The 230686-nt window shown below is 46.1% G+C and carries 165 protein-coding genes, 18 tRNA genes, 21 rRNA genes, 3 pseudogenes and 3 riboswitches (1 of these 210 cut by a window edge); of the genes and pseudogenes, 76 read left to right on the top strand and 131 right to left on the bottom strand.

The features are described 5' to 3' along the window. A protein-coding gene (gene cpxA, locus OCV19_RS01035; RefSeq protein WP_086738430.1) for an envelope stress sensor histidine kinase CpxA crosses the window boundary here: on the top strand, positions 1-560 show its final stretch. 820 nt of this gene lie to the left of the window's left edge; only the last 560 of its 1380 coding nucleotides appear in the window; its start codon lies beyond the left edge, outside the window; the stop codon is at positions 558-560. Positions 561-667: 107 nt separating this feature from the next. Further along, positions 668-1147 carry a tRNA (uridine(34)/cytosine(34)/5-carboxymethylaminomethyluridine(34)-2'-O)-methyltransferase TrmL gene (gene trmL, locus OCV19_RS01030; RefSeq protein WP_009844716.1) on the top strand — a complete coding sequence of 160 codons (480 nt, stop codon included), beginning with the start codon at positions 668-670 and terminating at the stop codon, positions 1145-1147. Between the two features lie 160 nt (positions 1148-1307). Here trmL and OCV19_RS01025 read toward each other — a convergent pair whose 3' ends face one another. Then, positions 1308-1832, bottom strand: a complete 525-nt coding sequence (locus tag OCV19_RS01025) for an FxsA family protein (protein WP_012604974.1) — start codon at positions 1830-1832, stop codon at positions 1308-1310. 284 nt (positions 1833-2116) lie between these two features. On the opposite strand from OCV19_RS01025, the gene aspA (OCV19_RS01020) reads away from it, so the two are divergent. The 11 genes from aspA (OCV19_RS01020) to OCV19_RS00970 all read left to right on the top strand — a co-directional run bounded on the left by aspA (OCV19_RS01020) (position 2117) and on the right by OCV19_RS00970 (position 16755). Beyond that, positions 2117-3568, top strand: coding sequence for an aspartate ammonia-lyase (aspA, locus tag OCV19_RS01020; RefSeq protein WP_019821539.1), 1452 nt, complete (start codon positions 2117-2119; stop codon positions 3566-3568). A gap of 180 nt (positions 3569-3748) precedes the next feature. Beyond that, entirely contained in the window at positions 3749-5056 is a 1308-nt protein-coding gene (locus OCV19_RS01015) for an anaerobic C4-dicarboxylate transporter (RefSeq protein WP_016767972.1), read from the top strand. 510 nt (positions 5057-5566) lie between these two features. Next, entirely contained in the window at positions 5567-7015 is a 1449-nt protein-coding gene (locus OCV19_RS01010; RefSeq protein WP_017062726.1) for a YfcC family protein, read from the top strand. Between the two features lie 806 nt (positions 7016-7821). Continuing rightward, complete coding sequence (gene arcA / locus OCV19_RS01005; protein WP_017630901.1) at positions 7822-9045, top strand: arginine deiminase; 1224 nt, start codon at positions 7822-7824, stop codon at positions 9043-9045. A gap of 72 nt (positions 9046-9117) precedes the next feature. After that, complete coding sequence (arcC, locus tag OCV19_RS01000; RefSeq protein ID WP_019821541.1) at positions 9118-10029, top strand: carbamate kinase; 912 nt, start codon at positions 9118-9120, stop codon at positions 10027-10029. A 141-nt stretch (positions 10030-10170) separates the two neighbouring features. After that, positions 10171-11181, top strand: a complete 1011-nt coding sequence (locus OCV19_RS00995; RefSeq protein ID WP_017063666.1) for an ornithine carbamoyltransferase — start codon at positions 10171-10173, stop codon at positions 11179-11181. A gap of 484 nt (positions 11182-11665) precedes the next feature. Next, complete coding sequence (gene pyrB / locus OCV19_RS00990) at positions 11666-12595, top strand: aspartate carbamoyltransferase (RefSeq protein ID WP_017083816.1); 930 nt, start codon at positions 11666-11668, stop codon at positions 12593-12595. Positions 12596-12610: 15 nt separating this feature from the next. Continuing rightward, positions 12611-13075: an aspartate carbamoyltransferase regulatory subunit gene (pyrI, locus tag OCV19_RS00985; RefSeq protein ID WP_004729721.1), complete on the top strand. Its 465-nt coding sequence runs from the start codon at positions 12611-12613 to the stop codon at positions 13073-13075. A gap of 326 nt (positions 13076-13401) precedes the next feature. Continuing rightward, a complete protein-coding gene (locus OCV19_RS00980) occupies positions 13402-13890 on the top strand; it encodes an arginine repressor (protein WP_004729722.1) in 489 nt (162 codons plus the stop codon). A gap of 175 nt (positions 13891-14065) precedes the next feature. Continuing rightward, positions 14066-15913 carry a protein-disulfide reductase DsbD gene (locus OCV19_RS00975; RefSeq protein ID WP_065677169.1) on the top strand — a complete coding sequence of 616 codons (1848 nt, stop codon included), beginning with the start codon at positions 14066-14068 and terminating at the stop codon, positions 15911-15913. 212 nt (positions 15914-16125) lie between these two features. Further along, entirely contained in the window at positions 16126-16755 is a 630-nt protein-coding gene (locus OCV19_RS00970) for a response regulator (protein ID WP_065677170.1), read from the top strand. Here OCV19_RS00970 and OCV19_RS00965 read toward each other — a convergent pair. Further along, the gene (locus tag OCV19_RS00965; RefSeq protein WP_065677171.1) at positions 16752-18503 is read right to left on the bottom strand and encodes a potassium/proton antiporter; all 1752 of its coding nucleotides are present in this window, start codon (positions 18501-18503) and stop codon (positions 16752-16754) included. The genes OCV19_RS00970 and OCV19_RS00965 overlap by 4 nt on opposite strands. A 413-nt stretch (positions 18504-18916) precedes the next feature. On the opposite strand from OCV19_RS00965, the gene OCV19_RS00960 reads away from it, so the two are divergent. The 4 genes and pseudogenes from OCV19_RS00960 to OCV19_RS00945 all read left to right on the top strand — a co-directional run. Next, positions 18917-19183: a DUF4212 domain-containing protein gene (locus tag OCV19_RS00960; protein WP_010435433.1), complete on the top strand. Its 267-nt coding sequence runs from the start codon at positions 18917-18919 to the stop codon at positions 19181-19183. Between the two features lie 10 nt (positions 19184-19193). Then, positions 19194-20897 (top strand): sodium:solute symporter family protein, encoded by a 1704-nt coding sequence (locus OCV19_RS00955; protein ID WP_065677172.1) that lies wholly within the window; start codon positions 19194-19196, stop codon positions 20895-20897. A 200-nt stretch (positions 20898-21097) separates the two neighbouring features. Beyond that, positions 21098-21484 (top strand): hypothetical protein, encoded by a 387-nt coding sequence (locus OCV19_RS00950; RefSeq protein WP_081090254.1) that lies wholly within the window; start codon positions 21098-21100, stop codon positions 21482-21484. Positions 21485-21496: 12 nt separating this feature from the next. After that, positions 21497-22618: pseudogene (locus tag OCV19_RS00945) on the top strand (class II fumarate hydratase); the annotation flags it as partial. Positions 22619-22645: 27 nt separating this feature from the next. On the opposite strand, the gene OCV19_RS00940 reads toward OCV19_RS00945, so the two are convergent. Beyond that, positions 22646-23407: an IS5 family transposase gene (locus OCV19_RS00940; RefSeq protein WP_086738309.1), complete on the bottom strand. Its 762-nt coding sequence runs from the start codon at positions 23405-23407 to the stop codon at positions 22646-22648. A 90-nt stretch (positions 23408-23497) separates the two neighbouring features. Here OCV19_RS00940 and aspA (OCV19_RS00935) point away from each other — a divergent pair. Continuing rightward, positions 23498-23767 (top strand): annotated as a pseudogene (gene aspA, locus OCV19_RS00935) (aspartate ammonia-lyase); the annotation flags it as partial. A gap of 85 nt (positions 23768-23852) precedes the next feature. Here aspA (OCV19_RS00935) and OCV19_RS00930 read toward each other — a convergent pair. Together OCV19_RS00930 and OCV19_RS00925 are read right to left on the bottom strand one after the other, a co-directional pair. After that, positions 23853-27284 carry a hybrid sensor histidine kinase/response regulator gene (locus tag OCV19_RS00930; RefSeq protein ID WP_065677331.1) on the bottom strand — a complete coding sequence of 1144 codons (3432 nt, stop codon included), beginning with the start codon at positions 27282-27284 and terminating at the stop codon, positions 23853-23855. Positions 27285-27402: 118 nt separating this feature from the next. Further along, positions 27403-28599, bottom strand: coding sequence for a 3-phenylpropionate MFS transporter (locus tag OCV19_RS00925; protein WP_065677328.1), 1197 nt, complete (start codon positions 28597-28599; stop codon positions 27403-27405). Between the two features lie 232 nt (positions 28600-28831). Between OCV19_RS00925 and OCV19_RS00920 the strand changes: the two genes are divergently transcribed. The 9 genes from OCV19_RS00920 (at position 28832) to fis (ending at position 38621) form a co-directional block, all read left to right on the top strand. Next, complete coding sequence (locus OCV19_RS00920; RefSeq protein WP_065677327.1) at positions 28832-30664, top strand: DUF294 nucleotidyltransferase-like domain-containing protein; 1833 nt, start codon at positions 28832-28834, stop codon at positions 30662-30664. A gap of 11 nt (positions 30665-30675) precedes the next feature. Continuing rightward, entirely contained in the window at positions 30676-31308 is a 633-nt protein-coding gene (locus OCV19_RS00915) for a 3'-5' exonuclease (RefSeq protein WP_017062708.1), read from the top strand. Positions 31309-31526: 218 nt separating this feature from the next. Next, positions 31527-33476: an acetate--CoA ligase gene (gene acs / locus OCV19_RS00910; protein WP_065677326.1), complete on the top strand. Its 1950-nt coding sequence runs from the start codon at positions 31527-31529 to the stop codon at positions 33474-33476. A gap of 322 nt (positions 33477-33798) precedes the next feature. Continuing rightward, positions 33799-34248: a type II 3-dehydroquinate dehydratase gene (aroQ, locus tag OCV19_RS00905; protein WP_010435475.1), complete on the top strand. Its 450-nt coding sequence runs from the start codon at positions 33799-33801 to the stop codon at positions 34246-34248. Positions 34249-34322: 74 nt separating this feature from the next. After that, a complete protein-coding gene (accB, locus tag OCV19_RS00900) occupies positions 34323-34775 on the top strand; it encodes an acetyl-CoA carboxylase biotin carboxyl carrier protein (protein ID WP_017062707.1) in 453 nt (150 codons plus the stop codon). A gap of 15 nt (positions 34776-34790) precedes the next feature. Further along, positions 34791-36134: an acetyl-CoA carboxylase biotin carboxylase subunit gene (accC, locus tag OCV19_RS00895; RefSeq protein ID WP_017062706.1), complete on the top strand. Its 1344-nt coding sequence runs from the start codon at positions 34791-34793 to the stop codon at positions 36132-36134. Positions 36135-36304: 170 nt separating this feature from the next. Further along, entirely contained in the window at positions 36305-37192 is an 888-nt protein-coding gene (gene prmA, locus OCV19_RS00890) for a 50S ribosomal protein L11 methyltransferase (protein ID WP_009844690.1), read from the top strand. Between the two features lie 140 nt (positions 37193-37332). After that, the gene (gene dusB, locus OCV19_RS00885) at positions 37333-38301 is read left to right on the top strand and encodes a tRNA dihydrouridine synthase DusB (RefSeq protein WP_065677330.1); all 969 of its coding nucleotides are present in this window, start codon (positions 37333-37335) and stop codon (positions 38299-38301) included. 23 nt (positions 38302-38324) lie between these two features. Next, a complete protein-coding gene (gene fis, locus OCV19_RS00880) occupies positions 38325-38621 on the top strand; it encodes a DNA-binding transcriptional regulator Fis (protein WP_004729744.1) in 297 nt (98 codons plus the stop codon). A gap of 89 nt (positions 38622-38710) precedes the next feature. Here the strand turns inward: fis and zntR are convergent, their stop codons facing one another. Then, the gene (gene zntR, locus OCV19_RS00875) at positions 38711-39151 is read right to left on the bottom strand and encodes a Zn(2+)-responsive transcriptional regulator (RefSeq protein ID WP_048612394.1); all 441 of its coding nucleotides are present in this window, start codon (positions 39149-39151) and stop codon (positions 38711-38713) included. A gap of 325 nt (positions 39152-39476) precedes the next feature. On the opposite strand from zntR, the gene purH reads away from it, so the two are divergent. After that, entirely contained in the window at positions 39477-41069 is a 1593-nt protein-coding gene (gene purH, locus OCV19_RS00870) for a bifunctional phosphoribosylaminoimidazolecarboxamide formyltransferase/IMP cyclohydrolase (RefSeq protein WP_065677325.1), read from the top strand. Between the two features lie 85 nt (positions 41070-41154). Continuing rightward, the gene (purD, locus tag OCV19_RS00865; protein WP_065677324.1) at positions 41155-42444 is read left to right on the top strand and encodes a phosphoribosylamine--glycine ligase; all 1290 of its coding nucleotides are present in this window, start codon (positions 41155-41157) and stop codon (positions 42442-42444) included. Between the two features lie 181 nt (positions 42445-42625). Here the strand turns inward: purD and OCV19_RS00860 are convergent, their stop codons facing one another. Then, positions 42626-43324, bottom strand: coding sequence for a DUF1481 domain-containing protein (locus OCV19_RS00860; RefSeq protein ID WP_048605466.1), 699 nt, complete (start codon positions 43322-43324; stop codon positions 42626-42628). 47 nt (positions 43325-43371) lie between these two features. Next, entirely contained in the window at positions 43372-43644 is a 273-nt protein-coding gene (gene hupA / locus OCV19_RS00855) for a nucleoid-associated protein HU-alpha (protein ID WP_004729753.1), read from the bottom strand. A 270-nt stretch (positions 43645-43914) separates the two neighbouring features. Here hupA and OCV19_RS00850 point away from each other — a divergent pair, with 270 nt between their 5' ends. After that, positions 43915-45081 (top strand): CNNM domain-containing protein, encoded by a 1167-nt coding sequence (locus OCV19_RS00850; protein ID WP_019820764.1) that lies wholly within the window; start codon positions 43915-43917, stop codon positions 45079-45081. An 82-nt stretch (positions 45082-45163) separates the two neighbouring features. On the opposite strand, the gene OCV19_RS00845 is transcribed toward OCV19_RS00850, so the two are convergent. Beyond that, positions 45164-45751 carry a YjaG family protein gene (locus tag OCV19_RS00845; protein ID WP_017062699.1) on the bottom strand — a complete coding sequence of 196 codons (588 nt, stop codon included), beginning with the start codon at positions 45749-45751 and terminating at the stop codon, positions 45164-45166. A 71-nt stretch (positions 45752-45822) separates the two neighbouring features. Here OCV19_RS00845 and OCV19_RS00840 point away from each other — a divergent pair, with 71 nt between their 5' ends. Further along, positions 45823-46749, top strand: coding sequence for a D-2-hydroxyacid dehydrogenase (locus tag OCV19_RS00840; RefSeq protein ID WP_065677323.1), 927 nt, complete (start codon positions 45823-45825; stop codon positions 46747-46749). Next, positions 46749-47342: a uracil-DNA glycosylase family protein gene (locus OCV19_RS00835; RefSeq protein WP_065677322.1), complete on the top strand. Its 594-nt coding sequence runs from the start codon at positions 46749-46751 to the stop codon at positions 47340-47342. The genes OCV19_RS00840 and OCV19_RS00835 overlap by 1 nt, the downstream gene beginning before the upstream one ends. A gap of 103 nt (positions 47343-47445) precedes the next feature. On the opposite strand, the gene hemE is transcribed toward OCV19_RS00835, so the two are convergent. Both hemE and nudC read right to left on the bottom strand, forming a co-directional pair. Beyond that, positions 47446-48513, bottom strand: a complete 1068-nt coding sequence (gene hemE, locus OCV19_RS00830; protein WP_017060530.1) for a uroporphyrinogen decarboxylase — start codon at positions 48511-48513, stop codon at positions 47446-47448. 299 nt (positions 48514-48812) lie between these two features. Next, on the bottom strand, positions 48813-49622 hold the full coding sequence (gene nudC, locus OCV19_RS00825; RefSeq protein WP_065677321.1) for an NAD(+) diphosphatase: 810 nt from the start codon (positions 49620-49622) through the stop codon (positions 48813-48815). Between the two features lie 165 nt (positions 49623-49787). Here nudC and OCV19_RS00820 point away from each other — a divergent pair, with 165 nt between their 5' ends. Beyond that, positions 49788-50285, top strand: a complete 498-nt coding sequence (locus OCV19_RS00820) for an Rsd/AlgQ family anti-sigma factor (RefSeq protein ID WP_017096512.1) — start codon at positions 49788-49790, stop codon at positions 50283-50285. 331 nt (positions 50286-50616) lie between these two features. Here OCV19_RS00820 and rpoC read toward each other — a convergent pair whose 3' ends face one another. The 13 genes from rpoC to OCV19_RS00755 all read right to left on the bottom strand — a co-directional run bounded on the left by rpoC (position 50617) and on the right by OCV19_RS00755 (position 64549). Further along, positions 50617-54819, bottom strand: coding sequence for a DNA-directed RNA polymerase subunit beta' (rpoC, locus tag OCV19_RS00815; protein ID WP_065677320.1), 4203 nt, complete (start codon positions 54817-54819; stop codon positions 50617-50619). Positions 54820-54912: 93 nt separating this feature from the next. Beyond that, a complete protein-coding gene (rpoB, locus tag OCV19_RS00810; RefSeq protein WP_017060526.1) occupies positions 54913-58941 on the bottom strand; it encodes a DNA-directed RNA polymerase subunit beta in 4029 nt (1342 codons plus the stop codon). 235 nt (positions 58942-59176) lie between these two features. Then, positions 59177-59545, bottom strand: coding sequence for a 50S ribosomal protein L7/L12 (gene rplL, locus OCV19_RS00805; protein ID WP_017631516.1), 369 nt, complete (start codon positions 59543-59545; stop codon positions 59177-59179). Positions 59546-59602: 57 nt separating this feature from the next. Beyond that, the gene (rplJ, locus tag OCV19_RS00800) at positions 59603-60097 is read right to left on the bottom strand and encodes a 50S ribosomal protein L10 (protein ID WP_010435550.1); all 495 of its coding nucleotides are present in this window, start codon (positions 60095-60097) and stop codon (positions 59603-59605) included. A 250-nt stretch (positions 60098-60347) separates the two neighbouring features. Then, positions 60348-61052 carry a 50S ribosomal protein L1 gene (gene rplA, locus OCV19_RS00795; protein ID WP_017060523.1) on the bottom strand — a complete coding sequence of 235 codons (705 nt, stop codon included), beginning with the start codon at positions 61050-61052 and terminating at the stop codon, positions 60348-60350. Positions 61053-61056: 4 nt separating this feature from the next. Then, the gene (gene rplK / locus OCV19_RS00790; protein ID WP_010435555.1) at positions 61057-61485 is read right to left on the bottom strand and encodes a 50S ribosomal protein L11; all 429 of its coding nucleotides are present in this window, start codon (positions 61483-61485) and stop codon (positions 61057-61059) included. 213 nt (positions 61486-61698) lie between these two features. Continuing rightward, positions 61699-62247, bottom strand: a complete 549-nt coding sequence (nusG, locus tag OCV19_RS00785; RefSeq protein ID WP_010435556.1) for a transcription termination/antitermination protein NusG — start codon at positions 62245-62247, stop codon at positions 61699-61701. A gap of 13 nt (positions 62248-62260) precedes the next feature. Next, a complete protein-coding gene (gene secE / locus OCV19_RS00780; RefSeq protein WP_010435558.1) occupies positions 62261-62638 on the bottom strand; it encodes a preprotein translocase subunit SecE in 378 nt (125 codons plus the stop codon). Positions 62639-62861: 223 nt separating this feature from the next. Next, positions 62862-64046 (bottom strand): elongation factor Tu, encoded by a 1185-nt coding sequence (tuf, locus tag OCV19_RS00775; protein ID WP_010435158.1) that lies wholly within the window; start codon positions 64044-64046, stop codon positions 62862-62864. Between the two features lie 95 nt (positions 64047-64141). Continuing rightward, positions 64142-64217, bottom strand: a tRNA-Thr gene (locus OCV19_RS00770). A gap of 13 nt (positions 64218-64230) precedes the next feature. After that, positions 64231-64305, bottom strand: a tRNA-Gly gene (locus OCV19_RS00765). Between the two features lie 39 nt (positions 64306-64344). Next, positions 64345-64429: transfer RNA gene (locus OCV19_RS00760), tRNA-Tyr, on the bottom strand. Positions 64430-64473: 44 nt separating this feature from the next. Continuing rightward, a tRNA-Thr gene (locus OCV19_RS00755) sits at positions 64474-64549 on the bottom strand. A gap of 210 nt (positions 64550-64759) precedes the next feature. Here OCV19_RS00755 and coaA point away from each other — a divergent pair. Then, complete coding sequence (gene coaA / locus OCV19_RS00750; protein WP_017066910.1) at positions 64760-65683, top strand: type I pantothenate kinase; 924 nt, start codon at positions 64760-64762, stop codon at positions 65681-65683. A 7-nt stretch (positions 65684-65690) separates the two neighbouring features. Here the strand turns inward: coaA and birA are convergent, their stop codons facing one another. Continuing rightward, the gene (birA, locus tag OCV19_RS00745; RefSeq protein ID WP_065677912.1) at positions 65691-66656 is read right to left on the bottom strand and encodes a bifunctional biotin--[acetyl-CoA-carboxylase] ligase/biotin operon repressor BirA; all 966 of its coding nucleotides are present in this window, start codon (positions 66654-66656) and stop codon (positions 65691-65693) included. Then, positions 66653-67699 (bottom strand): UDP-N-acetylmuramate dehydrogenase, encoded by a 1047-nt coding sequence (gene murB, locus OCV19_RS00740; protein ID WP_065677911.1) that lies wholly within the window; start codon positions 67697-67699, stop codon positions 66653-66655. The genes birA and murB overlap by 4 nt, the downstream gene beginning before the upstream one ends. A 66-nt stretch (positions 67700-67765) precedes the next feature. Between murB and OCV19_RS00735 the strand changes: the two genes are divergently transcribed. The 3 genes from OCV19_RS00735 to OCV19_RS00725 all read left to right on the top strand — a co-directional run bounded on the left by OCV19_RS00735 (position 67766) and on the right by OCV19_RS00725 (position 71111). Next, positions 67766-68197: a GNAT family N-acetyltransferase gene (locus OCV19_RS00735; RefSeq protein WP_065677910.1), complete on the top strand. Its 432-nt coding sequence runs from the start codon at positions 67766-67768 to the stop codon at positions 68195-68197. A gap of 91 nt (positions 68198-68288) precedes the next feature. Beyond that, positions 68289-69629: a CDP-diacylglycerol--serine O-phosphatidyltransferase gene (gene pssA / locus OCV19_RS00730; RefSeq protein WP_065677909.1), complete on the top strand. Its 1341-nt coding sequence runs from the start codon at positions 68289-68291 to the stop codon at positions 69627-69629. A gap of 446 nt (positions 69630-70075) precedes the next feature. Continuing rightward, positions 70076-71111 (top strand): IS630 family transposase gene (locus tag OCV19_RS00725; RefSeq protein ID WP_139093610.1). Its coding sequence is split into 2 segments (ribosomal slippage): positions 70076-70534 and positions 70536-71111, totalling 1035 coding nucleotides; the frame shifts between segments, so codons are not numbered across the junction. A gap of 83 nt (positions 71112-71194) precedes the next feature. Here OCV19_RS00725 and OCV19_RS00720 read toward each other — a convergent pair. The 18 genes from OCV19_RS00720 to OCV19_RS00635 form a co-directional block, all read right to left on the bottom strand. Beyond that, a tRNA-Asp gene (locus tag OCV19_RS00720) sits at positions 71195-71271 on the bottom strand. Positions 71272-71314: 43 nt separating this feature from the next. Continuing rightward, positions 71315-71430: ribosomal RNA gene (gene rrf, locus OCV19_RS00715) — 5S ribosomal RNA — on the bottom strand. 98 nt (positions 71431-71528) lie between these two features. Next, positions 71529-74408: ribosomal RNA gene (locus OCV19_RS00710) — 23S ribosomal RNA — on the bottom strand. Between the two features lie 369 nt (positions 74409-74777). Further along, positions 74778-74853, bottom strand: a tRNA-Val gene (locus OCV19_RS00705). Positions 74854-74885: 32 nt separating this feature from the next. Then, a tRNA-Lys gene (locus OCV19_RS00700) sits at positions 74886-74961 on the bottom strand. 2 nt (positions 74962-74963) lie between these two features. Then, positions 74964-75039 (bottom strand) — tRNA-Glu (locus OCV19_RS00695). A gap of 123 nt (positions 75040-75162) precedes the next feature. Beyond that, positions 75163-76714, bottom strand: a 16S ribosomal RNA gene (locus tag OCV19_RS00690). A 394-nt stretch (positions 76715-77108) separates the two neighbouring features. Further along, positions 77109-77224, bottom strand: a 5S ribosomal RNA gene (gene rrf, locus OCV19_RS00685). Positions 77225-77321: 97 nt separating this feature from the next. Then, a 23S ribosomal RNA gene (locus OCV19_RS00680) occupies positions 77322-80210 on the bottom strand. A 299-nt stretch (positions 80211-80509) separates the two neighbouring features. Continuing rightward, positions 80510-80585, bottom strand: a tRNA-Ala gene (locus OCV19_RS00675). Positions 80586-80599: 14 nt separating this feature from the next. Continuing rightward, positions 80600-80676 (bottom strand) — tRNA-Ile (locus tag OCV19_RS00670). A 67-nt stretch (positions 80677-80743) separates the two neighbouring features. Continuing rightward, positions 80744-82295 (bottom strand): 16S ribosomal RNA (locus OCV19_RS00665). A gap of 394 nt (positions 82296-82689) precedes the next feature. After that, a 5S ribosomal RNA gene (gene rrf / locus OCV19_RS00660) occupies positions 82690-82805 on the bottom strand. Between the two features lie 96 nt (positions 82806-82901). After that, positions 82902-85783, bottom strand: a 23S ribosomal RNA gene (locus tag OCV19_RS00655). Between the two features lie 356 nt (positions 85784-86139). Continuing rightward, positions 86140-87694 (bottom strand): 16S ribosomal RNA (locus OCV19_RS00650). 394 nt (positions 87695-88088) lie between these two features. Then, positions 88089-88204 (bottom strand): 5S ribosomal RNA (gene rrf, locus OCV19_RS00645). 131 nt (positions 88205-88335) lie between these two features. Next, a 23S ribosomal RNA gene (locus tag OCV19_RS00640) occupies positions 88336-91220 on the bottom strand. Between the two features lie 356 nt (positions 91221-91576). Continuing rightward, positions 91577-93128: ribosomal RNA gene (locus OCV19_RS00635) — 16S ribosomal RNA — on the bottom strand. The 16S, 23S and 5S rRNA genes sit together here with 6 tRNA genes alongside, the layout of an rRNA operon. Before the next feature lie 603 nt (positions 93129-93731). Between OCV19_RS00635 and OCV19_RS00630 the strand changes: the two genes are divergently transcribed. Beyond that, the gene (locus OCV19_RS00630) at positions 93732-94184 is read left to right on the top strand and encodes an RNA recognition motif domain-containing protein (RefSeq protein WP_017061054.1); all 453 of its coding nucleotides are present in this window, start codon (positions 93732-93734) and stop codon (positions 94182-94184) included. Here OCV19_RS00630 and murI read toward each other — a convergent pair. From murI to OCV19_RS00615, 3 genes are read right to left on the bottom strand one after another with little or no spacing between them, the layout of a single operon-like run. Further along, positions 94147-94953: a glutamate racemase gene (gene murI, locus OCV19_RS00625; RefSeq protein ID WP_065677842.1), complete on the bottom strand. Its 807-nt coding sequence runs from the start codon at positions 94951-94953 to the stop codon at positions 94147-94149. The genes OCV19_RS00630 and murI overlap by 38 nt on opposite strands. Positions 94954-95013: 60 nt before the next feature. Beyond that, positions 95014-95679 carry a Dph6-related ATP pyrophosphatase gene (locus OCV19_RS00620; RefSeq protein WP_065677841.1) on the bottom strand — a complete coding sequence of 222 codons (666 nt, stop codon included), beginning with the start codon at positions 95677-95679 and terminating at the stop codon, positions 95014-95016. 48 nt (positions 95680-95727) lie between these two features. Then, complete coding sequence (locus OCV19_RS00615) at positions 95728-97548, bottom strand: TonB-dependent receptor domain-containing protein (RefSeq protein WP_065677840.1); 1821 nt, start codon at positions 97546-97548, stop codon at positions 95728-95730. A gap of 40 nt (positions 97549-97588) precedes the next feature. Further along, a riboswitch (cobalamin riboswitch) is annotated at positions 97589-97793 on the bottom strand. A gap of 154 nt (positions 97794-97947) precedes the next feature. Between OCV19_RS00615 and trmA the strand changes: the two genes are divergently transcribed. Then, positions 97948-99057 (top strand): tRNA (uridine(54)-C5)-methyltransferase TrmA, encoded by a 1110-nt coding sequence (trmA, locus tag OCV19_RS00610; protein WP_017061050.1) that lies wholly within the window; start codon positions 97948-97950, stop codon positions 99055-99057. 81 nt (positions 99058-99138) lie between these two features. Here the strand turns inward: trmA and OCV19_RS00605 are convergent, their stop codons facing one another. After that, positions 99139-99510 carry a YijD family membrane protein gene (locus OCV19_RS00605; protein WP_004736696.1) on the bottom strand — a complete coding sequence of 124 codons (372 nt, stop codon included), beginning with the start codon at positions 99508-99510 and terminating at the stop codon, positions 99139-99141. After that, on the bottom strand, positions 99510-100151 hold the full coding sequence (gene fabR, locus OCV19_RS00600; RefSeq protein WP_010438693.1) for an HTH-type transcriptional repressor FabR: 642 nt from the start codon (positions 100149-100151) through the stop codon (positions 99510-99512). Before fabR ends, OCV19_RS00605 begins: the two co-directional genes overlap by 1 nt. 327 nt (positions 100152-100478) lie before the next feature. Here fabR and sthA point away from each other — a divergent pair, with 327 nt between their 5' ends. After that, a complete protein-coding gene (gene sthA / locus OCV19_RS00595) occupies positions 100479-101879 on the top strand; it encodes a Si-specific NAD(P)(+) transhydrogenase (RefSeq protein ID WP_017070282.1) in 1401 nt (466 codons plus the stop codon). Positions 101880-102062: 183 nt separating this feature from the next. Here the strand turns inward: sthA and dinF are convergent, their stop codons facing one another. The 4 genes from dinF to OCV19_RS00575 form a co-directional block, all read right to left on the bottom strand. Beyond that, positions 102063-103418, bottom strand: a complete 1356-nt coding sequence (dinF, locus tag OCV19_RS00590) for an MATE family efflux transporter DinF (RefSeq protein ID WP_170926833.1) — start codon at positions 103416-103418, stop codon at positions 102063-102065. 117 nt (positions 103419-103535) lie between these two features. Continuing rightward, the gene (locus OCV19_RS00585; RefSeq protein ID WP_065677839.1) at positions 103536-104414 is read right to left on the bottom strand and encodes a class I SAM-dependent methyltransferase; all 879 of its coding nucleotides are present in this window, start codon (positions 104412-104414) and stop codon (positions 103536-103538) included. 97 nt (positions 104415-104511) lie between these two features. Next, positions 104512-105132 carry a transcriptional repressor LexA gene (lexA, locus tag OCV19_RS00580; RefSeq protein ID WP_019820514.1) on the bottom strand — a complete coding sequence of 207 codons (621 nt, stop codon included), beginning with the start codon at positions 105130-105132 and terminating at the stop codon, positions 104512-104514. A gap of 94 nt (positions 105133-105226) precedes the next feature. After that, entirely contained in the window at positions 105227-105589 is a 363-nt protein-coding gene (locus OCV19_RS00575; protein ID WP_065677838.1) for a diacylglycerol kinase, read from the bottom strand. A gap of 196 nt (positions 105590-105785) precedes the next feature. Here OCV19_RS00575 and plsB point away from each other — a divergent pair, with 196 nt between their 5' ends. Beyond that, positions 105786-108209, top strand: a complete 2424-nt coding sequence (plsB, locus tag OCV19_RS00570) for a glycerol-3-phosphate 1-O-acyltransferase PlsB (RefSeq protein ID WP_065677837.1) — start codon at positions 105786-105788, stop codon at positions 108207-108209. Between the two features lie 154 nt (positions 108210-108363). Further along, positions 108364-109670: pseudogene (locus tag OCV19_RS00565) on the top strand (IS4 family transposase). 65 nt (positions 109671-109735) lie between these two features. Here OCV19_RS00565 and ubiA read toward each other — a convergent pair. Both ubiA and OCV19_RS00555 read right to left on the bottom strand, forming a co-directional pair. Next, positions 109736-110590 (bottom strand): 4-hydroxybenzoate octaprenyltransferase, encoded by an 855-nt coding sequence (gene ubiA, locus OCV19_RS00560; RefSeq protein WP_048658874.1) that lies wholly within the window; start codon positions 110588-110590, stop codon positions 109736-109738. Next, positions 110591-111133 (bottom strand): chorismate lyase, encoded by a 543-nt coding sequence (locus tag OCV19_RS00555; protein WP_167352280.1) that lies wholly within the window; start codon positions 111131-111133, stop codon positions 110591-110593. Between the two features lie 162 nt (positions 111134-111295). Between OCV19_RS00555 and OCV19_RS00550 the strand changes: the two genes are divergently transcribed. Next, positions 111296-111703 carry a flagellar basal body-associated protein FliL gene (locus OCV19_RS00550; protein ID WP_048610748.1) on the top strand — a complete coding sequence of 136 codons (408 nt, stop codon included), beginning with the start codon at positions 111296-111298 and terminating at the stop codon, positions 111701-111703. An 87-nt stretch (positions 111704-111790) separates the two neighbouring features. On the opposite strand, the gene glpG is transcribed toward OCV19_RS00550, so the two are convergent. The 6 genes from glpG to ftsY form a co-directional block, all read right to left on the bottom strand. After that, the gene (gene glpG, locus OCV19_RS00545) at positions 111791-112633 is read right to left on the bottom strand and encodes a rhomboid family intramembrane serine protease GlpG (protein WP_061040012.1); all 843 of its coding nucleotides are present in this window, start codon (positions 112631-112633) and stop codon (positions 111791-111793) included. A 58-nt stretch (positions 112634-112691) separates the two neighbouring features. Then, complete coding sequence (glpE, locus tag OCV19_RS00540) at positions 112692-113012, bottom strand: thiosulfate sulfurtransferase GlpE (RefSeq protein ID WP_065675916.1); 321 nt, start codon at positions 113010-113012, stop codon at positions 112692-112694. 443 nt (positions 113013-113455) lie between these two features. Then, complete coding sequence (rpoH, locus tag OCV19_RS00535) at positions 113456-114313, bottom strand: RNA polymerase sigma factor RpoH (RefSeq protein WP_017055518.1); 858 nt, start codon at positions 114311-114313, stop codon at positions 113456-113458. Positions 114314-114490: 177 nt separating this feature from the next. Continuing rightward, on the bottom strand, positions 114491-115459 hold the full coding sequence (gene ftsX / locus OCV19_RS00530) for a permease-like cell division protein FtsX (RefSeq protein WP_017061038.1): 969 nt from the start codon (positions 115457-115459) through the stop codon (positions 114491-114493). After that, complete coding sequence (gene ftsE / locus OCV19_RS00525; RefSeq protein WP_004736585.1) at positions 115446-116123, bottom strand: cell division ATP-binding protein FtsE; 678 nt, start codon at positions 116121-116123, stop codon at positions 115446-115448. Before ftsE ends, ftsX begins: the two co-directional genes overlap by 14 nt. 78 nt (positions 116124-116201) lie before the next feature. Beyond that, positions 116202-117446, bottom strand: coding sequence for a signal recognition particle-docking protein FtsY (gene ftsY / locus OCV19_RS00520; protein WP_065675915.1), 1245 nt, complete (start codon positions 117444-117446; stop codon positions 116202-116204). Between the two features lie 230 nt (positions 117447-117676). On the opposite strand from ftsY, the gene rsmD reads away from it, so the two are divergent. After that, positions 117677-118279, top strand: a complete 603-nt coding sequence (rsmD, locus tag OCV19_RS00515) for a 16S rRNA (guanine(966)-N(2))-methyltransferase RsmD (RefSeq protein ID WP_065675914.1) — start codon at positions 117677-117679, stop codon at positions 118277-118279. 10 nt (positions 118280-118289) lie between these two features. Beyond that, a complete protein-coding gene (locus OCV19_RS00510) occupies positions 118290-118556 on the top strand; it encodes a DUF1145 domain-containing protein (RefSeq protein ID WP_016784000.1) in 267 nt (88 codons plus the stop codon). A gap of 117 nt (positions 118557-118673) precedes the next feature. On the opposite strand, the gene OCV19_RS00505 is transcribed toward OCV19_RS00510, so the two are convergent. From OCV19_RS00505 to OCV19_RS00490, 4 genes are all read right to left on the bottom strand, one after another. Then, entirely contained in the window at positions 118674-119258 is a 585-nt protein-coding gene (locus tag OCV19_RS00505; RefSeq protein ID WP_009848232.1) for a YhgN family NAAT transporter, read from the bottom strand. Positions 119259-119497: 239 nt separating this feature from the next. After that, positions 119498-119734, bottom strand: coding sequence for a YecH family metal-binding protein (locus OCV19_RS00500; RefSeq protein WP_065675913.1), 237 nt, complete (start codon positions 119732-119734; stop codon positions 119498-119500). Positions 119735-119824: 90 nt separating this feature from the next. Beyond that, positions 119825-120445: a lysoplasmalogenase gene (locus OCV19_RS00495; protein WP_065675912.1), complete on the bottom strand. Its 621-nt coding sequence runs from the start codon at positions 120443-120445 to the stop codon at positions 119825-119827. Positions 120446-121372: 927 nt separating this feature from the next. Beyond that, on the bottom strand, positions 121373-121747 hold the full coding sequence (locus tag OCV19_RS00490; RefSeq protein WP_004736595.1) for a hypothetical protein: 375 nt from the start codon (positions 121745-121747) through the stop codon (positions 121373-121375). A gap of 244 nt (positions 121748-121991) precedes the next feature. Between OCV19_RS00490 and OCV19_RS00485 the strand changes: the two genes are divergently transcribed. Further along, positions 121992-122321, top strand: a complete 330-nt coding sequence (locus OCV19_RS00485; RefSeq protein ID WP_017061032.1) for a DUF2500 domain-containing protein — start codon at positions 121992-121994, stop codon at positions 122319-122321. Positions 122322-122381: 60 nt separating this feature from the next. On the opposite strand, the gene OCV19_RS00480 is transcribed toward OCV19_RS00485, so the two are convergent. The 7 genes from OCV19_RS00480 to rhtB form a co-directional block, all read right to left on the bottom strand. After that, positions 122382-123395: an acyltransferase gene (locus OCV19_RS00480; protein ID WP_017061031.1), complete on the bottom strand. Its 1014-nt coding sequence runs from the start codon at positions 123393-123395 to the stop codon at positions 122382-122384. Between the two features lie 169 nt (positions 123396-123564). Further along, complete coding sequence (arsJ, locus tag OCV19_RS00475) at positions 123565-124785, bottom strand: organoarsenical effux MFS transporter ArsJ (protein WP_065675911.1); 1221 nt, start codon at positions 124783-124785, stop codon at positions 123565-123567. 96 nt (positions 124786-124881) lie between these two features. Beyond that, positions 124882-125373, bottom strand: a complete 492-nt coding sequence (locus tag OCV19_RS00470) for a cyclin-dependent kinase inhibitor 3 family protein (protein ID WP_017061028.1) — start codon at positions 125371-125373, stop codon at positions 124882-124884. 21 nt (positions 125374-125394) lie between these two features. Beyond that, complete coding sequence (locus OCV19_RS00465) at positions 125395-126396, bottom strand: ArsJ-associated glyceraldehyde-3-phosphate dehydrogenase (protein ID WP_017061027.1); 1002 nt, start codon at positions 126394-126396, stop codon at positions 125395-125397. Positions 126397-126569: 173 nt separating this feature from the next. Beyond that, entirely contained in the window at positions 126570-126911 is a 342-nt protein-coding gene (locus OCV19_RS00460) for a metalloregulator ArsR/SmtB family transcription factor (RefSeq protein ID WP_004736602.1), read from the bottom strand. A 98-nt stretch (positions 126912-127009) separates the two neighbouring features. Continuing rightward, entirely contained in the window at positions 127010-128230 is a 1221-nt protein-coding gene (locus tag OCV19_RS00455; protein WP_065675910.1) for an EAL and HDOD domain-containing protein, read from the bottom strand. 45 nt (positions 128231-128275) lie between these two features. Continuing rightward, complete coding sequence (rhtB, locus tag OCV19_RS00450) at positions 128276-128893, bottom strand: homoserine/homoserine lactone efflux protein (protein ID WP_048610767.1); 618 nt, start codon at positions 128891-128893, stop codon at positions 128276-128278. A gap of 81 nt (positions 128894-128974) precedes the next feature. Here rhtB and OCV19_RS00445 point away from each other — a divergent pair, with 81 nt between their 5' ends. Next, on the top strand, positions 128975-129955 hold the full coding sequence (locus tag OCV19_RS00445; protein WP_065675909.1) for an alpha/beta fold hydrolase: 981 nt from the start codon (positions 128975-128977) through the stop codon (positions 129953-129955). A 182-nt stretch (positions 129956-130137) separates the two neighbouring features. Further along, a complete protein-coding gene (locus OCV19_RS00440) occupies positions 130138-130965 on the top strand; it encodes a Cof-type HAD-IIB family hydrolase (protein ID WP_048615017.1) in 828 nt (275 codons plus the stop codon). Positions 130966-131052: 87 nt separating this feature from the next. Here OCV19_RS00440 and OCV19_RS00435 read toward each other — a convergent pair whose 3' ends face one another. Continuing rightward, positions 131053-131520, bottom strand: coding sequence for an EVE domain-containing protein (locus tag OCV19_RS00435; RefSeq protein ID WP_017633148.1), 468 nt, complete (start codon positions 131518-131520; stop codon positions 131053-131055). Positions 131521-131559: 39 nt separating this feature from the next. On the opposite strand from OCV19_RS00435, the gene OCV19_RS00430 reads away from it, so the two are divergent. Further along, the gene (locus OCV19_RS00430; protein ID WP_065675908.1) at positions 131560-133104 is read left to right on the top strand and encodes a COG3650 family protein; all 1545 of its coding nucleotides are present in this window, start codon (positions 131560-131562) and stop codon (positions 133102-133104) included. Positions 133105-133106: 2 nt separating this feature from the next. Then, positions 133107-133703: a tRNA-uridine aminocarboxypropyltransferase gene (locus OCV19_RS00425; protein ID WP_065675907.1), complete on the top strand. Its 597-nt coding sequence runs from the start codon at positions 133107-133109 to the stop codon at positions 133701-133703. Positions 133704-133839: 136 nt separating this feature from the next. On the opposite strand, the gene OCV19_RS00420 is transcribed toward OCV19_RS00425, so the two are convergent. The 8 genes from OCV19_RS00420 to lptM all read right to left on the bottom strand — a co-directional run bounded on the left by OCV19_RS00420 (position 133840) and on the right by lptM (position 143813). Then, entirely contained in the window at positions 133840-136326 is a 2487-nt protein-coding gene (locus OCV19_RS00420; protein ID WP_065675906.1) for a bifunctional diguanylate cyclase/phosphodiesterase, read from the bottom strand. A gap of 192 nt (positions 136327-136518) precedes the next feature. Continuing rightward, a complete protein-coding gene (locus tag OCV19_RS00415; RefSeq protein ID WP_065675905.1) occupies positions 136519-139017 on the bottom strand; it encodes a bifunctional diguanylate cyclase/phosphodiesterase in 2499 nt (832 codons plus the stop codon). 165 nt (positions 139018-139182) lie between these two features. After that, on the bottom strand, positions 139183-139899 hold the full coding sequence (gene yigB, locus OCV19_RS00410) for a 5-amino-6-(5-phospho-D-ribitylamino)uracil phosphatase YigB (protein ID WP_065675904.1): 717 nt from the start codon (positions 139897-139899) through the stop codon (positions 139183-139185). Positions 139900-139914: 15 nt separating this feature from the next. Next, the gene (xerC, locus tag OCV19_RS00405; RefSeq protein WP_019825207.1) at positions 139915-140847 is read right to left on the bottom strand and encodes a tyrosine recombinase XerC; all 933 of its coding nucleotides are present in this window, start codon (positions 140845-140847) and stop codon (positions 139915-139917) included. Further along, positions 140816-141514, bottom strand: a complete 699-nt coding sequence (locus tag OCV19_RS00400; protein ID WP_017061014.1) for a DUF484 family protein — start codon at positions 141512-141514, stop codon at positions 140816-140818. Before OCV19_RS00400 ends, xerC begins: the two co-directional genes overlap by 32 nt. Before the next feature lie 44 nt (positions 141515-141558). Next, positions 141559-142389, bottom strand: coding sequence for a diaminopimelate epimerase (gene dapF, locus OCV19_RS00395; RefSeq protein ID WP_017061013.1), 831 nt, complete (start codon positions 142387-142389; stop codon positions 141559-141561). A gap of 11 nt (positions 142390-142400) precedes the next feature. Then, entirely contained in the window at positions 142401-143654 is a 1254-nt protein-coding gene (lysA, locus tag OCV19_RS00390; protein WP_065675903.1) for a diaminopimelate decarboxylase, read from the bottom strand. 42 nt (positions 143655-143696) lie between these two features. Continuing rightward, positions 143697-143813 (bottom strand): LPS translocon maturation chaperone LptM, encoded by a 117-nt coding sequence (lptM, locus tag OCV19_RS25075; protein WP_017068592.1) that lies wholly within the window; start codon positions 143811-143813, stop codon positions 143697-143699. A gap of 75 nt (positions 143814-143888) precedes the next feature. On the opposite strand from lptM, the gene cyaY reads away from it, so the two are divergent. After that, positions 143889-144203: an iron donor protein CyaY gene (gene cyaY, locus OCV19_RS00380; protein ID WP_048658898.1), complete on the top strand. Its 315-nt coding sequence runs from the start codon at positions 143889-143891 to the stop codon at positions 144201-144203. 71 nt (positions 144204-144274) lie between these two features. Here the strand turns inward: cyaY and OCV19_RS00375 are convergent, their stop codons facing one another. Beyond that, a complete protein-coding gene (locus tag OCV19_RS00375; RefSeq protein ID WP_065675902.1) occupies positions 144275-146803 on the bottom strand; it encodes a class I adenylate cyclase in 2529 nt (842 codons plus the stop codon). A 344-nt stretch (positions 146804-147147) separates the two neighbouring features. On the opposite strand from OCV19_RS00375, the gene hemC reads away from it, so the two are divergent. From hemC to OCV19_RS00355, 4 genes are read left to right on the top strand one after another with little or no spacing between them, the layout of a single operon-like run. Beyond that, positions 147148-148086 carry a hydroxymethylbilane synthase gene (hemC, locus tag OCV19_RS00370; protein ID WP_065675901.1) on the top strand — a complete coding sequence of 313 codons (939 nt, stop codon included), beginning with the start codon at positions 147148-147150 and terminating at the stop codon, positions 148084-148086. A gap of 2 nt (positions 148087-148088) precedes the next feature. Further along, entirely contained in the window at positions 148089-148817 is a 729-nt protein-coding gene (locus OCV19_RS00365; protein WP_065675900.1) for a uroporphyrinogen-III synthase, read from the top strand. Between the two features lie 19 nt (positions 148818-148836). Then, on the top strand, positions 148837-150063 hold the full coding sequence (locus OCV19_RS00360) for a uroporphyrinogen-III C-methyltransferase (RefSeq protein ID WP_065675899.1): 1227 nt from the start codon (positions 148837-148839) through the stop codon (positions 150061-150063). Continuing rightward, the gene (locus OCV19_RS00355; RefSeq protein ID WP_065675898.1) at positions 150063-151244 is read left to right on the top strand and encodes a heme biosynthesis protein HemY; all 1182 of its coding nucleotides are present in this window, start codon (positions 150063-150065) and stop codon (positions 151242-151244) included. Before OCV19_RS00360 ends, OCV19_RS00355 begins: the two co-directional genes overlap by 1 nt. Positions 151245-152103: 859 nt before the next feature. On the opposite strand, the gene OCV19_RS00350 is transcribed toward OCV19_RS00355, so the two are convergent. From OCV19_RS00350 to trxA, 15 genes are all read right to left on the bottom strand, one after another. Continuing rightward, positions 152104-152180: transfer RNA gene (locus tag OCV19_RS00350), tRNA-Asp, on the bottom strand. Positions 152181-152223: 43 nt separating this feature from the next. Further along, positions 152224-152339 (bottom strand): 5S ribosomal RNA (gene rrf / locus OCV19_RS00345). A gap of 96 nt (positions 152340-152435) precedes the next feature. Further along, a 23S ribosomal RNA gene (locus OCV19_RS00340) occupies positions 152436-155327 on the bottom strand. Between the two features lie 300 nt (positions 155328-155627). Next, positions 155628-155703: transfer RNA gene (locus OCV19_RS00335), tRNA-Ala, on the bottom strand. 14 nt (positions 155704-155717) lie between these two features. Then, positions 155718-155794, bottom strand: a tRNA-Ile gene (locus OCV19_RS00330). A 67-nt stretch (positions 155795-155861) separates the two neighbouring features. Then, positions 155862-157410: ribosomal RNA gene (locus tag OCV19_RS00325) — 16S ribosomal RNA — on the bottom strand. A 394-nt stretch (positions 157411-157804) separates the two neighbouring features. Beyond that, a 5S ribosomal RNA gene (gene rrf, locus OCV19_RS00320) occupies positions 157805-157920 on the bottom strand. A gap of 133 nt (positions 157921-158053) precedes the next feature. Beyond that, a 23S ribosomal RNA gene (locus tag OCV19_RS00315) occupies positions 158054-160942 on the bottom strand. A gap of 403 nt (positions 160943-161345) precedes the next feature. Continuing rightward, a 16S ribosomal RNA gene (locus tag OCV19_RS00310) occupies positions 161346-162898 on the bottom strand. A gap of 566 nt (positions 162899-163464) precedes the next feature. Beyond that, complete coding sequence (fre, locus tag OCV19_RS00305) at positions 163465-164178, bottom strand: NAD(P)H-flavin reductase (protein WP_065677113.1); 714 nt, start codon at positions 164176-164178, stop codon at positions 163465-163467. A gap of 20 nt (positions 164179-164198) precedes the next feature. Beyond that, complete coding sequence (locus tag OCV19_RS00300; protein WP_008224727.1) at positions 164199-164468, bottom strand: 2Fe-2S iron-sulfur cluster-binding protein; 270 nt, start codon at positions 164466-164468, stop codon at positions 164199-164201. Beyond that, positions 164465-166306: a 4-hydroxy-3-polyprenylbenzoate decarboxylase gene (ubiD, locus tag OCV19_RS00295; RefSeq protein WP_065677112.1), complete on the bottom strand. Its 1842-nt coding sequence runs from the start codon at positions 166304-166306 to the stop codon at positions 164465-164467. The genes OCV19_RS00300 and ubiD overlap by 4 nt, the downstream gene beginning before the upstream one ends. Before the next feature lie 98 nt (positions 166307-166404). Then, positions 166405-167400, bottom strand: coding sequence for a hypothetical protein (locus OCV19_RS00290; RefSeq protein ID WP_065677111.1), 996 nt, complete (start codon positions 167398-167400; stop codon positions 166405-166407). A gap of 111 nt (positions 167401-167511) precedes the next feature. Further along, positions 167512-168771, bottom strand: coding sequence for a transcription termination factor Rho (gene rho, locus OCV19_RS00285; protein WP_017062978.1), 1260 nt, complete (start codon positions 168769-168771; stop codon positions 167512-167514). A gap of 200 nt (positions 168772-168971) precedes the next feature. Then, positions 168972-169298, bottom strand: coding sequence for a thioredoxin TrxA (gene trxA, locus OCV19_RS00280; protein WP_010440700.1), 327 nt, complete (start codon positions 169296-169298; stop codon positions 168972-168974). Positions 169299-169409: 111 nt separating this feature from the next. On the opposite strand from trxA, the gene rhlB reads away from it, so the two are divergent. Both rhlB and gppA read left to right on the top strand, forming a co-directional pair. Then, the gene (gene rhlB / locus OCV19_RS00275; protein ID WP_048610414.1) at positions 169410-170720 is read left to right on the top strand and encodes an ATP-dependent RNA helicase RhlB; all 1311 of its coding nucleotides are present in this window, start codon (positions 169410-169412) and stop codon (positions 170718-170720) included. A gap of 6 nt (positions 170721-170726) precedes the next feature. Further along, the gene (gppA, locus tag OCV19_RS00270; protein WP_065677110.1) at positions 170727-172220 is read left to right on the top strand and encodes a guanosine-5'-triphosphate,3'-diphosphate diphosphatase; all 1494 of its coding nucleotides are present in this window, start codon (positions 170727-170729) and stop codon (positions 172218-172220) included. 101 nt (positions 172221-172321) lie between these two features. On the opposite strand, the gene OCV19_RS00265 is transcribed toward gppA, so the two are convergent. From OCV19_RS00265 to recQ, 3 genes are all read right to left on the bottom strand, one after another. Next, positions 172322-172993: a 7-cyano-7-deazaguanine/7-aminomethyl-7-deazaguanine transporter gene (locus tag OCV19_RS00265; protein ID WP_017061333.1), complete on the bottom strand. Its 672-nt coding sequence runs from the start codon at positions 172991-172993 to the stop codon at positions 172322-172324. Between the two features lie 271 nt (positions 172994-173264). Then, positions 173265-173576, bottom strand: coding sequence for a DUF3630 family protein (locus OCV19_RS00260; RefSeq protein WP_065677109.1), 312 nt, complete (start codon positions 173574-173576; stop codon positions 173265-173267). Positions 173577-173625: 49 nt separating this feature from the next. Continuing rightward, on the bottom strand, positions 173626-175464 hold the full coding sequence (gene recQ / locus OCV19_RS00255) for an ATP-dependent DNA helicase RecQ (RefSeq protein WP_065677108.1): 1839 nt from the start codon (positions 175462-175464) through the stop codon (positions 173626-173628). Between the two features lie 179 nt (positions 175465-175643). On the opposite strand from recQ, the gene rarD reads away from it, so the two are divergent. From rarD to tpx, 5 genes are all read left to right on the top strand, one after another. Next, complete coding sequence (gene rarD, locus OCV19_RS00250; protein WP_065677107.1) at positions 175644-176552, top strand: EamA family transporter RarD; 909 nt, start codon at positions 175644-175646, stop codon at positions 176550-176552. A gap of 86 nt (positions 176553-176638) precedes the next feature. Next, positions 176639-177433, top strand: coding sequence for a helix-turn-helix transcriptional regulator (locus OCV19_RS00245; protein WP_065677106.1), 795 nt, complete (start codon positions 176639-176641; stop codon positions 177431-177433). A 97-nt stretch (positions 177434-177530) separates the two neighbouring features. Next, positions 177531-178193: a LysE family translocator gene (locus tag OCV19_RS00240; RefSeq protein WP_017061328.1), complete on the top strand. Its 663-nt coding sequence runs from the start codon at positions 177531-177533 to the stop codon at positions 178191-178193. Positions 178194-178284: 91 nt separating this feature from the next. Beyond that, positions 178285-180042: a gamma-glutamyltransferase gene (gene ggt / locus OCV19_RS00235; RefSeq protein WP_065677105.1), complete on the top strand. Its 1758-nt coding sequence runs from the start codon at positions 178285-178287 to the stop codon at positions 180040-180042. Between the two features lie 782 nt (positions 180043-180824). Continuing rightward, positions 180825-181322, top strand: a complete 498-nt coding sequence (gene tpx / locus OCV19_RS00230; RefSeq protein ID WP_048613238.1) for a thiol peroxidase — start codon at positions 180825-180827, stop codon at positions 181320-181322. A gap of 170 nt (positions 181323-181492) precedes the next feature. Here the strand turns inward: tpx and uvrD are convergent, their stop codons facing one another. Then, the gene (gene uvrD / locus OCV19_RS00225; RefSeq protein ID WP_065677104.1) at positions 181493-183667 is read right to left on the bottom strand and encodes a DNA helicase II; all 2175 of its coding nucleotides are present in this window, start codon (positions 183665-183667) and stop codon (positions 181493-181495) included. A gap of 263 nt (positions 183668-183930) precedes the next feature. On the opposite strand from uvrD, the gene OCV19_RS00220 reads away from it, so the two are divergent. The 4 genes from OCV19_RS00220 (at position 183931) to OCV19_RS00205 (ending at position 186340) form a co-directional block, all read left to right on the top strand. Continuing rightward, positions 183931-184191 carry a BufA1 family periplasmic bufferin-type metallophore gene (locus tag OCV19_RS00220; protein WP_065677103.1) on the top strand — a complete coding sequence of 87 codons (261 nt, stop codon included), beginning with the start codon at positions 183931-183933 and terminating at the stop codon, positions 184189-184191. Positions 184192-184255: 64 nt separating this feature from the next. Then, positions 184256-185116: an MNIO family bufferin maturase gene (bufB, locus tag OCV19_RS00215; protein ID WP_065677102.1), complete on the top strand. Its 861-nt coding sequence runs from the start codon at positions 184256-184258 to the stop codon at positions 185114-185116. Next, positions 185113-185880 (top strand): HvfC/BufC N-terminal domain-containing protein, encoded by a 768-nt coding sequence (locus tag OCV19_RS00210; protein ID WP_065677101.1) that lies wholly within the window; start codon positions 185113-185115, stop codon positions 185878-185880. Before bufB ends, OCV19_RS00210 begins: the two co-directional genes overlap by 4 nt. 1 nt (position 185881) lies before the next feature. Next, positions 185882-186340 (top strand): DoxX family protein, encoded by a 459-nt coding sequence (locus OCV19_RS00205; protein ID WP_055319886.1) that lies wholly within the window; start codon positions 185882-185884, stop codon positions 186338-186340. Positions 186341-186406: 66 nt separating this feature from the next. On the opposite strand, the gene tsrA is transcribed toward OCV19_RS00205, so the two are convergent. Together tsrA and OCV19_RS00195 are read right to left on the bottom strand one after the other, a co-directional pair. Then, a complete protein-coding gene (tsrA, locus tag OCV19_RS00200) occupies positions 186407-186688 on the bottom strand; it encodes an H-NS-like global regulator TsrA (RefSeq protein ID WP_009848181.1) in 282 nt (93 codons plus the stop codon). Between the two features lie 102 nt (positions 186689-186790). After that, positions 186791-187990 carry a multidrug effflux MFS transporter gene (locus OCV19_RS00195; protein ID WP_206377688.1) on the bottom strand — a complete coding sequence of 400 codons (1200 nt, stop codon included), beginning with the start codon at positions 187988-187990 and terminating at the stop codon, positions 186791-186793. A gap of 101 nt (positions 187991-188091) precedes the next feature. On the opposite strand from OCV19_RS00195, the gene OCV19_RS00190 reads away from it, so the two are divergent. Beyond that, positions 188092-189033, top strand: a complete 942-nt coding sequence (locus OCV19_RS00190; RefSeq protein ID WP_012605070.1) for a LysR family transcriptional regulator — start codon at positions 188092-188094, stop codon at positions 189031-189033. Positions 189034-189155: 122 nt separating this feature from the next. Next, positions 189156-190946: an aminopeptidase P family protein gene (locus OCV19_RS00185; RefSeq protein ID WP_065677099.1), complete on the top strand. Its 1791-nt coding sequence runs from the start codon at positions 189156-189158 to the stop codon at positions 190944-190946. 114 nt (positions 190947-191060) lie between these two features. Here OCV19_RS00185 and thiH read toward each other — a convergent pair whose 3' ends face one another. The 19 genes from thiH to OCV19_RS00090 all read right to left on the bottom strand — a co-directional run bounded on the left by thiH (position 191061) and on the right by OCV19_RS00090 (position 208523). Continuing rightward, the gene (thiH, locus tag OCV19_RS00180) at positions 191061-192173 is read right to left on the bottom strand and encodes a 2-iminoacetate synthase ThiH (RefSeq protein WP_065677098.1); all 1113 of its coding nucleotides are present in this window, start codon (positions 192171-192173) and stop codon (positions 191061-191063) included. A 7-nt stretch (positions 192174-192180) separates the two neighbouring features. Then, positions 192181-192945, bottom strand: coding sequence for a thiazole synthase (locus OCV19_RS00175; protein ID WP_065677097.1), 765 nt, complete (start codon positions 192943-192945; stop codon positions 192181-192183). A 2-nt stretch (positions 192946-192947) separates the two neighbouring features. Further along, entirely contained in the window at positions 192948-193157 is a 210-nt protein-coding gene (thiS, locus tag OCV19_RS00170; protein ID WP_050649864.1) for a sulfur carrier protein ThiS, read from the bottom strand. Then, positions 193154-193936 (bottom strand): HesA/MoeB/ThiF family protein, encoded by a 783-nt coding sequence (locus tag OCV19_RS00165; RefSeq protein WP_065677096.1) that lies wholly within the window; start codon positions 193934-193936, stop codon positions 193154-193156. The genes thiS and OCV19_RS00165 overlap by 4 nt, the downstream gene beginning before the upstream one ends. Then, on the bottom strand, positions 193926-195218 hold the full coding sequence (locus tag OCV19_RS00160; RefSeq protein ID WP_065677095.1) for a thiamine phosphate synthase: 1293 nt from the start codon (positions 195216-195218) through the stop codon (positions 193926-193928). The genes OCV19_RS00165 and OCV19_RS00160 overlap by 11 nt, the downstream gene beginning before the upstream one ends. Next, positions 195218-197167 carry a phosphomethylpyrimidine synthase ThiC gene (gene thiC, locus OCV19_RS00155; RefSeq protein ID WP_017098568.1) on the bottom strand — a complete coding sequence of 650 codons (1950 nt, stop codon included), beginning with the start codon at positions 197165-197167 and terminating at the stop codon, positions 195218-195220. The genes OCV19_RS00160 and thiC overlap by 1 nt, the downstream gene beginning before the upstream one ends. A gap of 130 nt (positions 197168-197297) precedes the next feature. Then, a riboswitch (TPP riboswitch) is annotated at positions 197298-197396 on the bottom strand. A gap of 62 nt (positions 197397-197458) precedes the next feature. Beyond that, a complete protein-coding gene (crcB, locus tag OCV19_RS00150) occupies positions 197459-197842 on the bottom strand; it encodes a fluoride efflux transporter CrcB (RefSeq protein ID WP_004736665.1) in 384 nt (127 codons plus the stop codon). Positions 197843-197942: 100 nt separating this feature from the next. Further along, positions 197943-199325 carry a multicopper oxidase family protein gene (locus OCV19_RS00145; RefSeq protein ID WP_065677094.1) on the bottom strand — a complete coding sequence of 461 codons (1383 nt, stop codon included), beginning with the start codon at positions 199323-199325 and terminating at the stop codon, positions 197943-197945. Between the two features lie 346 nt (positions 199326-199671). Then, a tRNA-Trp gene (locus tag OCV19_RS00140) sits at positions 199672-199748 on the bottom strand. Positions 199749-199807: 59 nt separating this feature from the next. Next, a tRNA-Asp gene (locus tag OCV19_RS00135) sits at positions 199808-199884 on the bottom strand. Between the two features lie 43 nt (positions 199885-199927). Then, positions 199928-200043, bottom strand: a 5S ribosomal RNA gene (gene rrf, locus OCV19_RS00130). A gap of 98 nt (positions 200044-200141) precedes the next feature. Next, a 23S ribosomal RNA gene (locus OCV19_RS00125) occupies positions 200142-203021 on the bottom strand. 390 nt (positions 203022-203411) lie between these two features. Next, positions 203412-203487, bottom strand: a tRNA-Val gene (locus OCV19_RS00120). Between the two features lie 33 nt (positions 203488-203520). Then, positions 203521-203596, bottom strand: a tRNA-Lys gene (locus tag OCV19_RS00115). A 2-nt stretch (positions 203597-203598) separates the two neighbouring features. Beyond that, positions 203599-203674, bottom strand: a tRNA-Glu gene (locus OCV19_RS00110). A 122-nt stretch (positions 203675-203796) separates the two neighbouring features. Continuing rightward, positions 203797-205344, bottom strand: a 16S ribosomal RNA gene (locus OCV19_RS00105). A 525-nt stretch (positions 205345-205869) separates the two neighbouring features. After that, the gene (gene hemG, locus OCV19_RS00100; protein WP_050622176.1) at positions 205870-206397 is read right to left on the bottom strand and encodes a menaquinone-dependent protoporphyrinogen IX dehydrogenase; all 528 of its coding nucleotides are present in this window, start codon (positions 206395-206397) and stop codon (positions 205870-205872) included. Between the two features lie 10 nt (positions 206398-206407). Then, a complete protein-coding gene (locus OCV19_RS00095; RefSeq protein ID WP_017077285.1) occupies positions 206408-207865 on the bottom strand; it encodes a TrkH family potassium uptake protein in 1458 nt (485 codons plus the stop codon). Positions 207866-207899: 34 nt separating this feature from the next. Further along, complete coding sequence (locus tag OCV19_RS00090) at positions 207900-208523, bottom strand: YigZ family protein (RefSeq protein ID WP_017058823.1); 624 nt, start codon at positions 208521-208523, stop codon at positions 207900-207902. A 227-nt stretch (positions 208524-208750) separates the two neighbouring features. Here OCV19_RS00090 and fadB point away from each other — a divergent pair, with 227 nt between their 5' ends. The 3 genes from fadB to acuI all read left to right on the top strand — a co-directional run bounded on the left by fadB (position 208751) and on the right by acuI (position 213336). Beyond that, complete coding sequence (fadB, locus tag OCV19_RS00085) at positions 208751-210922, top strand: fatty acid oxidation complex subunit alpha FadB (RefSeq protein WP_065676908.1); 2172 nt, start codon at positions 208751-208753, stop codon at positions 210920-210922. Between the two features lie 26 nt (positions 210923-210948). Then, positions 210949-212112: an acetyl-CoA C-acyltransferase FadA gene (gene fadA, locus OCV19_RS00080; RefSeq protein WP_017058821.1), complete on the top strand. Its 1164-nt coding sequence runs from the start codon at positions 210949-210951 to the stop codon at positions 212110-212112. A 243-nt stretch (positions 212113-212355) separates the two neighbouring features. After that, positions 212356-213336, top strand: a complete 981-nt coding sequence (gene acuI, locus OCV19_RS00075; protein ID WP_060983442.1) for an acrylyl-CoA reductase (NADPH) — start codon at positions 212356-212358, stop codon at positions 213334-213336. A gap of 134 nt (positions 213337-213470) precedes the next feature. On the opposite strand, the gene OCV19_RS00070 is transcribed toward acuI, so the two are convergent. Then, positions 213471-214412, bottom strand: coding sequence for a LysR family transcriptional regulator (locus OCV19_RS00070; protein ID WP_065676907.1), 942 nt, complete (start codon positions 214410-214412; stop codon positions 213471-213473). A gap of 156 nt (positions 214413-214568) precedes the next feature. Next, on the bottom strand, positions 214569-214754 hold the full coding sequence (locus tag OCV19_RS00065) for a hypothetical protein (protein ID WP_004736674.1): 186 nt from the start codon (positions 214752-214754) through the stop codon (positions 214569-214571). A gap of 149 nt (positions 214755-214903) precedes the next feature. On the opposite strand from OCV19_RS00065, the gene tusA reads away from it, so the two are divergent. Continuing rightward, positions 214904-215155: a sulfurtransferase TusA gene (gene tusA, locus OCV19_RS00060; RefSeq protein WP_004736675.1), complete on the top strand. Its 252-nt coding sequence runs from the start codon at positions 214904-214906 to the stop codon at positions 215153-215155. Positions 215156-215238: 83 nt separating this feature from the next. On the opposite strand, the gene OCV19_RS00055 is transcribed toward tusA, so the two are convergent. After that, positions 215239-215493, bottom strand: a complete 255-nt coding sequence (locus OCV19_RS00055; RefSeq protein ID WP_081230732.1) for a hypothetical protein — start codon at positions 215491-215493, stop codon at positions 215239-215241. A gap of 151 nt (positions 215494-215644) precedes the next feature. Beyond that, entirely contained in the window at positions 215645-216199 is a 555-nt protein-coding gene (locus tag OCV19_RS00050; RefSeq protein WP_017055491.1) for a TMEM165/GDT1 family protein, read from the bottom strand. Positions 216200-216233: 34 nt separating this feature from the next. Next, positions 216234-216409, bottom strand: a riboswitch (yybP-ykoY riboswitch). Between the two features lie 210 nt (positions 216410-216619). On the opposite strand from OCV19_RS00050, the gene glyQ reads away from it, so the two are divergent. The 4 genes from glyQ to OCV19_RS00030 all read left to right on the top strand — a co-directional run bounded on the left by glyQ (position 216620) and on the right by OCV19_RS00030 (position 223415). Continuing rightward, positions 216620-217549, top strand: coding sequence for a glycine--tRNA ligase subunit alpha (gene glyQ, locus OCV19_RS00045; RefSeq protein ID WP_065676906.1), 930 nt, complete (start codon positions 216620-216622; stop codon positions 217547-217549). A gap of 2 nt (positions 217550-217551) precedes the next feature. Next, positions 217552-219618, top strand: coding sequence for a glycine--tRNA ligase subunit beta (glyS, locus tag OCV19_RS00040; protein ID WP_050622178.1), 2067 nt, complete (start codon positions 217552-217554; stop codon positions 219616-219618). A 202-nt stretch (positions 219619-219820) separates the two neighbouring features. Beyond that, positions 219821-221908 (top strand): alpha-amylase, encoded by a 2088-nt coding sequence (locus OCV19_RS00035; protein ID WP_065676905.1) that lies wholly within the window; start codon positions 219821-219823, stop codon positions 221906-221908. Between the two features lie 256 nt (positions 221909-222164). Then, on the top strand, positions 222165-223415 hold the full coding sequence (locus tag OCV19_RS00030; RefSeq protein ID WP_065676904.1) for a valine--pyruvate transaminase: 1251 nt from the start codon (positions 222165-222167) through the stop codon (positions 223413-223415). A gap of 106 nt (positions 223416-223521) precedes the next feature. On the opposite strand, the gene OCV19_RS00025 is transcribed toward OCV19_RS00030, so the two are convergent. The 5 genes from OCV19_RS00025 to dnaA all read right to left on the bottom strand — a co-directional run bounded on the left by OCV19_RS00025 (position 223522) and on the right by dnaA (position 230686). Next, positions 223522-223956: an Hsp20 family protein gene (locus tag OCV19_RS00025; protein ID WP_009848140.1), complete on the bottom strand. Its 435-nt coding sequence runs from the start codon at positions 223954-223956 to the stop codon at positions 223522-223524. Between the two features lie 558 nt (positions 223957-224514). After that, positions 224515-226932 (bottom strand): DNA topoisomerase (ATP-hydrolyzing) subunit B, encoded by a 2418-nt coding sequence (gene gyrB / locus OCV19_RS00020; RefSeq protein ID WP_019825573.1) that lies wholly within the window; start codon positions 226930-226932, stop codon positions 224515-224517. 17 nt (positions 226933-226949) lie between these two features. Next, complete coding sequence (gene recF, locus OCV19_RS00015) at positions 226950-228029, bottom strand: DNA replication/repair protein RecF (RefSeq protein ID WP_065676903.1); 1080 nt, start codon at positions 228027-228029, stop codon at positions 226950-226952. Between the two features lie 53 nt (positions 228030-228082). After that, a complete protein-coding gene (dnaN, locus tag OCV19_RS00010) occupies positions 228083-229183 on the bottom strand; it encodes a DNA polymerase III subunit beta (RefSeq protein ID WP_017058809.1) in 1101 nt (366 codons plus the stop codon). Between the two features lie 81 nt (positions 229184-229264). Beyond that, complete coding sequence (gene dnaA, locus OCV19_RS00005) at positions 229265-230686, bottom strand: chromosomal replication initiator protein DnaA (protein WP_019825569.1); 1422 nt, start codon at positions 230684-230686, stop codon at positions 229265-229267.

The following is a 230686-nucleotide window of genomic DNA, read 5'->3' as shown; positions in this document are numbered from 1 at the left end:
AGAGCCAAGAGTTAGAACGCATTGATACCGAAGCACAGCGTTTGGAACAGATGATCAGTGAGCTGCTGACGCTATCTCGTATGCAGGTCGACAGCCATATTACTCGTGAGGTTCAGCCTATCTCGAGCCTATGGGAAGAGATCTTAAAAGACGCAGAGTTTGAAGCCGAACAGATGGGCAAACAACTGACGTTCTCGGAGATCCCAGAACGCTCTATTTCGGGGAACCCTAAACTGCTGATGAGTGCGCTAGACAACATTACACGCAATGCCATCTACTACGGTAAAGACCAAGTGGATGTGCAATTCCATGTGGTTCAAGATCAGCTGACGATTTGTGTGAACGATAATGGCGATGGTGTACCAGAGGATGAGCTGGATTCTATCTTCAGACCTTTCTATCGCGTTTCCACTGCCCGTGATCGTAATACCGGCGGCACAGGTCTTGGATTAACCATTACTGAAAGTGCGATTCGCCAACACAGCGGAACCATCACGGCGACCCGCAGCCAACTCGGTGGATTACAGATAGAAATCAGCTTGCCGATCCTCCCCCTCTAGTCCCCGACAACATTCACACCATAGTGATAGCCATTATGGTGTGAACTGTACTCACTCAGCTTGCCACCGTATACTCGGGCTATCTTTGATTACTCTTGTGAACCAACATGTTTGATATCGCTCTATACGAACCAGAAATTGCACCCAATACGGGTAACATCATCCGCCTATGTGCTAACTGCGGCGCAAACCTGCACCTGATTGAACCGCTTGGCTTTGATTTTGAAGAGAAGAAGGTTCGTCGTGCTGGATTGGATTACCACGACCTTGCACGAGTTAAGCGTCACAAGAACCTAGAAGCTTTCCTTGAGTATCTAGAGAATGAACGCGAGGGTGACTTCCGCATCTTTGCTTGCACCACTAAAACGACAGGCCACCACGTTGATGCGAAATTCCAACAAGGTGATGTGTTGATGTTTGGCCCAGAAACTCGCGGGCTGCCTGCTGAGTTCATCGAAAGTATGCCAATGGAACAACGCATTCGTATTCCAATGATGCCAGACGCGCGCAGCCTGAACCTGTCTAACGCAGTGGCAATCATTGCTTTTGAAGCATGGCGACAAATGGGTTTTGAAGGCGCGGTATAACCGAACAACAAGCTTATCTTTTATCTGTTATCGATAGTAAACAGTAAGTAACAGCTAGCGACAGACAATAAAAAAGGCTCTTACCATTATCACTTTCTTGCGAAGGATAAAGGTAAGAGCCTTTTCTGTTTTCCCTCTATATAAAGAGAGAAAAAATTAATTAGTTTAAGCGGTTACGATCGTTGTCGTCGTCTTTCTTCTCAAACTCACCTTCAAAGGTGTTGCCGTCTTTTGATTGGTCAGATGGATCGCGATTGAATGGGTCTTGTCCAAATGGGCTCTGGCCAAAACCAGCTTGTCCACCGGCATGGAAACCACCAGACATGTTGGTCACCACCATTTTTTCCATCATTTTCTTGGCAATCATCGCTCTTGGTGCTGGTAACAATACCAACATACCGAGTGCGTCCGTCATAAAACCCGGAGTCAGCAGCAATACACCGGCAACTGCAAGCATCACGCCTTCAAGAATCTGTTGTGCTGGCATTTCGCCTTGTTGCAAACGACCTTGCACAGACATAAGTGTCTGAATGCCTTGGCTACGAACCAGCGATGCACCCACAAATGCCGTGATCAAAACCAACGCAATAGTTGGCCACAATCCTAAGAAGCCACCAACTTGAATAAATAGCCCAATCTCAATGATGGGTACGAAGATAAATAGTAATAATAAGATAGGAAACACACGCCCTCCTTTGTTACTTGCAGTTTACGCTGAAAGCCCTAACAATCTCAAATTTATCCTGTAAATAAGCGTGTTTATTGACCAAGAATAACTTTGCAAAATATTGACGAAACAAAACCGAAAAAGGTGATCCACTTAATATTTTTATGCGCTAAGTACAGTATCATGTGCCACATAAGTCAGGACGGATTTATCAGCCCAATATTCTAGCGAACGGAGTATTTGCACACAGAATAGGCTAATAACTAACTATATAATCAGAATAATTCTCTAAGGATCCTGTTATGGCTACTCAATCAGAAGCTCAAGTTGAAGCTCCTCAAGCTACTCGTCTCGAAGAAGATCTATTAGGTCAACGTCATGTTCCGGCTGATGCTTACTACGGCATCCACACTCTACGCGCAGTTGAAAACTTCAACATCTCAAATGTAACGATCTCAGATGTACCTGAATTCGTTCGCGGTATGGTGATGACTAAGAAAGCAGCGGCTTTAGCAAACAAAGAGTTAGGTGTAATTCCAAGCGAAGTGGCTAAATACATCATCCAAGCTTGTGACCTAATTCTAGACACGGGTAAGTGCATGGATCAGTTCCCATCGGACGTTTTCCAAGGTGGTGCTGGTACTTCTGTAAACATGAACGCAAACGAAGTTGTTGCGAACGTGGCTCTTGAACTTATGGGCAAAGAAAAAGGCCAATACGAGTTCATCAACCCGAACGACCATGTAAACCGCAGCCAATCTACAAACTGTGCTTACCCAACTGGCTTCCGTATCTCTGTTTACAACAGCGTTCGTAAACTGATTGATGCGATCGAATACCTAAAAGGTGCATTCGAGCTTAAGAGCCAAGAATTCAACACGATTTTGAAGATGGGTCGTACTCAGCTTCAAGACGCAGTTCCAATGACGGTTGGCCAAGAGTTCCACGCTTGGGCTGTAACCATCAATGAAGAAATCAAAAACCTAGAATACACTTCAAAACTACTGCTTGAAGTAAACCTAGGCGCAACGGCTATCGGTACAGGTCTGAACGCAGCACCGGGTTACCAAGGCCTAGCAGTGAAACACCTAGCAGAAGTAACAGGCCTAGAGTGTGTTGCGGCTGAAGATTTAATCGAAGCAACATCTGACTGTGGCGCATACGTAATGACGCACGGCGCACTTAAGCGTCTAGCTGTGAAACTGTCTAAAATTTGTAACGATTTGCGTCTGCTTTCTTCTGGCCCTCGTACTGGTCTGAACGAGCTAAACCTACCTGAACTGCAAGCCGGTTCTTCAATCATGCCTGCTAAAGTAAACCCAGTTGTGCCAGAAGTAGTAAACCAAGTTTGCTTTAAAGTTCTAGGTAACGACAACACGGTTTCTTTCGCTGCAGAAGGTGGTCAACTGCAACTGAACGTAATGGAACCCGTTATTGCACAAAGCATGTTTGAGTCTCTAGACATCCTAACAAACGCTTGTGTGAACCTACGCGACAAGTGTGTAGACGGCATTACTGTAAACAAAGAAGTGTGTGAATCTCACGTATTTAACTCTATCGGTATCGTTACTTACCTAAACCCATACATTGGCCACCACGAGGGTGACATTGTTGGTAAGATCTGTGCTGAGACAGGTAAGAGCGTGCGTGATGTGGTTCTAGAGCGCGGTTTATTAACCGAAGAAGAACTTGATGACATTTTCTCTGTTGAAAATTTGATGCATCCTCAGTATAAAGCGAAGCGCTACGAATAAAGTTAGCGAGAAAGGGCTCCAAACGGGGCCCTTTTTTAGGCTCCAATACGGTTAACCATGATTATTTTGTGGATTTCCATTGGTTGCGCTTTTGCCAAATTGAATCTAAACCATAGAACTATTATGTGAACATTCCAGCTGCGAATGTTCACATAATAAAATCTAAATGAGGTGTTACTTATGATTGCAGTAGAACTGTTTGTCGTCCTGCTCTTTATCTTTTTGGGGGCCAGAATTGGCGGTATCGGTATTGGTTTTGCCGGTGGTGCTGGTGTTATTGCCCTTTCACTTATTCTTGGCGTTCCAACAAGCCAATCTTTCATCCCGATCGACGTAATCTTGATCATCATGTCAGTTATCACCGCAATTGCTGCAATGCAAGTTGCTGGCGGTATGGACTGGTTGGTACAAATTGCCGAAAACTTTTTGCGTAAACACCCTGAACGCATCACCTTTTACGCGCCGATTGTGACCTTTGTAATGACATTAATGGCGGGAACTGGTCATACAGCATTCTCTACGCTTCCTGTTATTGCAGAAGTAGCGAAAGGCCAAGGTGTTCGTCCTTCTCGTCCACTGTCTATCGCAGTTGTCGCTTCTCAAATTGCTATCACAGCTTCGCCAATCTCGGCTGCAGTTGTGGCTTTCGCAGCGATGCTGGCGCCATTTGGTGTTGATTACTTAACGCTATTGATGGTTTGTATCCCAACAACCTTCATCGCTTGTATGGTTGGTGCGGTTGTTGCTAACTACATGGGTAGCGAACTGAAAGACGATCCTGTTTACCAAGAGCGTTTAGAGAAAGGTCTAATCAAACTGGCAACAGAAGAGAAGCGCGAAATTCTACCAACAGCGAAGAGAGCGACTTACATCTTCCTAGCGGCGATTGGTTTCGTGGTTTGTTACGCAGCGGCTATCTCTAGCTCTGTTGGCCTAATCGAAAACCCAGCCCTGGGCCGTAACGAAGCAATCATGTCTGTGATGCTAGCAGCTGCTGCTGCAATTGTTATGTTCACTAAGATTGATGCAGCGAAGATTTCTTCAGCGCCAACATTCCGCTCTGGTATGACTGCGTGTGTATGTGTACTAGGTGTGGCTTGGTTAGGTTCAACGTTTGTAAACGCACACGTTGCTGAAATCAAAGACGTAGCTGGCGCTCTACTGGCTGACTACCCTTGGATGCTGGCTCTTGTTCTGTTCTTCGCTTCTATGCTGCTTTACTCTCAAGGTGCAACAACCGTTGCACTGATGCCTGCAGCTCTTGCGATTGGCGTAGCACCACTAACAGCCGTGGCTTCTTTTGCTGCAGTAAGTGCACTGTTCGTACTTCCAACTTACCCTACGCTACTGGCAGCGGTTGAGATGGATGACACAGGCTCAACGCGTATTGGTAAGTATGTATTTAACCACCCATTCTTCATTCCTGGTGTGGCAACAATCAGTACTGCGGTAGCACTAGGCTTCGCATTCGGCGGTCTGTTTATCTAACATTCGCTGGTGATTGAACATTTAAAAGGAAGCTTCGGCTTCCTTTTTTGTTTTCTGCTCAATGTGTTATTTGATACGCATCAAATAACCATTATAAACTTTAAAAACCGCCTAAAAATAAAGTTTGAATAAAATTCCAAGATTATTCAGACCGATCATAAACAACACCTATCAAATCAATCTCCTCCCACTTTTAGTTAATCCACAACGAATATTAATCCAAGCTAACTAACCAAAAAACCTAGACGATTTTCTGCCATTTTTCAGCCCGTTCATTAGCCATTATTTTTGTGAACAGCACCAAACTTAAATACCAAAGTAAGGAATAAAATAACCTCAGCTAAATTAAATCTAACTTCATTTGGATTAGTAAATATAAAAACAAACTTAATTTAAAGTCAGCAACTTTATATCGTTGAGTGCTTTATAAGTGTCCGTGTATTTACAATCTATAAATCATTAGTCGCTAATTCACATCACTTCTATTTAAGATGATGTAAGGAGATAGCCATGACAACTCAAACGATACCAAGCGAGAAAAAAAAGGGCGGCTTCTTTGCCAACTTTAAATTCCCTTCTGCCTACACCATTCTATTTATTCTGATTGCGTTCGTCGCACTGCTTACCTGGATTGTTCCAGCAGGCCAATACGACCGTGCAATGAATGAAGAGCTAGGCCGAGAAGTCCCCGTAACCGGAACCTATCAAGCGGTAGAAGGTAACCCTCAAGGCGTGATTGATGTACTGCTAGCGCCTATTGACGGCTTCTACGACCACAATAGCTATGAAGCGGCGGCTATCGACGTTTCGCTGTTCATCTTAATCATTGGTGGCTTCTTAGGCCTAGTAACCAAAACGGGTGCCATTGATGCCGGTATCGAGCGCGTCACCGCCCGCTTAGAAGGGCGAGAAGAGTTGATGATACCAATACTGATGGCGCTATTTGCCGCAGGTGGTACCGTCTACGGCATGGCGGAAGAATCACTGCCCTTCTATACATTGCTAGTGCCTGTAATGATGGCAGCTCGCTTTGACCCTCTAGTTGCTGCTGCGACCGTACTGCTTGGCGCAGGTATTGGGGTGCTGGGTTCAACGATTAACCCATTCGCAACCGTGATCGCTGCCAACGCCTCTGGTATTCCATTTACAGACGGTATCGTGTTGCGCATTGCGATGTTGATTATTGGTTGGGGTATTTGTGTTGCCTACGTGATGCGTTACGCAAGAATGGTTCAAGCTGATCCAACAACATCAATTGTCTACGACAAATACGAAGAGAACAAAGCGCACTTCTTAGGTAATGCGAGCGGCGAAAAACTTGAATTCACCGCGACTCGCAAACTGATTCTGACCATTTTTGGTGGCTCGTTCGCTGTGATGATTTACGGTGTATCCGTTGCTGGATGGTGGATGGCTGAGATCTCAGCTATGTTCCTAGCAGCAACCATCATCGTTGGTATTGTGGCTCGCATGAGCGAAGAAGAGTTTACCACCAGCTTCATTGATGGTGCCCGCGACCTACTTGGCGTTGCGCTTATCATAGGTATTGCACGTGGTATCGTGGTGGTGATGGACCGCGGTATGATCACCGATACCATTCTCTTCTCAGCAGAACAGATGGTAACGGGGCTTTCTTCGGTTATCTTCATTAACGTGATGTTCTTCTTAGAGATTCTACTGTCGTTCTTAGTGCCATCGACCTCTGGCTTAGCGGTACTGACCATGCCAATCATGGCACCACTGGCCGACTTTGCTGGCGTAGGTCGTGACCTGGTGATCACCGCGTACCAATCAGCATCTGGCTTGGTGAACCTAATTACACCAACCTCTGCGGTGGTGATGGGTGGCTTGGCGATTGCTCGCGTCCCTTATGTACGCTGGGTTAAATGGGTGATGCCATTAGTCGGTATCTTAATGGTGTTTTGTATTGTTGTACTGAGTATTGGTGCGCTGATCTAACTAAAAGCGCTTCACTCCTTTCTCATCCAAAGCCGCTTCTCACAGCGGCTTTTTTATTGTTCTCTCTCAATGTAACCCTCGGCCACTGAAACAGCTCCTCAAAGCCATACACGCGATATTCAAGGTATCTTCTGTTCGTAGCCAAGCTCAGCCAAACTCAAAGTGCTTGCAATAGAAGAATCAATCCTACTTTTTAACATCCAATTTTCTTGATGAAATAACACTCTATTTTCAACCATGATGTTTAAACAAATAGTTAGTCACTTATTAGCGTTAATTATATTTAAAGTAATTTACAGCCTAATAAATAGACGAGGGTTAATGCCCTTTTTTATCAAAAAACACACTTAAATAGCCGATTTTAAAATGTGATCACAACAGCTTTATTCGCATTTACTTTGTTAATAAATAATTAATACCACATTCAAAATTAAATATCTAAATAAAAACACTGCATACTTCCAAGCTAAGTACACTCTTATCAATAAAACTATTCTGCATATAATCCCTCGTAAATTAGATTCTAGTAAGTTTCGTCAAAAAAGCGTGCATAAAGTTCCCTAACTGCTAACTATTTAGAAGGTATTAGTCATAACTAAAAGTGCATAAAGTTTGTTAAAACCCTTAATTTTAAAGGGCTGCGAGAGAAAAAACGATTTGTGATAGATCTCTAAGAATACCTGACTAGCAGGCGTAATATTAATTCCAGACAAGAGATATGAATAAATAATTCATTCATCTCAACTGAAAATAAATAATTACTCTTAGCGATAAAAGTAATTAAAATATATAAGAGAGAGACGATCATGAGTAAGTTCTATGTAGGTTCTGAAATAGGTCAATTACGCCGCGTTCTAGTTCACCGCCCAAGACGCGCACTGACTCACTTAACACCCTCTAACTGTCACGATTTGCTATTTGATGACGTACTGGCTGTTGAGCGTGCAGGTAAAGAGCATGATGCATTTACTCAAACGCTACGTGATCAAGGTGTTGAGGTTCTTCTTCTTACTGACCTACTAGCAGACACGCTAGCCGTGCCAGAAGCGAAAGATTGGCTTTTGAGCCATCAAGTTTCTGATTACCGCTTAGGCAAAACCTTTGCTAACGATGTGCGCTGCTACTTGGGTGACTTACCAAACCTAGAGCTAGCGAAAATCCTAACGGGTGGTCTGTCTTACGCTGAAATGCCAATGAAATCATCTTCAATGATGCAAGGCATGCACGCACCAACTGACTTCATTATCGAGCCACTACCAAATCACCTATTTACTCGCGACACCTCTTGCTGGGTATACGGTGGTGTATCTATCAACCCAATGGCGAAACCAGCTCGTCAACGTGAAACCAACCACGTTCGCGCTATTTACCGCTGGCACCCAACATTCGCCGGCCAAGACTTCATTAAATACTTCGGCGATGAAGAAAGCATTAGTTACGACAACTCAACCATTGAGGGTGGTGACGTTCTTGTTATCGGTCGCGGCACAGTACTTATCGGTATGTCTGAGCGCACAACAGCACAAGGTGTTGAGCACTTAGCATCTAGCCTATTCAAACACGGTCAAGCGAAACAAGTTATCGCCATGCAGCTACCAAAACACCGCTCTTGCATGCACTTAGACACCGTGATGACGCACATGAACGAAGATACGTTCTCTGTTTACCCTGAAGTGGTGAGTAAAGACGTGCAGTGCTGGAACCTAACTGGCGATGAGTCTGGCGCAGTGAAAGTGAAAGAAGAAGGCTACTTCGTAACGGCTATCGAAAAAGCACTTGGCGTAGACAAGCTAAACCTAATCACGACCGGTGGTGACAACTTCCATGCAGAGCGTGAGCAGTGGAACGATGCAAACAATGTTCTAACGGTTAAACCTGGCGTCGTGATTGGCTACGAAGGCAATACCTACACCAACGAAAAATACGACAAAGCAGGCATCACCGTTCTTCCTATCCCTGGAGATGAACTTGGCCGCGGTCGCGGTGGCGCACGCTGCATGAGCTGCCCAATTGAGCGTGATGGTATCTAATCACTAAGACGAAACGGCCAAGTTGAATGATCTTAAATAATCTCAGCTTGGCCAAAATGAGAGAACACAATTATGACTAAGCAAACTGTTGTTGTTGCACTCGGCGGTAACGCCCTACTTCGTCGCGGTGAACCGTTAGAAGCCGACGTTCAACGCCGTAATATTGAAACTGCGGTTAAAACCATCTCTGAAATCGCGAAAGTGTACAACGTGGTTCTAGTGCACGGTAATGGCCCACAAGTTGGTTTACTGGCTCTGCAAGGTTTGGAATACAAAAAAGTAAATCCATATCCGCTAGATGTGTTAGGCAGTGAGACTCAAGGCATGATCGGCTACATGCTGATGCAAGAGTTCAAGAACTATCTGCCTAACCGCAACATCTCATGCATGTTGACGCAAATGACGGTTGATCCAAACGATCCTGCATTTGCGGATCCAACCAAGCCGATTGGCCCGATCTACGAAGAAGCAGAAGCGCGTGAATTGGCAGAGAAATTCCACTGGATAGTAAAACCTGACGGCCAACATTTCCGTCGCGTGGTACCAAGCCCACGCCCTACCGGCATTGTTGAGCACGAAGCGATCACACAGCTTATCGATGCAGGCCACCTAGTGATTTGTACTGGCGGCGGTGGCATCCCAGTGAAAAAAGAGAACGGCAAATTAGTGGGTGTTGAAGCGGTTATCGACAAAGACATGTCAGCGGCTTTCTTAGCGAAACAATTGGATGCGGATGCACTGCTTATTCTGACCGACGCGGACGCTGTTTACCTTGACTGGGGCAAACCGACTCAACACGCACTGCGCAGCACCACACCAAGTGAACTGGCGCAATTCGAATTTGATGCAGGCTCAATGGGGCCAAAAATTGAAGCATCGTGCGAATTCATTCAGCAAGGCGGCAAAGTCGTCGGTATTGGTGCACTCGAAGATGGTTTGCAAATCCTGCAAGGCCTAGCGGGCACCAACATCACCAAAGATTAATCCACTCGCGAGCTTTTCAAACCTTGCGAGAAAACTGAATCACCGTTTGAACTGAAATTAATACACAAAAATTGAATCGCGCTTTCTTGAATTTTATTTCCCTGTAACAGGAAAGCGCCTAAATCTAAGAAGGAATACATCATGGCTTTTAACCTACGCAATCGTAACTTCCTAAAACTACTAGATTTCACTCCACGCGAAATTCAACACTTGTTAGATCTTTCTATGGAGCTAAAAAAAGCGAAGTACAACGGTTACGAACAGCCAACACTGACTGGCAAAAACATTGCACTTATCTTTGAGAAAACCTCAACTCGTACTCGCTGTGCATTTGAAGTTGCTGCATTCGACCAAGGCGCTCGAGTATCTTACTTAGGCCCATCTGGCTCTCAAATTGGCCACAAAGAATCAATGAAAGACACCGCTCGCGTTCTTGGCCGTATGTACGATGGCATTGAATACCGCGGCTTTGGTCAAGAGATTGTTGAAGAGCTAGGCGCTTACGCTGGAGTTCCAGTATGGAATGGTCTGACTGACGAATTCCACCCAACACAAATCCTAGCTGACTTCCTAACCATGACGGAATACGGCCGTGGTAAACAACTGCATGAAATCAGCTTTGCTTACCTAGGTGATGCTCGCAACAACATGGGTAACTCTCTAATGGTTGGCGCTGCGAAAATGGGTATGGACATTCGCCTTGTTGCTCCAAAACAATTCTGGCCACAAGAAGAGCTACTGGCTCAATGTCGTGAAATCGCAGAACACACTGGCGGCAAAATCACGCTAACAGAAGATGTTCAAGAAGGTGTGCAAGGTTGTGACTTCCTATACACCGACGTTTGGGTATCGATGGGCGAAGCAAAAGAAGCATGGGCTGAGCGTATCAACCTAATGATGCCTTACCAAGTGAACATGGAAATGATCAAAGCAACAGGCAATCCACATGTGAAATTCATGCACTGCCTACCCGCTTTCCACGGTGAAGATACAACAGTCGGCAAACAACTTGCTGCTGAATATCCGCAGCTTAAAGATGGCGTAGAAGTGACGGATGAAGTGGTCGAGTCTGAATACTCAATCGTGTTCGATGAAGCAGAAAACCGCATGCACACCATCAAAGCAGTAATGGTTGCGACACTAGGCAGCTAATAAATTTAAAAGTTACGAAGTTAAAAAGTTAAGCACTCACTTGTTCGCAATGCATTGACAAGTTCAGTGCAGTAACAGGGAAATGCGGGTGGCGTTCTTGGGATTTTGACCTTGGATAAAACCCGCATTTTTTTTCATGTACTAGATAAGATTATTACCTGAAAAAGCCTGAGATCCTCAGTTCCAACAAAGGCTTAAATAGAAGCTAGAAATCGATACTATTTCGCATAAAAATCCATTAAATGAATACTTTACAGAAAGTATTGCATGGCCTTTTTATCTGAGTATAATCCTCCGCAATTTGTCTAAAGAGAGCAAAAAATGAACCGCAATTCTGTCGCACATAATTGTCAAACTGCACGCCAAAGAGTGGCGGTGGTGTCATTTTTATTTTGCTCTATTGATCGTTTCGAAGCCTCCTATTTTTAGGGGGCTTTTTTTTGTCCGAAATTTGACTGTATGCATAGAAAAAGGAAGACCCGTTATGGCGCATTCGTTATTTAACAAGCACATCATCTCCATTCCAGAGCTCTCTCGTGATGAACTGGAGCTTATCGTCGATACTGCCGCAAGACTCAAAGCAGAGCCAAATCCAGAGCTGCTGAAAAATAAGGTGGTGGCGAGTTGCTTCTTTGAGCCGTCAACTCGAACTCGCCTTTCATTTGAAACCGCAGTTCAACGCCTAGGTGGCACGGTCATCGGTTTTGATAATGGCGGTAACACATCGCTGGCGAAAAAAGGCGAAACACTTGCCGATTCGGTGCAGGTTATTTCATCTTACGTTGACGCCTTTGTAATGCGCCACCCACAAGAAGGCGCAGCACGTTTAGCCTCTGAGTTCTCTAACGGTGTGCCAATTGTGAATGGTGGCGACGGTGCCAATCAGCACCCAACACAAACCTTGTTGGATCTGTTCTCGATTTACGAGACGCAAGGCACGCTCGACAACCTCAATGTGGCATTTGTTGGCGACCTAAAATATGGCCGTACCGTGCACTCATTGACGCAAGCACTATCAAAATTCAATAACGTGCGTTTCTTCTTTATCGCGCCAGAAGTGTTAGAGATGCCAGATTATATCTGTGAAGAATTAGAAGAGATGGGTATCCAATACAGCACCCACAGCAGCATTGAAGAAGTGGTGCCTGAACTGGATGTTCTGTACATGACTCGCGTACAGAAAGAGCGCTTTGATGCGTCAGAATACGCGCACATGAAATCGGCTTACATTCTGACGGCCGATACGCTGAAAGACGCTCGCCAAAACATGAAGGTGCTTCACCCACTGCCACGTGTCGACGAAATCACAACTGACGTCGATAAAACGCCACACGCTTACTACTTCGAACAAGCTGAAAACGGCGTGTATGCACGTGAAGCTTTATTAGCCCTAGTTCTAAACGACACTTTATAAGCAGGAGATACAGTCATGGTTAAACAAACTCAGCTACAAGTAGAAGCGATCCGTAACGGCAGCGTGATTGACCACATCCCTGCTCATCTTGGGATTAAAATTCTCAAACTGTTCAAGCTGCATAAAACAGAACAACGCATCACGATGGGGTTAAACCTGCCATCATCAGCGCTCGGCAACAAAGACCTAATCAAGATTGAGAACATCTTTCTGACCAAGGAACAAGCCAACCAATTGGCTCTGTACGCTCCACAAGCGACTGTGAATCAGATTGAAGAGTACAAAGTGGTCAACAAGCTAACACTTGTGCTGCCAGAACAAATCAACAGTGTGTTCGCTTGCCCAAATAGCAACTGTATTTCGCACGGTGAACCTGTCGAAAGTAGCTTTAAAGTGCAGCTAAAACACGAAAACGTACAGCTAAAATGTCACTACTGTGAAAAAGTATTCTCTCGCGAGATCATGAGTGAAATTCGCTAACCCTTAACGCTATTACCTCCGCAACAAAAAACCTTAATAATTCATGGATATTTATTCCCAACACGGAATAAATATCCATTTAACCAAAGAATAAAACTCCGCAATAAAAGCAATTAACCAGAATTTTGTTTGGTGATCGCCTTCAAAAAGATAACTATCCTTTAGTGTTAGACTCAATGAATAGATGATCATACATCTCGCATACCCTCCCTCTTATTTCGGGGTTCATCGGTAAGCTCTAATTAACAATCGTACTCTACGGCTTTGGGAGTGCGTTCTGCGCTATGGACAAGCGATATCAACACGTTGACCTTAAGGAGTTGTTCATGAACCAAATCACTGAGCACGGTTGCTTGTATTCAGCTGAAGATAAAACACTGACTGCCGCGTGCAAACGCTTACTACAACAACAAAGCTTCTCGACCCAGAATCAACTGCGCGAGAAACTCGTCGACATTGGCTATACAGGTATCAGCCAATCGACTGTCTCTCGCATTTTGTCACAGCTTGGCGTTGTCAAAATTCAGAATGCCTGTGGTAAAAAGGTTTACTGCATCACGGTTGAAAGCGCACCTGTGCGTGTCGATGCCTCAATCTCATCACAAATCGAATTGATTACTCACAACCAAGCGATGGTGATCGTAAAAACAAACCCTGGTTGCGCACAGTTGGTCGCAAGATTAGTTGATATCGACCCACATACCGAGATTATCGGTACGGTTGGCGGCAATGACACCGTGCTAATTATCCCGAAAGACACGATGAACATTGATGCTTGCGAACAAGTAGTAAGAGCACGTTTGGGTGTTGCCTAAATGTATTATTGGCAAGGGCAGTTCACTGCAGTTGCGCTGCTAACCCTCTCTCGATTACCTAAGAAAGTGGCTCACCCGCCCTAGCGGATATTTACTGGTCGATGAAACTAATCACAAACTATTACGGTCTGATTGAGTTAAGATACCTTCAACTCCATTTTGATGACTAAATAGTATGCGACGACTTGCCACATTACTTTTTGTTTGTGTTTCCCTATTCACCCAGCCTGCGTGGGCGCTATTTGGGAACGACAACGCCGAGCCAAGCTTCGGAGGCAATAACAATGGTTTTGTCCCTGTAGACCAAGCTTTCCCTTTCAATTACTACCAGCAAGACGGCAAGGTGCTTCTCGACTGGCAAGTAAAAGAGGGCTACTACCTCTATCAACATAGCCTCTCGTTCACCGGGCAAAATCTCGCTATCGGTAATGTTGAATTAGAAGATGGTAAGCCGCACCAAGATGAATTCTTCGGTGAAGTGAGCATTTATACTCAGCCGTTATTCGTGCAAGTTCCTCTACAGAGTTACCAAGATGGCTCACAGCTGATCGTTAAGTATCAAGGCTGTGCGGACGCAGGGTTCTGCTACCCACCAGAGATTCGAGTCATCGACATTGAACCGTTCACAGCAACAGGTTCTGCTAATTCGCAAGGTAGTGACTCACAAGCTTCATCTTCTGCTAGCAACGAAACCGATGTTTCTACGCAACCAACTTCTCCGAAAGCAGACGTTGTAAGTAACACGACTCAACAGCCAAATGCCTCAGTATCGAAAGAAGCAGGCTTAGCCGATAAGCTCGGTGACAGTTGGTGGACCCCCCTATTGTTCTTAGCGCTCGGTGTTGGTTTAGCCTTTACGCCGTGTGTGCTGCCTATGTATCCGATTCTAACGGGTATCGTTTTAGGTGGTGGCAAGCTCAGCCAAGGTCGTGCGCTGATGTTGTCCTTCATCTACGTGCAAGGCATGGCGCTAACCTACACCCTATTAGGTTTAGTGGTTGCCTCGGCGGGAATGCAGTTCCAAGCTGCGATGCAACACCCTTACGTGCTGATCGCGCTGAGTGTTCTGTTCGTAGCGTTAGCAATGTCGATGTTTGGCGTTTATAACCTACAACTGCCGAGCAGCATTCAAACTTGGCTCAACAATCAAAGCAATAAGCAGCAAGGTGGTAATACCTTGGGCGTATTCGCGATGGGCGCTATCTCTGGCTTGGTGTGTTCACCTTGTACCACGGCGCCATTGTCAGGCGCGCTGCTGTATGTGGCTCAGAGTGGCGACCTATTTACCGGTGCGATTGCTCTGTATGCATTAGCGATGGGTATGGGTATTCCGCTGATTTTAGTTGCGGTATTTGGTAATAAGCTATTGCCTAAAGCGGGCAGCTGGATGGACAAGGTGAAGATCGTATTCGGCTTTATCTTGCTTGCCGCGCCTATCTTCCTGCTGGAGCGTATTATCCCTGAATTGTGGGCAACTGTGCTTTGGTCTGGATTAGGCTTCATCGCCTTTGGTTGGCTTTACCACAGCAAGAATGCACTGCCATTTGGTGGCTGGAAGCAGAGTGCTGTGGGTATCATCGCGATGCTTGGTCTGTTCGCATCAGCTCAACCTGCGCTCAATTACTGGTTTGCAGAAAAGAGCGTGGTGGTTGAACAGCAAATCCAATTTGCACGCATCAACACGGTTGAAGAATTAGAAATCCAGCTCATCGAAGCGAAGAAACTCGGTAAGCCAGTGATGCTCGACTTCTACGCCGATTGGTGTGTGGCATGTAAAGAGTTTGAGAAGTACACCTTCCACCAAGCTGATGTTGAGAACAAGCTTTCTGATTTCGTCCTGCTTCAGGCTGACGTGACAAGAAACATGCCTCAAGACATTGAACTGCTTAAACAATTACAAGTGCTCGGTTTGCCAACTATAGAGTTCTGGGATGGTGAGGGTAACCATGTTCCAAATGCTCGTGTCACTGGTTTTATGCCGGCAGATGTATTCTTAAAACACATGCAAGACCACCAGCTATAACGGCAATATTCACTAAAATATAAGCCGAATCGAAAGCCGCACTGCCCCTCCGTAACGAGATGACAGTGCGGCTTTTTTGCTATTCCGAGTAACGCTTTCTTATTCCGGGGATAAAAGTCGATATGGTTCAGACTTTTAATGCATAGATATTGTCCACATACTCAATCAGGATGATAATAAATATTAACTAAATTGTTAAAAGTATGAACGTCATGGACTCGACCTATACCATCATCATTGCTGATGACCATCCTCTTTTTCGCAACGCCCTGTTTCAGTCAGTTCATATGGCGATCAGTGGTGCGAACCTGCTTGAGGCTGATTCCCTCGATGCCTTACTGACTCTGCTAAAAAAAGAAGATGAACCAGACCTGTTGCTTCTCGACCTTAAAATGCCGGGTGCCAATGGCATGTCAGGCTTAATTCAACTTCGCGCTGAATACCCTGATCTACCGATTGTGGTGGTCTCTGCCAGTGAAGATGCTAGCGTGGTCACTCAGGTGAAAAGCCACGGTGCCTTTGGCTTTATTCCTAAGTCGAGTGATATGCGTGAGTTGGTGAGTGCACTGAATCAAGTACTGAATGGCGACCCGTTCTTTCCTGAAGGGCTTATCACCAACAATGCAGCCTGTAGCGACCTTGCGGAAAAGCTTTCCACACTGACGCCTCAGCAATACAAGGTGTTAGGGATGCTTTCAGACGGCCTACTGAACAAGCAAATCGCCTATGAATTGAATGTTTCGGAAGCGACCATCAAGGCACATATGACAGCCATCTTCCGTAAACTGGATGTGAAAAACCGAACTCAGGCGGTTATCTTGCTACAAGAAGTCCACAACTAAGCTTCGCTTATATCCTCTTCTAAAGTCGTCTTTGGTAAACATAAACCCAACCTGACGACTTTATGATCATCTATCTCTGCAACCACCCAAGTAATGTCATGCCACACAAAACTATCGCCTAATACAGGGTGGGCACCAAGCTCTCGCTCAGCCAATTGTTTTAGGGTCATTTCTCGCTCTTCTTCCGAGCCCAGTTCAATACCATAACAATCACTGACCGCTGCAACCGATAGTTCGACATCCAAGAAGAAATCACCAAAGAATCGGGCGGCCTCTTCAGCTAGAGGAGCCTCACTGAATAGCGCACTTAAGCTATCTAGGTCTTTATCTTGGCCAAGCACACAGAGAATATCGTTCGCCTCTAACACAGTGCTGCCCGATGGGTGAAGCAAAGCATCTTTTCTAAACAGTGCCGTAATTCGCGTCCCTTCTGGCATAGACAAACGCTTAAGCGGTTCACCAACACACCACTTTTCCTCTTTCAGCTTGTAGACAAATATCTCCCACTCACTGGTCGGATAAATCTCCATGCCGGTACGAGAAATCGGTGTCGGTGTGGGTGGTAAGGTCACCTGAGCCAACCTCGCCACTTTCATCAAGCTACCGCCCTGAACAATCAGCGAAACCATAACCACGAAGAAGGCGATGTTGAAGTAAAGTTGAGCATTAGGCAGCCCAGCCATCATCGGGAACACCGCCAAAATGATCGGCACAGCGCCACGTAAACCTACCCAAGAAACAAACCAACGTTCTTTGGTGGTAAAGCTTCTGAACGGCAGTAAACCCAACCAAACAGACAACGGGCGAGCAAACAAGATCATACCGAAAGCCAATGCTAACGCAGGAAGTGCAATGTCCATCAATGTCGATGGCGTAACCAATAGCCCCAGCACCAAGAACATCACGATCTGACTTAGCCACGTCATGCCATCAAGAACATTAAGGATAGAGTGTCGAGAGCGAGTTGGACGATTACCAATGAACAGACCGACTAGGTAAATCGATAAGATGCCACTACCACCAAGCATGTTAGAGAACGCAAACAGAGCCACGCCCCCGCTGAGCACCAGAATCGAGTAAAGGCCATCGGCCAGCTGCACTCGGTTAATTAGACTCCATAGAACCCAACCACCACCAATACCAACAAGGGTGCCGATACCAAACTGCATCGCGAAACTTTTCAGTAGGAAGTTCATCCCCATTTCAGCATCAGGCGTGCCCAACAGCGCAATTAAGGTCACCGTCAGGAACACCGCCATTGGGTCGTTGGTACCGGATTCAATTTCTAGGGTTGAGCCAACACGCTCATTGAGGCTCTGCCCTTTCAACAGAGAAAATACCGCTGCCGCATCGGTTGAACCGACAATCGCGCCAACCAAAATGCCCTGCATCAATGACAAATCGAACAGCCACGCGGCCATTAAACCAGTGAGAGTAGCGGTACATGCCACGCCTATTGTCGCGAGCGAGAGCGACGGCCAAAATGCGACCTTGAAACTCGCAACCTTGGTTCGCATACCGCCATCAAGCAAGATCACAGCAAGCGCAAGGTTACTCACCAAGTAAGTGAGTGAGTAATCATCAAAATTAATGCCACCGGGTCCATCTTCACCGGCTAGCATGCCAACGAAAAGGAAGATCAAAAGAATAGGAACGCCCAAGCGAGAGGACACTTGCGAAAAAAGCACACTGATAGCGATGAGCACCGCACCAGTTAAAAATAAGTGGTTAATAGTTATTGCGTCCAATTCGTCCCCCCAAAGAATAAAACCCGAGCTTTAAGCCTGTTGATCTTCTGCCGTTAAGCAAGGCACGGTCGGTAAAAGTGCCGCTGATACTATAACAAACTTATGTTTCGCTTCGTGTCATATGCAGGACTAAATACCGTTTCTCGGTCATTTAGTTGTTAAATTTTATGACTCGCATACTAATTCATGCGTTTTTGTTAGACCTTAGGCTAATTTAACAACATTGTAACATCACATTTTTCTATGGTTATGTCTTCCAACTCCCATATTTCAGTGGATTAGCGCTAATCGCGTCCCGACTAAAGTTGCACAGATCCCTTTACTTATCCTTGCTACATTCTAAATCGTAACATTACGTTAACACAGCCATTTACAAAAACGGTTTCTACGAAAACGGAATAAAGGAGAAGGCAATGGCGTTCGAATCTACGGAACATGCTCAAGCCTACTGGAAGGAAAACTTGGGAATTATGGGAACACTGCTCGCGGTCTGGTTTGCGGTGTCTTACGGCGCTGGCATCTTATTTGTGGATGCCCTCAATACCGTTCAGTTTGGCGGGTTCAAGCTAGGATTTTGGTTCGCTCAGCAAGGTTCGATATACACCTTCGTGGCGCTGATATTTATTTACGTTGTCCGCATGAATGCGCTCGACAAAAAATACAACGTACAGGAAGACTAGAGGCTAGAACATGGATATTCAAACTTGGACGTTTATTCTCGTCGGTATTACTTTTGCGGTATATATCGGCATCGCAATCTGGGCTCGTGCAGGGTCGACTAGTGAGTTCTACGTTGCTGGCGGTGGTGTACACCCAGTAGCAAACGGCATGGCAACCGCCGCTGACTGGATGTCGGCAGCATCATTCATCTCAATGGCAGGTATCATCTCATTCGTTGGTTACGACGGTGCGGTTTACCTAATGGGTTGGACAGGTGGTTATGTACTACTTGCGCTATGTTTAGCACCTTACCTACGTAAGTTCGGTCAGTTTACGGTTCCTGATTTCATCGGTGAGCGTTACTACTCGAAAACGGCACGTATGGTAGCGGTATTCTGTGCAATCTTCGTATCGTTTACGTACGTTGCAGGCCAGATGCGTGGTGTGGGCGTTGTATTCTCTCGTTTCCTAGAAGTTGATATTAACCTAGGCATCATCATTGGTATGGGTATTGTGTTCTTCTACGCAGTACTAGGTGGCATGAAAGGCATCACTTATACGCAGGTAGCTCAATTCTGTGTCCTCATTTTCGCCTTCCTTGTTCCAGCAATCTTTACCTCAATCATGATGACAGGTAACCCACTTCCACAAGTTGGTATGGGCTCTACGCTATCAGGCACAGATGTTTACCTTCTTGATAAACTGGATGGACTGACCGAAGAACTCGGATTTACCGCCTATACCGAAGGTAACAAGAGCATGGTAGATGTATTCTTCATCTGTGCGGCTCTAATGGTCGGTACTGCGGGTCTTCCACACGTAATCATTCGTTTCTTCACGGTACCAAAAGTACGTGATGCTCGTATCTCAGCGGGTTGGGCACTACTGTTCATCTCATTGCTATACACAACAGCACCAGGCGTTGCAGCATTCGCTCGTGTAAACATGATCGAAACAATCAACGGCCCTGACATGCAAGGTGTCGCAGCAGCAGACGCACCGAGCTGGTACAAAAACTGGGAAAGCACTGGCCTAGTAGGTTGGGAAGATAAGAACGGCGATGGCAAAATGTTCTACTCGGGCGATGAGCGCAACGAGATGAAGATTAACCGTGACATCATCGTACTGGCTTCTCCAGAGCTAGCGAAACTACCAAACTGGGTTGTAGCACTGCTTGCAGCCGGTGGCCTAGCAGCCGCACTATCAACAGCCGCGGGTCTACTATTGGTCATCTCAACGTCGATTTCACATGACTTGTTGAAAAAAGGCTTCAGACCAAACATGACCGACAAGCAGGAGCTGTTAGCCGCTCGTCTGGCAGCCATGGTCGCGATTGTCGGTGCCGGTTACTTAGGTATTAACCCACCAGGCTTTGTAGCACAGGTAGTAGCGTTTGCCTTCGGCTTAGCCGCAGCATCCTTCTTCCCAGCGATTATCCTAGGTATCTTCTACAAGAAGATGAACAAGGAAGGCGCAATTGCAGGTATGTTGTCAGGTATTGCCTTCACAGCAAGCTACATCATCTACTTCAAGTTCATTAACCCAGCAGCAAGCACACCTGAAAACTGGTGGTTTGGTATCAGCCCAGAGGGCATCGGTACGCTAGGTATGTGTCTAAACTTTGTAGTATCAATTGCAGTGAACAAAGTGACAGCTGAAGTTCCAGAAGATGTACAAGAGATGGTTGAGAACATCCGTTACCCGAAAGGTGCAGGTGAAGCTCACGACCACTAAGCACAACCACTAAACAAAGATGTTTAGCAAAAAATGAATCAGTACTTACATTGTAGGGATTAGGTACTGACTCCAGAAAGCCGATACTTCGTGTATCGGCTTTTTCTTTTTCTGCTCACTTTATAAAAAGAGAAACAAAGGGTTGTTTTTAAAATCTCATTTGATAATAATTATCATTAACATCTAATAAAGAGATGCAGATGATGATGAAAGAGCAGCAGGTTCTCTATTCGAGGTTTTACAAAGCACAGGATCGCTTTGCTTCATTAGAACAAGTTCAAGGCCATGAGCCGTTTGTAATTCGAGAGTATATCGAGTGTGCACTGACGCTTTCGGCTTACTATGAAAAACATGCCGCTCAAGAAAACATCTTGTTGTGCGAGCTGTATCTACGCCAAGTTTTCTTTCATTTGATTGAAGCGATTGAGTCTCCTGAGCGCAGTTTCGCCTTTCGTCATATCTGCCTAGACTCTATTCACTCACCACTATTTTATTTGAAGCGCCACTACTGCCAGCAACCGCAAGGCCAAGCGCGTTTTTTGAATCTCAGCCAAACACTACAACAAGTCCAAGCCCCACTTGGCTAACAAGGATAGAACATGACCCTACAATTTCGGATTGAAAAAGACAGCATGGGCGAAGTGAAAGTCCCTGCCGATGCGCTATACCAAGCACAAACTCAGCGTGCAGCGGATAACTTCGCGTTTAGCTCACACAAGATGCCGACCAGTTTTATTCAAGCACTGGCGTTAATTAAACAGGCAGCGGCAGATACCAATGCTCAGTTAGGTCTACTGGAGGGTGATATTGCCAATGCGATAGCCGAAGCCAGCCAAGAGATCATTGAGGGCAAACATCTCGATCAATTCCCGATCGATGTCTACCAAACCGGTTCTGGCACCAGCTCAAACATGAATGCCAACGAAGTAATTGCTACGCTTGCCTCAAGAAGCTTGCAAGGCGACGTGAATCCCAATGATCACGTTAACATGGGCCAAAGCAGTAACGATGTGGTGCCAACCGCAATTCAAGTGAGCGTCGCTTTGATGGCTGAAAATAAGCTGTTACCAGCATTAACTCACCTTGCGGAAGCACTCACTATCAAGCAACAGGAACTTGCAGAGGTCGTGAAGACCGGCCGCACTCATCTAATGGATGCGATGCCAATGACCTTTGCTCAAGAGCTAGGTGGTTGGAAATTTCAGATAGAACACGCTAAGCAAGCAATAGAGAGCACCCTGCCCGCTATCAAGGCTTTAGCACAAGGTGGTACTGCGGTTGGAACAGGGATCAATGCTGACCCACGCTTTGCCAATAAATTTTCGAGTAACCTGTCTCAATCGACAAAGATCAGTTTTAGCTCGAGTGAAAACTTCTTTTTTAACCTCAGCAGTCAAGACGTGATCGTTGCGCTTTCTGGGCAGCTCAAAACTGCAGCAGTTGCGATCATGAAGATCTCAAACGATCTTCGCTGGATGAACTCTGGGCCGTTGGCTGGCTTAGGGGAAATTGAATTGCAGGCGCTACAACCAGGCTCGTCTATCATGCCGGGCAAAGTAAACCCTGTGATTCCAGAAGCAGCGGCTATGGCGGCGGCGCAAGTAATTGGCAACGACACCACCATTACCGTAGCTGGACAATCAGGTAACTTCCAACTCAATGTGATGCTGCCAGTGATTGCTCATAACGTGTTGGAAAGTATTGAGTTATTAGCTAGGGCGTGTTGATCTTTGCTGTACATTTCGCGTTCAACAATACATCGGTAGCCACATTAACATGAATGCCAGCGATAACATGCTGGCATAATTCCTTTCTAGCTTGTCATATCTACTTGAAATAGCTCGATAATGCTTAATTCTCCCAAAGGCATTTTCGACCAAGTGACGATACTTGTATAAACACCAATCCATACTGTCTTTGTCTATATCTTGTCCGTAATTGCGTTTAGCAATTACCGTTTCTCCGCCACGTTCCTTAACAAAAATACGGAAAGGTTCGCTGTCATATCCTTTATCACAAACGATGGTATTAACTTCATCGAGTTGCTCAACTAAGCTTTCGGCATGCACTATATCGTGGCGTTGTCCCTCTGATAAATCAAAGCAAATCGGCAGGCCACCACTATCTACGGCTAAGTGAATTTTGGTTGAGTTGCCCCCGCGACTTTTTCCTATTTGCTCTGAACTTTCAGTAGCTGCACCTGTACTATGCTGATGTGCTCTAACTATAGAGCCATCAAGAAATACCCATTCAAAATCAGCCATGTTAGATAAGCTTTTGAAAAGATTATCTAAAATCCCTTTCTTTGACCAAAGATTAAATCGTCTGTAAACGGTACTCCACTCTCCGAACTCAGAGGGTAGATCTCGCCAAGGAATACCTGTTCTCATTCGATAAAGTATTCCTTCAAATGTCATTCGATGTTCAGTTTTATCGTAAATACGACCTGTACTTTTCATAACTTGGAGTAGCAGTTCCCAGCGAATATCAGTTAGCATTGTTCTTGGCATGGTATTGGTTATGGTTTTACTTTTGGCGAAGCAAATTATAACTCTTTACCATGCTGTTCAAAAAACACTCACGAAAGATCAACACGCCCTAATAGTTCTGTCGTATTGGCAGATAAAGCCATCGCGACCTTCACGGTACGCCAAGATAACCTCGATTTGGCACTGTCAAAGAACCCAATCCTAGTGACCGCACTTAACCCTGTGATTGGCTACTTGAAGGCGGCTGATATTGCCAAGAAAGCTTATAAAGAAGGCCTACCAATTCTGGATATAGCAGAAAGAGAAACCGATCTTAGCCGAGAAGAGCTCAGCAAGCTGCTTGATCCAACCACACTGACACAGGGTGGCATTGCGGGTTAGTTATTGAATTAACAAGCGAATAGTCATCCACAGAAACAAAAAAGGCCTCTCCTGAGGCCTTTTTAATCTCTAAGAGTTAATTAAACTAACTCACCCGATTCAAGACCGCTCTTAACTTGAGTGGCTTCACTGGCTTGGCAATAAAGCTAAAGCTGTTGGCCTTTATCGCTGCCAACATGTCATCGGTTCTATCGGCACTGATGATGACCCCTTCAAAAGAATCTCCAAGGCGCAAGCGACACTGCTGTAATACTTCGAGACCCGTTCTGCCATTATCCAAACGGTAATCTGAGAAAATGACATCTGGCAGCCAACCTTCATCTAGGCACTGCAAACTTTCGACCAGATCAACCGCCGTCTTAACCTCACAGCCCCAGCGGCCAATCAGGTTTTCCATGCCGACTAAGATTTCTCGTTCATTGTCGACACACAATATCTTCAGATGTTCGATGTCACTGGTCGCCATTGGCGTCGAAGCTTGCACAACTGGAGCCACTTTTTCCGCTCGAGCTAAGGTGATTGAAAAGACACTGCCTTGGCCCGGCCATGAGCGCATCGAAATTTGATGGCCAAGCACATGAGCAATACCTTTCGAGATAGCCAGCCCTAACCCCAATCCTTGATCAGCTCGTACTTGGCTGCCACGAGTAAACTCTTCAAAGATCTCTTGTTGCTTGTCTTCATCGATACCGGTTCCGTTATCCCACACATCGATTCGAACCTGTCCATTCACTCTTCTCGCACCCAGTACCACTTTCCCTTCCGGGTTATAGCGGAACGCATTGGTCAAAAAGTTCTGAATCACACGCCTTAACAGCTTAGGGTCAGAGTGAATGAACAATGACGATGGAATCATCTTAAACTCAATTTTCTGTTGTCTCGCTAGGGCACTAAATTCCGCATTTAAGTTGGTTAGCACATCGTGCACGGCAATCGCGTGAATGTTGGTTTCTAACTTTCCGGACTCCAATCGAGAGATATCCAACAAGTCACCAATCAAATCTTCTGCGGCGCCAAGTGCACTCTCGATGTGAGATGATAATTGCTTCACCTCTTGCTCTTTTGCTACCTCAGAAAGTGACGAAGCAAATAGACGTGCGGCATTGAGTGGCTGCATCAAATCGTGGCTTACCGCGGCTAGAAAACGACTCTTAGATTGTGATTCTTGATCCGAAATCTGCGTGGCTTTTACCAAACGATGATTCAGTTTTTCGAGCTCTTGAGTTCGCTCATGCACTCTCGATTCCAAGCTTTCATTGGCATCTTTTAGGGCTTGCTCTGCTTGTCGGAATACCGTGATATCGGTAAAACTCATCACAAAGCCACCACTTGGCATCGGGTTACCTTGCACCTCAATCACTCGACCATCAGGGCGAATACGGGAAGAGGTGTGTCGAGTGCCTTGCTCAAGGTGATAAACACGGCGACGAACGTGATCTTCTGGGTCACCCGGACCACACAAACCCTGTTCGGCATTATGGCGAATCACATCGGAAATGGGTCGCCCAACCTGAATCAAACCCGCAGGAAATTCAAACAGCTCTAAGTAACGTTGATTCCACGCCACCAGCCTCATTTGTTTATCTATTACTGCGATGCCTTGGCCAATATGTTCAATCGCTCCTTGCAGTAAACCACGGCTGAAGTCGTACAGTTCTGAAGCTTCATCCACGATGGTCGCGACTTCTTCAAGCTGCATGTTTCTTCCCTGCAAAGCGGAAGTAAGTACTAACTTAGCAGACGAAGCACCAAATACACCTGCGAGCACGCGCTCTGCGTGTCGAATCAGACTTGCAGGCGCTTGTTGATTAGGAAGCAGCGGCTGACCGTGTTGTTGCCAGTAGCTGTGTAAGGCACTTTTGGCACGCTTACGGCCTACAAAACGCGACGCCAGCATCTCTAATTCAGCGACTGTCACGCGATTCTGATAGAGGCTGATATTCTCGTTCTCAGGCAGTGGCGTGCCAACAAATGCCGCCGATTGTAAGCGCTCACTTAGGCTTGGGCGAGTCGTCATCGAAACCACGGCATAGCACAAGGTATTGAGCACAATACTCAGCACAATTCCCCAGTTTGAGCTGCTGATATCCCAACTGCTGAGTAACTCTGGTGGCGTAATAATCCACAGTAAAAGGTTACTTTCACTATCGCCCGCCAACATGCTGGTTTGGCTCATTAGGGTGATAAGCCAAATCAAGGAGCCAACCATTAAACCGACATACACGCCCTTGCGGTTACCCGGGCGCCAGTACAAACCACCAATAAGTGCTGGCGCGAATTGAGCAATCGCAGCAAACGAAAGAAAGCCAATCGCTGACAGTGAATGAATGGTATCGAGCGCTTGATAAAACAGCCAAGCACCAAGCAACAGCAGTAAAATTAGTCCGCGGCGAATCACCAATAACAGACCAGAAAAATGTCGATGGGTTCTTTGGGTTAGGCGCATACGGCGCAGTAACAGTGGCATTACTAAATCGTTCGACACCATGATCGCCAAGGCGATGGTCGACACTATCACCATGCCACTTGCCGCAGACGTACCACCAAGGAAAGCCAGCAAGGCAATGTGATTAGCCCCTTCTGACATTGGCACACTGATCACATAGGTATCCGCTGGCATACCAGTAAGTAGCCCTTGTCCTGCCCAAGCAATTGGCAGCACGAACAGTCCCATCAAAATCAGGTAAAGCGGAAACAACCAGCGAGCGGTGTGCAGGTCTTGAGGACGTTCGTTCTCTACCACCATGGTATGGAACTGGCGTGGCAAACAGACAATCGCCAACATGGTCAAAACGGTATGAATAATTAAGGTCGGAATATTGGGTGATTCGTAGGTGGAAGCCGCCACATCAAGCAGGTCGATTTTGTCGCTGCTCATCGCCAGATACATGATGAACAGGCCAACGATCAGGAATGCCGCGAGCTTAACGATGGATTCAAACGCCACCGCCATCATCATGCCACGGTGATGTTCTGTGTTATCAATGTGTCTTGTACCAAACAGCATGGTAAAAATAGCCAAAGCACCGACCACGAACCAAGATACGTGATAGTCCTGATAACCAAAGTCAGCCGCTAGGTTGGGCGCAACAATATCCAACCCCATGGTGATACCACGCAGTTGCAGAGCGATATAAGGAAGGATACCGACCACGGCGATAACCGTCACCGCCACCGCTAAGCCCTGAGATTTTCCATAACGAGCCGCGATAAAGTCGGCAATGGAGGTGATGTGTTCCCGCTTCGCAATCAGAATCAGCCGCGCCAAGATCCGCCAGCCTAGTGTAAAGACCAGAATCGGGGCGAGATAAATGGGTAAAAAGGACCAAGGGTTATTGCTCGCCTGCCCGACCGTTCCATAGAAGGTCCAAGAGGTACAATACACGGCAATCGAAAGGCTATAGATCCACGGGCGCCAACGCGATAGCCAACGAACCTGCCTGTCTCCATACCAAGCGATCAGAAATAACACGCCCAAGTAGGCTAAAGAGACTGGAATTACTATCCATCCTTGCATTAAAAACCCTTTCTTCATCCATAAAAAAACCTCTCCATAAGGGAGAGGTTTCATTTAACTAAGGATGGGTGATTAACTCAATCGCATCGCTTAAATTCTGTGCTTTAGACTCTAATTATCAGCATTTGCTGTGAGATTCTGACTGTTCCGAATCTGATTGATTAATCTCAACCACTGAACTTCTTTCATCCAACTTAATGAACAGAGCAAGTGCACCCATTGCAGCCATACCCCAGAAGATATTTGCACCCCAAAGCTCATAACCCCAACCACTTAAGGTGGTCATCAGTGCAATAAAGGCACCTAATGGAATCGCGTTATACAGGGCTTGTAGCGCAACCATCTTGTTTTGTTCTTCAGATTGGATGTATTGAATCGCGGCGATGTGTGCCATGGCAAAGGTCACACCGTGCAGCAACTGCACCATAACCAGTGCGAAAATCGCTGTCGTTGATGCGGTAATACCCCAACGCGCCATCACCCCAATAGCCGCGACGACAAACAAAGTACGCAGTGACCAGCCTGAGAATAATCGCTTGCTCAGAGCAAATACGGCCACTTCAGCAACAACACCTAAGCTCCACAAGTAACCGATGATCGCTTCTGAGTGACCCGCTTCTTTCCAATAAATCGCACTAAAACTGTAGTAAGCCGCATGACTACCTTGCAGCAGCGCCATCAAGGATAAAAATTTTACCACTGACGACTCACGCAGCAGTTCACCTAGTTTTGGTCGCGCCGCTTGTTGCTCAGATTGCGTTACTGGCATCACATTGGGATTTCTCATCGCCAGAATCAATGACAACAACACGCCCGCAAGTGCAGTATACAAAATCATGTCGGTGCCAAATTGTGCCACCAAATAGCCAACCACCGTTGAGCCTGCGATAAAGGCAATTGACCCCCAAAGGCGAGTTCGGCCGTAGTCGAGCATTTTCAAACGACTGTAATGGTTAGCCATCGCATCAGAAAGAGGAATGATCGGCCCACAACAGAGGTTAAACAGTACCGTTGCCAACAACATCAGTACAAAACTGCCACCGGTGAAGAAGTGGAAGCCAACAAACAGCAGCGCAGCGAAACTCAAACAGCGTAGCGCTGGCATCAAGTGTTCCACTTTATGGATACGCGGCGTAATCACTAGGTTAGCCACACAACGAGTCGCAAATCCGATACCAATCAATACACCAATATCACCAGCAGACACGCCTTGGTCTTCAAACCACAACGCCCAAAATGGCAAATACACGCCATACGCAAAAAAGAAACCAAGAAAATACTGAGAGATCCAGCCATAGGGTGAAGGGCTAAACATAAATGACCTATAAAGTGTGCGGAAAAAGGCAGCACCAATTATGCCTATCTCGCATACGATGAAAAAGGGAATTATTACTGGGATAGTATTCCCATATTCAATGGGTCTGAATATCGCATTTCAACAAGAGATTTCACGCTCATCAATACCCATACTCGCATTTAGACTAAAGTCGTCTGGAGCTTCGCTGGTATTTTGTCAGACTGATTAAAGACTCCCATTTCTTCTTGTGATGCTTATGCCTGACAAATTTAATATGCAGCACCCACCCTTCGATAGCCTGTCCGACGCCGAACAGTTGAAGCTTCGCTCTTCATTAGACGTGGTTTATTACCGCTCCCAAGAAGTGATACTGGAAGCTGAAAGGCCGAGCCGACACCTGCATATTTTGATCAAAGGGGCTGTTGAAGAGCGCGCAAGCAGTGATGGCGAGATTTACGCACATTATGCCAATGACGATATTTTTGATGTCCGCAGCCAGTTTGAACCTCACACCAAACACCAATATATCGCACTCGAAGATACATTAAGTTATCTGCTGCCCACCGATATTTTTCTTGAGCTTTACCACGCCAATGGCCAATTCGCGGCCTACTTTGATAGCAACCTATCAACACGAAAAGCTTTGATAGAAGCCGCCCAGCAGCAACAGAATCTTGCCGAGTTTATATTGACCAAAGTGGATGACTCTATCTACCACCCACCACTGATACTTGAACCAAACCAACCTATCAACCAAGTCACTCAAACCCTTAAAGAACAAGGGTTAGACTCGGCCCTAGTTCATTTGGAACATGATGTTCCAAAAGCTTTTGGATCATCATGTTCCTTGCCGTATGGAATCGTCACTCGAACCAATTTATTGCATGCTGTGATGCTCGATAATTTCCCACTGGATGCACCTGTCGGAGAGATCGCAACGTTTCCGGTGATGCACGTGAACCAAGGTGATTTCTTATTTAACGCCATGATTACCATGACCAGAAATCGAGTAAAAAGGTTGATGGTTTGTGATGGTAAAAATGCGGTCGGCATGGTGGATATGACACAGATCCTCAGTGCATTCTCCACACACTCCCACGTTCTCACTTTGCGTATTGCGCGCGCCACCAGCGTTGAAGAGTTGGCAATGGCATCCAACAAACAGCGTCAACTGGTCGAGAGCTTGCTCAGTAATGGGATTCGCACACGCTTTATCATGGAACTGATTTCTGCGGTCAACGAACAGATCATAGAGAAGGCTTTTGAGTTGGTGATCCCGCCTGCACTGCATAATCATTGCTGCCTAATCGTGTTGGGTTCCGAAGGCCGTGGCGAACAAATTCTCAAAACCGATCAAGACAACGCGCTAATAATTCAAGATGGTTTGGAGTGGCATCAATGCCAAAGTGCCATGAACGACCTCACCCATACCCTTCAACAATTGGGTTACCCACTGTGCCCGGGCAACGTAATGGTCAACAATCCGAAATGGGTGCATTCAGAACAAGAGTGGAAACAAACCCTCACCCATTGGGTAAAAAAAGCCACGCCAGACACCGTGATGGATATTGCGATCATGGCAGATGCACACGCTGTGGCGGGGAATAGAGAGCTATTAAAACCAGTCAAACAGCACCTCAGTGATTTAATGCTCGGACAAGAATTGATTCTGACGGAGTTCTGCCGCCCAGCGCTGAACTTCTCGGTCCCCCTCACCCTATTTGGCAATGTGAAGCAATCCAAGTCAGGGCTCGATATCAAAAAAGGTGGTATTTTCCCTATCGTGCATGGTGTGAGAGCACTTTGTCTTGAGCATGGTGTCACCGTAAACAACACCTTCGAACGCATTGAGCAACTGGTCAGCAAGAAAGTGCTTGAGCAAAGTACTGCCGATAATCTCAGTGAAGCACTCAAGCAATTCTTTAAGTGGCGCTTAACCCAAAGGCTTTCTCAGCAGCACAGCAGCAACAAGATTAACGTCAAACTGATGGAGCGAGCAGACAGAGATCTGCTTCGTCATAGCCTGCACGTGGTGAAGAAATTCAAGCAATGGCTCGGCTACCACTATCAGATACGGGATTAGGCGATTGAACGATGAATAGGTTGGTTCGCTATTACTGGCATCACAAGCTCAAAGGCTCTCTCTATCAGCCTCTGTTTACTGCGCCTATTGATCATGAATATGTATCGCTCGATTGTGAAACCACCAGCCTAGACCCCAATCAGGCAGAATTGGTCACTATTGCCGCGACCAAGATCATCGGTAACCGAATCATTACCAGCCAACCTTTTGAAGTCCGATTGCGCGCCCCGCAATCGCTTGATTGCAATTCAATAAAAATCCACCGCATTCGTCATCAAGATCTAAAGCATGGCATCGAAGAAAAACAGGCTTTAATCGAGCTACTGAACTTCATTGGAAATCGTCCTTTAGTCGGCTATCACATCCGCTATGATAAAAAAATTCTCGACCGCGCCTGTTTAAAACAGCTTGGATTTCCACTGCCTAATCGATTAGTCGAAGTGAGTCAACTCTACCAAGACAAACTCGAAAGACAGCTGCCCAATGCCTATTTTGATCTCAGTATGGACGCCATCTGTCGCCAGCTCGATTTACCGATACCGGTCAATAAACATGATGCATTACAAGATGCTATCTCCGCTGCGCTGATCTTTGTGCGTCTGAAACATGGTGATCTGCCCCGTTTCAACTCTTCTTATTCTTAATTCAACCACTGGCGTTTCACATAGAGAGCAACATCTCAAAAATGAACTTAACTCGCTATTTTGTAAGTGAAAAGCAGCGTCTCATCCTAAAGTCTAATTGTGGAAATCGCCGTCCTAGCCGAGAGTGATAACACAAAGATGGTTCTGTAATAGACCTAGAAACTGAACACAAAGGAAGTTGCCAGTTCATTAGGAATGTAGGCACAAGGAGAGATGCAATGAGTGAAGCCCACGTTTATCCGGTAAAAGAAAATATTAAATCAACCACACACGCGGATAATGACACTTACCTAGCCATGTACCAGCAATCTGTTTCTGACCCTGAAGGCTTTTGGGGTGAACACGGAAAAATCGTTGATTGGATCAAACCTTTCACACAAGTAAAAAACACCTCTTTCGACCCTGGCCACATTGATATTCGCTGGTTTGAAGATGGCACGCTTAACGTTTCGGCTAACTGTATCGACCGCCACCTTGCTGAGCGCGGTGATGAAGTCGCTATCATCTGGGAAGGCGATGACCCGGCTGATGACAAAACTCTAACTTTTAATGAACTACACAAAGAAGTGTGCCTATTTTCAAATGCTCTAAAAGAGCAAGGCGTACGCAAAGGTGATGTGGTTTGTTTATACATGCCAATGGTGCCAGAAGCGGCAGTAGCCATGCTGGCGTGTACCCGTATCGGTGCGGTTCACACAGTCGTATTTGGTGGTTTCTCACCAGAAGCACTGTCTGGTCGTATTATCGATTCAAATTCTAAAGTCGTTATCACTGCCGATGAAGGCGTGCGTGGCGGCCGTGCGGTTCCACTGAAGAAGAATGTCGATGAAGCTCTGACGAATCCTGAAGTGAAAAACATCGAGAAGGTTGTTGTATTCAAACGCACTGGCGGTGATGTGGCATGGCACGAACATCGCGATGTGTGGTGGCACGATGCTATTGCTAATGCATCTGCAGATTGCCCACCAGAAGAGATGAACGCAGAAGATCCACTATTCATCCTTTACACGTCAGGCTCAACAGGTAAACCTAAAGGCGTTATGCACACTACAGGTGGCTACCTTGTTTATGCAGCGATGACATTCAAATACGTGTTCGATTACCAAGAAGGCGAGACTTTCTGGTGTACAGCGGATGTGGGTTGGATTACTGGCCACACATACCTTGTTTACGGGCCGCTTGCTAATGGCGCAAAAACGATTCTATTTGAAGGCGTGCCAAATTATCCGAACACCAGCCGCATGAGCGAAGTGGTCGATAAGCACCAAGTTAATATTCTTTATACTGCGCCAACGGCTATTCGTGCATTGATGGCGAAAGGCAATGAAGCCATTGAAGGTACTTCTCGTGACAGCCTAAGAATCATGGGCTCAGTGGGTGAACCTATCAACCCAGAGGCGTGGGAGTGGTATTACAAAACAATCGGTAATGAGCAGTCTCCAATTGTTGATACATGGTGGCAAACAGAAACGGGCGGTATCTTGATTGCACCGCTACCAGGCGCAACAGACCTGAAACCGGGCTCTGCAACTCGTCCATTCTTCGGTGTGCAACCAGCGTTGGTTGATAACATGGGTAATATCATTGAGGGCGCAACAGACGGCAACCTAGTGATTCTTGACTCTTGGCCAGGACAAATGCGTACCGTTCATGGCGATCATGACCGCTTCGAACAGACTTACTTCTCGACCTTTAAAGGCATGTACTTCACCAGTGACGGCGCTCGTCGCGATGAAGACGGTTACTACTGGATTACTGGTCGTGTCGATGATGTGCTTAACGTATCAGGTCACCGTATGGGAACCGCTGAGATTGAATCGGCTCTAGTCGCGTTCGATAAGATTGCAGAAGCCGCGATTGTGGGTATCCCTCATGATATTAAAGGCCAAGCGATTTACGCTTACATCACGCTGAATGATGGTGAGTTCCCAACTGCAGAGCTTCATAAAGAAGTGAAAGACTGGGTACGTAAAGAGATTGGCCCAATTGCAACGCCAGATGTACTGCACTGGACTGACTCTCTACCAAAAACTCGTTCGGGTAAAATCATGCGTCGTATCCTGCGTAAAATCGCGACTGGCGATACAGGTAACCTAGGTGATACCTCAACCCTAGCCGACCCAAGCGTGGTTGATAAGCTGATTGCCGAGAAAGCCGAACTGGCATAAGCAACCAGTCACAGCAGCTAATCACTGTTTAAAACAGCACTTTCTAAACCGTCACCTATGTGGCGGTTTTTTTATGGCTGATCTTGATCTCAAATATCCCGCCCCAAATTAAGGCTAAGACGCTTTTTTGTTAAGTTGGTAACAATTCCAAGCTGTATCAATAGGAGATTAGACCAGTAAATTGCTGCGATTTGCGCTGAATTAGCTATAATCTGGTTCTAATTTTTAAATTTGGGTTTTTCTCACTGGAAATTAACCGCAAATTTTCAATAAAATGGCAACATTCACGTTCGTAAACACGATAAAGGAAGATAGCCCCACGATGTCTACAAAGTTTCGCATTCTAGTTTTAAATGGCCCAAACCTTAACCTGTTAGGCCTTAGAGAGCCTGCACACTACGGTTCTCAAACACTTGACCAGATTATTAGCTCACTGACCGAGCAAGCGAAAGCACACGATGTTGAGCTATCTCACTTACAGTCAAATCGTGAGTATGAACTGATTGAAGCTATCCATAGTGCTTATCAAAATGTTGATTTTATTATTATCAACCCAGCAGCCTTTACACATACCAGTGTGGCACTGCGTGATGCACTACTTGGCGTTGCCATCCCATTTATTGAGGTTCATCTATCGAATGTTCACGCGCGTGAACCATTCCGTCACCACTCTTACCTATCTGATAAAGCAGAAGGTGTGATTTGTGGCTTAGGTGCCCAAGGTTATCAATTTGCTTTGACCGCTGCGCTCAGCAAGCTCAACTCAAAGTAAACATAAACAACGAACTATTACTAACCTACTCAGTCATAGAGTAAGTTCAATTAACAGATAAAGAGAAAGAAACAATGGATATTCGCAAAATCAAAAAGCTAATCGAATTGGTTGAAGAGTCTGGTATTTCTGAGCTAGAAATCTCTGAAGGTGAAGAGTCAGTACGAATCAGTCGTAACAGCACTGCACCTGTAGCACCTGTTCAATATGCAGCTGCTCCAGCACCTGTAGCGGCAGCAGCTCCTGCGGCGGCACCTGTAGCAGCAGAAGCTGCGGCTCCTGCAGTTCCAGCTGGTCACCAAGTTCTTTCTCCAATGGTTGGTACTTTCTACGGCGCTCCAAGCCCAGACGCAAAACCATTCGTTAAAGTTGGTCAATCTGTAACTGCTGGCGAAACGCTATGTATCGTTGAAGCAATGAAGATGATGAACCAAATCGAAGCTGATAAATCTGGTGTTGTAACAGCTATCCTAGTTGAAGACGGTCAACCAGTAGAATTCGACCAAGCTCTAGTAATTATCGAATAATAGAGAGCACTCATTATGTTAGATAAATTAGTAATCGCGAACCGTGGTGAGATTGCACTACGTATTCTGCGTGCATGTAAAGAGCTTGGCATTAAAACGGTAGCGGTTCACTCAACTGCTGACCGTGACCTTAAGCACGTACTGCTTGCAGACGAAACCATTTGTATCGGTCCAGCTCGTGGTATCGATAGCTACCTAAACATCCCTCGTATCATCAGCGCAGCTGAAGTGACAGGTGCAGTAGCTGTTCACCCTGGCTACGGCTTCCTATCTGAAAATGCAGACTTTGCAGAACAGGTAGAGCGCAGTGGCTTTATCTTTGTTGGCCCTAAAGCTGAAACCATTCGCATGATGGGTGACAAAGTGTCAGCTATCACGTCAATGAAAAAAGCTGGCGTACCTTGTGTACCAGGTTCTGACGGCCCTCTTGACGACGACGAAGCAAAAAACAAAGCGCACGCTAAGCGCATTGGCTTCCCAGTTATCATCAAGGCATCTGGCGGCGGCGGCGGTCGTGGTATGCGTGTTGTTCGCTCTGAAGCAGAACTAACAGAAGCTATCGCGATGACTCGTGCTGAAGCAAAAGCATGTTTCAACAACGACATGGTTTACATGGAGAAATTCCTAGAAAACCCACGTCACATTGAAGTACAAGTGCTTGCAGATGGCCAAGGTAATGCTATCCACCTAGGTGAGCGTGACTGTTCAATGCAGCGTCGTCACCAGAAAGTTGTGGAAGAAGCGCCAGCTCCAGGTATCACTGAAGAGATGCGTAAGTACATTGGCGAACGTTGTACTCGTGCATGTATTGAGATCGGTTACCGCGGTGCAGGTACATTTGAATTCCTATACGAGAACGGTGAGTTCTACTTCATCGAAATGAACACTCGTATCCAGGTTGAACACACGATTACTGAAATGGTAACGGGTATCGACCTAGTGAAAGAACAGCTACGTATCGCAGCTGGTCAGCCTCTATCATTCACTCAGGATGATATTAAGCTGCGCGGCCACTCAATCGAATGTCGTATCAATGCTGAAGATCCAGTTCGTTTCCTACCTTCACCAGGTAAGATTGAACGTTTCCACGCACCGGGCGGCATGGGCGTACGTTGGGAATCTCACATCTACACGGGTTACACAGTACCACCACACTACGATTCAATGATTGGTAAGCTGATCACTTACGGTGAGAACCGTGATGTTGCTATCGCTCGTATGAAGAACGCATTGGGTGAAATGATTGTTGAAGGTATTAACGTTAATACTGAGCTTCAACTGTCTATTATGAACGACGAAAACTTCCAACACGGTGGTGCAAACATCCACTACCTTGAGAAGAAACTTGGTTTGTCATAATCCGTTCGTTTAAGAACAGTCAAAATGCTCACTTCGGTGAGCATTTTTGTTTTTGAACCGCCGAAAAAATCAATCTTTAATCCCCATTATATTCCGTGGGGTTTTGGTGAATTTGCTCATATTTTCTGCTAGACTCGCCATCCAATTTTTCTCATATAGAAGATGCAGCCATGCCTTGGATTCAAATCAAGCTTAATGCTACCAATGAAAATGCCGAACAAATCGGCGACATGTTAATGGAAGAGACTGGTGCTCTTTCTGTAACTTTCCTGGATGCACAAGATACCCCTGTATTTGAGCCTCTGCCGGGTGAAACTCGCCTTTGGGGTGATACTGACATTCTCGCGCTTTACGACGCTGAGACTGATACTGGTGTCGTTCTAGCGCAGATTAAAGCAAGCAACATGTTCCCTGCAGACTTTGCTCATAAAGTAGAGCAAATTGAAGACAAGGATTGGGAACGTGAATGGATGGATAACTTCCACCCAATGAAGTTTGGTGAGCGTTTGTGGATCTGCCCTAGCTGGCGCGATATCCCTGAACCTGACGCTGTTAACGTAATGCTAGACCCAGGCCTTGCATTTGGTACAGGTACTCACCCGACAACGGCATTGTGTCTCGAGTGGCTTGAGGGCTTAGACCTGACAGGCAAAACCGTGATCGACTTCGGTTGTGGCTCAGGCATCCTAGCGATCGCTGCGATCAAACTAGGCGCGGCAAAAGTTATCGGGATCGACATTGATCCTCAAGCTCTGCTTGCATCAAAAGACAACGCACAACGCAATGGCGTTGCTGAGCAACTAGAGGTGTTCTTACCACAAGATCAACCGGAAGGTTTGCTAGCAGACGTTGTTGTTGCCAACATTCTTGCGGGTCCATTACGCGACCTTTCTGGCATCATCAAAGGCCTAGTTAAGCCAAATGGTGTACTTGCGATGTCGGGTGTTTTAGATACACAAGCAGAAGATGTTGCCACTTATTATCGTGATGAGCTTCACATTGATCCGATCATCGAACAACAAGAATGGTGTCGAATCTCCGGTCGCAAGCAAGGCTAGACAAGACTTTGGGCGCTAATTGACTGAAATTTAAACAAATTACAAAAACAAATTGTAAATGCTCAAATATTAGTCTTTTCACGCAGCGAAAAAATGCGTAAAATGCGCGCCCTTGCTGGTACAGAACTGTGATGACATTTTTGAAAATCGGAAATTATCAACTTAAGAACAATCTAATCGTCGCTCCTATGGCTGGCGTAACGGATAGACCATTCCGTGAGTTGTGTCTTCGCTACGGTGCGGGGATGGCAGTCAGTGAAATGATGTCCTCCAATCCGAAAGTTTGGAAAACGTCAAAGTCTCAGCAGCGTATGGTACATGAAGGCGAATCGGGCATTCGTTCAGTACAAATCGCTGGTGCAGATCCACAGCTTATGGCCGAGGCTGCTCAATTTAATGTCGATAACGGTGCGCAAATCATCGATATCAACATGGGTTGTCCAGCCAAAAAAGTGAATAAGAAGCTTGCGGGCTCAGCCTTACTGCAGCATCCAGAACTCATTGAAGACATTCTGAAAGCGGTGGTAAATGCTGTCGACGTTCCAGTAACGTTGAAAACGCGCACAGGCTGGGATACAGACAATAGAAACTGTGTCCAAATCGCGAAAATAGCCGAAGACTGCGGCATACAAGCTCTTGCGCTCCATGGAAGAACTCGCGCTTGTATGTACAAAGGTGAGGCAGAATACAAACACATTAAAGCAGCGAAACAAGCAGTATCTATTCCGGTTATCGCTAACGGTGATATCGATAGTCCGGAAAAAGCGAAGTTTGTGCTGGAGTACACCGGCGCTGATGCTTTAATGATAGGTCGACCTGCCCAAGGACGTCCTTGGATTTTTAACGAAATCCTACACTATTTGGAAAACGGCACCACGATGGACCCACTCCCGATCTCGGAAGTGAAAGACATCATGCTTGGTCATGTGCACGCTCTACATGAATTTTATGGAGAGTTTTTAGGCCCTCGCATCGCTCGTAAGCATGTGGGTTGGTATCTAAAAGAACATGAACATGCGAGTGAGTTTCGCCGTACCTTCAACGCATTCGAAGCAGGTGATCTGCAGCTTGAAGCGCTAGAAGGTTTTTTTGATAACGTTGCACCATAATTACGAGAAGAGCTAGACCGAATATGTTCGAACAAAATCTGACTTCAGAAGCATTGACAGTAACTACAGTTACATCACAAGACCAAATCACGCAGAAGCCACTACGTGACTCAGTTAAAGCATCATTGAAAAATTACCTTGCTCAATTAAACGGTCAAGAAGTCAGCGAGTTATACGAATTAGTATTAGCTGAAGTTGAACAGCCACTACTAGACACTATCATGCAGTACACTCGCGGTAACCAAACTCGCGCAGCAACCATGATGGGTATTAACCGCGGTACTCTTCGCAAGAAACTTAAAAAATACGGCATGAACTAATCGTTCTTTCGTAATTTATTGAATTGAAAGCCAAGCTCATTGTTGAGTTTGGCTTTTTTTTGACTTGTCGAACCGTGATAGGTAGCTGATTACTCTCCAGTGCGACAACAGCGCCCTTTGTCGACGTTTGCTGAATCCAAGGCTGCCAGAATAGAACAATGGCTTGCATCGTCGTCTACGTGGCCACAGCACGCATCATTTATCTTTTTAAGTGCAGTGCGAATCTTGGTTAACTCAGTGATCTTCTCATCGATCATCTCTAATTTTGCTGAGGTAATCGACTTCACTTCGGCGCAACTGTGTTGTGTAGCCTCGAGGCGAATCTCAAGCAATTCTTTAATCTCGTCCAAACTCAGCCCCAACGCTTTAGATTTGAGAATAAACGTCACCTGTTTCTGGTTATTTTCATCATATAGGCGATAACCGGATTCACTGCGACTGGCTGGCGCGATCAGGTTATTCTTCTCATAAAATCGCAAGGTATCGGCTGTCACACCGCATCGTTTCGCTAATTCACCGATCTGAAACATGTTTTTTCCTACTGTTTCGTCCATTCCACAATTAACCTTATCGTTACTTTTCAGGCTGAAATGGCACTTTTCATAATTAATTTTGAGATGCCAAACGATTGCGCGAGCTTTTTTGTAATAAATTAGTTAGAATCTGCGCCATCAAATTTGGAGTTGGTTATCTTATAGCTTAATCATAAGACTAACCCAAAAGGTCTTTACCAAAACTGGCCAATATTTTATCTCTTACTGGTATCTAAGATAATCCACGCTAAGAAGATAGAAACAAGTTCTTTTTTGGCAAATATCTTTATTTTAACCCCATGAATTTGAGGAAGATGGAAGCATGAATAACGCTCGTCCAATTCGCCGCGCTCTAATCAGCGTATCAGACAAAACTGGTATCGTTGAATTTGCACAAGCTCTTGCTAACCGTGGTGTAGATATCCTATCTACCGGTGGCACTGCTCGCCTGCTTGCTGAAAAAGGCATCTCTGTTACAGAAGTATCTGACTACACTGGTTTCCCAGAAATGATGGATGGCCGTGTTAAGACTCTGCACCCAAAAGTTCATGGTGGTGTTCTAGGCCGTCGTGGTCAAGATGATGACGTGATGGAAACTCACGGTATCAACCCTATTGATATGGTTGTTGTAAACCTATACCCATTCGCAGAAACCGTTGCTAAAGAAGGCTGTACCCTTGCTGATGCCGTTGAGAACATCGACATCGGTGGCCCTACTATGGTTCGCTCTGCAGCGAAAAACCACAAAGACGTGACTATCGTTGTAAACGCACACGACTACGAGCGCGTTGTCGCTGAAATGGACGCGAACGAGAAATCTCTAACGCTAGAGACTCGCTTCGACCTAGCTATCGCAGCATTCGAACACACCGCTGCTTACGACGGCATGATCGCAAACTACTTCGGCACTATGGTTCCATCTTACGGTGAGAACAAAGAAGGTGATGAAGAGTCTAAATTCCCTCGCACGTTCAACCAACAGTTCGAGAAAAAGCAAGACATGCGCTACGGAGAGAACAGCCACCAAGCTGCGGCATTCTACGTTGAAGCTAACCCAGAAGAAGCATCTGTTTCTACAGCTCGCCAAATTCAAGGTAAAGCCCTTTCTTACAACAACATCGCTGATACTGACGCAGCACTTGAGTGTGTGAAAGAGTTCGACCAGCCAGCATGTGTAATTGTTAAGCACGCTAACCCATGTGGTGTTGCACTAGGTGAAGACATCCTAGAAGCTTACGACCGCGCATTCAAAACAGACCCAACGTCTGCATTTGGCGGCATCATTGCTTTCAACCGTGAGCTAGACGCTGCAACAGCAACGGCTATCACTGAGCGTCAATTCGTTGAAGTTATCATTGCACCATCAGTTTCTGCTGAAGCAGTAGAAATCGTAGCGGCTAAGAAAAACCTTCGTCTACTTGAGTGTGGTGAATGGACAACGAAGACAACTGGCTTTGACGTGAAACGCGTTAACGGTGGTTTGCTAGTTCAAGACCGCGACCAAGGCATGGTATCTGAAGATGACCTGAAAGTGGTTTCTAAGCGCCAGCCAACAGCTGAAGAATTGAAAGATGCTCTATTCTGCTGGAAAGTAGCGAAGTACGTTAAATCTAACGCTATCGTTTACTCGAAAGGCGATATGACAATTGGTGTAGGCGCTGGCCAAATGAGCCGCGTTTACTCTGCGAAAATTGCAGGCATCAAAGCTGCAGACGAAGGTCTACAGGTTGAAGGTTGTGTGATGGCATCTGACGCATTCTTCCCATTCCGTGACGGTATCGACGCGGCAGCAGAAGCTGGCATCAAGTGTGTTATCCAACCGGGTGGCTCTATGCGTGATGACGAAGTTATCGCAGCAGCAGACGAACACGGCATGGCGATGATCTTTACGGGCATGCGTCACTTCCGCCACTAATATTTAGTTCACCTAAACAATTAGTAGCTATCGAGCCTCTCAATTTTGAGGGGCTTTTAAGAATTAAAGACTTAAGGATTGAAACATGAACGTATTAATCATCGGTGCTGGCGGTAGAGAACATGCTTTGGGTTGGAAAGCAGCACAGAACCCAAACGTTGAAACAGTATTCATCGCTCCAGGTAACGCAGGTACTGCACTTGAGCCGAAACTTGAGAACGTAAACATCGGCGTTGAAGACATCGCTGGTTTAGTCGCGTTTGCTCAAGAGAAAAAAATCGAGCTGACTATCGTTGGCCCTGAAGCGCCATTAGTTATTGGTGTAGTTGATGCATTCCGCGAAGTGGGTCTTCCTATCTTTGGTCCAACTCAAGCGGCAGCACAGCTTGAAGGTTCGAAAGCATTCACTAAAGATTTCCTAGCTCGTCATGACATTCCAACGGGTTACTACGCAAACTTCACTGAGATTGAGCCAGCTATAGCTTACGTTCGCGAGCAAGGTGCTCCAATCGTAGTGAAAGCTGACGGTCTTGCCGCGGGTAAAGGCGTTATCGTTGCGATGACCCTTGAAGAAGCAGAAGACGCAATCAAAGACATGCTAGCGGGCAACGCATTTGGCGAAGCAGGCAGCCGCGTGGTGATCGAAGAGTTCCTTGAAGGCGAAGAAGCAAGTTTCATCGTAATGGTTGACGGCTCTAGCGTGCTTCCTATGGCCACCAGCCAAGACCACAAACGTGTTGGCGACAAAGACACGGGGCCTAATACTGGCGGTATGGGGGCTTACTCTCCAGCTCCAGTTGTGACGCCTGAAATCCACAACCGTATCCTTGAGGAAGTTATCTATCCAACGGTACGTGGTATGGATGCAGAAGGCGCACCTTACACGGGTTTCCTTTACGCTGGCTTAATGATCGATGCTGATGGCACGCCTAAAGTTATCGAATACAACTGCCGCTTCGGCGATCCAGAAACGCAACCTATCATGATGCGTATGGAGTCAGACCTTGTTGAGCTTTGCCTAATGGCTATCGACGAGAAACTAGACGAAGCAGAATCAAAGTGGGATCCACGCGCTTCTATCGGTGTTGTTCTTGCGGCTGGCGGTTACCCTGCTGACTACACAAAAGGTGACGTAATTTCACTACCAACAAGCGAAGTTGAAGGCCAAAAGGTTTTCCACGCAGGTACGACAAATAACGAAGCTGGCGATGTGGTGACAAACGGTGGTCGTGTTCTTTGTGCAACGGCACTGGGTAACACGGTTTCTGAAGCTCAAGAGCGTGCTTACGCATTGACGAAGCAAGTTAGCTGGAATGGTATGTTCCACCGCAATGACATTGGTTACCGTGCGATTGCGCGCGAGCAAGAGCAGTAATCAATCTTGTTACTCGCTTACTTTCCATAATAGTAAGCAAATGACAGTAAGCGAATAACAACAAAAGGCGCCTCGATAGGCGCCTTTTTATTACTCAATCTTTCTAGGAATCTGCGCCTGTACAGACAAATCAGCACTTAGCCTACAGTAGGCCAAATACTCTCAATCCTTTGATTGCTCGCTATTCTTTCAACAATGATGGCCTAACAACACAATCATGGCTGTCTTCAGCCAGCATCAGTAACTCTTCCACACTCATCTTACCCAGTGAATCACTGCCAAGAAACGCCGCATAGCTTTCCACTGATGCCAATCGGTCGATCACGAAGCTTGGTAAGGTCTGGTTAAATTCAATGCGATCAAATTCACCACCAGCGCACGTCTTAAAAGAGCTACCATCCCAGTAACCCTGAACCAGTCTGAGCCCTTCGTCATTCTGCTTCATCGTAGTCTCTAGAACCGACTTAGCTTCTTTCTGGTAGTTTTCGAGTTGCTTAGCTTGGATAGGTAAGATTTTGCTATCAATACGATACTGTTGATACACAGCTTCGCCTGACTTATTGAAACGCACATGGACACGATAAGGAACCAGCTCATTAGAAGAGTTACGCTGCTCGCCTTCACGAATGAATTCTCGAAGCACGCCTTCTGACCAAGCATAATCAGTTTGATACCAGCCGTAATCGCCGACAGTGACGTAGTCAGCTGAAGTATGAGGTTGTGTTAGCTTGTTTGTAACCCAGTAGAAACTTGTCGCGTCGCCCATGACTTGGCCGCCGGTATGAGTTTCAAATTGCTCTAGGTTTTTGCGAGGGCTTGTTGAAGAACAGCCAATAAGAAATGTAGATAATAGTGAAACGAGAAGAAATGCTTTTTTCATAAAAACCTGTACCGAGGTGGAATACGACTACCTCGGTACAGTTTAGATTATTTCACTGAATCTTTCAGCGCTTTACCTGCAACAAATGCTGGAACATTTGCAGCAGCGATTTGGATCTCATCACCAGTTTTTGGGTTACGACCAGTGCGAGCTGCACGGTGGTTTACTTTAAAAGTACCAAAACCAATTAGCTGAACTTGATCGCCATCTTTAAGAGCATCTGTAACACCGCCAAGAGTCGCTTCTAGAGCAGCTTTAGCTTGTGCTTTAGAAAGGTCCGCTTTTTCAGCAATAAAGTCGATTAATTGAGTCTTGTTCATTTTAGGTTTCCCTTCTTTGTATTTTTGAATTCAATTCACTCTAAAACATAAATGCCCCATCTGGCAAAGGTTTGTCGTCGATCTTTAGCTCTAATGCCGTAGTTTTAGCCATAATATGAGTAATAACTCACAATTTGTTACTGATTTTATTAAGCAAGCCCTTGTTTAAAAGGGGCTGAGAGCAAAATTAATGATGACCTAGCCACTACTTTTTCACTATAATCCACGCTGAATCGCTGCTAAAGCGTACAATTTAATTTAAGGGCAAACATGCTGCTGCTATCTATTTACGTCTCCATTGCTATTGGAGTTTCTTTCATTTGTTCTGTTTTAGAAGCTGTACTTTTGAGTATTAGTCCGAGCTACATTGCTCAACTAAAACAAAATGGGCACCCTGCAGCAGAGTCTTTAGACAAACTGAAAACAGATATTGACCGCCCGCTTGCGTCAATTTTAACGCTCAACACCATCGCGCATACTATCGGTGCTGCGACAGCAGGTGCACAAGCGGCTGTCGTTTTTGGTAGCCAATGGTTAGGTGTCTTCTCTGCCGTGCTAACGCTAGGTATCTTGGTATTATCTGAGATTGTTCCAAAAACCATTGGTGCAACCTACTGGCGTCAACTTGCTCCTGCTTCGGCAAGCGTGCTGCGCTGGATGGTGTTCTTCCTAACACCGTTTGTATGGTTCTCAGAACAGATCACCAAACGTCTTGCTCGTGGCCACCAAGCACCAAAAATGCGTGATGAGTTATCTGCAATGGCGATTTTGGCAAAAGAGAGCGGTGAATTTGCAGAAGGCGAGTCAAAAATCCTGAGCAACCTACTGGGTATTCAAGATGTACCCGTGACTCAGGTAATGACGCCGCGCCCAGTGGTATTCCGTGTTGATGCGGAAATGAGTGTGAATACGTTCCTAGAACAACATAAAGACACGCCATTCTCACGTCCGCTGGTTTACAGCGAGCAGAGTGACAACATCATCGGTTTTGTTCACCGCTTAGAGCTGTTTAGATTGCAGCAAGCCGGTTGTGGTGAGAAAGCTTTGGGTGAAGTAATGCGCCCTATCCACGTGTTGCTGAACAACATGGGCTTGGCTAAGGCCTTTGACCAGATGATGGCAAACCGCCTGCAACTGTCTTTAGTTGTGGACGAATACGGCACTATTCAGGGCATCATCACCCTAGAAGACATCTTTGAGCACCTAGTGGGCGAAGAGATTGTCGATGAAGCGGATAAGACGACTGACATGCAAGAACTGGCGTTCCAACGCTGGGAAAAGTGGAAAGAGACACACGGCGTTATTGAAAACCGCGATGACGAGGACGAGCTAGAGGAAGAAACTCCAGCAGACAACGACTCTTCAGACGCAAAATCAACGGATGACGACGACGCATCAAAAGACAAAGCGCAGAACGAAGACAAAAAAGACGCTTAATCTAAATTTGATACCGTCAGATACAACAAAGGCTCCCTAGGGAGCCTTTGTTTTTTTATTCGTACCTTGGTGCAATTGCGAATTATAACGCAACACCAATGTTACTGACTGGGTCTTCACGCAGTTCGTGGCGTAGGTCTTTGATCAGCTCTAAGTCACGCTCAGTCGTTTCACGTAGAGGTCGGAAAATGGCCCACTGAACGTCCCACTCTTCACACACCGCTTCGTTTTCTTTCTGGTTTTCGTTCGTCACTTCTTCAGCGCCTTGAGCAAACTCAAGCTCAGCAACCGTCTTCACCGATTGTTGACTCACTTTAATTACCGCTTCCAACATATGTTCACGGTCAAGCAGACCATGAATTAGCGTTGCTAGGCCTTGGCATGCGTCCATTGCTGGGTAAACACCATAAAAATCAAAATCATCACCGCTAGGGAATAGCTCTTCAACCTTCTCAAGTTGACGCTCAAAGTTCACCTTTGCTGTTTTAACCGTCAGGATTTCCCAAATGCTATCCAAAACATCACGATAGATTCGAGCTTCCGCAAATTCTGTATTCTCACAAAACATGGCATAGTTAGGGTACATACGCTCACATAGACACGCCATAAAGGTAATTTGTTGCCAAGGTTCTAACTTTTCAAGACGAACCTGCAGTGGATTCTGAAGCATAGTCACTCAATAATTGCAGAAAAAGACAGCGAAAGTGTACTTGATAAACCCTGGGGGGAAAAGGTAAGCCGATGAACAATTTTACGAATAAGCTCTATATTCTTACTGAGCATGACGATACCTATACGCAACTGATTCTAAACCAGGATTTACCCGACCTAGAAATCACTCAAAACCCCAAATCAGCACAGATTGTCTTGGCGTCACCACCTCTAATCACAGAGCGCCTCGGCGAGTTTAAAGAGCTAGACTGGGTACAGAGTACCTATGCCGGAATCAATAAACTCACTCAGCCAGATCTGCGTCAGGACTATACGCTAACCAACGTCAAAGGCATCTTTGGCCCGGCTATCGCAGAATACGTATTGGGTTACACAATCAGTCACTGTAGACACTTCCCTCATTACCACCAGCATCAACAACAACGAAACTGGCAGCCACAGCTTTATACTAGCCTAACTGACAAAACTATGGTGATTTTAGGAACAGGTTCAATCGGCGGTCATTTGGCAAAAACCGCGGCGGCTTTTGGTATTCATACCATAGGTGTCAACCGTACCGGTATCCCATCCAAACAAGAAACCTTTAAAGAGACCTTCCACATCAATGAGATAGAGGCTGCCCTTAAGCAGGCCGATATTGTGGTCAACACCTTGCCATCAACCGCTGAAACCTATCAGCTGTTGAACCAAACCACGTTAGGTTACTGCTCTAATGTGTTGCTGTTTAATGTCGGTCGAGGGGAAAGCATCGACAATAAAGCCTTGTTGCTCGCCATAAAAAACAGATGGGTAGAACACGCATTTTTAGATGTGTTTGAAAGTGAACCCCTCTCTCAGGAACACCCTTTCTGGAAACTACCGCAAGTCACCATCACTCCACACATCGCTGCACTCAGTGAGCCAAGACAAGTAGTCGAGATCTTCGCAGAGAATTACAAACAATGGCGAGATGGCTTTACACTTAATCATGTCATCGATTTTGATAAAGGTTACTGATGTCCTCTTCGTTACTTAAAGAGATTCGACAATGCCGAGCTTGTGAGCCTCACCTATCACACGGTGCTAACCCGGTGATTCAAGCACACCCAAACGCGCGCTTGCTGATCATAGGCCAAGCGCCGGGTATCAAGGTGCATGAGTCGTCCATCCCTTGGAATGACGCGAGTGGCGAACGATTAAGAGGATGGTTAGGGATAGATAGCGATACTTTTTACGACGAGCAAAAAGTCGCGATTGTGCCTATGGGTTTTTGTTATCCGGGGAAAGGGAAAAGTGGTGATCTTCCACCACGCAAAGAGTGCGCGGAGCTTTGGCATAACAAAGTGCTGCAATCTCTACCCAATATTCAAATGACACTGCTGATTGGCCAGTACGCACAAAACCATTACCTAACAAACAAGACCACCAGCACACTGACCGAAACCGTGCGTGATTGGCAAAGGTGGGCGCCTGAGTTTTTGCCATTACCCCACCCTTCGCCACGCAATAATATCTGGCTCAAGAAGAACCCTTGGTTTGAAAATGAAGTCATTCCTTATATCAGGAAACACATCTCAGAGCATTTGGCCTACCATGGTCCAAATGCCTAATTAACTGCACATAACAAGATTAAACCGCCATCAAATGCCAATTTCAGGCAATAAAAAAGCGCTGTTGGTTTCCCAACAGCGCTTTCAATCATCTTGCTCAGAATTACTTGTGGTAAGGCTTAGACAATTCGTGAACAGCGTCAACGAATACACCAGCGTTCTCTGGCGGTACATCTAAGTGGATACCGTGGCCTAGGTTAAATACATGACCTGTACCACCGTCGCCGAAGCCTTCTAGGATGCTGCCCACTTCTTCGCGAATACGTTCAGGCTGAGCGTAAAGCATTGAAGGATCCATGTTACCTTGCAGAGCAACTTTGTCGCCGATGCGAGCTTTTGCATCTGCGATGTTGATTGTCCAGTCTAGACCAACCGCATCACAACCTGTTGCTGCGATAGACTCAAGCCACATGCCGCCGTTCTTAGTGAACAGAGTAACCGGAACTCTACGACCTTCGTTTTCACGGATTAGGCCATCAACGATTTTGTGCATGTATTGCAGTGAGAATAGGTTGTAGTCACGAGGAGTCAGTACACCACCCCATGTATCAAATACCATTACCGATTGAGCACCCGCTTTAATTTGCGCGTTCAAGTATTCGATAACACTGTCAGCCAGCTTGTCTAGAAGCAGGTGCAGCGTTTGTGGTTCTGCGTACATCATCTTCTTGATCTTAGTGAATGCTTTAGAGCTTCCACCTTCAACCATGTATGTAGCTAGAGTCCATGGGCTACCAGAAAAACCAATCAGTGGCACTTCGCCTTTCAGGTCTTTACGGATCTGACGAACGGCATTCATTACGTATTGAAGCTCACCTTCTGGATCAGGTAGGCCAATCTTCTCTACGTCAGCTTTACACGTGATAGGACGCTCAAACTTAGGACCTTCACCTGTTTCAAAGTACAAACCTAAGCCCATTGCATCAGGGATAGTTAGGATGTCTGAGAACAAGATTGCCGCATCAAGCGGGAAACGACGTAAAGGTTGAAGTGTTACTTCTGATGCCAGTTCCGCGTTTTTGCACAAAGACATGAAATCGCCCGCTTCAGCGCGCGTTGCTTTGTATTCAGGAAGATAGCGGCCAGCTTGGCGCATCATCCATACCGGTGTGTAATCAACAGGCTGTTTTAAAAGTGCGCGTAAATAGCGATCGTTTTTTAATTCGGTCATTCCGTTAAATTCCAATTCAATCTTGTCTAATTTTGATGGCAAGTATTCTAACACTGATTGAAGGGTAAAAGCTGTGTGCTTTGCAACCTAGATCAAGTTATTAACTTTTAAATCAATGCTTAATTTGCACCCAATTACGAGAGCATGTTAAAAATTTGTTCGCTAGCGAAAATTACAATTATAACATCTGAGTAGTCACTACTCAGCATCTCATAACGACATCTTACTTACCCCCTCCACTTGTGGAGGGTTTTTTTTAGCTTTTGACCACCCATAGGCCAAATACTATCACAGGCAGATTAGTGCTCTAGCATCTGCTCCGTCACACCATCTTTCATCACGTCATCAACGGTTTTCTCAATCAACTGTCTCGCAATGGTTCCAACAGGAGCAACATCAGGCAGGCTTGTTACGTCAAACCATTGAGCATCCGATAGCTCGCTGTAGTCAGGCTTAAGCGTACCACCAGCACAATCGGCGAGAAAGCCCATCATCATACTCGATGGAAACGCCCATGGCTGGCTGCCAAAGTAACGAATATTATCGACATCGATACCCGTTTCTTCTTTGACTTCTCTTGCCACACACTGCTCTAAGGTCTCTCCAACCTCTAGGAAGCCCGCTATCACGGTATACATGCCTGTTTTATGTCTTGGGTGCTGCGCAAGCAATATCTTGTTGTCGTTTCGCACAGCGACAATGATGCACGGGAAGATACGAGGATAATGAAGTGTGCGGCAATCTCCACACTGCATCGCCACCTGGTTATGGTTGAGATGATTTCGACCACCACACTGAGGGCAAAAACGCATACTTTGAGTCATATGCCCATATTGGATGGCTTTGCTTGCAGTCAAGAAACTCACTTCAGGCCAGTGCAGTAACTCTCTTAGGCTGACCATGCTCAGCTCATTCTCCACATCACAATCGTTGAGCCAATACACCTTGCGACCTTGATGCTGACCAATACAGATTGCATGCTCCACACTCAGCCCAAGCTCTTCAGCAGAGCCAAACGGAAACTGATCATTATTAACCCAAATATCACTACCAGAAACGACGCACCAATAAGCTTGCTCTGTCATTTTGTTATCACTTTTTTTTAACATCCCTATGCCTCATTGCTTGCAGTTCGTTCATTTTACTGGCAATCTAATTTCATACTAGAGTTGTAGCAGAGAATATTTCAAGCTATTACTTTTAGTAGCTACCAATAAAACGGACCCTGCTTAGGCAATTACTTGATCACAAGGTTGTGATCAGATCATGAGGACATGGTCATGCTAAATAAATTCAAACAAATACAAGAACAATGGGGTGGCTCTAATGAGGTCATCGATCATTGGCTCGAAACTCGACAGTCTCTAATCGTTGAGTATTGTAAGCTAGGTGCCTTGCAGCCAGCTAGCAACGGGCAATCAAACGTTGTTGAACTCCCTTCTCCTAAAGAAATAAGCTCATTCTGCGATCATGTTGTCGATTATATCTCAGAGGGTCATTTTAAGATCTACGATATGGTCATGAAAAAATGGCAAGCAACAGGCTTTAAAACCAATGACGAGATTGATACAACTTACGCGAAGATCGTACTTACAACCGAGCCACTTCTAGAGTTCAATGATAAGTACGTTAAAGTAAATGCAGACGATGAGTTGCCTAACTTCGAAGGAGATATGTCAAAAGTAGGTGAACTACTCGAAGTACGTTTTGAAGTAGAAGATAATCTTATCCAGCTTATTGCAGACAGTTTAGCGATTCCACCAGGCGCTTAGTTAGCTGAATCCTTAATAAGCTTGCCTCTGTGCAAGCTTTTTGTTTTGTCTGTAAGCTTATCCAAACTACCCAGAACCTTTCAGACAGAGCTTACTCGCTCGCCCTGACCTTTAGCCATAAGCATATGGTTACAACCCTAATCAGCCTAACCATCTCTACCCTTTATCTTACTGGCCTCAAAGAGCACTATTCAGGACATAAATCCAACCCCACCAGCTAGATAAGCACACCTATCACTTTATAAGTTCATAGCTAAATACCAATACGCCAGATACAAAAAAGGCACCCGAAGGTGCCTTTTTCTTATCTCTTAGAGACTACTCGTAGAGCTTACTCTTCTGAAGAGAAACCAGCGTTTAGAAGTGCTGCTAGATTGTCAGTAGCTTGTTCAGCTGAAGGACCTTCTTGCTCTTCTTCACGTTGCTTTTGACGCTCTTGGTGGTATGCGAAACCAGTACCAGCTGGGATCAGACGACCAACAATTACGTTCTCTTTCAGACCGCGAAGGTCATCACGCTTACCAGAAACCGCAGCTTCTGTTAGTACGCGAGTCGTTTCTTGGAACGATGCAGCTGAGATGAATGACTCAGTTGCAAGAGATGCTTTAGTAATACCTAGTAGGTCACGTTCGAAACGTACTAGTTCTTTACCTTCAGCTTCTAGCTTACGGTTAGCAATCTTAACATTGTGGTACTCAACTTGTTCGCCAGGTAGGAACGGAGAGTCACCAGAATGAGTGATTGTACACTTACGTAGCATTTGACGAACGATAGTCTCGATGTGCTTATCGTTAATCTTTACGCCTTGTAAGCGGTAAACTTCTTGAACTTCGTTCGCGATGTACTGAGTTACTGCGTGGATACCACGTAGACGCAGGATATCGTGTGGAGTTTCAGGACCGTCGGCGATTACATCACCACGTTCAATCTTCTCACCTTCGAACACGTTCAATTGACGATGCTTAGGAATCATCTCTTCGTAAGCGTCACCGCCTTCACGAGTGATTACTAGACGACGCTTACCTTTCGTTTCTTTACCGAAAGACACAGTACCTGTGTGCTCAGCAAGGATCGCAGGCTCTTTAGGCTTACGAGCTTCGAATAGGTCAGCTACGCGTGGTAGACCACCGGTGATATCTTTGTTTCCGCTCGATTTTTGAGGGATACGAGATAGTGTGTCACCGATGCCAACTTCAGCGCCATCTTCGATGTTTACAATCGCTTTGCCAGGTAGGAAGTAGTGAGCTGGCATATCAGTACCAGGAATCATTACGTCGTTACCTTGCTCATCAACAAGTTTGATAGCTGGACGCATATCTTTACCTGCTGCTGGGCGAGCTGCTGCGTCTGTAACTTCACTTGAAGAAAGACCCGTTAGATCGTCAGTTTGACGAGAAACTGTAATACCATCGATCATATCTACGAATTGGATACGACCTGCCACTTCAGTGATGATTGGCATGGTATGCGCTTCCCAGTTAGCTACAACTTCACCAGCAGTAACTGCTGCGTTGTCGCCTTTGGTTAGCATCGAACCGTAAGGAAGTTTGTGCTTCTCTTTAGTACGGCCGAATTCATCAATAATCGTCATCTCAGATGCACGAGAAGTGATAACCAGTTTCTTATCTTTGTTAACTACGAACTTAGCATTGTGAAGTTTCACAGTACCAGTTGTCTTAGCTTGGATGCTGTTCTCTGCTGCTGCAGTAGATGCCGCACCACCGATGTGGAACGTACGCATCGTTAGCTGTGTACCCGGTTCACCGATAGATTGTGCAGCGATAACACCAACTGCTTCACCTTGGTTCACTAGGTGACCACGTGCTAGGTCACGACCGTAACACTGTGCACAACAACCGAAGTCTGCATCACAAGTAACTACAGAGCGCACTTTCATGCTATCTACTGAGTTATCTTCCATGATTTGACACCACTTCTCATCAATCAGAGTATTACGTGGAATCAGTACATCTTCAGTACCAGGCTTAAGAACGTCTTCAGCTACTACACGACCAAGAGCAAGCTCAGAAAGTGCAACTTTAACGTCACCACCTTCGATGTGAGGCATCATGTCGATACCTTCATGCGTGCCACAGTCATGTTCGTGTACTACAACGTCTTGAGCAACGTCTACTAGACGACGAGTTAGGTAACCCGAGTTTGCTGTTTTCAGTGCTGTATCCGCAAGACCCTTACGAGCACCGTGCGTTGAGATAAAGTACTGAAGGACGTTTAGACCTTCTTTAAAGTTCGCTGTGATCGGCGTTTCGATGATTGAACCATCTGGACGCGCCATCAGACCACGCATACCTGCTAGCTGACGAATCTGAGCTGCAGAACCACGTGCGCCCGAGTCGGCCATCATGTAGATGCTGTTGAACGATTCTTGCTGTTCTTCTTCGCCGTCACGGTTGATAACTGTTTCAGAAGATAGGTTATCCATCATTGCTTTCGCAACGCGGTCATTCGTAGATGCCCAGATATCGATAACTTTGTTGTAACGCTCACCCGCAGTAACAAGACCAGATTGGAATTGCTCTTGGATTTCGCGAACTTCTTCTTCAGCAGATTCAATTTCATCGTATTTCGCTTGAGGTACAACCATATCGTCGATACCTACAGAAACACCAGAAAGTGCAGCGTATGCAAAACCTGCGTACATGATTTGGTCAGCAAATACTACTGTATCTTTTAGACCAAGCTTACGGTAACACTCGTTAAGAAGAGTAGAGATCTGCTTCTTACCTAACTTTTGGTTAACGATGCTGTACGGTAGGCCAGCTGGAACGATTTGCCATAGCATTGCACGGCCGACAGTTGTATCAACCATCTTCGTTTCAGTAGTGCTGTTACCATCTTCGTCTACTACAGTCTCGGTGATACGTACTTTAACGCGAGCGTGTAGCTCAGCAGTCTTAGTACGGTATGCCTTTTCAGCCTCAGCAGGGCCAGCAAGGTACATACCTTCGCCTTTCACGTTGATCTTGTCACGTGTCATGTAGTAAAGGCCCAATACAACGTCCTGAGAAGGTACGATGATCGGATCACCTGACGCTGGCGATAGAATGTTATTCGTCGACATCATCAGTGTACGTGCTTCAAGCTGTGCTTCTAGAGTTAGAGGCACGTGTACCGCCATTTGGTCACCATCGAAGTCGGCGTTGTATGCCGCACACACTAGTGGGTGAAGCTGAATCGCTTTACCTTCGATTAGTACTGGTTCAAACGCTTGGATACCTAGACGGTGAAGTGTAGGTGCACGGTTAAGCAGTACTGGGTGTTCGCGGATTACTTCGTCTAGGATATCCCAAACGATAGCTTCTTCGCGCTCTACCATCTTCTTAGCAGCTTTGATTGTCGTAGCCATGCCACGAGTTTCTAGCTTGCTGTAGATGAACGGCTTAAATAGCTCAAGTGCCATCTTCTTAGGAAGACCACACTGATGCAGACGAAGGTATGGACCTACTGTGATTACAGAACGGCCAGAGTAGTCTACACGTTTACCTAGAAGGTTCTGACGGAAACGGCCTTGTTTACCCTTGATCATATCAGCAAGAGATTTCAGAGGACGCTTGTTAGAACCAGTGATAGCACGACCACGACGACCGTTATCTAGAAGTGCATCAACAGACTCTTGCAGCATACGCTTTTCGTTACGTACGATGATGTCCGGAGCAGCTAGCTCTAGAAGGCGCTTCAAACGGTTGTTACGGTTGATCACACGACGGTAAAGGTCGTTCAGATCTGAAGTCGCAAAACGACCGCCATCTAGTGGTACTAGAGGACGTAGATCTGGCGGTAGAACCGGAAGTACAGTCAGAATCATCCATTGCGGATCGTTACCCGATGCAATGAACGCTTCAACTAGCTTCAGGCGCTTAGTAACTTTTTTACGCTTAGTTTCTGAGTTAGTCGTTTCTAACTCTTCGCGCATCTCTTCCACTTCTTGATGAAGGTCCATTGTTGAAAGCAGATCTTTGATCGCTTCCGCACCCATCTTAGCAGTGAATTCGTCACCCCACTCTTCTAGACGATCCAGATACTCTTCTTCAGTAAGCATCTGAGATTTTTCTAGATCAGTCATACCTGGTTCAGTTACTACGTACATCTCGAAGTAAAGAACACGTTCGATATCACGTAGAGGGATATCCATTAGTAGACCGATACGAGACGGCAGTGATTTTAGGAACCAGATGTGAGCAACTGGTGAAGCTAGCTCGATGTGGCCCATGCGGTCACGACGAACTTTAGTTTGTGTAACTTCAACGCCACACTTCTCACAGATAACACCACGGTGCTTCAGGCGCTTGTATTTGCCACAAAGACATTCGTAGTCTTTAACTGGACCAAAAATACGTGCACAGAACAGACCATCACGTTCAGGTTTGAACGTACGATAGTTAATTGTTTCCGGCTTTTTAACTTCACCAAAAGACCATGAACGGATCATGTCTGGTGAAGATAGACCGATTTTGATTGCATCAAATTCTTCGGTCTTATGCTGTGCTTTTAGAAAGTTTAATAAGTCTTTCACATTCAGCTCCTGTAAGGAGTTAAAGGAGCTCACTGCTGTAGCAAGCTCCCTTTTACCAAATAATCCTATCTTCTTTTTAAAAAAGAGGAGGGATTACTCTTCGTCTTCTAGCTCGATGTTGATACCTAGCGAGCGAATCTCTTTCAACAGTACGTTGAACGACTCAGGCATACCAGGTTCCATGCTATGGTTACCGTCTACGATGTTCTTATACATCTTAGTACGGCCGTTAACGTCATCTGACTTAACTGTTAGCATTTCTTGTAGAGTATATGCAGCACCGTATGCTTCTAGTGCCCATACTTCCATCTCACCGAAACGCTGACCACCGAACTGAGCTTTACCACCAAGTGGTTGCTGAGTTACTAGGCTGTAAGAACCAGTTGAACGAGCATGCATCTTGTCATCAACCAAGTGGTTCAGTTTCAGCATGTACATGTAACCAACAGTTACAGGACGCTCAAACGAATCACCAGTACGACCATCAAACAGTTTAAGCTGACCAGATTCTGGCAGATCACCCAGTTTAAGTAGTTCTTTGATTAGAGACTCAGAAGCACCGTCGAACACAGGAGTAGCAATCGGTAGACCGCCACGTAGGTTCTTGATCAGTGTACGAACTTGATCATCAGACAGTTCAGCAATATCAACTTTCTGACGAGTATCACCAAGATCGTAAACCTTCTGTAGGAACTCACGGAACTTATGCAGTTCTTGTTGTTCCTTAACCATTTGGTTGATCTTGTCACCGATACCTTTCGCAGCCAAACCTAAGTGAACTTCTAGGATCTGACCGATGTTCATACGCGATGGTACACCCAGCGGGTTAAGTACGATGTCTACAGGCTGACCTTTCTCATCGTATGGCATGTCTTCAACAGGGTTAATCTTAGAGATTACACCTTTGTTACCGTGACGACCGGCCATCTTATCACCAGGCTGGATACGACGTTTAACCGCTAGGTAAACTTTAACAATCTTAAGAACGCCAGGCGCTAGATCATCACCTTGAGTGATTTTACGACGCTTAGTTTCAAACTTCTTATCGAAGTCTGCTTTTAGCTCATCCCACTGCTCAGCAAGTTGCTCAAGCTGTGTTTGTAGCGCATCGTCTTCTAGAACTTGCTCTAGCCATTGCTTACGACCGATAGTATCAAGCTTAGCTTCAGAGTAACCACCAGACAGAAGTACAGCTTTAACACGGTTAAGAAGGCCACCCTCAAGAATTTGGAACTCTTCAGTTAGGTCTTTCTTAGCTTCTTTAAGCTGCATCTGTTCGATTTCAAGTGCACGCTTGTCTTTCTCTACGCCATCGCGAGTGAAGACTTGTACATCGATGATAGTACCCGAAACAGAGTTTGGTACACGTAGAGAAGTATCTTTAACATCAGATGCTTTCTCACCGAAGATAGCACGTAGTAGCTTCTCTTCAGGAGTCAGTTGAGTTTCACCTTTAGGGGTTACTTTACCAACTAGGATGTCGCCACCCTTAACTTCAGCACCAATGTAAACGATACCTGACTCGTCTAGTTTAGACAGAGCAGACTCACCTACGTTTGGAATATCAGCTGTGATCTCTTCAGAACCCAGCTTAGTATCACGAGCCACACAAGATAGTTCTTGAATGTGGATTGTCGTGAAACGGTCTTCTTGAACTACGCGCTCAGATACTAAGATCGAGTCTTCGAAGTTGTAACCGTTCCAAGGCATGAATGCGATACGCATGTTTTGGCCAAGAGCTAGTTCACCAAGGTCTGTTGAAGGACCATCAGCAAGAACATCACCGCGTGCAACTGGTTCACCAGGAAGTACAGTTGGACGTTGGTTAATACATGTGTTTTGGTTCGAACGCGTGTACTTAGTTAGGTTGTAGATATCGATACCAGCTTCGCCAGGTACCAATTCATCTTCGTTAACCTTAACTACGATACGAGAAGCGTCTACAGACTGAACTTGACCACCACGTTTAGCAACCGCTGTAACACCAGAGTCAACTGCGATGTTACGTTCGATACCTGTACCTACTAGAGGCTTATCAGCCTTAAGTGTTGGTACAGCTTGACGTTGCATGTTGGCACCCATCAATGCACGGTTCGCATCATCGTGTTCTAGGAACGGGATAAGCGAAGCAGCGATAGATACTACTTGGTTTGTCGCAACGTCCATGTAGTCAACGTGATCGCGTGGGTGAAGACCAGATTCACCTTTTTGACGAGCTGTGATTAGCTCATCTGCAAACGTACCTTCTTCAGTAAGAATGGTGTTTGCTTGCGCGATTACGAATTGACCTTCCTGGATTGCAGACAGGTAATCAACTTCTTCTGTTACTACACCATCTACTACACGACGGTACGGAGTTTCTAGGAAACCGTAATCGTTACAACGTGCAAACGCAGATAGTGAGTTAATTAGACCGATGTTTGGACCTTCAGGCGTTTCGATCGGACATAGACGACCGTAGTGAGTTACGTGAACGTCACGTACTTCGAAGCCTGCGCGCTCACGAGTAAGACCACCAGGACCTAAAGCAGAGATACGACGTTTGTGCGTAACTTCTGACAATGGGTTGTTTTGGTCCATGAACTGTGAAAGCTGTGAAGAGCCAAAGAATTCTTTAACTGCAGCAGAGATCGGCTTAGCGTTGATAAGATCTTGAGGCATGATTGCATCAAGGTCACCAAGGCTTAGGCGCTCTTTAACGGCACGTTCTACACGAACTAGACCAACACGGAATTGGTTTTCTGCCATTTCACCTACAGAACGGATACGACGGTTGCCAAGGTGGTCGATATCGTCCACTTCACCAATACCGTTACGGATACCAATCAGTTTCTTCATCACTTCGATGATGTCTGATTCATCCAGAGTACCGCGCTCTTCTTCTTCTTCACGCTCGATAGAGCTGTTGAACTTCATACGGCCTACAGTTGATAGGTCGTAACGTTCTTCAGAGAAGAATAGGCTTTCGAATAGAGACTCTGCAGCTTCTTTCGTTGGTGGCTCGCCAGGACGCATCATGCGGTAGATTTCTACCAATGCAGAGATGCGATCTACTGTGCTATCTGCACGTAGAGTGTCTGACATGAATGGACCGTGATCTAGGTCATTCGTGAACAGAGTTTGTAGAGCCTTGTGACCTGCTTGAGACAGGTTAGCAAGTGCTTCTAGGCTAATCTCTTGGTTCGCGCCAACGATGATCTCGCCAGTTGCTTCATTGATGTAATCTTTAGATGCAACTTTACCAACGATGTACTCTACTGGTACTTCGATGTGCTCAACGCCATCTTTTTCAAGTTGACGGATATGACGAGCAGTAACACGACGACCAGTCTCAACGTAAGTTTTGCCGTTTGCTTCGATGTCGAATGACGCAGTTTCACCACGTAGACGATCAGGAACCAACTCCATAAGAAGAGTTTGGTCTTTAACTTCGAAGTTCACTTTGTCGAAGAATAGATCTAGGATCTCTTCAGTCGATTTACCAAGCGCACGAAGAATAATCGATGCTGGTAGCTTACGACGACGGTCGATACGTACGAATAAGTTATCCTTAGGATCGAACTCAAAGTCTAACCATGAGCCACGGTAAGGAATTACACGTGCGTTATAAAGAACTTTACCTGATGAGTGGGTCTTACCCTTATCACTGTCGAAGAACACGCCTGGGCTTCGGTGCAGCTGGGATACGATAACCCTCTCGGTACCATTAATTACGAAAGTACCATTGTCTGTCATAAGCGGAATTTCGCCCATGTAGACTTCTTGTTCTTTAATGTCTTTTACAGTACCTGCTGGTGCATCTCGATCAAAGATAACTAGACGTAGTTTTACGCGTAGTGGCTTTGAGTAAGTAACACCGCGGATTTGACATTCTTTAACGTCAAAAACTGGCTCACCAAGACGGTAGCTAACGTATTGCAGCTCAGAATTGCCGTTGTAGCTCTGAATTGGAAATACAGAACGGAAAGCAGCTTCAAGACCGTATTGACCTTCTGGATCCTGTTCGATGAATTTGTCGAAAGAATCAAGCTGGATCGATAACAGGTATGGAATGTCCAAAACTTGTGGACGAGTACCAAAATCCTTACGGATGCGCTTTTTCTCGGTATAAGAGTAAACCATGGGGTTCCTCAGCTCGCTGATAAGTGACCCAAACCACCCAAAACACTCTTCAAGAGGGGGCGGTGACAAACAGCTGTTTACTGTAGTGAACAATCATTTCGAAAAAATGACTGTTTTTTTGCTCGGATTATGACGGTTAAACAGCGGAAAATTCGTCATAGCCCTACAGCGCAAAAAGGCCGGTGGTTAATAAACCACCAGCCATTAGCCTTGCGGCTAAGAAATTAAGTAATAATTACTTGATTTCAACAGAAGCGCCAGCTTCTTCTAGCTGTGCTTTAAGAGCTTCAGCTTCAGCTTTGTCAACGCCTTCTTTAAGCGCTGCAGGAGCTGAGTCTACAAGACCTTTAGCTTCTTTAAGACCTAGGCCAGTTGCGCCACGTACAGCTTTGATAACTTGTACTTTGTTAGCGCCAGCAGCAGTTAGGATAACGTCGAATTCAGTTTGCTCAGCAGCAGCGTCGCCGCCAGCTGCGCCGCCAGCTACAACAGCAGCAGCTGCAGTAACGCCGAATTTCTCTTCCATAGCTTCGATAAGCTCAACAACTTGCATTACAGACATTTCTGCAACTGCGTCTAGGATTTGCTCGTTAGTAATAGACATAACAATTCTCTTTTAAGTCAACAATAAGTTTAAATAGCAACCAGTGAAAAGCAAGGCTTATGCCGCAGCTTCTTCTTTTTGGTCGCGAACAGCAGCGATAGTACGAACCAGCTTGCCAGCAGAAGCTTCTTTCATGCACATCATTAGGCGTGCGATAGCTTCGTCGTAAGTTGGTAGTGTCGCTAGTACTTCAGCATCAGTAACTGCGCCTTCAAATGCAGCAGCTTTGATCTCGAAATCTTTATTCTCTTTAGCGAAGTCTTTGAAAAGACGCGCTGCAGCACCTGGGTGCTCATTAGAGAATGCGATCAGAGTTGGACCAGTGAAAGTGTCTACTAGACACTCGTAGTCTGTACCCTGAACCGCACGGCGTGCTAGTGTGTTACGAACAACTTTCATGTAAACACCCGCTTCGCGAGCTTGTTTACGTAGAGAAGTCATTGCGCCAACTTCAACGCCACGAGAATCAGCTACAACTGCAGAAAGTGCACCACTGGCAGCTTCGTTGACTTCAGCAACAATTGCTTTTTTGTCTTGAAGATTTAAAGCCATTTGGATTAACCTCTGGTTGTGATTACAGCACTCAATACAAAATGTAATGAGCGTTTACGATGTTATTTAAAAATGAATAAATTCATTTCAAACCACAACATCGCCTACGTAGGTTTTATTAAGCTATCAATAATCTAATGAAAATCGACAGCGCCTACGGTCTTGGGATAGATGATTTCAAATTGCTTTAAAACCACCCAACCACAAATATTAGGCGCAGAAGTATACACTAAATCTGCGCCTAAGCAAATTAGTTTGCTTGAGTGTCAAGACTAGCTTGATCAACAGCAACACCAGCACCCATCGTAGTAGAGATGCTTACTTTCTTCAGGTAAGAACCCTTAGCTGAAGAAGGCTTAGCTTTCTTAAGAGCAACTAGAAGAGCTTCTAGGTTCTCTTGAAGCTGGCTAGCTTCAAAAGATGCTTTACCGATAGTAGTGTGGATGATGCCGTTCTTGTCGTTACGGTAACGAACCTGACCAGCTTTAGCGTTCTTAACCGCTTCAGCAACGTTAGGAGTTACAGTACCAACTTTAGGGTTTGGCATAAGGCCGCGTGGACCTAGGATTGTACCTAGTTGACCAACAACACGCATTGCATCTGGAGAAGCAACAACTACGTCGAAGTTCATTTCGCCTTTTTTCACTTGCTCAGCAAGATCTTCCATACCAACGATATCTGCGCCAGCAGCTTTAGCAGCTTCTGCGTTTGCACCTTGAGTGAAAACAGCAACGCGGATGTCACGGCCAGTACCGTGAGGTAGCACTGTTGCGCCACGAACGTTTTGGTCAGATTTACGAGCATCGATGCCTAGGTTAACAGCAACATCTACAGACTCAACGAATTTAGCAGTCGCTAGTTCTTTAAGAAGAGCAACAGCTTCGCTGATTTCGTATTCTTTAGTTGAGTCAACTTTGTCGCGGATTACGCGCATACGCTTAGTAAGTTTAGCCATGATCTTATCCCTCTACCACTAGGCCCATTGAACGAGCAGTACCAGCAATAGAACGTTTCATTGCTTCGATGTCAGCACCAGTCATATCAGCAGCTTTAGTTTCTGCGATTTCCTGAACTTGAGCGTCAGTAACAGTACCAACTTTCTCAGTGTTTGGACGACCTGAACCAGACTTAACGCCAGCTGCTTTCTTAAGAAGAACAGCAGCAGGTGGAGTCTTAGTTACGAACGTGAAAGAACGGTCGTTGTAAACAGTAATAACTACTGGAGTAGGTAGACCTTTCTCAACAGATTCTGTTTTTGCGTTGAACGCTTTACAGAATTCCATGATGTTCACGCCGTGTTGACCTAGAGCAGGACCAACCGGTGGACTTGGGTTTGCCATACCAGCTGCAACTTGCAGTTTGATATAAGCTTCAACTTTCTTAGCCATGATATTTCCTAATATTTTGGGTACATGCGCTAGCCGCAAGGCGAGCTCCCCATAAATTCAATTAACTCTTTTTCACTTCCACAGAAGCAAAAAGGCGCGAAATTATAATCATAATTCGCGCCTTTAACAACCCTAAAAAGGTGATTTTTTATACTCTTTTATTTTGAACAACTTATGAAGCATTTATCCACAGCTTGTTCAAAATTTAGAGTTTTAGTCCAGTTTTTCAACCTGACCAAATTCAAGCTCAACCGGTGTTGCACGACCAAAGATCGATACAGATACCTTAATGCGGCTTTTCTCGTAATCTACTTCTTCAACAGTACCGTTGAAGTCAGCAAATGGACCATCGTTCACACGAACCACTTCACCCGCTTCGAACATTGTCTTAGGACGTGGAGACTCGCTCGCTTTCTCTAGACGGTTCAAGATAGCATCAGCTTCTTTATCAGTGATTGGTGCAGGACGATCAGAGGTACCACCAATGAAGCCCATAACACGCGGAATGCTGCGTACTAAGTGCCATGATTCATCATTCATGATCATTTGAACTAATACGTAGCCAGGGAAGAATTTACGTTCACTTTTACGGCGTTGGCCTGCACGCATTTCCACTACTTCTTCAGTAGGTACTAGCACATCGCCAAATAGTTCTTCCATGTTGTGCATTTTAATATGCTCGCGTAGCGACTGTGCAACACGACCTTCAAAGCCAGAAAAGGCTTGAACTACATACCAACGTTTTTTTGGAGCTTCACTCATGAATCAGAACCCTCTACACCCCAGTTGCTAGAGAAACTAGACGGACCATAATGCCGTCAATTCCCCAAAGCACTAGAGACATAACAATACATACAGCTAAAACGATCAATGTAGTTTGCATAGTTTCTTGGCGAGTAGGCCAAACAACTTTACGAATCTCCATACGAGATTCCTTTGCAAAATCGATCGCAGCTTTACCTTTAGTTGTTGTTGCTGCAACGCCTAGTGCGGCAGCAATCAGCACAACTACACCTGCAGCGCGAATTACAACAGACAATTCACCATACAGGTAATTACCCACAACAGCAGCAGCCAACAGAACAAAAGCGACAATCCACTTCATTGTATCTGCTGCACCTGAGCTATCAGGAGTTTCAGCGTTTGCTTTCATAAAACCAACCTGTGATAAGTCTTAAATATAGACGACAATAACCCCGCTGTTGCAGGGCACATTCCTTTGCGTTGCAAAACAACACATCTAACAGTCATTTTAGTCAAAAAGACCGTTTAATTCTTTGCTAAGAGCAAAAATCGATGTCAAAACATCCAACTCTTTTTTTAGCGCAGAAAAAGGGCATCAAATGATGCCCTTTTTACTAGTGGTTCGTCAAATCTTATGCAAAGATTTTAGCTACAACACCAGCACCAACTGTACGGCCACCTTCGCGGATTGCGAAACGTAGACCTTCGTCCATTGCGATTGGAGCGATTAGCTCAACAGTCATTTGAACGTTGTCACCTGGCATTACCATTTCTACGCCTTCAGGTAGAGTGATGTCGCCTGTTACGTCAGTTGTACGGAAGTAGAACTGTGGACGGTAACCTTTGAAGAAAGGAGTGTGACGGCCGCCTTCGTCTTTAGAAAGTACGTATACTTCAGACTCAAACTTAGTGTGTGGGTTGATAGAACCTTTCGCAGAAAGTACTTGACCACGTTCAACGTCATCACGCTTAGTACCACGTAGAAGTGCACCAACGTTCTCACCTGCACGACCTTCGTCAAGCAGTTTACGGAACATTTCAACACCAGTACAAGTAGTAAGAGTAGTCTCTTTGATACCAACGATTTCTACTTCGTCACCTACACGTAGGATACCGCGCTCGATACGACCAGTTACAACAGTACCACGACCTTGGATTGAGAATACATCTTCAATTGGTAGTAGGAACGGTTGGTCAACTGCACGCTCTGGCTCAGGAATGTAAGAATCTAGTGCTTCTGCAAGCTCAACGATCTTGTCTTCCCACTGCTTCTCGCCGTTTAGTGCGCCAAGTGCAGAACCTTGGATAACTGGTAGGTCATCACCTGGGAAGTCGTATTCAGAAAGAAGTTCACGAACTTCCATCTCAACTAGCTCAAGTAGCTCTTCGTCATCTACCATGTCACATTTGTTCATGAATACGATGATGTAAGGGATACCAACTTGACGACCAAGTAGGATGTGCTCACGAGTTTGAGGCATTGGGCCGTCAGTCGCAGCAACAACTAGGATACCGCCGTCCATTTGTGCAGCACCAGTGATCATGTTTTTAACATAATCCGCGTGTCCTGGACAGTCTACGTGTGCGTAGTGACGTGCTGGAGTATCGTACTCAACGTGAGAAGTTGCGATTGTGATACCGCGCTCACGCTCTTCTGGAGCGTTATCGATAGATGCGAAATCTTTAGCAACACCACCGTACACTTTTGCAAGTGTAGTACAGATAGCAGCAGTTAGAGTTGTTTTACCGTGGTCAACGTGGCCGATAGTACCAACGTTTACGTGCGGTTTCGTACGTTCAAATTTTTCTTTAGACATGGGGTGTCCCTCTAGGTACGGATTAGGTGGCTTAAAATAAGACCACGCAACCAAAAAAAATGGTTTTCTTTATTAAAGGAGAAGAAGCTTTAGACTGGTGCTAATACCCAGAGTCGAACTGGGGACCTCACCCTTACCAAGGGTGCGCTCTACCGACTGAGCTATATCAGCACACAAAATGAGTTGGAGCGTGCAGCGGGAATCGAACCCGCATCATCAGCTTGGAAGGCTGAGGTAATAGCCATTATACGATGCACGCAACACGTAACTCTGTTTGAGCTATTTAACCTTTAGAATATGGTGGAGAGGGACGGATTCGAACCATCGAAGGCAGTGCCAACAGATTTACAGTCTGCTCCCTTTGGCCACTCGGGAACCTCTCCAAATTTTGAGCTTTCTCTCGCTTGCCTTATAGGAAGGGAGAAAGTGGTGCCGACTACCGGAATCGAACTGGTGACCTACTGATTACAAGTCAGTTGCTCTACCTACTGAGCTAAGTCGGCACAAGTGGGGCGCATTTTATTGAATGATTTTCCACCTTGCAATAGTAAATTGAAAAAAAGTGCAAAATTCTCTGACCAAACTCCTACATACGGCTATTTAGCTCAAGGTTTACGTCTTTAACCCGCATCTAATACAGGAAGATATTTTATTTATCTATCGCTTGATGTATTTTCCATGCACTTGTTTTGTTATCCACTATAGAGTTTTGTATGAGCCCATTTATGTCATTTGACCGCGAACGTTGGTCTGAGCTAAGGAATTTAGTTCCGATGACACTTTCTGAGAGCGACTTAAAAGAGCTTCAAGGCATCAATGAAAAGCTCACAATGGAAGAGGCAGTAGAGATCTATCTACCGCTATCTCGTCTATTGAACCTCTATGTGGCAGCCAGACAGAATAGAAACTCTGTACTCCACCAATTTCTAGATAAGAAAGAGAAAGCGCCACCTTTTATCATCGGTATTGCGGGTAGCGTAGCCGTTGGCAAAAGTACCACTGCGCGCCTGCTTAAAGCCCTACTCTCTCGCTGGGAAAACCACCCAAAAGTTGAACTAGTGACAACCGATGGCTTTTTATATCCAAACGAGGTGTTAGAAGAGAAAGGGTTGATGAGCAAAAAGGGCTTTCCGGAGTCTTACGATATCAAGCGTTTAGTGAACTTTGTTTCGGATGTAAAGGCATGCAAGAGAAATGTCACAGCACCTGTTTACTCGCATCTTACGTACAACATTACTGATGACGTTAAGTGCGTCGACCTACCAGATGTACTTATTATTGAAGGACTTAATGTCTTACAAACCGGTATGAATTATCCACACGAACCACATCGCGTGTTTATTTCAGACTTCCTTGATTTCTCACTCTATGTTGACGCTGATAGCCAACAAATCAAAGAGTGGTACGTCAATCGTTTTATGAAATTCCGCGATGGGGCGTTTACTAAGCCTGGCTCTTACTTTAGTCATTACACTAAATTATCGAACCAAGCCGCATTGGATAAAGCGGAAGGTATCTGGAGTTCAATTAATGGCTTGAACCTTGAACAAAATATCCTTCCGACAAGAGAAAGGGCTCACCTGATACTACGTAAAGGCGCAGATCATATGGTTGAAGAAGTGTTACTAAGAAAATAGTAACGCCTTAATCGCCTTTTCTTAGCGATATCTCACCACCAATATAGCTCTCGATACCATTCTCAGTTTTGAGTAATACAGCGCCTTGTTCATCGATGCCTTGAACAACACCTTCAATTTCTCTAGGTCCAATGATCAGCCTAACATTGCGACCTAAGAAATTATCCAAGCGGTTCCAACGCTCTACAAAATTGGACATTCCTTTCAGCTCATAATCGACAAGAGATTTATCCCAAGCATTGATCAGAGCCTGCGCTAATTGATTACGGTCAGGTACCTTTCCATCACACACTTCTTTAAGGGAAGTCCATGGCTGGCCAATACCTGATGTTGTTGGATCCATGGATAGGTTTAGCCCTAAACCAATCACAATATGCGCAGCGCCACCAGACTGTCCTGACAACTCGACCAAGATACCTGCAAGCTTCTTATCATTGTGGTAGAGGTCGTTCGGCCATTTGAGCTTTACACCTTCTACACCCATTTCTTCCAAAGCTTCAACAACAGCAACACCAACCACAAGGCTTAAGCCCATCGCGGCAGCCATCCCTGCGTCAAGTCTCCAATACATTGAAAGATAGAGGTTTGCACCGAATGGCGATACCCACTCTCGTCCACGGCGTCCACGACCCGCAGCTTGATATTCAGCAATACAGACAGAACCCGATTCGAGAGTGTTAGTACGCTCTAATAGGTGTTGGTTTGTAGAACCCATGATAGGAATGAGTTCAAGAGAAGCATCGCGACTAACTGCAGACAATTTTTCTTGGTCAAGCATATCCAAACGACTGGCTAGCTTGTAACCCTTGCCTTGTACTCGATAGATATCTAAACCCCACTCTTGAATACCTTTAATGTGCTTACTGATAGCCGCTCGTGATACACCAATCATTTCACCTAGGTCTTCACCTGAATGAAACTCACCGTCAGCAAGGCATCTCAATAGTGCAAGCTTGGTACTGTGTTCTCTCATACCAATGACTCCAAAGCCTTGTCTAGGTTTGTCTCGCAGTCTCGTCCCATAAAGCGCACTTCATGTTCCAATCGAATATCGAATTTATTCAAGACGGACTGGCGCACTCGCTCTGCAAGCTTAAGGATATCCACAGCAGAAGCCTCATCATAATTGATAATAACCAATGCTTGGTTGGGGTGAACCTGAGCGCCACCTTCTGTTACACCCTTGAACTGGCATTGATCAATCAGCCAGCCAGCAGCAACTTTGATCATGTCATTACTCTCATAGCCGACAATATTTGGATATAGAGCTAACAAGCGATCAAAATGATCTTGGGTGATCACCGGGTTTTTGAAGAAGCTACCCGCATTCCCTTGTACTCTAGGGTCTGGCAGCTTACTTGAACGAATAGCACACACTTCATCAAATATAGTGCGAGGAGAGAGCGTATCGGCTGATAGGCTTTTTAACGGGCCATAGTGATTACATGGCTCCCACTCTTTCGGCAACGTTAAACCAATCGCAACAACAATCGCTTTATCGCAGAGAGCGTGTTTGAAGATAGAGTCTCGGTAACCAAAGAGACACTCTTCTTTGCTTAGTCGCTTAACTGTATAAGTATCCAGACACAGAATATCGACATACTCGCATACGTCTTGCAGCTCAACTCCATACGCACCAATATTTTGAATCGGAGCAGAGCCGGAACAGCCGGGTATCATTGCTAGGTTTTCTAGACCACCCAGCCCTTTATCCACACTCCACTCAACCAAGCTTGGCCAATCCTCGCCACCACTTACATGCAGTAGGTGATGACTGTCCGTCTCAGCCAGCTCAATCCCGGCTAATTTATTCACGATGACCAGGCCAGCGAAGTGCTCAGTAAAAAGCATATTACTGCCCTTACCCAGTATTAACTTAGGCAAAGCTGACCATTTAGGGTCTTTGTAAAGCGAAATCAGTTCTTCGGTAGTGGTGACTTCAACCAACGCATCACACGTCTGATCGATGGAAAAAGTATGAACATTTTTTAAACTAGCATTGAGATGGAATTGCATGGCGATATTCAATTAACTTACACTGCGGTCATTCTACAGCAGATAAACCAATGGCGCAGTGACTGAATGAACAATGTCATCATTACTCAATTAGACCCAGTAAAGGTTCCCCTAGTTAAACGTTTCTATAAAGAACACTACCCAACGGGAAAAGCGAATAAGAGTGAACTGATCTACTCGTTATTGCTGGATGACGAGCTGTGCGGTGTCGTGCGTTTTCGTACAATAGAAAATAATCGTTTACTTACTGGAATGGCGATATCAAAACAACATCGCGGTCAGCAATTAGGCTCCCAGCTTATGGATTATTGTGCGCAACATACGCTTTCTGAAGACGATTACTGCTTTGCTTACGCTCATCTCACCAATTTTTATGCGCGACACAAATTCGTGCAAGTAGACCCTAAAGATCTACCAAATGGTTTAAGAGTTTTATACGAGCGCTATTCGAATAGCGGAAAAGATCTCATTCCTATGCATTATCAGCAAAATTGTTAGAGAATGCCTCGATTATCTAGTATTTGGTGCTATCCCTTTGGTAAAATTAAAGGTTCGCAATTTTGCATATTTTTAAGGTAAAACAGTCAATATGATTGCCAGTAGGAATCCATTCATACAGTTGCCAACCATAGCGCAGAATCCTGACAAGTTTGAAGTACTACTATCAGCGCAAGAGTTTCGAACTCGCCTACTTGATGAGATATCTCGCGCAACTACTCGTATTAGTTTAGTCGCTTTGTACCTTGAAGATGATGAGGCTGGCCGTGAGATCCTAACTGCCTTATATGAAGCAAAGCAAAAGAATCCGGAATTAGACGTGAGCGTTTGTGTCGATTGGCACCGAGCGCAGCGTGGATTGATTGGTGCAGAGTCTTCTGAAGGCAATGCAGCCATGTATAAAGAGTTTGCAGAAAAATATCAGCACTCTGTGCCTGTCTATGGCATTCCCGTTCGCGGCAAAGAAGTCTTTGGCGTACTGCACCTAAAAGGCTTTATCGTCGATGACAGCGTGATATACAGCGGTGCAAGCCTTAACAATATCTACCTGAATTACCATGACCGCTATCGCTTTGATCGTTACCACGTTTTAAACAACGCGGCTCTTGCTGACGCAATGTTTACCTACGTACACGAACAGATGGTTGCGGACAGCGCTGTTTATGACCTGGCAGATAAGAACAAGCCTGCGACCAAAGAACTGAAACCAGCGATTCGTCAGTTTCGAGCATCATTGGCAAGGTCTCAGTATCAATTCGATGGTCAAGAGGTTTCAGCAGACCAAGTTGCTGTAACACCATTGGTTGGTATCGGTAAAAGACGTAACCGTCTGAATCAGGGAATCAATCAACTCGTCGCTCAAGCTAAAGATGAAATCTTCATCTGCACACCTTACTTCAACTTCCCACCTAGCCTAGCTAAAGAAGTGAAGAAAGCACTTAAGCGTGGTGTAAAGGTCAGCATTGTTGTTGGCGATAAGACAGCAAATGATTTCTTTATCTCGCCAGAAGAAGAATTTAAAACGATTGGTGGTCTGCCATACCTGTACGAACTGAACTTACGTCGTTTCGCTAAAGCGAATGAAGCTCATATTGCTAGCCGTAATCTATCAATTCGACTTTGGCAACACGATTCTAATAGCTTCCACCTAAAGGGCATATGGGTAGATAAACGCTACATGCTACTAACAGGTAATAACCTAAACCCACGCGCATGGAAGCTAGATCTAGAAAACGGTATCTTTATCCAAGATAACTACCATCATCTAACAGACAAGTTCCAGGCCGAAGTGGATAACATCCTTCAACACACTCAGCTTATCTGTACTTATAAGCAGTTAGACAAGGTAGAGAGCTACCCGATGGAAGTTCAGAAGTTGATTCGTAAGATCACTCGTGTGAAAGCCGACAGAGTACTCAAACAAATACTGTAGTCGGTGTATCAAAACACTATTTATCAACGCCTAGCAAACGCTAGGCGTTTTTGTATCTACGAGATAGTGATATTTGATGGTCATTTCAAGTCCACATCTCGATTTATTCATAGTAATAGTAATAACTTGAAGTGTTAAACACCCTACCTTTTCCTTAGTCAGTCTAAGGGTTCCAGATACGTGTATCAGGTATGGTTTAGAGAGCAGTTAAACGAGTCCCAATACAAATATAATCGACAATTATCCTCTACGTATCAAAAGTAATAATGTTCGTATAGCCTACAACGAGGTATGAGCGTGTTAGTGTATCTCATATAGAAAGCACTCAGAATCTCCCAATTTGATGCTCTGTCCTATTTTAACTTAACTACCTGAGTTAGAAGTAATACCAATTAAAGTAAAAATGTGATCTAATTAAGATTGATGAATCATTGTGAAATTTAGCCATGGATAGCCTTAATAACACTGACTTCAAAAAGCTTGCGAGCCAGCAAAAAACCATTCAGATGAAGATGCGTTTACTTGCGCTCGCACACTTTAAAGACGGCCTCTCTCGTACACAAATTGCAAAATCTCTCAAAGTCAGTCGAACCAGTGTCAATAAATGGGTTCGGATTTTTTTTGAAGAAGGCCTCGAAGGACTTCAAGAAAAACCTCGGACTGGTAGGCCTGCATACCTCACCGATGAGCAGCGGGCTCAACTCAGTGCCTTCATAAAAAAAGAAGCTGAATCACCTTCTGGTGGCCGCCTTGTTGGAAGCGATATACATGACTACATCTTTAAACACTTTGACAAGCACTACCACCCTAATTCCATCTATTATCTCCTCGACCACATGGGTTTTTCTTGGATAACTTCTCGTTCCAAACACCCTAAACAATCACAGCAAATACAAGACGATTTTAAAAAAATTCCAAATCGAAACGATCCTTAAGATCCCCGGCCATATTGGGCTAGAGAGTGTTGATGTCTGGTTTCAAGACGAAGCTAGGTTTGGTCAGCAGAACACAACAACACGTCTTTGGGCTACTCGTGGAACGAGACCTCGCGTAGTAAAACAGCAACAATTTGAATACGCTTATTTGTTTGGCTCAGTGTGCCCATCGAGAGGGATTGGTGAGGCAATGGTCGTCCCTTGGGTTAACAAAGACATCATGATAAACCATCTAGAGCAGATATCTAAAGTCACAGAAAAAGACCGTCATTCAGTGGTAATAATGGATGGCGCAGGATGGCATACCGATGATATTGCTAACCCATTTGATAATGTCAGTATTATCAAATTGCCGCCATACTCACCAGAGCTTAACCCTATAGAGCAAGTGTGGAGTTGGTTAAGGCAACACTATCTAGCAAACCAAAACTTCATTGATTATAACGATATTGTTTCGAAGGTCTGTAGCGCTTGGAATGGATTTCTTGAGTGCAAAGATCGCGTCACAAAAATGTGTACAAGAGATTGGATTGACCTGATCAGTTAATTTTCCGGATTGGTATAACAACAAAACACTTTTCTTCAAATGTAAAAAAGCCCTGCTATTTCTAGCAGGGCTTTTCTAATAAGTGGCGGAGTGGACGGGACTCGAACCCGCGACCCCCGGCGTGACAGGCCGGTATTCTAACCAACTGAACTACCACTCCGCAGTGGAATACTTGTCGTCGCTGACAAGTGTTCAAATTTAAAGCCTAGCGATGTCCTACTCTCACATGGGGAAGCCCCACACTACCATCGGCGCTATTGTGTTTCACTTCTGAGTTCGGCATGGAATCAGGTGGGTCCACAATGCTATGGTCGCCAAGCAAATTTTAAAATTCGGAAAACTGTATTTAAAAGTTTCTCTTCAAACTCATTCAAGGTCTGGTCTTTCTTTGAGTCCACAAAACCCCTTGGGTGTTGTATGGTTAAGCCTCACGGGCAATTAGTACAGGTTAGCTCAATGCCTCGCAGCACTTACACACCCTGCCTATCAACGTCGTAGTCTACGACAACCCTTTAGGACACTTATAGTGCCAGGAAAACTCATCTCAAGGCTCGCTTCCCGCTTAGATGCTTTCAGCGGTTATCGATTCCGAACTTAGCTACCGGGCAATGCCATTGGCATGACAACCCGAACACCAGAGGTTCGTCCACTCCGGTCCTCTCGTACTAGGAGCAGCCCTTTCAATTTTCCAACGCCCACGGCAGATAGGGACCGAACTGTCTCACGACGTTCTAAACCCAGCTCGCGTACCACTTTAAATGGCGAACAGCCATACCCTTGGGACCGACTTCAGCCCCAGGATGTGATGAGCCGACATCGAGGTGCCAAACACCGCCGTCGATATGAACTCTTGGGCGGTATCAGCCTGTTATCCCCGGAGTACCTTTTATCCGTTGAGCGATGGCCCTTCCATTCAGAACCACCGGATCACTATGACCTGCTTTCGCACCTGCTCGAATTGTCATTCTCGCAGTCAAGCGGGCTTATGCCATTGCACTAACCACACGATGTCCAACCGTGTTTAGCCCACCTTCGTGCTCCTCCGTTACTCTTTGGGAGGAGACCGCCCCAGTCAAACTACCCACCAGGCACTGTCCGTAATCCCGATTCAGGGACCAACGTTAGAACATCAAAACTACAAGGGTGGTATTTCAAGGACGACTCCACCACATCTAGCGACGCGGTTTCATAGTCTCCCACCTATCCTACACATGTAGGTTCAATGTTCAGTGCCAAGCTGTAGTAAAGGTTCACGGGGTCTTTCCGTCTAGCCGCGGGTACACTGCATCTTCACAGCGATTTCAATTTCACTGAGTCTCGGGTGGAGACAGCGTGGCCATCATTACGCCATTCGTGCAGGTCGGAACTTACCCGACAAGGAATTTCGCTACCTTAGGACCGTTATAGTTACGGCCGCCGTTTACCGGGGCTTCGATCAAGAGCCTCGACCGAAGTCTAACCCCATCAATTAACCTTCCGGCACCGGGCAGGCGTCACACCGTATACGTCATCTTACGATTTTGCACAGTGCTGTGTTTTTAATAAACAGTTGCAGCCACCTGGTATCTGCGACTCTCGTCTGCTCCATCCGCAAGGGACTTCACTGATAAGAGCGTACCTTCTCCCGAAGTTACGGTACCATTTTGCCTAGTTCCTTCACCCGAGTTCTCTCAAGCGCCTTGGTATTCTCTACCCGACCACCTGTGTCGGTTTGGGGTACGATTCCTTACAATCTGAAGCTTAGAGGCTTTTCCTGGAAGCATGGCATCAATGACTTCACTACCGTAGTAGCTCGACATCGTATCTCAGCGTTAATAGCGGTCCGGATTTACCTAAACCACCCGCCTACATGCTTGAACCTGGACAACCGTCGCCAGGCCCACCTAGCCTTCTCCGTCCCCATCGCAATTGTAAGAGTACGGGAATATTAACCCGTTTCCCATCGACTACGCCTTTCGGCCTCGCCTTAGGAGTCGACTTACCCTGCCCGATTAACGTTGGACAGGAACCCTTGGTCTTCCGGCGAGGGAGTTTTCACTCCCTTTATCGTTACTCATGTCAGCATTCGCACTTCTGATACCTCCAGCAGCCCTTACAGACCACCTTCAACGGCTTACAGAACGCTCCCTACCCACATACCCTAAGGTACGTAGCCGCAGCTTCGGTGTATAGCTTAGCCCCGTTACATCTTCCGCGCAGGCCGACTCGACCAGTGAGCTATTACGCTTTCTTTAAATGATGGCTGCTTCTAAGCCAACATCCTGGCTGTCTGAGCCTTCCCACATCGTTTCCCACTTAGCTATACTTTGGGACCTTAGCTGGCGGTCTGGGTTGTTTCCCTCTCCACGACGGACGTTAGCACCCGCCGTGTGTCTCCCGGATAGTACTTACTGGTATTCGGGTTTGCAAAGGGTTGGTAAGTCGGGATGACCCTAGCCTTAACAGTGCTCTACCCCAGTAGTATTCGTCCGAGGCGCTACCTAAATAGCTTTCGGGGAGAACCAGCTATCTCCAGGTTTGATTGGCCTTTCACCCTAGCCACAAGTCATCCGCTAATTTTTCAACATTAGTCGGTTCGGTCCTCCAGTTGATGTTACTCAACCTTCAACCTGCCCATGGCTGGATCACCTGGTTTCGGGTCTAATCCTAGCAACTGTACGCCCAGTTAAGACTCGGTTTCCCTACGGCTCCCCTAAACGGTTAACCTTGCTACTAAAATTAAGTCGCTGACCCATTATACAAAAGGTACGCAGTCACACCACGAAGGTGCTCCTACTGCTTGTACGTACACGGTTTCAGGTTCTATTTCACTCCCCTCACAGGGGTTCTTTTCGCCTTTCCCTCACGGTACTGGTTCACTATCGGTCAGTCAGTAGTATTTAGCCTTGGAGGATGGTCCCCCCGTATTCAGACAGGATATCACGTGTCCCGCCCTACTCGTTTTCACTGATTATGATGTGTCGGTTACGGGGCTATCACCCTTTACTGCGAGACTTTCCAGACTCTTCACCTGCATCATTAAAAGCTTAAGGGCTAATCCAATTTCGCTCGCCGCTACTTTCGGAATCTCGGTTGATTTCTCTTCCTCGGGGTACTTAGATGTTTCAGTTCCCCCGGTTTGCCTCCTGTTGCTATGTATTCACAACAGGATACTTACTTATGTAAGTGGGTTTCCCCATTCAGGAATCCCAGACTCAAAAGGTTATTACTACCTAATCTGGGCTTATCGCAAGTTATTACGCCTTTCATCGCCTCTGACTGCCAAGGCATCCACCGTGTACGCTTAGTCACTTAACCATACAACCCGAAAGGGTCTTAGTGTATGGCAACTAACCAAGGTTTTTGGTTGTCATCAAGAAGGGTTAATTCTCAATGACTGTTTGCCGGACTCAATTGTGATTCAAACTAGGTTTGAATCGAATACAAGACACTTGAATGTGTTTGTTGTGTTTATACCGTTCTTATTAACTAAGAGCAGATAAACATTGAGAACTTTTAAATTTGATTGAATTACTCGTAAGTAATCAATCAGTCAGCTTTCCAAATTGTTAAAGAGCAATGAGACTTCTTGTGAAGTTCATTTTCTAAAGACTCTCACAGTCGAAAAATCCAACCAGCGACATAAGAAGTGGTTTGGAGATTTAACTTCCAAGAATATTTAGAGAATGGTGGGCGATACCGGGCTCGAACCAGTGACCCCCTGCTTGTAAGGCAGGTGCTCTCCCAACTGAGCTAATCGCCCACGAAAGTTTTAATTCCTTCGTGGAGAAAGAATGGTGGGTCGTGCAGGATTCGAACCTGCGACCAATTGATTAAAAGTCAACTGCTCTACCAACTGAGCTAACGACCCAATGGTATCCCGTAGGGGAGTCGAACCCCTGTTACCGCCGTGAAAGGGCGGTGTCCTAGGCCTCTAGACGAACGGGACACTGCTAATTCATCTCTACTTTAAAAAGTAGAAACAAACTTCGAAGAACTTGGGAGTTCTTCATCTCTTTACTTTTCTAAACCTAATCAATCTGTGTGGACACTCATCGTGTATATCTTCGTATAAGGAGGTGATCCAGCCCCAGGTTCCCCTAGGGCTACCTTGTTACGACTTCACCCCAGTCATGAACCACAAAGTGGTGAGCGTCCTCCCCGAAAGGTTAAACTACCCACTTCTTTTGCAGCCCACTCCCATGGTGTGACGGGCGGTGTGTACAAGGCCGGGAACGTATTCACCGTGACATTCTGATTCACGATTACTAGCGATTCCGACTTCATGGAGTCGAGTTGCAGACTCAATCCGGACTACGACGCACTTTTGGGATTCGCTCACTATCGCTAGCTTGCTGCCCTCTGTATGCGCCATTGTAGCACGTGTGTAGCCCTACTCGTAAGGGCCATGATGACTTGACGTCGTCCCCACCTTCCTCCGGTTTATCACCGGCAGTCTCCCTGGAGTTCCCGACATTACTCGCTGGCAAACAAGGATAAGGGTTGCGCTCGTTGCGGGACTTAACCCAACATTTCACAACACGAGCTGACGACAGCCATGCAGCACCTGTCTCAGAGCTCCCGAAGGCACACCTGCGTCTCCGCTGGCTTCTCTGGATGTCAAGAGTAGGTAAGGTTCTTCGCGTTGCATCGAATTAAACCACATGCTCCACCGCTTGTGCGGGCCCCCGTCAATTCATTTGAGTTTTAATCTTGCGACCGTACTCCCCAGGCGGTCTACTTAACGCGTTAGCTCCGAAAGCCACGGCTCAAGGCCACAACCTCCAAGTAGACATCGTTTACGGCGTGGACTACCAGGGTATCTAATCCTGTTTGCTCCCCACGCTTTCGCATCTGAGTGTCAGTATCTGTCCAGGGGGCCGCCTTCGCCACTGGTATTCCTTCAGATCTCTACGCATTTCACCGCTACACCTGAAATTCTACCCCCCTCTACAGTACTCTAGTTCACCAGTTTCAAATGCAGTTCCGAGGTTGAGCCCCGGGCTTTCACATCTGACTTAATGAACCACCTGCATGCGCTTTACGCCCAGTAATTCCGATTAACGCTCGCACCCTCCGTATTACCGCGGCTGCTGGCACGGAGTTAGCCGGTGCTTCTTCTGTTGCTAACGTCAAGAGATAACGCTATTAACGTTACCCCCTTCCTCACAACTGAAAGTACTTTACAACCCGAAGGCCTTCTTCATACACGCGGCATGGCTGCATCAGGCTTTCGCCCATTGTGCAATATTCCCCACTGCTGCCTCCCGTAGGAGTCTGGACCGTGTCTCAGTTCCAGTGTGGCTGATCATCCTCTCAGACCAGCTAGGGATCGTCGCCTTGGTGAGCCATTACCTCACCAACTAGCTAATCCCACCTAGGCATATCTTGACGCGAGAGGCCCGAAGGTCCCCCTCTTTGGCCCGTAGGCATTATGCGGTATTAGCCATCGTTTCCAATGGTTATCCCCCACATCAAGGCAATTTCCTAGGCATTACTCACCCGTCCGCCGCTCGACGCCCATTAACGCACCCGAAGGATTGTTAGTGTCGTTTCCGCTCGACTTGCATGTGTTAGGCCTGCCGCCAGCGTTCAATCTGAGCCATGATCAAACTCTTCAATTTAAGATTTTGTGACTCAACGAATACTGACTTCAAAACTAATATTTACCGAAGTAAACATGTAATTCTAAAGCTATTACCATTCCAACAGAATGGTAATGAATTGACTGTGCCGAATAACTACAAGTAGTTAAACGTATTGGTCACTCAGTTCATTGAAATCAATTTTGATTCCGAAGAATCTGTTTTATCTAACGATAAAACGTTTTGATATTCATCAACGAGTGCCCACACAGATTGATAGGTTTAAATTGTTAAAGAGCTTTGCTTTCAGTGCCTTAGCACTCAAGCAGGACGCGTATAATACGCTTTCTACTTTGAAAGTCAACATAAAATACTAAGAAAACTTAGAACTCTATGGTGACTTGTCTATTTAATAGACAAAGTCGAAATTAAAGCCTGGCGATGTCCTACTCTCACATGGGGAAGCCCCACACTACCATCGGCGCTATTGTGTTTCACTTCTGAGTTCGGCATGGAATCAGGTGGGTCCACAATGCTATGGTCGCCAAGCAAATTTTAAAATTCGGAAAACTGTATTTAAAAGTTATTTCTCTTCAAACTCATTCAAGGTCTGTCTTTGAGTCCACAAAACCCCCTTGGGTGTTGTATGGTTAAGCCTCACGGGCAATTAGTACAGGTTAGCTCAATGCCTCGCAGCACTTACACACCCTGCCTATCAACGTCGTAGTCTACGACAACCCTTTAGGACACTTATAGTGCCAGGGGAAAACTCATCTCAAGGCTCGCTTCCCGCTTAGATGCTTTCAGCGGTTATCGATTCCGAACTTAGCTACCGGGCAATGCCATTGGCATGACAACCCGAACACCAGAGGTTCGTCCACTCCGGTCCTCTCGTACTAGGAGCAGCCCCTTTCAATTTTCCAACGCCCACGGCAGATAGGGACCGAACTGTCTCACGACGTTCTAAACCCAGCTCGCGTACCACTTTAAATGGCGAACAGCCATACCCTTGGGACCGACTTCAGCCCCAGGATGTGATGAGCCGACATCGAGGTGCCAAACACCGCCGTCGATATGAACTCTTGGGCGGTATCAGCCTGTTATCCCCGGAGTACCTTTTATCCGTTGAGCGATGGCCCTTCCATTCAGAACCACCGGATCACTATGACCTGCTTTCGCACCTGCTCGAATTGTCATTCTCGCAGTCAAGCGGGCTTATGCCATTGCACTAACCACACGATGTCCAACCGTGTTTAGCCCACCTTCGTGCTCCTCCGTTACTCTTTGGGAGGAGACCGCCCCAGTCAAACTACCCACCAGGCACTGTCCGTAATCCCGATTCAGGGACCAACGTTAGAACATCAAAACTACAAGGGTGGTATTTCAAGGACGACTCCACCACATCTAGCGACGCGGTTTCAAAGTCTCCCACCTATCCTACACATGTAGGTTCAATGTTCAGTGCCAAGCTGTAGTAAAGGTTCACGGGGTCTTTCCGTCTAGCCGCGGGTACACTGCATCTTCACAGCGATTTCAATTTCACTGAGTCTCGGGTGGAGACAGCGTGGCCATCATTACGCCATTCGTGCAGGTCGGAACTTACCCGACAAGGAATTTCGCTACCTTAGGACCGTTATAGTTACGGCCGCCGTTTACCGGGGCTTCGATCAAGAGCTTCGACCGAAGTCTAACCCCATCAATTAACCTTCCGGCACCGGGCAGGCGTCACACCGTATACGTCATCTTACGATTTTGCACAGTGCTGTGTTTTTAATAAACAGTTGCAGCCACCTGGTATCTGCGACTCTCGTCTGCTCCATCCGCAAGGGACTTCACTGATAAGAGCGTACCTTCTCCCGAAGTTACGGTACCATTTTGCCTAGTTCCTTCACCCGAGTTCTCTCAAGCGCCTTGGTATTCTCTACCCGACCACCTGTGTCGGTTTGGGGTACGATTCCTTACAATCTGAAGCTTAGAGGCTTTTCCTGGAAGCATGGCATCAATGACTTCACTACCGTAGTAGCTCGACATCGTATCTCAGCGTTAGTAGCGGTCCGGATTTACCTAAACCACCCGCCTACATACTTGAACCTGGACAACCGTCGCCAGGCCCACCTAGCCTTCTCCGTCCCCCCCCATCGCAATTGTAAGAAGTACGGGAATATTAACCCGTTTCCCATCGACTACGCCTTTCGGCCTCGCCTTAGGAGTCGACTTACCCTGCCCCGATTAACGTTGGACAGGAACCCTTGGTCTTCCGGCGAGGGAGTTTTTTCACTCCCTTTATCGTTACTCATGTCAGCATTCGCACTTCTGATACCTCCAGCAGCCCTTACAGACCACCTTCAACGGCTTACAGAACGCTCCCTACCCCACATACCCTAAGGTACGTAGCCGCAGCTTCGGTGTATAGCTTAGCCCCGTTACATCTTCCGCGCAGGCCGACTCGACCAGTGAGCTATTACGCTTTCTTTAAATGATGGCTGCTTCTAAGCCAACATCCTGGCTGTCTGAGCCTTCCCACATCGTTTCCCACTTAGCTATACTTTGGGACCTTAGCTGGCGGTCTGGGTTGTTTCCCTCTCACGACGGACGTTAGCACCCGCCGTGTGTCTCCCGGATAGTACTTACTGGTATTCGGGTTTGCAAAGGGTTGGTAAGTCGGGATGACCCTAGCCTTAACAGTGCTCTACCCCAGTAGTATTCGTCCGAGGCGCTACCTAAATAGCTTTCGGGAGAACCAGCTATCTCCAGGTTTGATTGGCCTTTCACCCTAGCCACAAGTCATCCGCTAATTTTTCAACATTAGTCGGTTCGGTCCTCCAGTTGATGTTACTCAACCTTCAACCTGCCCATGGCTGAATCACCTGGTTTCGGGTCTAATCCTAGCAACTGTACGCCCAGTTAAGACTCGGTTTCCCTACGGCTCCCCTAAACGGTTAACCTTGCTACTAAAATTAAGTCGCTGACCCATTATACAAAAGGTACGCAGTCACACCACGAAGGTGCTCCTACTGCTTGTACGTACACGGTTTCAGGTTCTATTTCACTCCCTCACAGGGGTTCTTTTCGCCTTTCCCTCACGGTACTGGTTCACTATCGGTCAGTCAGTAGTATTTAGCCTTGGAGGATGGTCCCCCCATATTCAGACAGGATATCACGTGTCCCGCCCTACTCGTTTTCACTGATGATGAGATGTCGATTACGGGGCTATCACCCTTTATTGCGGCACTTTCCAGAGCCTTCATCTGTCTCATTAAAAGCTTAAGGGCTAATCCAATTTCGCTCGCCGCTACTTTCGGAATCTCGGTTGATTTCTCTTCCTCGGGGTACTTAGATGTTTCAGTTCCCCCGGTTTGCCTCCTGCTGCTATGTATTCACAACAGGATACTTACTTATGTAAGTGGGTTTCCCCATTCAGGAATCCCAGACTCAAAAGGTTATTACTACCTAATCTGGGCTTATCGCAAGTTATTACGCCTTTCATCGCCTCTGACTGCCAAGGCATCCACCGTGTACGCTTAGTCACTTAACCATACAACCCGAAAGGGTCTTAGCGTATGGCAACTAACCAAGGTTTTTGTTTGTCATCAAGAAGGGTTAATTCCTGATAACTGTTTGCCGGACTCAATTGTGATTCAAACAAGTTTGAATCGAATACAAGACACTTGAATGTGTTTGTTGTGTTTATCTAATGAAAGATAAACATTGAGAACTTTTAAATTTGATTGAATTACTCGTGAGTAATCAATCAGTCAGCTTTCAAATTGTTAAAGAGCTTGATTCAATAAAATGAACCATTTTTAAAGACTCTCTTAAGAGAATACTTAAAGATGGTGGAGCTATGCGGGATCGAACCGCAGACCTCCTGCGTGCAAGGCAGGCGCTCTCCCAGCTGAGCTATAGCCCCATCTAGGTCGATATTGGTGGGTCTGAGTGGACTTGAACCACCGACCTCCCGCTTATCAGGCGAGCGCTCTAACCAGCTGAGCTACAGACCCAATATCGTCTCTTAACTTTTCTAAACCTAATCAATCTGTGTGGGTACTCATCGTGCATATCTTCGTATAAGGAGGTGATCCAGCCCCAGGTTCCCCTAGGGCTACCTTGTTACGACTTCACCCCAGTCATGAACCACAAAGTGGTGAGCGTCCTCCCCGAAAGGTTAAACTACCCACTTCTTTTGCAGCCCACTCCCATGGTGTGACGGGCGGTGTGTACAAGGCCAGGAACGTATTCACCGTGACATTCTGATTCACGATTACTAGCGATTCCGACTTCATGGAGTCGAGTTGCAGACTCAATCCGGACTACGACGCACTTTTGGGATTCGCTCACTATCGCTAGCTTGCTGCCCTCTGTATGCGCCATTGTAGCACGTGTGTAGCCCTACTCGTAAGGGCCATGATGACTTGACGTCGTCCCCACCTTCCTCCGGTTTATCACCGGCAGTCTCCCTGGAGTTCCCGACATTACTCGCTGGCAAACAAGGATAAGGGTTGCGCTCGTTGCGGGACTTAACCCAACATTTCACAACACGAGCTGACGACAGCCATGCAGCACCTGTCTCAGAGTTCCCGAAGGCACACCTGCGTCTCCGCTGGCTTCTCTGGATGTCAAGAGTAGGTAAGGTTCTTCGCGTTGCATCGAATTAAACCACATGCTCCACCGCTTGTGCGGGCCCCCGTCAATTCATTTGAGTTTTAATCTTGCGACCGTACTCCCCAGGCGGTCTACTTAACGCGTTAGCTCCGAAAGCCACGGCTCAAGGCCACAACCTCCAAGTAGACATCGTTTACGGCGTGGACTACCAGGGTATCTAATCCTGTTTGCTCCCCACGCTTTCGCATCTGAGTGTCAGTATCTGTCCAGGGGGCCGCCTTCGCCACTGGTATTCCTTCAGATCTCTACGCATTTCACCGCTACACCTGAAATTCTACCCCCCTCTACAGTACTCTAGTTCACCAGTTTCAAATGCAGTTCCGAGGTTGAGCCCCGGGCTTTCACATCTGACTTAATGAACCACCTGCATGCGCTTTACGCCCAGTAATTCCGATTAACGCTCGCACCCTCCGTATTACCGCGGCTGCTGGCACGGAGTTAGCCGGTGCTTCTTCTGTTGCTAACGTCAAGAGATAACGCTATTAACGTTACCCCCTTCCTCACAACTGAAAGTACTTTACAACCCGAAGGCCTTCTTCATACACGCGGCATGGCTGCATCAGGCTTTCGCCCATTGTGCAATATTCCCCACTGCTGCCTCCCGTAGGAGTCTGGACCGTGTCTCAGTTCCAGTGTGGCTGATCATCCTCTCAGACCAGCTAGGGATCGTCGCCTTGGTGAGCCATTACCTCACCAACTAGCTAATCCCACCTAGGCATATCTTGACGCGAGAGGCCCGAAGGTCCCCCTCTTTGGCCCGTAGGCATTATGCGGTATTAGCCATCGTTTCCAATGGTTATCCCCCACATCAAGGCAATTTCCTAGGCATTACTCACCCGTCCGCCGCTCGACGCCCATTAACGCACCCGAAGGATTGTTAGTGTCGTTTCCGCTCGACTTGCATGTGTTAGGCCTGCCGCCAGCGTTCAATCTGAGCCATGATCAAACTCTTCAATTTAAGATTTTGTGACTCAACGAATACTGACTTCAAAACTAATATTTACCGAAGTAAACATGTAATTCTAAAGCTATTACCATTCCAACAGAATGGTAATGAATTGACTGTGCCGAATAACTACAAGTAGTTAAACGTATTGGTCACTCAGTTCATTGAAATCAATTTTGATTCCGAAGAATCTGTTTTATCTAACGATAAAACGTTTTGATATTCATCAACGAGTGCCCACACAGATTGATAGGTTTAAATTGTTAAAGAGCTTTGCTTTCAGTGCCTTAGCACTCAAGCAGGACGCGTATAATACGCTTTCTACTTTGAAAGTCAACATAAAATACTAAGAAAACTTAGAACTCTATGGTGACTTGTCTATTTAATAGACAAAGTCGAAATTAAAGCCTGGCGATGTCCTACTCTCACATGGGGAAGCCCCACACTACCATCGGCGCTATTGTGTTTCACTTCTGAGTTCGGCATGGAATCAGGTGGGTCCACAATGCTATGGTCGCCAAGCAAATTTTAAAATTCGGAAAACTGTATTTAAAAGTTATTTCTCTTCAAACTCATTCAAGGTCTGTCTTTGAGTCCACAAAACCCCTTGGGTGTTGTATGGTTAAGCCTCACGGGCAATTAGTACAGGTTAGCTCAATGCCTCGCAGCACTTACACACCCTGCCTATCAACGTCGTAGTCTACGACAACCCTTTAGGACACTTATAGTGCCAGGAAAACTCATCTCAAGGCTCGCTTCCCGCTTAGATGCTTTCAGCGGTTATCGATTCCGAACTTAGCTACCGGGCAATGCCATTGGCATGACAACCCGAACACCAGAGGTTCGTCCACTCCGGTCCTCTCGTACTAGGAGCAGCCCTTTCAATTTTCCAACGCCCACGGCAGATAGGGACCGAACTGTCTCACGACGTTCTAAACCCAGCTCGCGTACCACTTTAAATGGCGAACAGCCATACCCTTGGGACCGACTTCAGCCCCAGGATGTGATGAGCCGACATCGAGGTGCCAAACACCGCCGTCGATATGAACTCTTGGGCGGTATCAGCCTGTTATCCCCGGTACCTTTTATCCGTTGAGCGATGGCCCTTCCATTCAGAACCACCGGATCACTATGACCTGCTTTCGCACCTGCTCGAATTGTCATTCTCGCAGTCAAGCGGGCTTATGCCATTGCACTAACCACACGATGTCCAACCGTGTTTAGCCCACCTTCGTGCTCCTCCGTTACTCTTTGGGAGGAGACCGCCCCAGTCAAACTACCCACCAGGCACTGTCCGTAATCCCGATTCAGGGACCAACGTTAGAACATCAAAACTACAAGGGTGGTATTTCAAGGACGACTCCACCACATCTAGCGACGCGGTTTCAAAGTCTCCCACCTATCCTACACATGTAGGTTCAATGTTCAGTGCCAAGCTGTAGTAAAGGTTCACGGGGTCTTTCCGTCTAGCCGCGGGTACACTGCATCTTCACAGCGATTTCAATTTCACTGAGTCTCGGGTGGAGACAGCGTGGCCATCATTACGCCATTCGTGCAGGTCGGAACTTACCCGACAAGGAATTTCGCTACCTTAGGACCGTTATAGTTACGGCCGCCGTTTACCGGGGCTTCGATCAAGAGCTTCGACCGAAGTCTAACCCCATCAATTAACCTTCCGGCACCGGGCAGGCGTCACACCGTATACGTCATCTTACGATTTTGCACAGTGCTGTGTTTTTAATAAACAGTTGCAGCCACCTGGTATCTGCGACTCTCGTCTGCTCCATCCGCAAGGGACTTCACTGATAAGAGCGTACCTTCTCCCGAAGTTACGGTACCATTTTGCCTAGTTCCTTCACCCGAGTTCTCTCAAGCGCCTTGGTATTCTCTACCCGACCACCTGTGTCGGTTTGGGGTACGATTCCTTACAATCTGAAGCTTAGAGGCTTTTCCTGGAAGCATGGCATCAATGACTTCACTACCGTAGTAGCTCGACATCGCATCTCAGCGTTAGTAGCGGTCCGGATTTACCTAAACCACCCGCCTACGTACTTGAACCTGGACAACCGTCGCCAGGCCCACCTAGCCTTCTCCGTCCCCCCATCGCAATTGTAAGAAGTACAGGAATATTAACCTGTTTCCCATCGACTACGCCTTTCGGCCTCGCCTTAGGAGTCGACTTACCCTGCCCCGATTAACGTTGGACAGGAACCCTTGGTCTTCCGGCGAGGGAGTTTTCACTCCCTTTATCGTTACTCATGTCAGCATTCGCACTTCTGATACCTCCAGCAGCCCTTACAGACCACCTTCAACGGCTTACAGAACGCTCCCTACCCCACATACCCTAAGGTACGTAGCCGCAGCTTCGGTGTATAGCTTAGCCCCGTTACATCTTCCGCGCAGGCCGACTCGACCAGTGAGCTATTACGCTTTCTTTAAATGATGGCTGCTTCTAAGCCAACATCCTGGCTGTCTGAGCCTTCCCACATCGTTTCCCACTTAGCTATACTTTGGGACCTTAGCTGGCGGTCTGGGTTGTTTCCCTCTCCACGACGGACGTTAGCACCCGCCGTGTGTCTCCCGGATAGTACTTACTGGTATTCGGGTTTGCAAAGGGTTGGTAAGTCGGGATGACCCCTAGCCTTAACAGTGCTCTACCCCAGTAGTATTCGTCCGAGGCGCTACCTAAATAGCTTTCGGGAGAACCAGCTATCTCCAGGTTTGATTGGCCTTTCACCTAGCCACAAGTCATCCGCTAATTTTTCAACATTAGTCGGTTCGGTCCTCCAGTTGATGTTACTCAACCTTCAACCTGCCCATGGCTAGATCACCTGGTTTCGGGTCTAATCCTAGCAACTGTACGCCCAGTTAAGACTCGGTTTCCCTACGGCTCCCCTAAACGGTTAACCTTGCTACTAAAATTAAGTCGCTGACCCATTATACAAAAGGTACGCAGTCACACCACGAAGGTGCTCCTACTGCTTGTACGTACACGGTTTCAGGTTCTATTTCACTCCCCTCACAGGGGTTCTTTTCGCCTTTCCCTCACGGTACTGGTTCACTATCGGTCAGTCAGTAGTATTTAGCCTTGGAGGATGGTCCCCCCATATTCAGACAGGATATCACGTGTCCCGCCCTACTCGTTTTCACTGATGATGAGATGTCGATTACGGGGCTATCACCCTTTATTGCGGCACTTTCCAGAGCCTTCATCTGTCTCATTAAAAGCTTAAGGGCTAATCCAATTTCGCTCGCCGCTACTTTCGGAATCTCGGTTGATTTCTCTTCCTCGGGGTACTTAGATGTTTCAGTTCCCCCGGTTTGCCTCCTGCTGCTATGTATTCACAACAGGATACTTACTTATGTAAGTGGGTTTCCCCATTCAGGAATCCCAGACTCAAAAGGTTATTACTACCTAATCTGGGCTTATCGCAAGTTATTACGCCTTTCATCGCCTCTGACTGCCAAGGCATCCACCGTGTACGCTTAGTCACTTAACCATACAACCCGAAAGGGTCTTAGCGTATGGCAACTAACCAAGGTTTTTGGTTGTCATCAAGAAGGGTTAATTCCTGATAACTGTTTGCCGGACTCAATTGTGAATCAAACTAACGTTTGATTCGAATACAAGACACTTGAATGTGTTTGTTGTGTTTATCTAATGAAAGATAAACATTGAGAACTTTTAAATTTGATTGAATTACTCGTAAGTAAATCAATCAGTCAGCTTTCCAAATTGTTAAAGAGCATAAAGCAAAAAGCTTTAATCAATAACTTACGTTATTAATTAAAGCTCTGGCTTTAACTAAATCTAAACCATCAATCTGTGTGGACACTCATCGTAAGTATCTTCGTATAAGGAGGTGATCCAGCCCCAGGTTCCCCTAGGGCTACCTTGTTACGACTTCACCCCAGTCATGAACCACAAAGTGGTGAGCGTCCTCCCCGAAAGGTTAAACTACCCACTTCTTTTGCAGCCCACTCCCATGGTGTGACGGGCGGTGTGTACAAGGCCCGGGAACGTATTCACCGTGACATTCTGATTCACGATTACTAGCGATTCCGACTTCATGGAGTCGAGTTGCAGACTCCAATCCGGACTACGACGCACTTTTTGGGATTCGCTCACTATCGCTAGCTTGCTGCCCTCTGTATGCGCCATTGTAGCACGTGTGTAGCCCTACTCGTAAGGGCCATGATGACTTGACGTCGTCCCCACCTTCCTCCGGTTTATCACCGGCAGTCTCCCTGGAGTTCCCGACATTACTCGCTGGCAAACAAGGATAAGGGTTGCGCTCGTTGCGGGACTTAACCCAACATTTCACAACACGAGCTGACGACAGCCATGCAGCACCTGTCTCAGAGCTCCCGAAGGCACACCCGCGTCTCCGCTGGCTTCTCTGGATGTCAAGAGTAGGTAAGGTTCTTCGCGTTGCATCGAATTAAACCACATGCTCCACCGCTTGTGCGGGCCCCCGTCAATTCATTTGAGTTTTAATCTTGCGACCGTACTCCCCAGGCGGTCTACTTAACGCGTTAGCTCCGAAAGCCACGGCTCAAGGCCACAACCTCCAAGTAGACATCGTTTACGGCGTGGACTACCAGGGTATCTAATCCTGTTTGCTCCCCACGCTTTCGCATCTGAGTGTCAGTATCTGTCCAGGGGGCCGCCTTCGCCACTGGTATTCCTTCAGATCTCTACGCATTTCACCGCTACACCTGAAATTCTACCCCCCTCTACAGTACTCTAGTTCACCAGTTTCAAATGCAGTTCCGAGGTTGAGCCCCGGGCTTTCACATCTGACTTAATGAACCACCTGCATGCGCTTTACGCCCAGTAATTCCGATTAACGCTCGCACCCTCCGTATTACCGCGGCTGCTGGCACGGAGTTAGCCGGTGCTTCTTCTGTTGCTAACGTCAAGAGATAACGCTATTAACGTTACCCCCTTCCTCACAACTGAAAGTACTTTACAACCCGAAGGCCTTCTTCATACACGCGGCATGGCTGCATCAGGCTTTCGCCCATTGTGCAATATTCCCCACTGCTGCCTCCCGTAGGAGTCTGGACCGTGTCTCAGTTCCAGTGTGGCTGATCATCCTCTCAGACCAGCTAGGGATCGTCGCCTTGGTGAGCCATTACCTCACCAACTAGCTAATCCCACCTAGGCATATCTTGACGCGAGAGGTCCGAAGATCCCCCTCTTTGGCCCGTAGGCATTATGCGGTATTAGCCATCGTTTCCAATGGTTATCCCCCACATCAAGGCAATTTCCTAGGCATTACTCACCCGTCCGCCGCTCGACGCCCATTAACGCACCCAAAGGATTGTTAGTGTCGTTTCCGCTCGACTTGCATGTGTTAGGCCTGCCGCCAGCGTTCAATCTGAGCCATGATCAAACTCTTCAATTTAAGATTTTGTGACTCAACGAATACTGACTTCAAAACTAATATTTACCGAAGTAAACATGTAATTCTAAAGCTATTACCATTCCAACAGAATGGTAATGAATTGACTGTGCCGAATAACTACAAGTAGTTAAACGTATTGGTCACTCAGTTCATTGAAATCAATTTTGATTCCGAAGAATCTGTTTTATCTAACGATAAAACGTTTTGATATTCATCAACGAGTGCCCACACAGATTGATAGGTTTAAATTGTTAAAGAGCTTTGCTTTCAGTGCCTTAGCACTCAAGCAGGACGCGTATAATACGCTTTCTACTTTGAAAGTCAACATAAAATACTAAGAAAACTTAGAACTCTATGGTGACTTGTCTATTTAATAGACAAAGTCGAAATTAAAGCCTGGCGATGTCCTACTCTCACATGGGGAAGCCCCACACTACCATCGGCGCTATTGTGTTTCACTTCTGAGTTCGGCATGGAATCAGGTGGGTCCACAATGCTATGGTCGCCAAGCAAATTTTGCTTTTACTTTCAGTTTTTTAAAACTGAAGGCAAAATAATCTGGAAAACTGTATTTAAAAGTTATTTCTCTTCAAACTCATTCAAGGTCTGTCTTTGAGTCCACAAAACCCCTTGGGTGTTGTATGGTTAAGCCTCACGGGCAATTAGTACAGGTTAGCTCAATGCCTCGCAGCACTTACACACCCTGCCTATCAACGTCGTAGTCTACGACAACCCTTTAGGACACTTATAGTGCCAGGGGAAAACTCATCTCAAGGCTCGCTTCCCGCTTAGATGCTTTCAGCGGTTATCGATTCCGAACTTAGCTACCGGGCAATGCCATTGGCATGACAACCCGAACACCAGAGGTTCGTCCACTCCGGTCCTCTCGTACTAGGAGCAGCCCCTTTCAATTTTCCAACGCCCACGGCAGATAGGGACCGAACTGTCTCACGACGTTCTAAACCCAGCTCGCGTACCACTTTAAATGGCGAACAGCCATACCCTTGGGACCGACTTCAGCCCCAGGATGTGATGAGCCGACATCGAGGTGCCAAACACCGCCGTCGATATGAACTCTTGGGCGGTATCAGCCTGTTATCCCCGGAGTACCTTTTATCCGTTGAGCGATGGCCCTTCCATTCAGAACCACCGGATCACTATGACCTGCTTTCGCACCTGCTCGAATTGTCATTCTCGCAGTCAAGCGGGCTTATGCCATTGCACTAACCACACGATGTCCAACCGTGTTTAGCCCACCTTCGTGCTCCTCCGTTACTCTTTGGGAGGAGACCGCCCCAGTCAAACTACCCACCAGGCACTGTCCGTAATCCCGATTCAGGGACCAACGTTAGAACATCAAAACTACAAGGGTGGTATTTCAAGGACGACTCCACCACATCTAGCGACGCGGTTTCAAAGTCTCCCACCTATCCTACACATGTAGGTTCAATGTTCAGTGCCAAGCTGTAGTAAAGGTTCACGGGGTCTTTCCGTCTAGCCGCGGGTACACTGCATCTTCACAGCGATTTCAATTTCACTGAGTCTCGGGTGGAGACAGCGTGGCCATCATTACGCCATTCGTGCAGGTCGGAACTTACCCGACAAGGAATTTCGCTACCTTAGGACCGTTATAGTTACGGCCGCCGTTTACCGGGGCTTCGATCAAGAGCTTCGACCGAAGTCTAACCCCATCAATTAACCTTCCGGCACCGGGCAGGCGTCACACCGTATACGTCATCTTACGATTTTGCACAGTGCTGTGTTTTTAATAAACAGTTGCAGCCACCTGGTATCTGCGACTCTCGTCTGCTCCATCCGCAAGGGACTTCACTGATAAGAGCGTACCTTCTCCCGAAGTTACGGTACCATTTTGCCTAGTTCCTTCACCCGAGTTCTCTCAAGCGCCTTGGTATTCTCTACCCGACCACCTGTGTCGGTTTGGGGTACGATTCCTTACAATCTGAAGCTTAGAGGCTTTTCCTGGAAGCATGGCATCAATGACTTCACTACCGTAGTAGCTCGACATCGTATCTCAGCGTTAGTAGCGGTCCGGATTTACCTAAACCACCCGCCTACATACTTGAACCTGGACAACCGTCGCCAGGCCCACCTAGCCTTCTCCGTCCCCATCGCAATTGTAAGAAGTACGGGAATATTAACCCGTTTCCCATCGACTACGCCTTTCGGCCTCGCCTTAGGAGTCGACTTACCCTGCCCGATTAACGTTGGACAGGAACCCTTGGTCTTCCGGCGAGGGAGTTTTCACTCCCTTTATCGTTACTCATGTCAGCATTCGCACTTCTGATACCTCCAGCAGCCCTTACAGACCACCTTCAACGGCTTACAGAACGCTCCCTACCCCACATACCCTAAGGTACGTAGCCGCAGCTTCGGTGTATAGCTTAGCCCGTTACATCTTCCGCGCAGGCCGACTCGACCAGTGAGCTATTACGCTTTCTTTAAATGATGGCTGCTTCTAAGCCAACATCCTGGCTGTCTGAGCCTTCCCACATCGTTTCCCACTTAGCTATACTTTGGGACCTTAGCTGGCGGTCTGGGTTGTTTCCCTCTCCACGACGGACGTTAGCACCCGCCGTGTGTCTCCCGGATAGTACTTACTGGTATTCGGAGTTTGCAAAGGGTTGGTAAGTCGGGATGACCCCCTAGCCTTAACAGTGCTCTACCCCCAGTAGTATTCGTCCGAGGCGCTACCTAAATAGCTTTCGGGGAGAACCAGCTATCTCCAGGTTTGATTGGCCTTTCACCCTAGCCACAAGTCATCCGCTAATTTTTCAACATTAGTCGGTTCGGTCCTCCAGTTGATGTTACTCAACCTTCAACCTGCCCATGGCTAGATCACCTGGTTTCGGGTCTAATCCTAGCAACTGTACGCCCAGTTAAGACTCGGTTTCCCTACGGCTCCCCTAAACGGTTAACCTTGCTACTAAAATTAAGTCGCTGACCCATTATACAAAAGGTACGCAGTCACACCACGAAGGTGCTCCTACTGCTTGTACGTACACGGTTTCAGGTTCTATTTCACTCCCCTCAGGGGTTCTTTTCGCCTTTCCCTCACGGTACTGGTTCACTATCGGTCAGTCAGTAGTATTTAGCCTTGGAGGATGGTCCCCCCATATTCAGACAGGATATCACGTGTCCCGCCCTACTCGTTTTCACTGATGATGAGATGTCGATTACGGGGCTATCACCCTTTATTGCGGCACTTTCCAGAGCCTTCATCTGTCTCATTAAAAGCTTAGGGCTAATCCAATTTCGCTCGCCGCTACTTTCGGAATCTCGGTTGATTTCTCTTCCTCGGGGTACTTAGATGTTTCAGTTCCCCCGGTTTGCCTCCTGCTGCTATGTATTCACAACAGGATACTTACTTATGTAAGTGGGTTTCCCCATTCAGGAATCCCAGACTCAAAAGGTTATTACTACCTAATCTGGGCTTATCGCAAGTTATTACGCCTTTCATCGCCTCTGACTGCCAAGGCATCCACCGTGTACGCTTAGTCACTTAACCATACAACCCGAAAGGGTCTTAGCGTATGGCAACTAACCAAGGTTTTTGGTTGTCATCAAGAAGGGTTAATTCCTGATAACTGTTTGCCGGACTCAATTGTGAATCAAACTAACGTTTGATTCGAATACAAGACACTTGAATGTGTTTGTTGTGTTTATCTAATGAAAGATAAACATTGAGAACTTTTAAATTTGATTGAATTACTCGTAAGTAAATCAATCAGTCAGCTTTCCAAATTGTTAAAGAGCATAAAGCAAAAAGCTTTAATCAATAACTTACGTTATTAATTAAAGCTCTGGCTTTAACTAAATCTAAACCATCAATCTGTGTGGACACTCATCGTAAGTATCTTCGTATAAGGAGGTGATCCAGCCCCAGGTTCCCCTAGGGCTACCTTGTTACGACTTCACCCCAGTCATGAACCACAAAGTGGTGAGCGTCCTCCCCGAAAGGTTAAACTACCCACTTCTTTTGCAGCCCACTCCCATGGTGTGACGGGCGGTGTGTACAAGGCCAGGAACGTATTCACCGTGACATTCTGATTCACGATTACTAGCGATTCCGACTTCATGGAGTCGAGTTGCAGACTCAATCCGGACTACGACGCACTTTTGGGATTCGCTCACTATCGCTAGCTTGCTGCCCTCTGTATGCGCCATTGTAGCACGTGTGTAGCCCTACTCGTAAGGGCCATGATGACTTGACGTCGTCCCCACCTTCCTCCGGTTTATCACCGGCAGTCTCCCTGGAGTTCCCGACATTACTCGCTGGCAAACAAGGATAAGGGTTGCGCTCGTTGCGGGACTTAACCCAACATTTCACAACACGAGCTGACGACAGCCATGCAGCACCTGTCTCAGAGCTCCCGAAGGCACACCTGCGTCTCCGCTGGCTTCTCTGGATGTCAAGAGTAGGTAAGGTTCTTCGCGTTGCATCGAATTAAACCACATGCTCCACCGCTTGTGCGGGCCCCCGTCAATTCATTTGAGTTTTAATCTTGCGACCGTACTCCCCAGGCGGTCTACTTAACGCGTTAGCTCCGAAAGCCACGGCTCAAGGCCACAACCTCCAAGTAGACATCGTTTACGGCGTGGACTACCAGGGTATCTAATCCTGTTTGCTCCCCACGCTTTCGCATCTGAGTGTCAGTGTCTGTCCAGGGGGCCGCCTTCGCCACTGGTATTCCTTCAGATCTCTACGCATTTCACCGCTACACCTGAAATTCTACCCCCCTCTACAGCACTCTAGTTCACCAGTTTCAAATGCAGTTCCGAGGTTGAGCCCCGGGCTTTCACATCTGACTTAATGAACCACCTGCATGCGCTTTACGCCCAGTAATTCCGATTAACGCTCGCACCCTCCGTATTACCGCGGCTGCTGGCACGGAGTTAGCCGGTGCTTCTTCTGTTGCTAACGTCAAGATGCGCAGCTATTAACTACACACCCTTCCTCACAACTGAAAGTACTTTACAACCCGAAGGCCTTCTTCATACACGCGGCATGGCTGCATCAGGCTTTCGCCCATTGTGCAATATTCCCCACTGCTGCCTCCCGTAGGAGTCTGGACCGTGTCTCAGTTCCAGTGTGGCTGATCATCCTCTCAGACCAGCTAGGGATCGTCGCCTTGGTGAGCCATTACCTCACCAACTAGCTAATCCCACCTAGGCATATCTTGACGCGAGAGGTCCGAAGATCCCCCTCTTTGGCCCGTAGGCATTATGCGGTATTAGCCATCGTTTCCAATGGTTATCCCCCACATCAAGGCAATTTCCTAGGCATTACTCACCCGTCCGCCGCTCGACGCCCATTAACGCACCCGAAGGATTGTTAGTGTCGTTTCCGCTCGACTTGCATGTGTTAGGCCTGCCGCCAGCGTTCAATCTGAGCCATGATCAAACTCTTCAATTTAAGATTTTGTGACTCAACGAATACTGACTTCAAAACTACTATGTAATTTTAAAGCTATTACCATTCCAACAGAATGGTAATGAATTGACTGTGCCAAATAACCGAAGTTATTCGTATTGGTCACTCAGTTCATTGAAATCAACTTGATTCCGAAGAATCTGTTTTATCTAACGATAAAACGTTTTGATATTCATCAACGAGTGCCCACACAGATTGATAGGTTTAAATTGTTAAAGAGCGCTAGCGTTTTGTGATTCACATCTCAGTCGCTAGGGGTGCGTACTATACCTGCACCACTTTGAGAGTCAAGGGTTATTTTCAAACTCTTTTTCTCTACCGATTTCGCTGTGTGACTTTCGTCTCACTCCGTGTCGGTGAGGCGGCATTATAGAGAGATTTAGATGGAGCACAAGGGCTTTTTGAAATAAAAGTTTTGTTCGCCTAAAAAGCCACCAGATCCGCATTTTTCGAATAAAAACTAAACATTTGAGACGTATCACAGCAATACATTGGAAAAATGGAAGCCATGAACGTAAGATTCATGTGTCTATTTTGTTAATGGTAGATGCGTCTATTTCGTTTATTAATATGTAGTATTCCGATATGAACTCAAAAAAATCGATGTTGTTAATTGTCGCACTGGCTGTATTAGGCGGCATTGTTTTCTCTCAGGTAGATATATCGCCTGCAATTACCTTTATCCTTGGTGTCTTGGCTTCCGCTTTTGTTGTTAACTTTTCAAGCACCGACTCAAAATCAGATTCAGAACCTAAGGCTTCAACCAAAACACTTTATGTAGGTAACCTTCCATACAAAGCGAACGAATCACATGTACGTGAATTATTCTCAGAGCATGGTGAAGTATTTGCAGTACGTTTAATGAAAGACAAACGTACTGGTAAAAGAAGAGGCTTTGGATTTGTTGTTATGGCAAGTAATGATGTGAATCATGCAATCTCTGCACTTAACGATAAAGATTACATGCAACGCACTTTAAAAGTACGTGTTGCAAATGATCCTAAACATCCTGAAGCGGACGAATCTGAACTGAGCTAAACCCTAACTGCTTTAACATACTATTTAGTGCACTTTCTTTTTTAGGAAGTGCACTACAAAAAACTTCACGTACTCCCCCTTCTTTATTAACGCTTTCCAAACCCAACAAATCTTGAACCCGCTTAGCTATCGCTTTACCAGAGTCTATCAGCACTACACTTTCACCTAGTACTTGTTGAATCTCTGATTTGATCAGTGGGAAATGAGTACATCCTAATACAGCCACATCAATTGTGTTGATCATCGGTTGAAGGATTTTCTGTAACTCTTCAAGGCTAATTTCCTCTCCTCTGAGTTTATCTTCGGCCATATCCACCAGCCGAGTAGAACCCAACAGCTCTACTCTTTTATTACTCGAGAAGTTTTTGATGAGCTCGTGTGTGTATTCACGAGTAATCGTCGCGGGAGTCGCAATAAGGCCAACCGCTTTATTAGCCAGTAACGAGGCAGGTTTGATTGCCGGGACAACACCGACAATAGGGATAAGGTTATTAGCGCGAAGTGTAGGCAGGACTATCGTACTGGCCGTATTACAAGCTATCACGACAATATCAATAGCGTGACTCGCCACAAAACTGGCGACGATATTTTGGACTCGCTGGATGAGGACTTGCTGATCGAGCTCACCATATGGGTAAGCCTCGTTATCGAATACATAGATATAGTTGTGATTGGGTAGTAAATGGCTTATCTCTTTATATACAGAGAGACCGCCAACACCAGAGTCAAAGACCAATATGTTTTTTTGTATGCTTTCCGACACAACCATTACCTGTAAGAAGTTCCGCAGCAATGATACCCCTTCACTTAGTTTTCGCCAATCATCACTCTATATAATGTAAGCTCGGTAGCGTTGATGCACAAAGCGCTCACCCTGTTCTGCATTTTCTAGCTCTATCTTAAGCTTTCCTTTAAAGCATGGCGCTGACGTTACTAAGGTATGAAATTCACCATCTTCACCACATGGGTCGACGTGACTTGGCAAACTGTCAATTAGCTCAGGCGTGTATTCTTTCCCGCAATAGGCCATGTCTAATGCATCGCTATCGACTGTGACGAGAAAGGTTTCGATTCCTCTATCTATGATTTCTTGAGCCAGCGCTTGGCTACTCTCTCCCAGTAGAGGAAATACACACTCCCAACCCGCAGGTTCTATATAACTTCTTCGGTAGTCAGCAATACCATTGCAAAACATATCGCCGAATGCCACGGCATCAATAGATAAACCCGATCCTTTAAGTGCCGTAACAATCGTACTTTGATAGATCTCGTTACTTGGGAATACTTCCGGCAACTCAATCGTTATCAATGGCAAGCCGATCAATGTTGCCTGCATTCCGACAACCTCGATTGGCGTGACTTGGAAAGGAACCCCATCTCCAACATACGTAGTATAGAGAGCAACAACTTCATACTCGGTGCTTTCAAGTAGACGTTCTAGGGTTAATGTAGAGTCTTTGCCTGACGACCAACTTATGACGACTTTCTTTTTCATTGATATACCCAATAAGAAAAAACCGCCCGGAGGCGGTTTAGGTGATAATTAGAATTGGTAAGTTAGATTTGCGAAATATCTACGCTCAGGAGCGTTATACCCTAGCGTTGTTTGGTATTTCTCGTCAGTTAAGTTATCAACTCGACCACGAACCACTAACTCAGGAGAAATCCAATACCCTACAGAAACATCCCACAAACTCACTGATGGCAAAATATTATCTGGGTCAGTAGTTTCTTTTGGATTACCCGCTCGATCCCCAGTGTATGTATAGGTAAGGTTCACATCAAAATCGTTATATGAAGCATCCATCAACCACTTATAGTTTTCATCAGCACGCTTCGCTAATTTATTACCCGCAGAATCTTTATGATCTTTAAACTCAGCAACAACCGTGTGATGGATGAACCACGTGTCGAAATTACCTGTAATTTCTAACCCTTTCAATTTTGCATCTACGTTTTGAGGATACCAAAACGGGCTACCTTCGTACCAAATGATCAAGTTATCGACTTCATTATCGTATGCTGTCACATCCAGTTTGAATAAATCGAATTCACCGGTATATCCAATCTCGCGGTTTTCGGCTTCTTCAGGCTCTAGGTCTGGATTTGTTGTTAGATCAGAATAGCTCGGAGCTTTAAATGATGTACCAGCAGCCGCTCTAAGTGAGTGCTTTTCTGTTAGGTAATAGCGAGTACCTAAGGACCATGTAGTGTGATTGTCGTAAGTATCATGTTTATCGTTACGCACGCTACCTACAATTTGAACATCACCGAAACGAAGTTCAGAAGAAGCATAGACACCAGTAGTATCGCGAGATTCGCCAGCTAGAGCATCAGGGGAACCATATGACAAGGCATCATCATCAAGTTTTTCTCTACGCCAGTCGGCGCCAGCACCAACAGATACGTTCTCATTAACGTAATACTGATTTAAGAACTGCAGGTTCGTCAGATCTATTTTCTTCTTTGTTCCAGCGTTGTCTTTACCTTGAGCTTGTGAATAGTCTAGGTTTTCGATTGCCTGCTGATTAGCTCTAAAGGTAGAGCTTAAGTTATCACCTTTATAGTCAACAGCGGCTGTAACGCTCAAGTTCTCAGAGTAACCATAGTTCTTACCACCCGAGTCATACTCAGTCAGACTATCAAACCAACGAACAGATGTTGTGCCAGTAAAGGCCTCATTGATCGGCTGTGAGTATGACGCAAAAAGATTTTGGCTTTCATATCCATAATTAAGACCAGTAGCCGGGTCTTTAATATCGTAACCTTCAGTCTCATCAAAACCGCCAGCGAGTTTCAATGTTCCGCCGTTCGACAATTTTCGAGTCGTTGAGAAATTAGCTTCCTTTTGAGCATCACTGCCAGCTCCAACCGCTATCATTGTCGATTCAGTTGAATGAGCAGACTCAGTAATAACGTTAATCACACCCGCTACCGCATCTGAACCATATAAAGCGCCACCAGAGCCGCGAATAACTTCTACTCTCTCAATAATACCTACAGGGATATGATTGAAGTTAATGCCGCCCGCAGCAGAATCGATACGAACACCATCGACTAGAAACAATACTTGATCACTATTATATCCGCGCATAAAAACAGAGGCACTGTGTCCGCGTCCGCCACTTTGAGAAACTTCAACACCAGGTACTCGCTTCAAAACATCCACTAAAGATTTAGCTTGGGTTTCTTCTATTTCTTGTTTTGAAATAACGGTAGTAGAAGCAATAACATCATTTAAAGGTTGCTCAAAACGGTTAGCCGTCACCACCATGGTTTCATCGGCAGATGCTTGTTGGGCGTGTAAATTGGAGATAGGTGAAAGCAGCGATGCTACAGCAACCGCTAAAAGGGGTTTGTTCATGTTGTGATCCTAAATCGCGTAAAGTCCTACCAAACCACATCTTATGGTTTGGCCGCTGGCAGGTATTCGGACTCAAGAGCACAACCCTTATGGTTACCTAATATTCGACTTCCCACAAAAAGCTATTTGCAGTGTCTTATGAATACTCGTTCTCTTTTACCGCTGCGCGTCAGTTCTGGATTTACACCAGATTCCCTCTTCAGCCATCTATACATCTAAATGGCACCAGCTTGCCGAAGATAGTATTGACCTCTGAATCATTTGTCTAGTCTAAGATTGTTATAAGCTATAGTTTTCATGGTCGATTTACATTGAATGGCTCTCAACACTGGACAAGCGCCTGTGATTGAATAAAATCTGCGCTCTTGATTTAAAAGCACGACAGCAAAAGGCATAACAATGGCGAATTTAGATGTAAACCCGCAACGCTACCAAGAACAACTGGCAGAAAAGACTGAGCGTCTTACAGAAATGTTCTCAGAATATGATGTGCCTGAACTGGAAGTGTATGAATCTCCAGAACAACACTACCGCATGCGTGCTGAGTTCCGCGTCTGGCATGAAGGTGACGATATGTATTACGTCATGTTCAATCAAGAGACTAAAGAAAAATACCGCGTAGACCAGTTCCCTGCAGCTAGCCGTCTTATCAATGACCTAATGCCTCTATTAACAGATGCAATGAAGGACAACCACTCTCTGCGCCACAAGCTATTCCAAGTAGATTTCCTTTCTACATTAAGCGGCGAGATTTTGGTGTCACTGCTTTACCACCGTCAATTAGGTGAACAGTGGATTCAAGATGCTAAAGCACTTAAGCAACAATTAAACGATGAAGGTTTTAACCTAAACCTGATTGGCCGTGCGCGTAAGATGAAAATTGTACTGGACCGCGACTACGTCATTGAAAAGCTAGACGTGAATGGTGATAGCTACATCTACCAGCAAGTAGAGAACAGCTTTACTCAACCAAACGGCAAAGTAGCAGAGAAAATGTTGGAATGGGCAGTCGATTGTACTCAAGACAGCAAAGGTGACTTGCTTGAGCTTTACTGTGGTAACGGTAACTTCTCATTAGCGCTGGCACAAAACTTCGAGCGTGTACTGGCAACAGAACTGGCGAAGCCGTCAGTAGAATCTGCGCAATACAACATCGCGGCGAACAACATTGAAAATGTTCAGATCATCCGTATGTCTGCAGAAGATTTTACTGTAGCAATGGAAGGCAAGCGTGAGTTCCGTCGTCTACAGCAAGCGAACATCGATCTTAAGAGCTACAACTGCAACACTATCTTTGTTGATCCACCGCGTTCAGGTATGGATGTTGACACTTGTAAGATGGTTCAAGGCTACGAGCGTATCATGTACATCTCTTGTAACCCTGAAACATTGAAAGAGAACCTAGACATCCTAAGCGAAACGCACGACATCACTCGTTTTGCTCTGTTTGACCAGTTCCCTTACACCCACCACATGGAAGCGGGTGTGTTCTTAGAGCGCAAAGCATAAACCTCGTTTTCTCAGTCTAAGACAAACAGCAGATACAAAAAAACGAGCCAATTGGCTCGTTTTTTTTATTTGTAGATTGGTTTAAGCGGTTTTACCGATAAAGCCTAGCTTCTTACCTACCCAGGCTAAAAGCAGCATCGCGACTATAATCGCAAAGAAGTTTGAGCCAGCATCAGGGTGTTGTGCTTTCACGAAAGCCGAGTGGCCAAATGCACCCACGAAGAAACAAGCTAGACCTACTAGTGGGATATCTTCAGATACTGGGTTAGTTAGGTATTCTTGGTAAAGCGCTTGTACTGCCAAAACTAAAGCGATCAGCGGGAAAATAGAGAAGCCCACTTCGCTCATTGTTACCCAAGATAACAATGCATCACCACACACACCGGCTACAACAGCGAGTACGAGTGTCTTTCTTTCAGAACCACGGTTTACAGTATTATTTTCATTCGACATTATTCAATCCCGCCTTTTAATCGGTTACGTTCACGTTCTTTACGATACCAAAAAGCTCCTTTGGCCATCATTCGCAATTGCATGATCAAGCGTTCAGCCAATTCATCTCGCTGACGTCGATCTAAATCTAATGCTTCTGCCCCTGAGTTGAAGACTAAGATAACCGAGGCTTCCGCTTGAGTGAAAGCTTCGTCCCTTGTCATGCCAGTCGTTATCAAATATTCGGTTAACTCAGCAGAGAAGTGCTGTATCTCACGAGCTACCGCTGCACGAAACTCAAATGAAGTTCCTGAGCGCTCTCGTAATAACAGTCTGAATACGTTAGGGCTGCTTTCAATGAATTCCATAAAGGTTTCAACCGATGTGCGAATCACACTGCCTTCTTTTACTATGCGTTGTCTAGCTTGACGCATTAACTGGCGCAACAGTAAGCCACCTTCATCAACCATGGTTAAGCCAAGCTCATCCATGTCTTTGAAGTGACGATAAAAGGAAGTCGGCGCTATTCCAGCCTCACGAGCGACTTCTCTCAAGCTTAGATTGGAAAAACTACGATCGGCGCTGAGTTGGCTAAATGCTGCATCGATTAAGCTGCGACGAGTTTTTTCTTTTTGCTGTGCGCGAATGCCCATTGGTTTCATACTTTATCAATTTCTTCTTTTACAGCCTAAACAGGCATGTCTAATACTCTGTTCAATATAACGCGAATCACTTATTTATATAAGGCACTCTGGTTATATAAGACACTAAACATACCTCTTTGTTCACGTACCGAAGTAAATACGTTCGAAGAAAAAATTTCAATATCCACACTGTCATTTGGAGACATACGACATACCAAATATTATTTTTTCGATAACACTGCGTGATCCCACCGACTCTCTGATGCCCTTTTCATGTACCCGAGAACAGAATCAGTTAAAATCTCGCTAAAGCAATGTTAATCAAATATAACAAGGAAGATATCTATGCCGCACTCCAACCACTTTGATGTAATCGTAATTGGTAGTGGCCCCGGAGGAGAAGGGGCAGCGATGGGATTAACCAAAGCCGGGTTGAACGTTGCAATCATTGAAAAAGAGAGCAGCGTTGGTGGTGGTTGTACTCACTGGGGAACGATTCCTTCAAAAGCACTGCGTCATGCCGTAAGTCGTATTATCGAATTCAACAGTAATCCGCTGTTTTGTCAGAACAACAAAAGCATTCACTCAACGTTTTCCAACATTTTGGGGCATGCTAAATCGGTTATCGACAAGCAGACTCGATTACGCCAAGGCTTCTACGACCGCAACCAGTGCACGCTGGTATTTGGTACTGCACGTTTTATCGATACCAACACTATCTCGGTAATGCAAAGCGATGGCACTGAAGAACATTACAGTGCAGACAAATTTGTTATCGCGACAGGCTCTCGCCCTTACCAACCAGATAACGTCGACTTCCTGCATGAACGTATCTACGACAGCGACTCGATTCTTTCTCTTAAACACGACCCGCAACACATCATCATCTATGGTGCTGGCGTTATTGGTTGTGAATACGCATCGATCTTCCGCGGTTTGGGTGTAAAAACCGATCTTATCAATACTCGTGACCGTCTGTTGTCATTCCTAGACAATGAAACCTCAGATGCGCTTTCTTACCACTTCTGGAACAGCGGCGTCGTGATTCGCAACGATGAAACCTTTGAGAAAATAGAAGGCACTGATGATGGCGTGATCATTCACTTAGAGTCAGGTAAAAAGATGCGTGCTGATTGCCTGCTGTATGCTAATGGCCGAACCGGTAATACCGATAAACTTAACCTTGGTGCTGTTGGCTTAGAAGCGGACTCGCGTGGTCAAGTATCAGTAAACACCAACTACCAAACCAATGTAGACCATGTTTACGCTGTCGGTGATGTGATTGGCTACCCTAGCCTAGCAAGCGCGGCTTATGACCAAGGTCGATTTGTGGCTCAGGCAATTGTGAAAGGTGAAGCTGAACGCCACCTTATCGAAGACATTCCAACCGGCATCTACACCATCCCTGAGATCAGCTCTGTTGGTAAAACCGAGCAAGAACTTACCGCAGCTAAAGTACCGTATGAAGTAGGACGTTCTTCATTCAAACACCTAGCTCGTGCTCAAATTGCGGGTAAAGACATTGGTAGCTTGAAGATTCTGTTCCATCGCGAAACCAAAGAGATTTTAGGTATCCACGTATTTGGTGAGCGTGCCGCTGAAATCATCCATATCGGACAAGCGATTATGGAACAGAAAGGTGAAGCAAATACCATCGAGTACTTTGTGAATACGACCTTTAACTACCCAACGATGGCGGAAGCTTATCGTGTTGCAGCACTCAACGGGCTTAACCGTTTATTCTAGATAAAGAACCAATAGGAGTATTTGACCACCCATAGGCCAAATACATAAACAGCAAGCCACGCGCTTGCTGTTTTTATTTAAAACACTGAATAATAAGGCATTGAGAGTAATTAGATCATGATGTTCTAAATACCCCTTTACCGGTACAGCCTCATTTACTCTCCATAAACAGATCTCTCAGAGCTAAGCGAGAAACTCCCCCTTCTTCCACTGAGAAACAAACAACACACCAAGACCAATTCCGCGCATTGCCATAAAGCTCAGCATCGCTAACCACAGTGCATGGTTCTCTAAACCTGATGCTAAATAGAAAATCGCGAAGAAACTGCAGGTCGCAACAAACATACTATTGCGCATATCCTTGCCCTTGGTTGCTCCAACAAAAATACCATCCAACAAGAAGCACCACATAGACACCAATGGCATTGCAATCAGCCATGGCAGATACACCTCAGCTTGGCTCTTCACGTCTGGGATTGTGGTGATCATATTGATTAAACTCGAGCCAGCGAGTGCGAACGCTATGGTCAGTACCAAACAAATATTGAAGCTCCAGAAGAAAGTACCAATCAATGACTGGTTCAGTTCATCTTTGTCTTTCGCGCCTATCGCCTTACCGACCATCGCTTCCATTGCATAGGCAAAACCATCCATCCCATAAGAGATGATCATCAAGAAACTCATCAACACGGCATTGGCCGCAACAACATCATCGCCAAAGCTTGCACCTTGGAAGGTCATGAAAGTGAAAGTCGCTTGTAGGCATAGTGAACGAAGAAAGATATCGCGATTCAATTTCACGAAACGACTCAAACCTTGGCTGGTTTTCTTAAGCAGAGCCCATGGCGATGGTAACTGTTTCTTCGCCCAGATTCGGTAAATACAAATCAAGCCAAATGTTAGACCGGCATAATCAGCCATTACAGAAGCCAATGCTGCACCTTCCACTTGCCACCCTAAACCGATAACAAAAACGATATCCAAAACGATATTGGTGAGATTGGTGATAATCACCATCCACATGGGCGCTTTGGCATTTTGAGTCCCGAGCAGCCAACCTAGAATTACAAAGTTAGTTAGCGCAGCAGGTGCACTCCAGGCGCGGATTGAGAAATATTGCTGACCATAGTGCTTAACTTGATCACTGGCGCTACTCAATGAGAAAACTAAATCGGCGACTAGACTGTGTAAAAGCAAAAAGACACCAGCAAACCCTAAGGCCATGGTCACACCTTGCACGAAGACCAAACCAAGTTGCTTGCCATCATTCGCACCATAAGATTGTGCGGCTAGCCCTGTTGTCGACATACGCAGGAAACCGAGCAACCAAAAGGTCACGCTGATCATTGTGCCGCCCAGTGCCACACCACCTAAATACCAAGAGTGCTCGAGGTGACCGATAACCGCCGCATCGACTAAGCCCAGCAGTGGAACAGTAATATTAGAGAGAACCATCGGGATCGCGAGCAACAGCACTTTTTTGTGCATCGCCTGATTGGATAGCGTTTGAAAAATAGTTTGGGGATTAAATAGCTTCACGATCACCTCTTAGATTAGAGGCGATAGTTTAACCTAGTGGGTGGGCTTTCACTATGTTGTGGAATTTTACTTATACCGGCTATGTACTCAGTTACTCGAAATACAGAGCCGCTAGGGTTACCACTTAACGAGCACTAACTGTGGCGTTAAACGCTTTTTGACCTGAGAGATCTTACACAATAATCGCTGCCACAATTTCCAACGATTGCATTGCTGGTCTAGGGGAGAAAACGCTTTTACCCATTGTGCCCATGGCAGCCAATTGAGAACGCTGTCTACCGGAGAAGATAGGCCATGCGCATACTTTCCAGAACCGAGCTTTTGCCCAAGAGCGCTAGAGCTTTTATCTCCAGCTAATACTAAACACGCATGTGCATGAGTAAAGTAGCGGCTGAGAGACTGAATAAAGTTCGCCGTCTGTTGTTCATTACAATCCAGCAAAGCATGTTCACATACCACCATCACCGACGCTTGCTCTGGGATGTTAAGTTCATCTAACCAAGTTAAGTCATCAACAGAGCCACACTCCAAACGATAGCGTTCATTTTTGTGGAACAAACATTGTCGCCAAAGCAGATTCTCGGTCACATCGAGCTCAACCCAATGACAGCGGCCATTATCTAAACGGTAGAAACGGGTATCGAGCCCAGCCCCAACATTGATGATCCAAGCATCTGGGTTGTGAGATAGAAATTGTTGAACTTGAGAGTCACAAAGTTGAGTCAGTGTTGCGTAGAGAAGTTGTTGCTGATCGAGCTCACCGGTAAGGCATTCAGGTGCGAGCTGGCAACGCTTGCAGGCTTGAGCTGCGATAGGATCATAAACGAGACCGTCATCGGCTAGGCTTTCACGACTACGAAACCAAAGATGTTGAACGAGATTGGTCGGAACTTGGAATTCTTGGTGTGCAGACCCTTGTTCAGAAGAAGCCTTTTGAACAGAGGAGCGCGGCTTACGAGCAAGCGGCTTCATTTGAGGTTTGGTTGGGTTTGGCATCATCATCCTCCTTGTATCTCGACAAAGAAGATGATAATGAATATCAATTACAATAACAAGTTATTGAGAATGAATATCAATAATCTATTTGTAATGGCTACATCCAGTCGGTGTTACGAATGATACCAACAGCAAGGCCTTCAATAGACAAGTGTTGAGATTCAAGATCGACATGGATTGGAGAAAATTCTTCATTTTCAGCATGTAACAGAACCGTTGAACCTTTACGTTCTAGGCGTTTTACCGTTACATCATCATCGACACGAGCCACGACAACCTGACCATCACGAACATCTTGAGTTTTATGAACAGCCAATAAATCACCATCCATAATACCGATGTCTTTCATACTTTCGCCATTCACACGAAGTAAGAAGTCAGCTTGTGGTTTAAACATGCCTGGGTCAACTTGGTAATGCATTTCTACATGCTCTTGAGCCAGAATAGGCTCACCTGCGGCAACCTGACCGATTAATGGTAAACCTTGCTCTTCGTTTGCTGCATCTTCAAGCAAAATACGAATACCGCGAGACGCACCCGGGATAATCTCAATCGCTTCTTTACGAGCAAGAGCTTTCAAATGTTCTTCTGCAGCATTAGCAGAACGGAAGCCTAGTTCACGCGCGATTTCTGCACGTGTCGGTGGCATACCGGAATCTTCGATCTTACCTTTGATAAGGTCAAAGACTTGTTGCTGGCGGGGCGTTAACGGCTTCATGATTCACCTGTCTTTTTATACAGTTGACTGTGAGTATATCCAGTAACTGAACAAAAGCAAAGCAATTGGTTGTTTTTAGTTCATTTTTAGCAAATTACAAAAACAAGATCTCTAGCCACACATAACCTGCGAGTGCCAAACAGATGAAAACCGCTGCCGAGCCGACATCTTTCGCCATTCCAGATAACTCATGATGCTCACTGCCGATTCGGTCGACAACCGCTTCAATCGCGGTATTGATTAGCTCGACAACCATCACTAGCACCACCGATGAGATCATTAAGATTCGTTCAACCTGGCTTACATCCAGGTAAAATGCCAACGGAATAAGCACGGCCGCCATGAACACTTCTTGTCGAAATGCAGCCTCGTTTTTAAACGAACTCGTAATGCCTTGCCATGAAAAGCCTGCTGCTTTGATGATGCGTTTGAATCCGGTGTTTGGTTTTTTGGTCATTTTTAACCCTATACTCAATCAGTCGATGAATGATTTTCCACAAACTTAACGGCAATATGACTATTTCCATTAAAAGGTTAGACCAGTTTCTGGTATTCTTGCATCGATTAAATTTACGCCTAGGCTTATCCTTTTTATCATAGAAATAGAGATACGCTTCAGCACATTGAAATAACTATTGAGGCAGTGAACCTATATGTCTTCTGGACAATCTTTTTCACGTTCATTAATGAAGCTACCTTTATCCCTATTGGTAAAGGGCACATCAATTCCTTCAAACCCTGTTGAGGATTTGAACATTGATTTGAGCAAACCGATTGTATACGCCTTACCGTTTCGCTCAAGTGTAGACATTCTTACATTGCAAAAACATGCACTTGAATTAGGCCTACCTGATCCGTTGAGCAAGCTTGAAATCAACGGCAAATCACTGCAACGCTACGTTTTCATCTCTTCTCGCAAAACTCTGCTGCAAGACGATGATTATGTACCAAGCTCTTCAATTGAAGTGTTCTCTGAATTGCTTTCACTGCACGCTGACGACTCTGAACTCGATGTTCAAGTTATCCCTGCTACAGTGCTGTGGGGACGTAAACCTGGTAAAGAGAATAACCAGAAGCCTTACCTACAAGCAATGAACGGCTTAGAAAAATCGAAAGCAGTATTGCTAGCAGGTCGTGACTGTCTGGTTCGCTTTAGCCCAGTGGTTTCTCTACGCTACATGGCTAACTCACATGGCACCGACAGCACCATCGCGCACAAATTGGCGCGCGTGGCACGTATTCACTTCTCTCGCCAAAAGCTTGCTGCATCAGGTCCTAACCTGCCAAGCCGCCAAGCTCTGTTTGATCGCCTATTAAAATCAGAAGCGATCAAGAAAGCGATTGAAGACGAAGCACAAGCAAAGAACATCTCGATCGAGAAAGCGAGCAAAGAAGCTCAAGACATCATGGACGAGATTGCTGCGAACTTCTCTTATTCGCTGATCAAGCGTGGTGAGAAGATTCTCGGTTGGCTGTGGAATAAGCTGTACCAAGGCCTGCATATCAGCAACGCTTCAACGGTTCGTAAGTTGGCTCAAGATGGTCACGAGATTGTTTACGTGCCTTGTCACCGTAGCCACATGGACTACTTGCTGCTTTCTTATGTGCTTTACCACGAAGGCATGGTGCCTCCGCACATCGCTGCGGGTATCAACCTGAACTTCTTCCCTGCCGGTCCTATTTTCCGTCATGGTGGTGCGTTCTTTATTCGTCGTAGCTTCAAAGGCAACAAACTGTACTCGACGATTTTCCGTGAATACCTAGCGGAATTGTTCGCTAAAGGTTACTCAGTAGAGTACTTCAGTGAAGGTGGTCGTTCTCGTACAGGTCGTCTACTGCAAGCGAAAACGGGCATGCTAGCGATGACAATCCAAGCAATGCTGCGCGGCATGAACCGTCCGGTGACTTTGGTTCCTGTATACATCGGCTACGAGCACGTGATGGAAGTAGCGACTTACGCGAAAGAACTTCGTGGCAAGCGTAAAGAAAAAGAAAACGCGAGCTTAGTGATTCGTACCATTCGTAAGCTGCGTAACTTTGGTAAAGGCTACGTGAACTTCGGTGAGCCGATTCAACTGAACCAATACCTGAATGAGCACTCACCAGAGTGGACCAAAGACATCGACCCAATGGGCACCAGCAAGCCACAATGGATGAACCCAGTGGTTAATGACTTAGCGACCAAAATGATGACGCACATTAACGATGCGGCAGCAACCAATGCCCTGACCCTTTGTGCAACGGCACTATTGGCTTCAAGACAGCGCGCATTGTCTCGTGACTCTTTGGTTTCTCAGATCAATTGCTACCTGTCTCTGCTTAAGAACGTTCCATATTCGGCAACGTTCACTGTGCCAAAAGACAGCGCTGAAGAATTGGTAAAACATGCTGAATCACTGAACAAGTTCTTGATTGAATCAGACTCAATGGGCGACATCATTTCACTAGACCGTCACCAGTCAATTCTGATGACCTACTACCGAAACAACATCATTCACTTGTTTGCTCTGCCATCGTTAATTGCACAGATGACCATTCGTCAGCGCGGTTTATCGATTGACGCGATTCAAGAGAACGTTGCTGCTATCTACCCGTTCTTGAAGAAAGAGCTATTCCTAAGCTACGAAGAAGACAAGCTTGAAGGCGTGGTTTCTAACATCATTGAAGAGCTGGTTAACCAAGGTATGCTTGTGATTTCTGATAACGAAGTCACCATCAACCAATCAAACAGCCAAGCACTGATGCTATTAGGTCGTACGATTTCAGAGACGCTACAGCGCTACTCGATTGCTCTAAACCTGTTGGCAGAGAATCCTGACCTGGATAAATCCGATCTTGAACAGAAGAGCCAAGACATTGCACAGCGACTTGGTCGTCTACAAGGCATCAATGCACCAGAGTTCTTCGATAAAGGCGTGTTTGCATCGATGTTTGCAACTCTGAAACAGCAGCAATATCTGGATAACGATGGTAACTGTGATTTAGAAAAGACTCAGCAATTCGCTAAGCTTCTCTACTCAATGCTTTACCCAGAAGTACGTTTGACGATTCAAGAGAGTATCCACCAAGCAGAGTAACAATCCGTTTGGCGTCGCTTTCATAGCAAAGCGAAACACGATCAAAAAAGGCACCCACTGGGTTAATGCCGATCAGTTAAAGCCAAAGTGATCGGTTGAACGATCCTTCAGAGCTGTCAAAATCCAAGTGTATTTAATGCACTTGGATTTTTTTATGGATGTTTCTCAAGCTCTAAACATAATTAATGATTGGAAACCTAGCAACGTTGAAACTTTGTCTGACTTGCTTCCAATTGACCTCATCGACGAAGCTTATTCTCTTACTGATACCGTCACGATGAGAAAGAGGAAATTAACTTTAGAATCCATGGTGTGGCTGCTTGTTGGAATGGCTATCTATAACAGTAAATCCATGAAAGATTTAGTGAACCAACTTGATATTGTCGACCGTACAGGTAAAGCTTTTGTCGCACCAAGTGCGTTAACTCAACGTCGAAAGACGTTGGGTGAAGACGCAATTAAAGCGGTCTTTGAGCGAATGACTACGTCATGGTTAAAAAGTGCAAAGTTACCCCAGTGGAATGGATTAACGCTTCTTGGCGTCGATGGCGTTGTTTGGCGAACGCCCGATAACCCGCAAAATGAAAAGGCATTTTCTCGACAAAAAGGGACGCAATATCCGCAAGTGAGAATGGTCTGCCAAATGGAACTAAGCAGTCACATTATTACGGCCAGTGCCTTTGATAATTACAATACAAACGAAATGATATTAGCTGAAAAACTGATAGAAACAACACCAAACCATAGCGTGACAATGTTCGATAAGGGGTTCTATTCTTTAGGCTTATTACATAAATGGCAAGACTCTGGCTCAGAGCGTCATTGGCTTATCCCCCTCAAGAAAAATACACAATATGACATTGTTCAATCTTTAGGGCGAAATGACAAACTGGTTCAATTACACAGTAACCCAAGGGCTAGAAAGCTATGGCCTGATTTACCAAAGTCGATAACCGCTCGACTTGTCACTCGTAAAATTAAAGGAAAAGACTACCAAGTATTAACCTCCATGACGGACTCCCTGCGTTACCCATCAAAAGATATTGCAGGCCTTTATGAACATCGTTGGGAAATTGAGCTAGGCTACCGAGAGCAGAAACAATACATGCTTGGAAATCGTCTCACGCTGCGAAGTCGTTTACCAGAACTGGTAAAGCAGGAGTTATGGGGCATCTTGCTTACTTACAATTTAATCCGATACCAGATGGTCGAGCTCTGCTTCAATCTAAAGGAAATTACCTTCCTTATCAACTCAGTTTTAACGGCACATTAGCTCATGTATCTGCGTTACTTGTAGGCTTACCTTACTCAACACCAGGCGCAATACCTCGTCAGCTAAAGGGGTTCCACAACATGGCTGAAAGCTTAATACTTGAAGGGCGAAGGGAAAGGACATTCCCTAGAACAGTTAAACCCAGACCACAACGGTATGCTAAGAACAAAAATGCCGTTCACTCTTAAGTGAACGGCATTACACCCACTGGGTGCCTTTTTCTTTAGCGTTCGTTAACTCGAAAAGCAGATGTTTACCAGAAGGTAATGAACAAGCCCACGGTCACTGCCATTCCAACATAGTTATTATTGAGAAAGGCTTGGAAGCATAGGTCTCGATCACGGTGGCGCATCAGGTGTTGTTGATACACAAACAAGCTGCCCGCTACCAACAATGCCCAATAGAAGGTATCTCCTAGTTGGTAATGCATGCCTAACGCAATCAGCATCGCTAGGGTGACGAGTTGCAAAGAGCCAACAATCAGTTTATCGAAGCGACCAAATAAAATAGCCGTCGATTTAATACCAATCTTCAAGTCATCATCTCGGTCAACCATCGCATATTGCGTGTCGTAAGCAATCGTCCACAACGCGTTAATCACGAAGATAAACCACACAATGCTTGGCAGTTCATTGGTTTGTGCCGCCCAAGCCATTGGTATCGCCCAACTAAACGCTAAGCCAAGAAACAACTGTGGAAGATGCGTAAAACGCTTCATGAAAGGGTAAATGAACGCCAGACCCACACCAATAAATGAGAGCTTAATGGTCAGTGGATTCATGGTGAGTACCAGCAAGAATGAAACTACGGCTAGCACTAAAAAGAGCAGAATCGCTTCCTTACTGGAAACCAAACCTGAGGGTAATGGACGCTGCTTGGTACGTTTAACATGACCATCTACTTTACGATCCGCAAAGTCATTGATCACACAGCCAGCTGAACGCATCAACACCACGCCGAGTACAAAAACAACCAAGACATCAAAATCAGGCATACCTTGTGCGGCGATAATCAGTGACCACAAGGTCGGCCAAAGGAGTAACAGGGTACCAATCGGGCGATTCATTCGCGTTAATTGCCAATACGCCTTCGCTTTGGTGGCAAGCATTTACACACTCTCCTTAGAGTAAATGGGTGATGTTGGTAAAAACAGTTCAGCCACAAGCATCGGTTTATGGTTCATCCATAATCGAGAACGACGCGCGAATAATCGCTCATCGCCTGCAATAACCCAACCGACTTGCAGCGCATCTCGCTCCACGTTCTCAGCACTGAAAACGGTCAATCCAAGCGGGACATTACCTTGTTGAGAAAGGTCTGAGTGCTGATGATCTTCTAATGTGACTCGGGGAATCAAGGTTCGACCTAACACCCACGGTTCGTCATCACCCTTTAAAATCACTTTACGCAGTAAGCAATCAAACGATGATAAAAGATGTTCCTCGTCTTGTTGCAGCATTGAGCGTTCTACAACTTGATTATGAAGCAACTCAACAGACAGGTGCTGACAGCACTTCCCCAACTTGCGGGAAAGAGAGCCTTGCTCCATCAGCCACTCTTTGGTGGTTTCATTAGGAAAATCAAATGTTTCTGTACTTTGCCAATCTACATTCATTAACGAATTAAGATACAGCGATATTGGCTGATTCATACTAGTATTCAATAGGTGACTTTACACGTACAATAAAGCTTCAACTTTCGAACAAAATTAAAGCGTTCTTCGAATTGTAAACGTATTTAGATTTAGACCGCTCATTGTAACAAGACTAATGCGTTTCGAATATCGCGAATAAACTAAAGAAAAGTCACAAATATGCACAAACGTTATGTAGCCCAAATATTTCTTGCGATTACCCTACTCTTTTCAGCATCAAGTTTCGCTGAAGAGGAGTCGGCAGCTAAACTCGCCTACTTCACGCTAGAGCCAGACCTGACCACCAATTTTTACACTAAAGGTAAAAAACTGGGCTACATTCAGGTTCGCCTCGACATCATGGTGGCAAATAGTAACGACTTGGCCGCTATTGAGCATCACCAACCACTGATTCGTGATGCAGTGATTGAATTACTTGGCAAACAAAACGAAGAAACCATTAAGTCTCTATCTGGCCGTGAAGACTTGAGAAAATCCTTAGTTGAGCACCTCAACAAGATTTTGCTTCCAGAGACAGGTAAAACCCTGATTGCTGATTTACTGTTTACCAAATACCTTTATCAGTAATGATGTAAAACGAATCCCAATAAAAAAGCGGCTCATCTGGCCGCTTTTTTTGTCTCTATCGTTTGGCTACTCATTAGAAGATATGAATTAGCTTCTTGCCGAGCTTGGTGCTTTCATCGCATCGATAAAGCCAATAATCACACCAGCGGCTAGGCCAGCTAAATGCGCCGTATTGGCGATAGCCATAAATGGCTGCATGTACCCAAGCACCAACCACACCAACATAAAGCCGACAATCTGTCTTGGGATGCCTAAACCAAGCTGTGGCGCCTTCGCACCAACTACCCATAAGTAACCAACCAAGGCATACACAACACCAGACAAACCACCGAAATTCGCCCCTTCAACCCAATACTGCCCAGCACCTGAAAGCGCAGAAGAGACAGCAAAGATCTGAAGTAGCTTGAAGCTGCCTAGCTTCTTCTCAATGTCTCCACCTAGCTGCCACCACCACAAAATATTAAATGCGATGTGCATAACAGAGAAATGCAGAACGGCATGACTCAGCCAACGCCACAATTGCCATTGCTGTCCATCCACTGCAGGGAAATGCAGGGCATTGAAAATAGCTTGGCCAAAACCGATCTGTTGCAGCGCAAAAATCACCACACACACCAACATCAGGCTCAGTGTCACAGGGCCGGCTTTGGCTTTGATCATGCCCATGAAACTTGGCGTGTGATAATGGAAGTTGCTCTTTCTGGTCTCTGCCATGTCCCAAGACGCCGCTTGATAGCGCTTATGATTGGGTTCAGCCAGAAAACGATTCAGCTCAGCTTCGGTTTCAACCTGAAATTGGCCATCAAGAAGCCAAAGAGCAAAACGCCCTTCTCCCTCTGGAGACATCTGAATAGGGATCTGACGAGAGGCCATATAATCAATAAATGCTTGAGCAAGACGTGGATTGTCTAACACCATCAATCTAATCATTGTTACTTCCTATTCATTCTATGAGGGATGCTTGAGGCGGTTCAGGTGACGAAAGTCATTAACCTGTGATCACTGGAAGTTCAGCACGATGCCAAGCTTCGAAACCACCATCAACACTATATACCTCTTCAAAGCCTTGGTTCACTAAATATTGTGCTGCACCTTGGCTACTGATGCCGTGATAGCACATCACTAAGATAGGTTGTTCGAACTCAACCTCATCCATGAACGACACCATCGTATCGTTAGTCAGGTGGTAGGCTGTTTTTGGGTGGGCAACCGCAAAAGATTGCGGGTCACGTATATCGACAAGTCGAGCTTCGCCTTGTTCGATGAGCGCTTGAGCGCCTTTAACATCGATATGTTTAAACTGGTCCATGACTTTCTCTTTTTATACTGATTTACTTTGCTGCCATTGTAACCTATCCCAAGGCTAACATTCACATCCACTTAATAAGGTTATCCACCAGCGATCATTTTTACACCATTTGTGGATAAATCTGTGAATTGCGTGAATAAAGTGCCTTTTCAAAAATAGATCCACAACATGTAGTAATGATCCTGATCTAACTGTGGGTTAACTGAAACATATCCCCACTCGAAAAACCCCGTCAAAGCCTTACTACACCCTGCTTTTAGACAGCTGACGAATAAACTTCTCACAGAGTTATCCACAAAATCATTTTGCAAATTTCGATCGCAAAAGTTGAGAAATCGATCCAAAACAAAAAGGCCGAGATCTCTCGATCTCGGCCTTTTCAAAATTCAGCTATTTGTTAGCTCTACTATTAGAAGGTAGAAGCTAATAGAAACTAGATGCTATTAGAAATCACCAACGGCTTGTTTCAATTTCTTCATCGCATTCTTTTCTAACTGGCGAACACGCTCAGCAGAGATACTGTAGGTATCCGCTAAGTCTTGCAGTGTTGCCTTGTTGTCGTCTAACCAACGTGAGCGAACAATGTGTTGGCTACGCTCGTCTAAGCTTGCTAGTGCTAGCCCTAGGCGATTATTGGTGTGTGACTCCCAGTTAGCCGCTTCAACCGTCTCAGCAACGTCTGACGCTTTGTCTTCTAGGTAGTAAACTGGAGCAGTGTAAGCAGAACCGCCATCGTCATCGTCCATAGGCGCTTCAAACGTCGCATCTTGTGCCGCTAAGCGAGATTCCATCTCACGAACTTCTGAAGGCTCAACACCCAGTTCACGAGCAACCGTCTCAACTTCACCGTTATTGAACCAACCCAAACGCTTTTTAGACTTACGAAGGTTAAAGAACAGTTTACGCTGTGCCTTAGTGGTCGCAATTTTAACGATACGCCAGTTACGTAGAACGTATTCATGGATTTCAGCTTTGATCCAGTGAACAGCAAACGAGACGAGACGAACACCAACTTCTGGATTGAAGCGCTTAACAGCCTTCATCAAGCCAATGTTACCTTCTTGGACGAGATCAGCCATTGGTAGCCCGTAGCCAGAGTAGCCTCTTGCAACGTGCACCACGAATCTTAGGTGGGAAAGGATCAAGCCTTTCGCAGCGTCGATCTCACCTTTGTAATGTAATCGCTCTGCAAGTCCACGTTCCTCTTCAGGAGTCAGCATAGGGTAGCTGTTCGCTGAGCGGATATAGCTATCTAAACTATCTTGTGTGACTAAAGCCATTTGATACGCTTGGTTTGCCATTCGGTTCCTCATCAATCTCTGATCTGGAGTAATACATCTATTAAAACCCGACAATCTTGAACCTAAAATGAACAGGTTTCAAGGAGGGGGAAGTAATTATGCATAATCAATTCGTCTATACAAGGCAAAAACTGGTTAAGAACTGCCTATTTTTCGTATAAATATGACTCTATTCACCTAAACTGGTTCAATTTCTTTTAGGTGACGCTGTGCAGAAAGCTTCGCAGCCACACTACCAAGCAGGGTTCCGACGATCAAAAGCAGTAAAGATTCATCCCAACTCAGGCCAATTAAACGGAAGTGGCTGTCGTATAGCTGAGCCAAGTCATCCACTGCGCTGTTCAGCAATACGGTAATCAATGCCGTCATTACCCAAGCGCTAATCGAACCCAAAACGCCAAACCACATCCCAGCATAAAGGTATGGTCGAAGAATGTAGCTGTCGGTAGCACCAATCAGCTTCATGGTTTGAATCTCTTCTTTATGCGCCAACACATTAAATCGTAGTGTATTGCCGATAATCAGAAATACCGCGCCCAACATCAATACCGTTAAGGTAATCACGATGACCGCTGCTAATGCTTTGATCGCATCTAATCGCGCTAACCAATCTTCGTCGAGGCGAACATCGGTCACTAATTCTTGTTGTTTAACTGTGCCAGCCAGCTCTTTAATTAGGGTATCGCTGTGTACGCTTGGCGTAATCACCAGCACCCCTGGCAGTGAGTAATCATCTAGGATGGTTAGGGCATCTTCAAAACCAGAATACTGGCTGAGGTCTGCAAGCCCTTGCTGCGGAGAAATGTACTCCACCAGCTCAACTTGATCCCAACTTTCGATTTCATCCTTAAGCACCATTACTCGTGGCTCAGGAATACCATCCTCTACATAAGCACTTATTTGTGACGGGCTAGTGACATCTTGCGCCACTTCACCCACATTTTTACCCAATAGGTACAAACAAGCAGGCATCGCCAACGCCATAGAGATCACCGCAAGGGTCAGCAAGTTGCCTAACGGGCGCTGCCACATTTGTGAGAACGATGACTTGGCTTGTTTCCAGTGAACAACAAAGAAGCCGTCGCTTGAAGCGCGGTTTGCTGCTCGATTAGATTGAGGTTTCTTGATGCGCTTATTCGCGGCCATAATCTTCAACCTCACTCAAAAATCCTTGGTTTAATTCAAGATGGCGGTACTGAGGGCGAGTGTTCACTAACCCGATATCGTGCGTCGCTAGGATGATCGTCACACCCGCACGGTTGAACTCTTCAAACAACCGTAATACACGGTTAGATAATTCAGGGTCTAGGTTACCGGTCGGCTCATCGGCTAAAAGCAGAGTTGGACGGTTAACCACGGCGCGAGCAATACCCACGCGTTGTTGTTCACCACCCGAAAGTTGGCTTGGCAAACAGCGGGCTTTATCTAATAAACCGGTTTTATCCAACGCAGCACTGACTCGGCGTTTTATTTCGTTTTCAGAAATAGATTCAATACGCATAGGCAGAGCGACGTTATCGAAAATCGAACGGTCCATCAGCAGGCGATGGTCTTGAAAAACAATCCCAATATTACGGCGTAAGAAAGGAATGTCTTTGGCTGGGATACGAGTGATATCGTGATCGTTGAACCAGACACGTCCATCGGTTGGACGCTCTATCGCGCAGATCAACTTCAGCAAGGTACTTTTACCAGCCCCAGAGTGCCCACCCAAAAAAGCCATCTCTCCACGTTTCAGGTGAAAATCCACTTTTTGGAGCGCTTGTCTTCCACCTCGGTAGGCTTTACTCACTTGCTGAAATTTGATCACCGAAAATTCCTCTTACGATCACTAATATCAAATTTAAAAACGGTAGCAGATTAAGGATAAACCACTTTGCTACTCGCGTTACTCTTCGCGGCTAAATAGTGCTTCAATGAAGTCTTTAGATTCAAATGGACGCAGATCATCAATACCTTCACCCACACCAATGTAGCGGATTGGAATCTGGAACTGGTCAGCAATTGAGAAAATTACACCACCTTTCGCCGTGCCATCTAGCTTAGTCAGTGTAATACCCGTTACAGGAGCCACTTCACTGAACAGCTTCGCTTGGCTGATAGCGTTCTGACCTGTACCTGCATCGAGCGTTAGCATGATTTCGTGTGGTGCAGAGTCATCAATCTTCTTCATTACACGAACGATCTTACGTAGCTCTTCCATCAGGTTGCTCTTGTTCTGCAAGCGACCTGCCGTATCGGCAATCACAACATCAACGCCACGCGCTTTCGCTGCTTCAATCGCATCGTAGATAACAGACGCACTGTCCGCACCTGTGTGCTGAGCGATAACTGGCACATCGTTACGCTGACCCCAAACCTGAAGCTGTTCAACAGCTGCTGCACGGAAAGTATCACCCGCAGCTAGCATCACTTTCTTGCCTTCATTTTGGAATTGTTTCGCCAGCTTACCGATCGTAGTTGTCTTACCTACACCGTTCACACCCACCATTAAGATAACGTAAGGTGTTTTAGTGGTATCAACAACCAGTGGCTGTTCCACTTGGCTTAAGATGTCTGCCATCTCTTCTTTGAGCAGACCATAAAGCGCTTCACCGTCTTTTAGGTCATTGCGAGATGCTTTTTCTGTCAGGTTTTCAATGATCTTAACCGTGGTATTCATCCCCACGTCAGCAATTAGAAGTTGCTCTTCTAGCTCTTCAAACAGGTCTTCATCGATTTGCTTGCCTTTGAACAGACCAAAGAAACCCGCACCGATGTTTGCTTTAGTGCGGCTTAGGCTGCGCTTAAGGCGAGCAAAGAAGCTTTCTGTTGGCTTTTCTTGAACTTCTTCAACCTTAGCTTGAGGAGCAATCACTTCTTCCTGTTCTGCTTCTGCTTCTGCTTCTGCTTCTGCTTCTGCTTCTGCTGCGACAGGTTGCTGCTCTTGTTGAGCTTCTTCAAGCGCTTGTTCAGGTTCAGTTGGCTTAGATTGTTCAGCTTCAGGCGCGACCTGTTCAGCCTCAACTTGTGATTCAACTTCAGTTTGATCTTCAACGCTTTCTACGTTCGCTTCATTCTGAGTTTTTGGGCTTTGTTCTTCTTCACCAAAACCAAGCCACGATAATAATCCGCGCTTCTTTTTTTCCGTCATCAGAGGAGTTTCCTAGATCTACTAATTAGCTGTATTGACTTAATACACGTCGACTCTTTGCTATTGTTATACAATACAAGCTTGTACAAACGAATAGTAAAGAAAAATGACAAAGCAGTGATAAGTTTGCTTTTAGCTTGATACACTTTGTCATTGCAAATTTATTTAATACACGAACCCACTTAAATTGGGCTCGGTATAGTATCACTTTATTAGCGGTCAAAAAATCTATGGTAAGACGTCGCCAGCAAAACACATCACAAAAAAAGCCATCCGGAGGCTTTGTTCGAATTATTAGTGGCTCATGGAGAGGTAGAAAGCTGCCTGTTCATGATTTAGAAGGATTACGCCCAACCATTGACCGAGTAAAAGAGACACTCTTTAACTGGGTTGCTCAAGATATCCCACATTCAACTTGCTTGGATGTATTTGCCGGCTCTGGCGGTCTAGGTTTTGAAGCAGCTTCTCGCCAAGCAAAAATGGTGACACTGCTCGAAATGAATCAAAAGGCGGCTAAACAGCTTTCTGATAACGCGAAAGAGCTCAAAGCAGACAACATCAATGTCGTGAATACTGATGCTATCTCTTTCCTTAAGAAACCGGGCACTCCTTACGATATGGTTTTCCTTGATCCACCATTTCGTCAAGGCTTACTGGCAGAAACAGTACAACTGCTTGAGAGCAATGGCTGGTTGGCAGACAATGCCATCATTTACGTCGAGACCGAGAAAGAACTGAAACTCGAAGCTATGCCAGAGAGCTGGGAATTGCATCGCGATAAGACCACCGGACAGTCAAGCTACCGACTGTTCAATCGAATCACTGAAGAATAGGAGTTATTGAATGAAGTTCTTGCTTCCACTAGCAAAAGCAGCCATCGCCTTTGTTTGGTTTATCTTAATCGTAAATATTTTCTACCCGTTCCCGGGTAATGCTGCGATTGCGCTTTATATCATGACAGCATTCTTGTTCTTCATGCACGGCCTACAGATGCTGATTTTCATCGGTGCATTCGGCGATAAGATCGAGATGTCACGTTGGGAGAAGTGGTCAATATTGATTTTCGGTGTCTTCGCCTTACTCGATATCCGACGCAAACACATGATGTAATCGAGCTTAAGCCCAGATATAAAAAGCTTAGCTACAAAAAACATCATGACAGAAACAGTAGAGACAAAAACGCCGCTCATTTGAGCGGCGTTTTTTTATTCAGCAATGATATTGATGTTAGCCCATGTAGCCTTTCACACCATCGAGGAACATTTGCGTCGACAGCATAACCAATAACAAGCCCATCAAACGTTCGATGGCTTTAAGGCCTCTCTCACCCAGCACTCGCAGGAAGAAGCCATTAAACATCAAAATAAAGAAGGTTGCGCCCCAAGCCAGCATCACTGCGCCTGAAAGCTCTAACATGTTGTCAGGGTGCTGTGTCGACAACAGAATCAATGCTGCAATCACTGAAGGGCCAGCAATCATTGGGATCGCCATCGGCACAATAAACGGTTCTTCACCCGCCGCGAGGCCAGTAATACTACCCGCACTTGGGAAAATCATCTTAATCGCGATGATGAATAGAATAATACCGCCAGAGATACTCAAGGTTTCAGGCTGCACGTGCAGGAAGTTCATGATGCTTTGACCAGCAAACAAGAACAACAACAGGATAATCAGCGCAAACATCAGTTCACGAACAAGAACAATACGGCGACGCTTCGGATCAATATGCTTAAGGATAGAGAGCACGATTGGTAGATTGCCAAGCGGGTCCATAATAAGAAACAGCATGGTTGCTGCAGATAAAATTTCCATAAGTTTGTCTCGAAAAGCGTAAGTGCGCGGAGTATAGCAGCCTCAACATTGATTTTCGAACGCAGTAATAAAAGGATTAACTTATGTAATTAGAAGGGAATTTTGCGAGAGCAAATAGAAAAGGTAGAAAGGAGAAAAGAGAAAAGAGAAAAGAGAATTTAAAGAGTGAAGCCGAAACGTCGCATCCACTCTTCTTATCTATAAAAGCCAAAAGGCTCTAAAAACCAAGTCACTGGGAGTCAGTGGTTACACACACGTTCGCGATTAGTGCAAAGCTTGTCATCAATAACCACGACCTTTTCCATCTTCAGGAAAAACTTCAGCAATCCATCTAAATCCAGACCGTTCAGCTTACACGTATGAAAACGCGCTTCTGCGCCATAAGTTTGAGCAAGCTCTTGCGTCAACTCATCACGAGTCAGTGGCTTTTCACTCAGTAGGTTTAAAACGTTGTGTGCATGAATTTCGGTAGTCATAACTCTATCTCATGTTTAATGAAGTAGACGTAGAGTACCTACTTTCATCTGAGCTGCCTTGATGTAGCTCAGAGTTAAGCGAGCTCTACCCTAAATGGTAAGGGAGGCAACAATGAGAGCATGCGCCAGAAAGTAACTGCCCGTCACCCAAAAGTAGGCACCCTTAATTGGGCTACGATAGAAGTTTAACGCGTACGCCAATGCTGAAAGCAGCAACACGGCACAACCCGCAAAACCCATCGCATGCGACAGTTGAGGATCAAGCAACCAGAGCTCACCAGAAGCCCATGCAAGCTGAATAAGCACGATACCCATGATAACCACAGGAAAGACGAGTTTGTCTAAACGAGGCAGAAGCAAGAAGAAAGCAACGACACAAGCCGCCAACAGCAGCGCGAACAACCACCAAACCATTTCTCCTGATAGCTGTAACCAAAATGCTTTGCTGTAACAGAGCTGAGCTAACAAGAAGCAAACAAAATGCAGAGGACGTTTTTGAGTAACAGTATGCAGGACATCTGCGATCGCAGAGACCGCCAACCCAGCAACGACCCAATAGGTAAAATCAGCAACGACAGATTGAGTTAAAGCAATGGTCGCTAATAATACATAGGTAAAAACCTTATACGATAAGGCCTGACCGATATGTCCATGTTTCGTTCCTGCTATTGCTCCGATACCAGACAAGGAAACCGCCAACCAACTCCACATACCATTTGCCCTATTGCTTTAAATCGTCGCCAGTCTAGGCACACGAGTGTTGATGTAAAGCCTCAGCCCCTCAAAATTGGATCTTGATTACGCTTCCACTAAAAAGAGTCTCTTTAGATTGAAGTCGTAACAATTACCACCATGACAATGGCCATTCGTTTAAAACTAGAACGAATCATCATAAAACCCATTCAAACTGGCATTAGAGTCGCCATACTTGAATTTTGGCCAATTCTAACCTATCGACCCCACCAAAACCGGCCTAATACCGTCAAATACCACACTTAAAAAATTAAAATAACCACATTTAAAGTAAATAATAACAATAACTTAAATAAACAAACTCAAGATTAATAGAAAAATAAAAACGCCAACCAAGCCTAGACTTGTAAAGTAGCCAGTTTTCTTTTTTAACGCCCAGTTTTGTCAGGTTATTTCAAGCCTCCGGTAAAAACCGCCACAAAAACCAAGCCGAAAACTTAAAAAACCAACCAAAACCAACCTAGCAACCACCAACCTCTATTAATACAGTTTAACAACCTTTAACAATATAAATCACACAAAACAACCATTACAAAACAACAAGTTAAATCAAATTAGAACAAACATAAATCACAACGAACAAATTAAGAACACACCATAAAACACAGTTAAACACTGCCAAACAAGCCAAAAACTCATAGTTTTCTACTACTTTTAAAGCTTTCGAAAGTAATTCTTGATCTAAGGCCATAAGTAGTGCTATTCTTTAAAACATAGCGAGAGACAACCAAATTTAGGAGTAGTGTTATGATTTCATCTTCGCAAAGACAAGGACTTGTAATGATCGCGGTAGTTGTAGGTCTAATGACACTACCGATGATGTACTAAGCAAGTTACAGATAAAAAAAGGGACGCCATGAGCGTCCCTTTTTTTGTTCAATTTTTTCACTTCGAAAACAGATGCAGTGTTAGCACATCCCAGTTCGCATAATAGAAACCTGCGGCAGCTAAAGTCATTGCCATCATCAGTAAGATCGCAACTCGCCAGATAAAACGACCACTACGTGGAGTCAGCTCCTTCTCACAGTCGTTACACATCATGATGAACTTATGTTGGTCTTCCAACTTAGCCTCATGTTCATTGACTACCTTATTACGACACGTTGCGATATAGCGCAGCTTGCTCACCATATCGTGCGGTAGCCTTTCTTCACAGCTTGTTACAAGCTCATGCAATCCTTCGCCTTCGGCATGATATTGAAGCCTCAATAATTTCTCTATATTGCGAGTTCTTGTCACCACTTTTTCAATATCGGTCATCTTAGCCCTCCCACTCCACACTATAATTCTAGTCGAGCATTTCCCTATTCTTATACAAAATCACTGTTATTTACGAGAGAAAGAGACAATAAATAACAATGCTTTATCCCAAACTGACCATTAAATGTGATGTCTGCCGAAAAATAATCAGCTTGGCTTACAACAGTTCACGAATAACGGCTTTAAACACATATCCCTATTGCCTGAAAGACTAGAATAACCATCACGACTACATGGAGGTTATATGCCTAATTCACTCTTTTTTGCCATCTTTGCTCTCGCTGCTCTAGCGGCTTGGGTATTTATTGGTTTCTATCGAAAACACTCGCAAGGTGAAAATGCGCCAGAGAAGAAAGTGAATGTCACGGTGTTAGACAAACAATCGATCGACCTTCCTGACGCAGAACCGGGCCAAGAAGATCAAGAGTACTGGATTTACGTTCAACGTGGTGTGGTTGGTCCGAAGCGAGAATTCCAAGTCGGCATCCACTATTTCCACGCCCTTAACCCTGGCGACAAAGGAACCTTAACCTACCAAGGCGATAAGTTCTTACACTTTGCGTTGAAGCGCTAAACGTCAGCCGCTTCAACTGTCGTCCCTAAGCAATCCATCAGAAAGCCTTAGCAATCACCGCTAAGGCAATAACCAACGCGTTTTCTCTGACTTAGACACCAACCAGCTCATCCATAATGCGCCAGCTCCGCTGATCACAATCCATAATGGAATAACCCATGCCGGATGTCCTTGGTACCAACCAAACTCTTTCATCGGCCACAAGAAAATCGGGTGCAGCAGGTAAATACCTAAGCTGTGCTTACTGATAAAGCCAACCACTTGGTTACTCTTCTCAGACAGGCCTTCACCATAGTAACGGCATACCATGAACACCATGCTCGCGGCTAATACGGTGTTCAACGTTTTGTAAGATAGCCAGCGCCCTACCGTGTACTCTTCTGCTACCAAGCTTGCATCAACCACCATGTAAACCGTGGTTAGTAACGCGAGTCCACCCAGTAACACACTCACGCCAACGGTCATCTTGTTAAGTGGCACAATCTTATACAGCAAGTAACCCAATGGTAAGTAACCGGTGTACAACCACAATTCGTGACTCCAAGGGCCATCGATTTTCAGTAAGAACAGCAATGTTGTGAACAACCATACCGCCGTAAAGGCATAGACCGATCTATCACCGTACTTTCTAACCATGATCTGCAAGAACGGAATCACAAAATAGAGTGGGATGAAGTAATAGAAGAAACCAAGGTGGTAATAGGTGTAATGATGGTAGCTATTAAGCAACACGTCCCAACTGACGTCGGCATCAAAGCCCATTGCCGACCAGCCCGACAGATAGGTATAGAAAAGCGACCAGACAATGAAAGGTATCAGTACCTTGCCCAAACGACGCTTGAGGTAGTATTTGGCGTCAAACGGGCGCTGATCACTGAGCATCAGTGCGCCAGTAATCAAAATGAACACAGGTACTGCCCAGCGGCTGAAACCGTTTACCGTAATGGCAGTAAGCCATTCACCGAAAGGAATAGTGCCCAACTCATTGCGATAAGGCGCCAAAACATGAATCGCGATAACCGCTACGGCCGCGACACATCGTGCTAAATCAAAAAAGAGAATTCGCTGCTTCATGTAAATGCCTGATTAATATTCAATCATTCTACTATAGCAATAAAAAAGCTGACCGGAATAAATACCAAGTCAGCTTAGTGTTAAAGGAGATACTTATCGCGAATCTAGCTCATACGACTCTAGCTTCTGCGACTTGAGCTCTCACAAATGAGGCTCATGTGGCTGAAGCTTATGCCGCTGAAATTTGCGGCACTTTCGGTAAACGCAGAGAGATCATCGTCGTTATCGCCAAGAATGCGAAGGAAACCCACAGACACGCAGACAAGCCTGCCATTTGGAATACCAAGCCCGACAATATCGTGCCAATCAAACGGCCCATCGCGTTTGCCATGTAGTAGAAACCGACATCAAGAGAAACGCCATCGCCTTTCGCATAACTCACTATCAAATATGAGTGAAGTGATGAGTTCACCGCAAAGATGGCACCAAATACCATCAAACCACCCACGATAACGAGCTCTGGTTGCCAGCCAATCTGTACCGCATAAGCGATAGCAGCGGTCACTATAGCCAGCGCACCAGCCCATAACAGCGCGGCATGGCCATCTGGCACCTTACCTTGAGCTTTACCAGTAATCTTCGGCGCTATGCCCTGTACAAAGCCATAAGCGATAGTCCAAGCAGCTAAGAAACCGCCAACCCATGAGTGATCCCAACCAAACACACTGCCTAGGTAAATCGGCAAAGCAATCACAAACCACACATCACGAGCGCCAAACAGGAACATACGTGCTGCGGATAGGATGTTGATGGATTCAGACTTAGAGAAGATCTGTTTGAACTTAGGCTTGGTTTTCGCTTTGCCCATGTCCGTTTCTAAGCTCAACACACTGCCAACGAAGACCAATGCCAACACGGCTGCCATCGCGAGCACGGCGTATTGGAAGCCAATCGTTGAAAGCAGTAAACCACCAATAAAGAAGCCTGCCCCTTTAAGCGCATTCTTAGATCCGGTCAGAATCGCAATCCACTTATAAAGCGCGCCTTGTTGTTCATCAGGAACCAGAGTCTTAATTGAGCTCTTGGCACTCATCTTATTGAGGTCTTTAGCGATACCAGACAAGGCTTGCGCCGCCATGACCCAAGGAATGGTCAGCATTGCCGTTGGCACCGCGAGCATACCCAAGGCGACGACTTGCATGCCTAACCCAATGTTCATGGTCTTATTGAGGCCAAGACGCGCCCCTAACCAGCCACCGATTAGGTTAGTCACCACACCAAAGAATTCATAGAAAAGGAACAGTGAGGCGATTTCTAACGAACTGTAGCCAAGGTCGTAAAAATACAGAACCACCAACATGCGAAGCGCACCATCAGTAATGGTGAAGTTCCAGTAGTTAAAAGTCACCAACATGTATTGGCGAACGCTCTTACTTAGATTTGAAAACATAACGCTATCTCTGCAATCTAAACAAAAAGAGCTTTTGGATCATGATAAGTTCAACACTCCAGATACCAAAAGCTCCCTGTCTAACACTGATGACTATTAGCTATTCGCTACGCCATTAATGTATTCAACCTGGATAGGTTTAGTGAAGGCACCTGGACGCAGTGCCTGCACCTCTTGAACTACCTTGCTCAAATCCCAGCCTTTTTCTAACAGTAGGTGAGCTGCGAACAAACCAGTGCGACCAGAGCCGCCCATACAATGCATTGCAACCTTGCCGCCGTTATCGACGATGTTATGTAGCTCAGGGCTAGCTGCTTGCCACTTCGCAGCAAAACCAGCACCCGGTGCACAGTCGTCTTCAATTTCGATCTGGAACCATTGCATACCTAACGCACGTGTTTTTTCACCAAGTGCCGCCACGTCTTTGCTTGCAAGCTCATGGTCATCAAGTGCTGTCACGATAGCTTCAACGCCTTGCTCTTTTAGCTGAGCCAGTGATGCATCAAGCGTTGCTTCTTTTGTGCCTGGGCACGGAGTAAGTACTAGCGCACCTTGCTCTAGGTCTAGTTGCCATGTTGGATGTATCATTATATCTTCTCCAGATTCTTATTAAGCAAGGCCAACGGTACGAACAAGCTCAGCGGTACGTGTTGCGTAACCCATCTCATTGTCGTACCAAGCGTAGATCTTAACCATGCGCTTACCGACCAACATCGTTGATAGTGCATCCACGATTGTTGAGCGTTGGTCGCCTTTGTAATCGATAGAAACCAGTGGACGCTCTTCAAAGCCAAGAATGCCTTTTAGTTCATTCTGAGACGCTTCTTTCAGCATCGCGTTAACTTCTTCTGCCGTGGTGTCTTGCTTCACTTCGAAGATGATGTCTGTCAGAGAAGCGTTCGCTAGCGGTACACGAACTGCGTGGCCGTTGATGCGGTTTTCTAGCTCAGGGAAGATCTCAACAATCGCTTTGGCGCTGCCCGTCGTTGTTGGGATAAGACTCATGCCACATGCACGTGCGCGGCGTAAGTCTTTGTGCGGCGCATCAAGAATAGTTTGCGTGTTAGTTAAATCGTGAATAGTGGTGAAGGCTGCGTTCTCGATACCAAGCTTCTCGTTGATCACCTTAACCACTGGCGCGATACAGTTCGTTGTACAAGACGCTGCCGTTACGATTTTGTGTACCGCAGGGTCGAAGATATTGTCATTCACACCAACAACGATGTTTGCGATGCCTTCTTCTTTCACTGGCGCCGATACCACAACACGTTTCACGCCCTGCTCTAGGTATTTGTTTAGGAAAGAGGTCTTACGGTGAACACCTGTCGCTTCGATAACCACATCACAACCAGACCAGTCGATCGCATCGATGTCGCGCTCTTGTGTGGTCTTGATGCGCTGGCCATTAATGATCATCTCATCGCCTTCTGCAGTTACCTCGTGGTGAAAGCGACCTTGAACTGAATCAAATTCTAGAAGGTGGGCCAGTGTTGTTGTGTCGCCAGCAACATCGTTAATTTGAACAAATTCTAGCTCATCCCAATCGAATGCTGCGCGAAGTGCTAGACGGCCGATACGACCAAAACCATTAATACCTACTTTGACTGTCATTTTCTGTTCTCTCAGTTAATTGCCTTCATATTTGAAGCCGCAGCGTTGTTGACTACGTTCACTTACCGGAGCGCCGGCCGCCCTAATTACATAGAGCCACTATGCTCATAGGGATAAGTTCACTTGTCGCCTAGCTGCAACTCCAACTATTTCGGCATTAAGTTTTAATGTATTTAAACGCAACATACTGGGCGTGAGTTCATCGACTCTAAGCGCTCAATATCTTGCTGGTATTCAGTTTTCAAACAGTTCGATGCAATAAGGTCGTCAATTAACTTTAGCATCCAACCTGGTAAATCTTGTGACAGGCGGTAAAACACCCACTGCCCCTGGCGAACATCAGTCAAAATACCGTTTGAACGCAGCTGCGCAAGATGGCGTGAAACCTTTGGCTGACTTTCTTGCAATGCCTGAGTCAACTCACCAACCGATAAGCACTCATTACGAACTATCAACATTAAGCAACGCACTCGCGTTTCATCGGACAGTAATTTAAAAAATTGGTGAGGAAGCATAAAACATACTCATATATGGATATGCATATATCTTAGATATAAAAAAACGCACGTCAAGGCGTGCGTTTCAATTGTCATAAAAGTTTAACGAAGAAATATCAGAGCTTGTTGGTCACGGTATGACTCCAACGGCGCGCTTCAGTAAGCTCCGTTTTAACCTGATCCACGCTTAATCCTAAATCGGCGCAGTGCTCATCAATCTGTTGCCAATCGGCATGCTCAAAGCTCTCTTCAAGTGCGAGCAAGGTACCATATGGCCCTTCTCTACGAAGCAGAGCCACCTTGATACTTTTACACAAAGGCAGTTGCTCTACTAAATTCTCTAACGATAGATCGAGCAATGCATCCAGCAACGAGAACAGACCAATCATAAAGGCTTGCTCGGTATGTCCTTCAAATGCCTGATAACGAGACATACGCTGGCAAAACTGTGCACGCTGCAAAGACAAGCCATACAACTCTTTCGGTTTTTTATCCGAGACGTAAGACGCCACCGCCAGCGCGACAAACATTTTCAGTTTTTCTTGCCCTAGGTACACCAAGGCCTGACGGAATGAAGAGATGGTCACTTCTAGACGAGGCGACATGGTGTTCACAAAGCGCAGTAGCTTATAAGACAAGGCGACATCTTTCGCGACGATACTCTCGACACGCTGAAAGTCGACATCGGGCTTACACACTTCTTGGAACAGCTCCATGGCAATCACTTGCTCAGGGCTGATGTACTTAGTCTTAATGATTTCCGGCTTACTAAAGAAATAGCCTTGGAAGAACTTAAAGCCCGCCTCTTTGGCTTGCTGGAATTCTTGTTCGGTTTCGACTCGTTCAGCAAGAAAACTAAACTTTTTCCCTTGGTGAGCTTTGACCAAATCACACGCCTCATCCAAGCCCATCTGCATGATATCGAGCTTAACAATATGCGTGTATTTGAGGAAACGTTCCCATTCTGGCGTCGAAGTAAAATCATCTAGGGCAATCATGTACCCCGCTTGATAAAGCTCTTTAACGGCTTCTAATAATTCGTCGGTCGGTTGGCAAGTTTCAAGGATCTCAACCACCACCTTGTCTTTCGGCAAGCTCAAAGGCAACCGACGAATCAAGCTTTGGTAAGGGAAGTTAATAAAGCAGCGTGAAGATGGGATCGACGGGTTAAGCCCAACCGACAAGAAATTCTCAACGATCAGACGATACGTTGCTCGATTAGACTCTATATGCGCTGGATAGGCATTCCTTTCTCCGTCACGAAACAGCAGCTCATAACCAAGCGTGTTCTTCTTACGGTTTAAGATAGGTTGTCGAGCAACGTAGGTAGCGGTCATTTCTTGATAACTCTAATTGGTTTAACTATAACTCTATTGCTTTGATTAGGCTTTGGCGGCGGCCAGCAATGCGCCGCAGCCCATGAACATACCACCAAAGATTTTATTTATCTTACCCATTATGCGATCTGAACGAATAAAACGTCCCATTTGTGAAGCTAATGAGGTGTAACCCAACATAACAACGCTATCAATGAATACCGTTGTAACACCTAGCACTAATAATTGCGGTGCTTGCGGCTGTGTTGGATCGATAAATTGAGGGAAAAGAGCCACCAAAAACACGATAGATTTTGGGTTAGTAAGGTTAATCAGCACCGCATTTCTAAGCAGCTTGCCACTCGATAGCGTCGAGTTTTCTTGTGAAGCCACTAAGCTAGAGTTGTCACGCCACTTTTGAATACCCAACCAAAGAAGGTAGACCACGCCCACCCATTTGATGATGGTGAACGCCAGCGCGGATTGAGCGACTAATGCACCAATGCCCGCGCCCACCAGCATGATGTGGAATGCAAGACCGAGTTGTAAGCCCGCGATCGACGCAAGTGACTTCTTGGTGCCATAACTTAGCCCATTGCTGATTGAGTTAACGGTACCTGAGCCCGGAGCTAAACTAAACAATATCGCCGTGACGACATAAGCAAGCCAAACATGAGTATCCATTTGCATTTCCTTACTAGTTCTTTAATCTAACAACATTAGTAGCAATAAAGCTCTCACACGCATCAGTTCAGGTAATTTCCCATGGAAAACCACAGCGGCGCCCCGATTTCGTACACGCAAGAACCTCAATTCGAGCAAGCGATTAAACACCCGATCCCCACCCTTTGGCAACAACGAAAAGATGGGTATGTAACAACATCCGCTAAAAAGAAGCTGTACTGGTGTAGCCTGACTTCAGAGACTCATACCAAGGCGATTGTTATTTCAAATGGCCGCATTGAGTGCTGCCAAAAATACCAAGAACTCTTTTATGATTTCTATCAACAAGGCTATGACGTTTATTCATTTGACCACCAAGGTCAAGGCCAGTCTGAACGTATGGTAACAGACTCTGACATTGGTCATATTCATGAGTTTGATGATTATGCATCTGACATGTCTGACGTCATTGCCAGTTTCGATCTCAGTAAGTATTCCAATCGCTACCTGCTCGCGCATTCAATGGGCAGTACCATAGCGACTCGCTACCTACAAACGCACCCAGACCACCCATTTGATAAGGTGACTCTGTGCGCTCCGATGTTTGGTATCAATACCGAGTGGTATCTGAAACCTATCGCGATGATCGTCGGACAAGTGCTCACCGCTTTTTATGCCAAGCCGACTTACGCGCCAGGGCAGCAAGCGTATTATTCGAAGCCTTTTGAAAACAACTTACTGAGCCACAGCAAGGTTCGTTATCAGTGGTTCCGCCGCTTATATGACGAGTCTCCATCTTTGCAGGTGGGTGGACCAAGCACGCGTTGGGTGTGGCAAGGGTTAATGGCCGCCAAGCAAGCGATTCAACAAACTCGTCAAATCAAGATTCCTCTGCTATTGATTCAAGCTGGGGACGAAAAGATTGTCAGTAACAGTGCCCAAGTAAAGTTCATCTCTAAGCTGAAGAAAACCAACTCTGATTGTCAGTTTAAGTTGATTGAGGGTTCTAGGCATGAGGTGTTGTTTGAGCAAGATGAATATCGCAATCAAACACTGGATGCGATCAATCAGTTTTTCGCCTAGAGCTAATAGGCTGAGTAACCGGCCAAGAGCATAGACGCTAAAGAGGAAGAGAAGTAAGTGAGCTTTGCCCTCTTTTCTTGCATGAATTTGGCATACAATTTCTACCTAGAGATATTGTAGTTAAAACGATTCTAGCGCTGGCTAGCGTCAATATTGGTTAAGCATTTTGCAATGAGGGTTAAATGAGTATTCCTGCACTAAAAGATTCCGTGAAAATTGTTGCTTCTGATTTAGATGGTACGCTTTTGGCTCCCAACCATCAGCTAAGCGACTTCACCAAGCTAACGCTTAAGAAATTACACGACCAAGGTTATACCTTCATCTTCGCTACGGGTCGTCACCACGTCGATGTGGCGGGTATTCGTCAGATAGCAGGCATTCCGGCGTACATGATCACTTCAAACGGTGCTCGCGTGCATGACCAGAATGATCAACTGATGTATAGCCAGAACGTGCCTCAGGAACTCGTTCAGCCGGTTATTGATATTGTGCGCCAAGATCCAAACCTCTTTATTCACATGTACCAGAATGAAGATTGGCTACTAGACCGTGAAGATGAAATGTTGGCTAAATTCCACAGCGAATCTGGCTTTAGCTACAAGCGCTTTGAAGCTGAAAATGCACCAAGCGAAGGCATCGCGAAAGTCTTCTTCACACATCCAGAACAAGACCACGAATATCTCGTCACGTTTGAACAAAAGCTAAGAGATGCTTTTGGCGACAAGCTGAACATCGCCTTCTCTACACCTTGGTGTCTTGAAGTGATGGCCGCTGAAGTCTCTAAAGGTCACGCCCTAGACGCTGTTGCTAAATCCCTGAATCTGACACTGGATAACTGTGTTGCGTTTGGTGATGGTATGAACGACGCTGAAATGCTGGCTATGGCGGGTAAAGGTCTAGTCATGGGCACATCACATGAAAAAGTGATGAAAGCACTACCAGACAATGAAGTGATTGGCAGTAACGCAGACGATGCCGTTGCTCACTACCTAGAAAAGCATCTGCTCTAATCTCGCTCGTTGAAGAGATCTGAATAAATAAAAAGGCAGCCAACGGGCTGCCTTTTTTGAACCTTACGTAAAAAGCTCTCTCTAACGCTATCGAGAACCTAACACTTCTTTGCTTAAGATTGCCTGCCACTCTTGTTCGGTAACCGGCATGATCGATAAGCGATTACCGCGTTTCACCAATGGCATTTCGGAGAGTTCAGGCATGGCTTTAAGCGTAGCCAAAGGAATCAAGCGCTCAGTCACTCGCACAAACTCGACATCCACCATAATCCAGCGCGGGTTATCGGGTGAAGACTTAGGATCGTAGTAATCACTCTCTGGGTCGAACTGAAAGTGGTCTGGGTAGGCTTCTCTGGTTACTTTAGCGATCCCCGCTACGCCAACTTTTTTGCATGATGAGTGGTATATCATCACCAAATCTCCAAGCTTGACGTCATCACGCATCATGTTTCGAGCCTGATAGTTGCGCACACCCTCCCAACAAGAGGTTTTTTGTACTCTCAGGGTCTGAATAGAGAAGGTGTCGGGTTCTGTTTTAAATAACCAATATGCCATAATAAATCCAATTAACGGTTGCTCCGAGGAAGATATAACATGAAGGTAATGAAAAACCCAGTGACATGGCTAGTCACGTTCGCTCTACAAGGCTGTGTTACGGCACCTGATACGCCGCAACAACCTGAACTGCCCCCAGCAACCTTGGATGAGCCACTGAGCATTCAACCACAAACCTTCATCATGCGTGGTCAGGTGGTGGTTGGTCACGAAAGTCGAACCTTCACTCCTTGCGGCAGCCAACAACAATACTGGTTAGACTTATCTCCAGAGTTAGCGCTAGAAGCACAAGGGCTCTCAACGAGACCTTACCAAGCTTTATATGGCGAGCTGATTGGTCACCTAACCGTGCCGAGCCAAACGGGTTATAACGCAGACTTCACAGCGCGTTTCGTGGTTGACCAAGTGAACATCCTAACCGCAGAGAACCCAGAGCGCTGCGACCAACCACTGCGTTCAACACGAGTATTTGGTAATGAACCCTTCTGGTCAGCAACCTTCGATAAAGACCAGCTGAAATACACTAAGATGGGCGAACAGCCACAAACCCTCGATATTGAATCAAGCCGCACCACATCAAGCAGCCGTGATTACCAATTAGAAGGTAAAGCTGCACAAGGCAAACTCAACCTTACGAAAGAGAGCTGTAGCGACGGCATGAGCGATTCTATCTATGGGTGGCATGCCAAGCTTAACCTCAATGACAGTGACTATAATGGTTGTGCGACGGTCTCTAACCAAGATCCAACACTGGATTGGAGCGGACTCTACTTCGCTAGCTCAACGCAAAGCTCAGGGTTCTCTATCAACCTTGAACTCAACAATGACCACAGTGCTATCACGACTTATTCATACAGCAATGGAGACCCTTCTATTGTTGAACAAGGCTTCTGGCAGCAACTGAACCAAAATCAGGTACAAGTGGTTATGACTCGCCACCAGCAACAGTATTTGATTTCCGAGCGCATCTTCACACTCGATAATGGCAAGCTAATCGCTGAAAAAGAGAAAGTGGGCAACGTGGTGTATCCGATTGCCAATGGCGGTCTGGTGCTATTCGAAGCTAAGAGTGCGCAAGCGCAAGTAAACACCACCACTAACGTTGATCTAACCGCAAAACAGGTGAACTCTAGTGATCAACTTGATCCAAAAGTCGACCAAGCGATCCGCGAGTATTTTAAGATCAACAACAGCTCACCTGACGATACCAAGTACCGCTGGTTAACCTACGACCTCAACGGCGACGGTAAAGAAGAGCTGTTCGCCCAACTCGATTGGTGTGGTTCTGGTGGCTGTACACTGCTGATTTTCGAAAACCATCAAGATAACTGGCGCTTCAATAGCCGAGTGACACTGGTTAAGGGCGACATACGCTTAGGTAAATCGCAAAACCACGGCTGGCAGGATCTGATCTTCAATGTCAGTGGCGGCGGGGCTACACCTGCAAAACACACCCTGTCATACTCAGGTGTCAGCTACCCGCTCAACCCAAGTGTCGCTCCAGTTGCAGATGATGCTGATATCAGCGACGTGGTTTTGTTTGCTGATGGTATCTCACCCGCACAAAGTGGAGTGAAGCTGTAAAGATGAGTAACCAACAAGCTTGCCCTGGTTGTGGCTTCACTCACCAATGTATTTGTCACCTGATACCTAGTGTCGAAAGCCAAATCGATCTTGTACTGCTCACTCATGAGAATGAACTGTCGCGCGATACCAATACCGGAAAGCTGCTTCAGCAATCCCTTGATCAGTGTCAGTCCATTGTATGGCAAAGGAAAACACCACCAGCGGAGCTAATGGCAGTGCTTGACGATGAAACACGACAACCGTTTCTTTTATTCCCAAGTGATCAAAGTGTCGAGTGCCAGCAAGCTGTAATGACCCAAGCCCAGAGTCGTAAGCCGCTATTCATCATCTTGGATGGCACATGGCAAGAAGCGAAGAAGATGCTTAACAAGAGCTCGTGGTTACAAGCCGTTCCGCAAGTTCACCTCGACATTACCAGCGAATCTTCATACACCTTACGCCGCAACCAAGACAGTGGCCACTTGTGTACTTGTGAAGTGGGTATTGAGTTACTCAAATCTTTAGGTGAAAGTGAATCTGCCAAGCTCATTGATGACTACTACCAACAGTATCTAAAAGTATTCCACGCCGACAAATGTGGCCACGCTCTCAAATAGATCAGCGAGAAGGCAATAAGCACATTTCAGGACGGGACAGATACTAAAAACAAAAAGGGTGAGCCATAAGCTCACCCTTTTTTCATCGTACTTTCGTTATTGAGCCAATCAGTGTTTCACGTGAAACGCTGCTCCATCAAAACAAACGCTGAGGTTGACCAAAGTAATACCCTTGCAGGTAATCGACGCCCATGTCTTCAGCAATACGACACACCTGTTCATTATGTACGAACTCCGCCACCGTCTTAGCATTCAGAATCTGACATAAGCTCACCAGCTGTTGGGCTATTTTGCGTTGCTTTTTATCCTTATCGATATTGCGAATTAAACTGCCATCAAGCTTTATCACTTGTGGTTCCAGTTTCAAGATCTCATCAATGTTCGAATAGCCTGAACCAAAGTCATCGACAATAATATTTACACCAAGATCGCGGAAGTGATTACACACCTCGATCAAGCGACCGTAATCCTGAATTTGTTCCGTTTCTAACACCTCCAAGCCAATACGCTGTGGGTGACTGATTTTCTTGATCGCTTGCTCAAGGTGAAGAATGGTTTTCTCATTGCTGAAATCTTGTGGCGCCAAATTAATTGAGAACGAATCGGTTCGCTGACTCATAAAATCGAAGGTGCGCGTTATCATCTGACGACTGAGGCGTGTATAGAGATGGGTTCCTTCAATGATTGGCAAGAACTTACCCGGTGCAATCAGCTGACCGTCCTCTTCAATTCGAACCAAACACTCTAAGCTCTCTACCTGATGACTGTGTGCTGAGACAATCGGTTGAGAACACGCCACAATATTCTGATTAAGCACGGCGCGACTCACGCACGACAGCCAACCAAGTTGCTCTTGGCGATGCTTCTCCAATTGAATGAGTGCCTTGGCGCTCACCAGGTGCTTGTTCTGGCTGACTGCGCTGCGCCTCGCATCAATCGCCTTCAACAATAAGTCATCAATAGAGGTAGTCGGGAAATCTCGACGGCTGGCAATACCCGCACAGATAGACACCGACAAGTAATCAATATCAGGTAAACCGGTAGGCTCAAAATTCACATGCTCGGTTTGATCAGCAAATTCCGAGAATCGCTGATGAATATGTTCTTGGCTCGCCCAGCTATCAAACACCACCGCCCACTCACCGATACCGATACCGATACTGTAGAGCTGACAACCCTCATCAAAGAACTGCCACAGCGCCTTTTGAAAGTACTCACTCAAATCATGCAGAAGCTTGTCACCCACTCGATAGCCGTACTTCTCATTGATCTGACCAAAAGTCGTGACCTTCAAAGCTAGCAAGTGGCTATCACTGCTCATCTTTGACAGCTTCTCACGCAACACACTTCGATTGGGTAAGTCAGTACGGTGATCAATTCGGTAGCTTGCCGTCAATGCAGTGGCTTGCTGCTGAATCTTACTCGCCATACTGTTATTCATGTCATCGACATCAAGCAGTGCATTTCGAATCAATGAAAACAGAGGGGATATATTGGTCGCGGGTTGTGTCTCTAATGACAATACCGCCTTACCTTCGCCTTCTCTAAGCGCAAGGTAAGTGAGGCTATGGTGCAAGATTCGCTGTTGGCTATTCTCTTGATAAAGTTCTCCCATGCAGTAAACGCCATAGCTGTCGGCCAACTTTTGGAAAACCTCAACCTCTTGGTTGCCATCAATAAAGTCGATACGAGAGGTACAGTTATAAATGAAGAACTGTTCTGGTCTATGAGAGGCGATCTGTTGAACGCCCAGTCGTATCTGCTCTAGGGTCAATGATGGATGGTCATAACAAAACCGGACCTCATCGCCCACTTGGAACAGGCCGCTGAATTCTATCTCTCCACTTTCCGTTACCTTGAGCGGTAAGTGAATGTTTTGTTCTTTCGGGTCACCGACCATCAAGGGAAAATTATGCAGTTGCTCAAAAGGCACTTCGAGGCCATCAGCGAGGTAACGATTGTAGAGTTCACGAACAGGCATCCCATCCAACTCCAACAACCGGTTCTCTTGAGCACCGGTCACTCGAAAAGTTCGACCAATCGGATTCCATTCAGTGTAGTAACCCTTAGCGATGGAGAGCTCAACACTGTGCAGCGCCAACATCACATAGGCATTTTCATAGCAAATGCCATCTAACATCACCCAGCGTCCATTATCTGTGATGGTCGATGCTCCACCACAAATCGGTAATGAATACCTCGACTGCTCAAACGCTGAAAATAGATCTCGGTTATTTATCTGCAAGCGGTCTGCGAAACAGATGATGCTTTGAGTATTATCATTGCATTCAAGCTGCTGCCACATAGCGTGGCTATCGACCAATGGTTGTTCGCTATATTCGACCACACCACAAGAGTAAGACGTCGCGTCAAAGCGGGTAACAATCAGATAAAGACCTTGGTGCAGGATGACACCCTGGCTGATGTAGTGGTTAGCACTGCAACCAATCAGTTTGGCATTGGGAAAAGTCGATTGAATCACTTGGCAGGCAGCCAAAACAGAACCTTTCTCGAAAGACGAAAACACCTGAATCAGTAGGCTTTCATGTTGATGAAAATCTATCTTTTCCAATTCACGTTGGGTTTGCTCAATGTCTTGTATCAGGAGAGAAGTCGACTGCATATTCACATTAATCGTTACGTTAATGATTTGTTATTGTGCTTATTATAGATAAGGCTTGCACGGAATACTTACGATCGTGTTATGAATAATGTGACCTTAGTTAGACATCACTCATTCCGCCAAAAAGCAATCATTAATGGAGGCGCAGTACTTTTATAGCCAGTAGTTAAACAATGTGGGAAGCTTTAACTTCTAAAACAGTCGCTTAGGCTCACCGAAGTAGTAACCCTGCAGATAATCAACACCCATTTGCTCTGCTATCTCACAAACTTGTTGGTTATGGACAAATTCAGCGACCGTTTTGGCATTGAACACTTGGCACAAACGAACCAATTGAGAAGCGATATTTCTTTGTTTTTGGTCTTTGTCGATATTACGAATCAAGCTACCGTCGAGCTTAATGATCTGCGGCTCAAGCTTAATGATTTCATCGATGTTGGAGTAACCAGAGCCAAAGTCATCAACAATAATTCTCGCTCCGAGTGCGCGGAAGTGATCACACACCTCAATCATGCGGCCATAATCTTTTATCTGTTCTGACTCGAGAACCTCTAAACCAAGTCGAGTAGGATCGTTCATGCCACTGATCGCAGTCTCGAGTACCTCAAGTGTCTTGTCGCTCAACAAATCTTGTGGGGATAGATTGATAGAAAACGAACTCTGTTTATCCGCCATGTAGCCGATCGTGCTTTTAATCATGTGTCGACTAAGACGCGTGTATAGGTGCGTATCAGCAATGATCGGTAAGAACTTTCCTGGTGGCACAATGGTACCGTCCGACTCCATGATTCTGACCAAACACTCTTGGCCAATCATTTCGTGCGTACCCGATGCGACAATCGGCTGTGAGTAGGTGATGATGTTCTGATCTAGAATCGCACGACTGACACAGCTCAACCAACCGAGTTGCTCTTTGCGGTCCTCTTCGCTCACCTGAATATCTTTGGCATTGGTGATGTGGGTATTGTTACGTACTCCATAGCGTCGAGCTTCGATCGCTTTCAATAAGATCTGGTCACCGCTATCGGTTAAGAAGTCACAACGACTAGCAAAGCCGCCACACAGAGAAACTGACAGGTAATCAATATCAGCCAAACCATACGGCTCAAAATTTATGTGTTCGATGTCATCGGCGAACTCAACGAACCCTTCTTTTATTTTCGTACTACCAACACTGGCATTAAAAATAATCGCCCACTCTCCGACCCCAATACTGAATAGCTCGACCTTCACGCGAGGCTCTTTCACGACACGAAGCTGCAATCGCTCGATAAAGTGATTAGACAGATCAAGCAGTAGCTGATCACCCACTTGATAGCCGTATTTTTCGTTAACTTGATGGAAATTCGTGAGCTTTAACGTGAGTAAGTGTTCACTAAATAGAATCGTATTGAGGCGCTCCTTTAATACGATACGGTTCGGCAAGCCAGTACGCGAGTCAATGCGATAGCTCTCGGTTAAGCGACGCGCTTGTTGATGGAGTTTCTTTTCCATCTGAGTATTCATACTGTCGAGATCTGCGACTGCATTTCTGACAAGGTTAAGCAATGGCGACACGGTGGAGCCACACTGAAAGTCTTCGCAATGAAACTCTTTAATCTCGTCAGACTCGCGCATAGCGATATAAGTCAGGCTGTGGTGCAGTATTTCTTGGCGGTCTTCATTACGGTATAGCTCCCCCATGCAGTAGGCACCACATGTATTCACTATCCCTTCAAATGGCTTGAGCTCAAGTTTGCTGTCGATAAATTCAAGTCGAGATACACAGTTATAGATGATCACCGATTCAGGCTGATGCATGGCTAGCATCTCGGCACCGTGGCGCACCTTTTCTGCAGTCAACGAGGGGTGGTTATAACAAAACTGCGCCTCTTCACCGACATGCCAAGGGCTATCAAACTCGATACTGCCATCATCATTAATACGTAGCGGTGTCGAGATCCCCTTCTTTCTACCAAGTTCTCGATAAAGCGGAAAGCTCATCAGCTGGCTAAAAGGAAGGTCTTTGCCATCCGCAAGGTAATGTTTGAATACTTCGATAGCCGGCTTGTCGTTCAACGCGTATAAGCGATTTCCAACTCCATGTGTGACTCGTAGCTTCATCCCAATCGGGTTCCACTCAGAGTACGCGTCCGACCAAACCTTCAATCTTGGGTTAGTCAGAGCCACCGCAACACAGGCGTGCTGGTAGGTCTGCTCGTTATACATAACCCAACGGCCAAATTCATTCTCATGGCACAGTCCACCAGCAATCGGCAAGGTGTAAGGCAAATTTTCAAAAGCGCTATAGATAGGATAATCACGCCCTTCAACTTGATCGCACAAGCTGATGACCGTTTTGGTATCTTCTGTCAGGCGCAGTTGCAAAGCTAAGTCTTGGCTATCTTGATTTGGATTGCCCGTAAAAGGCTGGACCGCAGAGGTTAGATGGGTTTGGTTGAACTCACTGATGATGACTAAGGTGCATGCACTTTCAAGGCAATTATCACAGATAACATGACGAGCACTCTGACCAATTAGCGTGGCATTGTTTAAACGATTGAGGGCAACACTCGCGATTTGACGAGCTAGATCTGAAGATTGAGCTGAGAAAATTTGAATAAGGTACTGTTTGCTGTCACACCATTCTCGCTGATCAAATTGAGCTCTAAATAACGCCTCAGTATTTGCGAGAAATGTAAATGTTTGCATGCCAACCCTTGTTCAAAATCGAGTGAAGTAACAACCCGTAACCACTGCTATGATTGAAATGAATCGATAAAAAGTAGTCGCCTATAATAGCCTAATCAGGCTTTTATAGGCGACCAATGTAACAATTCACTATCATAAATGCGACACAATAAGCTTGCTGAGCCATTAAATTAGTCGCATAAGATCGCTAAGTTGGTCTATTTCAACATCAGGAAGCACGCTTGCCTTCGGGGAGTGGTATAAATTGGAACCAGTGTCATTAAACCAACACGCTTGGAAGCCATTTTGCTTGGCTCCATAGACATCCGTTTTGAGGTGATCGCCAACATGAAGAATATTCGCAGCGTCGCAATCTAGGTGTTGCTGAGTTTTTTCAAACATATCTGGGTAGGGTTTTGCTCTGCCATCAGGGCCGGCTTTAAGGATTAATTGAAAATACTGCCCTAAGCCAATTTTGTGTGGGTCGACATTGCCATTGGTAATCGCAACCAGAGGAATACGTTGGCTAAGCTCAGTCATCACTCGATGCGTTTCTTGAGGGACATCGACTTGATTACGCAACCACAAGGCATGCTCAATGCCCTTTCGAGCCGCTTGTTCTGCTTGCTGCAGAGAGTAACCCAATCGCAGTAAACCACTCTTAATCTGAGTTTCACGCCACACGGTGACATCATGTTTCAAAGCTGGGTTTTCAGATGCGACTTGCTGCTTAATGCCCTGCCACTCTTCGAGCGATAAAGAAGCCGACACTGGGTGCTTTTGATACAGCCACTGTGCCATCTCTTTCTCAACCTTCATGATCACAGGCCAGTTGTCATACAGGGTGTCATCCAAGTCAAAGGTCATGGCTTTGATGGGCTTTAACCCTCGATAAATTCGCATAGTAAACCCTTTAATCTAATCTTTATTCTTCTTACGAGCTCTCGGGTGAGCCTGATCATAAGCTTGTGCTAAGTGTTGGAAATCTAAGTGGGTATACACTTGGGTCGTCGAAATGTTTTCATGCCCAAGCAACTCTTGCACAGCACGAAGGTTTTGACTCGACTCCAGCACATGCGTTGCGAAGGAGTGACGCAGTTTATGCGGGCTGATGTGGCTTGCGACAGATTGCTTCTTGCCCCACTCTTCCATGCGCTTTTGCACGCTGCGGTGAGAGATACGAGTCCCAAGCTTAGAGACAAACAGCGCGCTTTCACCCGGTGAAGCCAATTCACCGCGCACTTTGAGCCATTTATCGACCCACTCTTTTGCTAAACCAGAAAAAGGCGCTTTGCGTTCTTTGTCGCCTTTACCAATCACTCGGATTTCGCCTTGTCGACCCAACACATCTTTCAGATTGATACCGACCAGTTCTGCCAGTCGTAATCCAGCACCATACATCACCTCCATCATCGCTCGGTCACGAATCGACAATGGATCGTCCTCATTCACATCAAGCAATTGACCCACTTCATCAACATCGAGGTTTTTAGGCAAAGGGCGTTGTTTGCGAGGTGCAGAGACACCTTTGGCTGGATTGGCGGTCATTTCGCCACGCAACACAAGGAAATCAAAGAAGCTGCGCAGTGAAGATAAGCGCGTTGCAATGCTGCTCGCCTTCATTCCCTCACGCATGCCTTTACTAGCAAGTTGTCTTACCCACGCCGCATCGACTTGACCCCAATCCTTTAGCCCGAGCGTGACTAAATGACCAGCCATGGTTTCAAGTTGTTGTTTGTAATTACGTTGGGTGTGTAGGCTGAGTCCCTTCTCGCTTCTGAGATATTCATAGAAGCGAGAAAGTGGCTTTTGAAGGCTGTTAGGAAGAGGTATTTTGGGCTCTAGGCTCATTATTTATCTGCCAAGGTAAGGTGTCCGCCAAATGAGCGACAACAAGTGCTAAATGGCGTAAAAAGAGCGTATCCATATGGGGTTGGAAATGTCCGCCATCTTCACTAGAAAAGGCGAGTAAACCCAATGGAGACTGCTTAGCAAGCGGTAGTACTACATAAGAGCCTAGCTCTGGAACTGGATAATCACCAAACAAATCGTGTCTGTCGGCTTTTCTCAAGCGTCCAAGATAAGCATCTTTGCCATTGAAATGGTTAAGCGAAAACTTAGAGTAACCCTCAGCACTCAACTGATAAAAGCCAGATTGCGAAAGAATACGAACATGAGCCTTAAGCCCAAGATCTAACGCTTTTTGTTCAACGGCTTTTATCACCTGCATGAAGTCACTGCATTTCAGCACTTGCGCTTGCAGATCCATAAACTCATAGAAGGTTTTATCGTTATTTGCCGCCAACGACATCAAGCCAGTGATCTCTTCTTCAAGCTCTTCGATTCGATGACGCTGGCGTTTAAGTTGAACCTCAACCAGAGAAACAGCGCCCTGCTCAACGTTATTGATAGCAAGGCGATCAACCAAATCTTTTCGGTCTTGGAAAAAATCTGGGTTATCACGTAAATATTCCGCGACCACTTCTGCGGTGAGTGCGTCGGCTTCAACGTAAGACAAAACCTATCCTTTATTTTTATGAATCTATTTGTTTTGGGTCGTTATTAGCAAGAAAGTTGACCATCAAACACATGCGTTGCAGGGCCTGTCATAAACAGAGGTTTACCCGGGCCTTGCCAGCTAATGTGTAAGTCACCGCCAGGTAGACGAACCTTCACATTCTCAGCCAGTAAGCCTTGAGTGATGCCAACGGCAACTGCGCCACACGCTCCGCTGCCACATGCCTGAGTTTCACCCGCGCCGCGCTCGTAAACACGCAAGCGAACTTCTTCACGGTTAACGACCTGCATAAAGCCAGCATTAACACGCTCTGGAAAACGTTCGTGTGATTCAAGTAGCGGGCCTAAGGTGTCCACATCAGCCGTGTCGACGTCATCAACCACAGTCACCACATGTGGGTTACCCATGCTTACCGCACCACAGAACAAGGTGTGTACATCCGTTCTTAGGATATACGTCTTCTCTGGCTGCTTGGCCTTGAATGGAATCTTGCCGGGTTCGAACTCAGGAATGCCCATGTTCACCGTGATTAGATCATTCTCTTCAATCTTGAGAACCATTTTACCTTTCTTGGTACTCACGTTGATGCTGTACTTATTCGTTAAGCCTTTCATGCGAACGAATCGTGCAAAACAACGCGCACCATTGCCACACTGCTCCACTTCACTGCCATCCGCATTGAATATGCGGTAATGGAAATCAGTTTCTGGATCATAGGGAGCCTCAACCACAAGTAGCTGATCAAAGCCCACGCCAGTGTGACGATCCGCCAAACGACGGATCAAATCTGGAGAAAAGAAAATATTTTGAGTAATGCAGTCCACGACCATGAAATCATTGCCCAAACCATGCATTTTAGAAAAGTGGAAGTGCATAACGCTTAAAATTACTCCGGAAGAATGTTTTCAAGTTCCCACAGACTCGTAAGCTCTTCACGCTGACGAACCAAATGAGTTTTATCGCCATCCACCATCACTTCAGCCGCACGCGAACGAGTGTTGTAGTTAGATGACATAGCGAAGCCATAAGCACCCGCTGAACGAACTGCTAGCAGATCACCTTCTTCAAGCACAAGGTCACGATCTTTACCTAGGAAATCGCCTGTCTCACAAATTGGGCCGACCAAATCGTAAGTCACGGCTTCACCCTGACGAGGGCTCACAGGAACAATATCCTGCCAAGCTTGGTAGAGTGCTGGGCGCATTAGGTCGTTCATTGCTGCATCAATGATGGCAAAGTTCTTGTGCTCAGTTGGCTTGAGGAACTCGACTTTCGTTAATAATACACCAGCGTTAGCAGCAATCGCTCTTCCAGGCTCAAAAATAAGCTCTAGATCAGAATGATTGTCTAGGCGAGCCAATAAGGCTTTCGCGTAGTCAGAAGGCTGTGGTGGTAATTCATCACGATAAACCACACCCAAACCGCCACCGACATCAAGGTGTTTGATGTTGATACCGTTAGCACGTAACTGGTCGATCAGCGCAAGCAGGCGATCGGTTGCATCGATGAAAGGTTCGATATCCGTTAGTTGAGAACCAATGTGGCAATCAATACCATGGATAGACAAGTTATCGAGTGTTTTTGCAAACTCATAAACGGCAGGAGCACGGTCGAAAGCAATACCAAACTTGTTATCACGCAGACCAGTAGAGATATAAGGGTGAGTGTTGGCATCAACATCTGGGTTGATACGCAGTGAAATCGGCGCTTTAACACCAAGCTCACCAGCTACTTTATTAAGTCGCTCTAGTTCTGGCTCAGACTCTACGTTGAAACACTTAATGTTCAACTCAAGCGCACGCTTCATTTCAGCGGCTGTTTTACCGACACCAGAGAATACAACTTTTGCTGGATCGCCACCGGCAGCAATCACACGCTCTAGTTCACCGCCAGAAACGATGTCGAAGCCAGAGCCCAAACGAGCCAAAGTATTCAACACGCCAAGGTTTGAGTTAGCTTTAACGGCATAGCACACCAAGTGCGGATGCTCACCAACCGATGAATCAAACGCATTCCAGTGGCGTTCTAATGTTGCACGAGAATATACATACAGCGGTGTACCATATTGCTCTGCTAGTTGTGAAAGTGCGACGTCCTCAGCCCAAAGCTGGCCATCTTCCTGATAGTTGAAGTAATCCAAAGTTCTTATCCCTTATAAATAACGATTTCTGCGTGTTTTCACTTATTGTGATTGTTCGGTTTGCTGAACTTCATCAGGATCGTACAAAGGACCCGTTTGACCACAACCAGAAAGTCCAATAACGGACATCATAAATAGAGCAGTAATTAATTTTTTCATTTTGCATATCGTGATTATTAACTCAATGCCCCCTATAATCGCACCACACTCAGGAAAAGCAATAGGATAGAAAGGATGAACGAGACTGAATTTCATCAGCTGGTCGATATACAGATGCAAAACATCGAAGAAGCTATCGATGAATCAGAGGCAGATATTGATTACGAAGTGACTGGTAACGTGATGACGCTGGAGTTTGAGAACCGCAGCCAAATCATCATTAACCGCCAAGAACCAATGAAAGAAATCTGGTTAGCGTCTAAATCTGGTGGCTTTCACTTCAAGCTAGTTGACGACAAGTGGACATGTTCAAAGACGGGCATGGAGCTGTTTGAGATGGTTAAAGAAGAATGCGTGAAGCACGCAGGTGAAGAGATCGATTGGGTCTAATCATTTGTAAGCAAAACTAAAAAGGAGTGAATCAATCACTCCTTTTTTAATATCAATCAGGCTTAGTAAGACTAGATGTTGACTATCTTTGAGCTCCGAGAAGCTAAAATTGCATCGTTACGATAAGGCACAACGTAAGAATTGCCTTCTTCAGGATGAACGATTTGGTAGTACTGAGGTAGGTTAAAGTTAATCAACTTAGACGACATCTTCGACTCATCTTTTACCGATGTGTAGAAAGAATTCACGCTCGCGATCATCTCATCTTTTTCACCGCTGTACTGGTGGTAGACCTCAACTTGGTTCGACTCGTCCAATACATAAATATTGAAGCCTTTGTCGGTATCTTCGAAAAAGAACTGAATCAAGCCCTCACTCGCAAAACCATCCACCACTTCTGGTAGCTGATACTCTTGCTCTTTATCGAGCATCAGTAAAGGTGAGCCTTTGAGCTTATTGGTTGAGATGCTACGGTAGAAATCGACCGAGTTTTCCAACATCTGTACCGACACACCACGACGTTCGAAGAACAGACCAAACATCTTATTAGCTAAACGAATAGCCTTAAAGCGGCGGCGCTTCTCGGGTTCAATCGGTTTCAATCGTAAATCGATACACTCAGCAAGCAGTTGATACACCATGTTACGCATCACACCACGCAGGTTTTTGCTGTAACAGAACACATCAACCGACTCTGGTGGCAGCGCATCTTGGTGCATTTTGCCAAGTACCGTCTTCAGCGCATCCAGCATTGCCGTATCACCTTGGAAATGCAGCGTACGTACTTCATGCCAAGAGTTACGATAAACTAAGTCGACACTGCCGACTAAGCTCTTACCTTCTTCACCAAAGCTGAAGATATCGGCGTTCTTGAGGTCCACTTTTAATGCACGACCACTTAATTCAGACGTCGGGTCATTTTCAAAGTTGATGAACATCGCTAGCTGGCTTATCTCACACGGGCTCGCCAGTGCTTGCATACTTGGGCGACGCTTACGCAAAGAAAACGTATTACGCAGGTCGCTCACCATTTGATAGAACTTATCGATATCAATGTGAGCATCACGAACCACAGAGTGCAAACGCGTCGATTCTGTAATCAAGCCATTAAAGAATGACCAAGCAACCAACTTACTCAAGTACTCATGGTGTTCAAGAGAAGGCTGGCCAAGAATGCGGTGTGCAACCAGTGGCTGCTTATACAAATACCACCCCGCTTTATTCGACTGACCCTGACGAACTTCGATGAAGCTCAAATCTGGTTCATGCAGATCCGGAGAGATTTGTGGGTTCAGCAGTGTCACTTTACCTGGCAATACCTCAAACGCAGCGTAAAGCTTACGTGCCAAGATGCTGATATCTTGTGGGCTGATTGCCGAAGTGATGTCGTTACGACGCGCAAATTGAATCAGATTACGGTAGCTCAGCATCAAGGCATCAAGCAGTGCATGGTGCACCACTTTAACCTGCTCAACCTTCCAGTTACGGCGGTTATCGAGCTCAGCAATGGTTTCATGTCCCCAATTCCAAGACTTAGTCATCTCAGTCAAGGCTTCACGACGCCACGCAACAGAACCAATGCCCGCATCTCGTGACAACTTCTCGTGGGTCTTAAGATAAAAACAGCGTCTTACCAAGTCCAATCGAGTGTGGTCGTTAATGCGTTCTAGATAGCGCGTTACCTTTTCAAGCATCAGATAGTAGCTATCCATGCCATACAGATCCGGTTCATCCGCAAAGAAGCGGCGCTTGGTATCAATACTCAGCAGTTGGGTGTTTGGGTATTCCCACGAATAGGCCTCTAACAGGATCGCCTTCAAAACCGATTTATACGGTGAGTCGATACTCTTATAGAGCTGCCAAAGGTTTGAACCAAAGTACTCTTCAGCGGGAATACGATTCAGCTTGCCGAAATCGATCCACTGCGAGCAATCAAGATAACCATCCTGACACAAGCCTTGAACATACTCGTCGTAACACTCTTCCATTTCTGGCGGAATGATTTGCCACAACAAACGCTGACCAGCTAAACGAACCGCAGAGCGATAGAACTCATCAAGCAGTAATAAATGCTGTGAAGAACCACAGTTATCGCCTGTCATCTCTTCTGAATGGTTCGAACGGAAACGCTCTTCATCCATCAAGAAGAAGTTCGCTTCAACCCCTAAGGTTTCAGCCCAATCAGTAATCAAGAGACACTTGTTGGTTAGGCTATCGCGAGATGCGCCATCCATATCCGGGGAAACACACACCCAGATATCAAGATCACTTGAAGTGCTTTGACCAATAGAAGAAGTACTACCCATGGTGTACAAGCCAAGGATTGCAGGTTCATCAGCTTCGGTGAGTTTGCCACCCAGCGTTAATTCGGTATCAGAGGCAAATTGCTTTTGGAATTCATTAAGCGTGAAGCTACGAATTCCAAAAGGAACTTGTTGGTCATAATAACCAGGCATCATCGGGTGATTGAAGTGAAGCAGTGCGGGAATAAGGTTGAATACTCGCTGGCCTTGCACATTCATCAACGCCAACGCACGATCAATGCGCTGCTGATTTAGATTGTCTAATCGTTGAATCAAAGTTTGAGTGTAAGCCTGCAAGGTAAGTCCTTGGTTTGAGGTTAAGTGCAGTTCTGTTTAGTTACTGAACGAAAGGAGCAACAAAACGTGATCAATTTAACACTTTTACCCTTAATGGTAAAGCAAAGGAACCCGTCATACTGGTCAATTCCTTGATGACAGAAAGTTAAACTCACGGCGCCGTAGTGTCCTCTTTATTGACTATTTCTAATAATAGCCCATGTTTCAAATGAGATACCAATCACACTATTTTGGTGAACTCATGAAAATCTCTCAGCTATCAAAGTATGGAATGATCAAACAGTAAGAATTCTCGCCTCATAATGGTAGGATTAGGCTATTACAGAACCTATATCGGAAACACCATGACAAATTCAGCACCAATCCGTATCGCGACCAGAAAAAGCCCTCTTGCCCTTTGGCAGGCATACTTTGTAAGGGATGCACTGCAAGCTGCTCACCCTGGTTTAGAGGTTGAGTTGGTAACTATGGTGACCAAAGGTGACATCATCCTAGACACTCCGCTTGCTAAAGTGGGTGGTAAAGGACTGTTCGTTAAAGAACTTGAAGTAGCAATGCTAGAAGGTCGTGCTGACCTAGCCGTTCACTCAATGAAAGATGTACCTGTCGACTTCCCTGAAGGTCTAGGTCTGGTAACAATTTGTGAGCGCGAAGATCCGCGTGACGCTTTCGTATCAAACACTTACAACAACATCGACGAACTCCCACAAGGTGCTGTCGTGGGTACGTGCAGTCTGCGTCGCCAATGCCAACTGTTAGAATACCGCCCTGACCTCATCATCAAAGAGCTGCGCGGCAACGTTGGTACTCGTCTAGGTAAACTCGATGATGGTCAATACGATGCGATCGTACTGGCTGCTGCAGGTCTTAAACGTCTAGAGCTAGAAGAGCGTATTCGTAGCTTCATCAAACCAGAGCAGTCTCTCCCTGCTGTTGGCCAAGGCGCTGTTGGTATTGAGTGTCGCCTTGATGACGAGCGTCTGATTAAACTCCTTGAACCACTGAATCATAAAGACACGGCTGATCGTGTACTGTGCGAACGTGCAATGAACCTTACCCTAGAAGGTGGCTGTCAGGTTCCTATCGGCAGCTACTCATTATTAGATGGCGAAAACATCTGGCTACGTGCATTAGTTGGTGAACCGGACGGTTCTAAAATGGTTCGTGGTGAGATCTCTGGCCCTCGCAAAGATGCAGAAGCACTTGGCGTGACTCTGGCAAATCAATTGCTGGATGATGGTGCGAGAGAAATCTTAACCAAGCTCTACGCTGACCAAGAATAATCATGACAGTGTTGGTGACTCGTCCCGGTTCAGAGGGACAATCGCTTTGCCAACAACTAGCGGATGAAGGGGTTCAAGCAATCCATCATCCGCTGATTCGTATCGTGGATAATCCCAACTCTGCGGATTTAAGCACCCAGCTTAATAACAGCGATATCATTATTGCAGTCAGTCACCACGCCGTGGCGGCTGCCCAAAACATCCTTTCGAAAACCTCATCCACTTGGCCTACTTCGCCGCTTTATCTTGGCGTTGGTCAAAAAACTGCGCACGTTTTAAGCAAAGTCTGTAAACAAAAAGTAAACTATCCTCAAGTTAGTGATAGTGAACATCTTCTTAAACTTACTGAACTTAATGGCGTAGAAAATAAGTCCATTTTGATACTACGTGGCAATGGTGGGCGTGAGCTCATTAGAGATTCTCTACTCAATCGAGGTGCACAAGTCTCTTATTGTGAGACCTACCGTAGAGAATATATTCCTATTAGCGACCACAATACCTATCAAACATGGATAAACAAAAAAACGTCCAAAGTTGTCATCACTAGTCAGGAACAATTGGAGTATCTCTGCTCAATTACCCCTGATGAGTATTTGGCTTGGCTTTCAACAAGACATCTATTTGTCCCAAGCCAGCGCATTGTAGAACGAGCACAACAACTCGGCTTCTCGAATGTGACCAATACTCACAGTGCTACGAACCAAATATTACTGGCTGCTCTCCGGCCCTAGCTAGAAACAGGAAATAAGCATGACAAGCAAAAAAAATAATGAGCATATTGAACCTGAAAAGAAACAAGATACTCAGCCAGTAGTTGTTGAAAACGAAAAAGCTGACTCTACAGAGACAAAACAACCTGAACAGAAGCTTGATGCCTCTGCTTCAAATACCGCTAAAAATGAGCAGCCTCAAGCTGAGCATAAAGAGCAAATAGAGAAAGCAGAAAAGCAAGGTAAGCGCGGTGTCAAACTAGGCGCTATTGCGATCGCGATTTCAATTATCTTCAGTGGCGGTATCGCATTTCAAATGCAGCAAAAGAGCTCTGAATACTCGGCTCAAATCGCTGCTCTTCAAGCGCAACTGCAAAATACCCAATCTGCAGTAAATAAAGACCTACAAACCATCAAGCAAGAGACTATCCAAGAAGCGTCACACGCGGTGGAGAAAACTCAAGTCGTACAGTCTCAACAGCAGAAGAGCATTCAAAGCCTGCAGTTAGCAGTGGCTGACGTGAAAGGGCGCCGCCCGAATGACTGGTTACTTGCCGAAGCCGATTACCTTGTGAAACTAGCAGGACGTAAACTGTTCCTAGAGCATGATGCCGTTAGTGCAACCAAGTTAATGGAAAGTGCCGATCAACGTATCGCAGCACTGAATGACCCGAGCTTAGTATCACTGCGTCAATCAATGACCAATGACATTACCAAGCTTCGCACTATTCCTCTAATCGACCGTGACGGCTTAGTTCTGCGAATCACAAGCCTGCAACAGCAAGTCGATACACTGCCGCTTGCCAATGCGATTCTTCCGGAAGCTGCGGTTGTTGAGAAAAAAGCGGTATCGCAAGATATTAATGATTGGCAGAACAACCTGATGACGTCGATGAAAGACTTCTCAGAAAACTTCATTACCTTCCGTAGTCGTGATGGCGAAGTTATCCCTCTACTATCACCAGAACAGCACTTCTACCTGCGTGAAAACATCAAAGGTAAATTAGAAACCGCGATTCGCGCCGTCTACAAAGAACAAGGTGAACTCTATAGCGCAGCTCTTAATACCGCGAGCGAATGGTCGAAAGCGTATCTAAACCAGGATAACAACTCAGTGATTGAATTTGAGAAAGCGATTAAACAGCTAAGTGAACAGAATATCTCTGTGAAATACCCTGTAAAGCTTGAGTCTCAAAATGAGTTGTCAGATGTAATACGTGAGCGCCTACGTCGTGAAGTCACCGTTATGACCACGGAGGAAAAATAATGATTCGTTGGATTTTTCTTTTTCTCGTTCTAGGTGCTGGGTTAATTGTTGGAACTCAGTTCTCTGGTCAACAAGGCTACGTTCTGATCTCAATTGCGAATAAGACCATTGAGATGAGCGTAACTACACTGGTTATCTTTGTCATTGCTCTTCTAGCGGCTCTATTCGGCTTAGAGTACCTATTTAAAAAGCTTATGTACGCAAGCTCGACAACTTGGAACTGGTTCAGTGTTCGTAAGCTGAAACGCTCTCGTCGTTATACCAATGAAGGCATTATCAAGCTACTTGAAGGTGACTGGAAAGGCGCTGAGAAGAAAGTAACTCGTTGGGCTAACCATCACGACATGCCTCTACTTTGTTATTTAGTCGCTTCTCAAGCGGCACACGAACAAGGTAATACAAGTGAGCGTGATAAGTACATCGAGCTTGCTAGCCAACAGGACGACTCTCTACTGGCGGTAGAGCTAACTAAAGCTAAACAGCAAATCAGCGAGTCAAACTACGAAGCTGCATTCGATACACTTTCTACCCTAAAAGGCACATACCCTAATAACACTGCTGTGCTTGGCCTGTTAAAAGCCACTTACTTGCAACTGAAGTTATGGCAGCCTTTGCTAGAGTTAACGCCTAAATTAGTTAAGAACAAGCTTCTAACAGCTGATGAACAACGTGAATTAGAACAGAAAGCACAATGTGGATTACTTCATGATGTAGCTCAACAACAAGGTAGCGAAGGTTTAATCAGCCATTGGAACAAGCTTTCAAGAAAGCAGAAACAAAGCTCTCACCTTGTTTCCTGCTTTGTGAAGCAACTGATCGCTCGTAAAGCTGACTCAGAAGCCTTCACAGTGATCAAAGAGAACATTGCAAAGAATGGTTCAAATGAGCTCTACATGTTGCTTCCAGAGCTGAACTTAGCCGATCACCACCCAGTAGTGGTCATGCTAGAGCGTGCTATCAGTAAAGACAGTGGTAATGCCGAAGCACACAGCGCGCTGGCTCAGTTCTACCTAAGAGAGCAGAAGTGGGCGGAAGCGCAAAGCCACTTTGAGAAAGCCCTAGCACTTCGATCAAATATTTCAGATTACGGATACCTATCTGACGCACTAGAGAAGCAAAACTTAACGAAAGCAGCTCACGAGGTTTCTCGTAAAGCGCTCGCTCTAGTTCAGCCCGCTTAATTCAAAGCGACTCAAACGAAGCCGATGTCTAGCATCGGCTTTTTTGTATCTGCTATTTACCCCTAGATAACTTCTACAATAGCTATAAACCAAGCTAAAAACTCTTACCAGCCCAATACCAACTAACCATGAAATTGCTCAACTGAGCTTCTCAAACACACGAAGAACGACTTTAATTGTGTCTGTACGTAGTTTTACCATTCTTATAAACAACCCCAGAGAAGAGACTCAGGAAGATCCATAGAGAAAAGTGACATCTAGAAGCTCAAGAGTAAATGGAGATCACCTTGAGAGAAGACGTTGAAAGATATTTACCCGCCGACAGATAGCCACTTTAAATCACACTGAATTAGCTATTAATATTCCAACTATAAACGCTAAAACAGGGAAGCTCCTCGTAGCTGCTCTGTTAGTCACTTCTTTGAAGTAGAAGGGAACAAGTGTTTTCAAACCAACAAAATCTTATTACTAAAAACGAGGCATCTTTATCAGCCGGGTCAAATTAGTAGGAAGTAAACCTCTCTGAGACGCTCTGGAAAAGTTAATCATCGAATCAATAGCCACAAATATAAACTTACGTAATCAAGCGCTGTTAGAGAGAGCAGAGCTTGATAATAAATGTCGGAATATCAGAGTTCGAGATCAACGAACGGAGAACGCTTCTACAAAACTCGAAGACGAATACTAAACACATACGCCGTAAACGACGAAAGCCTAGTCGTCAGACTAGGCTTTCTAATGGAATAGCGTGAAGTGCAGGGGTTCAGTGTCTTTACAGCACCCATATAACCTGTAAGCAAAACACTTTTCTTCAAATGTAAAAAAGCCCTGCTATTTCTAGCAGGGCTTTTCTAATAAGTGGCGGAGTGGACGGGACTCGAACCCGCGACCCCCGGCGTGACAGGCCGGTATTCTAACCAACTGAACTACCACTCCGCAGTGGAATACTTGTCGTCGCTGACAAGTGTTCAAATTTAAAGCCTGGCGATGTCCTACTCTCACATGGGGAAGCCCCACACTACCATCGGCGCTATTGTGTTTCACTTCTGAGTTCGGCATGGAATCAGGTGGGTCCACAATGCTATGGTCGCCAAGCAAATTTTAAAATTCGGAAAACTGTATTTAAAAGTTATTTCTCTTCAAACTCATTCAAGGTCTGTCTTTGAGTCCACAAAACCCCTTGGGTGTTGTATGGTTAAGCCTCACGGGCAATTAGTACAGGTTAGCTCAATGCCTCGCAGCACTTACACACCCTGCCTATCAACGTCGTAGTCTACGACAACCCTTTAGGACACTTATAGTGCCAGGGAAAACTCATCTCAAGGCTCGCTTCCCGCTTAGATGCTTTCAGCGGTTATCGATTCCGAACTTAGCTACCGGGCAATGCCATTGGCATGACAACCCGAACACCAGAGGTTCGTCCACTCCGGTCCTCTCGTACTAGGAGCAGCCCTTTCAATTTTCCAACGCCCACGGCAGATAGGGACCGAACTGTCTCACGACGTTCTAAACCCAGCTCGCGTACCACTTTAAATGGCGAACAGCCATACCCTTGGGACCGACTTCAGCCCCAGGATGTGATGAGCCGACATCGAGGTGCCAAACACCGCCGTCGATATGAACTCTTGGGCGGTATCAGCCTGTTATCCCCGGAGTACCTTTTATCCGTTGAGCGATGGCCCTTCCATTCAGAACCACCGGATCACTATGACCTGCTTTCGCACCTGCTCGAATTGTCATTCTCGCAGTCAAGCGGGCTTATGCCATTGCACTAACCACACGATGTCCAACCGTGTTTAGCCCACCTTCGTGCTCCTCCGTTACTCTTTGGGAGGAGACCGCCCCAGTCAAACTACCCACCAGGCACTGTCCGTAATCCCGATTCAGGGACCAACGTTAGAACATCAAAACTACAAGGGTGGTATTTCAAGGACGACTCCACCACATCTAGCGACGCGGTTTCAAAGTCTCCCACCTATCCTACACATGTAGGTTCAATGTTCAGTGCCAAGCTGTAGTAAAGGTTCACGGGGTCTTTCCGTCTAGCCGCGGGTACACTGCATCTTCACAGCGATTTCAATTTCACTGAGTCTCGGGTGGAGACAGCGTGGCCATCATTACGCCATTCGTGCAGGTCGGAACTTACCCGACAAGGAATTTCGCTACCTTAGGACCGTTATAGTTACGGCCGCCGTTTACCGGGGCTTCGATCAAGAGCTTCGTCCGAAGACTAACCCCATCAATTAACCTTCCGGCACCGGGCAGGCGTCACACCGTATACGTCATCTTACGATTTTGCACAGTGCTGTGTTTTTAATAAACAGTTGCAGCCACCTGGTATCTGCGACTCTCGTCTGCTCCATCCGCAAGGGACTTCACTGATAAGAGCGTACCTTCTCCCGAAGTTACGGTACCATTTTGCCTAGTTCCTTCACCCGAGTTCTCTCAAGCGCCTTGGTATTCTCTACCCGACCACCTGTGTCGGTTTGGGGTACGATTCCTTACAATCTGAAGCTTAGAGGCTTTTCCTGGAAGCATGGCATCAATGACTTCACTACCGTAGTAGCTCGACATCGTATCTCAGCGTTAAGAAAGTCCGGATTTACCTAAACTTTCCGCCTACATACTTGAACCTGGACAACCGTCGCCAGGCCCACCTAGCCTTCTCCGTCCCCCCATCGCAATTGTAAGAAGTACGGGAATATTAACCCGTTTCCCATCGACTACGCCTTTCGGCCTCGCCTTAGGAGTCGACTTACCCTGCCCCGATTAACGTTGGACAGGAACCCTTGGTCTTCCGGCGAGGGAGTTTTTCACTCCCTTTATCGTTACTCATGTCAGCATTCGCACTTCTGATACCTCCAGCAGCCCTTACAGACCACCTTCAACGGCTTACAGAACGCTCCCCCTACCCCACATACCCTAAGGTACGTAGCCGCAGCTTCGGTGTATAGCTTAGCCCCGTTACATCTTCCGCGCAGGCCGACTCGACCAGTGAGCTATTACGCTTTCTTTAAATGATGGCTGCTTCTAAGCCAACATCCTGGCTGTCTGAGCCTTCCCACATCGTTTCCCACTTAGCTATACTTTGGGACCTTAGCTGGCGGTCTGGGTTGTTTCCCTCTCCACGACGGACGTTAGCACCCGCCGTGTGTCTCCCGGATAGTACTTACTGGTATTCGGAGTTTGCAAAGGGTTGGTAAGTCGGGATGACCCCCTAGCCTTAACAGTGCTCTACCCCCAGTAGTATTCGTCCGAGGCGCTACCTAAATAGCTTTCGGGGAGAACCAGCTATCTCCAGGTTTGATTGGCCTTTCACCCCTAGCCACAAGTCATCCGCTAATTTTTCAACATTAGTCGGTTCGGTCCTCCAGTTGATGTTACTCAACCTTCAACCTGCCCATGGCTAGATCACCTGGTTTCGGGTCTAATCCTAGCAACTGTACGCCCAGTTAAGACTCGGTTTCCCTACGGCTCCCCTAAACGGTTAACCTTGCTACTAAAATTAAGTCGCTGACCCATTATACAAAAGGTACGCAGTCACACCACGAAGGTGCTCCTACTGCTTGTACGTACACGGTTTCAGGTTCTATTTCACTCCCCTCACAGGGGTTCTTTTCGCCTTTCCCTCACGGTACTGGTTCACTATCGGTCAGTCAGTAGTATTTAGCCTTGGAGGATGGTCCCCCCATATTCAGACAGGATATCACGTGTCCCGCCCTACTCGTTTTCACTGATGATGAGATGTCGATTACGGGCTATCACCCTTTATTGCGGCACTTTCCAGAGCCTTCATCTGTCTCATTAAAAGCTTAAGGGCTAATCCAATTTCGCTCGCCGCTACTTTCGGAATCTCGGTTGATTTCTCTTCCTCGGGGTACTTAGATGTTTCAGTTCCCCCGGTTTGCCTCCTGCTGCTATGTATTCACAACAGGATACTTACTTATGTAAGTGGGTTTCCCCATTCAGGAATCCCAGACTCAAAAGGTTATTACTACCTAATCTGGGCTTATCGCAAGTTATTACGCCTTTCATCGCCTCTGACTGCCAAGGCATCCACCGTGTACGCTTAGTCACTTAACCATACAACCCGAAAGGGTCTTAGCGTATGGCAACTAACCAAGGTTTTTGGTTGTCATCAAGAAGGGTTAATTCCTGATAACTGTTTGCCGGACTCAATTGTGATTCAAACAAGTTTGAATCGAATACAAGACACTTGAATGTGTTTGTTGTGTTTATCTAATGAAAGATAAACATTGAGAACTTTTAAATTTGATTGAATTACTCGTGAGTAATCAATCAGTCAGCTTTCCAAATTGTTAAAGAGCTTGATTCAATAAAATGAACCATTTTTAAAGACTCTCTTAAGAGAATACTTAAAGATGGTGGAGCTATGCGGGATCGAACCGCAGACCTCCTGCGTGCAAGGCAGGCGCTCTCCCAGCTGAGCTATAGCCCCATCTAGGTCGATATTGGTGGGTCTGAGTGGACTTGAACCACCGACCTCCCGCTTATCAGGCGAGCGCTCTAACCAGCTGAGCTACAGACCCAATATCGTCTCTTAACTTTTCTAAACCTAATCAATCTGTGTGGGTACTCATCGTGCATATCTTCGTATAAGGAGGTGATCCAGCCCCAGGTTCCCCTAGGGCTACCTTGTTACGACTTCACCCCAGTCATGAACCACAAAGTGGTGAGCGTCCTCCCCGAAAGGTTAAACTACCCACTTCTTTTGCAGCCCACTCCCATGGTGTGACGGGCGGTGTGTACAAGGCCCGGGAACGTATTCACCGTGACATTCTGATTCACGATTACTAGCGATTCCGACTTCATGGAGTCGAGTTGCAGACTCAATCCGGACTACGACGCACTTTTGGGATTCGCTCACTATCGCTAGCTTGCTGCCCTCTGTATGCGCCATTGTAGCACGTGTAGCCCTACTCGTAAGGGCCATGATGACTTGACGTCGTCCCCACCTTCCTCCGGTTTATCACCGGCAGTCTCCTGGAGTTCCCGACATTACTCGCTGGCAAACAAGGATAAGGGTTGCGCTCGTTGCGGGACTTAACCCAACATTTCACAACACGAGCTGACGACAGCCATGCAGCACCTGTCTCAGAGTTCCCGAAGGCACACCTGCGTCTCCGCTGGCTTCTCTGGATGTCAAGAGTAGGTAAGGTTCTTCGCGTTGCATCGAATTAAACCACATGCTCCACCGCTTGTGCGGGCCCCCGTCAATTCATTTGAGTTTTAATCTTGCGACCGTACTCCCCAGGCGGTCTACTTAACGCGTTAGCTCCGAAAGCCACGGCTCAAGGCCACAACCTCCAAGTAGACATCGTTTACGGCGTGGACTACCAGGGTATCTAATCCTGTTTGCTCCCCACGCTTTCGCATCTGAGTGTCAGTATCTGTCCAGGGGGCCGCCTTCGCCACTGGTATTCCTTCAGATCTCTACGCATTTCACCGCTACACCTGAAATTCTACCCCCCTCTACAGTACTCTAGTTCACCAGTTTCAAATGCAGTTCCGAGGTTGAGCCCCGGGCTTTCACATCTGACTTAATGAACCACCTGCATGCGCTTTACGCCCAGTAATTCCGATTAACGCTCGCACCCTCCGTATTACCGCGGCTGCTGGCACGGAGTTAGCCGGTGCTTCTTCTGTTGCTAACGTCAAGAGATAACGCTATTAACGTTACCCCCTTCCTCACAACTGAAAGTACTTTACAACCCGAAGGCCTTCTTCATACACGCGGCATGGCTGCATCAGGCTTTCGCCCATTGTGCAATATTCCCCACTGCTGCCTCCCGTAGGAGTCTGGACCGTGTCTCAGTTCCAGTGTGGCTGATCATCCTCTCAGACCAGCTAGGATCGTCGCCTTGGTGAGCCATTACCTCACCAACTAGCTAATCCCACCTAGGCATATCTTGACGCGAGAGGCCCGAAGGTCCCCCTCTTTGGCCCGTAGGCATTATGCGGTATTAGCCATCGTTTCCAATGGTTATCCCCCACATCAAGGCAATTTCCTAGGCATTACTCACCCGTCCGCCGCTCGACGCCCATTAACGCACCCGAAGGATTGTTAGTGTCGTTTCCGCTCGACTTGCATGTGTTAGGCCTGCCGCCAGCGTTCAATCTGAGCCATGATCAAACTCTTCAATTTAAGATTTTGTGACTCAACGAATACTGACTTCAAAACTAATATTTACCGAAGTAAACATGTAATTCTAAAGCTATTACCATTCCAACAGAATGGTAATGAATTGACTGTGCCGAATAACTACAAGTAGTTAAACGTATTGGTCACTCAGTTCATTGAAATCAATTTTGATTCCGAAGAATCTGTTTTATCTAACGATAAAACGTTTTGATATTCATCAACGAGTGCCCACACAGATTGATAGGTTTAAATTGTTAAAGAGCTTTGCTTTCAGTGCCTTAGCACTCAAGCAGGACGCGTATAATACGCTTTCTACTTTGAAAGTCAACATAAAATACTAAGAAAACTTAGAACTCTATGGTGACTTGTCTATTTAATAGACAAAGTCGAAATTAAAGCCTGGCGATGTCCTACTCTCACATGGGGAAGCCCCACACTACCATCGGCGCTATTGTGTTTCACTTCTGAGTTCGGCATGGAATCAGGTGGGTCCACAATGCTATGGTCGCCAAGCAAATTTTGCTTTTACTTTCAGTTTTTTAAAAACTGAAGGCAAAATAATCTGGAAAACTGATTTAAAAGTCTCTCTTCAAACTCATTCAAGGTCTGGTCTTTCTTTGAGTCCACAAAACCCCTTGGGTGTTGTATGGTTAAGCCTCACGGGCAATTAGTACAGGTTAGCTCAATGCCTCGCAGCACTTACACACCCTGCCTATCAACGTCGTAGTCTACGACAACCCTTTAGGACGCTTATAGCGCCAGGGAAAACTCATCTCAAGGCTCGCTTCCCGCTTAGATGCTTTCAGCGGTTATCGATTCCGAACTTAGCTACCGGGCAATGCCATTGGCATGACAACCCGAACACCAGAGGTTCGTCCACTCCGGTCCTCTCGTACTAGGAGCAGCCCTTTCAATTTTCCAACGCCCACGGCAGATAGGGACCGAACTGTCTCACGACGTTCTAAACCCAGCTCGCGTACCACTTTAAATGGCGAACAGCCATACCCTTGGGACCGACTTCAGCCCCAGGATGTGATGAGCCGACATCGAGGTGCCAAACACCGCCGTCGATATGAACTCTTGGGCGGTATCAGCCTGTTATCCCCGGAGTACCTTTTATCCGTTGAGCGATGGCCCTTCCATTCAGAACCACCGGATCACTATGACCTGCTTTCGCACCTGCTCGAATTGTCATTCTCGCAGTCAAGCGGGCTTATGCCATTGCACTAACCACACGATGTCCAACCGTGTTTAGCCCACCTTCGTGCTCCTCCGTTACTCTTTGGGAGGAGACCGCCCCAGTCAAACTACCCACCAGGCACTGTCCGTAATCCCGATTCAGGGACCAACGTTAGAACATCAAAACTACAAGGGTGGTATTTCAAGGACGACTCCACCACATCTAGCGACGCGGTTTCAAAGTCTCCCACCTATCCTACACATGTAGGTTCAATGTTCAGTGCCAAGCTGTAGTAAAGGTTCACGGGGTCTTTCCGTCTAGCCGCGGGTACACTGCATCTTCACAGCGATTTCAATTTCACTGAGTCTCGGGTGGAGACAGCGTGGCCATCATTACGCCATTCGTGCAGGTCGGAACTTACCCGACAAGGAATTTCGCTACCTTAGGACCGTTATAGTTACGGCCGCCGTTTACCGGGCTTCGATCAAGAGCTTCGACCGAAGTCTAACCCCATCAATTAACCTTCCGGCACCGGGCAGGCGTCACACCGTATACGTCATCTTACGATTTTGCACAGTGCTGTGTTTTTAATAAACAGTTGCAGCCACCTGGTATCTGCGACTCTCGTCTGCTCCATCCGCAAGGGACTTCACTGATAAGAGCGTACCTTCTCCCGAAGTTACGGTACCATTTTGCCTAGTTCCTTCACCCGAGTTCTCTCAAGCGCCTTGGTATTCTCTACCCGACCACCTGTGTCGGTTTGGGGTACGATTCCTTACAATCTGAAGCTTAGAGGCTTTTCCTGGAAGCATGGCATCAATGACTTCACTACCGTAGTAGCTCGACATCGCATCTCAGCGTTAGTAGCGGTCCGGATTTACCTAAACCACCCGCCTACGTACTTGAACCTGGACAACCGTCGCCAGGCCCACCTAGCCTTCTCCGTCCCCCCATCGCAATTGTAAGAAGTACAGGAATATTAACCTGTTTCCCATCGACTACGCCTTTCGGCCTCGCCTTAGAGTCGACTTACCCTGCCCCGATTAACGTTGGACAGGAACCCTTGGTCTTCCGGCGAGGGAGTTTTCACTCCCTTATCGTTACTCATGTCAGCATTCGCACTTCTGATACCTCCAGCAGCCCTTACAGACCACCTTCAACGGCTTACAGAACGCTCCCCTACCCCACATACCCTAAGGTACGTAGCCGCAGCTTCGGTGTATAGCTTAGCCCCGTTACATCTTCCGCGCAGGCCGACTCGACCAGTGAGCTATTACGCTTTCTTTAAATGATGGCTGCTTCTAAGCCAACATCCTGGCTGTCTGAGCCTTCCCACATCGTTTCCCACTTAGCTATACTTTGGGACCTTAGCTGGCGGTCTGGGTTGTTTCCCTCTCCACGACGGACGTTAGCACCCGCCGTGTGTCTCCCGGATAGTACTTACTGGTATTCGGAGTTTGCAAAGGGTTGGTAAGTCGGGATGACCCCCTAGCCTTAACAGTGCTCTACCCCCAGTAGTATTCGTCCGAGGCGCTACCTAAATAGCTTTCGGGGAGAACCAGCTATCTCCAGGTTTGATTGGCCTTTCACCCCTAGCCACAAGTCATCCGCTAATTTTTCAACATTAGTCGGTTCGGTCCTCCAGTTGATGTTACTCAACCTTCAACCTGCCCATGGCTAGATCACCTGGTTTCGGGTCTAATCCTAGCAACTGTACGCCCAGTTAAGACTCGGTTTCCCTACGGCTCCCCTAAACGGTTAACCTTGCTACTAAAATTAAGTCGCTGACCCATTATACAAAAGGTACGCAGTCACACCACGAAGGTGCTCCTACTGCTTGTACGTACACGGTTTCAGGTTCTATTTCACTCCCCTCACAGGGGTTCTTTTCGCCTTTCCCTCACGGTACTGGTTCACTATCGGTCAGTCAGTAGTATTTAGCCTTGGAGGATGGTCCCCCCATATTCAGACAGGATATCACGTGTCCCGCCCTACTCGTTTTCACTGATGATGAGATGTCGATTACGGGGCTATCACCCTTTATTGCGGCACTTTCCAGAGCCTTCATCTGTCTCATTAAAAGCTTAAGGGCTAATCCAATTTCGCTCGCCGCTACTTTCGGAATCTCGGTTGATTTCTCTTCCTCGGGGTACTTAGATGTTTCAGTTCCCCCGGTTTGCCTCCTGTTGCTATGTATTCACAACAGGATACTTACTTATGTAAGTGGGTTTCCCCATTCAGGAATCCCAGACTCAAAAGGTTATTACTACCTAATCTGGGCTTATCGCAAGTTATTACGCCTTTCATCGCCTCTGACTGCCAAGGCATCCACCGTGTACGCTTAGTCACTTAACCATACAACCCGAAAGGGTTTCTATTTGCTTTCACTTTAAAAAGTGAAGACAAATAAGCGTATGGCAACTAACCAAGGTTTTTGGTTGTCATTAAGAAGGGTTAATTCTCAATGACTGTTTGCCGGACTCAATTGTGAATCAATGTAAACATTGATTCGAATACAAGACACTTGAATGTGTTTGTTGTGTTTATACCGTTCTTATTAAATAAGAGCAGATAAACATTGAGAACTTTTAAATTTGATTGAATTACTCGTAAGTAATCAATCAGTCAGCTTTCCAAATTGTTAAAGAGCATAAAGCAAAAAGCTTTAATCAATAACTTACGTTATTAATTAAAGCTCTGGCTTTAACTAAATCTAAACCATCAATCTGTGTGGGTACTCATCGTGCATATCTTCGTATAAGGAGGTGATCCAGCCCCAGGTTCCCCTAGGGCTACCTTGTTACGACTTCACCCCAGTCATGAACCACAAAGTGGTGAGCGTCCTCCCCGAAAGGTTAAACTACCCACTTCTTTTGCAGCCCACTCCCATGGTGTGACGGGCGGTGTGTACAAGGCCCGGGAACGTATTCACCGTGACATTCTGATTCACGATTACTAGCGATTCCGACTTCATGGAGTCGAGTTGCAGACTCCAATCCGGACTACGACGCACTTTTTGGGATTCGCTCACTATCGCTAGCTTGCTGCCCTCTGTATGCGCCATTGTAGCACGTGTGTAGCCCTACTCGTAAGGGCCATGATGACTTGACGTCGTCCCCACCTTCCTCCGGTTTATCACCGGCAGTCTCCTGGAGTTCCCGACATTACTCGCTGGCAAACAAGGATAAGGGTTGCGCTCGTTGCGGGACTTAACCCAACATTTCACAACACGAGCTGACGACAGCCATGCAGCACCTGTCTCAGAGCTCCCGAAGGCACACCTGCGTCTCCGCTGGCTTCTCTGGATGTCAAGAGTAGGTAAGGTTCTTCGCGTTGCATCGAATTAAACCACATGCTCCACCGCTTGTGCGGGCCCCCGTCAATTCATTTGAGTTTTAATCTTGCGACCGTACTCCCCAGGCGGTCTACTTAACGCGTTAGCTCCGAAAGCCACGGCTCAAGGCCACAACCTCCAAGTAGACATCGTTTACGGCGTGGACTACCAGGGTATCTAATCCTGTTTGCTCCCCACGCTTTCGCATCTGAGTGTCAGTATCTGTCCAGGGGGCCGCCTTCGCCACTGGTATTCCTTCAGATCTCTACGCATTTCACCGCTACACCTGAAATTCTACCCCCCTCTACAGTACTCTAGTTCACCAGTTTCAAATGCAGTTCCGAGGTTGAGCCCCGGGCTTTCACATCTGACTTAATGAACCACCTGCATGCGCTTTACGCCCAGTAATTCCGATTAACGCTCGCACCCTCCGTATTACCGCGGCTGCTGGCACGGAGTTAGCCGGTGCTTCTTCTGTTGCTAACGTCAAGAGATAGCGCTATTAACGCTACCCCCTTCCTCACAACTGAAAGTACTTTACAACCCGAAGGCCTTCTTCATACACGCGGCATGGCTGCATCAGGCTTTCGCCCATTGTGCAATATTCCCCACTGCTGCCTCCCGTAGGAGTCTGGACCGTGTCTCAGTTCCAGTGTGGCTGATCATCCTCTCAGACCAGCTAGGATCGTCGCCTTGGTGAGCCATTACCTCACCAACTAGCTAATCCCACCTAGGCATATCTTGACGCGAGAGGCCCGAAGGTCCCCCTCTTTGGCCCGTAGGCATTATGCGGTATTAGCCATCGTTTCCAATGGTTATCCCCCACATCAAGGCAATTTCCTAGGCATTACTCACCCGTCCGCCGCTCGACGCCCATTAACGCACCCGAAGGATTGTTAGTGTCGTTTCCGCTCGACTTGCATGTGTTAGGCCTGCCGCCAGCGTTCAATCTGAGCCATGATCAAACTCTTCAATTTAAGATTTTGTGACTCAACGAATACTGACTTCAAAACTAATATTTACCGAAGTAAACATGTAATTCTAAAGCTATTACCATTCCAACAGAATGGTAATGAATTGACTGTGCCGAATAACTACAAGTAGTTAAACGTATTGGTCACTCAGTTCATTGAAATCAATTTTGATTCCGAAGAATCTGTTTTATCTAACGATAAAACGTTTTGATATTCATCAACGAGTGCCCACACAGATTGATAGGTTTAAATTGTTAAAGAGCTTAACTTCTTGAGCGTTCCTTTTAAGTAGGGAGCCTCTCGAAGTGGACGGCCATTCTAGCGAATTAACATTCAGTGTCAAACACTTTTTGAAAATTAATTTTTTGTCGCTTTCCGTCTTACTGATTCTTGCTGAAGCCTTGTGGCGTCTGCCGTCTCAGTGGTGTCGCATTATAGGGAACCCTCTCAGCTTAGCAACTACTTTTTCATAAAAAATGAATAAATAGGGGTTAACTGCCTAATAGTTCACCTAAACGTAAAAAAGAGAGCATTTCTGCTCTCTTTTTGCTCAAAACCTAAGGGTATTGTTAGATAAATGCGTAAGCATCAGCGTACATATGGTCACGCTTTGCTTCTTTATTCTGAGTAAATAGGTCTCTTGCAGCGCCAGCCATTTCAAAACGACCCGCAATATAGATATCGAAATCAGCTAATGATTCGAAACTTTGCGTGATAGCCTCAAGCACATTACCTGTTTGGCCGTGCCAAATTTCCGGTGCTTCTTCTACTACCGGTACAAAGTGCACATTGCTATGCTTTTCTGCAATGCCAACCAGCTCTTCTTTCGCATACAGCTGGCACTCATCTTTTGCGCCCCAGTATAGGTAGATCTCTTTCGAGCTATTTTGCGCGATGCAGTGATCAAGAATAGAACGCACGTAGCTGAAGCCAGTACCACCAGCAATAAGTAATAGAGGGCGATCGCTTTCTTCTTTGATCCAAGCATCTCCGTGTGGAGCATCAATCGCAATATCGCCATCTTCAGCTTGTGCCTTCTTCATCGCTTCAACCACTTCTAGTGCGTAAGCGTTGTGCTCGGCAGCACCAATGTGCAGCTCAAGCTCACCTTCGTGGCGGCAAGGGCTACTTGCGATAGAGAATGGGCGCTTATCTTTCTCGCCCATTTCAACCATTAGGTACTGGCCCGCTTTAAAAGCGACCGGTGTTTCTGGGTGAAGTAGGATTTGGTAAGTATTACAAGCCAAAGGCTCGATAGACTTCACTTTACATTTAATAGTCATGTTCTTCCTCTTACTAACCCTTAATCGGCAAAGGTTAGAACTAAATTACTTTCTGCAAATGCTTGGCAAGCAAAAATCCAGCCCTGTTGCTGCTCTTTCTCTGTGAGCATGGGTTCAAGGTGGTAACTCACTTGCCCTTCTAATTTTTTGCACATACACATTGCGCATGCGCCAACTTGGCAACGGTTTGGGAAATAGATATCGCTGTTGAGCGCAGCATCCAAGACCGTTTGCCCTTTTTCTACTGTGAAACTGATGTTTTCTGGGTATAAGACTACTTGGTAGCTCATGAAATTCCTAGCTGTTCCCAGATGCTATCAATCTTTTTCACAACATCAGGATCTTTTGTGATTGGTACACCCCACTCACGCAGGCATTCACCTTCCCACTTATTGGTCGCATCGAGGCCCATTTTTGAGTGTCCAGTTTCGTTCTGCAGGAATAACGTATCTCTCGCCGGATCCATTCTGGTCGTTACAGCCCAAATGATGTCATTCCAATCACTCACGTTGACATCACCGTCACACACGATAACAAACTTGTTCTCATCAAATTGAGACCAAACCGCTTCCATGATTTTCTTACCATTACCGGCAGCTTGCTTTTCAATAGACACCACAACCATGCTGGCATTGTCGTTTTGCAAATGAATATCAATAATTTCAGGATGAACCTTGGTTAACTCAGCCAAGCTACCTTCTATATGTTCACTATTTACAGGTGCTGTTTGGACATCTGGTGATAACGCTAACTCTGCGTCCCACTTCTTAGTGATATCTAGACCCATCTTAGAACCCAACCCAACCACAGGTGAGGCAAAATCCAATGAATCGATCGGCGTGTTCTCTATCATCAGGCTATCGCGTGACGGATCCATATGTTCGCACATCGCTGCGGTTACTTGAGACCAATCACGTGCATTCACATCTTCATCACACACCAATACAAATTTGGTGTACATGAATTGGCGTAAGAAAGACCATACACCCATCATCACTCGCTTAGCGTGACCTGGGTATTGCTTCTTCATGGTCACTACTGCCATTCGGTACGAACAACCTTCAGGCGGTAGATAGAAATCTTCAATCTCTGGGAACTGCTTTTGAAGAATAGGCACAAACACTTCATTTAGCGCAACACCCAATACCGCTGGCTCATCAGGTGGACGGCCAGTATAGGTGCTGTGATAGATAGGGTTCTCGCGCATGGTTACATGAGTAATAGTAAACACATGGTGCTTTTCTTTCTCGTTGTAGTAACCAGTATGATCTCCGTAAGGCCCTTCATCTGCGAATTCATTCGGGTCGATGTAACCTTCCATCACGATTTCTGCACTTGCAGGAACTTCTAAGTCGTTGCTGATTGATTTAACGACTTCAGTTTTACTACCACGTAGTAAGCCTGCAAACGCGTACTCAGATAAACTATCCGGCACTGGCGTAACCGCACCAAGAATGGTGGCAGGATCAGCACCAAACGCTACCGATACTGGGAATGGTTTCCCTGGGTTGGTTTCCATCCAATCACGCAGATCCAGCGCTCCACCACGGTGGGCTAACCAACGCATGATGATTTTATTCTTACCGATCTTCTGCTGACGATAGATGCCTAAGTTTTGGCGTTTCTTGTTTGGACCACGAGTAACCGTTAAACCCCATGTTAGCAATGGTGCGACATCGTCAGCCCAACAGCTCATCACGGGAATTTTATCTAGGTCGACGTCATCGCCTTGCCATACCACTTGTTGGCAAGCCGCTTTGCGAAGGCGTTTAGCCGGCATGTTTAAGACTTGCTTAAATACAGGCAGTTTATCAAGAGCGTCTTTAAAACCTTTTGGTGGCTCAGGTTCTTTTAGGTAAGCAAGCAACTTGCCCACTTCACGCAGTTCTTTGACTTCTTGACGCCCCATACCAATAGCAACCCGATTAGGTGTACCAAATAGATTGGTCAAAACGGGCATGTCATAGCCTACTGGATTTTCAAACAAAAGAGCCGGGCCACCAGCACGTAGAGTACGGTCGCTAATCTCGGTCATTTCGTAGTCTGGATCGACTGGGTGAGAAATGCGTTTCAACTGACCAATACTTTCAAGATGGTCGATAAAATCACGTAAATCTTTAAAACTCATAGGACTTCTACATGCTGATTATTCTGCGCTCAGTATATCAAAAAGGGTGACGCTGAGATCCCCCTTTTTAGTGTGGTTATTGAGAGGCAAAATCCACTTTACGGTAATGCTTGCTCGATCAAAGAGCTCTTCACCTGAGGGTTATCATTGACGAGATCTTGCAACCATCGCGTATGACCTTGTTTGGCGAGTTCACGCGCGACTAATGGTGCTTCATCAGCAATCGCCATCCTAGAGACAAGGAACAGCTTCACCTCTTCTGATAACGGGTTAACTTTGGTAAGCAAAGTAATCGCTTCATCTTTCAAACGCGGGTTCTTAGTCGCAGCCATTACTTGTTCAAGTGCGAATGCTTGTTTGGTTTCAGCAAGGCGAACTAGCTCAGCTTGGCTATGATAATCGGCCTTCATTCGCCATAGGATTTTGTATACCTCTGGGTCTTCGCTCACTTGCGCTAATCGAACCACCACCTCAGTAGAAGGTAACCAGCTAACAATAGAAGATGCGGTGAGTTGCTTAGTCAGATAATCAACCGCTTCAGGAGACAAACTGTCTAGCTCTCTAATGAGCAACGCTTCTCGCGTTTGAACTTGATGTTCAGATCCAGATAACCACTCTTTTAGGTCGAGTTCCTGTTTCTCTGCATCTAGCACAAATACCAGTGTCTTCTGATCTTGACGCCATTGTTTAATAAGGCGATTAGCAATTGAAGGGTAATTAAAGGCAGGCACCGTAAACTCATAGCCATCGCCACGCTCTAAGACTTGATAAGTGGGCGTGATAGCAAGTTGCTGCTCGATGAAGATAGACATCTTGGGTGTGAGTACGATTTTTTGCTGTTCAAGCTTCTTCAAGAGTTGGTAACGAGCCACCTCTTGCTGGGGAAATGTCAGGCGCTCAAGCGCAAAGCGTAGCGAATTGACTTCGTCACGTACGACAAGCTCGAGTAGTTCAGCAGTTTTCAGTTTTACTTGATCATTCTCAAGCCAAGACTCTACTGTAAGTGGAGACATCTCGGTGGCATAGCTCATACCAACCGGTGAAAATAACAGTGAAGTAGACAGGAGTAATGATGACAACAGTCCATGTTGCATTTTAACTTCCTTGTAACACTTTTACTCATTCTGCAAGCTGGCGCTACAAAATGCAAATAAAAAGCGCCACCCGAGGGCAGCGCTTATTAAATAATGATCAGCTAATCAATATTACTGACGACGCATTGCGTCAAAGAACTCATCGTTCGTTTTCGTCATTGCTAGCTTGTCGATAAGGAATTCCATTGCGTCAATTTCGCCCATTGGGTGAACAATCTTACGCAGGATCCACATCTTCTGTAGTTCATCGTTCTTGGTAAGAAGCTCTTCACGACGAGTACCAGAGCGGTTGAAATCAATCGCTGGGAATACGCGTTTTTCAGCAATCTTACGGTTAAGGTGCAGTTCCATATTACCTGTACCTTTGAATTCTTCGTAGATAACTTCATCCATCTTAGAACCAGTATCAACCAGTGCTGTTGCGATGATAGTCAAGCTACCGCCTTCTTCTACGTTACGTGCCGCACCGAAGAAACGCTTTGGACGATGTAGAGCATTCGCATCAACACCACCAGTAAGAACTTTACCTGATGAAGGAATCACAGTGTTGTAAGCACGAGCTAGGCGAGTAATAGAATCCAGTAGGATAACTACGTCTTTCTTGTGTTCAACAAGGCGCTTCGCTTTCTCGATAACCATTTCTGCAACTTGTACGTGGCGAGATGCTGGCTCATCGAATGTTGAAGCAACTACTTCGCCTTTAACTAGACGCTGCATTTCTGTTACTTCTTCTGGACGCTCATCGATAAGTAGAACCATTAGTTCACACTCAGGATGGTTACGTGCAATGCTTTGAGCAATGTTTTGCAGAAGCATTGTCTTACCCGCTTTAGGCGGAGCAACAATCAGACCACGCTGACCTTTACCAATTGGAGATGCAAGGTCAAGAATACGAGCCGTAATATCTTCAGTCGCACCATTACCCGCTTCCATCACCATACGTTCGTTAGCGTGAAGAGGAGTAAGGTTTTCGAAAAGAATCTTGTTACGAGCGTTGTCTGGCTTGTCGTAGTTAACCGTGTTTACTTTAAGCAGTGCAAAGTAACGCTCACCGTCTTTAGGTGGACGGATTTTACCGCCAATAGAGTCACCTGTACGTAGGTTAAAACGACGAATTTGGCTTGGTGATACGTAGATATCATCTGGGCCAGCCAGGTATGAACTGTCGGCGCTACGTAGGAAACCAAAACCGTCTTGAAGAATTTCTAGAACACCATCACCAAAGATGTCTTCACCACTTTTTGCATGCGCTTTAAGGATGGAGAAGATAATGTCTTGTTTTCTTAGGCGAGCTTGATTTTCAAGACCTAAGCTTTCGCTAAGTTTAACAAGCTCAGACACAGGTCTGTTCTTCAGTTCAGTAAGATTCATAGTGGTGGAAGTTTGTTTAGTCAAAATAGGATCTGTTTTCTTAAGTTAAGAAGGATTTGGTCACAGGATCGACCAAGAAGAGAAATTCGTTCAATTAACGTGCGATAAATTAGCACTAAAACTAAGACTAGTCCATAGCTTAGAAAAAACAAAACCGCGCATTTGTTAACTGCACGGTTTCTTTTCAAATGCTGACCTGATTATAGGTTAGCGTCTAAGAACTCTTTAAGTTGAGTTTTAGATAATGCACCAACTTTAGTCGCTGCTACGCCGCCATCTTTGAAAAGAAGTAGCGTTGGAATACCGCGAATACCAAACTTTGGTGGAGTACCAGCATTTTGGTCGATATTTAATTTACCGATTGTGAGCTTGCCTTCGTACTCGTCTGCGATTTCATCAAGAATCGGCGCAATCATTTTACATGGACCACACCATTCTGCCCAAAAATCAACAAGAACAGGGCCTGCAGCATTGATTACATCGTTATCAAAACCGTCATCAGTTAGCTGCAAAATCTTATCACTCATCTTCCACTCCAATGTATTTTTTAGAACTGGTTGGATGATAACCAGTAAATAGATGCCCTATTGGAATGTATTTACTTTCGTATTGCAAGCTTAAGCTGATATTCTATAGCAATGAAAAAGACGCATATCACAGAGCAAAAGTTCGCCGACTTGGATTTACTTCCGCAAGTCATTGAAGGATTGGAGAAAAAAGGGTTCGATTATTGTACCCCTATCCAAGCCTTGGCGCTCCCGGTACTGCTCACCGGCCAAGACATTGCAGGCCAGGCCCAAACGGGTACTGGTAAAACGCTTGCGTTTCTTACTGCTACTTTTAACCACCTGCTAAAAACACCTGAGCATGAAGGGCGTAAGCCTAACCAGCCGCGTGCGATTATTATGGCACCAACGCGTGAACTCGCGATTCAGATCTACAACGATGCTGACTCTCTGGTTGAAAGCACAGGTATCAAGGCAGCACTTGCTTACGGTGGCGAAAGCTACGACAAGCAACTAGGTAAAATCGAAGAAGGCGCAGATATCTTAATTGGTACGACTGGCCGCATCATCGATTTCTACAAGCAGAAGGTATTTAACCTTAACCACATTCAAGCTGTTGTTCTTGACGAAGCTGATCGCATGTTCGATCTTGGTTTCATCAAAGACATCCGCTTCTTGTTCCGCCGTATGCCTGAGCCAAAAGATCGCCTGAACATGCTGTTCTCTGCGACATTGTCTTACCGCGTACAAGAGCTAGCGTTCGAACACATGCACAACCCAGAGCATGTTGTTGTTGAGCCAGAGCGTAAAACAGGTCACCGTATTCAGGAAGAGCTGTTCTACCCATCAAACGAACACAAAATGGCACTGCTGCAGACTCTAGTTGAAGAAGAGTGGCCAGAGCGCGCTATCATCTTCGCTAACACTAAGCATAAATGTGAGTCTGTTTGGGGTCACCTAGCTGCAGATGGTCACCGTGTTGGCCTGCTAACTGGCGATGTTCCTCAGAAGAAACGTGAAAAGATTCTTGAGCAATTCACTAAAGGTGATGTTGACCTGCTTGTCGCAACCGACGTTGCAGCACGTGGTCTACACATTCCTCAAGTAACACACGTATTCAACTTCGACCTACCTGATGACTGTGAAGATTACGTTCACCGTATCGGCCGTACCGGTCGTGCTGGTGCAAGTGGTCACTCGATCAGCTTTGCTTGTGAAGATTACGCAATCAACTTGCCACCAATCGAAGAATACATTGAGCACGCTATTCCTGTGTCTGACTACGATGCTTCTGCACTGCTAGAAGATCTACCAGCACCATTGCGCTTACGTACACGTAACCCGCAACAACGTCGCTCAAACAACAATGGCCCACGCAACGGTAACCGTAAACCAAACCAGAACCGTCGCCCACGCCAACCGCGTCATAACAAGGAAGCTTAGTCGCTTATGAGTCAAACAGTGTCACCCCCGCTTTACGCTGCAATCGACCTCGGGTCGAACAGTTTTCATATGCTCGTTGTGCGTCATATCGATGGCAGCGTACAAACCATGGCTAAAATTAAGCGCAAAGTGCGTTTAGCTGCAGGCTTAGATGAAAATAATGCGCTTAGTACAGAAGCCATGCAGCGCGGTTGGGACTGTTTGAGTCTCTTTGCAGAGCGACTGCAAGATATTCCAAAAGAAAATATCCGCATTGTCGGTACAGCGACCCTACGTACTGCTATCAATGTGGATATATTTCTAGAGAAAGCGAACCAGATCCTTGGTTACGACATCAATGTTATCTCCGGTGAAGAAGAAGCTGCGACTATCTATAAAGGCGTAGCACACACTTCTGGTGGCAGCGGCCGCCGACTGGTTGTTGATATTGGTGGCGCAAGCACCGAGATGATCATTGGTGAAGGCTTCTCAGCGAAAGCACTAACCAGCCTGAAGATGGGCTGTGTGACTTGGCTTGAGCGCCACTTTAAAGATCGCCAATTAACCGCAACCAACTTTAACAACGCCATTGAAGCGGCGAAGTCAACGTTGGCTCCTATCCTAGATAGCTACACTGATATCGGATGGGATGTGTGTGTGGGCGCAAGCGGTACCGTTCAAGCACTGCAAGAGATCATGTTGGCGCAAGGCATGGATGAAGTGATTACTCATGCCAAACTTAAGCGTCTACAGAAACAAGCGATGATTACTGAGCGCTTGGAAGAGCTAGAAATCGAAGGACTTACCCTTGAACGCGCATTAGTGTTCCCGAGTGGCCTTTCTATTCTTATTGCTATTTTTGAGTTGCTTGAAATAGATTCAATGACACTCGCAGGCGGTGCACTCCGCGAAGGCCTAGCCTACGAGATGGTTGATGAGCTGCGCCAAGAAGATATTCGTGCACGTACCATTAAGAGTGTTCAATCACGCTACCAGATGGACGTAAGCTACGGTGAACAAGTAGCAGTAGTCGCACAAACGCTGCTAGACCAAGCAGGTGCCGAAGCGTGGGTTTCAGAACCTCAAGCTGGTGTGCTATTGCAAACGGCAGCTAAGCTTCACGAGATTGGTTTAACCATCGATTTCAAAAAAGGTGGTGAGCACAGCGCTTACCTGCTGCAGAACTTAGACCTGCCTGGCTTTACTCGAGCGCAAAAGCACTACTTGGGTGAGTTAACTCGTCGCTACCGTGAGCAGTTAACTTCATTACCAGAGCAACACGCTATCTCAGGCACCAGCAGCAAGCGTATCTTACGTATTCTGCGTTTGGCTATTTTGTTGACTCACCGTCGCAATCCAGCGCTAGAGCCTGAGTTTAAGCTTGCAACCGATGGTAACAACTTGACCTTAGCGCTTTCTAAGCAATGGCTAGCAGACAACCCGCTGACCGCTGCTGAGCTAGAGATCGAGTCGAATAGACAAACCGATATTGGCTGGCCATTGAATATTAAATGCCTCTGATATTAGTATCTGACGCTAGAAATTAAAAAAGCCCAAGTTAGTAGACTAACTTGGGCTTTTTCTTATCGCTGCATTAATGCTTTGTGTTACAAATCTCAAACTTAAGCGTTCACGCCTGTCGCTTTAAAGTCAGGGTTCACTGCGGTTAGCTTTCTAACAATGTAGTTAAGAAGCACGCCGTACATAGGCACGAACAAGCCTAGGCTGATGATAAGTTTGAATCCGTAATCGACTAAAGCAATCTCAGTCCAATGCTCGGCCATAAATGGATCTGGGCTTTGATAGAAAGCAATCGCAAAGAAAGCGATGGTATCAATGGCATTACCGAATAGCGTTGAACATGTTGGGGCAACCCACCACTGTTTAAGCTGACGCAGACGGTTGAAAACATGCACATCTAAGATCTGACCCAGTAAATAAGCCATGAAGCTCGCCGCGGCGATACGAGCAACAAACAAGTTGAACTCACCTAATTGGCTAAAGCCTTGGAATGAACCTTCAAAGAACACCACTGACAAGAAATAAGAAACGGCCAGCGCTGGTAACATCACTAAGAAAATGATTTTACGGGCAAGCTGCGCGCCAAAAATGCGTACGGTCAGATCGGTCGCTAGGAAGATAAACGGGAAAGTGAAAGCACCCCAAGTGGTGTGCATACCGAAGACGGTAAAAGGTAGCTGAACCAGATAGTTGCTTGACGCAATAATCACCAAATGGAACAAAACTAATAGTGCTAGGGCTTTGCGCTGTTGCGCAGGGGTAAAGTTACTCATGCTGTACCTTTTTAGTTTGGTTTGGGGGTGAGGGAACCCAAATCGAGTCATTTCTTCGAATAATCCAAGAAAGCTCTTACCAATAATGTGAATTAAAAAATGTATCTAAAAATTGCTCTGTTGAGCGGCGGGCGATTATACATTAATCAATATTGGCTGCAACGGTGAGAACAAACGCAAACGTTTATTCTCACTTTTATTGGTGAATAGCGTTAGAAACTATGTTTAAAAGCTAAGTTTAGAAGCTACGTTTCAGAAGCCATGCTAAAAGTTAAAAACCGCGCTTAAAAAGCGCCGCGAGATAATCAAACTCTTCTCGGCTCTCTTCTGCGTTCAACGACTCAAACCAGATTGATTCACTGTAATGTTCAGACTTTAAGAACATTCGACAATCTTCAAAATCAATCAACCAAGAATGCATATCGGCGTCCCATTGCTTTTCAACAACTGACGCTGACAGCAACGCCACCAGCTTTTTACCTAGCACTTCATAAGAATCAAAATCAAAACTTGGAGACGTAATCAATAAACGCCCTTCCTCAGCCAAATACTCTCTTAAGCCAAATTCTGTTTGTGTTGTCATGTCCCTATTAACCTTATTCTTTTTCTATTAGTTAGACGTTTCTTGCAAACTAGCCGTGTGTGGTGATGTGTTCTTGAATCAGATCTAGGAATGGGTCTGCGTACTTATCGAGTTTACGTTGACCAACACCGTTGACTGCCAGCATCTCACCGTATGAGGTAGGCAGTATTTCAGCCATATCAATCAAGGTCGCGTCACTGAATACCACGTATGGTGGTAAGCCATCTACATCTGCAATCGACTTACGCAGCTTTCGCAGTTTCGCAAACAGCTTCTTATCGTAGTTCTTACTGCTCAGTTTATCGGACTTCGCATTACGCACCGCGGTATCTAAACGAGGAACAGCCAACTCCAAAGACATCTCACCGCGCAGTAACGGGCGGGCTTCTTCTGTTAGCTGTAATGTCGAGTTACGAGTGATGTTTTGGAACAACAAACCTTTATGAATCAGCTGACGGAAGATACTGATCCAGTAATCGTGGCTATGGTCGCGGCCAATACCGTAGGTAGACAGCTTATCGTGACCATTATCGCGGACACGGATGTTCTGCATACCACGCATCACTTCGACCACGTAGCCCATACCAAACGACTGATTCACGCGGTACACACAAGACAACGCCTTTTGCGCTTCTTGGGTCGCATCAAAATGCTTAGGTGGATCGAGGCAGATATCGCAGTTGCCACATTGCTTCTCACGATACTCACCAAAGTAGTTAAGCAGAACCTGACGACGACACGTTTGCGCTTCGGCAAAAGCACTCATCGCGTTCAACTTGTGCATCTCAACCTGTTTTTGCGGGCCTTCTTCTTTCTCATCCAGCATACGACGCAGCCAACCCATATCGGCCGGGTCAAACAGCATCATCGCTTCAGCAGGTAAACCATCACGACCTGCACGGCCAGTCTCTTGATAGTAAGACTCGATATTGCGTGGGATATCAAAGTGCACCACAAAGCGTACGTTGGGTTTGTTGATGCCCATACCGAAGGCAACAGTCGCGACCACGATCTGAATATCATCGCGTTGGAAGGCTTCTTGAACGTAAGCACGCTCATCGGTGTCCATACCAGCGTGATAACCCGCGGCGCGAATACCGTTATTGCATAGCTTCTCGGTCACCATCTCCACTTTCTTACGGCTACCACAGTAGATGATGCCACAATTGCCCTTTTGTGTTTCTAGGTAACGAACCACCTGTGACACGGGTTTGTGCTTCTCAACCAAGTTGTAGCGAATATTAGGGCGATCAAAGCTGCCTAAGTAAGTGTGCGGATCTAGGAGCTGTAGGCGCGAGATAATATCTTTGCGCGTCGCATCATCAGCGGTTGCTGTGAGCGCCATGTAAGGCACATGTGGAAAATACTGTTTAAGCTGACCTAATGATGCGTATTCAGGGCGGAAGTCGTGACCCCATTGAGAGATACAGTGCGCTTCATCGACTGCAATCATTGAAAGCGGTAAACCTTGAAGACGCTCGATAAAGTCACGCATCAACACGCGCTCTGGCGACACATACACCATTTTCAGCTGACCTGAGTTCATGCGATTGAACACATTCAGCAATTGGTCACGTGGCATTGAAGAGTTAATACACTCAGCGGCAACACCATTGGCCTTCAGTTGATCGACTTGGTCTTTCATCAACGAGATCAGCGGCGAGATAACCAGAGTCAGCCCTTCACGAACCAAAGCCGGAATTTGGTAACACAGAGATTTACCACCACCGGTTGGCATAATCACCAAGCTGTCTTTGCCTTCAACGGCCAAATCAATGACCTCTTGCTGACCATCGCGAAAGCTTTGATAGCCAAACACATCTTGTAAGATGGTTTGCGCATCATTCGCGGGAGTTGGTATTTGCTCAGCAATCAGAGTGGCGGTCATTGTGGTTCCTAATCGAGGTATTAAATCAGCAAGCATCTTCGGCAAGCAAGTCGCACATTGTAGAGGGGAACGCTGGCGAATTAAACCGCAAATTGTTAGGTGAAAAGGGTTATCGCTCCTATACTGACCAACTCTCTTATAAATCTTATTAATAAGCACTCAGTGCTAGAGAAAGATGCATGACACAGGAAGAACAACAACGTACGCGCCAAGGAGTTTTGCTTGCCGTCGGTGCCTACACAATGTGGGGTATCGCCCCTATATATTTCAAATCTTTAAGTGACGTTTCCCCGTTAGAGATCCTCAGCCACCGTGTAGTATGGTCTTTTTTCCTACTCGCTTTCTTACTGCACATTGGCCGCAGCTGGCGTAAAGTCCGTGACACCCTGACCTCAAAACCAAAAATGCTCTATTTAGTGGCGACCTCCACTTTAGTGGGTGCCAACTGGCTGATCTTTATCTGGGCGGTCAACTCCAATCACATGCTTGATGCCAGTTTAGGGTATTACATCAACCCGCTGATTAACGTGTTGCTCGGTATGCTCTTCCTAGGCGAACGCTTGCGTAAGCTGCAATGGTTTGCTGTGGCTCTGGCTGCGATTGGCGTATTAATCCAATTAATTGCCTTCGGTTCAGTGCCAATCGTCGCCATTGCTCTAGCCTTTAGCTTTGGTTTTTATGGTTTGCTGCGTAAAAAAGTTAGCTTAGAAGCGCAAACAGGGTTGTTCATTGAAACTCTGGTGATGCTACCTCTCGCAGCTACCTACTTACTGTTTATTGCCGATAGCCCAACTTCAGACTTATCGATGAACCCAATGCAACTCAACCTATTACTGGTTGCTGCAGGTGTTATTACAACCATTCCACTGCTGTGTTTTACTGGCGCTGCAACTCGATTGAAGCTATCGACACTCGGTTTCTTCCAGTACATAGGCCCAAGCTTGATGTTCTTACTGGCGGTTCTGATTTACGGTGAAGCCTTTACCTCAGATAAAGCGATCACCTTTGCTTTCATATGGGGGGCACTGGTTATTTTCAGCTTTGATGGCCTGCGTAACAACAAGAAGAACAAACTGGCGAAACAGTGATATTGATCGTTTTTTACAAGACAATCCCTTAATACGCAGATAAGCTTGGTTGAATTGATGACTATTTGACCAAGCTTTTTTGTACCATGGATAAAGTCCACTACTACTCTACCCCAACAGAAGATATCAGCCTGATCCAAGCTCAATACCAAGAGTTTGCCTTTCAACGCCACTATCATTTGGACTTTCACATCGGCTTAATTACCCAAGGGCAGCAAAAGTTCGCCTACAAAGGGACGAGCCACCATGTCGGTGCAGGCCAAGTTGTTATCATGCCACCTGATGAGCTGCATGATGGGCACTCCAAACTCGATTCAGGTTATCAAGTCAGTGTGTTTGCAGTTTCTCCCCAATGGTTTCAAGATCTTGCCGATCCCAAGCAAAATGGTCACACATTGGGCTTTTCTGAGTTGATCCTCTCCGATCAAGCTGCATTTTTACAATTACGCAACTTGCACGGTCTGTTAATCAATCAAGACATCAGCCAACTCGCTCAAGATTGCCTACCATTCGAGGGATTCTCGACGATCGTCGATCGTTACGCTCAGTTTGGATCGAAAACTCAAGTACAGCTTGGTACTCAATCGGTTAACACGCTAAAAGACTATTTGATGGCAAACCTCGACCAACCAGTGCGCCTAGAGCAGCTGTCTGAACTATGCGATCTCACCACAACACAATTTCAACGTCACTTTAAGAACAAAATGGGCATTACCCCTTATGCATGGCTGAGCCGTTTACGTATGGAACAGAGCATGCGTCTGATTAAGTCTGGGATATGTGGTACCAAGGTCGCGCACCAAGTGGGCTTCTATGATCAAGCACACTTCTCCAAGGCATTCAAAACCACATTCGGCGTACCCCCCTCACAAATCAACTAAGTGTTGATAATTTACAATTGCTCGATTTCAAATCGCGGTAAGCTACGCTCAATACGATTACTTATTTAAAATAGCGGCAACGTTATTGAGAACTGACATGAACGAAGTCACCATACTGATCACCCTCGCCTCTATCCATTTCATCGCTTTGATGAGCCCCGGCCCAGACTTTGCGTTAGTCGTGCAAAATGCGACACGCCACGGCAGACAAACAGGCTTGTACATTGCGCTTGGTTTATCTTGCGGGATCTTACTGCATTCGTTACTGAGCCTGACGGGAATCAGTTACCTAGTCCACCAGCAACCAACCCTATTTGCCATTATCCAATTGGCTGGCGGTAGCTACTTGCTCTACTTAGGCTACGGTGCCCTTAAAGCAACCTGGCAAATCATTCAGAACCACGACGATGACGACGATACCGTCAATGCCAAAGATCTGATTTTGACCAACAAACGTCAGGCATTTTCGAAAGGGTTTGCGACCAATATTCTTAACCCAAAGGCTTTGGTGTTCTTTATCAGCTTGATGTCGAGCTTAGTGCCTGCCGACATGTCTCTATCAGGTAAAGGCTTTGCGCTTATTATCCTGTTTGGTCTGTCTCTGTTTTGGTTTTCACTACTGGCGTGGATGCTTTCGACTAAGGCTCTACAGAAGAAACTTAGCGAAGCAACGGTATACATCGATGGCTTATGTGGCGTGGTATTCAGCCTGATTGGCGCGAGTATTCTTTGGCAGTCGCTGTCCGGTTTAATCGCTTAAATTCGAATCAAGATTACAATTCGTTAACAACGCACTGGCTATCTAATCTTTCCACTGCCAATCTAGCTCTGCATATTAAAAGGAGAAGATCATGCAGTGGAAAACAAAACTAACAACCCTCGCCACTTCTACCCTACTTTTTGCCTCTCACGTCAGTTGGGCAAATCAAGCTGCCGATTCCGTCGCACCCGAACAAAGTAGTGGTTTAGAAACCAAACAACTAGTTAAAGCCAACGATTGGATGGTCACCGCAGCCAACCCTCTTGCCACACAAGCTGGCGCCGATGTACTTGCTCGTGGTGGTAACGCAATTGACGCCATGGTTGCCGTGCAGCTTATGCTTGGTTTAGTGGAACCTCAGTCATCGGGTATTGGTGGCGGCGCGTTCCTTGTCTATTTTGATGGTAAATACAAACAGCTCAAGACCTACGATGGCCGTGAAACTGCGCCGCTTGATGCCACACCACGTCTATTCCAAGACGAAAACGGACAACCGCTTAAATTCTATGATGCCGTGGTTGGCGGTCGTTCTGTTGCCACGCCGGGCACGGTGCAATTGCTGTGGGACACTCACCAGAAATACGGCAAGCTAGAATGGGCATCACTGATTAAACCTATCGCTCAGTTGGCTGAGGAAGGTTTCACCATCAGTCCACGTTTAGCCACCTTGATTGAGAATGACCAAGAGCGACTAAGCCGATTTGCCACAACTAAGGCTTACTTCTTCAATGCCGATGGCAGCCCGAAAACAGCGGGTACTCAACTTAAGAACCCAGAATACGCGGCAACGTTAAACGCTATCTCGAAGAACGGTGCTAAGGCCTTCTATCAAGGTGAGATCTCTGCCGACATCATTAATACTGTGCAAACAGCCAAAGGTAACCCTGGCGTATTAGCGCAGAAAGATTTCGACGCGTATTCAATTAAGCAGCGCGAACCGGTTTGTTCTGCTTATGAAAACTACGATATTTGCGGAATGGGGCCACCAAGCTCTGGTGCGTTAACGGTTGGACAAATCCTTGCAATGACTGAGCAGTTTGACCTCAAATCATGGGGGCCAAACGACGCAAAATCTTGGCAAGTGTTAGCAGACGCTTCTCGCTTAGCCTTTGCAGACCGTGGTATGTACATGGCAGATCAAGATTATGTGCCTATGCCAACCCAAGGGTTAGTGAATACTGACTATTTGCAGGAGCGTGCTCAGTTAATTACCGCAGGTAAGGCATTAGACAGCGCACCTTCAGGCACCCCACCGTGGGATCACGCAATGCAGAGAAGCCAAGATGTTTCTATTGAGTTGCCATCCACCAGCCACTTCAACATTGTCGATAGTGATGGCAATGTCGTATCGATGACCACCACCATCGAGAATGCCTTTGGTTCACGTTTGATGGTTAGAGGTTTCCTACTCAACAACGAACTGACGGATTTCTCATTCAAGACCCACAATGATGGCAAACCTATCGCCAACCGACTTGAACCGGGTAAGCGTCCGCGCTCTTCTATGGCACCGACCATCATCATGCAAGATGATAAACCTTACATGGCGATTGGCTCTCCGGGTGGCAGCCGTATCATCGGTTATGTCGCACAAGCGATCATTGCTCATACTCAATGGGACATGGATATTCAGCAAGCGATCAACCAACCACACTTCCTAAACCGTTTCGGAACCTTAGATTTGGAAAAAGGAACATCGGCGGAAAACTTCAAACCTGAGCTAGAAAAGATGGGATTTGAGGTCAACGTTCGCGATCTAAACTCGGGTTTACACGCTATTCGCATCACAAAAGATGGTTTAGAAGGCGCTGCAGACCCTCGTCGTGAAGGTGCAGCTATCGGCCAATAAGGGAAAAGACTCCCTTTTTACTCCCTGTCTTGTGCGAGATCTCTCACAAGGCAGTGAGTAAATATCGATATTTAACTGCGAAATCAAGCACTAAGATGCCATAACTAACTGAAAATAAACAATACGTACGTTTATCATTCAAATAATTATATAGAAATTCGCTTATGCACCATTGCTGATAAATAAGGAATCGGTAATATGAATGGTGTCGGAAGGATGCTGACACGGAACAGGAAACGCCAAGGACTTGGTTATCTTCAGGATGAAGATTCGATTACTCAGGATGAATAATCGGCATGGATAGCGAAATGGACATTGAATGGACGCAATAGTAACTAGGATGGTTGCTACTAAGGAAAGACAATGGACGCCTCTGGACGAGGAAAGGACTGAACATCAGGATGATGTAAAGGACACCGCTCAAGGAACAAGTGACGCGCGCTAACGAGGATTGTTGGCAGATCAGGATAAGATCAAGGACACCGCTAGGAAGGCGACGAAAGGAATACGCTGAAGGATAACAGCACACTATCATGGATTTGATGCATGGAGCACACTTAGTAGCCGGATTGCTGCGAGTAAGACTATAGACCCCGATGAGCGCAAGCTCTCGGGGTTTTTCTTTATCTGCCGTTTCATTTATTCCCTTCTCAGCAAATAAATCAAAGACCTTTGATTACAATTCTGACATTTAAAGCATTCACTTCTTAACCACTTCAGAGTAACGTAAGTCGAACTAGGCTCAACTAGTCTCATAACCATAATTAAACTAAGGACAATTCATGTCACACGTTACCTTCAAAGGCGCTGCTGTACCGCTAACAGGCACATTCCCACAAACTGGCGAACAAGCACCAAGCTTTGCACTTGCTGCAGGCGATCTTTCTGAACTGACTCTTGCTTCTCTTGAAGGCAAGAAAGTGGTTCTAAACATCTTCCCAAGCATCGACACAGCAACTTGTGCAACGAGCGTACGTACGTTCAACGCAAAAGCGGCTGAGCTTGAAAACACGGTTGTGGTTTGTATTTCTGCTGACCTACCGTTTGCTGCGGGTCGCTTCTGCGAATTAGAAGGCATTGAAGGCGTTCAACACGCTTCAACTTTCCGTTCTCCTGCGTTCGCATCAGACTACGGCGTAGCGATTGCTGAAGGCCCACTATCAGGCCTAACTACACGTGCAGTTGTGGTTGTTGATGAAAAAGGTGTGGTAACACACAGCGAGTTGGTTGCAGAGATCACTGAAGAACCAAACTACGAAGCGGCACTTGCAGCACTGTAAGTGTTCTTTCTGGGCAGAAATGCCTTAAGCTCGATTCAACCTATTTAGACTGGTTCCGAGCAATAAAAAGAGCAGCCATTGGCTGCTCTTTCTGTTTTTAATGCGGATTACTTTTAAATGCTGAACGATTTTTAAAGACCAAACGGCTTTCTAGATACTGAAGTAACGGATTAAAGCTGTTCTAAACGCGCGTAAGCCGTCACTAACCACTTGATGCCTTCACCATTAAACGCGACTTGAACTCGGCTCTGCGGGCCACTTCCCTCGAAGTTGATGATGGTACCTTCACCAAACTTAGGGTGCTTAACGCGAGAGCCCAAGCTAAAGCCCGTTTCGTTGAAATTCTCTTTCACGGCAGTTTGGCTAAAGCGACCGCTGCTTGCAGGACGGCTCACTTGTGCCTTCATACGTACTTCATCCAGACAGGTCTCGGGCAGCTCACGAATAAAGCGTGACGGTTTGTGGTATTTGTCTTGTCCGTACAAACGACGCATCTCAGCGTAGGTGATGTACAGCTTCTCCATCGCACGAGTCATGCCCACATAACACAGACGACGCTCTTCTTCCAAGCGCCCAGCTTCTTCTGCTGACATCTGGCTTGGGAACATGCCTTCTTCGACACCCACCATGAATACCATTGGGAACTCTAGGCCTTTGGCACTGTGCAGAGTCATTAGCTGAACCGCGTCATCAAACTCATCAGCCTGACCTTCACCCGCCTCTAACGCTGCATGAGTCAAGAAAGCAGTAAGCATGCTCATCTCATCCGCTTCTTCTGGCTTTTCAAACTGACGCGTTGCCGTTACCAATTCTTCCAAGTTCTCAATACGTGCCTTCGACTTCTCACCCTTCTCTTGCTCGTACATCGCAAACAGACCCGACGATTTAATCACGTGGTCGGTTTGTTCGTGTAGGCTAAGTTCCAACGTGTCATCTTCAAGCGCATTAATCAGCTCGATAAAGCGACTTAATGCACCCGCAGCACGACTGGGTAGCACTTGCTCTTCTATCAAAGCAACACTGGCTTCCCACATGGTTGCACCACGATCACGCGCTGCAAGACGAATCGTTTCTAACGTTTTATCACCCAAGCCACGCGTTGGCGTATTAACCACACGTTCAAACGCCGCATCATTACTGCGGTTGCTCATTAAGCGCATGTAGCTCAAGGCGTCTCTGATTTCTTGACGCTCGAAGAATCGCATGCCGCCGTAGATTCGGTAAGGGAGACCACCTTGGATCAAAGCTTCTTCAAGAACACGAGATTGGGCGTTATTACGATAAAGCATCGCGGTATCTTCTAACGCACCGCCTTTCTCTTGCCACTCTTTGATTTTGCTAACCGTGAAACGCGCTTCATCTAGCTCGTTATAAGCCGAGTACACAGAGATTGGCTCGCCATCGTTGCCATCAGTCCACAGCTCTTTACCCATACGTTCGGTGTTGTTCGAGATAAGCTCGTTCGACGCCTGCAGAATGGTTTTGGTTGAACGGTAGTTTTGTTCAAGTCGAACCGTCGAAGCACCTGGGAATTCATCCAAGAACTTCTGAATATTTTCGATCTTCGCACCACGCCAACCATAGATAGATTGGTCATCATCACCCACGATCATCACACGGCAATCCGGGCCTGCCATCATACGTAACCAAGCGTATTGGATGTTGTTGGTATCTTGAAATTCGTCGACAAGAATGTGCTTGAAACGAGCTTGGTAGTGCTCGCGGATGTGTTTCTTATCGCGCAATAGTTCATGCGATCTCAACAAGATCTCAGCAAAGTCGACCAAGCCAGCACGATCACATGCCTCTTGGTAAGCAGAGTAAATCTTTAACCACGTTTGAGTTATTGGATCATGGTAGGCGTCAATGTGACTTGGGCGCAGCCCTTCGTCTTTCTTGCCATTGATCCACCAAGAAGCTTGCTTGGCTGGCCACTGCTTTTCATCAAGGTTTTGCGCCTTGATTAAGCGACGTAGTAAGCGAATCTGATCATCTGAGTCAATGATCTGGAAGTCTTCTGGCAGTTTTGCATCTAGGTAGTGAGCACGAAGAATACGATGACAGATACCGTGGAAGGTGCCGTTCCACATACCTGACGAGCTGCCCATCATCAACTCTTCAATACGACCACGCATCTCTGCTGCCGCTTTGTTGGTGAAGGTAACCGACATAATAGAGAACGGTGATGCTTGCTCTACACTTTGCAACCAAGCGATACGATGCACCAACACTCGCGTTTTACCACTGCCAGCACCTGCCAGAATAAGTAGGTTTTCTAAAGGTGCCGCGACCGCCTCACGTTGTTTATCGTTTAGGCCATCGAGTAAAAGCGAAGGATCTATCATTGGATATGCTCACTACTGGGTATTTATACATAAAAGTTGATTATAACCTAAACACTAGGCTGCGTTTAGGATAATAAGAAGAAAAAACAATCAAAATTAACATCATAAATTCAACAAGTTAAACAATAAAACATCATTAATATTAATGTTTTTTATAATGCCGTGAAATTATTTCCCGGTTGTTCCTATCCTTTTTAGTAAGCAAGTTAACAATCCATTAACCTGCGATATCAAAATACTATTAAGTCCTAGAGGGAATGACTATGAAAAATTCTAATCTTGCTGTTACAGCTGCAATCACAAGTGTACTAGCGTTCGGCGGTGCAGTTCTTACATCAGCACCTGCGGAAGCAGCAGCAAAAGAAAAATGCTACGGCGTGGCAAAAGCTGGCCAAAATGATTGTGCAACTAAAACAAGCTCATGTGCGGGTACAGCAAAAGAAGACAACCAATCCGATGCATTCATAGTCGTACCTAAAGGGCTATGTGGCAAATTATCAGGTGGTAACACTCAATCATCATAATTGAGCTGCTTAGTATGGTGAGCTGACACTCAGCTCACCTCCACTTCTTGTTAGGAGAATCGTTGTGACTCAAACTCTTCACCCCAACGCAGGGGTTGGCCTTAGAACACCGCACTTGGACTTCTTTAGCCAAAATCCAGCCTTAGTAAGTTGGTTAGAAGTTCACAGCGAGAACTACTTCTTAGCTCAATCACCACAGCGCCAACAACTCAGAGAAATTCGTCACGCACACAACATCAGTTGTCACGGTGTTGGGTTGTCTCTCGGTTCTGTTGAGCGCATCAACCAACATCATCTTAAGCAATTAAAAGAGCTCATTGATGATATCGAACCCTTCTTGGTTTCTGATCATCTCAGTTGGAGTCAGACAGGCGGTCATTACTTCAATGACTTGTTACCGCTGCCTTATACCGAAGAAGCGCTAGAGGTCTTCTGTCGCAATGTCATCGAGGTACAAGACAGCCTGCAACGCCCTATGCTGATTGAGAACCCATCGAGCTACCTTGCCTTCAAGCATTCAACCATCCCAGAGTGGGAGTTTTTAGCCGAGGTACAGAAGCGCACTGAGTGTCGCCTACTGCTCGATTTCAATAATATTTTTGTCTCATCTTTTAATCATGGTTTCAGCTGTGAAGAGTATCTCAGTGGAATACCGGCAGACAAAGTGGAAGAGATTCACTTGGCAGGTTTCACTAAGAAGAAACTCGAACAAGGCGAGATCTGGATAGACACCCACAGTAAACCTGTCTGTAATGAAGTGTGGCAACTTTACACCCAATGGATACAGCAATACGGTTCGCGCCATACCTTGATAGAGTGGGATTTAGATATCCCTGAACCACAAATCTTATTAGCTGAGGCTGCTAAAGCCAGTGAGTGCTTGTATCAACACGACAAGTTCAACCACAGGAGTCGCGCATCATGAGCCACTCCCTAGCAGATGTTCAATCAGAGTTTGCGAACGCCCTACGCTACCAAAACAGTGGTGAGCATTGCGACATAGTGAGCGACCATTTTACTGATGAGCAACGAATCCAGATTTACCGTAATAACTTTGTGATTAGCTTGAGCGAAGTACTTGCAGCGACCTATCCACTCACCGAGATGTTAGTCGGCGAAGAGTGCTTCCAACAAATGGCTCGTCAACATGTCTTAAGTTATCCATCAACCTCTGGTGATGTCAGCGGTTACGGAGAACACTTTGAACAAACCATCCAAGCCTTTCCTGCCGTTATTGAGGCTGCACCTTATCTTGGTGAAGTGGCTTTGTATGAATGGCAAAAAGACAGCTTGATGAGGTGCGTTTCAGAATCGAAAGTCGACCAACACCCTCTTGCTGGTTTAGCTGATGTGCCACCAGAGCAACAAGGCGCTTTAGTCTTTCATCTCAAAGATTCAATAACGCTCATTAATTCTAACTATACGATTATCGCGCTTGAACACGCTATCTATCAGCAACAACTCGATGGGTTAGACATCAACCAACCTGAATTTGGGGTGTTAATTCGAGCGGAGAATTCTCAGATTGAGAGTCATCACTTTAGTGAAGTATGCCATCAACTACTATGCGAATTTCAATCAGGCCAAATGCTCGCAGCGATAGACCCTTCATTACTACAACATCTGAATACTGTCATGGCGCTTAACGTCATCTCAGGCTTTTCAATCAATGCCGAATTGGAGACATAATATGGATAACAACACAGTCACAAACATGATGGCTCAATACGACAGTTTGATTGAGAAATCACAGGCACTTTTTGTTCCTGTCCTACTTCTGTTTTGCCGCCTATGGGTGGCGTGGGTCTTCTTTAATTCTGGGTTAACCAAAATAGCAACTTGGGATAGCACTCTTTACTTGTTTGAGTTGGAATACCAAGTACCACTGCTACCTTGGGAATTAGCAGCTTACATGGGTACTGCCGCTGAGTTAATTCTGCCAGTGTTTTTAGCACTCGGTTTATTAACACGACCGATGGCCGCAGTGCTGTTCGTGTTCAACATCATAGCTGTCGTGTCTTACCCGGTGCTGTGGGAACAAGGTTTCTATGATCATCAGTTGTGGGGATTAATGATTCTTATCGTTGTGGTATGGGGAGCCGGACCATTTTCACTTGATAGAATCTTGAAGAAACAATTTAGCAACTAGTCTTCGCCGCAGATTCAAAACGCAAAAAACCACTCAATTGAGTGGTTTTTTTTAACTGGCGTCAGCTTATTTATTTAGAAAAGCTTGTAGCTCTTCAGCAGAGATACCTTGCTCGGCTAGCTCTTTTGCGAGTAGCTGAACCTGCTCTCCCTTACGAGACTCTACCACTCGCTGAAATTGGTAAATGATATCTCGCAAAGTATCGATTGGAACTTGTTTTGCCGCACTGCGAATACGCTCTTCACTTTGGTTGCCTAGCTCTTTAAGCAGTTTACCAAACATGACCTTTTCAGGTGCATCTTCCATTTGTTCTAAGACGCGCGCCATTTCGTAGGTTGTTAATGACATTACAGTATTTTCCGTTGGGGACTAACGTTTCAATGAGTGACAAATATACCATGTTTTAACGTTTCGCAAACCGCCATTTGTATATTTTGTCACCCTTGTAACTTATGCCTTAGCAAACGTTGCGTGCCAAGACTTACCCGCCTTGCTCGCAAGCACTAGTAATGCAGGAACAATCAGGAACATTTGCAACGCGATCATCACTTGCGACGTTAAATCAAGACGTTGCATGGTACCCACAAGAAGTCCTGAACCGCTCATTTGGAATAAGCCAAGCAGCGCAGCAGCTGTACCCGCACGGTCACCGAAAGGTTCTAGAGCTTTACCTGCCGCAGCACCAAGAATCCAAGCAAAGCCAACCGACGATAAGAAGATCGGTAGCATAAACGCGATTGGAGTCGCGTGCTCAGCAAGCACCAACATAATCACACCCGCTAAGCCCAGCGTCGAGATACCAACAACCAATGCCTTGTAAGTACCAAAACGGTCCATAAATTTAGGTGCAGTAAACGCAGCTGCAATGTTGATGGCCGCATTAACACCAAACCAGAAAGTAAACTCTTTCATGGTCAGGCCTAGGTTTTCCATCAACACAACTGGTGCAGAGGTTACATAAGCGAGGATGACCGCCATCGCCATCAGACACAAGGTTGCGTGGAAAAGGAATGATGGTGTTTTCAATACTGACCAGTATCGCTCAAGCTTGAACACAGCAACCTTCTCTGTCGCCGGGTTAGACTCTTTCATTTGGAAGAATAAGATGCTGCCAACGACTACCGCGAAGCCAGCCATAAAGCTGAAGTTCGAGCGCCAGCCAAATTGATGCGTTAACCAAGCACCAAGAATTGGTGCCAATGCAGGGATAAAACAGATCGCACCATTGAGGTAGCTGATCATTCGGCCACTTTTCTCTGGGCCAAATAGATCGCGAACCGTTGCAAAGGCAGCTACAGAAGTCGCACAAGCTCCTAAGCCTTGTAGCAGCCGAGCTATTAGCATCATATCAATCGATTGAGCTGCCCACGCCAAGCAAGCACTCAATGCATAGATACTAACACCTCCCAATGCAACGGTTCGACGTCCTAACTTATCAGCCAAAGGGCCAGCAAACAGTTGGCCGACACCCATGGCAAATAAAAACCAAGTAATCGTATCTTGTGCTAGTGCATGTTCCACGTGAAACGCTGTCGAAATTTGTGGCAGAGCTGGTAGGTAGATATCAATAGCCAAAGGGCTAAATAGAACCAGCATTGCCAATAAAGCAACCTGCAGTTTACTAGGGGTTGGAAGCGCGTTAGAAGGCACAAGATTCTCCGGATGAGTTAATTTAGGTGCATAATAACCAACTAAAGATATGAACAAAAATGGCATATACTCATTAGCATTATTCCAAATAGGAAACTCACATGAATATCGAGAAACTATCGCGCCTCGACCTAAATCTATTAGTTTGCTTACAAGTACTGATGGAAGAGCTGAGTGTTACTCGCACTGCGCATCGATTATGCCTTAGCCAGTCAGCAGTGAGTAAGTCATTGGCCAAACTTCGTGAGCAATTTAATGACCCCCTTTTTACGCGAAGTGCTCATGGTCTGCGACCAACACCAAAGGCAGTCTTTCTCAAACCTAGATTAGAAACGCTGATCAACCAACTTGATGTGCTCACCCAACCAGAGACGTTCATTCCCAATAACAGTGACCACAGTTTTCACATTGCAGCAGTTGAAAGTGTCTACCCGTTGATTCTTCCTCACTTCTTACCTGCAATCTTTCGACAAGCCCCTAAGGTGAATATCAACACCCATGCTTGGACAGAGCAAACCTTCAAAAAATTGCAGCTTGGTGAACTCGATATCGGACTCACGGGTAAAGACATCGACATCAACGATGCACGTTTAACCATGCTGCCGCCAGATGATATTTGCGAACAAGAGATCTACCGAGATGCACAGATGTGTGTGCTAAGACGCAACCACCCTGCTCTGAGTGGCAAATGGGATCTGGAAACCTACCTTGCACAGCGTCATGTACAAGTAAGGTGTGACGGTAACGATCGTTGGTTACTCGACTACAAACTTGCCGACCTTGGTCACCAACGTGATATCGCTATTTCTGTTCCTGACTTCAATAGTGCGGCTAGCTTGTGCACCTACACTGACTTCGTGTTTACGGCACCAAGTCACTTCACCTACCTTGTTGCCAAGCAGCTCGACTTAGTCGTTGTCCCTCTACCAATGGAATTTCCGCCGATGGCTTACACTCTGTTTTGGCACCGTGATAGAGAAAATGACCCAGCGTTAACTTGGTTGCGAGATATCATCAAAGAAAAAACTCTGCACCTTAGATAAAAATGGCGTACAGCGTTTGCAGCAAACGAACAAAAGCGCTAGCTTATTGACCTAATAAGTCCCCTCACATGTATATCTACTGTGAGTGTTAACAAGGACCCTAACAATAAGGATAAACACAGATGCACAATATCACTGCGGAACGCGTTACTGCGGTTCGAGCTTGGCTTGAAGCAAACCAACTAGATGCGGTTATCATCCCACACGAAGATGAGTACCTAGGCGAATACGTTCCAGCTCATAACGAGCGACTTCACTGGTTAGCTGGTTTCACTGGCTCTGCAGGTGCAGCGGTTATCACTCGTGAAAACGCTGCTATTTTTGTTGATGGTCGCTATACCGTTCAGGTTCGCAAGCAGGTACCAGCAGAGTTATTTGAGTATCGCCACCTTATTGAAGAGCCGGCTTTAGATTGGATCATCAATTCACTAGCACAAGGCAGTAAAGTTGCTTTCGACCCACGCATGCACACAGCGGCTTGGTTGAAAGGCGCACAAGCTAAACTGGCTGATAAAGTAGAACTCACAACATTAACAGCAAACCCGATTGATGAGCTTTGGTCTGATCGCCCTACACCTGTTGTATCTGATGTTCGCCTAATGGCGACCGACGCCGTTGGTCAATCAAGTGAAAGCAAACGTGCTGAAATTGCAGGCCTGCTAAAAGCCAAAGGTGCGGATGCCGCTATCCTTACTGAACTAGACTCTATTTGCTGGTTACTCAACGTTCGCGGTTTGGACGTGTCTCGCCTACCGGTTGTATTGTCTAATGCCATCATTCACGCCGATGAAAGCGTCGATTTCTTCTTAGACCCAGATCGTATCCCTGCAGGCTTTGAAGCGCACGTTGGTAATGGTATTCGTGTTTCTCACCCATCTGAACTTGAAGCACGTCTTCAATCTTTAGAAGGTAAGAATGTGTCAGTTGATTCAGGCACAAGCAACGCTTGGTACACACTTGTTCTACAAAACGCTGGTGCTCATATCATTGAAGCAGCAGACCCATGCCTAATGCCAAAAGCAGCTAAAAACGCAACGGAAATTTCAGGTATGAAAGCGTGTCACATTCGAGATGGCGTTGCGATGGCGAAATTCCTATCGTGGATTGATGCAGAAGTCGCGAAAGGTAACCTGCACAACGAAGCGGTACTAGCAGACAAAGTACAATCGTTCCGCGAGCAAGACCCAACGCTGATGGACCTAAGTTTTGACACCATTTCTGCAGCAGGCGGAAACGCAGCTATGTGTCACTACAACCATGAGAACCAACCTGAACCAGGTCAGCTAGAACTGAATACTCTGTACCTAGTCGATTCAGGCGGTCAATACTTAGATGGTACAACCGACATCACTCGTACTATCGCGATTGGCCAGCCAAGCGACGAGATGATCCAGCAGTTCACATTGGCACTTAAAGGTCACATCGGCATTGCACGTGCGCGTTTCCCACAGGGTACTCGTGGTTTCCAACTTGATATCCTAGCGCGTCAGCACTTGTGGGCCGAAGGCTTCGACTATGACCACGGTACTGGTCACGGTGTTGGTCACTTCCTAAGTGTTCATGAAGGTCCGCAAAGTATCTCTAAGAAGCTTATCGACGTACCTCTTGTTGAAGGTATGGTGTTATCAAACGAGCCGGGTTACTACCGTGCTGATGAGTTTGGTATCCGCATCGAGAACCTAGAATTGGTCGTTGAGCTTCCTACTCAAGGTGACTTCTCAGTACTAACGTTTGAATCGCTAACACGTTGCCCTATTGATAAGCGCAACATCAACGTCGATCTACTGACACGACCTGAGCTTGCATGGCTAAACGATTACCACCAGAAAGTATGGAACGATGTTAGCCCATTAGTTGAAGGTGATACGTTGGAATGGCTACGCCAATCAACCACTCCACTTGCTCATGCTTAATGCTTAGCTAATTCAAACTTAATGAAATGAAAAACGGCTACCTTAGGGTAGCCGTTTTTATTTGTCGATTTAACTTCGTCGATGTTTCACGTGGAACATCAATCTATGTGTTCGCTAACCAGAGTAAGCACTGTGCCAGTCTCGCCACACAGGATCAAAACCACGTTGACGAATCATTGACTCAACATCAGCAGCACTTCGCTCATCACTTATTTCAAATTGCTCGAGTTCTTCTTCATCAGAAGCATAACCACCAGGCTGGGTTTTAGACGCAGCCGACATACTGGTGATTCCCAATGGCAACACATTGTCGCGGAAAGCTGCAGACTCACGAGTCGAGAGAGACAATTCAACCTCAGGGTTTAATAAGCGATAGGCACAGATAAGTTGAACCAACTGTTTATCACTCATAATAGATTTAGGCTGCAAACCACCCTCACACGGACGAAGACGTGGGAATGAAATCGAGTAACGTGTTTGCCAATAGGTACGCTCAAGATAGTCTAAGTGAGCGGCCACGAAGAAGCAGTCGGTACGCCAATCTTCCAAGCCAATCAAAGCGCCAATACCTATCTTATCAATACCCGCTTTTGCCAAACGATCGGGCGTTTCAAGCCGGTATTCAAAATCCATTTTATTGCCACGCAAGTGGTGTTCCGCGTAGGTACTTGGGCTATACGTTTCTTGGTAAACCATCACTGCATCTAAGCCGAGAGTTTTAAGCTCTGCGTAGTCATCTTGATCAAGCGGCTGCACTTCCATCGCAAGATAGTTAAATTGTGCCTTAATATTCGGTAGCACTTCACGGAAGTACTTCATCCCGACCTTGGTTTCATGTTCACCAGTCACCAACAGTACACTATCAAACTTCATCTTTTTGATAGCGGCACTTTCAGCATCGATTTCATCCAAAGTAAGTGTACGACGCTTAATGCGGTTCTCCATTGAGAAACCACAATACGTGCACGCATTCGCACATAAGTTTGAGAGGTACAATGGAATATACAACGACATTGTATTGCCGAATCGCTTGCGTGTTAGTGCCAATGATTGTTGCGCCATCTGCTCTAAGTAAGGTTCTGCTGCCGGAGAGATAAGAGCCTTAAAGTCATCCAAGTCGCGTTTAGGTTTACTCAGAGCACGCTCAACATCCGCCGCCGTTTTACTGAAGATAGACATACCAATGTCATCCCAGTTGAGCTGTTTAAATCGATCAACAAACGTCATAGGGACACTACTCGTCTAGAAATGAAGTTAGCGGACTAGAAGCAACCGCGTGAGACACCTGACCAGCGAGACCAGAAAGGTAAGCCATACGGCCAGCTTCAACTGCCAGTTTAAAAGCAATCGCCATATCAACGGGTTGTTGAGAAGCCGCAATCGCAGTATTAACTAACACGGCATCCGCGCCCATTTCCATTGCACGAGCAGCATGAGATGGCGCACCAATACCAGCGTCAACAATCACAGGGACGTTCGCTTGGTCGATAATAATCTCTAAGAAGTCTGCTGAAGCAATACCTTTGTTCGACCCAATCGGCGCACCTAACGGCATAACCGCAGCACAACCCACCTCTTCCAATCGTTTACACAACACAGGGTCAGCATGACAGTAAGGCAACACAACAAAGCCATCTTTAACCAGTTGCTCAGCCGCTTTTAATGTCTCAATTGGGTCTGGCATCAAATACTTTGGATCTGGGTGAATTTCCAGTTTGAGCCAATTTGTGCCTAGCGCTTCGCGAGCCAAGTGCGCAGCAAAGATGGCATCCTTCGCGTTCTTAGCCCCAGAGGTATTTGGTAATAAGTTCACGCCAGCATCAATGATCGGCTGTAAAATATCATCTTGCTCAGAGCGAATATCAACTCTTTTCAACGCCATGGTTGCCAGTTGAGAACCGGAAGCTTCGATAGCGCTCGCCATCAAGTACTTATTCGCGAACTTACCCGTTCCAGTGAAGAGTCGTGATTGAAACGTTTTATCTGCGATAGTTAACATGGTTAGCCTCCTGCAATGGCTTGGAAAAGAGAAATAGCATCGCCTTCATTGACGACCGTTTGTTGCCACTGACTACGCGGGATAACCGCATTATTGATAGCAAATACACAGCCCAGATCGGGTAGTGAAAGCGCTTGGATGATATCCGCTAGAGACGACGATTGTGCAACCTGTTCTGGTTGCTCATTGATAGAGATCGTTATGTTGCTCATTGGGTTTCTTCCTCTAAATAGTTAACTGTAGATGTGCAGCAAACGGGACATTCACTATCTTGAGTGACACTTAAGTTTTGCCAGTTCATCGTCTGACCATCAAACAGTTTGAGCTGATGTGTTGCGACTTGGAACTCGCCAGTACTAATGCGCTGAATCGCAGCCAGTGCTTGTAGGTTGCCTATGGTGCCAACGACTGGGCCGATGATGCCGCTATCGCTACAACGTGTCGTTTTCGGATGGTGACTGAACGGGAATAAACAGTGATAGCACCCTTTCTGCTTCTGATAATCAAAGACAATAAACTGCCCCTTCCAGCCAATCGCTGAACCAGAAATCAGAGGCGTTCTACTGCCGAAACATGCTTGGTTAACCTGCTGACGTGACTCAAAGTTGTCAGTACAATCCAACACCAAATCAGCAAGCATCACCTCAAGATCAAGTTGGCTTTGAGTCATTCGCTTATTGATGGTTCTCACTTGGCTTCGACCATTAAGCTCGCTCAGTTGTTGCTTCAGAGCTTCAACCTTAGGTGAACCTAATTGACTTTCCTTGAACGCTACCTGTCGTTGCAGGTTAGACGAATCCACACAGTCATCATCAACCAATACGATTTTCCCGATACCGGAAGCCACAAGATAGAGAGTTGCTGCATTACCTAAGCCACCACAACCGATGACCAACACATGGCTGTCTAGTAAATTGCGTTGCCCTTGCTCACCCACTTCAGGGAGTGCGATTTGTCGTTGATAACGAATGAATTCGAAATCACTCAGCATGACTTAGCTCCCGAGTTACCTCTTTAACAACACCTGAAGAACGGTCAGCCATTAATGCTTCGAAGAACTCAATCACTTGTTTTGGGTCTTCGACTAACGTAATCGCACGTACAACAGCAAGGCTCGATACCCCACAACTCCAAACCTGTGCAGCCGTCGACTGGTCAATTCCACCAATCGCAACCGTCGGATAACCGGTGAGTTCTTCTGTATATGGGATAGTATCAATCAGCTGCTGATAGAGAGATAAACGCACAAGCCCCTGAGGCTTCGATGGCATCTGCTTAGTGGTGGTTGGGAATATATGCCCCAGCGCAATATAGCTTGGGTTGATTTGCACAATACGTAGCAACTCGTAATAGCCATGAGTCGAGAGACCGATCTTAATACCAGCTTGGCTCAGTTGAGATAGGTTGGATTCTTCGATGTCCTCTTGTCCCAAATGAACACCAAAAGCATCATGCTTGAGTGCCAATTGCCAATAGTCATTGATAAAAACCTGAGCGTTGTGCTCTCTACCAAGTTCGATAGAACGTTCGATTTGTTGTTCTAAATCTACTTGCTGTGGGTTCTTAATACGCAATTGAACTGTGTTGATTCCAAGCTTGAGCAGCCTTTCGATCCACTCAACATCATCAACCACTGGGTATAGCCCTAGGCTACTCTTACTCAGTTCAGGGAATGAGAGTGATGTTCCTTGGTGCGCCCAACCAACACTAATATCCAGTAGCTCATCTTCGAGAACGGGAATAGGAAAGTTTTGATAGTTTGCTGGCCATGTTCCACGTGAAACATTAGATGCTGCGCGAGCCAAAACCAGTGCATCTTCTAATGGGAACTCCAATGCCAACAAAGTAACTAACCAAGCAAAGTGGCCACTACTATCTAACTCCTGATGAGCTGGAGTTTCATTCCTGATAGCACGATTAGCATCTAGCTGTGACCAGAGATCCAATACAGCTGAGTCATCTAAGACACCGATATAGATAGCATTCGGAGTTTGTTCCAAGGCACAGCGGATATCAGCTAGCGCCACTGAATGACTGTAATCAACGATATGATCAAGCTCACTTGAGCGACACTCCGCCAATGAATCAACATCATGAGCAAAACCAATAGATAACGCTTGCTGAGCATCAACGATGGAGAAGCATTGAGTTGGGCTTATACCCAACTCAACTGCATCGGTTGCCAAGCCTTGTCGCTTAGCAACTAATAGACAGCTTTGCACCTCTCCCGTTAGCTCAATATTTTGAGATGGGATAAGAATCTTCACTGTCATTATTCCTCTAATTGAGCTTCTTTTGCGCCTACTGCTGGGTGATAAAGTTCAGAGCCAGTATCACGGAACTCTTGTGATTTCTGACGCATCCCTTCCAACGGATTATCAAGCATCTTAATTTCTATAGCCTGATCAGCAGCCACTTGTTCAGTGTCTTTCGCGTACTCTCGAACTTCTTGAGAGATCTTCATTGAACAGAATTTAGGGCCACACATTGAGCAGAAGTGAGCAACCTTCCCCGACTCTTGCGGTAAGGTTTCATCATGGAAAGAGCGCGCAGTTTCCGGGTCAAGAGCTAGGTTAAATTGGTCTTCCCAACGGAATTCAAAACGTGCCTTTGATAAAGCGTTATCTCGGATTTGTGCACCCGGATGTCCTTTAGCCAAGTCTGCAGCGTGTGCAGCCAGCTTGTAAGTAATCAGGCCAGTCTTCACATCTTCTTTGTTTGGTAAGCCTAGATGCTCTTTAGGGGTTACATAACAGAGCATCGCACAGCCGTACCAACCAATCATGGCCGCGCCAATTCCAGAGGTAATGTGGTCATAACCAGGGGCAATATCGGTAGTCAATGGACCTAATGTATAGAACGGTGCTTCATGACAGTGCTCTAACTGCTCGTCCATGTTCTCTTTAATTAAGTGCATTGGCACATGTCCAGGACCTTCAATGATCACTTGCACGTCGTATTCCCAAGCAACCTTAGTCAACTCACCCAAAGTACGTAATTCGGAGAATTGAGCTTCATCATTGGCATCAGCAATCGAACCTGGACGTAGACCGTCACCTAATGACAGAGCGACATCGTACTTCGCACAGATCTCACAGATCTCACGGAAGTGGGTATAAAGGAAGCTTTCTTGGTGATGAGCAAGACACCATTTAGCGATGATAGAGCCGCCACGAGAGACAATACCAGTCACACGTTTAGCGGTCATAGGAACGTAGCGAAGCAATAAGCCTGCGTGGATAGTAAAGTAATCAACACCCTGCTCTGCTTGTTCAATCAAAGTATCGCGCATCACTTCCCAGTTAAGGTCTTCCGCAACGCCATTCACTTTTTCAAGCGCTTGATACATAGGAACCGTACCAATTGGTACTGGGCTATTACGTAAGATCCATTCGCGAGTCTCGTGAATATTACGACCGGTAGAAAGGTCCATCACGGTATCTCCACCCCAGCGAGTTGACCATACTAACTTCTCAACTTCTTCTTCAATCGAAGAACTTACTGAAGAGTTACCGATATTGGCGTTCACTTTAACTAAGAAGTTTCGGCCAATAATCATCGGCTCGGATTCAGGGTGGTTAATGTTCGACGGGATGATAGCTCGGCCTTCAGCGACTTCTTTACGCACGAACTCAGGGGTGATTTCTTTCGGCAGGTTTGCGCCAAAGTTATGGCCAGGGTGTTGGTGGTTCAGCTGCTCATCAGCAAACTTCTGACGTCCCATGTTCTCACGTATCGCAATGTACTCCATCTCAGGAGTAATAGTTCCCTGACGAGCATAGTGCAGCTGAGTAACACATTGATCGCCAGTGGCGCGACGAATTCTAGGCAGATTACCGTAACGAAGGTCGTCTAGAGTTTCATCTTCTAAACGCTCTTTGGTGTAGACAGAACTTACATCGTCTAACAGTTCTGTATCACCACGCTCTTCAATCCATTGCTCTCGTAACTTAGGAAGGCCACTGTAAAGGTCAATTTCGTGCATAGGGTCAGTATAAACACCAGAGGTGTCGTATACATGAATTGGCGCATTAGGTTCGAATACAGGATCTTTTTTGGTACCACCAACAAGGCTATCTGCTAGTGATATTTCTCGTACAGGGACTTGAATGTCCTCGCGAGATCCGTGGATGTAAGCTTTTTTTGAATTTGGATAAGGTTGCACGGATAAAGAATCAATGAAATTCTTCGCTTCCAGTCTTGCTTGTTTACGACTCGACATAGCATTTTTCCTTGGCTTTTAGCCATTATTTATAGGGATAAAAATGCTTGACGGATAAGATGCTACAAGAGGGATCACAGCAAGAAAATGCAGTTGTGATCTGGAGATAGATCTCTAGAAGGATTCTAGTTAGATATCTACTCTTGTTCCCTTCGCAGGTATTAGCCTGATCAGGTTCAACGGATCCCGAGTTAACGGTCTCAGCCATATGGCACTCCGACAAGTACGATCGAGTATATAAAAACGGCTTGGATAAACCAAGTCGAGTTGTTAACAAATCGTAAGAAAGTTTTAAGACTTTATCAGAAGTTGGAAGCCGATCCATGCGGCTGAAATACTGAGAACCACATTGAGCAGTACATTGAGCCCCATCTTGAAAAACGCACCCTGCTGCATAAGAAGCACGTTATCCATCGAAAACGTAGAAAATGTCGTCAGGGCTCCAAGGAAACCAAGACCGATAATTTGTCTCCACGGCTCCGTCGCAACCATCTCATTTTCAAACGCGGCGATGAGCAATCCCATAATCAGAGAGCCAATTACGTTAACAGTCAGCGTACCGTAAGGAAAACCACGCCCTAACATCACAACGCATAACTCTGAAATCAAGTAACGTGAACAAGCACCAAACGCGCCACCGATGGCGATAAAACCTAGAATAGATAACTGACCCATGAATCCTCCCAAACAATAATCCCTATATTCTAGCTTTAACGCCGATAAAAGCGAGGGTAGAAACTAAGAATGCATGCGCAAATATTAAACGTTACAGGTGTCACTTAACTTCAATATATCCCATCAAACCCGTTTTCATGTGTTCTATAACATGACAGTGATACATCCAGCGGCCAGGGTTGTCGGCTACAAATGCAGCTTTAGCTCGGCCATTTTTTCCAAGTAACACTGTATCGGTATGGAAAGGTTCTTCAACTTTCTTCCCGTCAAGTTCGAGTACTGTAAAAGTATGTCCATGAATATGGATAGGATGATGGTATTGAGTGACGTTCTTTAGATCGAATATATAGGTTTTTCCCAGATCTAAAGTCGCCAAAGGTTCAGGGATATTATCTTTGCTCATCCCCTCCCATGCTCGTTTATTAGTTAGCCAAAACTTAGGCATAGATTTTCCATCTTTGGATACTGGAGAAACCGCCCCTTCCCATTCAAATAAAAAGTCAATTTCTTCTGCATTAACCAAATCTAAGTTGGTCACAGGATTAAGGGGTAAAGAAGGTAGAGAGCGATTCTCAACAAGGGTTGAATCTACAACCTCGAACTCACACAAAGAGAAAGGAAAGCGTCCTTTCATTTGAAGGACGCTCACTCGCCCACCGGCTTTGGGTGCTATCAATCCAATATCCACTCGCATCCCTGGGCCAATTTTATGTTGAGTCAGTTTATAAGGCGTTTTTACAGGGTTACCATCAATGGCAATCACCCATGCCTCTGCCCCTTCGACAGCAATAGGGTAAGTGATCGTATTATCGACATTTGCGATACGCAGCCTGGTCGTTGCATGTTGTTTTAACTGATAGGCAGGCTCATGTATTCCATTAACGCTACTCCACTCTCCTGGCGTACCCATACGGGCACTGAGTCGTGGGATCATTAGATCTTTCCATTGGCCTTTCTTATCTATATGCCAATGCTTAAGCATCAGTGCGTGTTCTTCATCAAACGGCACTGGGATACTCTCCTCTACGATAATAAGACCAACCAAGCCCATACCAAGCTGTTTAACGCTATTCATATGTGGGTGATACCAAAACGTACCAGCATCTGGTGGCGTAAATTCATAAATAAATGTTTCACCAGGCATGATCGGTGGTTGGCTTAAGAAAGGTACTCCATCCATTCCGATAGGAATCCTTAAACCGTGCCAATGAATAGTCGTCGGTTCTGATAGCTTGTTGGTAAAACGGATTGTTACCTTCTCCCCCTGGCGACACCGAATCGTTGGCGCTGGAATCTGACCATTAAAGCCTAGAATATTAGTCTCAAACCCCGTCACGATTTCAGCGGTTGAAGGCTCTGCCGTTAGGTCGTAAACATACTTGCCTTGTTCATTAACCGACCGTTTCATTGAGCAAGCGGGCAGTACAGTGAGTGCAGATATAGCGAGAGATGATTGAATAAACTTACGACGGGAGATATCCATATTTGTTGCCTTTTAGTAATAACGACCAAAATGTAACAAAATATTGAGAACAGTTCTCATAAAGAAGCGTAGTTTGTGCTGTTGGTTGTTTATAAGAGAGGCTGAGATAAGTAAGCACTTACACTTTTAAGGTCAGGTTTTATTAAAAGTAGGAATTGTCGACTAAAAATCGAACAAATCTAAAGCAAAAAACAGAACTTCTGCTGAGGCGTAGATATGACAAGCTGGAGGTTTCAACTCCAACACGCGCTGTTTTGGTAAGTCGGGGGATCCGCTGCTCTGTTAATGGCGTATATTGGATTCAGAAAGCAAAAAGGCTCTAGCATTTCTGCTAGAGCCTTAAATATGGCAGGGGTGGAGAGATTCGAACTCCCAACACGCGGATTTGGAATCCGCTGCTCTGCCAATTGGAGCTACACCCCTAAAACTTTCATTACTTCAGATTCGAAAAAACCTCGCACTAGGCGAGGTTATCGAATAAGTGGCGGAGTGGACGGGACTCGAACCCGCGACCCCCGGCGTGACAGGCCGGTATTCTAACCAACTGAACTACCACTCCGCAGTGGAATACTTGTCGTCGCTGACAAGTGTTCAAATTTAAAGCCTGGCGATGTCCTACTCTCACATGGGGAAGCCCCACACTACCATCGGCGCTATTGTGTTTCACTTCTGAGTTCGGCATGGAATCAGGTGGGTCCACAATGCTATGGTCGCCAAGCAAATTTTAAAATTCGGAAAACTGATTTAAAAGTCTCTCTTCAAACTCATTCAAGCGTTTGGTATTTCTTTGAGTCCACAAAACCCCTTGGGTGTTGTATGGTTAAGCCTCACGGGCAATTAGTACAGGTTAGCTCAATGCCTCGCAGCACTTACACACCCTGCCTATCAACGTCGTAGTCTACGACAACCCTTTAGGACGCTTATAGCGCCAGGGAAAACTCATCTCAAGGCTCGCTTCCCGCTTAGATGCTTTCAGCGGTTATCGATTCCGAACTTAGCTACCGGGCAATGCCATTGGCATGACAACCCGAACACCAGAGGTTCGTCCACTCCGGTCCTCTCGTACTAGGAGCAGCCCTTTCAATTTTCCAACGCCCACGGCAGATAGGGACCGAACTGTCTCACGACGTTCTAAACCCAGCTCGCGTACCACTTTAAATGGCGAACAGCCATACCCTTGGGACCGACTTCAGCCCCAGGATGTGATGAGCCGACATCGAGGTGCCAAACACCGCCGTCGATATGAACTCTTGGGCGGTATCAGCCTGTTATCCCCGGAGTACCTTTTATCCGTTGAGCGATGGCCCTTCCATTCAGAACCACCGGATCACTATGACCTGCTTTCGCACCTGCTCGAATTGTCATTCTCGCAGTCAAGCGGGCTTATGCCATTGCACTAACCACACGATGTCCAACCGTGTTTAGCCCACCTTCGTGCTCCTCCGTTACTCTTTGGGAGGAGACCGCCCCAGTCAAACTACCCACCAGGCACTGTCCGTAATCCCGATTCAGGGACCAACGTTAGAACATCAAAACTACAAGGGTGGTATTTCAAGGACGACTCCACCACATCTAGCGACGCGGTTTCAAAGTCTCCCACCTATCCTACATGTAGGTTCAATGTTCAGTGCCAAGCTGTAGTAAAGGTTCACGGGGTCTTTCCGTCTAGCCGCGGGTACACTGCATCTTCACAGCGATTTCAATTTCACTGAGTCTCGGGTGGAGACAGCGTGGCCATCATTACGCCATTCGTGCAGGTCGGAACTTACCCGACAAGGAATTTCGCTACCTTAGGACCGTTATAGTTACGGCCGCCGTTTACCGGGGCTTCGATCAAGAGCTTCGACCGAAGTCTAACCCCATCAATTAACCTTCCGGCACCGGGCAGGCGTCACACCGTATACGTCATCTTACGATTTTGCACAGTGCTGTGTTTTTAATAAACAGTTGCAGCCACCTGGTATCTGCGACTCTCGTCTGCTCCATCCGCAAGGGACTTCACTGATAAGAGCGTACCTTCTCCCGAAGTTACGGTACCATTTTGCCTAGTTCCTTCACCCGAGTTCTCTCAAGCGCCTTGGTATTCTCTACCCGACCACCTGTGTCGGTTTGGGGTACGATTCCTTACAATCTGAAGCTTAGAGGCTTTTCCTGGAAGCATGGCATCAATGACTTCACTACCGTAGTAGCTCGACATCGTATCTCAGCGTTAGTAGCGGTCCGGATTTACCTAAACCACCCGCCTACGTACTTGAACCTGGACAACCGTCGCCAGGCCCACCTAGCCTTCTCCGTCCCCCCATCGCAATTGTAAGAAGTACGGGAATATTAACCCGTTTCCCATCGACTACGCCTTTCGGCCTCGCCTTAGGAGTCGACTTACCCTGCCCGATTAACGTTGGACAGGAACCCTTGGTCTTCCGGCGAGGGAGTTTTCACTCCCTTTATCGTTACTCATGTCAGCATTCGCACTTCTGATACCTCCAGCAGCCCTTACAGACCACCTTCAACGGCTTACAGAACGCTCCCTACCCCACATACCCTAAGGTACGTAGCCGCAGCTTCGGTGTATAGCTTAGCCCCGTTACATCTTCCGCGCAGGCCGACTCGACCAGTGAGCTATTACGCTTTCTTTAAATGATGGCTGCTTCTAAGCCAACATCCTGGCTGTCTGAGCCTTCCCACATCGTTTCCCACTTAGCTATACTTTGGGACCTTAGCTGGCGGTCTGGGTTGTTTCCCTCTCCACGACGGACGTTAGCACCCGCCGTGTGTCTCCCGGATAGTACTTACTGGTATTCGGAGTTTGCAAAGGGTTGGTAAGTCGGGATGACCCCCTAGCCTTAACAGTGCTCTACCCCCAGTAGTATTCGTCCGAGGCGCTACCTAAATAGCTTTCGGGAGAACCAGCTATCTCCAGGTTTGATTGGCCTTTCACCTAGCCACAAGTCATCCGCTAATTTTTCAACATTAGTCGGTTCGGTCCTCCAGTTGATGTTACTCAACCTTCAACCTGCCCATGGCTAGATCACCTGGTTTCGGGTCTAATCCTAGCAACTGTACGCCCAGTTAAGACTCGGTTTCCCTACGGCTCCCCTAAACGGTTAACCTTGCTACTAAAATTAAGTCGCTGACCCATTATACAAAAGGTACGCAGTCACACCACGAAGGTGCTCCTACTGCTTGTACGTACACGGTTTCAGGTTCTATTTCACTCCCCTCAGGGGTTCTTTTCGCCTTTCCCTCACGGTACTGGTTCACTATCGGTCAGTCAGTAGTATTTAGCCTTGGAGGATGGTCCCCATATTCAGACAGGATATCACGTGTCCCGCCCTACTCGTTTTCACTGATGATGAGATGTCGATTACGGGCTATCACCCTTTATTGCGGCACTTTCCAGAGCCTTCATCTGTCTCATTAAAAGCTTAAGGGCTAATCCAATTTCGCTCGCCGCTACTTTCGGAATCTCGGTTGATTTCTCTTCCTCGGGGTACTTAGATGTTTCAGTTCCCCCGGTTTGCCTCCTGTTGCTATGTATTCACAACAGGATACTTACTTATGTAAGTGGGTTTCCCCATTCAGGAATCCCAGACTCAAAAGGTTATTACTACCTAATCTGGGCTTATCGCAAGTTATTACGCCTTTCATCGCCTCTGACTGCCAAGGCATCCACCGTGTACGCTTAGTCACTTAACCATACAACCCGAAAGGGTTTCTATTTGCTTTCACTTTAAAAAGTGAAGACAAATAAGCGTATGGCAACTAACCAAGGTTTTTGGTTGTCATTAAGAAGGGTTAATTCTCAATGACTGTTTGCCGGACTCAATTGTGAATCAATGTAAACATTGATTCGAATACAAGACACTTGAATGTGTTTGTTGTGTTTATCTAATGAAAGATAAACATTGAGAACTTTTAAATTTGATTGAATTACTCGTAAGTAATCAATCAGTCAGCTTTCCAAATTGTTAAAGAGCAATGAGACTTCTTGTGAAGTTCATTTTCTAAAGACTCTCACAGTCGAAAAATCCAACCAGCGACATAAGAAGTGGTTTGGAGGTTTAACTTCCAAGAATATTTAGAGAATGGTGGGCGATACCGGGCTCGAACCAGTGACCCCCTGCTTGTAAGGCAGGTGCTCTCCCAACTGAGCTAATCGCCCACTAAAAGTTTTAATTCCTTCGTGGAGAAAGAATGGTGGGTCGTGCAGGATTCGAACCTGCGACCAATTGATTAAAAGTCAACTGCTCTACCAACTGAGCTAACGACCCAATGGTATCCCGTAGGGGAGTCGAACCCCTGTTACCGCCGTGAAAGGGCGGTGTCCTAGGCCTCTAGACGAACGGGACACTGCAATTCATCTCTACTTTTAAAAGTAGAAACAAACTTCGAAGAACTTGGGAGTTCTTCATCTCTTTGCTTTTCTAAACCTAATCAATCTGTGTGGGTACTCATCGTAAATATCTTCGTATAAGGAGGTGATCCAGCCCCAGGTTCCCCTAGGGCTACCTTGTTACGACTTCACCCCAGTCATGAACCACAAAGTGGTGAGCGTCCTCCCCGAAAGGTTAAACTACCCACTTCTTTTGCAGCCCACTCCCATGGTGTGACGGGCGGTGTGTACAAGGCCCGGAACGTATTCACCGTGACATTCTGATTCACGATTACTAGCGATTCCGACTTCATGGAGTCGAGTTGCAGACTCAATCCGGACTACGACGCACTTTTGGGATTCGCTCACTATCGCTAGCTTGCTGCCCTCTGTATGCGCCATTGTAGCACGTGTAGCCCTACTCGTAAGGGCCATGATGACTTGACGTCGTCCCCACCTTCCTCCGGTTTATCACCGGCAGTCTCCCTGGAGTTCCCGACATTACTCGCTGGCAAACAAGGATAAGGGTTGCGCTCGTTGCGGGACTTAACCCAACATTTCACAACACGAGCTGACGACAGCCATGCAGCACCTGTCTCAGAGTTCCCGAAGGCACACCTGCGTCTCCGCTGGCTTCTCTGGATGTCAAGAGTAGGTAAGGTTCTTCGCGTTGCATCGAATTAAACCACATGCTCCACCGCTTGTGCGGGCCCCCGTCAATTCATTTGAGTTTTAATCTTGCGACCGTACTCCCCAGGCGGTCTACTTAACGCGTTAGCTCCGAAAGCCACGGCTCAAGGCCACAACCTCCAAGTAGACATCGTTTACGGCGTGGACTACCAGGGTATCTAATCCTGTTTGCTCCCCACGCTTTCGCATCTGAGTGTCAGTATCTGTCCAGGGGGCCGCCTTCGCCACTGGTATTCCTTCAGATCTCTACGCATTTCACCGCTACACCTGAAATTCTACCCCTCTACAGTACTCTAGTTCACCAGTTTCAAATGCAGTTCCGAGGTTGAGCCCCGGGCTTTCACATCTGACTTAATGAACCACCTGCATGCGCTTTACGCCCAGTAATTCCGATTAACGCTCGCACCCTCCGTATTACCGCGGCTGCTGGCACGGAGTTAGCCGGTGCTTCTTCTGTTGCTAACGTCAAGAGATAGCGCTATTAACACTACCCCCTTCCTCACAACTGAAAGTACTTTACAACCCGAAGGCCTTCTTCATACACGCGGCATGGCTGCATCAGGCTTTCGCCCATTGTGCAATATTCCCCACTGCTGCCTCCCGTAGGAGTCTGGACCGTGTCTCAGTTCCAGTGTGGCTGATCATCCTCTCAGACCAGCTAGGGATCGTCGCCTTGGTGAGCCATTACCTCACCAACTAGCTAATCCCACCTAGGCATATCTTGACGCGAGAGGCCCGAAGGTCCCCCTCTTTGGCCCGTAGGCATTATGCGGTATTAGCCATCGTTTCCAATGGTTATCCCCCACATCAAGGCAATTTCCTAGGCATTACTCACCCGTCCGCCGCTCGACGCCCATTAACGCACCCGAAGGATTGTTAGTGTCGTTTCCGCTCGACTTGCATGTGTTAGGCCTGCCGCCAGCGTTCAATCTGAGCCATGATCAAACTCTTCAATTTAAGATTTTGTGACTCAACGAATACTGACTTCAAAACTAATATTTACCGAAGTAAACATGTAATTCTAAAGCTATTACCATTCCAACAGAATGGTAATGAATTGACTGTGCCAAATAACCGAAGTTATTCGTATTGGTCACTCAGTTCATTGAAATCATTTTGATTCCGAAGAATCTGTTTTATCTAACGATAAAACGTTTTGATATTCATCAACGAGTGCCCACACAGATTGATAGGTTTAAATTGTTAAAGAGCTTTTCCTTTTTGAGCTTCGCTCAAATCGGACGGCCATTTTAGCGATTTAAGTTTTAGTGTCAACCACTATTTTCAAAACTTTTTTCAAGCGCTTAGCTTGGCTAATTTGACCTGCTGATTCGTTTTGGTTTCTTACGAAGCCATCCCGTGTCAGCGAGGTGGCATTATAGAGATTTCGATCACACTGGCAAGCCCTTTTTGAAGTTTTTCTCGTTTTTTTATTCGTTCGATTAAAAAGAACTCAAAACGCCTCAAAAGTAAGCTTTTCTCTTACATCTCTTGTAGTTTCTTAGAGAATAAAGAGACTTTTTCCCAGTTTGTGTACTCAACTTCCTTGGTTGTATCCGTTTCTCCACCGGTCATATTCATAATGAAGCGAATCATGGTTTTATCGAACCAGTTATAACGTGGGTAATAGAGGGCACCAGCGAATACACCGATTAGAGTCGGCTGCCATGGAGACTTAAGAAGAAACTTCTTAATATAAGCGCTACCTTCAGGGGTATCTTTACCTTGGTCTTCTTTACGAGCCGTTAAGTTAACGCAGAAGAAAGCGACCTTGTTTGATTGCAACTGAGCAAGGTTGGCATCAATGAACTGATATAGCTTCTTATTAAGGTGGCCATAACGAATAGATGCACCAATCAAAACTCTGTCGTATTGAGCAAAGTCGACACTAGTAACAGTGTGCAGATCTTGAAGCTCACATTCGAACTCATTCATTTCTTCTTTTATATAGTTCAAGATTTTCTTGGTCTGCCCTTCACGGCTTGAATACAAAAATAGAGCTTTTGCCACAATGTTGTCCTTAGCTACGCCAAAACGTAGGGGTCAATAAAATTAATAAGGTGAATATCTCTAAACGACCAAACAGCATAGATACGATCAACACCCACTTAGCCTTGTCATTCACATCGCCGAAGTGCATTGCCACTTCACCTAAGCCAGGGCCAAGGTTATTCAATGTTGCCGCTACGGCAGAGAAAGCACTCAGCTCATCCATACCGGTTGCAATAAGAGCCAACATACAAACCACAAAAACCAAGGCATAAGCAGAGAAGAAGCCCCAAACCGCATCCACGACACGTTGTGGTAACGCAGAACCGCCAACCTTGATGGTATAGACAGCACGCGGGTGAACAAGACGCTTCATTTCACGAGCACCTTGCAGAGTAAGCAATAAGATTCGAATAACTTTCATACCACCGCCCGTTGAACCTGCACAGCCCCCTATAAAAGAAGAGAACAGGAGCAGAACAGGTAAGAACAATGGCCACTCGGAGAAACCAGTGGTGGTAAAGCCTGCTGTCGTAGATATAGATACTGTTTGGAACAAGGCTTGATCAAAGGCATCGTAATACGAGTCATAAGAGTGGTGATTAAGCAGTAATAAGAAACAAACCAAGAACAAGACCGCCTGAATAAAGATAAAGGCGCGGAATTCAGGATCTTTCCAGTAATACTTAGGGTGCACACCACCAGAAGCAAACGCAGCAAAGTGAAGCGAATAGTTACATGCAGAAATAAGAAGGAATACGACCGTAATCATATTGATAGCCGGGCTGTTGAAATAACCCATGCTCGCATCGTGAGTCGAGAAGCCACCAATCGCAATAGTAGAGAAGCTATGACTGATGGCATCAAAGAAGCTCATACCCGCCAACCAAAACGCCACTGCACAAGCAATGGTTAAGCTCAGGTAGATGTACCAAAGCGCTTTTGCCGTTTCAGCAATACGCGGAGTCATCTTGCTATCTTTTACTGGACCCGGGATTTCAGCACGATATAGCTGCATACCACCGATACCCAGAACAGGAAGGATGGCTACCGCCAATACGATGATACCCATACCACCAAACCATTGTAGGAACTGACGGTAAAACAGAATCGCTTTAGGCAGATCATCAAGGCCAACAATTACAGTCGCACCTGTCGTAGTTAATGCAGAGAAGGATTCGAAGAAAGCATCGGTTACCGACACATTGGGGTTATCGGCGATCAAAAACGGCAGCGCACCCGCACTACCGATTACCGTCCAAAACAGAACTACAATCAAAAAGCCATCACGCGCTTTCAATTCATGCTTATAACGTCGGTTTGGAAACCAGCAAGTTGCTCCACAGAATAAGAGGACGAAGAAAGTCGTCACAAATGGCACACCCGCACCATCTCGATAGATCAGTGCGACGAGCGCAGGAGCAAGCATTGATACACTAAAAAGTGCTAATAATAATCCGACGATTCGAATAATTGAGCGAAATTGCATGAGCTATTGAACGAAGCGAAATGCTTCACACTTCCTAGTTGTCTTTGACTTTCGTTACCAGTGCCTTAGCACCGCTTTTATTGATCATGGTTTGGGTAAACGAATCTACCTGAAGGAGCTCTATTTCAATAATAAGCTCAACTTGAACACCATAATCCGCTTGGACCTCAACAGCCTGATGCTGAGCCATGATGGATTGTGCGATCGGCACAAAGCCATAGTCTAACTCTAGCCGTAATTTTGTGGTTATTTTTTTCTCGATAGTTTGAAGCAGCTTGAGAGCTTGTTGTACGCCACCACCATAAGCCTTAACCAAACCACCGGTACCAAGCTTGATTCCGCCAGAATAACGAGTGACCACAGCCGTTAATTCACCGACTCCAGAACCAGACAGTTGCGCCAAAATCGGCTTACCCGCTGTACCTGAGGGTTCACCATCATCACTGAAACCCCAAAGCATTGAGTCTTCAGGTCGACCAGCAACAAAACCCCAACAGTTATGTCGTGCTGAAGAATGCTCTTTTTTCACCTGTTCTACGAACTGTTTTGCAGCTTCTACACTTGGAGTATGAGCAAGATGCGTAATAAAGACGCTCTTTTTTATCTCTTCTTCAAACAGAGCCGACGCAGAAGGTATTAAATAAGGCTGTTCATTCATATCGTTAACTTAGTTAATAAGAGCGACGAAGTGTATCACGCGTGAATAATAAGGGTTAGAGGATCTGTGCTATCGCACAATGTTAAACAATTGTTTAAAAAATGTATTGAAATTAATCAAGCAGAGGTACAGACTAAGATAACTGGTCTTACCAGGTACTCTACAATAATAGAAAGATAACAAGATTCTCTCAAACAATCGTGGATTGTATGTCATGGAGATAGACAATGATTTACCAAGCTAACACCCTACAGGTAAAGGAATTACAAGATGGTATTGCGGAATTAAGCTTCTGTGCACCAGCCTCTGTAAACAAACTCGACCTTGCTACTTTAGAATCACTAGACAAAGCGTTAGATGCTCTTAATGCTCACGCAGGATTACGTGGTTTAATCTTAACTTCAAACAAAGACGCGTTCATTGTAGGCGCAGACATCACTGAATTTCTTGGCCTATTTGCTAAGCCAGAAGCAGAACTTGATGAATGGTTAAGATTCGCTAATTCAATCTTCAGCAAGCTCGAAGACCTTCCTGTCCCAACTCTTTCAATGATGCGTGGCCATGCCCTTGGCGGCGGCTGTGAATGTGTACTCGCTACTGATTTCCGTATCGGTGACAAGACCACCAGCATTGGCCTACCTGAAACCAAACTTGGCATCATGCCTGGTTTTGGTGGTTGTGTGCGCCTACCTCGTGTTATCGGTGCTGACAGCGCAATGGAAATTATCACGCAAGGTAAAGCATGCCGTGCCGATGAAGCGCTTAAAGTTGGCTTGTTAGATGCGATTGTTGAAACAGACCAGTTACTAGAGTCGGCAATCAACACCGTTTCTCTGGCTGCTAATGAAAAATTAGACTGGCAATTACGCCGTAAACAAAAAACATCAGCGCTTTCACTAAGCAAACTCGAAGCGATGATGAGCTTTACCATGGCGAAGGGCTTAGTTGCTCAAAAAGCAGGGCCTCACTACCCAGCTCCGATTACTTCTGTGATTGCGATTGAAGAAGCAGCACGTAGCGATCGCGATGCAGCACTCGACATCGAACGTAAACACTTCGTTAAGCTAGCAAAATCTGAAGAAGCGAAAGCACTGGTTGGCCTGTTCTTAAATGACCAATACATTAAAGGCTTAGCAAAACAGGCTGGTAAATCTGCGAATAAAGCGACTGAACGTGCTGCGGTACTTGGTGCTGGCATCATGGGCGGCGGTATTGCTTATCAGTCAGCATTGAAGGGCGTGCCAGTGATGATGAAAGACATCACACAGGCGTCTCTTGATCTTGGTATGAACGAAGCTTCTAAGCTGTTGAATAAACGCTTATCACGCGGTCGCCTAGATGGATTCAAGATGGCAGGTATTCTGTCTTCTATTACCCCAAGCTTACATTACGCAGGTGTTGAACAATCCGATGTGATTGTGGAAGCCGTTGTAGAAAACCCTAAAGTAAAAGCAGCAGTGCTGAGTGAAGTTGAAGGTCTCGTGGGTGAAGATACAGTTCTTACATCAAACACCTCAACGATTCCAATCAACCTGTTAGCGAAATCTCTAAAACGCCCAGAAAACTTCTGTGGCATGCACTTCTTTAACCCTGTACACCGCATGCCTTTGGTTGAAATCATCCGTGGCGAACAGACTTCAGAAGAAACCATTAATCGCGTAGTCGCTTACGCCGCGAAGATGGGCAAATCCCCTATCGTTGTTAACGACTGCCCAGGCTTCTTCGTTAACCGTGTACTTTTCCCTTACTTTGGCGGTTTCAGCATGTTGCTACGTGACGGCGCTGATTTCACTAAAATCGATAAAGTGATGGAACGTAAATTCGGTTGGCCAATGGGCCCAGCATACTTGCTAGACGTTGTGGGCCTAGATACAGCACACCACGCACAAGCCGTAATGGCGCAAGGTTTCCCAGAGCGTATGGGCAAAGAAGGTCGTGATGCGATCGACGCGCTTTATGTCGCTGAAAAATACGGCCAGAAGAACGGCAGCGGTTTCTACACATACAGCGTAGACAAACGCGGTCGTCCTAAGAAGACCTTCTCTGAAGACATTCTTCCTATATTGGCTGACGTATGCCAACAGCCACAAGATTTTGATGACCAGACAATTATCCAGCGTGTGATGATTCCAATGATCAACGAAGTGGTGCTTTGCTTAGAAGAAGGCATTATCGCGACACCGCAAGAAGCGGATATGGCACTGGTTTACGGTTTAGGCTTCCCTCCATTCCGAGGCGGCGTATTCCGCTACTTAGACAGTGTGGGTATTGGTAACTTCGTTGAAATGGCGAAAGGCTACCAAGACTTAGGTACAATGTACCAAGTTCCTCAACTATTGCTTGATATGGCAGCGAAGGGCGAAAGCTTTTACGACAGCCAACAAGCCAGTTCTCTGTAACCCACATTTGGAAAAGGAATAGCAAAATGAAAAATGTAGTTGTTGTTGATTGCCTTCGTACCCCAATGGGACGTTCCAAAGGTGGAGCTTTCCGTCACACTCGTGCTGAAGATCTGTCGGCACATTTGATGAAAGGCATTTTAGAGCGCAACCCAGAAGTAAACCCTGTCGAAATTGAAGACATTTACTGGGGCTGTGTACAACAAACGCTAGAGCAAGGCTTCAACGTTGCACGTAACGCTGCCTTGCTTGCTGGTCTACCGATTGAGATTGGTGCGGTGACGGTGAACCGTTTATGTGGGTCATCTATGCAAGCTCTGCATGATGCAACTCGCTCTATCATGGTTGGCGATGCTGAAATCTGTCTGATCGGTGGTGTGGAACACATGGGCCACGTACCAATGAACCATGGTGTTGATTTTCACCCTGGCATGTCAAAACACGTAGCGAAAGCGGCCGGCATGATGGGTCTAACCGCTGAGATGTTAGGTAAAATGCACGGTATTAGCCGTGAAGACCAAGATGCATTCGCAGCACGCTCACATGCTCGAGCTCAAGCAGCAACAGTTGAAGGTCGTTTCAAAAATGAAATCCTGCCAACCGAAGCTCACGCTGCAGACGGTTCTCTGTTCACTCTGGATTACGACGAAGTCATTCGCCCAGAGACAACAGTTGAAGGCTTATCTCAACTGCGTCCTGTATTTGACCCAGCAAACGGCACGGTAACAGCAGGTACTTCATCAGCTCTGTCTGATGGTGCTTCTGCAATGCTTATCATGAGCGAAGAGAAAGCTAACGCACTTGGCCTTAAGATTCGTGCTCGCGTGAAGTCTATGGCTATCGCTGGCTGCGATCCTTCAATCATGGGTTACGGCCCAGTACCAGCAACCCAAAAAGCACTTAAACGTGCAGGCCTAACCATTGAAGACATGGGTGTGATTGAGCTAAACGAAGCGTTTGCTGCTCAATCTCTACCTTGTGCTAAAGACTTAGGTCTACTGGATGTGGTTGACGAGAAAGTTAACCTTAACGGCGGTGCGATTGCTCTTGGTCACCCACTAGGCTGTTCTGGTTCTCGTATCTCGACGACGCTAATCAACCTGATGGAAGCGCAAGACGTGAAATACGGCTTGGCGACCATGTGTATTGGTTTAGGCCAAGGTATTGCAACGGTATTTGAACGCCCATAGCGTTTACTGACTGTAATACTTGAAGGGTAATCTTTTGTGCAGCTATATTTATATAGCTGCACTTTTTATTACTTGGCATCCAACAATGCATCGATTGCGTTCAGCGGACTCAACGAGAGAAAAAACCAACCCTGACATCTATGCACAAAACGCATATATTCAATGTTGATGTTTCATTATTTTTTCTCGGATGATTCAACTAAAGTTACTTCAGTTTCCTAATATTCCTCCACGGAGCAGATCATGTTTAAAGCACTTGTACTAAACCAAGAAGACAAAAAAACTATCGCGTCAGTTTCTCAAATTGAAGAGTCTCAATTACCAGAAGGTAACGTGAAGATCGATGTTAGCTACTCTTCTTTGAACTACAAAGATGGTTTGGCGATTACAGGTAAAGGGCGCATTGTTCGTAACTTCCCTATGGTTCCTGGTATCGACCTTTCAGGTGTGGTTTCACAATCTGATGATCCACGCTACAAAGCAGGCGACGAAGTTGTTCTAACGGGTTGGGGTGTTGGTGAAGGTCACTGGGGCGGCATGGCTGAGAAAGCGAGCCTAAACGGTGATTGGTTAGTTCCAATGCCAGCAGGTCTAGACGCTAAGAAAGTCATGGCGATCGGTACAGCAGGCTTCACAGCAATGCTTTGTGTGCAAGCTATCGTAGATGCAGGCATCAAGCCAGAAGACGGTGAAATCCTAGTAACAGGTGCAAGTGGCGGCGTAGGTAGCGTATCTATCACTCTACTAAACCAACTGGGCTACAAAGTGGCAGCAGTGACTGGCCGTGCTTCTGCAAACGGTGAACTACTTAAATCACTAGGCGCTACACGCATTGTAGAACGTGCTGAACTAGAAGAACCAGCTAAGCCACTAGAGAAACAACTGTGGGCTGGCGCTATCGATACGGTAGGCAGCAAAGTGCTTGCGAAAGTATTGGCTCAAATTGATTACAACGGTGCGGTTGCAATGTGTGGTCTAGCAGGCGGTTTTGACTTACCCACTACGGTAATGCCATTCATTCTGCGTAACGTTCGCCTACAAGGTGTTGATTCTGTAATGTGCCCTCGTGAAAAACGTATTAAAGCGTGGGAACAACTGGCTGAGCTACTACCAGAATCTTTCTACGCTCAAGCAACCAAAGAAGTGTCTTTAGACGGTGCAATTCAAGCAGCAGAAGACATCACTAACGGTCAAATCACTGGTCGCGTAGTCATTAAACTATAGATTCTCAAACATAAAGTTATCAAACCTTAAGCAACAGCTTTAGGCTTGGATAACCCAAAACAACAAAGGGCTGATTTTTATCAGCCCTTTTGCGTTTTTGTCATTCGGGTCAGTGAACCCGGACTCAGCCCCGGTTAACCCAAACCGACATCCGCAATCCGTTTTTGAATCAACTCACCACACTCTTCTTTTACCACTCTTCTTAACCATTGTTGTGAAGCAGAAGAATCGCAACGCGAATGCCAGATCAGTGAGTAATCAAACGGCATGAATTCAAATGGTAATGGCTTAACAACCAAGTCATAACGCTCAGCCACCAAATAAGCCAAGTCAGCAGGTACAGTAATCACCAACGGCATTCTATCGACAATCGCCAATGCAGCTTCAAGGTGATAAGCACGCAACACCATTTTGCGAGGCTGTTGATTGGCTAACGCGTTGTCTAATAAAGCCTTAACACCATCACTGATCGCAATCATCGCATGTGGGAGCGAAACATAGTCTGCAAGGCTTAAAGGTTGATCGGCTAATGGATGGTTTTTAGATAACAGACACGACACACCAACCGGCCCCAATACTTCTTGATGAAGTGGTGCAATGCTGCCACTCGGACGACAGATCGCCATATCAACACGTTCGGTGCTGAGTTGCTTAAACAAATGCTCATGCTGCAACGGAGCAAACTCCAAAGAGATATTCGGTGCTTGTTCATAAATCTTCGGCAACGCATAAGGCAAGATGGTTTGCATCGCATAGTCGGTGGTTGCGATCAGAAAACGTTCGCTGCAATAGTAAGGATCAAAGTCACTCGGACTCAGCAATTGGCGAAAAGACTCCAAAGGCTGATCAATACGCAGGCTGATCTCGAGTGCTTTCTTGGTAGGAATAAGGTGCTGACCTTGGCGTGTAAACAGCGGATCGTTTAGTAACTCTCTTAAACGCCCTAATACTCGACTGGTTGCGGATTGGCTTAAGTTAAGACGAAGTGCGGCCTGGCTTACGCTGCCCTCTTCAATCAATACCTTTAAAGCGACCAATAAATTAAGGTCTCTACGATAGATGTCTTCTAATTCCACGCCACTTACCTAGCTGTATACGATTGCCATTAGTCATTAAGTTGTTTATAGCATGCTTTAGATAAAAAAAATCCCGCAATTACGCGGGGAAGCCCAAGAAAATTTGGGGATAGTGTCGGAATGTTGTCGTATCGGAATTCGCTTGCTGTATTCGGGTTAGTGCTCTTGCTCTTCGGCTATGCCTTGCCAACGGCGCATCTCTACCCAAATACCAATAATCGTTGCTACTATGCCAAAAATAGGCATCAGTGAGGTCTCTGTCGATGAGCGTAGTACTAACGCACAAAAAGAAATAAAACAGAGAACCGAATAAATTGTTAATCTATCTAATCCTGTCAACATCGCCACTCCTTAGCTAGTTGCCTTTGCTTCAAGTTGTTATCAACTTGTTAACTAAGCTATAGGAAATGATTCTGTTTGCCAAGCACTTATTGCATATTTTTTCTGCAGACGTATTATTCACTCGTTAGATAGATATAGAGATACAAACCATGACATTCAAACCTGAACTGGCAACCCATACTTTAGAAGCTGAAGGCCTGCGTTGCCCGGAACCAGTAATGATGGTCAGGAAGACAATTAGAAACATGCAGGATGGCGATGTGTTACTGGTAAAAGCTGACGATCCTTCGACAACTCGAGATATTCCGAGCTTTTGTCGATTCATGGATCACCAGTTGGTAGGCCAAGCGACAGAAACGTTGCCTTACCAGTATTTGATCAGAAAAGGATTGGAGGCGTAACGCCCCACCGACTATCAAGTATCAAAAAAGCCGCTCGTACCTTATGTTCTTAAACAGAACTCAGAGTACGAGCGGCTTTTTGTTTATTCGCTTCTAGACTTGTTTTGCAGATGCTCGAGCTGATGCTGAATTTCTCGGATATCTTTGCGCATCGGAATAATATGCGCGACCCGAACCCAAGCTTCTACTGCAAGCGCAGTCATGATGATGGCACCCGCGACCATTGGCAGCCACATGTCCGTCAACACCATGCCTAATAGTGTAAGTGCAAGACCAAAGGTAAAAAGATAACTTTGGCTTTGTGGAGTAATACCCATATAACGCGTCAACATAATCATGCCCTCGTGTTCTTAACTCACAAGATTAAAATATCATGACAAGTATGACAGTTATATGTCCATTCGCTCGATAAACCCCACAATACTGTAAGAGTATGACCTACAACACATTACTCTACTGATTGAGTATAATAAGACTCAATACCACCTGTTAATAGAAAGCCGCAGCGATAGCTAAACCCACGAATAACAAGGCTGTAATCTTACGAATCAGATCAAGAGGCATCTTATCCGCAGACAGTTTACCGATGATCACCACAGGCACATTCGCCAGCAACATACCGATCGTAGTACCCAGAATCACCCAGGTTAATGCATCAGAATATTGAGCCCCTAGAATAGAGGTCGCAATCTGGGTTTTATCACCGATCTCAGCAATGAAGAAGGCGATGAAACTGGCGACAAACGGGCCTCGATTCGAGATCTGCTCATCGTCATCCAACTTATCCGGAATCAGAATCCAGCCCGCCATAGCGATGAAACTGACCACCAGCACCCACTTTAATACTTCAGGTGAAAGATAGTCGGCGACCACAACCCCGAGCCATGCAGCAAGGGCATGATTGGCAATGGTGGCAAAGAAGATAGCCGCAATGATAGGTATCGGTTTTCGATATCGACTGGCTAATAAAAGGGATAGCAACTGGGTCTTATCACCGATCTCGGCTAAGGCGACAGTTGTAATTGAAATTGCTAAAACGCTCACGACATGCTCATTTGGGATGGAGATTATTATATTTAACCAAAGACAAACCTCGCGCCCCATCCCGGTTCACGATGCTTGTCTAAGGTCTTGCTAAGCGCCACCAAGGTGGTGGTTGCCTCGAACGCCATGATGATTTTGCATCAATTATGTTGACGAACGAACTCATTCAATAGGATATGAATAAGTAAGCTACTCCCCAAAGACCGCGAGATTTTAATCACCCACGCTTTCAAACACAAGTGTCAAACTTATCAAAATATCCACTTGTGCCGAAAAACAAACATTAAAGGCAAAAAAATCCACTAAACGACATTTTAGACCACTAATTAAACAAGATTACCCCTACTCGCTTTACGAATATCTCGGTATACTCAGAGGTTATTTTTCTCATTCATTTAAAAGAATCGCGCGAACCTGACTATGCAAAAATACGATATCAAAACCTTCCAGGGAATGATCCTCGCGCTGCAGGATTACTGGGCTCAAAACGGTTGTACCATTGTTCAACCTCTAGATATGGAAGTAGGTGCAGGCACCTCTCACCCAATGACATGTCTACGAGCACTTGGCCCAGAGCCAATGTCTACAGCTTACGTTCAACCTTCTCGTCGTCCGACCGATGGCCGTTACGGTGAAAACCCGAACCGCCTGCAGCACTACTACCAATTCCAAGTAGCGCTAAAACCATCGCCAGACAATATCCAAGAGTTGTACCTAGGCTCCCTAGAGGTTCTTGGTGTTGACCCACTTGTTCACGACATTCGCTTCGTTGAAGATAACTGGGAAAACCCAACACTAGGCGCATGGGGCCTTGGTTGGGAAGTATGGCTAAACGGCATGGAAGTAACTCAGTTTACTTACTTCCAACAGGTTGGCGGCCTTGAGTGTAAGCCTGTAACTGGCGAGATCACTTACGGTATCGAACGTCTAGCAATGTACATCCAGGAAGTAGATTCTGTTTACGACCTAGTATGGAACGTAGCACCAGACGGTTCTAACGTGACTTACGGTGACATCTTCCACCAAAACGAAGTTGAGCAATCAACGTACAACTTCGAGCACGCAGACGTAGATTTCCTATTCACTTTCTTCGACCAGTGCGAGAAAGAGTGTAAAGAGCTACTTGAGCTTGAGAAGCCACTGCCGCTTCCAGCTTACGAGCGCATTCTAAAAGCAGGTCACGCATTCAACATCCTTGATGCACGCAAAGCTATCTCTGTAACAGAGCGTCAACGTTACATCCTTCGTATCCGCAACCTAACTAAATCAGTTGCTGAGGCGTACTACGCGTCACGTGAAGCGCTTGGCTTCCCAATGTGCCGTTCTGTAGAAAAAAAGGAAGATAAATAATCATGGCGAAGAATTTTCTAATTGAACTGGGTACGGAAGAGCTTCCACCAACGGCACTTCGTTCTCTAGCAGAAGCCTTTGCTTCTAACTTTGAAGCGGGTCTTAAAACGGCTGAACTTTCTCACGAAGGCATCAAGTGGTACGCAGCACCTCGTCGTCTAGCACTTAAAGTAACTGCACTGGCTGAAGGCCAAGCAGACAAAGTGGTTGAGAAGCGTGGCCCTGCTGTTTCTGTTGCATTCGATGCTGAAGGCAACGCGACCAAAGCAGCACAAGGTTGGGCTCGTGGTAACGGTATTACTGTTGAGCAAGCTGACCGTCTGAAAACAGACAAAGGCGAGTGGCTTCTTTTCAAACAAGAAGTCGCTGGCAAACCAGTTCAAGAATTGGTGATGGACATCGCTGCGAAAGCACTGGCTGGCCTACCAATTCCTAAAGCAATGCGCTGGGGTAACTCAGACATTCAATTTATCCGTCCAGTGAAAACACTGACAGTACTGCTAGGCGATGAGCTTGTTGAAGGCGAAATCCTAGGCGTAGCTTCTGCTCGCACTATCCGTGGCCACCGTTTCATGGGCGAACAAGAGTTCACAATCGACTCTGCTGACCAATACCCTGCGATCCTAGAAGAGCGCGGTAAAGTAATGGCAGATTACGAAGCGCGTAAAGCGATCATCCTTGCTGATTCGCAAAAAGCGGCTGCTGCGGTTGGCGGTACAGCTGACCTAGAAGATGATCTTGTTGAAGAAGTAACATCTCTGGTTGAATGGCCAGTAGTACTTACAGCGAAGTTCGAAGAAGAGTTCCTAAAAGTCCCTTCTGAAGCTTTGGTTTACACCATGAAAGGTGACCAAAAGTACTTCCCTGTTTACGATGACAACAAGAAGCTACTGCCGAACTTCATCTTCGTATCAAACATCGAGTCTAAAGAGCCTCGTCACGTTATCGAAGGTAACGAGAAAGTGGTACGCCCACGTCTTGCTGATGCGGAATTCTTCTTCAATACAGACCGTAAACGTCCGCTTATCGACCGTCTTGCTGAACTAGACCAAGCTATCTTCCAGAAGCAATTGGGTACGATCAAAGACAAAACAGACCGCATCACAGAACTTGCAGGCTACATTGCTGAGCAAATCGATGCTGACGTTGAAAAGTCTAAGCGTGCTGGCCTACTGGCTAAGTGTGACCTAATGACATCAATGGTATTCGAATTTACGGATACTCAAGGTGTGATGGGCATGCACTACGCGACTCACGACGGTGAAGACGAGCAAGTTGCACTGGCACTTTACGAGCAATACATGCCTCGTTTCGCGGGTGACGATCTACCAAGCACTGGTATCTCTTCAGCAGTAGCAATGGCAGACAAGCTAGACACTATTGTAGGTATCTTCGGTATTGGCCAAGCACCAAAAGGTTCTGATCCATTTGCTCTACGTCGTGCATCACTAGGTGTGCTTCGTATCATCGTTGAAAACGGCTACAACCTAGACCTAACCGATCTAATCGGTAAAGCGAAAGAGCTACTAGGCGACAAGCTAACCAACGACAACGTAGAAGCTGACGTTATCGACTTCATGCTAGGTCGTTTCCGCGCATGGTACCAAGATGCTGGTTTCAGCGTTGATATCATCCAAGCGGTACTAGCACGTCGTCCAACTAAGCCAGCTGACTTTGACCAACGTGTTAAAGCGGTTTCTCACTTCCGTGAACTGGAAGCAGCAGAAGCACTAGCAGCAGCGAACAAGCGTGTAGGTAACATCCTTGCGAAATTCGATGGCGAGCTACCAGCTGAAATTGACCTAACGCTTCTTCAAGAAGACGCAGAGAAAGCACTGGCTGAAAACGTTGAAGTAATGACAGAAGCACTAGAACCAGCATTCGCAACAGGCAACTACCAAGAAGCCCTAAGCAAGCTTGCTGATCTACGTGAACCTGTTGATGCATTCTTCGATAACGTAATGGTTATGGCTGATGACGAAGCGCTTAAGAAGAACCGTCTAACGCTACTGAACAACCTACGTAACCTGTTCCTACAGATTGCTGACATCTCTCTACTGCAAAAATAAGCACGAGTGAGACAGTTGCTCTAAGTCATACTCTGAGTAACTAACGGTAAACACCCAAAGGGAAGCGAAAGCTTCCCTTTTTGTTTTTGTGAACCAAGCATTTGTTTGTAGAGGTGTTATTGATTATCTGAATGAATCAGCGCTCAGACTGTAGTGGGCATTGTTTGCTATAACTGACCTGTTTATTCAGGGGAAGGGAACAATGAAAAAAACAGTACTCGCGCTTTCAATACTCGCACTCAGCGCATGCAGCCAAACCAGTGATGACAGCTTATTGCTGACGATTGATAACAACACTGTCGTATTTGAATCGACAGGAAAAGGCACTGTTATCGCAGAACAGGAACTCGCTAAAGGTAGCTATACCTTCTCTATCAGCGATACTCAAAATACCTGTGGCACCAACTATGCGTTGGCTGAAGAAAACCGCATCAAATTCAATAAGCCCCTTCGCCTAGACGACTGCGCCGAGAAGTCTGAATTAGATATCAAGGTCTTTCGCGCTAACACCTATCAGTTTACGCTCAACCCACAAACCAATGAGCTGACGGTTCAGATAAAGCCGAAGCAACAACAAGTACAAAGCTTTGCTTGTCCGGTTCCTAGTGACGAGCCCACCACCATCGACGTTGCTCAAACCTTTGATGATGGCACCGTGGTAAGAGACGCTCTTTCAGGCAAACAAGTCACAGTAACGAATGGCAGCATCACCATGCAGCCTGCAGAAAACAGCCAAGGTGTTCTGCTGCTTGAGAAAGTAGAACCAGAAACCAAAGCTGACTTTAGTTGGGATAACGCCACGGTTTACTTCGTAATGACCGACCGTTTCCATAATGGTAATCCTGATAACGACAACAGTTATAGTCGCAGCCAAGATGGACAAGACGAAATCGGCACCTTCCACGGTGGTGACTTGGCCGGCTTAACCGAAAAACTCGACTACATAGAATCACTCGGTGCTAATGCTATCTGGATAACGTCTCCGTTAGAGCAAATCCACGGCTGGGTTGGCGGCGGTGATCGCGGTGACTTCAAACACTACGGCTACCACGGTTACTACCATCAAGACTGGACCAAGCTCGATGACAACATGGGCACCGAAGACGAGCTGAAAAACTTCATCGATACCGCGCACAGCAAAGGCATTCGCGTTGTTTGGGATGTGGTAATGAACCACACCGGCTATGCGACGCTTGCCGACATGCAAGAGTTTGATTTTGGTAAGCTCAACCTAACTGATGAAGAAGCCAAACAAACACTTGGCGAAAACTGGACAGACTGGCAGCCCGCTAAAGGTCAGAACTGGCACTACTTCAACAACTACATCTCTTACAGCGACAAAGAAGCGTGGGAAAAGTGGTGGGGCAAAGCTTGGCTGCGCAGCGATATCGGCGCCTATGACTCTCCGGGTTACAACAACCTCACCATGTCTTTGGCGCACCTGCCCGATTTCAAAACAGAATCGACAGAGACAACTGGGCTGCCTAACTTCTATCTCAATAAATCCACCAGCGCGACCGATGAACTCAAAACACCTCGTGACCATTTAATCACTTGGTTATCGGATTGGGTGCGCGAATATGGCGTCGATGGTTTCAGGGTCGATACCGCTAAACACGTTGAACTCGAAGCATGGGCAGAACTGAAAGAGAGCACCAACCAAGCACTTGCCGAGTGGAAACAGAACAACCCAGACAAGGCCTTGGATGACTTACCTTTCTGGATGACTGGTGAAGTATGGGCGCACAGCGTGGTCAAATCAGACTATTTTGCTAACGGCTTTGATTCGATCATCAACTTTGAATTCCAGAGCGATATCGCACCTAAGGCGCTTAAATGCCTATCCGATCTCGATGCTGATTACCTTCGTTATGCAGAGAAGATCAACAACGACAGCGAATTCAACGTTCTGAGTTACCTATCGTCTCACGACACCTCGCTATTCTGGACACAGCACGGCAGCGACTTTGCCAAACAGACCAAGGCAGCAAACGCATTGATGCTGGCTCCTGGTGCGGTGCAGATCTATTACGGCGATGAGATTGCACGAGACTTTGGCCCAACGGGTTCCGACCCTATGCAAGGCACTCGCTCTGACATGCCTTGGGATCAAATCACCGGCGAACGTGCAGAGTTGCTGGAACACTGGCAAGCACTTGGCCAATTCCGCCAACGCCACCCAGCCGTTGCTCAGGGTAAGCACATCATCCGCAATAGTAAGGGCTACTATGCGTTCGAACGCCAATACCAAGATGACAAAGTATTGGTTGTTTATACCGGTTCTAAGTAAACGCCGAGTGACATAAAACAGCAGAAACTCAAGGAGAAGCTTAGGCTTCTCCTTTTTTTTATCACTAAAGGTACGTTCAATAAGCAAGCTGTCACTCATTAACCAAACTTTATAGAAGTTTTTTACGTGTTAGAGCATTTGGCGCTATGCGTCGCAAAAACATTGCGGTATGTTCAAGGAATACACTGATGGCAGGCATAAGGTCTGCCTTACTGACACATAACAAGCAATCACAATGAATTAGGTAAAATAAGTAATGCAGTTCTCTAAGTTTGGCGAAAAGTTTAATCGATACTCTGGAATCACTCGTTTAATGGATGATTTGAATGATGGCCTGCGCACTCCTGGCGCTATCATGCTCGGTGGTGGCAACCCAGCCGCTATCCCAGCCATGCTCGATTACTTTAACCAAGCCAGTGCCGACATGCTCGCCAGTGGAGAACTCATCGCCGCCCTCGCCAACTACGATGGTCCGCAGGGTAAAGACAGCTTCATCAAATCGTTAGCGGCAATGCTGAAAGAGACCTATGGTTGGGACATCAGCGAGAAGAACATCAGCCTGACTAACGGCAGTCAAAGTGGCTTCTTCTACCTATTCAACTTGCTAGCAGGCCAACAGCCTGACGGTTCGCACAAGAAAATCCTACTGCCGATCGCACCGGAATACATCGGCTACGGCGACGCCGGCATTGATGACGATATCTTTATCTCTTACCACCCAGAGATCGAGCTGCTAGAAAACCGCCAGTTCAAATATCACGTCGATTTTGAACAACTAAAGGTTGATGACTCAGTCGCGGCTATCTGTGCATCTCGTCCAACCAACCCAACGGGTAACGTACTGACCGACGAAGAAGTACGTAAATTAGATAAACTGGCGCGTGAAAACAACATCCCACTGCTGATCGACAATGCTTACGGCCTGCCGTTTCCAAACATCATCTTTGAAGATGTCGAACCGTTCTGGAATGAAAATACCATTCTGTGCATGAGTCTTTCTAAACTTGGTTTGCCGGGTGTGCGTTGCGGTATCGTGATTGCGAGTGAAGAAGTAACACAAGCATTGACCAACATGAATGGCATCATTAGCTTAGCGCCAAACAGTGTTGGCCCTGCAATTGCCAATCACATGATTGAAAAAGGCGATTTACTGCGCTTAAGTAGCGAGGTAATCAAACCTTTCTATAAAGACAAATCTCTACGTGCGGTTGAGCTTTTACAAGAAGCGATCGATGATCCTCGTTTCCGTATTCACAAGCCTGAAGGTGCTATTTTCTTATGGCTATGGTTTGATGAGCTGCCGATTACCACCATGGAACTGTACGACCGCCTCAAAGCTCGTGGCGTATTGATTGTTCCGGGTGAATACTTCTTTATCGGCCAAGAAGACGAGTGGGATCATGCCCATCAATGTCTACGTATGAACTACGTACAAGACGATGAAGCGATGCAGAAAGGTATTGCTATCATTGCTGAAGAAGTGAAAAAGGCTTACTCAGAGCAGTAATAAGAGCTTTTAGCTTACCGTAGGTCAAATACAAAAAGAGCACCTCATAAGGTGCTCTTTCACTTTTACTTCCCGATATTTTTTAGCTCTAAGGAGCTAACAGTAATTAACCTTCTAGTAGGCTATTACCATTGATAGCAATCTTACGAGGCTGCATCGCTTCTGGGATTTCGCGTTCTAGGTCGATGTGGAGAAGACCATTTTCCATGCTTGCACCTACCACTTTTACATAGTCTGCCAGTTGGAATTTACGCTCGAAATCACGCTCTGCGATACCTTGATATACGAAGGTTTTCTCTGCTTCTGCTTTACGCTCACCTTTCACAATTAGCATGTTCTCTTTCTGAGTCAGGTCTAATTGGTCATCAGCAAAACCAGCGACTGCCATAGTAATACGGTAGTTGTTCTCGTCTTTTTGCTCGATGTTGTATGGAGGGTAACCGCCAGAAGAGTTCTTCGATGTGTTCGCTTCCATCATGTTGAATAGACGATCGAAGCCGATTGCGTTGCGGTAAAGTGGAGTGAAATCTACAGTTCTCATAATGCTATCCTTTTAGTAAGCAATAGTCTTAGCTGCGAATTTTACTGAGATCGAACCTGTGTGTGACCCAGTAAACAGCTAAGAGATTCAATTCGCATTCCTCGGGTTTCGCCTCTATTGGTGACAACGCTGGGACATGGCAATGAATCAATTTTTAAGTTGTGTGCTGCCAAAGTTATCCTCTATTGAGCGATACTTCGTTAGCGGTAATGAAGGTTCTGTTTCTTCTCTTTTGAGCAAGACAGTCATCCTCTTCACAACTAGATATATGGATTGAGCAAAATAGTTTCAAGGGATCGGGTTAAAAATTTTCTACGCACTTCTAGAGTTCCCCAACTCGGTCGTTCCTCCCTCTTGAGGATGACAATCCAAACTATTGAAAAATAATAAAAATATAGGCAATAAAAAAGACCGCCATTTCTGGCAGTCTCTTTAAAATCTTTTGATTATTTTTATCGAAGCTGGATGAGCTTAGTTCAAGGAGAAGGCGCGGAGTTTATAAGCATAAATGAGCACCTTCGACACAGAAATCAGTTCATCCAGCGAAGAGAAAACAATCTAAACGTCTAAGTTGGCAACTTTAAGTGCATTCTCTTCGATGAAGTTACGACGCGGTTCTACTTGGTCGCCCATCAACGTTGTAAACAACAGATCAGCACCAACAGCATCTTCAATCGTTACTTGCATCATACGACGAGTTTCAGGATCCATCGTTGTTTCCCAAAGCTGATCAGGGTTCATCTCACCTAGACCTTTGTATCGTTGTAGACTCAGGCCACGACGAGACTCTTTCACTAACCAGTTCAGAGCTTCAACAAAGCTAGAAACCGCTTGAGTACGCTCACCACGCTTAATGTAAGCGCCTTCTTCAATCAAGCCATCAAGTGCTTCAGAAAGATCCGCTAGCTTACCAAACTCTTTAGAGTTAATAAGATCGATGCTCAGAAGATGCTCATGAGTCACACCATGAGTACGAACCACAATCTTAGGAACGCTTAAACCTAGCTCTTCGTGTTTTTCAACTTCAAGGCTGTATTGGCTTGCACCTACTTCTTTCGCGTTTAGCTGCTCAACAAGCTGCTTACCCCAAACTTCAACTGCCGCGTCATCATGACACTGCTCAGCCGTTAGACGAGGAACGTAAATCAGTTCGTGAACCAATGCGCGTGGGTAACGGCGGCTCATTCGATCAACAAGCTTGATGCCTGCATTGTATTGATGAACAAGCTTCTCTAAACCTTCACCTGCAAATGCTGGCGCTTCAGGGTTTACGTGCAGTTCTGCATTGTCTAAAGCCAAAGATACTTGATACTGGTTCATCGCATCTTCATCTTTAATGTACTGCTCTTGCTTACCTTTCTTCACTTTGTAAAGTGGCGGTTGAGCAATGTAGATGTAGCCACGTTCAATCAGCTCTGGCATTTGACGGTAGAAGAACGTCAGTAGCAGAGTACGGATGTGAGAACCATCGACATCGGCATCGGTCATGATGATGATGTTGTGGTAACGCAGTTTATCTGGGTTGTATTCGTCACGGCCAATACCACAACCAAGAGCTGTGATTAACGTTGCTACTTCTTGAGAAGACAGCATTTTATCGAAACGTGCTTTCTCTACGTTAAGGATTTTACCTTTCAGCGGTAGGATTGCTTGGTTCTTACGGTTACGCCCCTGCTTAGCTGAACCGCCAGCAGAGTCTCCTTCCACAATGTATAGTTCAGACAGTGCAGGATCTTTTTCCTGACAGTCAGCAAGCTTACCTGGAAGACCCGCTAAATCTAATGCGCCTTTACGACGAGTCATTTCACGAGCTTTACGCGCTGCATCACGAGCACGTGCTGCATCAATGATTTTAGAACAAACTGTTTTCGCTTCACCTGGGTTCTCAATCAGGAACTCAGACAACTTCTCACCCATTGTAGATTCAACGGCAGACTTCACTTCTGAAGAAACCAGCTTATCTTTAGTTTGGCTTGAGAACTTAGGATCAGGCACTTTAACAGAAACAATCGCCGTCAGACCTTCACGAGCATCATCACCAGAGGTCGCAGTCTTCGCTTTCTTAGAGAAGCCTTCCTTGTCCATGAAGCTATTCAATGTACGAGTTAGCGCCGCACGGAAACCTGCTAAGTGAGCACCACCATCGCGTTGAGGGATGTTGTTGGTGAAACAGTAGATGTTTTCTTGGTAGCCGTCATTCCACTGCATCGCAACTTCAACGGTAATACCGTCTTCACGCTCAGAGTTAAAGTGGAAGATTTTTTGGATGATTGGCGTTTTGTTAGTATTAAGGTGTTCAACAAACGCTTGGATACCGCCTTCGTATTCGAAGTGATCCATTTTGTCTTCTTCGCGCTCGTCAATTAGCTTAATTGATACACCTGAGTTCAAGAATGATAGCTCACGTAGACGCTTAGCTAAAATATCGTAATGGAACTCGATGTTAGTGAAGGTTTCTTCACTCGGCCAGAAACGAATCTCTGTACCTGTTTTATCTGTGTCACCGATAACTGCTAGTGGCGCTTGAGGCTCACCGTGGCTGTAGGTTTGAGTGTGGATTTTGCCACCGCGGTGGATAGTAAGAGTAACTTGCTTAGAAAGTGCGTTAACTACTGAAACACCAACACCGTGCAGACCACCAGATACCTTGTACGAGTTATCATCGAACTTACCACCAGCGTGAAGAACCGTCATGATTACTTCTGCTGCTGATACGTTTTCTTCTGGGTGCAATTCTGTTGGAATACCACGGCCGTCATCGCTCACAGACACAGAACTATCTTCATGGATAGTTACAATGATGTCATTACAGTGACCAGCTAGCGCTTCATCAATAGAGTTATCTACCACCTCAAAAACCATGTGGTGCAGACCGGTACCATCATCCGTGTCGCCAATGTACATTCCAGGACGCTTACGTACCGCATCCAGACCCTTCAGTACTTTAATACTCGATGAATCGTAATTATCTGACATAGTTACTCTCTGACTAATTATCCTTGCTCTATTTTGCCATGTTCCACATGAAACATCCTGCTATTTTCGTCATGCATATCTGCAATCTGATCAGCGGTAATAGAGCTTACAAAAACTTGAGCCTGGGTCGCCTTTAAACACTCAGCAAGACGTGTTCGGCGTTGGCTATCTAATTCGGAAGCGAAGTCATCTATCAAATAGATGCACTGCTTACCTGTCATTTGAGTGAGGTGTTGCCCTTGTGCTACTCGTAGCGCGCACACCATCAACTTCAATTGACCTCGTGACAAGACATCTTCCACTGGAGTGCCATTCACTTTTATCTTCAGATCCGCTTTGTTTGGCCCACTAAAGGTGTAACCAAGCTGCTGATCCCTTTCAAAATTCTTTTCTAATATCTCGGCATACGGGGTGTCTTTGTCCCAGCCACGATAGTAGTTAATCTTTATCTCAAACTCAGGAAGGAAGGTCGCACAGATTTCTTCGGCGACTTCTTTGAGCTGATCAACGTAGGTGGCACGCCACTGACTGATGCTTTCTGCTAAACGGGCCAATTCTTGGTCCCAATAGCTCAGCTCTCGATAGTGCGTTGCCGTTTTCAATAAGGCGTTTCGCTGCTTATTGAGGCGCTTTACCCTGCCCCACGCATCATAAAAACCCGACTCACTGTGGAAGACTCCCCAATCAATGAATGCTCGGCGATGCTTAGGTCCATCGGTTAGTAAATCAAACCCTTCAGGGTGAATCAACTGCAAAGGTAAGACTTGAGCTAACTGAGCCAACTTTTGCCCAGTTTGACCGCTTATTTTAACCTCTGTCGTGCCATCGCGCTGCTTATTAATGCCAATTGGCAGCTCAAATTGATCCGAGGTCATAAAACGGCCATGTACAAACAGCTCACTACACTCGTTTTGTATGATACGACCGGTAAGTGAACTCTTGAATGAGCGACCATGTCCGAGCAGATACACCGCTTCAAGGACACTGGTTTTGCCGCTTCCGTTAGCCCCTATAAGAAAGTTAAAGCCTGATGACGGTTGAATGTCACAGGCTTCAATATTTCTAAACTGCTTAACGATTAAGCGCGATAAAGGCATAACGTCTTCATATTAATCTTCAATCACGACTCGGTAGGTCAACATAGGGCAGCTTATAAGCGAATTGGCATAACAACGTACATCGCGCTGTCATCTTGCGCGTTCTCGATAAGAGCACTCGCATTGGCGTCTGACATTGAGATACGAACTTGTTCACAACGCAGTGTGTTCAGAACATCCAAGACGTAGCTTACGTTGAAGCCAATCTCTAGCGCGTCACCGTCGAAGTTAACATCGAGTACTTCTTCTGCTTCTTCTTGCTCTGGGTTGTTCGCGGTAATGCGCATCTCGCTATCCGCAAGGTTAACGCGAACACCACGGAATTTTTCATTCGATAGAATCGCAGCACGAGAAAATGCTGAACGTAATTCATCACAGCCAGCTTCAAGTGTCTTGGTGGTATTTTGCGGCATTACGCGGCGATAATCAGGGAAACGACCATCAACCAGCTTAGAAGTGAAGACATAGTTGTTCACTTCAGCACGCACGTTAGAGTTACCGATTTGCAGCGTTACTGGCTGTTCAGGTGCATCCAATAGCTTCACTAGCTCTTGAACACCTTTACGAGGAACAATGATCTGCTTCTGAGCAAAATCGGCACCCAGTTGTGCTTGAGATACTGCCATACGGTGACCATCGGTCGCTACGCTGCGCAGGATAGAGCCTTCAATCTCAAACAACATACCGTTGAGGTAGTAACGAACATCTTGGTTCGCCATTGAGAATTGTGTTTTCTCGATAAGACCGCGAAGTTCAGCTTGTGTCACTGACACTTCAACTTCACTGCTCCAGTCTTCAATATTTGGAAAATCTGCCGCAGGTAATGTTGCTAAAGAGAAGCGGCTACGACCAGAGCGAACCTGAATACGGTCACCATCCAATACCACAGTGATCACTGAGTTATCTGGCAATCCACGGCAGATATCTAGGAATTTACGTGAAGGTACGGTAATGCTGCCCGCTTCGAAATCACCTTCAAGCGTTACACGGCTGATCAGTTCAACTTCTAGATCCGTCGCTGTCATCGACAACACGTTATCTTCTACTTTAATCAGTAGGTTTCCTAGAATTGGAAGCGTTGGCCTGCCACCGAGTGCGCCAGATACTTGTTGTAATGGCTTAATCAGATGACTACGTTCAATGGTAAATTTCATATCTTGCTCTTACGGTCTAAATGGCACTGCGTAATAGTACGTGGCCAAGATTCTGCTTATTAAGGTTAAGAATACTGTGTATTAAGAAGAAAGGGTACGAATCAAGTTCGAATAATCTTCTTTAATGTCGTGGCTCTCTTCACGCAACTGAGCAATCTTACGACAAGCATGCAGTACCGTCGTGTGGTCACGGCCACCGAATGCATCGCCAATCTCAGGCAAGCTGTGGTTTGTTAGCTCTTTCGCCAGTGCCATCGCCAATTGGCGTGGACGAGCAACAGAACGAGAACGACGCTTAGACAATAGATCAGCGACTTTGATTTTGTAGTACTCAGCGACTGTCTTTTGAATGTTATCAATAGTGACCAGTTTTTCTTGCAGTGCAAGTAGGTCACGCAGTGCTTCACGCACGAAGTCGATCGTGATCGGGCGGCCAGTGAAGTTTGCATTCGCAATAACACGGTTCAATGCGCCTTCCAGCTCACGAACGTTAGAGCGTAGACGCTTGGCAATAAAGAACGCTACTTCATCCGCAAGGTGAATTTGGTGGTCTTCGGCTTTCTTCATCAAGATCGCAACACGCGTCTCAAGCTCTGGCGGCTCAATTGCTACCGTCAAACCCCAGCCGAAGCGAGATTTAAGACGATCTTCTACCCCGTTGATCTCTTTTGGATAACGGTCAGACGTTAGGATGATCTGTTGGTTGCCTTCAAGCAGCGCGTTAAAGGTATGGAAGAACTCTTCTTGAGAACGCTCTTTATTAGCAAAGAATTGGATGTCATCGATAAGCAATGCATCAACACTACGGTAGTAGCGCTTAAATTCTTCGATCGCGTTGTTTTGCAGGGCCTTTACCATATCCTGAACAAAACGCTCTGAGTGCATGTAAACCACTTTCGCATTCGGCTTATTATCAACAATGGCGTTACCCACCGCATGCAACAAGTGCGTTTTACCTAAACCAGTGCCGCCGTATAGGAACAACGGGTTGTAGGCTGTACCTGGATTATCAGAAACCTGACGTGCCGCAGCCAAACCCAGTTGGTTCGACTTACCTTCAACAAAGTTATTGAACTTATGTTTTGGGTTCACGTTTGAGCGGTGATTCAAGTCAACCGCGACAGGCTCTTCATCACGCCAGATATTATGGACAGGCTTGCGAGCTTGTAATTGCGCAGGTGCTGATGACTCAGCGGCCACATCAGCTGCAGTACGAGTCTGAGTCGGTGCCGGTGTCGCAGGCTTTGGTGCAATCACACGCTTGCTTCCCACTTCAAAATGAAGATGTGGGATATCGTTACCGCAATATTCTTGCAGCAGACGGTTAATGCTATTTAGATACTTATCACGAACCCAATCGAGTACGAAACGGTTCGGTGCAAATAGAGTTAGAGTATTGTCATTGAGTTCCGCTTGTAACGGACGAACCCACATACTGAATTCTGTAGCTGGTAACTCTTCTTGAAGCTGTTGCAAACACTGCAACCAAAGCGAAGATGACAC

Source organism: Vibrio celticus, from assembly GCF_024347335.1.
Lineage (GTDB): Bacteria > Pseudomonadota > Gammaproteobacteria > Enterobacterales > Vibrionaceae > Vibrio > Vibrio celticus.
The sequence above is the reverse complement of the archived record's forward strand: the minus strand, read 5'-3'. Positions and strand labels throughout refer to the sequence as shown.

Bases quoted from the DNA above. Each gene is read 5' to 3' on its own strand.
- OCV19_RS00030 (WP_065676904.1), top strand. From the start codon at position 222,165: ATGCAGTTCTCTAAGTTTGGCGAAAAGTTTAATCGATACTCTGGAATC.
- OCV19_RS00735 (WP_065677910.1), top strand. From the start codon at position 67,766: ATGAACAATGTCATCATTACTCAATTAGACCCAGTAAAGGTTCCCCTA.
- OCV19_RS00500 (WP_065675913.1), bottom strand. From the start codon at position 119,734: ATGACTACCGAAATTCATGCACACAACGTTTTAAACCTACTGAGTGAA.
- OCV19_RS00430 (WP_065675908.1), top strand. From the start codon at position 131,560: ATGAAGGTAATGAAAAACCCAGTGACATGGCTAGTCACGTTCGCTCTA.
- glyQ (WP_065676906.1), top strand. From the start codon at position 216,620: ATGCAAAAATACGATATCAAAACCTTCCAGGGAATGATCCTCGCGCTG.
- rhtB (WP_048610767.1), bottom strand. From the start codon at position 128,893: ATGGATACTCATGTTTGGCTTGCTTATGTCGTCACGGCGATATTGTTT.
- OCV19_RS00490 (WP_004736595.1), bottom strand. From the start codon at position 121,747: ATGACCGATATTGAAAAAGTGGTGACAAGAACTCGCAATATAGAGAAA.
- arcA (WP_017630901.1), top strand. From the start codon at position 7,822: ATGAGTAAGTTCTATGTAGGTTCTGAAATAGGTCAATTACGCCGCGTT.
- recQ (WP_065677108.1), bottom strand. From the start codon at position 175,464: ATGACCGCCACTCTGATTGCTGAGCAAATACCAACTCCCGCGAATGAT.
- OCV19_RS00495 (WP_065675912.1), bottom strand. From the start codon at position 120,445: ATGTGGAGTTGGTTGGCGGTTTCCTTGTCTGGTATCGGAGCAATAGCA.
- OCV19_RS00145 (WP_065677094.1), bottom strand. From the start codon at position 199,325: ATGGATATCTCCCGTCGTAAGTTTATTCAATCATCTCTCGCTATATCT.
- OCV19_RS00980 (WP_004729722.1), top strand. From the start codon at position 13,402: ATGAACCAAATCACTGAGCACGGTTGCTTGTATTCAGCTGAAGATAAA.
- tusA (WP_004736675.1), top strand. From the start codon at position 214,904: ATGACATTCAAACCTGAACTGGCAACCCATACTTTAGAAGCTGAAGGC.
- OCV19_RS00055 (WP_081230732.1), bottom strand. From the start codon at position 215,493: ATGATTATGTTGACGCGTTATATGGGTATTACTCCACAAAGCCAAAGT.
- OCV19_RS00845 (WP_017062699.1), bottom strand. From the start codon at position 45,751: ATGCTTCAGAATCCACTGCAGGTTCGTCTTGAAAAGTTAGAACCTTGG.
- OCV19_RS00245 (WP_065677106.1), top strand. From the start codon at position 176,639: ATGGATAAAGTCCACTACTACTCTACCCCAACAGAAGATATCAGCCTG.
- pyrB (WP_017083816.1), top strand. From the start codon at position 11,666: ATGGCGCATTCGTTATTTAACAAGCACATCATCTCCATTCCAGAGCTC.
- acs (WP_065677326.1), top strand. From the start codon at position 31,527: ATGAGTGAAGCCCACGTTTATCCGGTAAAAGAAAATATTAAATCAACC.
- OCV19_RS00630 (WP_017061054.1), top strand. From the start codon at position 93,732: ATGAACTCAAAAAAATCGATGTTGTTAATTGTCGCACTGGCTGTATTA.
- OCV19_RS00555 (WP_167352280.1), bottom strand. From the start codon at position 111,133: ATGAATCAGCCAATATCGCTGTATCTTAATTCGTTAATGAATGTAGAT.
- OCV19_RS00435 (WP_017633148.1), bottom strand. From the start codon at position 131,520: ATGGCATATTGGTTATTTAAAACAGAACCCGACACCTTCTCTATTCAG.
- secE (WP_010435558.1), bottom strand. From the start codon at position 62,638: ATGAAAGCAAACGCTGAAACTCCTGATAGCTCAGGTGCAGCAGATACA.
- plsB (WP_065677837.1), top strand. From the start codon at position 105,786: ATGTCTTCTGGACAATCTTTTTCACGTTCATTAATGAAGCTACCTTTA.
- OCV19_RS00480 (WP_017061031.1), bottom strand. From the start codon at position 123,395: ATGAAGCAGCGAATTCTCTTTTTTGATTTAGCACGATGTGTCGCGGCC.
- lexA (WP_019820514.1), bottom strand. From the start codon at position 105,132: ATGAAGCCGTTAACGCCCCGCCAGCAACAAGTCTTTGACCTTATCAAA.
- OCV19_RS00175 (WP_065677097.1), bottom strand. From the start codon at position 192,945: ATGTTAACTATCGCAGATAAAACGTTTCAATCACGACTCTTCACTGGA.
- pyrI (WP_004729721.1), top strand. From the start codon at position 12,611: ATGGTTAAACAAACTCAGCTACAAGTAGAAGCGATCCGTAACGGCAGC.
- OCV19_RS00970 (WP_065677170.1), top strand. From the start codon at position 16,126: ATGGACTCGACCTATACCATCATCATTGCTGATGACCATCCTCTTTTT.
- OCV19_RS00265 (WP_017061333.1), bottom strand. From the start codon at position 172,993: ATGAGTAACTTTACCCCTGCGCAACAGCGCAAAGCCCTAGCACTATTA.
- OCV19_RS00925 (WP_065677328.1), bottom strand. From the start codon at position 28,599: ATGTTTAGCCCTTCACCCTATGGCTGGATCTCTCAGTATTTTCTTGGT.
- OCV19_RS01015 (WP_016767972.1), top strand. From the start codon at position 3,749: ATGATTGCAGTAGAACTGTTTGTCGTCCTGCTCTTTATCTTTTTGGGG.
- OCV19_RS00820 (WP_017096512.1), top strand. From the start codon at position 49,788: ATGGTCATGCTAAATAAATTCAAACAAATACAAGAACAATGGGGTGGC.
- murI (WP_065677842.1), bottom strand. From the start codon at position 94,953: ATGGTTGTGTCGGAAAGCATACAAAAAAACATATTGGTCTTTGACTCT.
- OCV19_RS00190 (WP_012605070.1), top strand. From the start codon at position 188,092: ATGAATATCGAGAAACTATCGCGCCTCGACCTAAATCTATTAGTTTGC.
- OCV19_RS00470 (WP_017061028.1), bottom strand. From the start codon at position 125,373: ATGATACATCCAACATGGCAACTAGACCTAGAGCAAGGTGCGCTAGTA.
- accB (WP_017062707.1), top strand. From the start codon at position 34,323: ATGGATATTCGCAAAATCAAAAAGCTAATCGAATTGGTTGAAGAGTCT.
- ftsY (WP_065675915.1), bottom strand. From the start codon at position 117,446: ATGACGGAAAAAAAGAAGCGCGGATTATTATCGTGGCTTGGTTTTGGT.
- recF (WP_065676903.1), bottom strand. From the start codon at position 228,029: ATGCCTTTATCGCGCTTAATCGTTAAGCAGTTTAGAAATATTGAAGCC.
- OCV19_RS00365 (WP_065675900.1), top strand. From the start codon at position 148,089: ATGACAGTGTTGGTGACTCGTCCCGGTTCAGAGGGACAATCGCTTTGC.
- OCV19_RS00920 (WP_065677327.1), top strand. From the start codon at position 28,832: ATGCTTATGCCTGACAAATTTAATATGCAGCACCCACCCTTCGATAGC.
- hupA (WP_004729753.1), bottom strand. From the start codon at position 43,644: ATGAACAAGACTCAATTAATCGACTTTATTGCTGAAAAAGCGGACCTT.
- OCV19_RS00290 (WP_065677111.1), bottom strand. From the start codon at position 167,400: ATGCAACATGGACTGTTGTCATCATTACTCCTGTCTACTTCACTGTTA.
- OCV19_RS00575 (WP_065677838.1), bottom strand. From the start codon at position 105,589: ATGACCAAAAAACCAAACACCGGATTCAAACGCATCATCAAAGCAGCA.
- rpoH (WP_017055518.1), bottom strand. From the start codon at position 114,313: ATGGCAAACCAAGCGTATCAAATGGCTTTAGTCACACAAGATAGTTTA.
- tuf (WP_010435158.1), bottom strand. From the start codon at position 64,046: ATGTCTAAAGAAAAATTTGAACGTACGAAACCGCACGTAAACGTTGGT.
- tsrA (WP_009848181.1), bottom strand. From the start codon at position 186,688: ATGTCATTAACAACCTACGAAATGGCGCGCGTCTTAGAACAAATGGAA.
- rarD (WP_065677107.1), top strand. From the start codon at position 175,644: ATGACACAGGAAGAACAACAACGTACGCGCCAAGGAGTTTTGCTTGCC.
- OCV19_RS00835 (WP_065677322.1), top strand. From the start codon at position 46,749: ATGTCCTCTTCGTTACTTAAAGAGATTCGACAATGCCGAGCTTGTGAG.
- OCV19_RS00300 (WP_008224727.1), bottom strand. From the start codon at position 164,468: ATGAGCTACCAAGTAGTCTTATACCCAGAAAACATCAGTTTCACAGTA.
- arsJ (WP_065675911.1), bottom strand. From the start codon at position 124,785: ATGTTTTCAAATCTAAGTAAGAGCGTTCGCCAATACATGTTGGTGACT.
- OCV19_RS00160 (WP_065677095.1), bottom strand. From the start codon at position 195,218: ATGACAGTGAAGATTCTTATCCCATCTCAAAATATTGAGCTAACGGGA.
- nudC (WP_065677321.1), bottom strand. From the start codon at position 49,622: ATGTTAAAAAAAAGTGATAACAAAATGACAGAGCAAGCTTATTGGTGC.
- OCV19_RS00360 (WP_065675899.1), top strand. From the start codon at position 148,837: ATGACAAGCAAAAAAAATAATGAGCATATTGAACCTGAAAAGAAACAA.
- glpE (WP_065675916.1), bottom strand. From the start codon at position 113,012: ATGGACCAGTTTAAACATATCGATGTTAAAGGCGCTCAAGCGCTCATC.
- OCV19_RS00995 (WP_017063666.1), top strand. From the start codon at position 10,171: ATGGCTTTTAACCTACGCAATCGTAACTTCCTAAAACTACTAGATTTC.
- rhlB (WP_048610414.1), top strand. From the start codon at position 169,410: ATGAAAAAGACGCATATCACAGAGCAAAAGTTCGCCGACTTGGATTTA.
- OCV19_RS00550 (WP_048610748.1), top strand. From the start codon at position 111,296: ATGCACAAACGTTATGTAGCCCAAATATTTCTTGCGATTACCCTACTC.
- OCV19_RS00950 (WP_081090254.1), top strand. From the start codon at position 21,098: ATGATGATGAAAGAGCAGCAGGTTCTCTATTCGAGGTTTTACAAAGCA.
- OCV19_RS00220 (WP_065677103.1), top strand. From the start codon at position 183,931: ATGAAAAATTCTAATCTTGCTGTTACAGCTGCAATCACAAGTGTACTA.
- hemC (WP_065675901.1), top strand. From the start codon at position 147,148: ATGACAAATTCAGCACCAATCCGTATCGCGACCAGAAAAAGCCCTCTT.
- ftsX (WP_017061038.1), bottom strand. From the start codon at position 115,459: ATGGCCGCGAATAAGCGCATCAAGAAACCTCAATCTAATCGAGCAGCA.
- OCV19_RS00505 (WP_009848232.1), bottom strand. From the start codon at position 119,258: ATGGAAATTTTATCTGCAGCAACCATGCTGTTTCTTATTATGGACCCG.
- OCV19_RS00915 (WP_017062708.1), top strand. From the start codon at position 30,676: ATGAATAGGTTGGTTCGCTATTACTGGCATCACAAGCTCAAAGGCTCT.
- fre (WP_065677113.1), bottom strand. From the start codon at position 164,178: ATGACTATTAAATGTAAAGTGAAGTCTATCGAGCCTTTGGCTTGTAAT.
- dnaN (WP_017058809.1), bottom strand. From the start codon at position 229,183: ATGAAATTTACCATTGAACGTAGTCATCTGATTAAGCCATTACAACAA.
- OCV19_RS00850 (WP_019820764.1), top strand. From the start codon at position 43,915: ATGCTGCTGCTATCTATTTACGTCTCCATTGCTATTGGAGTTTCTTTC.
- rplA (WP_017060523.1), bottom strand. From the start codon at position 61,052: ATGGCTAAACTTACTAAGCGTATGCGCGTAATCCGCGACAAAGTTGAC.
- OCV19_RS00445 (WP_065675909.1), top strand. From the start codon at position 128,975: ATGGAAAACCACAGCGGCGCCCCGATTTCGTACACGCAAGAACCTCAA.
- sthA (WP_017070282.1), top strand. From the start codon at position 100,479: ATGCCGCACTCCAACCACTTTGATGTAATCGTAATTGGTAGTGGCCCC.
- OCV19_RS00960 (WP_010435433.1), top strand. From the start codon at position 18,917: ATGGCGTTCGAATCTACGGAACATGCTCAAGCCTACTGGAAGGAAAAC.
- ggt (WP_065677105.1), top strand. From the start codon at position 178,285: ATGCAGTGGAAAACAAAACTAACAACCCTCGCCACTTCTACCCTACTT.
- OCV19_RS00460 (WP_004736602.1), bottom strand. From the start codon at position 126,911: ATGCTTCCTCACCAATTTTTTAAATTACTGTCCGATGAAACGCGAGTG.
- OCV19_RS00975 (WP_065677169.1), top strand. From the start codon at position 14,066: ATGCGACGACTTGCCACATTACTTTTTGTTTGTGTTTCCCTATTCACC.
- accC (WP_017062706.1), top strand. From the start codon at position 34,791: ATGTTAGATAAATTAGTAATCGCGAACCGTGGTGAGATTGCACTACGT.
- crcB (WP_004736665.1), bottom strand. From the start codon at position 197,842: ATGGGTCAGTTATCTATTCTAGGTTTTATCGCCATCGGTGGCGCGTTT.
- xerC (WP_019825207.1), bottom strand. From the start codon at position 140,847: ATGAGCCTAGAGCCCAAAATACCTCTTCCTAACAGCCTTCAAAAGCCA.
- zntR (WP_048612394.1), bottom strand. From the start codon at position 39,151: ATGTTTCAGATCGGTGAATTAGCGAAACGATGCGGTGTGACAGCCGAT.
- OCV19_RS00420 (WP_065675906.1), bottom strand. From the start codon at position 136,326: ATGCAGTCGACTTCTCTCCTGATACAAGACATTGAGCAAACCCAACGT.
- coaA (WP_017066910.1), top strand. From the start codon at position 64,760: ATGAGCCCATTTATGTCATTTGACCGCGAACGTTGGTCTGAGCTAAGG.
- OCV19_RS00025 (WP_009848140.1), bottom strand. From the start codon at position 223,956: ATGAGAACTGTAGATTTCACTCCACTTTACCGCAACGCAATCGGCTTC.
- rplL (WP_017631516.1), bottom strand. From the start codon at position 59,545: ATGTCTATTACTAACGAGCAAATCCTAGACGCAGTTGCAGAAATGTCT.
- gyrB (WP_019825573.1), bottom strand. From the start codon at position 226,932: ATGTCAGATAATTACGATTCATCGAGTATTAAAGTACTGAAGGGTCTG.
- trxA (WP_010440700.1), bottom strand. From the start codon at position 169,298: ATGAGTGATAAGATTTTGCAGCTAACTGATGACGGTTTTGATAACGAT.
- uvrD (WP_065677104.1), bottom strand. From the start codon at position 183,667: ATGATAGATCCTTCGCTTTTACTCGATGGCCTAAACGATAAACAACGT.
- OCV19_RS01010 (WP_017062726.1), top strand. From the start codon at position 5,567: ATGACAACTCAAACGATACCAAGCGAGAAAAAAAAGGGCGGCTTCTTT.
- lptM (WP_017068592.1), bottom strand. From the start codon at position 143,813: ATGAAAAAATTAATTACTGCTCTATTTATGATGTCCGTTATTGGACTT.
- aspA (WP_019821539.1), top strand. From the start codon at position 2,117: ATGGCTACTCAATCAGAAGCTCAAGTTGAAGCTCCTCAAGCTACTCGT.
- OCV19_RS00615 (WP_065677840.1), bottom strand. From the start codon at position 97,548: ATGAACAAACCCCTTTTAGCGGTTGCTGTAGCATCGCTGCTTTCACCT.
- ubiD (WP_065677112.1), bottom strand. From the start codon at position 166,306: ATGAGTTTTAAAGATTTACGTGATTTTATCGACCATCTTGAAAGTATT.
- OCV19_RS00510 (WP_016784000.1), top strand. From the start codon at position 118,290: ATGAAGTTCTTGCTTCCACTAGCAAAAGCAGCCATCGCCTTTGTTTGG.
- birA (WP_065677912.1), bottom strand. From the start codon at position 66,656: ATGAGAGAACACAGTACCAAGCTTGCACTATTGAGATGCCTTGCTGAC.
- thiH (WP_065677098.1), bottom strand. From the start codon at position 192,173: ATGACGTTTGTTGATCGATTTAAACAGCTCAACTGGGATGACATTGGT.
- trmL (WP_009844716.1), top strand. From the start codon at position 668: ATGTTTGATATCGCTCTATACGAACCAGAAATTGCACCCAATACGGGT.
- trmA (WP_017061050.1), top strand. From the start codon at position 97,948: ATGGCGAATTTAGATGTAAACCCGCAACGCTACCAAGAACAACTGGCA.
- OCV19_RS00465 (WP_017061027.1), bottom strand. From the start codon at position 126,396: ATGACAGTCAAAGTAGGTATTAATGGTTTTGGTCGTATCGGCCGTCTA.
- nusG (WP_010435556.1), bottom strand. From the start codon at position 62,247: ATGAGTGAAGCTCCAAAAAAACGTTGGTATGTAGTTCAAGCCTTTTCT.
- rplJ (WP_010435550.1), bottom strand. From the start codon at position 60,097: ATGGCTTTAAATCTTCAAGACAAAAAAGCAATTGTTGCTGAAGTCAAC.
- rsmD (WP_065675914.1), top strand. From the start codon at position 117,677: ATGGTAAGACGTCGCCAGCAAAACACATCACAAAAAAAGCCATCCGGA.
- pssA (WP_065677909.1), top strand. From the start codon at position 68,289: ATGATTGCCAGTAGGAATCCATTCATACAGTTGCCAACCATAGCGCAG.
- glyS (WP_050622178.1), top strand. From the start codon at position 217,552: ATGGCGAAGAATTTTCTAATTGAACTGGGTACGGAAGAGCTTCCACCA.
- OCV19_RS00355 (WP_065675898.1), top strand. From the start codon at position 150,063: ATGATTCGTTGGATTTTTCTTTTTCTCGTTCTAGGTGCTGGGTTAATT.
- yigB (WP_065675904.1), bottom strand. From the start codon at position 139,899: ATGCGAATTTATCGAGGGTTAAAGCCCATCAAAGCCATGACCTTTGAC.
- OCV19_RS00065 (WP_004736674.1), bottom strand. From the start codon at position 214,754: ATGTTGACAGGATTAGATAGATTAACAATTTATTCGGTTCTCTGTTTT.
- OCV19_RS00185 (WP_065677099.1), top strand. From the start codon at position 189,156: ATGCACAATATCACTGCGGAACGCGTTACTGCGGTTCGAGCTTGGCTT.
- OCV19_RS00090 (WP_017058823.1), bottom strand. From the start codon at position 208,523: ATGAATGAACAGCCTTATTTAATACCTTCTGCGTCGGCTCTGTTTGAA.
- OCV19_RS00860 (WP_048605466.1), bottom strand. From the start codon at position 43,324: ATGAAAAAAGCATTTCTTCTCGTTTCACTATTATCTACATTTCTTATT.
- thiS (WP_050649864.1), bottom strand. From the start codon at position 193,157: ATGAGCAACATAACGATCTCTATCAATGAGCAACCAGAACAGGTTGCA.
- purH (WP_065677325.1), top strand. From the start codon at position 39,477: ATGAATAACGCTCGTCCAATTCGCCGCGCTCTAATCAGCGTATCAGAC.
- OCV19_RS00840 (WP_065677323.1), top strand. From the start codon at position 45,823: ATGAACAATTTTACGAATAAGCTCTATATTCTTACTGAGCATGACGAT.
- OCV19_RS00940 (WP_086738309.1), bottom strand. From the start codon at position 23,407: ATGCCAAGAACAATGCTAACTGATATTCGCTGGGAACTGCTACTCCAA.
- OCV19_RS00620 (WP_065677841.1), bottom strand. From the start codon at position 95,679: ATGAAAAAGAAAGTCGTCATAAGTTGGTCGTCAGGCAAAGACTCTACA.
- fadB (WP_065676908.1), top strand. From the start codon at position 208,751: ATGATTTACCAAGCTAACACCCTACAGGTAAAGGAATTACAAGATGGT.
- rho (WP_017062978.1), bottom strand. From the start codon at position 168,771: ATGAATCTTACTGAACTGAAGAACAGACCTGTGTCTGAGCTTGTTAAA.
- ubiA (WP_048658874.1), bottom strand. From the start codon at position 110,590: ATGCTTGCCACCAAAGCGAAGGCGTATTGGCAATTAACGCGAATGAAT.
- fadA (WP_017058821.1), top strand. From the start codon at position 210,949: ATGAAAAATGTAGTTGTTGTTGATTGCCTTCGTACCCCAATGGGACGT.
- fis (WP_004729744.1), top strand. From the start codon at position 38,325: ATGTTCGAACAAAATCTGACTTCAGAAGCATTGACAGTAACTACAGTT.
- OCV19_RS00095 (WP_017077285.1), bottom strand. From the start codon at position 207,865: ATGCAATTTCGCTCAATTATTCGAATCGTCGGATTATTATTAGCACTT.
- OCV19_RS00485 (WP_017061032.1), top strand. From the start codon at position 121,992: ATGCCTAATTCACTCTTTTTTGCCATCTTTGCTCTCGCTGCTCTAGCG.
- acuI (WP_060983442.1), top strand. From the start codon at position 212,356: ATGTTTAAAGCACTTGTACTAAACCAAGAAGACAAAAAAACTATCGCG.
- prmA (WP_009844690.1), top strand. From the start codon at position 36,305: ATGCCTTGGATTCAAATCAAGCTTAATGCTACCAATGAAAATGCCGAA.
- purD (WP_065677324.1), top strand. From the start codon at position 41,155: ATGAACGTATTAATCATCGGTGCTGGCGGTAGAGAACATGCTTTGGGT.
- cyaY (WP_048658898.1), top strand. From the start codon at position 143,889: ATGAACGAGACTGAATTTCATCAGCTGGTCGATATACAGATGCAAAAC.
- OCV19_RS00605 (WP_004736696.1), bottom strand. From the start codon at position 99,510: ATGTCGAATGAAAATAATACTGTAAACCGTGGTTCTGAAAGAAAGACA.
- fabR (WP_010438693.1), bottom strand. From the start codon at position 100,151: ATGAAACCAATGGGCATTCGCGCACAGCAAAAAGAAAAAACTCGTCGC.
- gppA (WP_065677110.1), top strand. From the start codon at position 170,727: ATGAGTCAAACAGTGTCACCCCCGCTTTACGCTGCAATCGACCTCGGG.
- OCV19_RS00035 (WP_065676905.1), top strand. From the start codon at position 219,821: ATGAAAAAAACAGTACTCGCGCTTTCAATACTCGCACTCAGCGCATGC.
- OCV19_RS00955 (WP_065677172.1), top strand. From the start codon at position 19,194: ATGGATATTCAAACTTGGACGTTTATTCTCGTCGGTATTACTTTTGCG.
- tpx (WP_048613238.1), top strand. From the start codon at position 180,825: ATGTCACACGTTACCTTCAAAGGCGCTGCTGTACCGCTAACAGGCACA.
- aroQ (WP_010435475.1), top strand. From the start codon at position 33,799: ATGTCTACAAAGTTTCGCATTCTAGTTTTAAATGGCCCAAACCTTAAC.
- OCV19_RS00585 (WP_065677839.1), bottom strand. From the start codon at position 104,414: ATGCCAAACCCAACCAAACCTCAAATGAAGCCGCTTGCTCGTAAGCCG.
- glpG (WP_061040012.1), bottom strand. From the start codon at position 112,633: ATGATTAGATTGATGGTGTTAGACAATCCACGTCTTGCTCAAGCATTT.
- rplK (WP_010435555.1), bottom strand. From the start codon at position 61,485: ATGGCTAAGAAAGTTGAAGCTTATATCAAACTGCAAGTTGCAGCTGGT.
- dapF (WP_017061013.1), bottom strand. From the start codon at position 142,389: ATGCACTTCCACTTTTCTAAAATGCATGGTTTGGGCAATGATTTCATG.
- hemE (WP_017060530.1), bottom strand. From the start codon at position 48,513: ATGACCGAATTAAAAAACGATCGCTATTTACGCGCACTTTTAAAACAG.
- OCV19_RS00440 (WP_048615017.1), top strand. From the start codon at position 130,138: ATGAGTATTCCTGCACTAAAAGATTCCGTGAAAATTGTTGCTTCTGAT.
- arcC (WP_019821541.1), top strand. From the start codon at position 9,118: ATGACTAAGCAAACTGTTGTTGTTGCACTCGGCGGTAACGCCCTACTT.
- OCV19_RS00240 (WP_017061328.1), top strand. From the start codon at position 177,531: ATGAACGAAGTCACCATACTGATCACCCTCGCCTCTATCCATTTCATC.
- thiC (WP_017098568.1), bottom strand. From the start codon at position 197,167: ATGTCGAGTCGTAAACAAGCAAGACTGGAAGCGAAGAATTTCATTGAT.
- OCV19_RS00165 (WP_065677096.1), bottom strand. From the start codon at position 193,936: ATGCTGAGTGATTTCGAATTCATTCGTTATCAACGACAAATCGCACTC.
- OCV19_RS00210 (WP_065677101.1), top strand. From the start codon at position 185,113: ATGAGCCACTCCCTAGCAGATGTTCAATCAGAGTTTGCGAACGCCCTA.
- murB (WP_065677911.1), bottom strand. From the start codon at position 67,699: ATGCAATTCCATCTCAATGCTAGTTTAAAAAATGTTCATACTTTTTCC.
- rpoB (WP_017060526.1), bottom strand. From the start codon at position 58,941: ATGGTTTACTCTTATACCGAGAAAAAGCGCATCCGTAAGGATTTTGGT.
- OCV19_RS00415 (WP_065675905.1), bottom strand. From the start codon at position 139,017: ATGCAAACATTTACATTTCTCGCAAATACTGAGGCGTTATTTAGAGCT.
- OCV19_RS00930 (WP_065677331.1), bottom strand. From the start codon at position 27,284: ATGCAAGGATGGATAGTAATTCCAGTCTCTTTAGCCTACTTGGGCGTG.
- OCV19_RS00260 (WP_065677109.1), bottom strand. From the start codon at position 173,576: ATGACAACACAAACAGAATTTGGCTTAAGAGAGTATTTGGCTGAGGAA.
- OCV19_RS00205 (WP_055319886.1), top strand. From the start codon at position 185,882: ATGGATAACAACACAGTCACAAACATGATGGCTCAATACGACAGTTTG.
- OCV19_RS00425 (WP_065675907.1), top strand. From the start codon at position 133,107: ATGAGTAACCAACAAGCTTGCCCTGGTTGTGGCTTCACTCACCAATGT.
- OCV19_RS00455 (WP_065675910.1), bottom strand. From the start codon at position 128,230: ATGACCGCTACCTACGTTGCTCGACAACCTATCTTAAACCGTAAGAAG.